This is a genomic window from Pseudoduganella sp. R-43 (genome assembly GCF_049913255.1).
GTDB lineage: Bacteria > Pseudomonadota > Gammaproteobacteria > Burkholderiales > Burkholderiaceae_D > Rugamonas.
On the sequence record NZ_CP183988.1, the window covers coordinates 504,340 to 731,921 of the forward strand.

At 63.6% G+C, this 227,582-nt stretch carries 205 protein-coding genes, 2 tRNA genes and 1 riboswitch (2 of these 208 only partly in view); of the genes, 119 read left to right on the plus strand and 88 right to left on the minus strand.

The genetic code is table 11. From position 1 onward, the window contains the following. Both ACN9M3_RS02435 and ACN9M3_RS02440 read right to left on the minus strand, forming a co-directional pair. Positions 1–927, minus strand: the 5' portion of a protein-coding gene (locus tag ACN9M3_RS02435; protein WP_426320334.1) for a beta-ketoacyl-ACP synthase III. Its footprint begins 195 nt before the window's first position; only the first 927 of its 1,122 coding nucleotides appear in the window; the start codon lies at positions 925–927; its stop codon lies off the left edge, out of view. Between the two features lie 112 nt (positions 928–1,039). Further along, a complete protein-coding gene (locus tag ACN9M3_RS02440) occupies positions 1,040–2,470 on the minus strand; it encodes a S41 family peptidase (protein WP_426320336.1) in 1,431 nt (476 codons plus the stop codon). Positions 2,471–2,756: 286 nt separating this feature from the next. Here ACN9M3_RS02440 and ACN9M3_RS02445 point away from each other — a divergent pair, with 286 nt between their 5' ends. From ACN9M3_RS02445 to ACN9M3_RS02465, 5 genes are all read left to right on the plus strand, one after another. After that, positions 2,757–3,329 carry a hypothetical protein gene (locus ACN9M3_RS02445; protein WP_426320338.1) on the plus strand — a complete coding sequence of 191 codons (573 nt, stop codon included), beginning with the start codon at positions 2,757–2,759 and terminating at the stop codon, positions 3,327–3,329. A gap of 108 nt (positions 3,330–3,437) precedes the next feature. Next, positions 3,438–5,615: a TonB-dependent receptor plug domain-containing protein gene (locus ACN9M3_RS02450; protein ID WP_426320340.1), complete on the plus strand. Its 2,178-nt coding sequence runs from the start codon at positions 3,438–3,440 to the stop codon at positions 5,613–5,615. Between the two features lie 52 nt (positions 5,616–5,667). Next, the gene (locus ACN9M3_RS02455) at positions 5,668–7,674 is read left to right on the plus strand and encodes a M13 family metallopeptidase (RefSeq protein ID WP_426323668.1); all 2,007 of its coding nucleotides are present in this window, start codon (positions 5,668–5,670) and stop codon (positions 7,672–7,674) included. Positions 7,675–7,781: 107 nt separating this feature from the next. Continuing rightward, positions 7,782–9,809, plus strand: a complete 2,028-nt coding sequence (locus ACN9M3_RS02460) for a M13 family metallopeptidase (RefSeq protein WP_426320342.1) — start codon at positions 7,782–7,784, stop codon at positions 9,807–9,809. A gap of 114 nt (positions 9,810–9,923) precedes the next feature. Then, positions 9,924–11,936: a M13 family metallopeptidase gene (locus ACN9M3_RS02465; RefSeq protein ID WP_426320344.1), complete on the plus strand. Its 2,013-nt coding sequence runs from the start codon at positions 9,924–9,926 to the stop codon at positions 11,934–11,936. Positions 11,937–12,121: 185 nt separating this feature from the next. Here the strand turns inward: ACN9M3_RS02465 and ACN9M3_RS02470 are convergent, their stop codons facing one another. Further along, on the minus strand, positions 12,122–12,664 hold the full coding sequence (locus tag ACN9M3_RS02470; RefSeq protein ID WP_426167225.1) for a c-type cytochrome: 543 nt from the start codon (positions 12,662–12,664) through the stop codon (positions 12,122–12,124). Between the two features lie 152 nt (positions 12,665–12,816). Between ACN9M3_RS02470 and ACN9M3_RS02475 the strand changes: the two genes are divergently transcribed. Further along, positions 12,817–12,892, plus strand: a tRNA-Arg gene (locus tag ACN9M3_RS02475). A gap of 15 nt (positions 12,893–12,907) precedes the next feature. On the opposite strand, the gene ACN9M3_RS02480 is transcribed toward ACN9M3_RS02475, so the two are convergent. Both ACN9M3_RS02480 and ACN9M3_RS02485 read right to left on the minus strand, forming a co-directional pair. Next, positions 12,908–13,573 carry a tetratricopeptide repeat protein gene (locus ACN9M3_RS02480; protein ID WP_426167227.1) on the minus strand — a complete coding sequence of 222 codons (666 nt, stop codon included), beginning with the start codon at positions 13,571–13,573 and terminating at the stop codon, positions 12,908–12,910. A 50-nt stretch (positions 13,574–13,623) separates the two neighbouring features. Further along, positions 13,624–14,388, minus strand: a complete 765-nt coding sequence (locus ACN9M3_RS02485; protein ID WP_426167229.1) for a helix-turn-helix transcriptional regulator — start codon at positions 14,386–14,388, stop codon at positions 13,624–13,626. An 84-nt stretch (positions 14,389–14,472) separates the two neighbouring features. Here ACN9M3_RS02485 and ACN9M3_RS02490 point away from each other — a divergent pair, with 84 nt between their 5' ends. From ACN9M3_RS02490 to ACN9M3_RS02515, 6 genes are all read left to right on the plus strand, one after another. Then, on the plus strand, positions 14,473–14,898 hold the full coding sequence (locus ACN9M3_RS02490) for a VOC family protein (protein ID WP_426167231.1): 426 nt from the start codon (positions 14,473–14,475) through the stop codon (positions 14,896–14,898). A 208-nt stretch (positions 14,899–15,106) separates the two neighbouring features. Continuing rightward, positions 15,107–16,066 carry a polysaccharide deacetylase family protein gene (locus tag ACN9M3_RS02495; protein ID WP_426320348.1) on the plus strand — a complete coding sequence of 320 codons (960 nt, stop codon included), beginning with the start codon at positions 15,107–15,109 and terminating at the stop codon, positions 16,064–16,066. Then, a complete protein-coding gene (locus ACN9M3_RS02500; protein ID WP_426167235.1) occupies positions 16,063–17,013 on the plus strand; it encodes a GNAT family N-acetyltransferase in 951 nt (316 codons plus the stop codon). The genes ACN9M3_RS02495 and ACN9M3_RS02500 overlap by 4 nt, the downstream gene beginning before the upstream one ends. After that, a complete protein-coding gene (locus tag ACN9M3_RS02505) occupies positions 17,010–17,564 on the plus strand; it encodes a GNAT family N-acetyltransferase (RefSeq protein ID WP_426320350.1) in 555 nt (184 codons plus the stop codon). Before ACN9M3_RS02500 ends, ACN9M3_RS02505 begins: the two co-directional genes overlap by 4 nt. 60 nt (positions 17,565–17,624) lie before the next feature. After that, positions 17,625–18,614 carry an acyltransferase family protein gene (locus tag ACN9M3_RS02510; protein WP_426167239.1) on the plus strand — a complete coding sequence of 330 codons (990 nt, stop codon included), beginning with the start codon at positions 17,625–17,627 and terminating at the stop codon, positions 18,612–18,614. 66 nt (positions 18,615–18,680) lie between these two features. After that, positions 18,681–19,667, plus strand: a complete 987-nt coding sequence (locus tag ACN9M3_RS02515) for an acyltransferase family protein (protein ID WP_426320352.1) — start codon at positions 18,681–18,683, stop codon at positions 19,665–19,667. Here the strand turns inward: ACN9M3_RS02515 and ACN9M3_RS02520 are convergent. Both ACN9M3_RS02520 and ACN9M3_RS02525 read right to left on the minus strand, forming a co-directional pair. Continuing rightward, complete coding sequence (locus tag ACN9M3_RS02520; RefSeq protein ID WP_426167243.1) at positions 19,664–20,587, minus strand: AAC(3) family N-acetyltransferase; 924 nt, start codon at positions 20,585–20,587, stop codon at positions 19,664–19,666. The two genes, ACN9M3_RS02515 and ACN9M3_RS02520, sit on opposite strands and share 4 nt — an antisense overlap. Beyond that, positions 20,580–21,773, minus strand: a complete 1,194-nt coding sequence (locus ACN9M3_RS02525) for a hypothetical protein (RefSeq protein ID WP_426320354.1) — start codon at positions 21,771–21,773, stop codon at positions 20,580–20,582. Before ACN9M3_RS02525 ends, ACN9M3_RS02520 begins: the two co-directional genes overlap by 8 nt. A 215-nt stretch (positions 21,774–21,988) precedes the next feature. Here ACN9M3_RS02525 and ACN9M3_RS02530 point away from each other — a divergent pair, with 215 nt between their 5' ends. The 8 genes from ACN9M3_RS02530 to prsR all read left to right on the plus strand — a co-directional run bounded on the left by ACN9M3_RS02530 (position 21,989) and on the right by prsR (position 34,863). Continuing rightward, complete coding sequence (locus tag ACN9M3_RS02530; RefSeq protein WP_426320356.1) at positions 21,989–23,431, plus strand: lipopolysaccharide biosynthesis protein; 1,443 nt, start codon at positions 21,989–21,991, stop codon at positions 23,429–23,431. A gap of 195 nt (positions 23,432–23,626) precedes the next feature. Further along, positions 23,627–25,234, plus strand: a complete 1,608-nt coding sequence (locus ACN9M3_RS02535) for a methyl-accepting chemotaxis protein (protein ID WP_426320358.1) — start codon at positions 23,627–23,629, stop codon at positions 25,232–25,234. Between the two features lie 123 nt (positions 25,235–25,357). Then, positions 25,358–27,262, plus strand: coding sequence for an asparagine synthase (glutamine-hydrolyzing) (asnB, locus tag ACN9M3_RS02540; RefSeq protein WP_426167251.1), 1,905 nt, complete (start codon positions 25,358–25,360; stop codon positions 27,260–27,262). A 319-nt stretch (positions 27,263–27,581) separates the two neighbouring features. Next, positions 27,582–28,871 (plus strand): nucleotide sugar dehydrogenase, encoded by a 1,290-nt coding sequence (locus ACN9M3_RS02545; RefSeq protein ID WP_426167253.1) that lies wholly within the window; start codon positions 27,582–27,584, stop codon positions 28,869–28,871. A 32-nt stretch (positions 28,872–28,903) separates the two neighbouring features. Next, entirely contained in the window at positions 28,904–29,959 is a 1,056-nt protein-coding gene (locus tag ACN9M3_RS02550; protein ID WP_426167255.1) for an SDR family oxidoreductase, read from the plus strand. A gap of 69 nt (positions 29,960–30,028) precedes the next feature. Beyond that, entirely contained in the window at positions 30,029–31,432 is a 1,404-nt protein-coding gene (locus ACN9M3_RS02555; RefSeq protein ID WP_426167257.1) for a TIGR03013 family XrtA/PEP-CTERM system glycosyltransferase, read from the plus strand. A 15-nt stretch (positions 31,433–31,447) separates the two neighbouring features. After that, a complete protein-coding gene (gene prsK, locus ACN9M3_RS02560) occupies positions 31,448–33,484 on the plus strand; it encodes an XrtA/PEP-CTERM system histidine kinase PrsK (RefSeq protein ID WP_426167259.1) in 2,037 nt (678 codons plus the stop codon). Positions 33,485–33,501: 17 nt separating this feature from the next. Further along, complete coding sequence (gene prsR / locus ACN9M3_RS02565) at positions 33,502–34,863, plus strand: PEP-CTERM-box response regulator transcription factor (RefSeq protein WP_426167261.1); 1,362 nt, start codon at positions 33,502–33,504, stop codon at positions 34,861–34,863. A gap of 18 nt (positions 34,864–34,881) precedes the next feature. On the opposite strand, the gene ACN9M3_RS02570 is transcribed toward prsR, so the two are convergent. The 7 genes from ACN9M3_RS02570 to ACN9M3_RS02600 all read right to left on the minus strand — a co-directional run bounded on the left by ACN9M3_RS02570 (position 34,882) and on the right by ACN9M3_RS02600 (position 43,764). Further along, positions 34,882–37,311 (minus strand): hypothetical protein, encoded by a 2,430-nt coding sequence (locus ACN9M3_RS02570; RefSeq protein WP_426320362.1) that lies wholly within the window; start codon positions 37,309–37,311, stop codon positions 34,882–34,884. Next, positions 37,308–38,081 (minus strand): tetratricopeptide repeat protein, encoded by a 774-nt coding sequence (locus ACN9M3_RS02575; RefSeq protein ID WP_426167265.1) that lies wholly within the window; start codon positions 38,079–38,081, stop codon positions 37,308–37,310. The genes ACN9M3_RS02570 and ACN9M3_RS02575 overlap by 4 nt, the downstream gene beginning before the upstream one ends. Further along, positions 38,078–39,382: a glycosyltransferase gene (locus ACN9M3_RS02580; protein WP_426320364.1), complete on the minus strand. Its 1,305-nt coding sequence runs from the start codon at positions 39,380–39,382 to the stop codon at positions 38,078–38,080. Before ACN9M3_RS02580 ends, ACN9M3_RS02575 begins: the two co-directional genes overlap by 4 nt. Beyond that, positions 39,364–40,248, minus strand: a complete 885-nt coding sequence (locus tag ACN9M3_RS02585; RefSeq protein WP_426320366.1) for a hydrolase 1, exosortase A system-associated — start codon at positions 40,246–40,248, stop codon at positions 39,364–39,366. Before ACN9M3_RS02585 ends, ACN9M3_RS02580 begins: the two co-directional genes overlap by 19 nt. Beyond that, complete coding sequence (locus ACN9M3_RS02590; RefSeq protein ID WP_426320368.1) at positions 40,241–41,080, minus strand: hydrolase 2, exosortase A system-associated; 840 nt, start codon at positions 41,078–41,080, stop codon at positions 40,241–40,243. Before ACN9M3_RS02590 ends, ACN9M3_RS02585 begins: the two co-directional genes overlap by 8 nt. Further along, positions 41,080–41,328 (minus strand): acyl carrier protein, encoded by a 249-nt coding sequence (locus ACN9M3_RS02595; protein WP_426167273.1) that lies wholly within the window; start codon positions 41,326–41,328, stop codon positions 41,080–41,082. Before ACN9M3_RS02595 ends, ACN9M3_RS02590 begins: the two co-directional genes overlap by 1 nt. Before the next feature lie 138 nt (positions 41,329–41,466). Beyond that, positions 41,467–43,764 carry a GNAT family N-acetyltransferase gene (locus tag ACN9M3_RS02600; protein WP_426167275.1) on the minus strand — a complete coding sequence of 766 codons (2,298 nt, stop codon included), beginning with the start codon at positions 43,762–43,764 and terminating at the stop codon, positions 41,467–41,469. Positions 43,765–43,930: 166 nt separating this feature from the next. On the opposite strand from ACN9M3_RS02600, the gene ACN9M3_RS02605 reads away from it, so the two are divergent. From ACN9M3_RS02605 to pepA, 10 genes are all read left to right on the plus strand, one after another. Next, positions 43,931–45,514 carry an acyl-CoA ligase (AMP-forming), exosortase A system-associated gene (locus tag ACN9M3_RS02605; RefSeq protein WP_426320371.1) on the plus strand — a complete coding sequence of 528 codons (1,584 nt, stop codon included), beginning with the start codon at positions 43,931–43,933 and terminating at the stop codon, positions 45,512–45,514. After that, positions 45,511–46,758, plus strand: a complete 1,248-nt coding sequence (locus tag ACN9M3_RS02610; RefSeq protein ID WP_426320373.1) for a pyridoxal-dependent decarboxylase, exosortase A system-associated — start codon at positions 45,511–45,513, stop codon at positions 46,756–46,758. The genes ACN9M3_RS02605 and ACN9M3_RS02610 overlap by 4 nt, the downstream gene beginning before the upstream one ends. A gap of 15 nt (positions 46,759–46,773) precedes the next feature. Next, a complete protein-coding gene (locus tag ACN9M3_RS02615) occupies positions 46,774–48,612 on the plus strand; it encodes an asparagine synthetase B family protein (protein ID WP_426167281.1) in 1,839 nt (612 codons plus the stop codon). Positions 48,613–48,637: 25 nt separating this feature from the next. Then, the gene (gene prsT / locus ACN9M3_RS02620; RefSeq protein ID WP_426320375.1) at positions 48,638–51,394 is read left to right on the plus strand and encodes an XrtA/PEP-CTERM system TPR-repeat protein PrsT; all 2,757 of its coding nucleotides are present in this window, start codon (positions 48,638–48,640) and stop codon (positions 51,392–51,394) included. Between the two features lie 338 nt (positions 51,395–51,732). Then, positions 51,733–52,494 carry an N-acyl amino acid synthase FeeM domain-containing protein gene (locus ACN9M3_RS02625; RefSeq protein WP_426320377.1) on the plus strand — a complete coding sequence of 254 codons (762 nt, stop codon included), beginning with the start codon at positions 51,733–51,735 and terminating at the stop codon, positions 52,492–52,494. Positions 52,495–52,567: 73 nt separating this feature from the next. Continuing rightward, positions 52,568–55,357, plus strand: a complete 2,790-nt coding sequence (prsT, locus tag ACN9M3_RS02630) for an XrtA/PEP-CTERM system TPR-repeat protein PrsT (protein ID WP_426320379.1) — start codon at positions 52,568–52,570, stop codon at positions 55,355–55,357. A gap of 5 nt (positions 55,358–55,362) precedes the next feature. Next, positions 55,363–56,235 (plus strand): ThiF family adenylyltransferase, encoded by an 873-nt coding sequence (locus ACN9M3_RS02635; protein WP_426320381.1) that lies wholly within the window; start codon positions 55,363–55,365, stop codon positions 56,233–56,235. Next, positions 56,232–57,287, plus strand: a complete 1,056-nt coding sequence (locus tag ACN9M3_RS02640; protein WP_426320383.1) for a molybdopterin biosynthesis protein MoeY — start codon at positions 56,232–56,234, stop codon at positions 57,285–57,287. Before ACN9M3_RS02635 ends, ACN9M3_RS02640 begins: the two co-directional genes overlap by 4 nt. A gap of 14 nt (positions 57,288–57,301) precedes the next feature. Further along, positions 57,302–58,510, plus strand: coding sequence for a glycosyltransferase (locus ACN9M3_RS02645; RefSeq protein WP_426167293.1), 1,209 nt, complete (start codon positions 57,302–57,304; stop codon positions 58,508–58,510). Between the two features lie 158 nt (positions 58,511–58,668). After that, complete coding sequence (pepA, locus tag ACN9M3_RS02650; RefSeq protein ID WP_426167295.1) at positions 58,669–59,562, plus strand: flocculation-associated PEP-CTERM protein PepA; 894 nt, start codon at positions 58,669–58,671, stop codon at positions 59,560–59,562. A 57-nt stretch (positions 59,563–59,619) separates the two neighbouring features. Here the strand turns inward: pepA and ACN9M3_RS02655 are convergent, their stop codons facing one another. The 9 genes from ACN9M3_RS02655 to ACN9M3_RS02695 form a co-directional block, all read right to left on the minus strand. Then, complete coding sequence (locus ACN9M3_RS02655; protein WP_426167297.1) at positions 59,620–60,414, minus strand: SDR family NAD(P)-dependent oxidoreductase; 795 nt, start codon at positions 60,412–60,414, stop codon at positions 59,620–59,622. Continuing rightward, complete coding sequence (locus tag ACN9M3_RS02660) at positions 60,401–62,026, minus strand: GMC oxidoreductase (protein ID WP_426167299.1); 1,626 nt, start codon at positions 62,024–62,026, stop codon at positions 60,401–60,403. The genes ACN9M3_RS02655 and ACN9M3_RS02660 overlap by 14 nt, the downstream gene beginning before the upstream one ends. A gap of 12 nt (positions 62,027–62,038) precedes the next feature. Then, positions 62,039–62,887: a lytic transglycosylase domain-containing protein gene (locus ACN9M3_RS02665; RefSeq protein WP_426167301.1), complete on the minus strand. Its 849-nt coding sequence runs from the start codon at positions 62,885–62,887 to the stop codon at positions 62,039–62,041. A gap of 63 nt (positions 62,888–62,950) precedes the next feature. Further along, the gene (locus tag ACN9M3_RS02670) at positions 62,951–64,057 is read right to left on the minus strand and encodes a nucleotidyltransferase domain-containing protein (RefSeq protein WP_426320387.1); all 1,107 of its coding nucleotides are present in this window, start codon (positions 64,055–64,057) and stop codon (positions 62,951–62,953) included. Further along, a complete protein-coding gene (locus ACN9M3_RS02675) occupies positions 64,047–64,961 on the minus strand; it encodes an HprK-related kinase A (protein ID WP_426320389.1) in 915 nt (304 codons plus the stop codon). The genes ACN9M3_RS02670 and ACN9M3_RS02675 overlap by 11 nt, the downstream gene beginning before the upstream one ends. Next, the gene (locus tag ACN9M3_RS02680) at positions 64,955–65,188 is read right to left on the minus strand and encodes an HPr-rel-A system PqqD family peptide chaperone (RefSeq protein ID WP_426167307.1); all 234 of its coding nucleotides are present in this window, start codon (positions 65,186–65,188) and stop codon (positions 64,955–64,957) included. The genes ACN9M3_RS02675 and ACN9M3_RS02680 overlap by 7 nt, the downstream gene beginning before the upstream one ends. Continuing rightward, on the minus strand, positions 65,188–65,844 hold the full coding sequence (locus tag ACN9M3_RS02685; protein WP_426167309.1) for a hypothetical protein: 657 nt from the start codon (positions 65,842–65,844) through the stop codon (positions 65,188–65,190). Before ACN9M3_RS02685 ends, ACN9M3_RS02680 begins: the two co-directional genes overlap by 1 nt. Positions 65,845–66,063: 219 nt before the next feature. After that, positions 66,064–66,687, minus strand: coding sequence for an XrtA/PEP-CTERM system exopolysaccharide export protein (locus tag ACN9M3_RS02690; protein WP_426172102.1), 624 nt, complete (start codon positions 66,685–66,687; stop codon positions 66,064–66,066). A 69-nt stretch (positions 66,688–66,756) separates the two neighbouring features. Then, complete coding sequence (locus ACN9M3_RS02695; RefSeq protein ID WP_426167311.1) at positions 66,757–67,530, minus strand: S1 family peptidase; 774 nt, start codon at positions 67,528–67,530, stop codon at positions 66,757–66,759. Positions 67,531–67,719: 189 nt separating this feature from the next. Between ACN9M3_RS02695 and ACN9M3_RS02700 the strand changes: the two genes are divergently transcribed. The 16 genes from ACN9M3_RS02700 to ACN9M3_RS02775 are packed head-to-tail and all read left to right on the plus strand — an operon-like array spanning position 67,720 to position 87,872. After that, positions 67,720–69,246, plus strand: a complete 1,527-nt coding sequence (locus tag ACN9M3_RS02700) for an XrtA system polysaccharide chain length determinant (RefSeq protein ID WP_426320392.1) — start codon at positions 67,720–67,722, stop codon at positions 69,244–69,246. Between the two features lie 27 nt (positions 69,247–69,273). Continuing rightward, complete coding sequence (locus ACN9M3_RS02705; protein WP_426167315.1) at positions 69,274–70,230, plus strand: XrtA-associated tyrosine autokinase; 957 nt, start codon at positions 69,274–69,276, stop codon at positions 70,228–70,230. Next, positions 70,211–71,782 carry a TIGR03016 family PEP-CTERM system-associated outer membrane protein gene (locus ACN9M3_RS02710; protein WP_426320394.1) on the plus strand — a complete coding sequence of 524 codons (1,572 nt, stop codon included), beginning with the start codon at positions 70,211–70,213 and terminating at the stop codon, positions 71,780–71,782. The genes ACN9M3_RS02705 and ACN9M3_RS02710 overlap by 20 nt, the downstream gene beginning before the upstream one ends. A gap of 16 nt (positions 71,783–71,798) precedes the next feature. Beyond that, the gene (locus ACN9M3_RS02715; RefSeq protein WP_426167319.1) at positions 71,799–72,827 is read left to right on the plus strand and encodes an XrtA/PEP-CTERM system-associated ATPase; all 1,029 of its coding nucleotides are present in this window, start codon (positions 71,799–71,801) and stop codon (positions 72,825–72,827) included. After that, entirely contained in the window at positions 72,824–73,954 is a 1,131-nt protein-coding gene (wecB, locus tag ACN9M3_RS02720; RefSeq protein WP_426320396.1) for a non-hydrolyzing UDP-N-acetylglucosamine 2-epimerase, read from the plus strand. Before ACN9M3_RS02715 ends, wecB begins: the two co-directional genes overlap by 4 nt. 2 nt (positions 73,955–73,956) lie before the next feature. Then, entirely contained in the window at positions 73,957–74,802 is an 846-nt protein-coding gene (locus tag ACN9M3_RS02725; RefSeq protein WP_426167323.1) for an XrtA system polysaccharide deacetylase, read from the plus strand. Further along, positions 74,799–76,025 carry a FemAB family XrtA/PEP-CTERM system-associated protein gene (locus ACN9M3_RS02730; protein ID WP_426167325.1) on the plus strand — a complete coding sequence of 409 codons (1,227 nt, stop codon included), beginning with the start codon at positions 74,799–74,801 and terminating at the stop codon, positions 76,023–76,025. Before ACN9M3_RS02725 ends, ACN9M3_RS02730 begins: the two co-directional genes overlap by 4 nt. Before the next feature lie 3 nt (positions 76,026–76,028). Next, positions 76,029–77,273: a TIGR03087 family PEP-CTERM/XrtA system glycosyltransferase gene (locus ACN9M3_RS02735; protein WP_426320398.1), complete on the plus strand. Its 1,245-nt coding sequence runs from the start codon at positions 76,029–76,031 to the stop codon at positions 77,271–77,273. Then, complete coding sequence (xrtA, locus tag ACN9M3_RS02740) at positions 77,270–78,817, plus strand: exosortase A (RefSeq protein ID WP_426320400.1); 1,548 nt, start codon at positions 77,270–77,272, stop codon at positions 78,815–78,817. The genes ACN9M3_RS02735 and xrtA overlap by 4 nt, the downstream gene beginning before the upstream one ends. 9 nt (positions 78,818–78,826) lie before the next feature. Continuing rightward, positions 78,827–79,996 (plus strand): TIGR03088 family PEP-CTERM/XrtA system glycosyltransferase, encoded by a 1,170-nt coding sequence (locus ACN9M3_RS02745; RefSeq protein WP_426167331.1) that lies wholly within the window; start codon positions 78,827–78,829, stop codon positions 79,994–79,996. After that, entirely contained in the window at positions 79,984–81,879 is a 1,896-nt protein-coding gene (locus ACN9M3_RS02750) for an XrtA/PEP-CTERM system amidotransferase (RefSeq protein WP_426320402.1), read from the plus strand. Before ACN9M3_RS02745 ends, ACN9M3_RS02750 begins: the two co-directional genes overlap by 13 nt. A 2-nt stretch (positions 81,880–81,881) precedes the next feature. After that, positions 81,882–83,096 (plus strand): TIGR04063 family PEP-CTERM/XrtA system glycosyltransferase, encoded by a 1,215-nt coding sequence (locus ACN9M3_RS02755; protein WP_426172103.1) that lies wholly within the window; start codon positions 81,882–81,884, stop codon positions 83,094–83,096. After that, positions 83,093–84,238, plus strand: a complete 1,146-nt coding sequence (locus ACN9M3_RS02760) for a glycosyltransferase family 4 protein (RefSeq protein ID WP_426320404.1) — start codon at positions 83,093–83,095, stop codon at positions 84,236–84,238. The genes ACN9M3_RS02755 and ACN9M3_RS02760 overlap by 4 nt, the downstream gene beginning before the upstream one ends. Beyond that, positions 84,235–85,605, plus strand: coding sequence for a phenylacetate--CoA ligase family protein (locus ACN9M3_RS02765; RefSeq protein ID WP_426320406.1), 1,371 nt, complete (start codon positions 84,235–84,237; stop codon positions 85,603–85,605). The genes ACN9M3_RS02760 and ACN9M3_RS02765 overlap by 4 nt, the downstream gene beginning before the upstream one ends. 13 nt (positions 85,606–85,618) lie before the next feature. Then, positions 85,619–86,911: a putative O-glycosylation ligase, exosortase A system-associated gene (locus tag ACN9M3_RS02770; RefSeq protein WP_426320408.1), complete on the plus strand. Its 1,293-nt coding sequence runs from the start codon at positions 85,619–85,621 to the stop codon at positions 86,909–86,911. Beyond that, entirely contained in the window at positions 86,901–87,872 is a 972-nt protein-coding gene (locus tag ACN9M3_RS02775) for a polysaccharide deacetylase family protein (RefSeq protein ID WP_426320410.1), read from the plus strand. Before ACN9M3_RS02770 ends, ACN9M3_RS02775 begins: the two co-directional genes overlap by 11 nt. Here ACN9M3_RS02775 and ACN9M3_RS02780 read toward each other — a convergent pair. Beyond that, complete coding sequence (locus ACN9M3_RS02780; protein WP_426167343.1) at positions 87,869–88,186, minus strand: hypothetical protein; 318 nt, start codon at positions 88,184–88,186, stop codon at positions 87,869–87,871. The two genes, ACN9M3_RS02775 and ACN9M3_RS02780, sit on opposite strands and share 4 nt — an antisense overlap. A gap of 62 nt (positions 88,187–88,248) precedes the next feature. Between ACN9M3_RS02780 and ACN9M3_RS02785 the strand changes: the two genes are divergently transcribed. Together ACN9M3_RS02785 and ACN9M3_RS02790 are read left to right on the plus strand one after the other, a co-directional pair. Further along, positions 88,249–88,506 carry a MoaD/ThiS family protein gene (locus ACN9M3_RS02785; protein WP_426167345.1) on the plus strand — a complete coding sequence of 86 codons (258 nt, stop codon included), beginning with the start codon at positions 88,249–88,251 and terminating at the stop codon, positions 88,504–88,506. Position 88,507: 1 nt separating this feature from the next. Next, a complete protein-coding gene (locus ACN9M3_RS02790) occupies positions 88,508–89,596 on the plus strand; it encodes a WD40/YVTN/BNR-like repeat-containing protein (protein ID WP_426167347.1) in 1,089 nt (362 codons plus the stop codon). Here the strand turns inward: ACN9M3_RS02790 and ACN9M3_RS02795 are convergent. Further along, positions 89,589–90,200: a TetR/AcrR family transcriptional regulator gene (locus ACN9M3_RS02795; protein WP_426320413.1), complete on the minus strand. Its 612-nt coding sequence runs from the start codon at positions 90,198–90,200 to the stop codon at positions 89,589–89,591. The two genes, ACN9M3_RS02790 and ACN9M3_RS02795, sit on opposite strands and share 8 nt — an antisense overlap. Before the next feature lie 115 nt (positions 90,201–90,315). Here ACN9M3_RS02795 and ACN9M3_RS02800 point away from each other — a divergent pair, with 115 nt between their 5' ends. Both ACN9M3_RS02800 and ACN9M3_RS02805 read left to right on the plus strand, forming a co-directional pair. Then, positions 90,316–91,311 (plus strand): MBL fold metallo-hydrolase, encoded by a 996-nt coding sequence (locus ACN9M3_RS02800; protein WP_426323670.1) that lies wholly within the window; start codon positions 90,316–90,318, stop codon positions 91,309–91,311. A 96-nt stretch (positions 91,312–91,407) separates the two neighbouring features. Further along, positions 91,408–92,427 carry a TonB family protein gene (locus ACN9M3_RS02805; protein ID WP_426167351.1) on the plus strand — a complete coding sequence of 340 codons (1,020 nt, stop codon included), beginning with the start codon at positions 91,408–91,410 and terminating at the stop codon, positions 92,425–92,427. A gap of 42 nt (positions 92,428–92,469) precedes the next feature. Here ACN9M3_RS02805 and ACN9M3_RS02810 read toward each other — a convergent pair whose 3' ends face one another. After that, positions 92,470–92,787, minus strand: coding sequence for a hypothetical protein (locus tag ACN9M3_RS02810; protein WP_426320415.1), 318 nt, complete (start codon positions 92,785–92,787; stop codon positions 92,470–92,472). A 166-nt stretch (positions 92,788–92,953) separates the two neighbouring features. Beyond that, a complete protein-coding gene (locus ACN9M3_RS02815; protein ID WP_426320417.1) occupies positions 92,954–95,410 on the minus strand; it encodes a TonB-dependent receptor in 2,457 nt (818 codons plus the stop codon). 139 nt (positions 95,411–95,549) lie between these two features. Between ACN9M3_RS02815 and ACN9M3_RS02820 the strand changes: the two genes are divergently transcribed. From ACN9M3_RS02820 to ACN9M3_RS02840, 5 genes are read left to right on the plus strand one after another with little or no spacing between them, the layout of a single operon-like run. Beyond that, positions 95,550–96,527, plus strand: coding sequence for a LacI family DNA-binding transcriptional regulator (locus ACN9M3_RS02820; protein WP_426167357.1), 978 nt, complete (start codon positions 95,550–95,552; stop codon positions 96,525–96,527). A gap of 51 nt (positions 96,528–96,578) precedes the next feature. Further along, a complete protein-coding gene (locus ACN9M3_RS02825; protein WP_426320419.1) occupies positions 96,579–98,891 on the plus strand; it encodes a glycoside hydrolase family 65 protein in 2,313 nt (770 codons plus the stop codon). Beyond that, positions 98,888–99,559 carry a beta-phosphoglucomutase gene (pgmB, locus tag ACN9M3_RS02830; protein WP_426320421.1) on the plus strand — a complete coding sequence of 224 codons (672 nt, stop codon included), beginning with the start codon at positions 98,888–98,890 and terminating at the stop codon, positions 99,557–99,559. Before ACN9M3_RS02825 ends, pgmB begins: the two co-directional genes overlap by 4 nt. Next, on the plus strand, positions 99,523–100,785 hold the full coding sequence (locus ACN9M3_RS02835; RefSeq protein ID WP_426320423.1) for an MFS transporter: 1,263 nt from the start codon (positions 99,523–99,525) through the stop codon (positions 100,783–100,785). Before pgmB ends, ACN9M3_RS02835 begins: the two co-directional genes overlap by 37 nt. Beyond that, positions 100,782–101,795, plus strand: a complete 1,014-nt coding sequence (locus ACN9M3_RS02840; RefSeq protein WP_426167365.1) for a substrate-binding domain-containing protein — start codon at positions 100,782–100,784, stop codon at positions 101,793–101,795. Before ACN9M3_RS02835 ends, ACN9M3_RS02840 begins: the two co-directional genes overlap by 4 nt. Here ACN9M3_RS02840 and ACN9M3_RS02845 read toward each other — a convergent pair. The 5 genes from ACN9M3_RS02845 to ACN9M3_RS02865 all read right to left on the minus strand — a co-directional run bounded on the left by ACN9M3_RS02845 (position 101,707) and on the right by ACN9M3_RS02865 (position 113,565). After that, complete coding sequence (locus ACN9M3_RS02845) at positions 101,707–102,795, minus strand: glycosyltransferase family 2 protein (RefSeq protein ID WP_426167367.1); 1,089 nt, start codon at positions 102,793–102,795, stop codon at positions 101,707–101,709. The two genes, ACN9M3_RS02840 and ACN9M3_RS02845, sit on opposite strands and share 89 nt — an antisense overlap. Next, positions 102,768–104,600 carry a GtrA family protein gene (locus ACN9M3_RS02850; RefSeq protein ID WP_426320426.1) on the minus strand — a complete coding sequence of 611 codons (1,833 nt, stop codon included), beginning with the start codon at positions 104,598–104,600 and terminating at the stop codon, positions 102,768–102,770. The genes ACN9M3_RS02845 and ACN9M3_RS02850 overlap by 28 nt, the downstream gene beginning before the upstream one ends. A 169-nt stretch (positions 104,601–104,769) precedes the next feature. Continuing rightward, positions 104,770–106,296 (minus strand): alkaline phosphatase D family protein, encoded by a 1,527-nt coding sequence (locus tag ACN9M3_RS02855; RefSeq protein ID WP_426320428.1) that lies wholly within the window; start codon positions 106,294–106,296, stop codon positions 104,770–104,772. Positions 106,297–106,568: 272 nt separating this feature from the next. After that, entirely contained in the window at positions 106,569–109,862 is a 3,294-nt protein-coding gene (icmF, locus tag ACN9M3_RS02860; RefSeq protein ID WP_426167373.1) for a fused isobutyryl-CoA mutase/GTPase IcmF, read from the minus strand. A gap of 172 nt (positions 109,863–110,034) precedes the next feature. Continuing rightward, positions 110,035–113,565, minus strand: a complete 3,531-nt coding sequence (locus ACN9M3_RS02865; protein ID WP_426320430.1) for an indolepyruvate ferredoxin oxidoreductase family protein — start codon at positions 113,563–113,565, stop codon at positions 110,035–110,037. A gap of 216 nt (positions 113,566–113,781) precedes the next feature. Between ACN9M3_RS02865 and ACN9M3_RS02870 the strand changes: the two genes are divergently transcribed. Further along, on the plus strand, positions 113,782–114,468 hold the full coding sequence (locus ACN9M3_RS02870) for a substrate-binding periplasmic protein (protein WP_426320432.1): 687 nt from the start codon (positions 113,782–113,784) through the stop codon (positions 114,466–114,468). 4 nt (positions 114,469–114,472) lie between these two features. Here ACN9M3_RS02870 and ACN9M3_RS02875 read toward each other — a convergent pair whose 3' ends face one another. Next, a complete protein-coding gene (locus tag ACN9M3_RS02875) occupies positions 114,473–115,402 on the minus strand; it encodes a LysR substrate-binding domain-containing protein (RefSeq protein ID WP_426167379.1) in 930 nt (309 codons plus the stop codon). A gap of 69 nt (positions 115,403–115,471) precedes the next feature. Here ACN9M3_RS02875 and ACN9M3_RS02880 point away from each other — a divergent pair, with 69 nt between their 5' ends. Beyond that, positions 115,472–116,692 carry an HD-GYP domain-containing protein gene (locus tag ACN9M3_RS02880; protein ID WP_426167381.1) on the plus strand — a complete coding sequence of 407 codons (1,221 nt, stop codon included), beginning with the start codon at positions 115,472–115,474 and terminating at the stop codon, positions 116,690–116,692. A 9-nt stretch (positions 116,693–116,701) separates the two neighbouring features. Here the strand turns inward: ACN9M3_RS02880 and ACN9M3_RS02885 are convergent, their stop codons facing one another. Then, positions 116,702–117,748, minus strand: coding sequence for a GGDEF domain-containing protein (locus tag ACN9M3_RS02885; RefSeq protein ID WP_426167383.1), 1,047 nt, complete (start codon positions 117,746–117,748; stop codon positions 116,702–116,704). Positions 117,749–118,046: 298 nt separating this feature from the next. Here ACN9M3_RS02885 and ACN9M3_RS02890 point away from each other — a divergent pair, with 298 nt between their 5' ends. From ACN9M3_RS02890 to ACN9M3_RS02950, 13 genes are all read left to right on the plus strand, one after another. Beyond that, positions 118,047–118,220, plus strand: a complete 174-nt coding sequence (locus ACN9M3_RS02890) for a Flp family type IVb pilin (protein WP_426167385.1) — start codon at positions 118,047–118,049, stop codon at positions 118,218–118,220. Positions 118,221–118,266: 46 nt separating this feature from the next. Beyond that, positions 118,267–118,704: an A24 family peptidase gene (locus tag ACN9M3_RS02895; protein ID WP_426320436.1), complete on the plus strand. Its 438-nt coding sequence runs from the start codon at positions 118,267–118,269 to the stop codon at positions 118,702–118,704. 66 nt (positions 118,705–118,770) lie between these two features. Further along, positions 118,771–120,060: an ATP-binding protein gene (locus ACN9M3_RS02900; RefSeq protein ID WP_426320438.1), complete on the plus strand. Its 1,290-nt coding sequence runs from the start codon at positions 118,771–118,773 to the stop codon at positions 120,058–120,060. Continuing rightward, positions 120,057–120,914: a Flp pilus assembly protein CpaB gene (gene cpaB / locus ACN9M3_RS02905; RefSeq protein WP_426320440.1), complete on the plus strand. Its 858-nt coding sequence runs from the start codon at positions 120,057–120,059 to the stop codon at positions 120,912–120,914. The genes ACN9M3_RS02900 and cpaB overlap by 4 nt, the downstream gene beginning before the upstream one ends. Before the next feature lie 9 nt (positions 120,915–120,923). Further along, the gene (locus ACN9M3_RS02910; RefSeq protein ID WP_426320442.1) at positions 120,924–122,297 is read left to right on the plus strand and encodes a type II and III secretion system protein family protein; all 1,374 of its coding nucleotides are present in this window, start codon (positions 120,924–120,926) and stop codon (positions 122,295–122,297) included. Beyond that, positions 122,294–123,697: a pilus assembly protein TadG-related protein gene (locus tag ACN9M3_RS02915; protein WP_426167395.1), complete on the plus strand. Its 1,404-nt coding sequence runs from the start codon at positions 122,294–122,296 to the stop codon at positions 123,695–123,697. Before ACN9M3_RS02910 ends, ACN9M3_RS02915 begins: the two co-directional genes overlap by 4 nt. Further along, positions 123,694–124,131 carry a hypothetical protein gene (locus tag ACN9M3_RS02920; RefSeq protein WP_426320444.1) on the plus strand — a complete coding sequence of 146 codons (438 nt, stop codon included), beginning with the start codon at positions 123,694–123,696 and terminating at the stop codon, positions 124,129–124,131. The genes ACN9M3_RS02915 and ACN9M3_RS02920 overlap by 4 nt, the downstream gene beginning before the upstream one ends. After that, a complete protein-coding gene (locus ACN9M3_RS02925; RefSeq protein ID WP_426320446.1) occupies positions 124,121–124,681 on the plus strand; it encodes a TadE/TadG family type IV pilus assembly protein in 561 nt (186 codons plus the stop codon). Before ACN9M3_RS02920 ends, ACN9M3_RS02925 begins: the two co-directional genes overlap by 11 nt. A 22-nt stretch (positions 124,682–124,703) precedes the next feature. Further along, complete coding sequence (locus tag ACN9M3_RS02930) at positions 124,704–125,879, plus strand: AAA family ATPase (RefSeq protein ID WP_426320448.1); 1,176 nt, start codon at positions 124,704–124,706, stop codon at positions 125,877–125,879. Positions 125,880–125,892: 13 nt separating this feature from the next. Continuing rightward, entirely contained in the window at positions 125,893–127,236 is a 1,344-nt protein-coding gene (locus ACN9M3_RS02935; protein WP_426167403.1) for a CpaF family protein, read from the plus strand. 9 nt (positions 127,237–127,245) lie between these two features. After that, positions 127,246–128,223, plus strand: a complete 978-nt coding sequence (locus ACN9M3_RS02940; RefSeq protein WP_426167405.1) for a type II secretion system F family protein — start codon at positions 127,246–127,248, stop codon at positions 128,221–128,223. Next, entirely contained in the window at positions 128,220–129,155 is a 936-nt protein-coding gene (locus ACN9M3_RS02945; RefSeq protein WP_426320451.1) for a type II secretion system F family protein, read from the plus strand. The genes ACN9M3_RS02940 and ACN9M3_RS02945 overlap by 4 nt, the downstream gene beginning before the upstream one ends. Before the next feature lie 9 nt (positions 129,156–129,164). After that, the gene (locus tag ACN9M3_RS02950) at positions 129,165–129,959 is read left to right on the plus strand and encodes a tetratricopeptide repeat protein (protein WP_426320453.1); all 795 of its coding nucleotides are present in this window, start codon (positions 129,165–129,167) and stop codon (positions 129,957–129,959) included. Between the two features lie 33 nt (positions 129,960–129,992). Here ACN9M3_RS02950 and ACN9M3_RS02955 read toward each other — a convergent pair whose 3' ends face one another. Continuing rightward, the gene (locus ACN9M3_RS02955) at positions 129,993–130,751 is read right to left on the minus strand and encodes a GIN domain-containing protein (protein WP_426320455.1); all 759 of its coding nucleotides are present in this window, start codon (positions 130,749–130,751) and stop codon (positions 129,993–129,995) included. A 34-nt stretch (positions 130,752–130,785) separates the two neighbouring features. Next, positions 130,786–130,983: a hypothetical protein gene (locus tag ACN9M3_RS02960; protein WP_426167413.1), complete on the minus strand. Its 198-nt coding sequence runs from the start codon at positions 130,981–130,983 to the stop codon at positions 130,786–130,788. A gap of 211 nt (positions 130,984–131,194) precedes the next feature. Between ACN9M3_RS02960 and ACN9M3_RS02965 the strand changes: the two genes are divergently transcribed. Together ACN9M3_RS02965 and ACN9M3_RS02970 are read left to right on the plus strand one after the other, a co-directional pair. Then, positions 131,195–132,211, plus strand: coding sequence for a sensor histidine kinase (locus tag ACN9M3_RS02965; protein WP_426320457.1), 1,017 nt, complete (start codon positions 131,195–131,197; stop codon positions 132,209–132,211). Then, a complete protein-coding gene (locus ACN9M3_RS02970) occupies positions 132,208–132,966 on the plus strand; it encodes a LytR/AlgR family response regulator transcription factor (RefSeq protein WP_426320459.1) in 759 nt (252 codons plus the stop codon). Before ACN9M3_RS02965 ends, ACN9M3_RS02970 begins: the two co-directional genes overlap by 4 nt. On the opposite strand, the gene ACN9M3_RS02975 is transcribed toward ACN9M3_RS02970, so the two are convergent. From ACN9M3_RS02975 to mscL, 4 genes are read right to left on the minus strand one after another with little or no spacing between them, the layout of a single operon-like run. Further along, entirely contained in the window at positions 132,963–134,039 is a 1,077-nt protein-coding gene (locus ACN9M3_RS02975; protein WP_426320461.1) for a tartrate dehydrogenase, read from the minus strand. The genes ACN9M3_RS02970 and ACN9M3_RS02975 overlap by 4 nt on opposite strands. Continuing rightward, positions 134,036–134,731, minus strand: a complete 696-nt coding sequence (locus ACN9M3_RS02980) for a DUF2461 domain-containing protein (protein WP_426167421.1) — start codon at positions 134,729–134,731, stop codon at positions 134,036–134,038. Before ACN9M3_RS02980 ends, ACN9M3_RS02975 begins: the two co-directional genes overlap by 4 nt. Before the next feature lies 1 nt (position 134,732). Further along, positions 134,733–135,866, minus strand: a complete 1,134-nt coding sequence (locus ACN9M3_RS02985; RefSeq protein WP_426320463.1) for a Do family serine endopeptidase — start codon at positions 135,864–135,866, stop codon at positions 134,733–134,735. A gap of 31 nt (positions 135,867–135,897) precedes the next feature. Continuing rightward, on the minus strand, positions 135,898–136,323 hold the full coding sequence (mscL, locus tag ACN9M3_RS02990) for a large conductance mechanosensitive channel protein MscL (RefSeq protein WP_426320465.1): 426 nt from the start codon (positions 136,321–136,323) through the stop codon (positions 135,898–135,900). 200 nt (positions 136,324–136,523) lie between these two features. On the opposite strand from mscL, the gene petA reads away from it, so the two are divergent. The 8 genes from petA (at position 136,524) to ACN9M3_RS03030 (ending at position 143,179) form a co-directional block, all read left to right on the plus strand. Further along, positions 136,524–137,132 carry a ubiquinol-cytochrome c reductase iron-sulfur subunit gene (petA, locus tag ACN9M3_RS02995; protein ID WP_426167427.1) on the plus strand — a complete coding sequence of 203 codons (609 nt, stop codon included), beginning with the start codon at positions 136,524–136,526 and terminating at the stop codon, positions 137,130–137,132. 3 nt (positions 137,133–137,135) lie between these two features. After that, positions 137,136–138,548, plus strand: a complete 1,413-nt coding sequence (locus ACN9M3_RS03000; protein ID WP_426167429.1) for a cytochrome b — start codon at positions 137,136–137,138, stop codon at positions 138,546–138,548. 35 nt (positions 138,549–138,583) lie between these two features. Continuing rightward, positions 138,584–139,348, plus strand: coding sequence for a cytochrome c1 (locus ACN9M3_RS03005; RefSeq protein WP_426167431.1), 765 nt, complete (start codon positions 138,584–138,586; stop codon positions 139,346–139,348). Positions 139,349–139,460: 112 nt separating this feature from the next. Further along, positions 139,461–140,072 (plus strand): glutathione S-transferase N-terminal domain-containing protein, encoded by a 612-nt coding sequence (locus ACN9M3_RS03010; RefSeq protein ID WP_426320468.1) that lies wholly within the window; start codon positions 139,461–139,463, stop codon positions 140,070–140,072. A 52-nt stretch (positions 140,073–140,124) separates the two neighbouring features. Then, a complete protein-coding gene (locus tag ACN9M3_RS03015) occupies positions 140,125–140,610 on the plus strand; it encodes a ClpXP protease specificity-enhancing factor (RefSeq protein WP_426167434.1) in 486 nt (161 codons plus the stop codon). A 26-nt stretch (positions 140,611–140,636) separates the two neighbouring features. Beyond that, positions 140,637–140,712 (plus strand) — tRNA-Thr (locus ACN9M3_RS03020). Positions 140,713–140,989: 277 nt separating this feature from the next. Then, complete coding sequence (locus tag ACN9M3_RS03025) at positions 140,990–141,457, plus strand: hypothetical protein (RefSeq protein WP_426320470.1); 468 nt, start codon at positions 140,990–140,992, stop codon at positions 141,455–141,457. A 42-nt stretch (positions 141,458–141,499) separates the two neighbouring features. Further along, the gene (locus ACN9M3_RS03030) at positions 141,500–143,179 is read left to right on the plus strand and encodes a hypothetical protein (protein WP_426320472.1); all 1,680 of its coding nucleotides are present in this window, start codon (positions 141,500–141,502) and stop codon (positions 143,177–143,179) included. Here ACN9M3_RS03030 and ACN9M3_RS03035 read toward each other — a convergent pair. The 5 genes from ACN9M3_RS03035 to ACN9M3_RS03055 all read right to left on the minus strand — a co-directional run bounded on the left by ACN9M3_RS03035 (position 143,173) and on the right by ACN9M3_RS03055 (position 148,150). Continuing rightward, entirely contained in the window at positions 143,173–143,661 is a 489-nt protein-coding gene (locus ACN9M3_RS03035) for a hypothetical protein (protein WP_426320473.1), read from the minus strand. The two genes, ACN9M3_RS03030 and ACN9M3_RS03035, sit on opposite strands and share 7 nt — an antisense overlap. Before the next feature lie 11 nt (positions 143,662–143,672). Continuing rightward, positions 143,673–144,206: a Panacea domain-containing protein gene (locus tag ACN9M3_RS03040; protein WP_426320475.1), complete on the minus strand. Its 534-nt coding sequence runs from the start codon at positions 144,204–144,206 to the stop codon at positions 143,673–143,675. A gap of 392 nt (positions 144,207–144,598) precedes the next feature. Further along, the gene (locus ACN9M3_RS03045) at positions 144,599–145,195 is read right to left on the minus strand and encodes a hypothetical protein (protein ID WP_426320477.1); all 597 of its coding nucleotides are present in this window, start codon (positions 145,193–145,195) and stop codon (positions 144,599–144,601) included. A 503-nt stretch (positions 145,196–145,698) separates the two neighbouring features. Next, entirely contained in the window at positions 145,699–146,805 is a 1,107-nt protein-coding gene (locus ACN9M3_RS03050) for an FRG domain-containing protein (protein WP_426320479.1), read from the minus strand. Between the two features lie 475 nt (positions 146,806–147,280). After that, entirely contained in the window at positions 147,281–148,150 is an 870-nt protein-coding gene (locus ACN9M3_RS03055; protein WP_426320481.1) for a hypothetical protein, read from the minus strand. A 78-nt stretch (positions 148,151–148,228) separates the two neighbouring features. Here ACN9M3_RS03055 and ACN9M3_RS03060 point away from each other — a divergent pair, with 78 nt between their 5' ends. Then, complete coding sequence (locus ACN9M3_RS03060; protein ID WP_426320483.1) at positions 148,229–148,489, plus strand: helix-turn-helix domain-containing protein; 261 nt, start codon at positions 148,229–148,231, stop codon at positions 148,487–148,489. 90 nt (positions 148,490–148,579) lie between these two features. On the opposite strand, the gene ACN9M3_RS03065 is transcribed toward ACN9M3_RS03060, so the two are convergent. Both ACN9M3_RS03065 and ACN9M3_RS03070 read right to left on the minus strand, forming a co-directional pair. Further along, positions 148,580–149,416, minus strand: coding sequence for a plasmid recombination protein (locus ACN9M3_RS03065; RefSeq protein ID WP_426320485.1), 837 nt, complete (start codon positions 149,414–149,416; stop codon positions 148,580–148,582). Then, positions 149,413–149,631, minus strand: a complete 219-nt coding sequence (locus ACN9M3_RS03070) for a DNA-binding protein (protein WP_426320487.1) — start codon at positions 149,629–149,631, stop codon at positions 149,413–149,415. Before ACN9M3_RS03070 ends, ACN9M3_RS03065 begins: the two co-directional genes overlap by 4 nt. A gap of 398 nt (positions 149,632–150,029) precedes the next feature. Between ACN9M3_RS03070 and ACN9M3_RS03075 the strand changes: the two genes are divergently transcribed. Further along, the gene (locus ACN9M3_RS03075; protein ID WP_426320489.1) at positions 150,030–150,950 is read left to right on the plus strand and encodes an RES family NAD+ phosphorylase; all 921 of its coding nucleotides are present in this window, start codon (positions 150,030–150,032) and stop codon (positions 150,948–150,950) included. A gap of 34 nt (positions 150,951–150,984) precedes the next feature. Here ACN9M3_RS03075 and ACN9M3_RS03080 read toward each other — a convergent pair whose 3' ends face one another. Further along, on the minus strand, positions 150,985–151,806 hold the full coding sequence (locus tag ACN9M3_RS03080; RefSeq protein ID WP_426320491.1) for a hypothetical protein: 822 nt from the start codon (positions 151,804–151,806) through the stop codon (positions 150,985–150,987). A gap of 262 nt (positions 151,807–152,068) precedes the next feature. Beyond that, on the minus strand, positions 152,069–153,430 hold the full coding sequence (locus ACN9M3_RS03085; protein ID WP_426320493.1) for a tyrosine-type recombinase/integrase: 1,362 nt from the start codon (positions 153,428–153,430) through the stop codon (positions 152,069–152,071). Between the two features lie 354 nt (positions 153,431–153,784). On the opposite strand from ACN9M3_RS03085, the gene ACN9M3_RS03090 reads away from it, so the two are divergent. Next, entirely contained in the window at positions 153,785–154,564 is a 780-nt protein-coding gene (locus ACN9M3_RS03090) for a DUF3800 domain-containing protein (protein WP_426167456.1), read from the plus strand. 177 nt (positions 154,565–154,741) lie between these two features. On the opposite strand, the gene ACN9M3_RS03095 is transcribed toward ACN9M3_RS03090, so the two are convergent. The 8 genes from ACN9M3_RS03095 to ACN9M3_RS03130 form a co-directional block, all read right to left on the minus strand. Then, positions 154,742–155,242, minus strand: a complete 501-nt coding sequence (locus ACN9M3_RS03095; protein WP_426320495.1) for a DoxX family protein — start codon at positions 155,240–155,242, stop codon at positions 154,742–154,744. Between the two features lie 23 nt (positions 155,243–155,265). Next, positions 155,266–155,832 (minus strand): hypothetical protein, encoded by a 567-nt coding sequence (locus tag ACN9M3_RS03100; RefSeq protein ID WP_426167460.1) that lies wholly within the window; start codon positions 155,830–155,832, stop codon positions 155,266–155,268. After that, positions 155,825–156,565, minus strand: a complete 741-nt coding sequence (locus ACN9M3_RS03105; RefSeq protein ID WP_426167462.1) for a putative DNA-binding domain-containing protein — start codon at positions 156,563–156,565, stop codon at positions 155,825–155,827. Before ACN9M3_RS03105 ends, ACN9M3_RS03100 begins: the two co-directional genes overlap by 8 nt. Next, entirely contained in the window at positions 156,562–157,380 is an 819-nt protein-coding gene (locus ACN9M3_RS03110) for a DUF692 domain-containing protein (RefSeq protein WP_426167464.1), read from the minus strand. Before ACN9M3_RS03110 ends, ACN9M3_RS03105 begins: the two co-directional genes overlap by 4 nt. A gap of 18 nt (positions 157,381–157,398) precedes the next feature. Continuing rightward, a complete protein-coding gene (locus ACN9M3_RS03115) occupies positions 157,399–157,668 on the minus strand; it encodes a hypothetical protein (protein WP_426167466.1) in 270 nt (89 codons plus the stop codon). A gap of 28 nt (positions 157,669–157,696) precedes the next feature. Next, positions 157,697–158,458, minus strand: a complete 762-nt coding sequence (locus ACN9M3_RS03120; RefSeq protein WP_426167468.1) for an alpha/beta fold hydrolase — start codon at positions 158,456–158,458, stop codon at positions 157,697–157,699. After that, positions 158,458–158,724: a BufA1 family periplasmic bufferin-type metallophore gene (locus ACN9M3_RS03125; RefSeq protein ID WP_090436148.1), complete on the minus strand. Its 267-nt coding sequence runs from the start codon at positions 158,722–158,724 to the stop codon at positions 158,458–158,460. The genes ACN9M3_RS03120 and ACN9M3_RS03125 overlap by 1 nt, the downstream gene beginning before the upstream one ends. 120 nt (positions 158,725–158,844) lie before the next feature. Next, a complete protein-coding gene (locus ACN9M3_RS03130; protein WP_426167470.1) occupies positions 158,845–160,095 on the minus strand; it encodes a DUF3472 domain-containing protein in 1,251 nt (416 codons plus the stop codon). A gap of 93 nt (positions 160,096–160,188) precedes the next feature. Between ACN9M3_RS03130 and ACN9M3_RS03135 the strand changes: the two genes are divergently transcribed. Beyond that, the gene (locus ACN9M3_RS03135) at positions 160,189–160,557 is read left to right on the plus strand and encodes a hypothetical protein (RefSeq protein ID WP_426167472.1); all 369 of its coding nucleotides are present in this window, start codon (positions 160,189–160,191) and stop codon (positions 160,555–160,557) included. On the opposite strand, the gene ACN9M3_RS03140 is transcribed toward ACN9M3_RS03135, so the two are convergent. From ACN9M3_RS03140 to ACN9M3_RS03175, 8 genes are all read right to left on the minus strand, one after another. Beyond that, entirely contained in the window at positions 160,554–161,318 is a 765-nt protein-coding gene (locus tag ACN9M3_RS03140; RefSeq protein WP_426320499.1) for a hypothetical protein, read from the minus strand. The two genes, ACN9M3_RS03135 and ACN9M3_RS03140, sit on opposite strands and share 4 nt — an antisense overlap. Then, entirely contained in the window at positions 161,315–161,506 is a 192-nt protein-coding gene (locus tag ACN9M3_RS03145) for a hypothetical protein (RefSeq protein WP_426167476.1), read from the minus strand. The genes ACN9M3_RS03140 and ACN9M3_RS03145 overlap by 4 nt, the downstream gene beginning before the upstream one ends. Before the next feature lie 107 nt (positions 161,507–161,613). Beyond that, the gene (locus tag ACN9M3_RS03150) at positions 161,614–162,882 is read right to left on the minus strand and encodes an FAD-dependent oxidoreductase (RefSeq protein ID WP_426320501.1); all 1,269 of its coding nucleotides are present in this window, start codon (positions 162,880–162,882) and stop codon (positions 161,614–161,616) included. Between the two features lie 12 nt (positions 162,883–162,894). Continuing rightward, on the minus strand, positions 162,895–163,413 hold the full coding sequence (locus tag ACN9M3_RS03155) for a thioesterase family protein (RefSeq protein WP_426167480.1): 519 nt from the start codon (positions 163,411–163,413) through the stop codon (positions 162,895–162,897). Continuing rightward, the gene (locus tag ACN9M3_RS03160; RefSeq protein ID WP_426167482.1) at positions 163,410–164,183 is read right to left on the minus strand and encodes an enoyl-CoA hydratase/isomerase family protein; all 774 of its coding nucleotides are present in this window, start codon (positions 164,181–164,183) and stop codon (positions 163,410–163,412) included. The genes ACN9M3_RS03155 and ACN9M3_RS03160 overlap by 4 nt, the downstream gene beginning before the upstream one ends. 86 nt (positions 164,184–164,269) lie before the next feature. After that, positions 164,270–165,199: a diiron oxygenase gene (locus ACN9M3_RS03165; RefSeq protein ID WP_426320504.1), complete on the minus strand. Its 930-nt coding sequence runs from the start codon at positions 165,197–165,199 to the stop codon at positions 164,270–164,272. Positions 165,200–165,254: 55 nt separating this feature from the next. After that, entirely contained in the window at positions 165,255–166,943 is a 1,689-nt protein-coding gene (locus ACN9M3_RS03170; RefSeq protein ID WP_426320506.1) for a long-chain-fatty-acid--CoA ligase, read from the minus strand. Then, positions 166,940–167,440, minus strand: a complete 501-nt coding sequence (locus ACN9M3_RS03175) for a winged helix-turn-helix transcriptional regulator (RefSeq protein ID WP_426167488.1) — start codon at positions 167,438–167,440, stop codon at positions 166,940–166,942. The genes ACN9M3_RS03170 and ACN9M3_RS03175 overlap by 4 nt, the downstream gene beginning before the upstream one ends. 182 nt (positions 167,441–167,622) lie before the next feature. Between ACN9M3_RS03175 and aqpZ the strand changes: the two genes are divergently transcribed. Beyond that, the gene (gene aqpZ / locus ACN9M3_RS03180; protein ID WP_426167490.1) at positions 167,623–168,312 is read left to right on the plus strand and encodes an aquaporin Z; all 690 of its coding nucleotides are present in this window, start codon (positions 167,623–167,625) and stop codon (positions 168,310–168,312) included. Positions 168,313–168,359: 47 nt separating this feature from the next. Next, the gene (locus ACN9M3_RS03185) at positions 168,360–168,692 is read left to right on the plus strand and encodes a cupin domain-containing protein (protein WP_426167492.1); all 333 of its coding nucleotides are present in this window, start codon (positions 168,360–168,362) and stop codon (positions 168,690–168,692) included. Here ACN9M3_RS03185 and ACN9M3_RS03190 read toward each other — a convergent pair. The 6 genes from ACN9M3_RS03190 to ACN9M3_RS03215 all read right to left on the minus strand — a co-directional run bounded on the left by ACN9M3_RS03190 (position 168,673) and on the right by ACN9M3_RS03215 (position 172,861). Continuing rightward, entirely contained in the window at positions 168,673–169,941 is a 1,269-nt protein-coding gene (locus ACN9M3_RS03190) for an ATP-binding protein (RefSeq protein ID WP_426320509.1), read from the minus strand. The genes ACN9M3_RS03185 and ACN9M3_RS03190 overlap by 20 nt on opposite strands. A 53-nt stretch (positions 169,942–169,994) precedes the next feature. Then, the gene (locus ACN9M3_RS03195; RefSeq protein WP_426172105.1) at positions 169,995–171,023 is read right to left on the minus strand and encodes an NAD(P)H-dependent glycerol-3-phosphate dehydrogenase; all 1,029 of its coding nucleotides are present in this window, start codon (positions 171,021–171,023) and stop codon (positions 169,995–169,997) included. A 5-nt stretch (positions 171,024–171,028) separates the two neighbouring features. Continuing rightward, a complete protein-coding gene (locus ACN9M3_RS03200) occupies positions 171,029–171,475 on the minus strand; it encodes an SH3 domain-containing protein (protein WP_426320511.1) in 447 nt (148 codons plus the stop codon). A gap of 85 nt (positions 171,476–171,560) precedes the next feature. Further along, complete coding sequence (gene secB / locus ACN9M3_RS03205) at positions 171,561–172,052, minus strand: protein-export chaperone SecB (RefSeq protein ID WP_426167498.1); 492 nt, start codon at positions 172,050–172,052, stop codon at positions 171,561–171,563. A gap of 139 nt (positions 172,053–172,191) precedes the next feature. Then, the gene (gene grxC / locus ACN9M3_RS03210; RefSeq protein ID WP_057265991.1) at positions 172,192–172,452 is read right to left on the minus strand and encodes a glutaredoxin 3; all 261 of its coding nucleotides are present in this window, start codon (positions 172,450–172,452) and stop codon (positions 172,192–172,194) included. Between the two features lie 10 nt (positions 172,453–172,462). Further along, entirely contained in the window at positions 172,463–172,861 is a 399-nt protein-coding gene (locus ACN9M3_RS03215) for a rhodanese-like domain-containing protein (RefSeq protein ID WP_426167501.1), read from the minus strand. A 103-nt stretch (positions 172,862–172,964) separates the two neighbouring features. Between ACN9M3_RS03215 and gpmA the strand changes: the two genes are divergently transcribed. The 19 genes from gpmA (at position 172,965) to ACN9M3_RS03310 (ending at position 193,223) form a co-directional block, all read left to right on the plus strand. Further along, on the plus strand, positions 172,965–173,711 hold the full coding sequence (gpmA, locus tag ACN9M3_RS03220) for a 2,3-diphosphoglycerate-dependent phosphoglycerate mutase (RefSeq protein ID WP_426167503.1): 747 nt from the start codon (positions 172,965–172,967) through the stop codon (positions 173,709–173,711). Positions 173,712–173,722: 11 nt separating this feature from the next. Then, entirely contained in the window at positions 173,723–175,183 is a 1,461-nt protein-coding gene (locus ACN9M3_RS03225) for a murein hydrolase activator EnvC family protein (RefSeq protein ID WP_426172106.1), read from the plus strand. Positions 175,184–175,199: 16 nt separating this feature from the next. Further along, complete coding sequence (locus ACN9M3_RS03230; RefSeq protein WP_426320514.1) at positions 175,200–176,606, plus strand: S41 family peptidase; 1,407 nt, start codon at positions 175,200–175,202, stop codon at positions 176,604–176,606. Next, on the plus strand, positions 176,607–177,359 hold the full coding sequence (locus ACN9M3_RS03235; RefSeq protein WP_426167507.1) for a HesA/MoeB/ThiF family protein: 753 nt from the start codon (positions 176,607–176,609) through the stop codon (positions 177,357–177,359). It abuts the gene before it with no gap. A 15-nt stretch (positions 177,360–177,374) separates the two neighbouring features. After that, entirely contained in the window at positions 177,375–179,501 is a 2,127-nt protein-coding gene (locus ACN9M3_RS03240) for an amidohydrolase family protein (protein WP_426167509.1), read from the plus strand. Positions 179,502–179,538: 37 nt separating this feature from the next. Next, positions 179,539–179,973 carry a type II secretion system major pseudopilin GspG gene (gene gspG / locus ACN9M3_RS03245; RefSeq protein WP_426167511.1) on the plus strand — a complete coding sequence of 145 codons (435 nt, stop codon included), beginning with the start codon at positions 179,539–179,541 and terminating at the stop codon, positions 179,971–179,973. Next, positions 179,945–180,439, plus strand: a complete 495-nt coding sequence (locus ACN9M3_RS03250) for a GspH/FimT family pseudopilin (RefSeq protein WP_426172107.1) — start codon at positions 179,945–179,947, stop codon at positions 180,437–180,439. Before gspG ends, ACN9M3_RS03250 begins: the two co-directional genes overlap by 29 nt. A gap of 3 nt (positions 180,440–180,442) precedes the next feature. Then, positions 180,443–180,805: a type II secretion system minor pseudopilin GspI gene (gene gspI / locus ACN9M3_RS03255; RefSeq protein WP_426167513.1), complete on the plus strand. Its 363-nt coding sequence runs from the start codon at positions 180,443–180,445 to the stop codon at positions 180,803–180,805. Continuing rightward, on the plus strand, positions 180,802–181,473 hold the full coding sequence (locus ACN9M3_RS03260; RefSeq protein ID WP_426167515.1) for a PulJ/GspJ family protein: 672 nt from the start codon (positions 180,802–180,804) through the stop codon (positions 181,471–181,473). Before gspI ends, ACN9M3_RS03260 begins: the two co-directional genes overlap by 4 nt. Then, the gene (gspK, locus tag ACN9M3_RS03265; RefSeq protein ID WP_426167517.1) at positions 181,470–182,450 is read left to right on the plus strand and encodes a type II secretion system minor pseudopilin GspK; all 981 of its coding nucleotides are present in this window, start codon (positions 181,470–181,472) and stop codon (positions 182,448–182,450) included. Before ACN9M3_RS03260 ends, gspK begins: the two co-directional genes overlap by 4 nt. 19 nt (positions 182,451–182,469) lie before the next feature. Beyond that, positions 182,470–183,702, plus strand: coding sequence for a type II secretion system protein GspL (gene gspL / locus ACN9M3_RS03270; protein WP_426320518.1), 1,233 nt, complete (start codon positions 182,470–182,472; stop codon positions 183,700–183,702). Continuing rightward, on the plus strand, positions 183,702–184,220 hold the full coding sequence (gene gspM / locus ACN9M3_RS03275) for a type II secretion system protein GspM (RefSeq protein ID WP_426167521.1): 519 nt from the start codon (positions 183,702–183,704) through the stop codon (positions 184,218–184,220). Before gspL ends, gspM begins: the two co-directional genes overlap by 1 nt. Next, a complete protein-coding gene (locus ACN9M3_RS03280; RefSeq protein ID WP_426320520.1) occupies positions 184,217–184,990 on the plus strand; it encodes a type II secretion system protein N in 774 nt (257 codons plus the stop codon). The genes gspM and ACN9M3_RS03280 overlap by 4 nt, the downstream gene beginning before the upstream one ends. Continuing rightward, complete coding sequence (gene gspD, locus ACN9M3_RS03285; protein ID WP_426167525.1) at positions 184,990–187,197, plus strand: type II secretion system secretin GspD; 2,208 nt, start codon at positions 184,990–184,992, stop codon at positions 187,195–187,197. Before ACN9M3_RS03280 ends, gspD begins: the two co-directional genes overlap by 1 nt. A 9-nt stretch (positions 187,198–187,206) precedes the next feature. Then, the gene (gspE, locus tag ACN9M3_RS03290; protein WP_426167527.1) at positions 187,207–188,631 is read left to right on the plus strand and encodes a type II secretion system ATPase GspE; all 1,425 of its coding nucleotides are present in this window, start codon (positions 187,207–187,209) and stop codon (positions 188,629–188,631) included. A gap of 3 nt (positions 188,632–188,634) precedes the next feature. Next, positions 188,635–189,855, plus strand: a complete 1,221-nt coding sequence (gspF, locus tag ACN9M3_RS03295) for a type II secretion system inner membrane protein GspF (protein ID WP_426167529.1) — start codon at positions 188,635–188,637, stop codon at positions 189,853–189,855. A gap of 15 nt (positions 189,856–189,870) precedes the next feature. After that, positions 189,871–190,446, plus strand: coding sequence for a type II secretion system protein N (locus tag ACN9M3_RS03300; protein ID WP_426320523.1), 576 nt, complete (start codon positions 189,871–189,873; stop codon positions 190,444–190,446). Positions 190,447–190,523: 77 nt separating this feature from the next. Next, entirely contained in the window at positions 190,524–192,728 is a 2,205-nt protein-coding gene (locus ACN9M3_RS03305; RefSeq protein ID WP_426167533.1) for a patatin-like phospholipase family protein, read from the plus strand. Positions 192,729–192,845: 117 nt separating this feature from the next. Beyond that, positions 192,846–193,223 carry a hypothetical protein gene (locus ACN9M3_RS03310; RefSeq protein ID WP_426167535.1) on the plus strand — a complete coding sequence of 126 codons (378 nt, stop codon included), beginning with the start codon at positions 192,846–192,848 and terminating at the stop codon, positions 193,221–193,223. 30 nt (positions 193,224–193,253) lie between these two features. Here the strand turns inward: ACN9M3_RS03310 and ACN9M3_RS03315 are convergent, their stop codons facing one another. From ACN9M3_RS03315 to ACN9M3_RS03355, 9 genes are all read right to left on the minus strand, one after another. Next, positions 193,254–193,457, minus strand: coding sequence for a hypothetical protein (locus tag ACN9M3_RS03315; protein WP_426320528.1), 204 nt, complete (start codon positions 193,455–193,457; stop codon positions 193,254–193,256). Beyond that, a complete protein-coding gene (gene hslU / locus ACN9M3_RS03320; RefSeq protein ID WP_426167539.1) occupies positions 193,457–194,791 on the minus strand; it encodes an ATP-dependent protease ATPase subunit HslU in 1,335 nt (444 codons plus the stop codon). Before hslU ends, ACN9M3_RS03315 begins: the two co-directional genes overlap by 1 nt. Next, positions 194,788–195,330, minus strand: coding sequence for an ATP-dependent protease subunit HslV (gene hslV, locus ACN9M3_RS03325; protein ID WP_426167541.1), 543 nt, complete (start codon positions 195,328–195,330; stop codon positions 194,788–194,790). Before hslV ends, hslU begins: the two co-directional genes overlap by 4 nt. A 62-nt stretch (positions 195,331–195,392) precedes the next feature. Continuing rightward, positions 195,393–196,727 (minus strand): STAS domain-containing protein, encoded by a 1,335-nt coding sequence (locus ACN9M3_RS03330; protein WP_426320530.1) that lies wholly within the window; start codon positions 196,725–196,727, stop codon positions 195,393–195,395. A gap of 103 nt (positions 196,728–196,830) precedes the next feature. Then, positions 196,831–197,274 (minus strand): RNA polymerase-binding protein DksA, encoded by a 444-nt coding sequence (gene dksA, locus ACN9M3_RS03335; RefSeq protein ID WP_057265949.1) that lies wholly within the window; start codon positions 197,272–197,274, stop codon positions 196,831–196,833. A gap of 72 nt (positions 197,275–197,346) precedes the next feature. Next, the gene (locus ACN9M3_RS03340; protein WP_426320531.1) at positions 197,347–198,393 is read right to left on the minus strand and encodes a CobW family GTP-binding protein; all 1,047 of its coding nucleotides are present in this window, start codon (positions 198,391–198,393) and stop codon (positions 197,347–197,349) included. Between the two features lie 92 nt (positions 198,394–198,485). After that, entirely contained in the window at positions 198,486–199,430 is a 945-nt protein-coding gene (locus ACN9M3_RS03345) for a tyrosine recombinase XerC (protein WP_426320532.1), read from the minus strand. A 19-nt stretch (positions 199,431–199,449) separates the two neighbouring features. Continuing rightward, a complete protein-coding gene (locus ACN9M3_RS03350) occupies positions 199,450–200,121 on the minus strand; it encodes a DUF484 family protein (protein ID WP_426167549.1) in 672 nt (223 codons plus the stop codon). Positions 200,122–200,269: 148 nt separating this feature from the next. Next, positions 200,270–201,364 (minus strand): porin, encoded by a 1,095-nt coding sequence (locus ACN9M3_RS03355; RefSeq protein WP_426320534.1) that lies wholly within the window; start codon positions 201,362–201,364, stop codon positions 200,270–200,272. 298 nt (positions 201,365–201,662) lie between these two features. On the opposite strand from ACN9M3_RS03355, the gene ACN9M3_RS03360 reads away from it, so the two are divergent. After that, a complete protein-coding gene (locus ACN9M3_RS03360) occupies positions 201,663–202,910 on the plus strand; it encodes an SEL1-like repeat protein (protein ID WP_426167553.1) in 1,248 nt (415 codons plus the stop codon). 51 nt (positions 202,911–202,961) lie between these two features. Here the strand turns inward: ACN9M3_RS03360 and dapF are convergent, their stop codons facing one another. The 3 genes from dapF to ACN9M3_RS03375 are packed head-to-tail and all read right to left on the minus strand — an operon-like array spanning position 202,962 to position 205,575. Then, positions 202,962–203,825 (minus strand): diaminopimelate epimerase, encoded by an 864-nt coding sequence (gene dapF, locus ACN9M3_RS03365; protein ID WP_426167555.1) that lies wholly within the window; start codon positions 203,823–203,825, stop codon positions 202,962–202,964. Next, on the minus strand, positions 203,822–204,718 hold the full coding sequence (locus tag ACN9M3_RS03370; RefSeq protein WP_426167557.1) for a lipid A biosynthesis acyltransferase: 897 nt from the start codon (positions 204,716–204,718) through the stop codon (positions 203,822–203,824). The genes dapF and ACN9M3_RS03370 overlap by 4 nt, the downstream gene beginning before the upstream one ends. After that, a complete protein-coding gene (locus ACN9M3_RS03375) occupies positions 204,715–205,575 on the minus strand; it encodes a lysophospholipid acyltransferase family protein (protein WP_426167559.1) in 861 nt (286 codons plus the stop codon). The genes ACN9M3_RS03370 and ACN9M3_RS03375 overlap by 4 nt, the downstream gene beginning before the upstream one ends. 188 nt (positions 205,576–205,763) lie before the next feature. Here ACN9M3_RS03375 and metK point away from each other — a divergent pair, with 188 nt between their 5' ends. From metK to metF, 4 genes are all read left to right on the plus strand, one after another. Further along, entirely contained in the window at positions 205,764–206,927 is a 1,164-nt protein-coding gene (metK, locus tag ACN9M3_RS03380; RefSeq protein ID WP_426167561.1) for a methionine adenosyltransferase, read from the plus strand. A gap of 142 nt (positions 206,928–207,069) precedes the next feature. Next, a riboswitch (S-adenosyl-L-homocysteine riboswitch) is annotated at positions 207,070–207,137 on the plus strand. 29 nt (positions 207,138–207,166) lie between these two features. Continuing rightward, positions 207,167–208,582: an adenosylhomocysteinase gene (ahcY, locus tag ACN9M3_RS03385; RefSeq protein ID WP_426320538.1), complete on the plus strand. Its 1,416-nt coding sequence runs from the start codon at positions 207,167–207,169 to the stop codon at positions 208,580–208,582. Between the two features lie 137 nt (positions 208,583–208,719). After that, on the plus strand, positions 208,720–209,070 hold the full coding sequence (locus ACN9M3_RS03390) for a phage holin family protein (RefSeq protein WP_426320540.1): 351 nt from the start codon (positions 208,720–208,722) through the stop codon (positions 209,068–209,070). Continuing rightward, positions 209,063–209,890 carry a methylenetetrahydrofolate reductase [NAD(P)H] gene (gene metF, locus ACN9M3_RS03395; protein WP_426323673.1) on the plus strand — a complete coding sequence of 276 codons (828 nt, stop codon included), beginning with the start codon at positions 209,063–209,065 and terminating at the stop codon, positions 209,888–209,890. The genes ACN9M3_RS03390 and metF overlap by 8 nt, the downstream gene beginning before the upstream one ends. 101 nt (positions 209,891–209,991) lie before the next feature. On the opposite strand, the gene ACN9M3_RS03400 is transcribed toward metF, so the two are convergent. Then, complete coding sequence (locus ACN9M3_RS03400; RefSeq protein ID WP_426320542.1) at positions 209,992–210,576, minus strand: 5-formyltetrahydrofolate cyclo-ligase; 585 nt, start codon at positions 210,574–210,576, stop codon at positions 209,992–209,994. A gap of 63 nt (positions 210,577–210,639) precedes the next feature. Between ACN9M3_RS03400 and ACN9M3_RS03405 the strand changes: the two genes are divergently transcribed. The 5 genes from ACN9M3_RS03405 to ACN9M3_RS03425 are packed head-to-tail and all read left to right on the plus strand — an operon-like array spanning position 210,640 to position 215,913. Further along, positions 210,640–212,580 carry a transglycosylase SLT domain-containing protein gene (locus ACN9M3_RS03405; RefSeq protein WP_426320544.1) on the plus strand — a complete coding sequence of 647 codons (1,941 nt, stop codon included), beginning with the start codon at positions 210,640–210,642 and terminating at the stop codon, positions 212,578–212,580. A 17-nt stretch (positions 212,581–212,597) separates the two neighbouring features. After that, the gene (locus tag ACN9M3_RS03410; protein ID WP_426167571.1) at positions 212,598–213,317 is read left to right on the plus strand and encodes a glutathione S-transferase family protein; all 720 of its coding nucleotides are present in this window, start codon (positions 212,598–212,600) and stop codon (positions 213,315–213,317) included. Positions 213,318–213,322: 5 nt separating this feature from the next. Next, a complete protein-coding gene (locus tag ACN9M3_RS03415; RefSeq protein WP_426323675.1) occupies positions 213,323–214,447 on the plus strand; it encodes a multifunctional CCA tRNA nucleotidyl transferase/2'3'-cyclic phosphodiesterase/2'nucleotidase/phosphatase in 1,125 nt (374 codons plus the stop codon). Next, the gene (locus ACN9M3_RS03420) at positions 214,434–215,114 is read left to right on the plus strand and encodes a GNAT family N-acetyltransferase (protein WP_426167573.1); all 681 of its coding nucleotides are present in this window, start codon (positions 214,434–214,436) and stop codon (positions 215,112–215,114) included. The genes ACN9M3_RS03415 and ACN9M3_RS03420 overlap by 14 nt, the downstream gene beginning before the upstream one ends. Before the next feature lie 10 nt (positions 215,115–215,124). Continuing rightward, entirely contained in the window at positions 215,125–215,913 is a 789-nt protein-coding gene (locus tag ACN9M3_RS03425) for a substrate-binding periplasmic protein (RefSeq protein WP_426320552.1), read from the plus strand. Here ACN9M3_RS03425 and ACN9M3_RS03430 read toward each other — a convergent pair. From ACN9M3_RS03430 to ACN9M3_RS03445, 4 genes are all read right to left on the minus strand, one after another. Further along, positions 215,855–216,766: a bile acid:sodium symporter family protein gene (locus ACN9M3_RS03430; RefSeq protein ID WP_426320554.1), complete on the minus strand. Its 912-nt coding sequence runs from the start codon at positions 216,764–216,766 to the stop codon at positions 215,855–215,857. The genes ACN9M3_RS03425 and ACN9M3_RS03430 overlap by 59 nt on opposite strands. Before the next feature lie 177 nt (positions 216,767–216,943). Continuing rightward, positions 216,944–217,405: a DUF3800 domain-containing protein gene (locus ACN9M3_RS03435; RefSeq protein ID WP_426320556.1), complete on the minus strand. Its 462-nt coding sequence runs from the start codon at positions 217,403–217,405 to the stop codon at positions 216,944–216,946. Continuing rightward, the gene (locus ACN9M3_RS03440) at positions 217,395–217,802 is read right to left on the minus strand and encodes a DUF3800 domain-containing protein (protein WP_426320558.1); all 408 of its coding nucleotides are present in this window, start codon (positions 217,800–217,802) and stop codon (positions 217,395–217,397) included. The genes ACN9M3_RS03435 and ACN9M3_RS03440 overlap by 11 nt, the downstream gene beginning before the upstream one ends. A gap of 4 nt (positions 217,803–217,806) precedes the next feature. Next, the gene (locus tag ACN9M3_RS03445) at positions 217,807–218,328 is read right to left on the minus strand and encodes an Lrp/AsnC family transcriptional regulator (RefSeq protein WP_028103119.1); all 522 of its coding nucleotides are present in this window, start codon (positions 218,326–218,328) and stop codon (positions 217,807–217,809) included. Between the two features lie 127 nt (positions 218,329–218,455). Between ACN9M3_RS03445 and hppD the strand changes: the two genes are divergently transcribed. The 4 genes from hppD to ACN9M3_RS03465 form a co-directional block, all read left to right on the plus strand. Beyond that, complete coding sequence (gene hppD, locus ACN9M3_RS03450) at positions 218,456–219,583, plus strand: 4-hydroxyphenylpyruvate dioxygenase (RefSeq protein WP_426167580.1); 1,128 nt, start codon at positions 218,456–218,458, stop codon at positions 219,581–219,583. 175 nt (positions 219,584–219,758) lie between these two features. Continuing rightward, a complete protein-coding gene (locus tag ACN9M3_RS03455; protein ID WP_426320560.1) occupies positions 219,759–223,307 on the plus strand; it encodes an indolepyruvate ferredoxin oxidoreductase family protein in 3,549 nt (1,182 codons plus the stop codon). A gap of 115 nt (positions 223,308–223,422) precedes the next feature. Beyond that, positions 223,423–226,095, plus strand: a complete 2,673-nt coding sequence (locus tag ACN9M3_RS03460) for a TonB-dependent receptor plug domain-containing protein (RefSeq protein ID WP_426320562.1) — start codon at positions 223,423–223,425, stop codon at positions 226,093–226,095. 73 nt (positions 226,096–226,168) lie between these two features. Beyond that, on the plus strand, positions 226,169–227,582 hold the 5' end (the start) of the coding sequence (locus ACN9M3_RS03465; RefSeq protein WP_426320564.1) for a M48 family metallopeptidase. Its footprint extends 2,354 nt past the window's final position; the window shows 1,414 of its 3,768 coding nt (coding positions 1–1,414); its start codon is at positions 226,169–226,171; its stop codon lies beyond the right edge, outside the window.

Here is a 227,582-nt window from a genome sequence, read left to right on the forward strand (position 1 = left end):
GGAGATCAGCTGGTTCATGCTCAGGTTGGCCTGGTGCAGCCAGAAGCGGCTCATCTGCTCAACCTTCAGGCCGGCGCGGTCGATCGATTCCTTGATCATTTGCGCTGCCATCGGGCACACGTCCTTGAATACCTTGCGGCCTTGCTGCTTGAACAGCTTGTCCGGCGCGCCGATGCCGCTTTCGTCGAAGCGGTTCATGAAGCCGAAGTTGTTGCGGATGTTGTTGGAGAAGCTGGTCTTCAGCTTGGTGTCCAGGATGTCCCACTGGTGTTTGGATACGGCGCCTTCCTTGGCTTCCACGATGATCGCAGTGCAGGCGTCGCCGAAAATAAAGTGGCTGTCGCGGTCGCGGTAGTCCAGGTGACCGGAGGTGATTTCCGGATTCAGGATCAGTACCGCGCGCGCCTGGCCACTCTGCACCGCGCCAACCGCAGTCTGGATGCCGAAGGTGGCCGAGGAGCAAGCCACGTTCATGTCGAAGCCGAAGCCGTCGATGCCCAGCGCCTGCTGCACTTCCACTGCCATGGCAGGGTAGGCGCGCTGCATGTTGGAGCAAGCCACCAGCACCATGTCAATGTCCGCCGGGATGCGGCCGGCGCGGTCCAGCGCCTGGCGTGCAGCTGCCACGCAGATCTCGGCCTGCAGCGACAGTTCTTCGTTGCTGCGCTCGGGAATGCGCGGGGTCATGCGTTTCGGGTCCAGGATGCCGGTCTTTTCCATCACGTAGCGCGACTTGATGCCGGACGCCTTTTCAATGAAGGCTGCGCTGGATGGCTCCAGGGCAGTCACGGTGCCGGCTGCGATGGCGGCGGCGTTTTCCGCGTTGAACAGTTCGGCGTAGGCGTTGAAGGCGGTGACCAGCTCTTCATTGCTGATCGAGTTCGCTGGAGTAAAGAGGCCGGTTCCGCTGATGACGGCTTGTTTCATGGTCAATATTTCTTTCTTAGAATGGGTCAGGCGACCGGTAAGATGGCCGATTTTACCGCATCGGCAACGAAAAACGGCGCCCCAGGGGGCGCCGCCTTAACCTTTGCCAGCTTTATTTCTTCGGTGGCGGATCCAGCTTGACCAGCTTGGATTCGGCCTTGGCCAGTTGCACCGGAACGCCTTGCAGGTGGTTGAGTGCCTGCTTGAGCTGGAAATCGTCGCCACTGCCATATTCCAAAGGCTTGCGCTTCTTCTCGGCAGCCAGGATGCGCATCTGTTCTTCCAGCTCGTCGCGCGGGGCCTTGCCGGCTTCCTGCTCGCGGTCGTTGCTCAGGTGTTTGGCGAGGTCGGCTTCGCGCATGCGCAGGCTGTTCAGGCCGTCGCCATCCTCGTTCTCGTCCACCGGCAGGTCAGGCGAGATGCCTTTGGCCTGGATCGAGCGGCCGTGCGGCGTGTAGTAGCGCGCGGTGGTCAGTTTGACGGCGGTATCGGCGGTCAGCTGGCGAATGGTTTGCACTGAGCCTTTGCCGAAGGTCTGCGAACCGATGATGGTGGCGCGCTTGTAATCCTGCAGGGCGCCGGCCACGATTTCGGAGGCCGAAGCGGAGCCGGTATTCACCAGCACGGCCATCGGGATGTGCTTGACCGCTTCCGGCAGCTTGGCCAGCGGATCGCCATCGCCGCGCAGCGAGTAGTATTCGGCGCGGCCGTAGAAGATCTGTTTCGAGTCCGGCAACTGGCCGTTGGTCGAGACGATCGGGGTGTCCTTCGGCAGGAAGGCTGCCGCGACGCCGATCGCGCCCTGCAGCACGCCGCCCGGGTCGTTGCGCAAGTCCAGGACCAGGCCCTTCAGGTGCGGGTCCTGGCGGTACAGTTCGGTGATCTTGGCCGCGAGGTCATCCACGGTGGGTTCCTGGAATTGCGAAATGCGCACCCAGGCATAACCCGGCGAGACGATCTTGGCCTTCACGCTCTTCTGGTGGATTTCTTCGCGGTTCAGCGTGAATTCCAGCGGCTGCGGCTCATCCTTGCGCATGATCGTCAGCATTACCTTGGAACCCGGCTCGCCGCGCATCTTCTTGACCGACTCATCCAGGCTCAGGCCTTTCAGCGAGGTGGTATCCAGGCGGGTGATCATGTCGCCCGGCTTGATGCCGGCGCGGTAGGCCGGCGAATCCTCAATCGGAGCCACGATCTTGATATAGCCTTCGTCGCCCTGGGCGATTTCAATGCCGAGGCCGACGAACTTGCCTTGCGAACCTTCACGCAGTTCGGCATAGGCTTTCTTGTCGAGGTAGGCGGAGTGCGGGTCGAGCGAGGCGACCATGCCGGAGATGGCTTCGGTCAGCAGTTTCTTGTCTTCCACCGCTTCCACATAATCGGATTTGATCAGGCCGTACACATCGGCAAGCTGCTTGAGTTCTTCCAGCGGCAAGACAGGGTCAGCCTGCTTTTGTGCCATCGCCGAAAACTGCAGGGATACCGCTACCCCCGCGACCACGCCAAGGCCGATCAGCCCAGCGTTCTTGAGTTTCTTGCCCATGTGTCACCTGTTCCGAATACAGCGGTTAACTCGTCCGCCATTGGAATTCAGTATAAACCTGATTTTCAGCAATCGTAGCTGCCAGCATGGAATAAATCCTTTTAAAAGCCACGATAAATTCATAACTTTGTAGGTGTTTGCCAATGTGTTTACCAGAGTAAGTATTTGTAAGAAAGCCAGACCGACTGCGCTGCCAGGCCTACACTGGGTTCGCTATTTCTCTCTACCCGAAAGTGGTTTATGCCTGCGGCACCCCCGCAGGCATCTTTTTTTCCGGAGCAATAATATGAAACTGATACGCACTGCCCGTGCCGCCTGGCTGGTATTGGCCATGGCTGTCGCGCCTGCTTTTGCCGTGCCGGTCATGGACATGCGCGCCGAAGACCTGGTGCCCATGGCTTCCGAATTTCGCAAGTCCCTGAACCTGAACGCGAACCAGCAGACCCTGTGGGCCAAGGTGGAGAGCCAGAGCAAGGCATTGCTGCGTGAGCGTAAAGCGCGCCGCGAACGCCTGCAGGAAGCAACCAAGCTGGGTTTGCAGGCCCAGAATGTCGAATTGCGTGACCTGCAGGCCGGCCTTGAAGCCGAGCAGGCTGCGACCGCGGCCGAGGACCGCCAACTGCGCGAATGGTGGCTGGGCATCAATGACGCGCTGGACGATGGCCAGCGCCAGGCAGCGGCAAAGTTTCTCGTAGACCAACTGATCCGCATGGAGGAAGGCCCTGGCGGAAGCCGTGGGGAACGGCCATCGGGCGAGGAGGGCGGCCATCGCGGCGGCCACGGCGGACGCGGTGGCATGGGCGGTCCGGGTGGCGGCGCCGGCGTCAGCATTGGCGGCGGCTCTGGCCGCGGCATGTAGCAAGTATCGTAAAGTAACAATGGCGGCGGCCCTGTGCCAGCCGCCGGGGTGGGGATTACAATGCCTGCGCGGCGCCAACCGGCCTGCCGCGTGTAATGTTGCCCACTCATGAAGAAGTTGATCCCTTTCGCCGTGGTGACCCTGGGAGCGGCCAGCGGTGCCGCAGCCCAGCAGGAAGCCATCAAAGCTGCTGATAACGTCGTCCCCCAGGTCACCATCAGCGGCGGCCGCCAGGACGATATGACGGAGCGCCGCAACTCCACGGCGGGCAAGCAAGTGTTCGGCCGCGAAGAACTGGACCGCAACGGCGACAGCAATATCGGCGACGTCTTGAAACGCCTGCCGGGCATCACGCTCGGTGGCCGCGCCGGCCGCGGCGGCGAGGTACGCATGCGCGGCCTGGGCAGCGGCTATACCCAGGTGCTGGTCAATGGCGAACGCCCGCCAGCCGGCTTCTCAATGGAATCGCTGTCCCCTGACCAGGTCGAACGCATCGAAGTCATGCGCGGCCCGGTGGCCGAGCACAGCACCCGCGCCATCGCCGGCACCATCAATATCGTGCTGCGCGACGGCTACCAGATGCGCGACATGCAGGTAAAGGCATCCGACCGCCTGGAGCAGGGCCGCCATTCGCCGGAGCTGTCGGTCACAGCGCCGGGAAAGTCGGGCGCCCTGAATTACACCTTGTCGGCATCGGTCAACGTCAACCGCCAGCATGACAGCACCCGCACCCACAACACGGAAGTTGAAGCCGATGGCGACCTGGCCAAGGAGCAGTTCCTTGAAAGCGAAAGCGCCGGCAGCACCAAGGGCCTGCACCTGACGCCGCGCTTCTCGTACAAGTTCGAGAACGGCGACACGCTGAACTTCCAGACCTTCCTGATGCACCAGAAGTCGCATAGCGCGGCGCAGACCAACCTGTCGCAGCCGGTCGGCAGCCAGCCGCCGGAGTACAACCTGGCGCAGCAGACCAGCGACGGCGACGTCACTTTCCTGCGAGGCTTCGGCAATTGGGTGCACCGCCTGCAGGGCGCCAGCAAGCTCGATGTGAAGTTCGGCTTCGGCCTGGGCAAGCGTGACAGCGATTCGCTGCGCTACCAGTACGACACGCAAGGCACGCTGCTGGACCGCTTTACCGATACCGACAACACCAGGGACAAGAGCCTCAACACCGGCGGTAAATACACCGCCCCAATCGGCGCCGGCCATTTGCTGGCCGCCGGCTGGGACCTGGAAGCCAGCCACCGCGAGCAGGTGCGCGTATCGCTGGACAGGAACGGCAACGCGCAATTCGCCGATTCCGGCGACAACCTGGCCGCAGACACCCGCCGCGCCGCCTTGTTCGCGCAGGACGAATGGGACATCACGCCGCAATGGTCGGCCTATGTCGGCGCGCGCTGGGAAGGCATCCGCACCACGTCCGACCGCAGCAGCGGCACCATCAGCAACACCAGCAAGGTCTTCAGCCCGCTGCTGCACGCAGTCTGGAAAATCCCGGGCCACGAAAAAGACCAGGTGCGCGCCAGCCTGACCAAGAGCTACAAGTCGCCCAATGTGCAGGACCTGATCGCCGCGCCGTTCCTGTCGCGCCTGAACAGCGCCACCAGCCCTGACCGTACCGGCAACCCGAACCTGAAGCCGGAACTGGCCACGGGCCTCGATCTCGCGTATGAACACTACCTTGGCCGCACCGGCATCGTCAGCGTCAGTGGTTTCGTGCGCAATATCGACAACTTGATTCGCCGCGAACTCACGCTGCAGCAAACCGAGCTTGGCCAGCGCTGGGTTTCTTCGCCGGCCAACATCGGCCATGCCCGCACCAGCGGCATCGAACTAGAAGCCAAGTTCGCGCTGTCCGAGCTGATGGACAATGCGCCGCAGATCGACTTCCGCAGCAACTACAGCCATTTCTGGTCGAAAGTCGACGGCATCCCAGGCCCTGACAACCGCCTTGACCAGCAAGCAAAACAGACGGCCAACGTGGGCATGGACTACCGCCTGAAAGACATCCCGCTCACGCTTGGCACAAGCTACAACTGGACGCCGGCCATCCGCACCCAGGTGAGCGACAAGCAAGTAGTGGAAGCCAGCCGCAAACGCGTGCTGGACATGTATGCGCTGTGGCGTTTCGACAGCCGCACGCAGATCCGAATCAGCGCCAACAACCTGTTGGCGGATGATGCAACCGGGTACAACCTGGTCAATGCAAATGGGCTCGCCGTACAAGGAGCCACACTGAACCCCACCTATACCCAGTGGAGCGTTCGACTTGAAACCAAATTCTAAAGGGACAAAGAGAGTGAAACGACACATCCTGAGCACCATTACCCTGAGCCTGATGGCGGCATTCGCCCACGCAGGCGGCCACGAAGGCCACGAGCACACTTCGGCCCCGACTTCCGGCATCGACACGCAGTACATCGACAAGAACGTGCGTGCCCAGGACGACTTCTTCGAGCACCTGAACGGCGGATGGCTGAAGACCACTGAGATCCCGGCCGACAAGTCGAGCTGGGGCTCCTTCGCCAAGCTGCGCGACGACACCCTGTTCCAGCTGCGCGACTTGATCCAGGGCCTGCAGGGCCAGAAAGGCCTGAAAGGCGACGACGCCAAGATCGCCGCGCTGTACGCTTCCTACATGGACGAAGCCAAGCTGGAAAAGCTGGGCGCCAAGCCGCTGGCCGGCGAGCTGTCCAGGATCCGCGGCCTGAAAGACAAGAAGGGCATTCCTGCGCTGATCGCCCACTTCAACAAGAGCGGCGTGCCGGCGCCATACGGCGTGTTCGTCAGCCAGGACGCGCGCAACTCGACCCAGTACGCCGCCCACATGGGCCAGTCCGGCCTGGGCCTGCCCGACCGCGAGTACTACCTGAAGAAAGACGACGCCAAGATGGCGGACGCGCTGGCCAAGTACGAGCTGCACGTGGCCAAGATCCTCGGCCTGGCCGGCAACAAGGATGGTGCCGAAAAAGCCAAGGCCATCGTGGCACTGGAAACCGAACTGGCGAAGGCGCAATGGTCGCGCGTCGACAACCGCGACCCGGTCAAGCGTTACAACAAGATGGAAATCACCAAGCTGGCTGAGATCGCGCCAGGCTACGACTGGAAGGCATCCCTGGGTGCCACCGGCATCGCCGCCAAGACCGATACCGTGATCGTGGCACAGCCAAGCTACATGACCGAGTTCGCCAAGCTGGTTGAAAGCACCCCGCTGGAAACCTGGAAGGCCTACTTTGAATGGCAACTGCTGCGCGATGCTTCGCCATACCTGTCGAAGGATTTCGACCAGGCTAACTTCGACTTCTACGGCACCGTGCTGACCGGCGTGACCGAACAGCAGCCACGCTGGAAGCGCGGCATTGGCGTGGTGGAAGCCTCGATCGGCGAAGGCATGGGCAAGCTGTACGTGGCCAAGTACTTCCCGGCCGAGCGCAAGGCGCGCATGGAAGAACTGGTGAAGAACCTGCTGGCGGCCTACAAGCAGAGCATCGACAGCATCGACTGGATGGGCGCTGAGACCAAGAAGCAGGCGCAGGACAAGCTGGCCAAGTTCACCCCGAAGATCGGCTACCCGAACAAATGGCGCGACTACAGCAAGCTGCAGTTCAAGGAGGGTGACCTGATCGGCAACCTGGGCCGCGCCGCCGATTTCACCTACAACCGCAACCTGGAGAAGTTGGGCAAGCCGATCGACAAGGAAGAGTGGGGCATGACGCCGCAGACCATCAATGCCTACTATCGCGCGACCGCCAATGAAATCGTGTTCCCTGCCGCGATTCTGCAGCCGCCGTTCTTTGACATGAAGGCTGACGATGCCGTCAACTACGGCGCGATCGGCGCTGTGATCGGCCACGAAATCTCGCACGGCTTCGACGATTCGGGCTCGCAGTACGACGGCGACGGCAACTTGCGCGACTGGTGGACTGCCGCCGACCGCGCCGCCTTCAAGGTCAAGGCGGACGCCATGGTCAAGCAGTACAGCTCCTACGAGCCGGTGCCTGGCTATAACATCAACGGCAAGCTGACCCTGGGCGAGAACATCGCCGACAATTCGGGCCTGGCCATTGCGTACAAGGCGTACAAGATCTCCCTGGGCGGCAAGCCTTCGCCGGTGATCGATGGCCTGAGCGGCGAACAGCGCGTGTTCATGGGCTTCGGTCAGGTGTGGCGTACCAAGATGCGCGAGCAGCAGGCGATTGTGCAGATCAAGACCGACCCGCACTCCGCCGGCCGCTTCCGCGCCAACGGCACGGTGGTCAACCAGCCAGCCTTCTACGAAGCCTTCGGCGTGAAGGAAGGCGACAAGATGTACGTGAAGCCGGAAGACCGCATCATCATCTGGTAATCATTGTTTTGCTAAAAAGCCACGCAGCCGCGTGGCTTTTCTTTCAACGTTTCACCCCGGCGTGCTAGAGTCGCGCGATACCGTCACATCTACCTAGGAGGGTAACCTTGAAACGCAAGATCCTGAGCGCCGTCATCATCGGCCTCTTCGCTGCAAACGCTGCTATCGCGGCCGGCAAGCCTGCACAGAAATCCGGCATCGAAGCCGCCAACATGGACAAGGCAGTTCGTGCCCAGGACGACTTCTACCAGCACCAGAACGGCACCTGGCTGAAGAACACCGAAATCCCGGCCGAGCGCTCCACCTGGGGCACCTTCGTCCAGCTGTCCGATACCGTCCAGGCGCAACTGCGCACCCTGATCGAAGAAGCCGCTGCCAAGGGCGGTAACGCCGACGCCAAGCGCGTAGGCGACATGTACGCCGCCATGATGGACGAAGCCCGCGCCGAGCAACTGGGCCTGACCCCGCTGGCCGGCGAACGCGCCCGCATCGCAGCCCTGAACGACAAGAAGCAGCTGGCAGCCCAGTTCGCGCACTTCTCGCGCATGGGCGTCAGCAGCCCGTTCGACGTCGGCATCCACCAGGACAATAAGGACTCGACCCGCTACGTGGCCGACCTGTCCCAATCCGGCCTGTCGATGCCAGACCGCGACTACTACCTGAAAAAAGACGACGCCAAGCTGGCCGATACCCTGGCCAAGTTCGAAACCCACGTTGCCAAGATGATGGCGCTGGCAGGCGACAAGAACGCCGCCGCTACTGCCAAGGCCGTGGTCAACGTCGAAACCCGCATCGCCCAGATCCAGTGGACCAAGGTCGAACTGCGCGATCCGGTCAAGGCATACAACAAATACGAAATCGCCAAGCTCAAAGAGCTGATGCCAGGCTTCGACTTCGACACATGGTTCGAAGGCGTGCATATCAACGGCAAGGTGAAGGACGTGATCGTCAGCCAGCCAACCTACCTGCAGGCGCTGGATAAAGTCATCGCCGAAGTGCCGATGGAAGACTGGAAGGCCTATATGGACTACCGCCTGCTGGCGACTTTGTCGCCAGAGCTGTCCAAAGCCTTCGTTGACGAAAACTTCTCCTTCTACGGCACCACCCTGAGCGGCGCCACCGAACTGCGCCCACGCTGGAAGCGCGCCGTATCCCTGACTGAAGGCTCGATGGGCGAAGCGGTCGGCAAGCTGTACGTTGCCAAGCACTTCCCGCCGGAAGCCAAGGCCCGCATGGAACAGCTGGTGAAGAACCTGCTGCTGGCCTTCAAGCAAAGCATCGACACCCTGGAGTGGATGAGCCCTGAGACCCGCAAGGAAGCCCACGCCAAGCTGGCCAAGTTCACCACCAAGATCGGCTATCCGAACAAGTGGCGTGACTACAGCGCGCTGGAAATCAAGCGCGACGACCTGGTAGGCAACGTGATCCGTTCCAGCCAGTTCGAACACGAACGCAATGTGAACAAGCTGGGCAAGCCGATCGACCGCGACGAATGGCTGATGCCACCGCAGCAGATCAACGCCTACTACAACCCTGAGATGAACGAGATCGTGTTCCCGGCCGCCATCCTGCAGCCGCCATTCTTCGACATGAAGGCTGACGACGCGGTCAACTACGGCGGCATTGGCGCCGTGATCGGCCACGAAATCTCGCACGGCTTCGACGACCAGGGTTCGCAGTTCGACGGCGACGGCAACCTGCGCAACTGGTGGACCGAAGAAGACGGCAAGCGCTTCAAGGAGCGCACCGGCATCCTGGTCAAGCAGTACGGCGAATTCGAAGCCCTGCCAGGCTACAAGGTCAATGGCGAACTGACGCTGGGCGAAAACATCGGCGACAACTCCGGCCTGGCCGTGGCCTACAAGGCCTACAAGCTCTCGCTGAAAGGCAAGAAAGCGCCTGTGATCGACGGCTTCAGCGGCGACCAGCGCTTCTACATGGGCTGGGCGCAGGTGTGGCGCACCAAGTACCGCGACGCAGCGCTGATCTCCCGCATCAAGGCCGACCCGCACTCGCCAGGCCCGTTCCGCACCAACGGCACGCTGCGCAACCAGCCAGGCTTCTACGAAGCCTTCGGCCTGAAGGACGGCGACAAGCTGTACCTCGCACCAAAAGACCGCGCGATCATCTGGTAAAAACCGGTACTGCAGTGTCTGACCCGCAGGGTCAGACAGTGGCCCCGCGACTGCCATGTTTCGGGTGTCAGACCCTGAGGGTCTGACACCGGTTTACCGGTTCTAAAGGACCCCATGAAAAAACACCTCCTCGCCGCCGCCGCTGCAGCGCTGTTGGCAACAATGGCCAGCGCCGCCGACAAATCCGGCATCGAACTCCAATACGTCGACCCCGCCATCCGCGCCCAGGACGACTTCTTCAAGCACCTGAACGGCAAATGGCTGGCCACCGCCGAAATCCCCGCCGAAATGTCCAGCTGGGGCGTCTTCGAAAAACTGTTCGAAGACATCCAGCCGCAACTGCGCAAGATCATTGAAGACAGCGCCCAAAGCGCCGACACCGCCGACAAGAAACGCATCGGCGACTTCTACGCCGCCTTCATGGACGAAGCCCGCCTGGAACAACTGGGCGTAGCCCCCATCCAGCCCGAACTGGCCCGCATCGCTGCCCTGAGCGACAAGAAGGAACTGCCAGCCCTGTTCGCGTACCACAACCGCCGCAACTTCGCGGCGCCAATGGACATCGGCATCCACCAGGACAACAAGGACTCCACCAAATACGTGGTGGACTTCGTGCAATCCGGCCTGGGCATGCCAGACCGCGACTACTACCTGAAAAAAGACGACGCCAAGATGGCTGAAACGCTGGCCAAATACCGGGCCACCGTCGAAAAAATGCTGGCGCTGGCCGGCGACACCAACGCCGCCGCCAACGCCAAAGCCATCGTCGCCTTCGAAACCAGGATCGCACAACTGCACTGGACCAAGGTCGAGCTGCGCGACCCGGTCAAGGCCTACAACAAGGTGCCGGTCGCCAAGCTGGGCGAACTGATGCCGCACTATGACTGGAACGCCTACCTGACCGGCCTGGGCATCGCCGGCAAGGTCGAATACGTGATCGTCAGCCAGCCAAGCTACCTGAAAGCGCTGGACAAGCTGCTGGCCGAAACCGCGCTCGACACCCTCAAGCCCTACTTCGCCTGGAACGTCATCCGCGCCAACGCACCGTTCCTGTCCAACGACTTCGTCGAAACCAACTTCGAGTTCTACGGCAAGCAACTGGGCGGCGCCACCGAGAATCGCCCACGCTGGAAGCGCGGCGTCACCGCCACCGAAAACGCGCTTGGCGAAAGCATCGGCAAGGTCTACGTCGAGCAGCACTTCCCGGCCGCCAACAAGGCGCGTATGGAAGAACTGGTGAAGAACCTGCTGGCGGCCTACAAGGACAGCATCGACAAGCTGCCCTGGATGAGCGCCAAGACCAAGAACGAAGCGCAGGCCAAGCTCGCCAAGTTCACGCCGAAAATCGGCTACCCGAACAAATGGCGCGACTATAGCGCGCTGACCATCGACCGCAACGACCTGGTTGGCAACGTGAATCGCGCCACCGAGTTCGCAGTGCAGAAGGAACTGGACAAGCTAGGCAAGCCAATCGACCGCGACGAATGGGGCATGACGCCGCAAACCGTCAACGCCTACTACAACCCTGAACTGAACGAGATCGTATTCCCTGCCGCCATCCTGCAGCCGCCGTTCTTCGACGCCAACGCCGACGACGCAGTGAACTACGGCGCCATCGGCGCCGTGATCGGCCACGAGATTTCGCATGGTTTCGACGACCAGGGCGCGCAATACGACGGCGACGGCAACCTGCGCGACTGGTGGACCAAGCGCGATCACGCCAACTTCAAGGCCAAGACGCAGATGCTGGTCAAGCAGTATGGCGCCTTCAGCCCGGTCAAAGGCTACAAAGTGAACGGCGAGCTGACGCTGGGCGAGAACATCGCCGACAACTCCGGCCTGGCGATTGCGTACAAGGCCTACAAGCTGTCGCTGGGCGGCAAGCCAGCGCCGCTGATCGACGGCTTTACTGGCGAACAGCGCTTCTACCAAGGCTGGGCGCAGGCATGGCGCGCCAAGTCGCGTGACGCGGCGCTGATCCGCCAGGTCACCACCGACCCGCACTCGCCCGAAGAATTCCGCGCCAACGGCAGCCTGCGCAACCAGCCGGGCTTCTACGACGCGTTCGGAGTGAAGAAAGGCGACAAGATGTACCTCGCACCGAAAGAGCGCGTAATTATCTGGTAAACCGATAGAGCGGGTCAGGTTATGCGCTTTTGACTTTCGCAACAAGTCAAAAGCCTTAAACCAACACCATCAGCCACAGCACAGACGGGGTCTGACCCTGTGGGTCAGACCCAGGTTTACCGGTTCAAAAAGGCAAAAAAAAACCGCTCCAATCGAGCGGTTTTTTTAAACGCGGGAGAAAGAGCTCAGCCCTTGCCAGGCTCCGCAGCCGGCGCCTCAGCAGCCGGAGCAGCCTGCTTCACCTCAGGCTCCTTGAACTTGCCACCAGACTTATTCGCCATGAACACAACAGCGCGCGCCACTTCCACATCATCCAGGTCCGGGTTGCCGCCCTTGGCAGGCATCGCACGCAGGCCTTCCAGAGCGTGCTTCACAACAGTGTCATAACCCTGAGCAATACGAGCACCCCAAGCGCCGTTATCGCCGACCTTAGGTGCACCAGCAGCGCCCGAAGCGTGGCAAGCTGCGCAAGTCGCAGTGTAAACAGCCTCGCCGGTCTGCAGCACTTTAGGCGCGTTGACATCCTTCAGGGTAAAGCCGTTATCCGCAACAGGCTTCAGGCGAGCAGCAACAGCTTCCGCGCTCTGGCTTTCCGAACCCGCGCCAGTCAGTTTTTCCTGGGTCACAAACTGCACCAGCAAAACGATGCCAATGATGGTAACAGCGAAGAAACCTACAACGGCAGCGACCAGCTGCTTTGGCGTTCTGATAGCGGATTCGTGGCTCATGATTTCCTTAGGACAGTTTTCGAAAGCTGCTGGAGGGTTATCTTTTTGGCATTTTTAACGCCGCGCCCTCGTCAAACCTGCGATTATAGACGGAAACCCCTAGCTATGGAATGGATTTCCGGCTATCCTTCGTGTCTCTTCAGCATCAGCAAGCGGCTGTAGCTCAGTGGATAGAGTATCGGCCTCCGAAGCCGAGGGTCGTGGGTTCGATCCCCGCCAGCCGCGCCAATTTCCCCGCATTTTTCATGCCCATTTGTGATGGGAACCATAACTTCGCCGTTTGGCAAAGTTATGCGTCCAATCGCCGGCTGCCCGCAAGTACCAGCGCGCCGCTTCCTCCTCGTTTTTCGCGACACTGTCTCCCCGTTCAAACCAATTCGCGATCATCAATGGCGCCATCGCATCATTCAGCTGATATGCAAGGGTTGCATACTCAATAGCACTTGCCATATCGATTGATCCGAACTGGCCAGTTTGATACATCACGGCGAGTTGAGTTGCAGCGAAACCAAAGCCGAGTTTGGCTGAACTCAGGTAGTGCGCCCGCGCTTGATCAAGGTGCACAGGTAGGCCTATCCCTCGCTGGTAAAAGGCCCCCATTTCAAAGTGTCCAAGGGCACTTTCGCAAGCCACCGCCATGGCTGCCCACTCAAGCGCCTTTTCAGCCGACCTTGATTGGCCGAGACCTGCCAAACTAAAGCGGGAACATATGCACATTGCAAACGGAGAACCCGCTTCGGCTCCCTTGCGGAATATTTCATAGTTGTTCTGCGCTGTAGCGCGATCCCATTTCGTTTTGTCTTGCAAACAAATATCGATCCACAAGGGGTCGAGCAACTCGCTTTGCACGGCGAAGCCAAGTGTAGGGTCGACGTTTCGCAGTACTGATTGCAGGGTCGCGTAATCCATAAATTTCGTGAATATCGGCCGGCGGTGGAGCCAAGGCCAACGTGGCAACGCTATGCGCTCAACCTGGTTGTCTCGGCAACCAGTGTATGCAGTGGACCCAAAGAGGGGGGCCGAGCTACTGATTCCTCGTCCAACCTGGTCAGATAACTGCGTAACAGCGCGGCGCGGTGTGGACGGAAGCTGATACCTGCAGTAGCCACCGTCGTAATCCTGTCCACGCGAAAAATGCGAAAGTCATCCCGCAGGCAGCAGCGCGCCAGCACCACAAGCATCCGATCCAAATACACGATCGCCAATGGCCAGATGGTGCGATGGGTCGCAATGCCATTGCCTGCGACGTAAGCGATCTCCAACGCCTCCTCGCGCCAGCATGCTTTGCGTATCAGGTCCATGTCAATGTTATCCGGATCAACCAGCTTTGCCTGGTCATCGAAGCGGTGCGCGCGCGATACCGCATGCAGCACATGCTGTTGCCCTGCCGATGGCAGCGTTGCCGCTACCTTGCTCAGCACCGCATCAGCTGCCGCGGCAAGTGCCGGGTCGCCCATCTGCCGGACTTGCGCCAGCCCCAACGTCAGGGCCTCGATCTCGATGCGGGAGAAGGTGCGCGGCCGCAGGCTGCCATCGTCGACCAGGGTATAGCCGAACCCCGGCTCGCCTTCGATGTCGGCTCCGCCTGCGCGCAAGGTCTCGATATCGCGGTAGACCGAACGCACCGATACCCCGGTTTCGCGTGCCAATTGTTCGCCCGTGACGGGCGTGGACAGCGTGCGCAATGCTTGTAATAGAAGGAAAAGTCGTTCGGATCGGGACATTTGCCACTGACAGAAATTGGCAGGAGGGGTGCTTATAGTATCACCGTAGCAAACCAACCCTTAAACCGATTGAAAGAGTCCCGTATGTCCATCCGTACCGTAATTCACTTGAATTTCCAGGGCAAAGCTCGCGCCGCGCTGCAGTTCTACGCCGATGTATTCAAAGGTGAGCAGACGTTTGTCACCTATTCCCAAGCCGGCCGGGCCCAGGATGCCGCCGATCCAGAGCACATCGTGTGGGGCCAGGTCACAGGTGAAGACGGCATCGCGCTGATGGCTTACGACGTGCAGGCTGGTCTCGACTGGCATCCCGGCGACAAGGCCTTTTTTGTTTCGCTGCGCGGCGACAAGCCCGACGCCATCCGCAGCCTGTGGGAAGGCTTGGCCGCGGACGCCGAAGTCATGCACGCGCTGGCTCCAAGCCAATGGTCGCCGCTGTACGGCATGCTGCGCGACCGATTTGGTGTGACCTGGGTTGTGGACGTGTCTGTCCCATGGCCTTCGGCGTAACTGAGGCCGTAGCGCCGGCGCCTGCAAGCCTGGCGGACCGGGACATGCTGAAACTGTGCGTAAGCATTCTGGTGACATTACAGTTGCGTCCTGCCGATAACGCCTCCATTGCAAGAAATAATTGATGTTCGCTACAAGCCTGGGTTGCGCCGCCCTTGGTCAATCGTTAATATTGTGTAAATTTTGTTAACCAGAAGCTGGCGCGCGCATGCTGGATGTATTGATTACTGTCGATGTGGAGATCTGGTGCGATGGCTGGCAAGACATCGATGCCCGCTTTCCGGACGCCTTCCGTCGCTACATCCATGGCCCCACGGCAGGCGGTGACTACGGCTTGCCTTACCAGCTTAAAGTGCTGTCCGACCATGGCCTGAAGGGCGTGTTCTTTGTCGAACCGCTGTTCGCCGCCCGCTTCGGCCTCCAGCCGCTGGCGGAAATCGCCGGTATGATCGAGGCGGCCGGCCACGAAGTGCAGTTGCACCTGCATACCGAATGGGTGGACGAGGCGCGTGAGCCGCTGCTGCCATCGGTGGCCGGCAAACGCCAGCACCTGCGCTACTTCTCCCTCGACGAACAGACCATCCTGATCCGCAAGGGCAAGGCCATGCTGGAGCAGGCCGGGGCTACGAACGTGAACGCTTTCCGCGCCGGCAGCTTCGGCTTCAACCGCGACAGCCTGCGTGCGCTGGCCGCCAATGGCCTGCCGTTTGACAGCAGTTACAACGCCACCTTGATGGGGCCGGACAGCGGCGTCATGCCTGGCACCCTGATGACCGATCCGGCCAGCTGCGACGGCGTAACGGAATATCCGATGACGGTGTACCGTGATGGCCGCGGCTTGCGCCACGCGCAACTGACCTCCTGCTCGTCGGCGGAGCTGGAAGGCTTGCTGTGGCAAGCGCTGGAGCAGGGCCGCCAAGCGTTCGTCCTCCTTTCGCACGGCTTCGAGCTGCTGAATACGGCCAAGACCCGCAGCGACCCCGTGGTGGTGCAGCGCTTCCGCCGCCTCTGCCAATTCCTGGAGCAGCACAGTGACAGTTTCCGCACCGCCGGCTTTGCCGGCCGCCAGCAAGCCGTGCCAGGCATCCAGCATGGCCCGCTGACTTCCCCATTTCACCGCACTGGCATGCGCATGGTGGAACAGGCTTACCGCCGGAGGTATGGATGAGCCGCTGGGAATTGCGCCAGGTCCCGTTCAGGTTCCAGCTCAGCGACCTGACCCTGGCCAGCTATGCGCTTCCGCTGCAGGTGCGTCCGGAAAAGCTGGGCGCCCCGCTGCGGCAATCGCAATCGCTGCACGCCCCCGTGCAGGAGTTGCTGCCCGGTAGCCAGGGCTTCGTTGAACGCGGCGTTCCGCTTGACGAGCAGGCGCCGCCGTTCCGCAAGGCCGGCGACTACCTGTGCTACGTGCCGCAGCATTACCGCCATTGCTTCATCGACCTTGGGATGGGCTTTGCAGCCTATCAGGCCAAGTTCTCCTCCAAGACCCGCGCCACCATTGTGCGCAAGGTGCGCAAGTTCGCCGAACAGACGGGCGGTGAACTGCGCTGGAAGAGCTACCGAACGCCGGAAGAAATCGACGCTTTCCTGCAACTGGCCTTGCCGCTGTCGCGCCGTACCTACCAGGATCGCCTGCTCGATGCCGGCCTGCCGGCCAGCGAATCGTTCCGCCAGCAGGCGCGCGCCTGGGCTGCCGATGACCAGGCGCGCGCCTACCTGCTGTTCGATGGAGAACGTGCCGTGTCCTACTTGTTCTGCCCGGCCAGCGATGGTGTGCTGAGCTACTCCTACCAGGGTTACGACCCCGAGTACATGAAGATGTCCGTCGGCACCGTGCTGCAATGGCTGGCGCTGGAAGATTTGTTTAACGAAGGCAAGTTCCGCTACTTCGACTTCACCGAGGGCGAAACCGAGCACAAGCGCCTGTTTGCGACTGAGCAGCGCTTGTGCGCGAATATCTTCCTGGTGCGCCGCAGCCTGGCCAACAGCCTGCTGCTGCGCGCGCATTTCGCGATGAACCTGCTGTCGGGGTGGCTGGGCCGCATGGTTGAGCGCTTCGGGCTGAAGGCGCGCTTGAAGCGCATGCTGCGTTTTGGCCGGGTTGCGGCCGTATGAAAGCGCTGCTCAAGCAACTGGCCCGGGCGGTGCTGGGTGATTATTCCATCTACCGCGTGCTGCAACGTCGTGCCAGCGCAGGGCCGGCGCCGATGCCGCCGCAGGCAGCGGGTTTTGTGATCGGCCCGGTGCAGCGTGCCGAAATCGAGGCGTCGCCCGATCCGGTCATGCGCGAACAAGCCTTTTACGCAGGCGAGGGCGCACGTGCCTACGCCTGCCGCGATGGCGGCCAGATCGTCGGCCTGTGCTTCTACTGGTATGGTGAGCGCTACCTTCCGCGCGGCTTCTGGCCCTTGCAGGACAAGCAGGCCAAGCTGGTACAGATCATTACCGCGCCCGCCATGCGCGGGCGCAAGGTGGCGCCGGCATTGATCGCCGCCTCGGGCGCCGATATGGCGGCGCAAGGTTTTGACTGCCTGTTTGCGCGGGTGTGGCATAACAACCACCCATCCTTGCGCGCCTTTGCCGCGGCCGGCTGGACCCGCTGCGCCCTGGTAGTGGAACTCAATCCCTTGCGCCGGGCCCGGCCTTGGCGCCTGCGCTTCCCTTAAGATGGCCCAGCGTGTGAATTTCATGCAAGAATACGAACTCGACCATCGGGGTGCAGCGACATGATGAACAAACCGAACCTTGACCTGCTGCGTGCGGTCGCCGTGCTGTTCGTGCTGTTCTCGCATGTCTTCCGCACCGCATACGGCCAGGCTACGCCAGCTTCGTACGCGATGGGGCAGCTGGGCGTGATGATTTTCTTCGTGCATACCAGCCTGGTGCTGATGCAGTCGCTGGAGCGCCAGGATGCAAGCGGCACGGCCTTGTTCAAGCGCTTCTATATCCAGCGCATCTGCCGTATTTATCCCTTGTCGATGACCCTGGTGCTCGGCGTCTATTTCCTGATGGACCAGCACTGGACGTATTACGAATTGTTCACCAACCTGGCGCTGGTGCAGAACCTGACGTACACGCGGCTGATGAGCGACCCGCTGTGGTCGCTGCCGCTGGAAGTCCAGATGTATTTCATGCTGCCTTTCCTGTTCGTCTTCTTCCGCAACAGGCCGATCAAATGGCTGTTTGCATTCTGGCTGCTTTCGTTGCCGGTGGGGCTGCTGCCGCCCATCGTATCGCCGCGCTTTAATGTGTTGTCCTACGTCCCTTGCTTCCTGGGTGGGGTGATCGCCTGGCGCCTGGGCGACAGGGAGCGGCTGCCGGCCTGGCTATGGCCGCTGGCTTTGGGCCTTGCCAGCCTGGCCTACATCCTGTTTGCCGAGACGCGCACGCATTACTATTCGCGTTGGGCAGTCTGCCTGGCGCTGGGTCTCACGATCCCCTGGGTGCGCCAGCTGGGCACGCCTGTCCTGAATGGCGTCAGCAAAACCATCGCCAAGTACAGCTATGGCATCTACCTGTTCCATTATCCGATGCTGGCCCTGTGTTTCGATACGCTGGCCGGTTGGCATCCGGTGCTGCAGTGGAGCCTGTTCTGGGCCATGATGGTGGTCTTGCCTTACCTTGGCTACCATTTGATCGAACACCCGATGATCAAGCTGGGCGCGGCCTGGCGCGAACGCAAGGAACTCGGCGCGCGCCAGCTTACCGGCGCATGACCTAGCGCAAACCCCGGGCTCCGATCGTGGTGCAGACTGAAGTTCCTGCACCACGCGTCCGGAGCCATGATGTTCAAGCCGAACCTTGATTTCCTGCGTGCGCTTGCCGTGCTGCTGGTCTTGACGGCGCATATCGCCGGCTACACCATCCGCACCAATCCTGTTTCGTTCGCCCTGGGCCAGCTGGGCGTCATGCTGTTCTTTGTGCACACCAGCCTGGTGCTCATGCAGTCGCTGGAGCGCCAGCAACTGGACGGGGCGGCCCTGTTGCGGGCCTTCTACCTGCAGCGCGCCTGTCGCATCTATCCACTGGCAGCCGTCCTGCTGCTGGGCATCTACTTCTTCATGGATGCGCAATGGACGCCGTTTGAGCTGGCGGCCAACCTGCTGCTGGTCCAGAACCTAGTGTATGCGCGCTATATGTCGGTCGTGTTATGGACGCTGTGCCTGGAAGTGCAGATGTACCTGCTGCTGCCGCTCCTGTTCCTGCTGTTCCGGCGGCGGCCGCTGCGCTGGCTGGTGGCGCTGTGGCTGGTGTCGATTCCGCTGGCCCTGCTGCAGCCGCTGGTGACCGCGCGCCTCAGCCTGTTCGAGTTTGCGCCCTGTTTCCTGGCCGGGGTACTGGCCTGGCGCATGCAGGGCAGGGAGCGCTTGCCGGGCTGGCTGTGGCCGCCGTTGCTGGCGCTGGCATGCGCGGCGTTTGTCGCCTATGCGGAGCCGCGCGCCAACAACTACGGGCGCTGGCTGGTGTGCCTGGCGGTGGGGCTGGCGATCCCCTGGCTGCGCGAGATGTCGGCGCCGCGCCTGAACCGTGCCAGCAAGTTCATCGCCAAGTACAGTTATGGCATCTACCTGTTCCACCCGCCGCTGATGGGACTGGCGTTTCGCACGCTCGATGCGCTCCATCCCTTCTGGCAATGGAGCCTTTTCCTGTCCTTGCTGGTGCTGTTCACCGGCTTGGGCTATCACCTGGTCGAACTGCCGATGATCAGGCTCGGCGCGCGCTGGAGTGCACGCCGGGCTGGCGCCGCGATGGCGGCCCCGGCAGCCTAGGCCAGCGGCCGCGCTGCCAGTTGTTCCGGCGTGGAGTAGATGGTCAGGTTCTCGCCGGCGAGCCGCTGCAGGTGGTCGAAGAAGCCGCGCGCAGGAATCCACCACGATGGCGCTTCGCCGACCTGGCCGGCATGCAGCAGGCCGGCGCGCTTGAATTCGGCCATGAAATACTGGCGCAAGTCCTCGCGCGAGCGATGGTCGATGCGGCGTTGCGCCAGCTCGGGGTCGAAGGGGCGCAGGGGCACGTCGCTACGCTGCCCGGCCTGGTCGATGCATGGCAGGCGGAAAGTCTCCGCGCCCCATACCGGCACCGGGAAGGCGTCGCCCATGGCATCTTCCAGCACGTGGTAGAAGGTGACCGGGCCCATCGAAATGCCGAGGCCCAGCACCTTGGCATTATCGAGGCCGACAAAGCGCTGCCACGGCGAGCCTTCGCCGAACACCGATGGCGCGCGGTGGTGGGCTTCGGTCAGGTAGGCCGCATGGCGGCCCCAGGCGGAAACCGAATGCGTCGGGTGCACGCTGCGCGCGATGCCCGCGCTGGCCAGGAAGGCTTCCGGCAGGCGGCCCATATTGGTGCCGTGCTTGCGCACGTCGAACACATAATCCTTCATTTCGCAGGTGCCGCGGATCGAGCCGCCCGGCATGTAATAGGTCGGCAGCACCAGCGTGCCGTCCGGGCCGACCGCTTCCTGCAGTGCTTGCACCACGGTGGCGGCGCCGCCTTCCACATAGCCCAGGCTTTTCAGCGAGGAGTGGATGAAGACGGCGTCGCCCTTGGCAATGCCGAGCCTTGCCAGCCCTGCCACCAGCTCGTCGCGGCTGACGTGGCGCTGGCTCTGCTTGACTTCGCGGGCGCTGCTGCGCCGGCGCAGCTTTTCCAGCACGGCCTTGGCCAGGCGCTTGGCCTGCTTAAGCATTGCGGGCTTTCAGCAAGTCCTGTTCCAGCAGGTTGGCGTCGATGCAGAACTTGGCGGCCCAGTTCAGGAATTCGTATTCGCCGTAGGCGCCGTCGACCGGGAACGCGCCCTTGACCGCGCCGCGCGTCTCCTTCGGGCCGTCGACCTTGATGGTGCGGCGCACATAGTGGGTCAGCCGGCGGCCGGCGTCGAAATAGCGCTCCTCGCCAGTGAGCTGGTATAGCAGGAACAGGCAATGCGCATTCTGCACCGAGCCGGTCAGGCAGGCCCAGGTGGCGGCAGGGCGCCATTGGCTGTCCAGGCGGCCCGGCAGGAAGCCGTCGGGCCCGACGACTTCGAGCAAGGCGCTGCCGGTGCGCACGGCGGCTTGCAGCAGTTCGGGGCGTTTCGACAGCAGGTAGCCTTCCAGCACCCCGCGCAGCACATAGCCGATGGTGTGGCTCAGCGGATGGACCGGGTCGTTCAGGCAATTCGAGGCAAACCAGCCGTTGGGCTGCTGCTTGCCCAGCGCCCATGCCACCTGGCGCAGGCCGGCCTCGCCATAGCCGTGGCCCGGCGCCACGCGCTCGGCTTCGAACAGGCCCCAGGCGACATGGGTCTCATAAGCTTTTTCGCCCGGCTTGGCGAACGGCGTTGCATGCTTGCGCCAGCAGCCGTCTTCATCCAGCGAATCGCGCAGCCAGGCGGCGGCGCGATGCATGGCGTCCAGGTAGCTGGCATCGCCATATTCCCTGGCGCCGGCCGCCAGCCCGAGCAGGATCTGGCCGGTATTGAAGGTGACCGGCACGCGCGGGTTGGAATCGATGCGCCCGCCCTGGAAGCCGCCTTCGGCAAACTGGATCGCGACGAACCAGTCCAGCATGCGGCGCGCGCGCTGGTGCAATTCGGCGCTGCCCTGGCGGCGCGCCAGTTCGATCACGGTCGGCACGATGTAGCCGGTGGTTTCGGGGTAGGAAGTGGCCCAGCCCTTGACCAGGCTGAAGTCGCGCGCCACGCCGCCGTCGGCGGAGGCGGAATGGTCCTGGGCCGCGCCCAGCCAGTCGGTACAGGCGGCGATGACCGCCTCGATGCCCGGATCATGGGCCGGCAAGCCGCGCCGGTCGGCCTCGCGCTCGGCCACGGCGCCCAGCGGCAGCGGCGCCTCGGGGGTGAATTTGTTCTTGATCGAGCGCAGGAGCTGGAGCATTTGATTCCCGTTAAATGTTGTCAATTGACCATCATGATCATGCCAGCCGAGGGGGCGACTGTCAATTTCACGATTGCCGCGATCATATCATTAAGATAATATGCTGGACGTTTTGGCAATCCCGCACCGGACAGCCGCGCTTGCGGCACCGGGTTCGCTCCCTTATCCTGATTGCAATTCCTTTCCCTGCCTCGCCATGATTGCCTCGACTACCGATGAAATTCCAAACTGAGCTGGCGCGTGGCGTGAAGTGGGTGGCAGGGGCCAAGCTGGGCTCGCAACTGATTACCTGGGGCGTGACGATCTTCGTCATGCGCCTGCTGGCGCCTTCCGATTACGGCTTGCTGGCCATGTGCACCGTCGTGCTGGGCCTGCTTGGCATGTTTGCCGAGGTGGGCCTGGGCCCGGCCCTGATCCAGCGCAAGGAGATCAGCGAACAGGACCTGCGGCAAGCCATGGGCGTGGTCTGGCTGGTCAACCTCGTGCTTTTCCTGCTGACCAATGCATTGGCGCCGCTGGTGGCCGCCTTCTACGGTGAAGTGCGGCTGCAGCCGCTATTGCATGTGCTGTCCGTGCAATTCCTGCTGCTGCCGCTGGCGATTATTCCCGATGTGCGCTTGCAGCGCCGCCTGGAGTACAAGCAGCGTTCGCTGGTCGAACTGAGTGCCGCCCTGGTCGGCTCGCAAGCGACGCTGTTCATGGCACTGTCTGGCGCCGGCGTGTGGTCGCTGGTGGCCGGCATGCTGGCCACCCAGACCTGGCGCATGGGGGCGCTGAACTGGTGCGCGCCCGGCCAGCCGCGGCCGGACTGGTCCCTGGCAGGGATGGGCAAATTGCTCGGCTTTGGCGGCAGCCTGACCGCCACCCGCCTGTTGTGGTACAGCTTCATGCAGGCCGACGTGGCCATCGTCGGCCGCGTGCTGGGCGACCAAGCGCTGGGCTGGTACTCGGTCTCGATGCACCTGGCTTCGCTGCCGGTGCAGCGCATGGCAGGCATCCTGAACCAGGTGCTGTTCCCCATCCTGTCGCGCACCCAGCACGACTTGCCGGCCATCCGCGCCGGCGTGCTGCAGCTGCTGGGCTATATCAGCCTGCTGTCCTTTCCCATCCTGTGGGGCATGGCCAGCGTGGCGCCGGAACTGGTGAGCGTGGTGCTCGGCAAGGGCTGGGAAGGCGCCGTGCTGCCGCTGCAGGTGCTGTGCCTGATCATGCCCTTCCGCACCCTGGCCCAGATGCTGCCGACCGTCACCGATGCGCTCGGCCAGCCGGGCATCAATTTCCGCAATGTGCTGCTGTCCTGCATCGTGATGCCGCCCGCCTTCTACCTCGGCACGCGTTGGGGCATCCAGGGCGTGGCCTATGCCTGGCTGCTGGCCTACCCGGTGGTGCTCTTCATCAATATGCGCAGCATGCTGGCCGCCATCGGCGTCGGGGCGGAGGCGGTGGCGCGCCGCACCGGGCCGGCGCTGTTGTGCGCTGCCCTGATGTTCGGCGCCGTCACCCTGTTGCGTACACCGCTGGCGGCACAGGCGCGCGCCTGGGCCCTGGTGGCCGAAGTACTGGGCGGCATGCTGGCCTATGGCCTGGCCAGCCTGCTCTTCAACCGCAGCATGGTGGCCGAGGTACGCGGCGTGCTGCGCCGTCGCAGCCCGGCGTGATGGCAAATACGCCACAGCAGCTCATTGAATTTTCCTATTACAATTTTTGGTGAGTTTCCGCAGCGCATCATCTTCCTATACTTGACTGCATGATATGGCCAGGGACGCCCGCTTGCGTCCCGCCAGGCCATGCGGACCCCCGCTCCCGGTTCGTGCCAATTCTCCCCTGTAGATTGCCGAACAAGGAGCACTGCCATGCGCCTCAACACCCCTGTCACCAGCCAGGAGTTCATCCTGGACGACGGCAAGACCATCGTCTCGACCACGGACCTGAAGGGCAAGATCACCTACGCCAATCCCTACTTCATCGAAGTCAGCGGCTTTACTGAAGAGGAGCTGATCGGCGCGCCGCAGAATGTCCTGCGCCATCCGGACATGCCGGCCGAGGCGTTTGCCGACCTGTGGGCCACCATCAGGGCCGGCATGCCGTGGAGCGGCATGGTCAAGAACCGCTGCAAGAACGGCGACTTCTACTGGGTGTACGCCAACGTGACGCCGGTGATCGAGGCCGGCCGCCCGGTCGGCTATATGTCGGTGCGCAGCAAGCCCAGCCGCGAACAGGTGGCGCAGGCCGACCATCTTTACCGCGAACTGCGCGAAGGCAATCCGCGCCGCCTGCGCCTGGAACGCGGCCGCCTGCGCCGGCCGGGCTGGCGCCACTGGGCCGGCCGCTTGCGCGAGCTCTCGCTGGCCAGGCTGATCGGCATCGGCATGGGTGCGCTGAGCGGCTTCCTGGCCCTGCTCGCCGTGTCCGGCGCGGTGCAGGGCGCTCCGCTGTGGATGACGCTCGCCAATGCCGCCTTCAGCGTCTTCACGCTGGCCTTCTGGTATGCGCTGCAGCGCGCCATCGTGCAGCCGCTGCGCCAGGCGACGGGCTTTGCGCGCAAGATGGCCGGCGGCGACCTGACCGGTGTCCTCGAGATCGGCGCCGACAATGAAATGGGGCAGTTGCTGGCAGCGCTGCGCCAGACCAATGTCAACCTGCACAGCATCATCGGCGATGTGCGCAGCAACTTCGACGAGATCCAGACAGCCACCAGCGAAATCGCCAGCGGCAACCTCGACCTGTCCGGCCGTACCGAATCGCAGGCTTCGAGCTTGCAACAGACGGCGGCCAGCATGGAGCAGCTGACCAGCAATGTGCAGCAGAGCGCGGCCAGCGTGCACAGCGCCAATGAACTGGCCGGCCAGGCTTCCAGCGTGGCTGCAGCCGGCGGCTCCATCGTCTCGCAAGTGGTGCAGACGATGGACGACATCAGCCAGTCGTCGCGCAGGATCCTCGACATTATCGGCATGATCGACAGCATTGCCTTCCAGACCAATATCCTGGCCCTGAATGCCGCCGTGGAAGCGGCCCGCGCCGGCGAGCATGGCAAGGGCTTTGCCGTGGTCGCCACCGAAGTGCGCAGCCTGGCCCAGCGTTCGGCCACGGCCGCCAAGGAGGTCAAGCAGCTGATCGACAGTTCGATCGCGAAAGTCGACGCCGGCGCCAGGCTGACCAGCAACGCCGGCGCCACCATGAGCGAAGTGATCGAGTCGGTCGGCCGCGTTACCCGCGTCATGGACGAAATCCACCATGCCACCCAGGAGCAGAGCCGCGGCATCGGCCAGGTCAACCAGGCCGTGGTGCATATCGACGGCATCACGCAGCAGAATGCCGCCCTGGTCGAGCAAGCGGCAGCGGCTGCCAGCAGCCTGGCGCGCCAGGCCGAATGGGTGGCACAAGCCATTGCCGTGTTCAAGCTGAAACAGATCGCGGCGCGCAGCGCGTCCACGCCGCACGCGACCCTCATCCTGCAATAGTAAAAAGAAAACTATGTTTCCTCTTTGATATTGACGTTTATTGTGGGTAATATATGATAACTGCCGGTAATCACAACATTTGCCTGCTCCGAAGCTGGGCGTGTCCTTGCGAAAGAGTTGACTATGTGTGGACTGGTAGCAGTGCTCAACACCAACGGCCGTCCTGCCGAGCTGGCTCTGCTGAAGCGGATGAGCGACCTGATCTGGCATCGCGGGCCGGATGACGAAGGCCATTACCTGGCCGGGCCGCTTGGCTTTGGTTTCCGGCGCCTGGCCATCCTGGACCTGTCCCTGGCCGGCCACCAGCCGATGAGCTTGCCCGATGCCAGCCTGACCATCGTCTTCAACGGCGAAATCTACAACTACCTCGAATTGCGGCGCGAGCTGGAGGGCCTGGGCCACCAGTTCCGCTCCCGCAGCGATACCGAAGTCCTGCTGCACGCCTACCAGCAGTGGGGCCAGCAATGCCTGTCGCGCCTGAACGGCATGTGGGCCTTCCTGATCCATGACCGGCGCCGCAACCATGTGTTCGGCGCCCGCGACCGCTTCGGCATCAAGCCCCTGTACCGCTACCAGGACAGCTCGCAGGTGATGTTCGCCTCGGAAATCAAGGCCATTCGCGACTCGGGCCGCGTCAGCGTGGAGACCAACTGGCAGGTGGCGGCCGATTTCCTGGTGCATGGGGCGCAGGCGCTGGACTCCGGCCAGGCGTCGTTCTACCAGCAGATTCTCCCGGTCGGGGCCGGCTGTGCCTTCGAACTGGGCCTGGACGGCAGCTACCGCGAGTGGAGCTACTGGAGCGTGGCGCAGATCGCGCCGCGCCATGTGGCCGACCCGGCCGGCGAGTACGCAGCCCTGTTCGAAGATGCCATGCGCCTGCATATGCGCAGCGACGTGCCGGTTGCCGTGCACCTGTCGGGCGGCCTCGATTCCAGCGCCATCCTGTGCGAGGCGGCGCGCATCCGTGCCGCCGACGGCGCCAGCGACCCGCTGCGCACCTTCAGCTTCATGGACGAGGACTTTGACGAGCGCCGCTACATCGACGCCACGCTGGCCGAGACCGGCGCCCTCATGGAACCGCTGCATGCGAACGCGCGCCAGATCTGGGACGATTTGCCGCAACTGCTCTGGCACCAGGACGAACCGGTGCATTCGATGGCGGCGGCGGTCAGCTTCCAGCTCATGAAGCAGACCGCCGCGCGCGGCGTCAAGGTCGTGCTGAACGGGCAGGGCGCCGACGAGACGGCAGCCGGTTACCCGGCATTTTTCCGCCATTACTGGCACAGCCTGATGCGCGCCGGCCGGCCACTCCAGGCCTGGAACGAGATGGCTGCCTTTGTGCGCCACCACGGCGGCGCCACCGGCCGGCATTTCCGCGCCCAGCTCGAATTGGGCCTGCGCAACGCGCTCTCTGCGCTGCCGCCCTACCGCGCACTGGCGCTGCGGCGTGCCGGTGCTGCCGCCGGCGCCAGTCCGTGGCTGCAGCCGGAGCTGTGCCGCCATGCCCTGCCGCAGCCGGCGGCGCGCGACCAGCGCCTGCCGGCCACGCTCAGCAACGCGGTCACGGTGGCGCCCCTGCCGCTGTTCCTGCGGGTGGAAGACCGCAACGCCAGCGCCCATTCGATCGAAGGACGGGTGCCCTTCCTCGACTACCGCCTAGTGGAATTGCTGTTCCAGTTGCCGGACGAGTGGCATATGCGCGGCCACTGGAACAAGTACGTGCAGCGCGAGGCCCTGCGCGGCCGGATTCCCGAGCTGGTGCGCACGCGCGTCGACAAGATGGGCTTCCCGGTGCCATCGCGCCGCTGGCTGTGCGGCGCCATGTATGAAATGGCGCGCGACCTGCTCGCCAGCCGGGCCGCGCGCGAACGCGGCATCTACAACGTGCCGGCCTTGCTGCAAAAACTCGACCGCATGAAGGCCGACGAGGCCGAGCCTGCCATCCCGCTGTTCGATATCGTCGAGTTCGAACTGTGGTGCCGCATGGAAGCGCCCCAGTCCAGGCTGCAGTCCCGGATCGCGGCCTGAGCGCAGCCTGGGCTGTCGCGGAAAAGCCTTTGCCGAGGGGTAACTCGCATAAAGGCTGTGACAGGCGGGCCATCGTGGTGTAAAATTGACAATGAATGCCACAATTGCAATAAAGTTGACGGCCAAGTCAATGCTGACCGTGGCGCCGATCCAACTGTTCCACAAAGAAATGTTAAATGCGCGCAGAGCGAAAGCGACTGCATGCGGCCGGTTTTCCCCTGGAAATCGGGCGTTCATTGTGAACCCAGCATTGTAGTTGGCAGGCAGCTGTTATATGGTTAGCATAAGTGTAATAAGTAATTCTGATCAGGAACTAAACATGGATGACACAAAGGTAGTTGCTGTAGTTGGCCTCGGCTATGTCGGCCTGCCGCTGGCTGTTGAGTTCGGCAAGAAACGCAAGACTATCGGTTTTGACCTGTCGCAGTCCAAGATCGAGAATTACCGCCAGTTCTGCGATCCGACCGGCGAAGTGTCGGAAGCGGAATTGCGCGAAGCGACCCGGTTGCACGTGACCTACGATCCGGCCGCCCTGGCCGAAGCCGATTACATCGTGGTGGCCGTGCCGACCCCGGTCGACAATGCCCATTCGCCCGATTTCAGCCCGCTGGTCGGCGCCTCGACCACGGTCGGCAAGTACATGAAGAAGGGCGCCATCGTCGTGTACGAATCGACGGTCTACCCGGGCGCCACCGAAGAAGTCTGCATCCCCGTGCTGGAAAAGCATTCCGGCCTGAAATGGCCGCAAGATTTCAATGTCGGCTACTCCCCTGAACGTATCAATCCAGGCGACAAGCAGCACCGCCTGACCACCATCCTGAAGGTGGTTTCGGGAGATAATCCTGCAACGCTCGAAGAGGTTGCTAAACTATATGAATCGATAGTGACGGCTGGGGTATACCGGGCTTCCAGCGTGAAAGTTGCGGAAGCGGCCAAGGTGATCGAAAATACACAGCGCGACCTGAATATCGCGCTGATGAACGAGCTGGCAATCATCTTCGACAAGATCGGCATCGATACGCTGGAAGTGCTGCAGGCGGCTGGCACCAAGTGGAATTTCCTGCCTTTCCGTCCCGGCCTGGTTGGCGGCCACTGCATCGGCGTCGATCCTTACTACCTGACCCACAAGGCCGACATGATCGGCTACCACCCGCAGGTGATCCTGGCGGGGCGCCGCATCAACGACGGCATGGCCAAGTTCGTGGCCGAGAAGACCGTCAAGCAGATGATCGCGGCGGGCTGCCACATCAAGGGCGCGAAAGTGAACGTGCTGGGCCTGACCTTCAAGGAAAACTGCCCGGACTTGCGCAATTCGAAGGTGGCGGACGTGGTGTTTGAACTGAAGTCGTATGGCCTGGACGTGCATGTGCACGACCCGGTAGCCGATTCGGAAGAATCGGTGCACGAATATGGTATTCGCCTGGAAAGCTGGGACAGCCTGCCGCAAGCCGATGCGGTGGTGGCGGCAGTGTCGCACAAGGAATTGCTGGCGCTGTCGCTGGCCGACCTGTCGGCCAAGCTGAACCCGGGCGGCGTCTTCATCGACGTGAAATCGGCATTCAATATGGCAGGCCTGGAAGAAGCTGGATACAGCGTCTGGCGCCTGTAAGAAAAATATCAGGGAAGCCTGGGAGGGCTGTAGTGGGCAAGTTTGACGACGTGCGGCTGCACTTGCGTGGCCAGCGATACCATTGGCTGGTGACGGGTGCCGCCGGATTCATCGGCTCCAACCTGGTGGAGGCGCTGCTCAAGCTCGGCCAGCAGGTCACGGGCCTGGACAACTTCGCCACCGGCCACCAGCACAACCTGGACCAGGTGCGCGAAGCGGTCGGTTCCGCGGCCTGGGCTTCGTTTACCTTTATCGAAGGCGATATCCGCGACCTGGCGACCTGCCAGCAAGCCTGCGCCGGCAAAGCGGGTTTGCCGATTAATTTCGTCCTGCACCAGGCCGCACTGGGGTCGGTCAGCCGCTCGATCGACGATCCGCTGCTGACCCACGGCACCAATGTGACCGGTTTCCTGAACATGCTGGTGGCGGCGCGCGACGCGAAAGTGAAGCGCTTCGTCTACGCCGCGTCCAGTTCCACTTACGGCGACCATCCCGCGCTGCCGAAAGTGGAAGACACCATCGGCCGGCCGCTGTCGCCCTATGCCGTCACCAAGTATGCCAATGAACTGTACGCCGATGTCTTCGCGCGCACCTATGGCATGGAAACCATCGGCCTGCGCTACTTCAATGTGTTCGGGCCGCGCCAGGATCCGGAAGGCGCCTATGCGGCAGTGATACCGCAGTGGGTGTCGGCCCTGATCCGCAACCGTCCCCTGTTCATCAACGGCGACGGCGAAACCAGCCGCGATTTCTGCTTCATCGACAACGTGGTGCAAGCGAACCTGCTGGCAGCCATGGCCGACAAGCCGGGCGCTGCCAACCAGGTGTACAACGTCGCGCTCAATGAGCGCACCAGCCTCAACCAACTGTACCTGATGATGCGCGAGCTGCTGCAGGAGCGTTTCCCGCACCTGCTCCAGCACCAGGCGCAATACCAGGAATTCCGGGCCGGCGACGTGCGCCATTCGCAGGCCGATATCACCAAGGCGCGCGAGCTTTTGGGGTTCGATCCATCGCACCGTATCGGCGAGGGGTTGAAGGAGGCCATGGATTGGTATGTCCGCCACCTGGCCCCGCAAGACAGTTAACGAGACATGGCCGGAAGGCTCCGCGCGCTTTCACGGCCGGCATGCGCAGCAAAGCGGGAGGGAATAAAAATGCTAAGAATTTCCAATCACTACATTTCCAAGGTTGTCTTCAGCCTGCTTTTCCTGGAGGTGTTGATCCTGATTGGCTCGTTCTACGCTGGTGCTGGCCTGCGTTTTTTCGACGGTGACCAGTTCGCCATACCGAAGCTCGACCACTTCTTCATGTCGGCCTGCATTTTTGCGGCCGCCATCGTGTTCAGCATGTCTGCGCTGGGCATGTACCAGATCAATTTCCAGGAAGGCTTGCGCAATCCCTTCTTCCTGCAATTGATGCCTTCCTTCGCCATGGGCTTTTGCATCCTGACCCTGGTGTTCTACCTGGCGCCCGACCTGTATTTCGGGCGCGGCATCCTGGTGCTGGTGTTCATCATTTCCGGCGCCGGCATCCTGCTGGCGCGCGCCATGTTCATGAAGACATCGCGCACGCATTTCCTTGCCACCCGCATCATCTTCCTCGGCGGCGGCGCCCTGGCCAAGGAATGCGGCGAGCTGGCCACGCGCGAGACCAACTACCGCCGCTACGACGTGGCCGGCTATGTCGCGGTGCCCTCGGAAGAAATCTGCGTGGCGCAGAACCAGCTGCTGCGCCTGCCTGAGGGCGGTTCGCTGGTAGCGCTGGCAAACGCCCAGCGCGTATCGGAAATCGTGGTCTCGGTGCAGAACCGCCGCGGCGGCGCCTTCCCGATCAAGGAACTGCTCGAATGCAAGCTGTATGGCATCCAGGTCACCGATGCCGCCACCTTCTTCGAGCGCGAAACCTACCAGATCCGCGTGGAATCGGTGCAGCCTTCCTGGCTGGTGTTCGGCGGCGGCTTCGACCAGAGCTTCATGCGCACCTTCATGAAGCGCGCGGTGGATGTGCTGGCCAGCGTATCGCTGCTGGTGGTGTCCCTGCCGGTCATGATCCTGACCGCGATTGCCATCGTGATCGAGGATGGCGCGCCGATCTTCTATTCGCAGGAAAGGGTGGGCATGGATGGCCGCGTGTTCCGCGTCCTGAAATTCCGCAGCATGTTCAAGAACGCGGAAAAGAACGGCACGCCGCAGTGGGCCGCCAAGAACGACCCGCGCATCACGCGCGTGGGCAATATCATCCGCAAGCTGCGTATTGACGAACTGCCGCAGATCCTCAATGTGCTGAAGGGCGAGATGTCCTTCGTCGGCCCGCGCCCCGAGCGTCCTTACTTCGTCGAGCAACTGACGGAGCGCGTGCCTTATTACAATGTGCGCCACAGCATCAAGCCAGGCATCACCGGCTGGGCCCAGGTGCGCTATGGCTATGGCGATACGGTCGAAGACGCGCTGCAGAAACTGCAGTACGACCTGTACTACGTCAAGAACAACAGCCTGCTGCTCGACGTGCTGGTCCTGATCGATACCATCAAGGTGGTCATGTTCAGGGGAGGCCGTTAAGGACATGGAGGCCTGATGCCGACCAGTATCACCGCCTTCAGTTACGCCAGCGCTGCGCTGGCGTTTCTGTTATTTAGCGTGCTGGTCCTGACCGGCTGGCGCCAGCGCCCGGACCAGCGACCGCACCAGCGCGTGCTGGCCACGGCCTCGCTGCTGACCGTGCTGTGGGGTGCGGTGATGGCCAGCGCCACCGTGGTGCCGTGGGCGCCGTGGGTGCTGCACGGCGCCGAATGGCTGCGCAATGCGGCCTGGACGGCCGTGCTGCTGGCCATGCTGGGCCTGTGGCAGCGCGGTGCGCGCACCTTCCAGGCCAGCCTCGCCGTGTATGGCGCCATGCTGCTGGCCAGCCTGCTGGCGCAGCAACTGCCGGCCGGCCTGGGCTTCCACGTGCTGGCCATCGGCCGCCTTGGCATGGCGGTGCTGGGCATGCTGCTGGTGGAGCAGCTCTACCGCGACCGCAGCGTGCAGGTGCGGTGGGCCATGAAATTCATCTGCCTCGGCCTGGGTGCGCTGTTTGCCTACGATTTCTACCTGTACAGCGATATGCTGCTGCTGCGCGAACTCGATCCCGAGCTGTGGGCGGCGCGCGGCCTGGTCAATGCGCTGATCGTACCGCTGCTGGCGATTTCCCTGTTGCGGCGCGCCTCCTGGCCGGCCCAGCTGGCCGTCTCGCGCCGCGTGGCCTTCCATTCGGCGGCGCTGCTGGGCTCGGCAGTCTACCTGCTGGCGATGAGCATGGCCGCCTACTACCTGCGTTTCGTGGGCGGCTCCTGGGGCGGCCTGATGCAGCTGGCCTTCCTGTTTGGCGCCACCTTCCTGCTGGCGGGCGTGCTGTTTTCGGGGTCCTTCCGCGCCTGGCTGAAAGTGTTCATCAGCAAGCATTTCTACCGCTACAACTACGATTACCGCGAAGAGTGGCTGGCGTTTACCCGCACCCTGTCGGCTACCGGACCCAACCTGGGCGAGCGCACCATTTCCGCCCTGGCCGAGCTGGTGGAGAGCCAGGGCGGCGCCCTGTGGATACGCCGCGAACAGCGCTTCGAACCGCTGGCCTCCTGGCATGTGCAGGCCCAGCAGGCGAGCGAGCCGGCCGATTCGGCGTTCTGCCGATTAATGGAAAGCAAGCAATGGCTGGTGGAAGTCGCCGCCCACGACTTGCACGATCCGGAAGTGCCGTTGCCGGCCTGGCTGCTGGCCTTCCCCAAGGCCTGGCTGGTGGTGCCGCTCCTGCTGCAGGGCCGGCTGGCCGGCTTCGTGGTGTTGATGGCCTCGCGCAGCGAAGTCAAGCTCAACTGGGAAGTGCTGGATCTGCTGAAGATTGCCGGCACCCAGGCCGCCTCCTACCTGGCCCAGCAGGAGGCCGACAATGCCCTGATGCTGGCGCGCCAGTTCGACTCGTTCAACCGCCTGTCCACCTTCGTGGTGCACGACCTGAAGAACCTGGTGGCGCAGCTGTCGCTGCTGACCGCCAATGCGGAAAAACATGCCGACAATCCCGAGTTCCAACGCGATATGATGGAGACCGTGACCCTGTCGGTGCAAAAAATGAAACTGATGCTGCAAAAGCTCAGCCGTACCGCTTCCCCCGAGCGCGCCGTGCCGCAAGACCTCGGCACCTTGCTGGCGCAGGCCGTGGCGCTGAAGGCCGCCTTCGAGCCCAAGCCGTCGCTGCAGCTGGCCGATGCCGGCCTGAAAGTGCTGGCCGAAGGCGAACGCCTGGAAAGGGTGCTGGGCCACCTGATCCAGAACGCCATCGAAGCCACGCCGCGCGACGGCAAGGTGTGCGTGCGCCTGGCGCGCGAGGGCGACAGCGTGCTGGTGGAAGTGGCCGACACCGGCAGCGGCATGAGCGAAGAGTTCATCCGCGAGCGCCTGTTCAAGCCCTTCGATTCGACCAAGTCGGCCGGCATGGGCATCGGCGCCTTCGAAAGCCGGGAATACATCCACCAGCTGGGGGGAACGCTGCAGGTGCGCAGCACGCCGGAACAAGGCACCACATTCACGGTCAGCCTGCCGCTGTACCGCCAGCAAACCATTGAACAAGCCGCCTGAAGGCGCGAGGACCTGTTGTGAGCCAGAGCAAACCCAAGCTGTTGATTATCGAAGACGATCCCGGCCTGCAAAAGCAGCTCAAGTGGAGTTTCGACGACTACGACGTGGTCGTGGCGGGCGACCGCGAAGCGGCGCTGGCCCAGTTGCGCCGCCACGAGCCGGCCGTCTGCACCATGGACCTCGGCCTGCCGCCCGACCCGGACGGCGCCACCGAGGGCCTGGCCACGCTGCAGCAGATCCTGGCGCTGGCGCCGGACACCAAGGTCATCGTCCTGACCGGCAACCAGGACCGCGCGCACGCGGTGCAGGCGATTGCCATGGGCGCCTACGACTTCCACCAGAAGCCCTGCGAACCGGAACTGCTGGCGCTGGTAATCCGGCGCGCCTTCTTCCTGCACGGCCTGCAGCAGGAAAACCGCCGCATGCAGCAAGGCGGCGCCGACACCCCGCTGGCTGGCATCATCTCGCGCGACCCCGGCATGCTGAAGGTGTGCCGCCAGGTGGAAAAAGTGGCGCCCAGCTCGGCCACCACCATGGTGCTGGGCGAATCGGGCACCGGCAAGGAAGTCATCGCGCGCGCCCTGCACCAGGGCAGTCCGCGCGCCAAGGAACGCTTCATGGCCATCAACTGCGCGGCGATTCCCGAAACCCTGCTCGAATCGGAGCTGTTCGGCTACGAGAAGGGCGCCTTCACCGGCGCCGTGAAGCAGACCAAGGGCAAGGTGGAAGCGGCCAACGGCGGCACCTTCTTCCTGGACGAAGTGGGCGACCTGCCGATGCCGCTGCAAGCCAAGCTGCTGCGCTTCCTGCAGGAGCGCGTGATCGAGCGCGTCGGCGGCCACGAGGAAATCCCGGTCGACGTGCGCATCGTCTGCGCCACCCACCAGAACCTGAAAGAGCTGGTGAAGGCCGGCCGCTTCCGGGAAGACCTGTATTACCGCCTGTCGGAAATCGTGCTGACCATCCCGCCGCTGCGCGAGCGCGACGGCGACTCGGTGCTGCTGGCGCAGCACTTCAAGAACCGCTTCTGCGCCCAGGAAGGGCGCGGCAACCTGCACTTTTCCCCCGACGCCCTGGCCCAGATTGCCCACCATGACTGGCCGGGCAATGTGCGCGAAATGGAAAACTGCATCAAGCGCGCCATCATCATGGCCGACGGCCCGGCCATCACGGCCGACGACCTCGGCCTGTCGGGCGCGCCGGTGGAGGAAGAGCCGTTCAACCTGCGCCAGGTGCGCGACGAAGCCGAATACCGCGCCATCGTGCGCGCGCTGGCCCGCGTCGAAGGCAATATCGTCAAGGCTTCCGAACTGCTGGGCGTGTCGCGCCCGACCCTGTACGACTTGCTGGAGCGCCACGCCATCAAGGCCTCCTCCTGAGCGGGCGCGCCCCGCTACTCAGCCAGGGACGGCGTCGGCGCCCTCGTCTTCGGCTTCGGCCCGCTGGCGGCGCACCTTGATGCGCTTGCGCGCCGGCTTCAGGCTGCCCGCCAGGGCCACCAGCAGGAACACGATGGTCAGGCGCGGCACGTCGGTGATGGAATCGAACAGCCCCACCATCATGCAGCCGGTCAGCGCGGCCAAGCTGACCGCGGCATAGCTGTCGCCGGCCAGGCCGCGCGCCATCATCCGTCCGCCCAGTGCCAGCAAGAGGAAGGCGGTGGCCAGCGCGCCCACCCAGCCCAGCTCGAACAGCTGGTTGACCGCGAAATTCTTCACGTGCCAGGGCATGTGGTTGCGGTCGCTGCTGAAGAACCAGAAATCGTTGCCGCCGCTGAAGCTGCCATTACGGATCAGTTCGCGGTCGGTGCCGGCTTCCACCAGGCTCACATTGTCGACTTCCAGCGGCGCCTTGTGCGAATGGTTGTACAGCTCGAGCACCAGCGGCGCGCCCCAGCTGCTGCGTGCGCCGCGCACCGGCAGTTCGCCTTCCACGCTTTGCCAGCCATCGACCAGGGACATGGCCTGGAATTTCACCACGCTGCAATCCTGCGGATAGATCAGCCAGCGCTGGCACACCATCGCCACCGGCAGCGCGTCGGCACTCTTGCGCCGGATGTCCAGCCGCAGGCGGTAATGCTGGCCCGGCTGGACATCGACGTGCTGCAGCATGCGCAGCACCTCGCCCCAGCCGCGCGCATACTGGGCTGCGCCCAGCAGCAGGAAGCGGTTGCCCGCTTCTTCGGCATAGCTGAACGTGCCCGGCACTTCGCCTTGCGTGTTGTGCCACATGTAGGCAGTCGGGAAGCGGCCCAGGCCCTGGCCGAACGCGGTCGTCATGGCCGTGTCGTCCATCATGCCCAGCGCATCGCTCCAGTGCGCCACGCGCACGCCCAGGTCGTTGCCCACGGTGGCAAAGCGGCTGCCGGTGTAATAGCTGCTGGAAATCGGTATCAGGGCCGCAAACACGATGGCGCTGAAGAAGCCCACGGTCAGGGTGCCGCGGTTGAGCTGCCATGGCCGTTGCGGCAGCAGGCGGCCGGCGCCCATGGCCAGGGCCAGCACGATGGCCAGGGCGATGCCGGGCAGGGCTTCGTTGCCGCCATAATGGCGCGCCACCAGGGCCGCCGCCAGCGCCTGCGCCGGCAGGGCGGCCGCCAGCAGCAGCACGCCCCAGGGGCGTTGCGGCGCCGGCCCGGCGGCCAGCAGGGCCGCCCCGCCGCCGGCGCACAGCAGGGCGATGGCGTATGCCAGGTAGGGCCCCTTGGCCAGCGGACTGGCCGAGCCGAGCATGCCGATCAGCCCCACCAGCAAGAGCAGCACCAGGCCCAGGCCGGCTGCCGCCGGCGGCTTGGGCAGGCGCGGCGCGGCGCCTCCCAGCAGCAGGGCGGTGGCCAGCAAGCCCAGCGCAGCGCCCAGGCCGCGGTAGCCGCCGTGGACAAACACCTGGCCCAGTACCCAATAGCTGAGCACCAGCAGCATCAAGGCGGCTGCCATGTTGCGCAGGGACAGGGTGCCGCCGCGCAAATGATGGGCCGAGCCCAGCCCCACGATGACGGCGCCGGCCGCGGCATACGCCAGGTAAATATCGCGCGAGAAGGTGGTCAGCCCGGCAAACAGCCCCAGGCCCAGCGCCGCCAGCCCCAGCGCCAGGCGGCGCGGCGGCGGGTGGTTGACCAGCCAGAGCGTGACGAAGGGGAAGGCCATCGCCAGGTAGGCATCGAGCGCCGCGCCGCCGGTATGCATGGCGGAAAACGGCGCCGTGGGGCGGTAGTCGCTGGAAAAATTGAACAGGCCGGGGAAGGCCATGCGCTCCCAGACCACGGCCAGGCTGCAGGCCACCAGGCCCAGGATCATGCCAGGCACCAGCAGGCGCTGCAGGTTGCTGCCCTGCTCGCCGGCGGTTGCGCGCAGCAGCGGCAGCAAGAGCAGCGGCCACAGCACGCCTTTCAGCACCCGCAAGCCATTATAGGGACTGGTGTAGTTGGCGAAGGCATTGGCATCGAGCGGCGCCAGCGGCATCACGCCGCGCCAGGCCGCCACCAGGTAGCACAGCGCGAACAGGCCCAGCGCGAAGCGCGCCAGGCCGGGCAGCTTGGCGGGCGCGGGCGCGCGTCCCACGGCCCAATAGCCGGCGGCACAGGTGGCCAGCAGCAGCAAGTCCAGTTCTTCCAGGAAGAACCAGCCGGTCCAGGGGGCAAAGTCCAGCACTGGCAGCAGGGCCGGCACGGCCAGCAGCCAGGCTTGCGGACGCCACAGCAGCAGCGCCATGTAGCCGCTGAGCAGCATGGCCAGCGGCAGGCGCGGCGCCGGATACACGCTGGCAGCTGCCATCAGCAGCAGCAGGGCGGCGAACGCCGCGCCGCGCCGCGCCAGCAGCCGCATCATGGCTTGACGGGCGCTGGCGCAGTGGCTGCCGAGGCCGGGGCGGCGGCGGCGCCGGCGGGTTCGCCGGCGCTGTTGCCGGCCTTGTCCTCGCCCTTGGCTTCCGGCTTGCTTTCCCCTTCAGGCGCTACCTCGGCCTTTTCTTCGGGCGGCGCTGGCGGCGGTTCCACCCATTTGCCGGCCTTGACCAGGGTCTGCTTCAGTGCCGGCAGCGGGAACTGCAGGGCGTAAGCCTTCTGGGCATAAGGCAGGGCCTGCTCGAACTTCTTCTGCTTGGCATAGATCAGGCCGATGTTGTAGTTGATGGCCGGGTCTTCCGGCGACAGCTCGAGTGCCTTTTGCAGCATTTCCATCGCCTGGCCCTGGCGCTCCTTGGCATAGGCAAAGCGCGCATACATCAGCCAGGCGTTGCTGTCGTCGGGGAAGAAGCGTACCGCACGCTCGAAATAGCATTCGATCGGCAGCTTGGCGCCCTCGATGATGCCGCTGCGGTTGCGCGGCGCCAGGCGCAAGGCGGTGTTCAGCGCCCGCGGATGGTTGGGGATGTGCAGCAGCGTGTATTCGAGGTCGGCGCCGAGCACGCTCGATTCGCCGCGGATGCCCTGCTCGATATCGTCGGTAAAGTGGCGCGCATGCACCAGCTTGATAAAGTAATCCGGCACGGTGCGGAAGTCGTGCTGGCCATTGGTGGCTTCGCCGCAGACCATGCGGGCGCTGCCGGGTACGGCAATGGCGTATAGGATGGCGGCCAGCGCCAGGAAACGGGTTTTCATACTTCCTCCGTGGAGCCGGCCGGGGCCGGCAGGGCCTGCGATTGGGGCAGCACGCTGTCGAGCATGCGTGCCAGTTCAACGGTGCGCGCCTGGCGCGATGCCGCGGCCACGGCGGCCGGCGCCGGCAGGGGCGCCTGGCCGGCGCGTGCCCGCTGCAGGAAGTGTAGCAGGCCGCGCTTGATGCCTTCGCTGTCGTCCAGCGGGGCGATGGTATCGACCCCGGCCGCGCGCAAGGTGGCGGCGGTATCGCCGACGGCATCGGTCAGGGCCAGGATCGGACGGCCGGCGCGCAGGTATTCATACAGCTTGGCCGGGATCTGGTGGTTGCAATTGCTGGCCTGCAGCACCAGCAAGCCGTCGGCCGCCAGCATTTCCGCCAGCGCCGCCTGGTAGGGCACGTGCGGCGCCAGGCTGACCAGGTCGCTGATCCCGTGCTCGGCCAGCAGGGCGCTGACGTAGTCGTCGTGGGCGGTGGCGCGCAGCACGATGTGCAGCTGGCTGGCATCGATGGCGCCGGCCGCCTTCAGTTCGGACAGGGCGCGCACCAGCGGCACCGGGTCGCGTTCCGAGGGGTAGATGATGCCGCTGTGCACCAGGGTGAAGGGCTGGCCGGCCGGGCGCGCGTGGCCGGCAGCCTGGGCGCCGGCGCTGCGGAAGTTTTCCTCGTCGTAGCCGTTCTCCAGCATGGTGAAGCGGCTGCGCGGCAGTTCCGGATAGCGCGTGGTATAGGTCACCACCGCGCTCGGTGTATTGCAGACCACCAGCGCCGCGTTGTGCACCGCCTTGCGTTCGATCCAGCGCCAGATGGCGCGCACGCGTGCGTCGCGCGGGTAGTTGGTGTCGGTCATCGGGTCGCGGAAATCGACCACCCACGGCAGGCGGGTCAGCTTGTGGAGCACCAGGCCGATCAGGATGGCGCTGGCGATCGGGTGGGTGCTCCACAGCACTTGCGGACGGTATTGCCGCACCAGCGACAGCCCGGCCGGAATGGCGCCCAGGCACCAGCCGACAAAGCGGTCGGGCCAGGCCGTAAAGCCCAGGTAGCGGCCGCGCCAGGCCAGGTGGCGCCCGGAATCGAGGGCGAAGGCGCGCTTGACCACCACTTGCGGCGGGATTTCCGCCAGCTGGTCCGGGCCCTGGTTGACGTAGGCGCGCGGGTGCGCCGACAGCACCAGCGGCTGCCAGCCCAGGGCCGGCAGGTATTGGGCGAACTTGAGCGTGCGCTGGATGCCGCTGCTGCCGCGCAGCGGCGGGAAGTGGAACGCCACCATCAGCACGCGCTTTACCACGCCTGCACCCATTGCGCAGTCCAGTCGGCCACCTGGTCGCGCCAGGCGCGGGTGGAGAAGGTGTGGTCGGCGCCGGCCAGCGTATGCTGCTGCACGGCGGGGCCCGCCAGCAATTGCTGCCAGCGGCGCGAAGCCTTGGTCATGTCGAGGAACTCCTGCGCCGTCAGGTCGGCGCCACTGAAAATGAACAGGACGCGGCCGCGGAAGCGCTGCATGGCCTCCAGCAGGCGCGCCGGCAAGTCGGCACTGAGCGGCGGCGCGCTGCCGTCGCGCGGGATGGCCGGCGCCGCCTGCGCGGGGGCGGCGGCCGGCGCCGGCTGGCGTGCCGCGCCCAGCATCCCGAGCAGGGAGCGCAAGGCGGCTCCGGCGGCAAAGCGGCCGCTGGCCACCTTGCGCCACAAGGCCGGATCGCACAGGCGCTGCCAGTAATAATGCTTGAGGGTGCTGCGCGCCAGGCCGGCGGCCGTGCGGGCCCAGGGATTGAGCAGCACCAGGCCGCGCACGCGCGCGTCGCGATGGCCGTAGAACAGGGCGGCAGCGGCGCCGTCGCACAAGCCCCACAGCACCACTTCGCGCAGGCCGGGCACGGCAGCCTGGAAAGCGTCGATGGCGGCAGCGACATCGGCATCGACCTGCTCGAAGCCGCGCGCGGCGCCGTCGCTGTCGCCCATGCCGCGATAATCGAAGCGCAAGACCGGGATGCCGCGCGCGGCCAGCTGGCGCGCCAGCAGGGTGAACTGGCGGTGGCTGCCGGCGCGGTACTGCGGCCCGCCGACAATCACCAGCACGCCGCGCGTGGCCGGGCCGGGCGCCGGGCTGAGGATGCCGACCAGGGTGTCGCCGCCGCAGGCAAAGCTGAGGGCCTGGTCGTCACGCATGGCAAGCCTCGTCCAGCAGCGCGCAGGTGGCAGCCAGCAGGGCCGGCGCTTCGGCGATCTCCTGGGTGGCCCAGAACTGGGGGCCGGGTGCCAGGCGGGTGGCGGCAACGACGCCGGCCTCCTGCCAGGCCTTCAGCACGCGTGCCGCCGCCGGCGGCAGCGGGCGGCCCGCGTCCGCGACCACTTCGCACCAGTGCACCGGGCAGGGCGGCGGCAGGCGGCTGGCATCCAGGCCGTCGAAGCCCAGGGCCAGCGCCGGCGCCAGCGTATAGCCGGCAATTTCCAGCGCTTCGCCGCGCGCCAGGGCGGCGCGCAAGGCGGCCGTGCCGCCTTCGCCAGCCTGCTCGCCCAGCATCCGGGCGGCGACTTTCAGGCGCAGGAACTGGGTCAGGTGGGCGCTGCCCTGCAGCACCGGTTGCCACAGCAGCAGCGCCGAAGGCGGGACGGCGGCGCGGCTGGCATGGTCGAGCGCCAGCAGGGCGCCCAGGCGCAGGCCCCACAGGCCGGGCGGCTGCGCCAGCGCCGGCCCCAGGGTGGCCGCCAGCCATTGCAAGCCGGCAGCGACATCGGCCAGCCAGCTGTCCCAGCTGGCGTCGCCGAAATCGCCGGCGCTGTCGCCGCAACCGTGCAGGTCGAGCTGCAGCACGGCATACCCCTGGCGCGCCAGGGCAGCCGCCTGCAGCGCCGCCATGCGGCGCGCCTTGTTCATTTCTTCGCCCAGCGGCGGCAGGTACAGCCAGGCGCCGCGGCAGGGGGCTTGCGGGGCATGGTACAGCCCGAAGCGGGCCGCGCCGCCCTGGCCGAGGAACAGGGGCTGTACCGGCGCCGCCATTACGCCGTCAGCTTGTGCTGCACGAAGGCGGCCAGGCTGCCCAGGGTGGCAAAGGTGGCCGCGTCGATTTCATCATCGTCGATGCTGAAGCCGAACTGTTCTTCCAGGGCGCCGATCAGTTGTACCACGGCCATCGAATCGAGCTCGGGCAGGCTGCCCAGCAGGGCCGAGTGTTCGGTCAGGCTGCGTCCGGCGGGACCGAGGGCCAGCACATCGGTCAGGATGGTCTTTACTTCTTCCAAATACATGCGTTACTCCGTAGCAGCAATAAAAGTGACATGGTACATGGTCCGGGCAGCCGGCGGCCATCTGTCGCCACTTGCATATTGTGCATCATTGTTATCGATTATGGAACAGCGCCGCCCTGCCCTTGGCAGGTGGCCCGCTCAGCCCGGCGCCACGGCCAGTCCGCTGCCGTGGCCGGCGCGGCGCTGGCGCAACAGGCCGCGCACGGCAAGGTACAGGCGCAGCGCGGGCGCCAGCACATGGCGCCGGTTCAGCACTTCCAGCGTAAAGCAGGGATTTTCCTGCTCCATCCAGAGGCCCTTGTAGGGATCGGCGCCCAGCATGAAATCGATGCGCTCGACCTGGTCGTGCCGGTAGACGTATTCGATCAGGTGCCCGGTCAGCAGGCTGCCGGGCGAGAAGCGGTCGGCGTTGCAATCCTGGGCCAGCTTGAAGATATGGGCCACGCCCTCGTTGACCAGCCACAGCTGGCTGGCCACCACCTGCTGGTCCAGGTACAGCAGGCCCAGGCGCAGGTAGCCGCGCGCGGCGCTCCAGTGCATCAGCCAGTCAATGAAGGAGCGCGACGGCTCTCGCCCCTTCCAGCTATGGCTGTAGGTCGACCAGTAATGTTCCACCTGTTGCGCGGTGGGCGCGGTCACCACTTCGAAGCGGTGCGCTTCGCGGGCCAGCGCCTTGCCCTTGCGCTTGAGGGTGTTCAGCAGTTGCGAGGGGCGCTTGGCCCAGTAGCTGTCCAGGTCGGGCGCATAGGCCGAATAATTGGCCGACAGCGGCACGCGCTGCACGGCATGGCCCTGGGCGGCCAGGCCTTCGCTGGCCTGGTCGGCCTGCTGCAGGCTGGCCGGCGCCGCGCTCAGCTTGAGCCAGCCCTTGTCGAGCTGGTCCAGCGCCTGCAGCAGCAATTGCCAGCTCTGCTGCGGCGACAGCAGCGCGCGGTCGATGAACAGGCCGACGCAGGGCGAGTAGAAATTGCTCAGCAGGCGAACTTCCATGCTGCGCAGCAGGCCCGGCAGCCGTTCCACCGGCACCGCCAGGCAGGGCTGCTCGCCGCGCCAGGCAAACACCCAGCTGAAGCGGCGGCCGCTGTCCGGGTGGACTTCGCGCTCGAATTTCACCAGCGCTTCATACCAGTCCAGGGTGCAGAACAGCGGGTCTGGCTGGTGCGCGCGCAGCCATCCGGCCAGCTCGGGCGGCAAGGGCTGGTCCATCGGCAGCTCACGCACGCGCAGGGCGTTGCCGCGCTGTTCGCGCGCCTTGCCTTGCAGGCGCTGCAGGCGTGCCCGCAGGCGCCATGCCAGGCCGACCCGGCAGGCCTGCAGGAAGGGCCGCGGGTCGCTGGCGCGCCAGTAGGTGAAGGCCGGCCGCTTGCCGCCGTAGGGCCGCAGCGTGCGCTGGGCGCGCACGGCGCGCCAGTAGGACAGGGTGTCGTTCTCGGCGTCAAACCAGGTGACCGGGCCGCGCAGCGTGCCCGGCCGGGCACGCTGGCCGAGGGCAAGCTGGAATTCCTGGTAGACCTGGTTGAAGCCGGCCGCCACGCACAGCTCGAGCCAGAAGTCGGTGCGCCCGACCGTCGGCTCGATGACCCAGAAGCTGCCGTCCGGAGCGCGCTTGAGTTCAAGCGAGACCGGGCCCGACATGTCGAGGCCGGCGAAGAACTGGCGCGTCAGGGCCAGCACTTGCGGCTCGTCGACGCTTTCCGCCACCGTGGTCTGGCCGCGCGCCGGCGGGAAGGAGGCGATCTTGCGGCCGACCATTTCCTGCACCACTGCGCCGCGGTCGAGCACGAGGGCGCCGAAATACAGGCTCTGGTCGTCGCCGGCAATGTACTCCTGGGCCAGGATCGGCAAGTCGCCCTGGTATTGCTGCAGCAGGGCAAGCAGTTCGGGCAGGGCCTGCGCCAGCGCCGTCTTGAACGAGGACAGCGGGCGCGCCGGTTTCAGGATCACAGGGTAGCGGAAGCCGGCCACCGCGGCCTCGGCCTCCTCGACGCTGAGCAGGGTGGCCGAGCGCGGATAGTTCAAGCCCTGGCTGCGGGCCGCCTGCTCCAGTTCGTTCTTGCGCTGCAGCCGCAGCACATGCTGCGCGCAAGCGGCCCAGCTCAGCAGATAGTGCGGACGCAACTGTTCCAGGCCCTCGCCCATCTGGCGCACATGGGTATCGTTGCTGGGAAAGAGCACCACCTGGCGGTCTTGCGGCAGGCGCGCGCGCAGGCTGGCCAGGGTTGGCACCAGGTCGCTCATCTCGGCTTCGCTGCACAGGAATGTGTGCTCGATGGCATTGCTGCGTACGCCCGGCCGCCACGCATCCTTCTCCAGCGCGTACACTTCCACTCCCGCCTCGTGCAGGCCGCGCACCACGGACAAGCCGTGGCTGCACAGGCCGACCACCAGGGCGATTGCCGGCTTTTGCGGCGACGACGAGCTAACAGGATTTTTCACAACGCAGTTTGATTTTGCACAGAAAACCATATATTAAATGCAATACTCTTGCTTGTGCGAGGATTGTTGCAACAATCCTGCACCTGCCGCCGTTTGCAGGGTGATGTACGGCAAGGATCCTATATTTTTGCAATATAATTAATGCAATCCCTATTGACGAAGTAATATGAGCGACCTGATCCATCAATTTATTTTTGCTTCGGCGCAACGCACACCCCAGGCCGAAGCCCTGGTCTACGGTGAGCGCCGCCTCGACTATGCCGCCCTGGCAGCCGCCGTGCAGGGCGCTGCCGATGGCCTGCTGGCGCGCGGCCTGCAGCGCAGCGAACGGGTCGCCGTCTACCTGGAAAAGACTATCGAGAACGTGGCCGCCATGTTTGGCGCGGCCCGCGCCGGCGGCGTCTTCGTGCCGGTCAATCCCCTGCTCAAGCCGGAGCAGGTCGGCTACATCCTGGGCGACTGCAATGTGCGGGTGCTGGTCACCTCGGCCGACCGCCTGCGCCTGCTGGCCGACATCCTGCCCTCCTGCCCCGACCTGCATACGGTGATCGTGACCGGCAAGGCGCAAGAGCTGCCCAGCTTCCCGCACCTGCACGTGCTGCCCTGGGCCGCTGCCATGCAGGACGCGCCGCCGGCCGCCGCCCACCGCTGCATCGACACCGACATGGCCGCCATCCTGTACACCTCGGGCAGCACCGGCCGCCCGAAAGGCGTGGTGCTGTCGCACCGTAATATGGTGGCCGGCGCCGTCAGCGTCTCCACCTACCTGGAGAACACGCCGGCCGACCGCCTGCTGGCCGTGCTGCCGCTGTCCTTCGACTACGGCCTGTCGCAGCTGACCACGGCCTTCCGCGTCGGCGCCACGGCGGTGCTGATCAACCACCTGTTCGCCAAGGATGTGCTGAACGCCGTGGTGGCGGAGAAAATCACCGGCCTGGCCGCCGTGCCGCCGCTGTGGATCCAGCTGGCGCCGCTGGCCTGGCCGGCCGACTGCACGCTGCGCTACCTGACCAATTCCGGCGGCGCCATGCAGCGCGCCACCCTCGACGCCCTGCGCGCCGCCCTGCCCAATGCCCAGCCTTTCCTGATGTATGGCCTGACCGAGGCCTTCCGCTCGACCTACCTGCCGCCGTCCGAACTGGCGCGCCGCCCCGACTCGATGGGCAAGGCCATCCCGAACGCGGAAGTGATGGTGCTGCGCCCGGACGGCAGCGAATGCGCGCCCAATGAGCCGGGCGAACTGGTGCACCGCGGCGCCCTGGTGTCGCTGGGCTACTGGAACGACCCGGCCAAGACGGCCGAGCGCTTCAAGCCCTACGCCTCGCCGCAATACGGCTTGCCGCTGGTGGAGATGGCGGTGTGGTCGGGCGACATCGTGCGCCGCGACGAAGAAGGCTTCCTGTATTTCATCAGCCGCAACGATGAAATGATCAAGACTTCCGGCTACCGCGTCAGCCCGACCGAGGTGGAAGAGGTGGTGTATGCGCGCGACAAGGTCGGCGAGGCGGCGGCGCTGGGCGTCAAGCACCCGGGCCTGGGCCAGGCCATCGTGCTGCTGGCCTACCCGCGCGCCGGCGAGAGCTTCACCGAGGCCGAGCTGCTGGCCGCCATCAAGCCGCACCTGCCGGCCTATATGCATCCGCAGAAGGTGGTGGTGTCGGCCACGCCGCTGCCGCGCAATCCGAACGGCAAGATCGACCGCAAGCTGCTGTCGACCCAGTACGAGCATATCTTCGCGGAGGGCGCATGAGCATGGACACCCCGCGGGTGCGCCCGCAGCACGCCCCGCTGCTGCAGTTCGCCGTCGACAATGATTGCCTGCTGATCGGCGGCATCCCGCTGCCGCGCCTGGCGGCCCGCGTCGGCCAGACCCCGTTCTACGCCTATTCGCGCGCCGCCATGACGCAGCGCGTGGCCGAACTGCGCGCGACCCTGCCGCACGACGTGCAGCTGCATTACGCCATGAAGGCCAACCCGATGCCGGCCGTGGTGCAGCACATGGCCACCCTGGTCGACGGCATCGACGTCGCTTCCGGCGGCGAGCTGCGGGTGGCGCTCGACACCGTGATGGCGCCGGCCAAGATCAGCTTTGCCGGCCCGGGCAAGGGCGAGGCCGAGCTGTCCTGCGCCATTGCCGCCGGCATCGTGCTGAACCTGGAATCGGAGGGCGAGATGGAGCGCGCCGCCGTGCTCGGCCAGCGCCTGGGCATCGTGCCGAAAGTGAACGTGCGGGTGAACCCGGACTTCGAGCTGAAATCGTCCGGTATGAAGATGGGCGGCGGCCCCAAGCAGTTCGGGGTCGACGCCGAGCGCGTGCCGGCCATGCTGGCGCGGATCGGCGCGCTGGGCCTGGATTTCCATGGCTTCCACATCTTCAGCGGCTCGCAGAACCTGAAGGCGGCCGCGCTGCAGGAGGCGCATGAAAAGACCTTTGCGCTGGCGCTGCGCCTGGCCGAGGCGGCGCCGCGCGCGCCGCGCATCCTGAACATCGGCGGCGGCTTCGGCATTCCCTATTTCCCGGGCGAAGAGCGGCTCGACCTGCCAGCGGTGGGCCGGAACCTGGCGCGCATCATGGATCAAGTGCGGCCGCGCCTGCAGGGCGCCGAAGTGGTGATCGAGCTGGGCCGCTACCTGGTGGGCGAAGCCGGCGCCTATGTCTGCCGCGTGGTCGACCGCAAGGAATCGCGCGGCCAGGTCTTCCTGGTGACCGATGGCGGCCTGCACCACCACCTGTCGGCCTCCGGCAATTTCGGCCAGGTGATCCGCAAGAATTATCCGGTGCTGATCGGCAACAGGGTGGCCGGCGGGCCGCGCGAGCTGGCCTCGGTGGTCGGCCCGCTGTGCACCCCGCTTGACTTGCTGGCCGACCAGATGGAACTGGGCCAGGCGCAGGCAGGCGACCTGGTGGTGGTATTGCAATCGGGCGCCTATGGCGCCACGGCCAGCCCGGCGGCTTTCCTGAGCCACCCGGCGGCGGTCGAAGTCTTCGTGTAAGCGGAAGGGAAGCGTATGAGCGGGATCTGTGGATGGATAGGGCTGGCCGCTGCGCCGGAATTGCTGCAGCAGATGGCGGCGCCGCTGCTGCGCTTCGACCAGGGCACGCTGCATGCCCGGTCCGGCCTGCGCAGCGGCGTGGCCGTGGCCGCGCTGGACGGCAGCGCCGACGTGTTCCAGCGCGACGGCCTGCTGGTGGCCCTGTGGGGCCAGCCGCGCCTGGTCGACCCGGGGCTGGCGGCCCAGGCTGCCGGCCAGGGCGTGGCTGCCACTGTCGCCACGCTGTGGGCGCAGGGCGCGCAGCGCACCTGCGCCCAGCTGCATGGCTGCTTCACCCTGGCCATCCTCGATGAACGCAGCGGCGAAGCCTTGCTGGCCACCGACCGCATGGGCATCCAGCCGCTGAGCTGGCAACTGGCCGGCGAAACCCTGGTCTTCGCCAGCTCGGCCGATGCGCTGGTGCGCCACCCGCTGACGCCCGGCGTGCTCGACCACCAGGGCTTGTACAACTACGTGTATTTCCACATGGTGCCTTCGCCCGGCACCGTCTACCAGGGCCAGCAGCGTTTGCTGCCCGGCCGCTACCTGCATTACCGGCAGGGCCGCGTCGAAGAGCACACCTACTGGCGCATGCAATTCGAGGAAGAGGGCAAGCGCACGTTCGGTGAGCTGCAGGAGGAATTCCTGGCAGTGCTGCGCCACAGCGTCAAGGACGCGGTGGGCGACCGCAAGGTCGGCGCCTTCCTGTCGGGCGGCACCGACAGCTCGACCATCGCCGGCTTGCTGACCCAGGTGGGTGGCGTGGCGGCCGATACCTACTCAATCGGTTTCGAAGCCCAGGGCTACGACGAGATGGAATACGCGCGCATCGCCTCGCGTCATTTCGGCACCCGGCACCATGAATACTATGTGACGCCGGACGACGTGGCGAACGCCATCCCGCAGGTGGCGGCCGTGTTCGACCAGCCCTTCGGCAACGCCTCGGCGGTGCCGGCTTTCTACTGCGCGCGCATGGCCAAGGCCGACGGCGTGCAGCGCATGTTCGGCGGCGATGGCGGCGACGAACTGTTCGGCGGCAACGAGCGCTATGCCAAGCAGCATGTGTTCGAGCTGTACGAGCGGGTGCCGCGCCTGGTGCGCAAGGCCCTGCTGGAACCGGCCGTGTTCAACTTCCCCGGCGGCGAGCGGGTGCGCCTGCTGCGCAAGGCGCGCAGCTATATCGAGCAAGCCTCGGTCGGCATGCCGGCGCGCCTGGAAACGTATAACCTGCTGGGCCGCTATGGCCCGCAGCAAGTGTTCACCGACGACTTCCTGGCCGCCGCCGACATCGGCAACCCGATTGCTACCCTGGAACGCAACTATGGCCGCAGCGAAGCGCGCTCCCTGATCAACCGCATGCTGGCGCTGGACTTGCAGATCACCCTGGCCGACAACGACTTGCCGAAAGTGATGAAGGCTTGCGAGCTGGCCGGCGTGGAAGCGGCCTTCCCCTTCCTGCACGACGCGGTTGTGGCTTTTTCGGCCGGCCTGACCCCGCAGCAGAAGCTGAACGGCACCCAGTTGCGCTGGTTCTTCAAGGAAGCATTGCGCGGTTTCTTGCCTGATGCCATCATCACCAAGCAGAAGCACGGTTTCGGCCTGCCGTTCGGCGTCTGGCTGCAGCAGCACCAGGCCTTGCAGCAGCTGGCCGCGGACAGCCTGAGCGACCTCAAGGCGCGCAAGGTGGTGCGCGGCGACTTCATCGAACAGCTGGTCGGCACCCACCTGAAAGAGCATGCCGGCTACCATGGCACCATGGTCTGGGTGCTGATGATGCTGGAGCAATGGTTCCGTGCCCACCGCAACGCATCATAACGAGATTACCAAACTGAGGGAGAACATGGCACATCGCGTAACCCGGCTGGCCGTCGCCGCCACCCTGGCCGCCGGCGCATTGCTGGCCGGCTGCAAATCGGACACCCCGGAAAGTCTGCTGGCCGACGCCAGGCAGCTGCAGCAGAAAGGCGACCGCAAGGGCGCCCAGATCCAGCTCAAGAATGCGCTGGCCAAGGACCCCAATAACGGCGAGGCGCGCTACCAGCTCGGCAAGCTGTCGCTGCAGATGGGCGACCCGGCCTCGGCGGAAAAGGAAGCGCGCCGCGCCCTCGAACTGAAATACCAGCCGGCCGAGAGCGAACTGCTGCTGGCCGAGGCGCTGCTGCGCCTGGGCGACTTGCAGAAGATGCTCGATGAAACGGAAAAGTTCCAGCAAAGCCCGGCCCTGCTGGCCTTGCGCGGCGAAGCCCTGATCGGCCTGCGCAAGCTCGACGAGGCGAAAAAGCAATTCCAGTCGGCCCTGGAAGCCGAGCCCAATAGTGCCGACGCGCTGACCGGCATGGCGCGCCTGGCGGCCATCGGCAACGACCTGGAGGGCGCGCGTGCGCTGACCGAGCAGGCCATTGCCAAGGATGGCGCCAACATCAATGCGCTGACCTTCAAGGGCGAGTTGCTGCGGGCCCAGTCCAAGCCGGAAGAAGCGCGCGCCGCGTTTGCCGAAGTGATCAAGCTGGACCCGACCAATAGCGGCGCCAACCTGGAACAGGCTTATCTCGACATCGTGGCCGGCAAGTTCGATGCCGCCCAGGCTGCCATCAACGCGGCCAAGAAGACGGCGCCGCGCAGCCTGAGCACCTTGTACACCCAGGCCCTGCTCGACTATTCGCGCGGCAATTACAAGGCGGCGCGCGACAACCTGCAGGCGCTGGCCAAGAGCGCGCCGAACCATCCGCCCAGCCTGCTGCTCTCGGGCGCGGTGGATTTCCAGCTGGGCAACCTGAAGCAGGGCGAAGCCAAGCTGCGCACCTATACGGAAATGGACCCGGGCAATGCCTTCGCCCGCAAGCTGCTGGCGGCGACCCTGCTGCGCGGCAGCAACCCGGCCGAAGCCCAGAAAGTGCTGGAGCCGGCCCTGAAGGGCCCGGTCAGCGATGTCAGCCTGCTGGAACTGGCGGCCCAGGCCCACCTGCTGCAGCGCGAACCGGCCAAGGCGGTCTCCCTGCTGGAACAGGCCGTCGAGCTGAATCCGAAACGCGCCGCCAGCTACATCGCGCTGGGCGGCGCCCGCGTGGCGCTGGGCGAGCGCGACAAGGGCATCGCCATGCTGAACAAGGCGCTCGAGCTGGAGCCCGGCTCCCTGCCGGCCGCCACGGCGCTGGCGCGCACCCAGCTTGCCATGGGCAACTACGACCAGGCCCTGGCCGTGCTGGCCAAGCAGGAAGCCGCGCACGGCAAGGAGCCGGAGTTGTACGTGCTGCGCGGCCACGTGCTGCTGGCCAAGCAGGACAAGGCAGGCGCCCGCGCTGCCTTCAGCAAGGCGGTGGAACTGGCGCCGGCCAGCTATGCCGCGGTGGTCACCCTGGCCCAGCTCGAGCTCATGGAGCAAAAGCCGGAGGCGGCGCGCCAGCACATGCTGAAGCTGCTGGACAAGGATAAGGACAATGTCGCTGCCATGACCGCCCTGGCCCAGATGGCCGAGCGCGCCAGGAAGCGCGACGAAGCGGCGCAGTGGCTGGAAAAAGCCGCCACGGTCGATCCCGATGCGCTGGTGCCGGCCGTGCGCCTGGGCGCCCATTATCTGCTGAACAGCCAGGGGGCCAAGGCCGCCGAGCATATGCGCAAGGTGCTGCTGGTGCACCCGGCCGCGCCGCTGGCGCTGGAAGTCATGGGCCGTGCCCAGCAGATGTCCGGCGACCTGGACGGCGCCTATGAAACCTATAGCAAGCTGGCTGGCGCAGCGCCCAGGGCGGCGCAGGCCCAGCTGTACCTGGCCAGCGTCCAGGTGCAGAAAAAGGATTTGCCGGGCGCCCAGGCCAGCGTGAAGAAGGCGCTCGGGCTGGACCCGGATTCGGTGCCGGGCCATATGATGCAGGCCGACCTGGCCGTGCTGCAGGGCAAGCCGGACGAGGCCCTGGCCATCGCGCGCAAGCTGCAAAAATCCCAGCCCAAGCTGCCCAGCGGCTTCCTGCTGGAGGGCGACCTGCAGCTGAGGGCCGGCAAGCCGGCGCTTGCCGTGGCGCCTTACCAGCAAGCGTACGCCTTGGCGGCGCGGCCGGAATTGCTGCTCAAGCTCACCTCGGCCCTGCGCGCCGCCAACCGCGCCGCCGACGCCGATGCCCAGGTGGCCGCCTGGCGCAAGACGCATCCGGACGAACCGTTCGGCCTCATGTATGCAGCCGAGCAAAACATCGCGGCCAAGCAATACAAGGCTGCCATCGGCCAACTGGAAACCGTGCTGGCCAAGCAGCCCGAGAACGTGCTGGCGCTGAACAACCTGGCCTGGTCCTACCAGCAGGACAAGGACAAGCGCGCCCTGGCCACGGCCGAGAAGGCGCAGCAGCTGGCCGGCGACAACCCGACCATCATGGATACCCTGGGCTGGATCCTGGCCGAGCAGAACCAGCTCGACCGCGCCCTGGCGATCCTGAAGAAGGCCAGTGAGCTGGCGCCGAAAGCTGCCGATATCCGCGGCCACTATGCGGCCACGCTGTGGAAAAAGGGCGACAAGGCTGGCGCGCGCAAGGAATTGCAGGCCGCCATGGCCGACGCCCGCTTCGCCCAGACCGACGAAGCACGTGACTTGCAAAAGCAATTTGAATAAGTAACAACTTCTGCACCCTGCAACCCGCATGCGCTTGGCCGCATGCGGGCACTCTTCCTCTCAGTCTATTGTGCAGTTGAAAACAATAGAGTCTTTTTCACAACATTTACTTCATGGGTATTGTGTGGCGGGCGCTAGCATGCCACCATGTGTGGAGTTGGTAATTTTTACATAACTCGCTTGCAATCCGCTACATTTTCGTCCCGGCATCAATCGTGCGCGCCTCCGCAAGTGTAATCAACTATATTTTGCCGTTGAGCACGGCGTCCGCGCCGCTCGCCGTGCTCATTGGCCGTGGCCAGCCGTAAGGCTTGCGAGTGCCAAAGGAGGATACAGCCATGAATGGAACTGCTGTCCCAGTGCTGGAAGCCGAGCCTGTCCGCAAGACTCCAGCCGATTCCCATGCGCGCGCCACGCTCGAGGACTTGCTTCCGGAAAATATGGAAGACCTGGTCACCGACGAAAAATCATTTGGTATTCGCATGATCGATACGGTTGAAGGCCGCAGCAAGGCCAGCCTGCTAATCAATAAAATGTACTCCTGGCGGGGCTATGCCGGGACCCACAAGCTGACTGACGATCCGAACCGGATCACGCTCACCGCCAGCGACAAGGGCGAAGTGGTGGGCACCCTGACCTTGGGGCTGGACTCGCCAATCGGCATCATGGCCGATGAAATTTTCAAGGAAGAGGTCGATTCGGTGCGCATGATTCCGGGTGCCCGTGTCTGTGAAATCACCAAGCTGGCGTTCGACAATGGCGGCAGCAAATCGCAGATGGCTTCGCTGTTCCATCTGTCGGTGATTTATGCGCGCGACCTGCACCACTGCACCCACATCTTCATTGAAATCAACCCGCGCCACCGCCGCTTCTACGAAGCCATGCTCGGCTTCAAGCGCCTGGGGGAACTGAAGACCAACCCGCGGGTCGACGCCCCGGCCTACCTGCTGGTGGTGGAACTGGACTACGTCAGCCAGCAGATCGAGAAATACGGCGGCCAGGGCGCCGACATGGCCATGTCGGCGCGCTCGTTCTACCCGCTGTTCTATTCGCCGCGCGAAGAACGCGGCATTATCCAGCGCCTGAAGAACATCCAATAGTCTATTGAGATTTGATAGTCGATTGACAATTATTGTGGTATTGTCAATATCCTGATCACCTGCAGGGGTTTCCATGCCACGTCGCGAGAACCGGGGGGCGCAGCGCGCCCTCGCCATCTTCGGCAGCCTGATGCTGGCTGCCGGCCTGTCCGGCTGCCTCAAGTCCGAAACCAGCGCCACCCTGGTGGCGCAAGCCCAGCAGTTCTTGCAAAAGGGCGACAGCAGGGCAGCGCTGATCCAGCTCAAGAACGCCGCCGACAAGAGCCCGCAAGATGGCGAAATCCGGCTCCTGCTGGCGCGCGTCTACAACGACAACAGCGAAGCGGCCCTGGCCGAAAAGGAAGTGCGCAAGGCGCTCAGCCTCAAGGTCGAGCGGGCCCGGGCCTTGCCGCAACTGCTGCGTGCCCTGCTGGCGCAGGACAAGGCCAAGGAAGCGCTGGCCGTAAGCGAGGCCGATGCCGCCAGCGCCGGCCCGGCCCTGCTGGCCGTGCGCGGCGATGCCTGGCTGGCCCTGGGCGACGGCGCCAAGGCGCGCGAAGCCTATGCGCAAGCCCTGGCTGGCGAACCCGGCCAGGCCGATGCCCTGCTGGGCCAGGCGCGCCTGGCGCAACAGGCCGGCGATCGCGCCGCCGCCCTGGCGCTGGCCGAACAGGCGCTGCGCGCCCACCCGAAAGACTTGTCGGTGCTGCGCTACCAGGCGGCACTGCTGCGCCAGCTGGGCAGGAACGACGCGGCGCTGGCGGCGCTGGGCCAGGCGCTCAGCGTGCAGCCCGACCATCTGAATGCCCGCGTCGAGCGCACCGACTTCGAAATCGCCCTCAAGCAGTTCGACGCGGCCAAGGCCGATATCGCCGAACTGAACAAGCTGCGGCCCGATACCCTGCATGCGCTGTACCTGCAGGCTTTGCTCGACCATAACCAGGGCAGGTATACGGAAGCGCAGGGCAATCTGCTCAAGCTGCTGAAAGCGGCGCCCGGCCACCTGCGCACCATGCTGCTGGCCGGCGCCAATGAACTCAAGCTGGGCAATGCCACCGCGGCCCAGGGCTACCTGAACGCCTACCTGGAAAAGTACCCGGAAGACCTGTTCGCCCGCAAGCTGCTAGCCCAGTCCCTGCTCGGCACCCACCAGCCGGCCGAGGCGGCCGCAGCGCTGGCGCCGCTGTTGCGCAGCGGCGCCAGGGACCCGCAGTTGCTGGTGCTGGCCGGCGAATCGCACTTGCGCAACAAGGACTATGCCGCGGCCCAGCAGTATTTCGAACAGGCGGCGCAGGCATTGCCCAACGAAGCCACGCTGCACCTGTCGATCGGCCTGGCCCAGCTCGGCCAGCAGCAATATGCCAAGGCCGTCGAGCAGCTCGAGCGGGCCACCGAGCTCGACCCCAAATCGGAGCAGGCCGCGCTCTACCTGATCCACACTGAAATCAGCCTGCGCCGCTACGACAAGGCGCTGGCGGCGATCAAGGCTTACCAGGCCAGCCAGAAGGACAGCGCCATCGTGCGCAACCTGGAAGGCGGCATTTACCTGGCGCAAAAGAATGCGCCGGCCGCGCGCGCCGCCTTTGAACAAGCGGTGGCGCTGCAGCCCAAGCACCTGGCCGCCAACATGAACCTGGCCCAGCTCGACTTGCAGGACAAGCGGCCCGAAGCCGCCCGCCAGCGTTTCCAGACCGTGCTGCAGCACGACCCGCACAATGTCGGCGCCATGACGGCGCTGGCCGACATTTCCACCCAGCAGGGCAAGCAGGAAGAAGCGCTCGCCTGGCTGGAAAAAGCGGTGGCGGAAAAGCCCAAGGCCACCGAGCTGGGGACCCGCCTGGCCCACGCCTACCTGCAGGCCGGCCAGAACGCCAAGGCCACCACGCTGGCGCGCAAGCTGCAGGTGGAAGATCCGGCCAGCGCCTACCTGGCCGAATTGCTGGGCCAGGTGCAACTGGCCAACCAGGACGCCAGCGGCGCCCTGGAAAGCTTCGGCAAGATGGTGCAGCTGGAGCCGAAATCGGCGCGCGCCTGGTTCGGCATGGCCACCGCCCACCTGATGCTGAAAAATGCCACGGCCGCCAGCGGCGACTTGAAGAAAGTGCTGGCCATCGATCCGCAACACCGCCCGGCGCGCCTGGCGCTGGCTGAAATCGCGCAGCAGCAGAACCGCCCGGCCGAAGTGCTGGCCATCGCGCGCCAGATGCAGAAGGAGGCAGGGCAGCAGCCGGCCGGCTATGTGCTGGAGGGCGACCTGCTGGCGCGCCAGCAAAAATACAAGGAAGCCGTGGCCCTGTACGACAAGGCCTATGGGATTGAAAAGGATGGCCGTGTCATGCTGGCGCTGCACCGCACCCTGCTGGCGGCCGGCCTGCCGCGCGACGCCGACGCGCGCCTGGCGCAGCATCGCAAGGAGCAGCCGGGCGACCTGGCGGCCGCCATGTACGCCGCCGAACTGGCCCTGTCGCGCCAGCAATATGCCGCCGCGGCTGCCGACTTGGAGCTGGTGCTCAAGGCCGCGCCGGACAGCCCGGTGGCCCTGAACAACCTGGCCTGGGCCTATAGCCAGCTGAAGGACCCGCGCGCCCTGGCCACGGCCGAGAAGGCGCTGAAGGCGGCGCCGGACAGCCCGGCCGTGCTCGACACTACCGGCTGGCTGATGGTCGGCAAGGGCGACACCGGCCGCGCGCTGCCGCTGCTGAAGCGGGCCAGCACGCTGCAACCGTCCAATGCCATGCTGCGCTACCACCTGGCGGTCGCGCTCAACCAGTCGGGCGACAAGAAGGCCGCCAGGGCCGAACTGGAAAAACTGGTGGCGGCCGGCACCCCGTTCCCCCACCTCGACGATGCGATCGCCCTGCTCAAGGGCTTGAACGGCAGCTAAGCGCGATGAGCGACGACTTCATCTACGGCAAGGCTTTCTCGCGCAACATCGGCTGGGTCACCGAAGCCGAGCAGGCCAGCCTGCGCGGCAAGCGCGTGGCCATTGCCGGCGCCGGCGGGGTGGGCGGGGTGCACCTGATGACCCTGGTGCGCCTGGGCGTGGGCGCCTTCCACATTGCCGACTTCGACAAGTTCGACCTGCCCAATTTCAACCGCCAGGTCGGCGCCATGCAGTCGACCCGCGGCTTGCCGAAGATCGAGGTGATGGCGCGCATGGCGCGCGACGTCAACCCCGAACTCGAGATCAGGATGTTCCCGGACGGGATCAATGCCGGCAACCTGGACGCCTTCTTCGAGGGCGTCGACATCTACATCGACAGCCTCGACTTCTTCGCCTTCGACATCCGCCAGCAGACCTTTGCCCTGTGCGCCCGGCGCGGCATCCCGGCCACCACGGTCGCGCCGCTGGGCATGGGCGCGGCGCTGCTGAACTTCCTGCCGGGCCGCATGACGTTCGAGGAGTATTTCGGCTGGGGCGACTTGCCGGAAGGCGACAAGGCGATCCGCTTCGTGGTCGGGCTGGCGCCGGCCGGCCTGCACCGGCCCTACCTGGTGGTGCCCTCGGCCGTCAATTTCGCCGAGCGGCGCGGGCCTTCGACCATCATGGCCTGCCAGCTGTGCGCCGGCATTGCCGCCACCGAGGCGCTGAAGATCCTGCTCGGGCGCGGCGACGTGCTGGCCGCGCCGCACGGCATGCAGTTCGATGCCTACCGCAACAAGCTGGTGCGCACCTGGCGCCCCGGCGGCAACAAGCATCCGATCCAGCGCCTGGCGATCATGATCGGCAAGCGCGCCTTTGCGAAAATGGCCCAATCATGACTACCATCGAACAGATCCTCGACCTGGCGCGCTGGGCGCCCAGCGGCGACAACACGCAGGTGTGGCGCTTCGAAATCGTGGCGCCGGACCATGTGGCGGTGCATTGCCACGACACGCGCGACCATGTGGTGTACGACCTGGACGGCCACCCCAGCCAGGTCGCGGTCGGCGCCATGCTGGAAACCATGGCGATTGCCGCCAGCGCCCACGGCCTGCGCGCCGATGCCGTGCGCCGCGCCGGCAGCCCGGACACCCATCCCGTATTCGACGTGCGCTTCACGCCCGATCCCGCCATCGCGCCCAGTGCCTTGCTGCCGGTGATCACCACGCGCAGCGTGCAGCGCCGCCCGCTCAGCACGCGGCCGCTGACGGCGCAGGAAAAGCAGGCGCTGGAAGCGGCGGTCGGCCCGGCGCACCAGGTGCAGTGGATCGAAGGCTTCGGCGGCCGCTGGGCGGCGGCGCGGCTGATGTTCAACAACGCCAAGCTGCGCCTGACCATGCCCGAGGCGTACGAGGTGCACCGCAGCATCATCGACTGGGGCAAGACGCACAGCCCGGACAAGGTGCCGGACCAGGCCCTCGGTGTCGACAACGGCACCCTGGCCCTGATGAAATGGGCCATGGTGAGCTGGGAACGGGTCAACACCATGAATACCCTGATGGGCACCTGGGCGCCGCGCCTGCAGATGGACTTGCTGCCCGGCATCGCCTGCGCCGCCCACTTCGTGATTCGCGCCAAGGCCGCGCCGGCCGGCATCGACGACTACGTGGCCGCCGGCCGCGCTACCCAGCGCTTCTGGCTGACGCTCACTGCGCTGGGCCTGCACATGCAGCCGGAAATGACGCCGCTGATCTTCGGCCGCTATGTGCGCAACGCCCTGCGCTTCACGCGCCTGGACAGGCTGCAGGAATCGGCGCGCCGGCTGTATGGCCAGCTCACCGGGGTGATCGGCGCGGCGCCGGAAACGGCCGTGTTCATGGGCCGGCTTGGCGCCGGCAAGGCGCCGAAGGCGCGCTCGCTGCGCAAGCCCCTGGCTGAATTGATGAAGTAAGCCGGTACCGCGCAATGACACGCAAGAAAATCCTGTTCCTGGCCGAAGCGGTGACCCTGGCACACGTGGGCCGCCCGCTGGCCCTGTCCGCCAGCCTCGACCGCGAACAGTACGAGGTGCACTTTGCCTGCGCCGAGCGCTACGCCTTTTGCTTCGAGGGCGCGGACCTGGTGCGCTGGACCATCCACAGCATCTCGAACCAGCAATTCCTGCAAGCCCTGGCGGACGGCAAGCCGGTCTATGATGCCGCCACCTTGGACGGCTACGTGGAAGAAGACCTGCAACTGCTGCGCCAGGTCCAGCCCGATATCGTGGTGGGCGATTTCCGCCTGTCGCTGTCGGTCAGCGCGCGCCTGGCCGGCGTGCCCTATGTTTCGCTGATCAATGCCTACTGGAGCCCGTATGTGCACCAGCGCTACATCGTGCCCAGCCTGCCGCTCACGCGCTTCTTGCCGATCGCGCTGGCCAATGCCCTGTTCAAGCTGGCGCGCCCGCTGGCCTTTGCCCTGCACACCATTCCCCTCAACCGGGTGCGGCGCCGGCATGGCCTGCCCTCGCTGGGCTGGGACCTGAACCGCGTCTACACCGACGCCGACCACACCCTGTATGCCGACGTGCCGCAGCTGTTCCCGCCGCACGACCTGCCGGCCAGCCACGCCTTCATCGGCCCCGTGCTGTGGTCGCCGCCGCTGCCGGTGCCGGACTGGTGGGACCAGTTGCCCACCGATCGCCCGCTGGTCTACGTGACCGTGGGCAGCTCGGGCCACGGCGCCTTGCTGCCCGCCGTGCTGCAGGCCCTGGCCGGCTTGCCGGTGACGGTGCTGGCCGCCACCGTCGGCATGGTCAAGCTCGATGCCGTGCCGGCCAATGCCCGGGTGGCCGACTTCCTGCCCGGCGAGGAGGCCGCGCGCCGCGCCGCCCTGGTGATCTGCAATGGCGGCAGCCCGACCAGCCACCAGGCGCTGGCGGCCGGGGTGCCCGTGGTCGGCATCGCCGGCAACCTCGACCAGTTCCTCAACATGGAGGGCATCGTTGCCGCCGGCGCCGGCGCCTTGCTGCGCGCCGACCGCTTCGATGGCGCCGCCTTGCAGCAGGCGGTGCAAGGCTTGCTGGCCACGCCGGCGGCTGGCCTTGCGGCGCGTCAACTAATGGACATATTCAGAAACTATCGCTCTTCGGAAGCGTTTAGCAAGTTACTGTCGAAAATCCTTACAAAGGCATAAGTTAGTATCAACGTGGTACTAACGGTAACAAGCCAAGGTATTGATTTCTAAGGAAACCGGGAAGTTGGCACAACTATTGCTCATAGGAGCTTGTGCCCGCTGCAAGGCCAGATAGCAGCAAAAGGTCAGACAGCCCCTTTTAACTCAGGAGTCAATCAATGAAGATTTTCCGCAAACTGCTCCCGCTCGCTACTGTAGCCGGCCTGTTGTTCGCTGCCGGTGCTGCACAGGCAGACGTGATCACCCCCTTCACCATCAAGGACGGCACCAACGTGCTGGCCACCAATGTCAATTCGCTGGACTGGGCCGAAACCGGCAGCGGCCTGGCCAAAGGCATCGGCCCCTTCGGTGCGCCGCTGGCGGTTGGCACCAAGTTCGACTTCCTGTACCAGGCAACCCTGGTGGGCAAGGCCGGCGGCACCGGCAGCCCATCCCTGGGCGGCAGGCTGGACGGTGAAGCGAACGGTTCGGCCGACGGCCTGTTCGAGATCACCATCGCTGCCCGCATGACCGAGGTGGTGTCGAGCGTGGTGCCAGGCCCCGGCGGCACCGCCACCGCCAACTTCAACCTGGCCCCGGGCCAGAACCAGGTCGCGATCTATTTCGACACCAACCAGAACGCCAACACCGCCACCGGCGTGGGCTTCGACGACGGCATCATGATCGCCCTGCTGACCATCGATACTAACTCGTCCGTGTTCCAGTTGCTGGCGCCTAACAATGGCCAGGGTTCCGCCCGCCTGCACGCCGGCATGCTGTCGCCCGGCGACTTCATCGACGCCAACTACCTGGAAGGCGTCACCAGCCTGCTGTTCGGCATCGATTTCCAGTCGAGCCTGAACTACCCGGCTGACACCTCGACCACCACCGGTTTCCACCGCAATGGCTCGAGCAATAACGGCGACCCGTTCGCGACCGACCTGGTGGCCGGCAACGACATCCTGTTCAAGGTGGACGGCTCGAACCGCTTCACCCGTGTGCCGGAACCAGGCACCATGCTGCTGATGGGCATTGGCCTGCTGGGCCTGGCTCGCCTGCGCCGCCGCGCCTGAGCTGCCGCAGGAAATCAATGGGGACGTACCCTTTCAAGGGGTACGTCCCCTTTTTATTTATTGCGGCGGCTTGAACATCTTGGCGACTTCGCGGATCACCATGCTGTGCGGGAACAGGCCGGCAAAGAAGCGTTGCTTGTAGGTGCCCTTGATCGAGGCCACCACCGGGTCGCCCTTGGCCAGGCCGGCCAGCGAAGCCTGCACCACCTCGGCCGTGCTGCCGCGCGCAACCAGGGCGCTGGCGTAGGCGCCGGCCTTGGCGTCGAATTCGGTGTCGGTCGGGCCCGGCACGAGGGTTTGCACGAGGATGCCGCGCTCCTTCCATTCGCCATGCAGGGCCTGGCTGAAGCTTTGCACGAAGGCTTTCGAGGCGGCATACACGGCCATGTAGGGCACCGGCTGGTAGCTCGCCTGCGAGGACACATTGATCACAGCGCTGCTCGGGTAGGATGCCAGGTCGGGCAGGAAGCGGTAGCACATCTCGACCATGGCGCGGTTGTTGACCTCGATCATGTCGCGGTAATCATCGAGTTCCCAATGCTCGAGGCGGTTCCAGCGTCCGATGCCGGCGATATTGCATAGCAGGCGAATGCGGATGCCGAACGCATCCAGCCGTTCCTTCACATGGGCCACTGCGCCTGGCTTGGCAAGGTCGACGCGTATCACTTCAGCCTTTACGCCCAGTTCCTGCACCGCGCGCCTGGCCAGTTCCTGCAAGCGCTCTTCGCGCCGCCCGACCAGCACCACGTTGACGCCGTTGCGCGCCAGCTCGCGCGCGAATTCGGCGCCGATGCCGCCCGAGGCGCCTGTCACCAGCGCCCAGTGGCCGCGCAAATCTTCAAGCTTGATCATCGTAAATTCCTTTTCCTGTCAGCTGGCGTGCCACGCGCAGGGCATTGGCGGCAATGGTCAGGCTGGGATTGGTCCCGCCGCTGGACGGGAAGAACGAGCCGTCGACCACGTACAGGTTGGTTAGGCCGTGTGCGCGATTGCTGGCGTCGAGGACGCTGCTGCGCGGGTCGCTGCCGAAGCGGCAGGTGCCGCAGGCGTGGGCGATGCGCTGGTTGTTGTCGGCCTGCTTCACCAGGTCGAAGGCATAGGGCTTGAGCGCATCCTTCATCAGCCGGCGCATCGTTTCGATGCGCGCCGCATCATGCGGGCGCACGCGATATTCGAACGCCAGGCGCGCATCGCCGCTGGCCGGCGTGACGCGGTTGTCGGCATACGGCAAGTCTTCCAGCGTGCTGGCCAGCACCAGGCGCTCGTGCACGAATTGCCTGAGGATGGGCTTGATCACCGGTTGCGCCAGCTTGAACAGGGGCGCCAGCCAGGGCAGGGCGCCTTGCCGCAGGTCGTCTTCCATCGACGCCGCCAGCACCGGCACCGGCGGCAGGCGGCCGAACGATTGCACCGAGCCGAGCTTTTGGCCGCCGCGCTGGTAGAAGTCGTTGAAGCCGAATTCCTTTTGCCGGTTGTCGAACCCGGCCGGCGTGCGCGGCTTGATCACGTACAGGTCGATATGGTGGCGCATCAGGTGGCGTCCCACCAGGCCGGAATCGTTGGCCAGGCCTTGCGGCCAGTGCGGGGAGCTCGACTGCAACAGCAGGCGCGGCGTCTCCAGTGCGCCGGCCGCCAGGAAGACCTGCTTGCCGCGCAAGGTCAGGCGCTGGCCGCGCTGCTGGCACACCACGCCGGTGACGGCGCTGCGCGTGGCCTCCAGCTGCAGCACTTCGCATTCATCCATCAGCGTGGCACCATGCTGCGCCAGGGCCGGTTCCAGGCAGACGCGGCTGGCGTCGTTCTTGCACTGGCGGTCGCACAGGTAACCCTGGCAGGCAGCGCAGCCGTCGACGAATTCACAGGCCAGCGGCAGGCGGTAGGGATGCAGCGCGCGCTGGCGGAAGAACTCGAACAGCTCGCCGGAAGCCGGCGTCAGCGGTGGCGGTTGCCGGAAGTGGGCGGCCCAGTCGCCGCTGCCGCCGGTGCGCAGCGGGTCGGGCGTGCCGCGCACGCGGAACAGGCGCTCAGCCTCGGCGTAATGCGGCAGCAGTTCTTCGTAGCCGATCGGCCAGGCCTCGGGCAATGCCGCCTCGGCTGCGTCCGGGTGCTGTGCCCGCGGCGCGAAATCGGCGGGGAAGAAGCGTTCCAGCACCATGCCGTACAGCGCGCTGGAGCCGCCGGTGCCGCTGCCGATGAAGGGGACGAAATGCTGGGTGCGCGGGCCGGCGTTGCTGCGGATGGTGTCGCTGTAGCGGCCGGCGCGCTGCAAGGTGGCGCGGTGCTGCGGGCCCGGCGCGGCTGGGGTGGGGAAATGCGTTTCGGCGTAGCTGTTGGTCAGGGCGCCCGGCTGCAGATGGGACTTGCCTTTTTCAAGGAATAACACGCGTTGCCCGGCCTTCGCCAGCGCATAGCCAAGTGGCGCGCCGCCCATGCCGGTGCCGATGATGATCGCGTCCCATTCCATCGGGCAAGGATATCATCGGCGTGATCGAATTGCTATCTGGTGTGTACAGCGCTGCGGCGCCGCTGCCGCGTAAGGATGGCTGGATTTGCCGTACAGCTGGCCGATCCGCCGCACATAGGCGCGCGTCTCGTCGTACGGCGGCACGCCGCCGTACTGGTCGACCGCCTGCTCGCCGGCATTGTAGGCGGCCGTGGCCAGCGCGACGTCGCCGCTGTAGCGCGCCAGCAGCCAGCGCAGGTAGGCCAGGCCGCCGCGCAGGTTCTGCTCGGGGTTGAAGGCGTCGAGCACGCAAAAGCGCGAAGCGGTGGCGGGGATCAGTTGCATCAGCCCGCGCGCGTCGCGCGGTGAAACGGCGCTGCGGTTGAAGCCGGATTCGACGGCGATGACGGCCAGTGCCAGGGCCGGCTCGATCTCGTATTCGGGCGCCAGCCTGTCGACCAGGGCCAGCAGTTGCGGCGACGCCGCCGCATAGTCGGGAATCGGCAAGGCAAGGTCGAGCTCGAGCGCGGGATCGGGCGCCATGCAGGCCGGCAGCGCGGCCCCCGGCGCCGCCGGCAGCAGCGCCTGCATGCGTGCGCTGGCCGCATGGCCCTGTTCGGCAGCCAGGCCGAACAGGCGCCAGGCGGCGCCGTCGTCGTGCGCCACGCCGCGTCCGTTGGCATACATCCAGCCCAGGGCATACTGGGAATCGGGGGCGCCAAGCCGGGCGGCGCGGCAGTACAGCGCTGCGGCCTGGTGCAGGTCGCGCGCCACCCCTTCGCCGTGTTCCAGGCGCTGCGCTTGTTCGTACAGGGTGGCGGCATTCTGCGCGCAGGCAGCGTGGGCCAGCAGGCTGGCCGCCACGAGGGCTGGGAGTCGCATGCAGGCTCCGTGCAAGGCGATGTCCCAGCCATTGTAGCGGGACGGCGCTGGCAGTTGCTGCCGTTATGCGGCCGCACCCTGCGAGTTTTTGGGCGTCAAAAGTGCCTTATGGAACAGGTGGCGCGCCAGGCGCAGCGGCGGCATGCGCAGCCAGTTGCCGCGCACATACAAGAGGAAGTCGGCGACCGCGCCGCCGGCGCCGCGGCAGCTCGGATGGTGGGGCAGCAGCGCACGCATGAACAGCGCATCCATCACGGCCAGCAGTGCGCGCGGCGGGCCGGCGGGCGCGATGGCGGCCAGGGTGGCCGGCGGCACCTCGGTGCCGAGCAGCGCGGCACTGTAGCGCAGGCCGTAGAACATGAAGCGCTGCAGCTGGTGCTGGCGCGCGCGCGCCGGCAACCCTGCCCAGAAGCCGGGCTCGCTGGCGCCGAAATGGGTGAGCAGGCAGTGCAGGTCCCACAGGTCGCGCAAGCCCTTGTCGAACTCGCCGTCGGCAAACAGGTGGGTGGCGCTGTGCAGCACCATGTCCAGCGGCGCCAGGATGGCCGAGCCCGGCGGCGCGGCAGCGCCCGCCAGCGGCCGCGCGGCGGCACGCAGCAGGCGCGCATCTGGGCGCTGGGCGGCCGTGCGCGGCAGGATGGTGTGGTGCACGTCGATGGCGGTCTGGCGCAGCACATGCATCATCGGCGGCAGCTCGTGCATCCACTCGCGGTAGTAGCGCTGGTCGTAGCTGTCATGGTGGGTGCCGACCCAGCCGTGGCGCATCAAGGCCGCTTCCACCTGCGGCAGGCTGTCTTCCGGCACCAGGATGTCGATGTCGGAAAACAGGCGGCCGGCGGCAGGCGGCAGACCGGCTGCGGCATAGGCGCCGCCCTTGAGCAGCAGCAGCGGCACGCCGAGCCCGGCCAGGGCCTTGCCGATCAGGCGGATTTCCCAATAGGTGGCCTGGCGGTGGCGCCGCGCCATGACTGCCGCCCACGCCAGCTGCTCGCGCGCCTGCGGCAAGGCTTGCGCCAGCACGCCGTGCCGCTCCAGCCAGTCATGCAGGGTGGCGCTGAGGTTGGCATTGGCGGCCTGGCGCAGCAGCAGGTCCCAGCCGGCCGGCGGCAGGCCGGCCAGCTGCTGCGGCGCGCGCAGGGCGCGCAGCAGGAGCGGCAACTCAGCTTTCATGGAGGCGGGCAAAGGTGTCCAGGGCTTCATCCAGCGCACTATAGCGGAAGCGGAAGCCGGCTGCCTGCTCGATCAGGCGGCCGAGCGCAGCGAAGCCGGCGGCGCCCAGCACGCTGTAGTTGAAGCTGTTGCCTGCCAGTTCCATGAAGGTGGCAGCGCGCGCCAGCGGTTCCAGCGTGGTGGCGGCGCCGGCGCTGTAATGGGGGAACACGATCCAGGCCGGCTGGGCGCAATCGCCGGCCCGCTGCACGGCATCGCCCGGCGCGCGCATATGGGCCACGGTGCCCTTGGTGGTGTCGTGCACGGGTGTGCTCAGCACCGCGTCCGGCACATAGGCGCGGATGATGTCGATCGAAGCATTCTTCAGGCTGATGGGGCGCGGATTGGGCACCAGCAGGCCGCTCTCGGGATCGAGCAGGGTCAGTTCGTCCGACAGCAGGCGCCAGCCGCCCCTGCCGCACAGGGCGGCGGTCAGCGTGCTCTTGCCCGAGCCGGGCGGCGCCGGCAGGATCACGGCGCGGCCCTGGCGCTCGAGCACGGCCGCATGCACGATCAGGTAGCGGTGGGCGCGGCTCGAGACGCACCAGTTCAGGCCCCATTCGAACATGGGGAAGGCATGTTGCAAGGGCATCGGCTGGAACATTTCGTAGCCGTCGCAGTGCAGCCGTACTTGCGGGCGCAGCCAGCGGCGCGCCGAACGCGGGCGCACCAGGTGCAGGTGGAAGTCGGCGAAATCGCTGTCCTGCAGCAGCGGGTAGTCGCCATACAGATGGCCGATGCCGGCTGCCACGCTGGGCATGTCGGCTTGCAGGCGCACGCTGAAGCGGCCGGTGCGCAGGCGCAAGCCGTCGCCGGCCAGGCGCGCCCGCAGGTCAGCGGGCGCCAGCGAGGCCACGTTCAGCATGGTTCCACCAGGTAGAGTTTGCGCAGTTCGGCCAGGGCCAGCTGCAGTTCCGGGTCGGCCCAGTCTTCAGGCGCCAGTTCGCCGTCGCGCAATGCCTGCAGCAAGTCGAGGGTTGCCTGGTCCAGCAGGTGGGTGGCGCCGGACACTTCGTTGTAGAGCACCACCTGGCCGTCCCAGCTGCGGTGCAGCAGGGACTGGCCCGGCACCAGTTGCCATTGCACCGGCATCAACCCATCGTACCGGCCAGGTAGTCGACCACTTGCTTGGCGTCCCATTGCACGCCGGCAGTCGGAGTGAAATAACCGGTATCGCGCAGCTCGTTCCAGATGTTTTGCAGCATCGGCACGGTCTGGAAGCCGGACAGGCCGGCCAGCACGTTCAGGTAGGCTGCCACAAGGTGGGCGCCCAGCTTGTAGGTGTCGAAGTTGGGGCCGTTGCCCAGGATATAGTCCAGGGTGCTATTGTCCGAACCGTAGGTGCTGCTCATTTCGAGGTTGCAGGTGAATACAGTCCGGAACAGGTCGGTCGGCAAGGCGCCGGCCGGCCAGACCTTGTCCGGCAGCGGCGATGGCGTCGGATTCCTGCCGTGGCCGTTGCCGTTTCCTCCGCCGTTGCCATTCCCATTGCTGCTGGCGCCCGGTGCCGGGTCGGTGTTTTTCCACGCGCCTGGCGACTTGCCGGCGCAGGCGCCGGGGTCGTTGGGGCGGGCGCTGACCAGGCCGGACTGGAAGCCCGATGGCCCGGCGCACACGACCGCCGCCATGCCCGGCTGGCTGTGCAGGGTCAGCAGAACGCCGGATGCTGCGGCACCGGCGCGGGTGAAGCGGCGGCGCGCAGCGCCTTTCGCGCTCAGTTGCTTGCCTGGCTGTTGTTCGTTGGCCACGTCGTCGTCCTTGCGAATTATGTGGGGCAGCTCAGCCGCCCATGATACTTAGTGAACAAGCAAGTACCGTTCCAGATACGAGTTTCACCTATGGAACAGCTGGAAAATCAGGTGCTTAGCCACGGAAAAGGGGGCTCGGATGCCCCCCGGCGGGCAATCATATCTTGAACTGTAAGAATTATCGACACCTAAAGGAAACTATCCAGCTGCTACTTCCTGTCAGAAGAAGCTCTCGGGAATGACCAGGATATCGCCGGGGCGCATCGGCACGTTGGCGGAAATGTCGCCATCCTTGATCAGGTCGTTCAAGCGCACGGTGAACTGTTGCTGCTTGCCGTCGACCATGCGGATGATGCTGGCCTTGTTGCCTGCCGCGAATTCCGTGACCCCGCCGACGGCAATCATCACGTCCAGGATCGACATGTCGCGGCGGTAAGGCAGCGATTGCGGCTTGGCGGCCTGGCCGATCACGCGGATCTGCTCGCCGTACGTGCCGACGAAGCCGGTGACGATGACGGTGACCACCGGTTGCTGGATGAACTTGGCCAGCGCTTTTTCGATGTCGCGCGCCAGTTCGGTCGAGGTCTTGCCGCTGGCCGGCAAGTCTTCCACCAGCGGGGTGGTGATCTTGCCGTCAGGGCGCACCGGCACCACTTGCGACACTTCCGGATTGCGCCAGACGATGATGCTCAGGTTGTCGCCCGGGCCAATCAGGTAATCGGTTTGCGGCACGACGCCGGCGTCGGCCGGTGCGCCGCCATGGGGCGTGGAGCAGCCGCCCAGGCCCAGGGCGCCGAGGACCACGGCGCTCGCGGCGAGAACGCGGGCCAGCTTGGTTTGCATATTCACATTATTCTCCTTGTTTGCTTTTTAGCATTGCCTGTTATACCACGAGTCTTGCTATTTTACCTTCTATTTCTGTGCGCCACCTTGTTGCAGCAGTTCGTGCACGTGGCGCACCGGGATCGCGTAGCTGATGCCGCTGGGGGCGGTGATCGCGCTTTCCTTCATGCCCTTGACCAGGGTCATATTGATGACCGCCACCACGGTGCCGGTTTCGGGATCATACACGGGGCTGCCACTATTGCTGGGGTAAGCCGTGCCGTCGAGCTGGTAAATCGTGAACGGGGCGCCACGCTGCAGCTGCAGCACGGCGCGCGGATTGAGGCCACGCGAAGTCGGGGTCGGCAGGATGGCCGGCGTCTGCGCCGCCAGCAGGGCGCGGTGGGTGACCGGGTTCAGGCCCAGCATGATGCCCAGCGGATAGCCGGTAAACACCAGGTCGCTGCCTTCGTCCAGCATGTCGCTGCTGCCCAGGGTCAGCGCCGGCAGCGGCGTGCCTTTCATGCGCAGGTGCACCAGGTCGTGCGCGCGGTCGATAGTGACCACGCTCGCTTCGCGGAACTGCAGCTGGTCGCCCTTCCCGGTGACAATGCCCAGGGTTTCCAGTTTTTCCGCATCGAGCGCCGTGACCGCATGGGCGTTGGTGATGACCGACAGTCCGTCACCTACCACAAAGCCGGTGGCATGGAATACGATGGCAGGGCTGCGCGTGCGGTTGAAGGTGCCGATGCCGACTACGCTGGGCTTGACCGCGGCGATGGTGCGCGTCAGCGGAGCGGCCCCGGCCAGCGGGCTGGCGCAGCCCAGGCAGGCTGCCAGGAAAAGTGAAATCAGCTTGGCCATGCAGCCTCCAAATTGGTGAATTGCCGTAGGGAAATGTTAAATTCTTTTCGTCAGCAGGGTGCAACAGGCATAAATTAATAGTAACAGGCAGCGCGTTCTGCTGTATGATAGAGATTAGATGTTATTTAGGCAATATTAGATGTGGGCATTGCGACAGTTTGCCTGCCTAACCAGGGATGAGTGATCGAAATGGCAGAGATTTTGGCATTGCTGTTGACCTTTCTTAAGGCAATCGGGAAATACCGCTGGTATGCAGTGGCGATTGCCTGGCTGGTCGCCGTCATCGGCTGGGCGGTGGTGTACCGCCTGCCGAGCGACTACCAGGCGTCGGCCAGGGTGTACGTCGACACCCAGAGCATCCTGAAACCGCTGATGGCGGGCATGACCACCACGCCCAATGTGGAGCAGCAGGTGATGTTCATGCGCCGTACCCTGATCAGCCGGCCCAATGTGGAGCGCGTGCTGCGCATGGTGGACCTGGACATCAAGGCCAAGGACAGCAAGGAGCACGAGCGCCAGGTCGACGAGCTGATGACCGCGATCAAGGTCACCGGCACCGAGCGCGACGACATCTACACCATCTCGTACAACAATGAGAACCCCAAGCTGGGCAAGGACGTGGTGCAGTCGCTGCTGACCATCTTCGTCGAAGGTTCCTTCGGCGGCAAGAAGCAGGATTCGGAAAAGGCCGTGCAGTTCATCGACGACCAGATCAAGATGTACGAGGAGCGCCTGGCAGCCGGCGAAAACGCGCTGAAGGAATTCAAGATCCGCCACATGGGCCTGCTGCCGCGCCAGGGCACCGACTATTCGACCAACCTGGGCGACCTGTCCGAAAAGCTGAACGAGGCGCGCCTGGAACTGCTGGAAGCGGAACAGGCACGCAATGCCATCAAGCGCCAGATTGCCGGCGAAGACATGGCGCCGGCCGCCGATGCCACCAATATTTCCAACCCTGAACTCGACGGCCGCATCTCGACGCTGGAAAAACAGCTCGACAGCCTGCGCATGCAATATACCGAAGAGCATCCGGACATCGTCTCGGCCAAGCGCCTGATCGCCAACCTGCAGCAGCGCAAGAAAGACGAGGCGAAGAAGGCGGCCAAGAGCGGCGACCCGGGCATGGGCTACAGCCCGATGCTGCAGCAAATGAACGTGGCGCTGTCGGTGGAGGAAGCGCGCGTGGCCTCACTCAAGGCGCGCGTTGGCGAATATACCGCGCGCATGGAGCGCATGCGCTCGCAAAGCACGGCAGCGCCGGAAGTCGAAGCGCAGCTGGCCCAGCTCAACCGCGACTATTCGATCAACAAGGAAAACTACGAAAAGCTGGTGCAGCGCCGCGAAGCGGCCAAGCTGTCCGGCGACCTCAGCTCGGCAACCGACATGATGAGTTTCCGCGTGATCGACCCGCCGATCGTGCCGCAAACCCCGATCGGCCCCAACCGCCCGCGCTTCTACTCGATCGTGTTCGTGGCGGCCCTGCTGGCCGGCCTGGGCGGTGCGTTCCTGATGAGCCAGGTCCGTCCTACCTTCCTCAGCCAGCACAGCCTGCGCGAAGTGACCGGCGTGCCGATCCTCGGCACCATCGGCATGAACTGGACCGAGCAGCAGCGCGCCTCGCGCCGGCGCCGGCTGTATGCCTTCGGCCTGGCCGTGGCCTCGCTGCTGACCGCCTTTGGCGGTGTCATGACCGTTACCTTGCTGCGCGCCGCTTGAGTCGCGCAACACCCAGGGAGTCCACAAGTGAGCATTATTGAAAAAGCCGCCAATCGCCTCGGGCAAGCGCGTCCTGCCGACGCCGCTGCCGAGACCACCGTTTCCCCAGCACCGGCCGCGGCTCCGGTAGCTGAAGCAGTGCACGCGGCCCCGGCCGCTGCTGCTCCGGCTGCTGCCCCGGCCGCGCCGGCCCCGGCGGCAGCGCCGCTGATGCCGACCCTGGCTACCCTGCAGCCGCACGGCGACGCCAGCCGCCGCACCACCCATACTGTGGAGCTGGACCTGATGCGCATGCACGAATCCGGCCTGGTGACTGCTGCCGGCGGCCGCACCGCGCTGGTGGAAGACTTCCGCATCATCAAGCGCCCGCTGATCAAGCGTGCCTTCGGCGCGCGCAAGCCGGGCGACAACCCGGGCAACCTGATCATGATCACCAGCTCGCTGCCCGGCGAAGGCAAGACTTTCTGCGCCATCAACCTGGCCATGAGCATTGCCATGGAACTGGACCACACCGTGCTGCTGGTCGACGCCGACGTGGCGCGTCCTTCGGTGCTGCGCACGCTCGGCCTGCCGGCCCAGCGCGGCCTGATGGATATCCTGCTGGACGACAATGTCGACATGGCCGATGTCATGCTGCGCACCAATGTCAACACCCTGTCGATCCTGCCGGCCGGCACCAGCTCGCCGCGCGCGACCGAGCTGCTGGCTTCGCACATGATGAAAAACCTGGTGAACGAGATCGCGAACCGCTACCCGGACCGTATCGTGATCTTCGATTCGCCGCCGCTGCTGCTGACTTCCGAATCACATGTGCTGGCGTCGAACATGGGCCAGATCGTGATGGTGGTGGAGTCGGAACGCACCACCCAGCACGCGGTCAAGGAGTCGCTGCGCCAGCTCGAGGGCTTGAGCAACGTCAACCTGATCTACAACAAGTCGCGTGAATTCCCGGGTACCGAAACCTATGACTATCACTATGGCTAAGCGCGGCCGCCTGGCCCTGCTGCCGCTGGCAGCGGGCTTGTGCGCAGCGTTTCCGGCGCAGGCCGCATGGGATTTCACGCCCACCGCTGCCGCGCGCGCCACGTATTCCGATAATGTCGGGCTGCAAGCCGATGACCGCGCCGACAGCGGCATGGTGCTGCAGCTTACGCCCGGCTTCCAGTTGCTGAACCACTCGCAGCGCTTCGATTTCAGCCTCGACTATGCGCTGAGCCTGTATGAATACGCCGGTGCGCGCCGCAACGGCGCCCAGCGCCACAACCAGGACCTGAACAGCCAGCTCAAGTCGCGCCTGGTCGAGGACTTCCTGTACCTCGATGCCCAGGCCGGCATCCACCAGCAAGCCACGTCGGCCTTCGGCCCACTGCAGGCCGGCAACGACTACGTGCGCAGCAACCGCACCGAGGTGCGCACCTACCGCATCAGCCCTTACCTGGTGCACCGCTTCGGCGCCTTTGCCAATGGCCAGCTGCGCTACACGCACGACTCGGTCAGCACCGACAACGCCGGCATGCGCCGCAGCGACGGCAATACCATCAGCGCCCAGCTGGCCAGCGGCCCGAGCTTCCGCCGCTTCCTGTGGGATGCCATGGCGTCGCGCTCGGTGATCGACGAGCAGCTGCCCAGCATCGGCGGCGGCGCCGAGCGGCAGCAGACCACCAGTTCCAAGGCCGCCAATGTGAACTTGCGCTATGCCGCCACCCCGCAGCTCAACCTCGGCGTGTACGGCGGCTATGACAGCTACGATTTCAGCAGCGTGGGCGGGGCCCAGTCCGGCGCTGCCTATGGCGGCTCGCTGCAGTGGACGCCGTCCGCGCGCACTTCGGTGCAGGCGACGGCCGGCCACCGCTTCTACGGACCCAGCTACAGCCTGGCGCTGCAGCACCGCAGCCGCGGCACCGTGTGGAATATCGGCTACAGCGATTCGGTCAGTTCGACGCGCAGCCAGTTCGTGCTGCCGCAGGCGATCGACACGGCAGCCATGCTGGACAACCTGTTCCGCGCCCAGATTCCCGACGCGCTGCTGCGCGCGGCCGCCGTGCAGGCGTATATCCAGGCGGCAGGCCTGCCGCCGGCGCTGGCCACCAGCGTCAACTTCCTGAGCAACCGCTATTCGCTCAACAAGCAGCTGAACGCCGGCGTGGCATGGCAGCTGGCGCGCACCACCACCACCTTCAGCATGTTCAAGACCAAGCGCCAGATGCTGTCGAGCCAGCAGGTCGACAGCGTCCTGCTGGGCAACACGCTGTCCACCCTGAACGACAACACCGAACAGGTGGGCGGCATGGCCAGCATCAGCTATCGCCCTGGAGCGCAGACGGTGGCGACCCTGCTGGCCAATGCCTCGAACGTCAAATCGTTGAGCGATGCGCGCAGCAGCACCCATCGCGACCTGCGCTTCAACCTGTCGCGCACTTACAGCACGCGCACCACCGGCATCGTGGAATTGCGCCACGTGCGCGGTTCCACCGGGCTGGGCGGCCAGAAGTACACGGAAAATGCCCTGTCCGCGACACTGACAACGAGATTCTAAGCATCAAGGTCTTCCCATGTATGAGAGCTATTACGGGCTGAGCGACAAGCCCTTCCGCCTGCGGCCCGACCCGCATTTCTTCTTCGGCAGCAAGGGCCACAAGCGGGCCATGGCTTACCTGGAGTACGGCCTGTCGCAGGGCGAGGGCTTCATCGTCATCACCGGCGAAGTCGGGGCCGGCAAGACCACCCTGGTGCGCAACCTGTTCAACCAGATCGCGTCGGACAAGATCGTGACTTGCCACCTGGTCAACACCCACCTCAGTTCCGACGACGTGCTGCGCGGCGTGGTGGGCGGCTTCGGCCTGCCGTGCGAGGATGCGGCCAGCAAGACCACCTTGCTGGCGCGCCTGGAAGTTTTCCTGCGCCAGTGTGAGCAGGATGGCAAGCGCGCGCTGCTGGTGGTTGACGAAGCGCAGAACCTGACGCCGAAAGTGGTGGAAGAATTGCGCATGCTGTCCAATTTCCAGACCGACGAGAAATCGCTGCTGCAGACTTTCCTGCTGGGCCAGCCGGAATTCCGCGCCACCCTGCACAGTCCCGGCATGTCGCAGCTGCGCCAGCGCGTGATTGCGACCTACCACCTGGGGCCGATGGACAGCAGCGAAAGCAATGCCTATATCGAGCATCGCATGCGCACTGTCGGCTGGCGCGGCAACCCGCACCTGACGCCGGCTGCCTATGCGGCCGTGTTCGAATATACCGGCGGCATCCCGCGCAAGACCAACCACCTGATGGACCGCCTGCTGCTGATGGGCTTCCTGGAAGAGATGCAGGAATTCACCGATGCCGACGTCGACACGGTGATCCGCGATATCGCGCAGGAATTCCAGCCGCCGCCGCCCGAAGCGGCTGCCGACGGCGCCGATGGCGCGGCCATGCATGCCGCCGGCGCTGGCGGCCTCAGCTTCGGCAACCAGTACCCGGCCGTGCTGGACGAGCGCATGATGCGCGTCGAAAAATCACTGACGTCGGTGCTGTCGATCCTGAAGAAGATCGTGCGTTCGCCGTCCTCTTACAACATCCAACAGGACAGCAACGAATGAGTGCCTTCCGAATCCTATGCGTCGTCGGCGCGCGGCCGAACTTCATGAAGATGGCGCCCATCATGGCCGCTTTCGCGCAGCTCAAGCCGCAGGTCGAGGCGCTGCTGGTGCACACCGGCCAGCACTACGACGTGGCCATGAACCAGCAGTATTTCGATGCGCTGGGCATCCCGAGCCCGGACATCAACCTGGAAGTCGGCTCCGGCAGCCACGCCCAGCAGACCGCCGAAGTGATGAAGCGCTTCGAGCCGGCTATGGATGAGGTGCAGCCGGCTGCCGTGCTGGTGGTGGGCGACGTCAATTCCACCATCGCCTGCGCGCTGGTGGCGGCCAAGAAGGGCGTGCCGGTGATCCACGTGGAAGCGGGCCTGCGCAGCTTCGACCGCGCCATGCCGGAAGAAATCAACCGCGTGCTGACCGACCAGCTGTCGGACCTGCTGTTCACCACCGAGGAGAGCGGCGCCGACAACCTGGCCAGGGAAGGCATCGCAGGCGGGCGCGTGCACTTCGTCGGCAACGTGATGATCGATACCCTGCGCGCCAACCTGGCGCGCGCCATCCCGGCGCCGCAGATCGCGGCCGGCGCCGGGCGCCCGGACTTCCGGGCCGGCAAGGGCGAATACGCCGTGCTGACCCTGCACCGGCCGTCGAACGTGGACGACAAGGCCGTGCTGCAAGGCTTGCTGGAAACCGCCGCCAGGATTTCGGAACGCACGCCGGTGATCTTCCCGGTGCACCCGCGCACCCGCGCCACCATCGAGAAATTCGGCCTGAGCCACCTGCTGGACCGCCCGGAAGTGCTGCTGCTGCCGCCCATGGGCTACCTCGAGATGCTGGGCCTGATGCGCGATGCGCGCGTGGTGCTGACCGATTCCGGCGGCATCCAGGAGGAGACCACAGCGCTCGGCACGCCATGCATCACGCTGCGCCACAACACCGAGCGCCCGATCACTGTCGACGAAGGCACCAACACCATTGCCGGCAACGACCCGGCGCATGTCTGGGCTGCCTATGAGGCGCAGCTGGCCGGCGCCGGCAAGGCCGGCCGCATCCCGCACTTCTGGGACGGCCGCGCCGCCGAGCGCATTGCCGCCATCGTGCTGGACTGGCTGAAGGCGCGGGGCTGAACATGGGCGCGGCCGTTCGCAATGCCATGACCATCGACGTGGAAGACTACTTCCAGGTGTCGGCGTTCGCGCCGCACATCAGCCGCGAAAGCTGGCCGCAGCGCGAGTGCCGGGTCGAGGCGAACATCGACCGCGTGCTTGCCGTCCTGGACGACGGCCGGGCCAAGGGCACCTTCTTCACCCTGGGCTGGATCGCCGAACGCTATCCGGACATGGTGCGCCGCATCGTCGCCGGCGGCCATGAACTGGCCAGCCACGGCTACGGCCACCTGCGCGCTTCCGACCAGTCGCGCGGGCAGTTCATGGACGATGTCTCGCGCAGCAAGAAGATCCTGGAAGACATCGGCGGCCAGCAGGTGATCGGCTACCGCGCGCCCAGCTTTTCGATCGGGCCGGGCAACCTGTGGGCGCTGGACGTGCTGCAGGAAGCGGGCTACCGCTACAGCTCCTCGATCTACCCGATTGCGCACGACCATTACGGCATGCCCGATGCGCCGCGCTTTGCCTTCCACCCGAACGGCGCGCAAGGCTTGCTGGAAGTGCCGATCACCACCGTGCGCATCGGCCAGCGCAACCTGCCGGCCGGCGGCGGCGGCTATTTCCGGCTGCTGCCCTATGCGCTGTCGCGCGGCATGATGCGACGCGTGAACAGGCAAGACGGCCAGCCGGCCATCTTCTACTGCCACCCGTGGGAGCTCGATCCGGGCCAGCCGCGCCCTGAAGGGCTGGGGCTGAAGACGCGCTTCCGCCATTACGTCAACCTGCACCGCATGGAGTCGCGCATCAGGGCCCTGACGCGCGACTTCGCGTGGGATCGCATGGACCGCATTTTCCTGGGGCAGCAATGACGTCGATTATCGAAGCGGCGGCGGAGCGCCGCGCGGCACGCGCCAAGGCGGAAGCGGAAGCGGCGACCGCGCTGGCTGTCGCTGCCGGAAAACCGGTAAACCAGTGTCAGGCACAAGAGCCTGACACTTGCCAGGCAGCTGCTGCGGATCAGGGTCAGACCCTCGGGTCTGACCCAGGTTTACCGGTGTTGGTGCAGTTGCTGGGCAGCAGCCCCGACGAACGCGCCCGCTGGGACGCCTTCGTCCAGGCTTGCCCGGAAGCGACCTTCTTCCACCGCAGCGGCTGGCAAACCATCATCGAGCAATGCTACGGCCACCCGACCTGGTTCTTCTACGTGGAAGAGGGCGGCGTGATCACCGGCGTGCTGCCGCTGGCGCGCATGAAAAGCCGCATGTTCGGGCACTACCTCGCCTCGCTTCCCTTCTGCGTCTACGGCGGCGTGGCAGCCAGCACCGACACCGCGCGCAAGCTGCTGGACCAGGCTGCCGAAGAACTGGCCGCCTCGCTCGGCGTGGGCCACCTGGAATACCGCAACTACGCGGCGGCCCACCCAGGCGACCCGAAATGGCAGGGCAAGGACCTGTACTACACCTTCCGCAAGGCGATCAGCGGCAACGACGAAGAAAACATGAACGCCATCCCGCGCAAGCAGCGCGCGATGGTGCGCAAGGGCATCAAGCTCAATCTGCAGGGCGAGGTGGACGACAACGTCGACCGCATGTTCACCGCCTACGCCCACAGCGTGCACCGCCTGGGCACGCCGGTCTTTCCGAAGAAGTATTTCGCCCTGCTCAAGGAAACCTTCAAGGACGATTGCGAGGTGCGCGTCATCACGCAGGACGGCAAGCTGGTGGCCGGCGTGCTGAGCTTCTTCTTCCGCGACGAAGTGCTGCCCTACTACGGCGGCGGCATGGACCTTGCGCGCGAGGTGGCCGGCAATGACTTCATGTACTGGAACCTGATGCAGGCTGCGGCCGCCAAAGGCTACCGCATGTTCGACTTCGGCCGCAGCAAGAAGGGCACCGGCGCCTTCGACTTCAAGAAGAACTGGGGCTTCACGGCCCAGCCGCTGCCTTATGAATACCAGCTGTTCGCGGCCGACGCGCTGCCGGACGTGAACCCGCTGAACCCGAAATACCAGCTTTTCATCAAGCTGTGGAAGGCAATGCCGCTGCCGCTGGCCAATGCGCTCGGCCCTTTCATCGTCAAGAACCTGGGGTAAATCGTGGAAGACCTGCTGCTGCTGGTGCATCGCATGCCCTATCCGCCCAACAAGGGCGACAAGATCCGCTCCTGGCATTTGCTCAAGCACCTGGCGCAACGCTACCGCGTGCACCTGGCCACCTTTGTCGACGATCCGGACGACTGGCAGCACGTGCCCGTGCTGCAGGAGACCTGCGCCTCGTCGCATTTCCTGCCGCTGGCGCCGCGCGCGGCGCGCTTGCGCAGCCTGGGTGCCGTGCTGCGCAACCGCGCCCTGTCCTACGACTATTACCGCCATGCCGGCATGCAGCGCTGGGTCGACGACACCATGCGCCGGCATGGCATCGGCCGCATCGTGGTGTTTTCCTCGCCGATGGCGCAGTACGCCGAGGCCTGGCCGCAAGCGCGCCGGGTGATCGACTTCGTCGACGTCGATTCCGACAAATGGCGCCAGTACGCCGAGCGCAAGCCGTGGCCGGCCAGTGCGGTCTTCAGCTACGAGGCCAGCCGCCTGCTGCGCTATGAGCGCCAGGTTGCGGCCAGCTTCGACGCCGCGCTCTTCGTTTCCGCGCCGGAGGCCGAACTGTTCCGCCGCCTGGCGCCGGAAAGCGCTGCGCGCATCGGCTCCTTCAGCAACGGCGTCGACACGGCATTCTTCGCGCCGGGAAGCTACGCCAATCCCTACGCGCCCGGCGAAAAGGCGCTGGTGTTCTGCGGCGCCATGGATTACTGGCCGAATATCGATGCCGTGCAATGGTTCGCGGACGAGGTGCTGCCGGCCCTGCGCGAGCGCGATCCTGCGGCGCGCTTCGTGATCGTCGGCGCCCGCCCGTCGGCCGAGGTGCAGGCGCTGGCGGCGCGGCCCGGCGTTACCGTGACGGGGACCGTCCCTGACGTGCGGGCCTATGTGGCGCATGCCGCGCTGTCGGTAGCGCCGCTGCGCATCGCGCGCGGCATCCAGAACAAGGTGCTGGAAGCGATGGCGATGGCGAAAGCGGTGCTGGTGACGCCGCAGGCGCTGGAAGGCATCGATGCGGAAGTGGGGCGCGAACTGCTGCTGGCTGACGATGCCGCGCGCTGGATTGCCGCCGCAACGGCTGCCCTGGCCGGCCCGGCAAGCGGGCTTGACGCACTTGGCGCTGCGGCGCGCGCGCGCGTCGTGGCGGACTACAGCTGGGATGCCCGGCTGGCGCCCCTGGACCGCATGATCGAAACCCCGGCTGCGCGGCAAGCTGGCGCAGCCCCAGCCCTTTGGACACCGGCATGAATACCCTACCTTCCACCGGACCTGCCACGGCGCCCGGCGCGGCGACCGGACCCGTAGCGCACGCCCGCAACGCGCTGCTGGTGGCGCTGGTCATGCTGCTGCCGCTGCTGGTGTTCCATGAAACCGCCTTCAGCATCGCCCAGATCTGGGAGCGCTCCGAGACCTTTGCGCACGGTTACCTGATCCTGCCCATCAGCCTGTGGCTGGTGTGGCGCGAGCGCGCGGCGCTGCAGCAGTTGCCGCTGCAGCCGTGCTGGCCGGCCTTGCTCCTGCTGGCCGGCTGCGGCGCGGCCTGGCTGTTGGCCGACCTGGCTGAAGTGGGCATCGTGCGCCAGTACGCGCTGGCCGCCATGCTGCCGCTGACCGTGCTGGCCGTGCTGGGCAAGCGCATTGCCGGCGCCTTGCTGTTCCCGCTGGCCTTCATCCTGTTCGCGGTGCCGGTCGGCGAAAGCCTGGTGCCGCCGCTGATCGACCTGACCGCCAACTTCACCGTCCAGGCGCTGCGCCTGACCGGCATACCAGTCCTGCGCGAAGGGAACAACTTCGCCATCCCCAGCGGCAACTGGTCGGTGGTCGATGCCTGCAGCGGCCTGCGCTACCTGATCTCGTCGATCACCCTGGGCTGCCTGTTTGCCTATCTGAGCTACCGCACCGCCTGGCGCCGCGCCGCCTTCATCGTGGCATCGATCCTGGTACCGATCGCGGCCAACGGGGTGCGCGCCTACATGATCGTGATGATGGGCCACCTGAGCGGCATGACGCTGGCGGTCGGCGTCGACCACCTGATCTACGGCTGGCTGTTCTTTGGCATCGTCATGCTGCTGCTGTTCTGGGTCGGCAGCTTCTGGCGCGAAGACGCCCAGGCGGCGCGCAGCGGCCCGGCCGCGGCCCGGCCGCCGCTGGCCTTGCCCTTGCGCCCGCTGGCCGGCGGCGTGGCGGCCGTGCTGGCCGTGCTGGTGGTGTGGCCGGCGCTGGCTGCGCGCGCCGACCAGGCCACCGTGGCCGCAGCGCCAGCCAGTCTCGCGCTGGCCTCGCCGGCGCCGGCCGGACCGGCCTTCACCACCTGGCAGCCCGACTATGCCCCGGCCAGCAGCACGCTGCGCCAGTTCTATGCCGGCAAGCCGCCGGTCGGCCTGACCGTGCTGTTCTACCGCGATGCCCCGGGCAGCGCCAAGCTGGTCAGCTCGACCAACCGCATCGGCCAGCAGAAGGGCGCGTTCCACGAAAACAGTTCGGGCCTGCGCGACGAGAATTTCGGCGGCCGCCATATGGCCGTGCGCGAAGCCATGCTGGGCTTTGAGGGACGGCGCCTGCTCGTGTGGCAGTGGTACTGGGTCAACGGCAGCATGACCAGCAGCCATTACGTCGGCAAGCTGCTGCAGATCAAGGGCAAGCTCCTGGCCGGCAACGGCGATGGCGCAGCCGTGATGGTGTTTGCGCCCTATGATGAAGACCCGGCAGCGGCGCGTGCCGCCATGCGCGCCTTCCTGGATAGCAACCTCGAGCCACTGGACCGGGCCCTGGCCGGCACCCGGCGTCCCTGATTCCCTGCCATGAACGACATCCCACTCATCGTCCACCTGACGTATGCCCTGGATTTTGGCGGCATGGAAAACCTCATGGTCGAGCGCATCAACCGCATGCCTGCCGAGCGTTACCGCCACGCCATCGTGTGCCTGACGCGGGTCAACCCGGACTTCGTCAAGCGCATCAGCAAGCCCGGCGTCGCCGTGCACACCCTGGGCAAGCAGCCCGGCCTGTCGCCGGCCACGCACGGCGTGCTGTGGCGCCTGTTGCGCGCGCTGCAACCGGCCGTGCTGCACACCTATAACTTCTCGGCCATCGAATATGCGCCGGCGGCGCTGCTGGCCGGGGTGCCGGTGCGCGTCAACGGAGCCCATGGCCGCGACCACACCGACCCGGACGGCAGCAACCGCAAGCACAATTTCCTGCGCCGACTGATGCTGCCGTTCTACGACGTGTGCTATGCCAATTCGGCCGCCATGGAACAGTGGAACCGCGACGTGATCGGCGTGCCTCCTGCCAAGAGCCGCCTGCTGGCCAACGGCATCGACACCGAGCGCTTCCGCGTGCGCGGCGACAGCGAGGCGCGTCCCTTCTTCAACGATGGCGAAATCGTCATCGGCGCGGTCGGCCGCGTGCAGGACGTGAAGGACCACGCCACCCTGATGGATGCCTTCCTGCTGCTGCGCCAATTGCTGCCGCAGCAGAGCGAACGCCTGCGGCTGGCGATTGTCGGCGACGGCCCGCTGCTGCAGAAACTGCGCGACAAGGCGGCGGCAGCCGGCATTGCCGGCGCCGTGTGGCTGCCGGGTGCGCGCAACGACGTGCCCGACATCCTGCGCAGCTTCGACGTCTTCGCCATGTCTTCGATCGCCGAGGGCACGCCCGGCTCGGCCCTGGAAGCCATGGCCAGCGGCCTGCCGGTGGTGGGCACGCGCGTGGGCGGCATACCGGAAGTGATCGAAAACGGCATCACCGGCCAGCTGGTGCCGCCGTCGAACGCGGCCGCCATGGCGGCCGCGCTGAAGCACTATGTGGAAGCGCCGGCGCTGGCGCGCCGCCACGGCCAGGCCGGCCGCGAGCGGGTGCTGCGCAAGTACAGCATGCCGGCCATGGTGGCCGGCTACCAGGACATGTACGACAGTTTGTGCGAACGCAAGCTCAAGATAAGAAAGCCAGTACCATCATGTGCGGAATAACAGGGATCATGGATGCGCGCGGCGGGCGCGCGGTGGACGAGGCGCTGCTGCGCCGCATGAACGACACCCAGCATCATCGCGGGCCCGACGAGGGCGACGTGTATATCGAGCCGGGCGTGGGCTTTGGCCACCGCCGCCTGTCGGTGATCGACATTGCGCTCGGCCAGCAGCCGCTTGGCAACGAAGACGGCAGCGTGATGGTCTGCTACAACGGCGAGATCTACAACTACCGCGAACTGACCGCGCAGCTGAAAGCGCTCGGCCACACCTTCAAGACCAGGAGCGACACCGAAGTGATCGTGCACGCCTGGGAAGAGTGGGGCGAGGATTGCGTGCACCATTTCCGCGGCATGTTCGCCATCGGCCTGTGGGACCGCAACAAGCAGGTGATGTTCCTGGCGCGCGACCGACTGGGCGTCAAGCCGCTGTACTACGCCATGACGCCGGACGGCTGGTTCGCCTTCAGCTCCGAACTGAAGGCGCTGCGCATGCATCCATCGCTGCCGCGCGAGATCGACCCGCAAGCGGTGGAAGACTATTTCGCCTACGGCTACGTGCCGGAGCCGAAGACCATCTACAAGGGCGCGCTCAAGCTGTCGCCGGGCTTCCGCCTGACCCAGAAAGTCGGCGCGCCGCTGGCGGCGCCGGAGCAGTTCTGGGACGTGCCGTTCAAGCTGCACGAAAAGATGACCGAGAGCGATGCCCAGGGCGAACTGGTGGAGCGCCTGCGCGAGGCGGTGAAGATCCGCCTGGTGGCGGAAGTGCCGCTGGGCGCCTTCCTGTCCGGCGGCGTCGATTCCTCCGCCGTGGTGGCCATGATGGCCGGTTTGGATGAAGGCGCCGTGCACACCTGCTCGATCGCCTTCAAGGACAAGGCTTTCGACGAATCGGAATACGCGCGGCAGGTGGCCGGGCTGTACAAGACCGACCACTTCGTGGAAACCGTCGACACCGACGACTACGGCCTGCTCGACACCCTGGCCCACCTGTACGACGAACCGTATGCCGACAGTTCGGCGATCCCGACCTACCGCGTCTGCCAGCTGGCGCGCAAGCGCGTCACCGTGGCGCTGTCGGGCGACGGCGGCGACGAGAACCTGGCCGGCTACCGCCGCTACCGCTATGCGATGGCGGAGCAGAGCGTGCGCGGGCGCATTCCCGAAGCGCTGCGCAAGCCGGTGTTCGGCACCCTGGGCCGGGTCTACCCGAAGGCCGACTGGGCGCCGCGCGTGCTGCGCGCCAAGACCACCTTTGAAGCGCTGTCTCGCGACCTGGTGGAGGGCTATTTCCACGGCGTGTCGATCATGTCCGACGCCATGCGCGCACGCCTCTTTTCGGCGAAATTCCGCGCCGGCCTGCAGGGCTATGGCGCGATCGACGTGATGCGCGGCCACGCGGCCAGGTCGCCGACCGACGATCCGCTGTCGATGATCCAGTACCTGGACATGAAGACCTACCTGCCGGGCGACATCCTGACCAAGGTCGACCGCGCCTCGATGGCGCATGCGCTGGAAGTGCGGGTGCCGCTGCTGGACCACAAGCTGGTCGAGTGGATTTCCGGCCTGCCGCCGGAGATGAAGCTGAAGGGCAGCGAAGGCAAGTACATCTTCAAGAAATCGATGGAGAAGTACCTGCCGCACGATATCCTGTACCGCCGCAAGCAGGGCTTCGCGGTGCCGCTGGCGGCCTGGTTCCGCGGCCCGCTGCGCGCGCGCGTGCAGCAGGCGTTGCTGGGGCCGGCCCTGGCCGATACCGGCATGTTCAACCAGGACTTCCTGCGCGAACTGGTGGAGCAGCACCTGTCCGGCCGGCGCGACTACAGCGCCCCGATCTGGTCCCTGCTGATGTTTGAAGCCTTCCTGAAAAAAGAGATGCAGGCATGAGTATCCGTATCCTGCACGTGCTGGACCATTCGATCCCGCTGCACAGCGGCTATACCTTCCGCACGCGTTCCATTTTGCAGGCCCAGCGCGCGCGCGGCTGGCAGACCTTCCATATCACCAGCCCGAAACAGGGCGCAAGCGGCGCGCCGCGCGAGACGGTCGACGGCCTGGAGTTCTACCGCACGCCGCCGGCCAGCGGGCCGCTGGCGCAACTGCCGGTGCTGAACCAGGTGGCGGTGATCAACGCCCTGGCGGCACGCCTGCTGGAAGTGGCGCAGGAAGTGAAGCCCGACGTGCTGCACGCGCATTCGCCGGCGCTGAATGCGGTGGCCGCGCTGCGCGTGGGCCGCAAGCTCGGCATTCCTGTCGTGTACGAGATCCGCGCCTTCTGGGAAGACGCCGCGGTCGACCACGGCACCAGCAAGGAGTGGGGCTTGCGCTACCGCCTGACGCGCGCCATGGAAACCTGGGCCCTGCAACGCGTCGATGCCGCCACCACGATTTGCGAAGGCTTGCGCAGCGAGATCATCGGGCGCGGCATCCCGGCCAAGAAAATCGAAGTGATCCCGAACGCCGTCGATATCGGCGACTTCTCGGTCGGCGGCGCGCGCGACGAAGCGCTGGCGCGGCAACTGGGCCTGGAAGGCAAGACCGTGCTGGGCTTCATCGGGTCCTTCTATGCCTACGAGGGACTGGACATCCTGCTCAACGCCCTGCCGGCCATGCTGGCGCAGCGCCAGGAGATCCGCGTGCTGCTGGTCGGCGGCGGGCCGCAGGACGCCGCGCTGCGCGCACAGGCCCAGGCGCTCGGCATCGGCGACAAGGTGGTCTTCACCGGCCGCGTGCCGCACAGCGAAGTGCAGCGCTACTACAACCTGGTGGACGTGCTGTGCTACCCGCGCCACAAGATGCGCCTGACCGACCTGGTGACGCCGCTCAAGCCGCTGGAAGCCATGGCGCAGGGCCGCCTGATGGTGGCCTCGGACGTGGGCGGCCACAAGGAACTGATCGACGACGGCCGCACCGGCGTGCTGTTTACCGCCGGCGACGCCGCATCGTTGTCGCAGCAGGTGCTGGCGTTGCTGGAAGCGCCGCAGACATGGCAGGAGTTCCGCCAGTCGGGGCGCCGCTTTGTGGAGGAAGAACGCAACTGGACCGCCAGCGTGGCGCGCTACCGCAACGTGTACGGCAGCATCACGGAGAAAGCACTGGCATGAACGCGCCGCAGCAAGCATTCGCCGCCGTGCCGCGCGCCGAGGAGGCGCCGGAAGTGCAACGCATTGCCCTGGTCGGGCCGCTGCCGCCGCCTTCCGGCGGCATGGCCAACCAAGCCTTGCAGCTGGCCGGCTTGCTGCGCGAGGCCGGCATCGCGGTCGACTTCGTCCAGACCAACGCGCCGTACCGCCCGGCCTGGGCCGGCAAGGTGCGCGGCGTGCGCGCCCTGTTCCGCATGCTGCCGTATGTGGCAAGCCTGTGGCGCGCCGCCGGGCGCGTGCAGGTGTTCCATGTGATGGCCAATTCCGGCTGGTCCTGGCACCTGTTTGCCGCGCCGGCGATCTGGATCGCGCACCTGCGCGGCACGCCGGTGGTGGTCAATTACCGCGGCGGCGAGGCTGCCAACTTCCTCAAGCAGGCTGCGGCCTGGATGCGCCCCAGCCTGCGCCGCTGCGCCGCCCTGGCCGTGCCGTCGGGCTTCCTGGCGCACGTCTTCGGCCAGCACGGCATCGATTCCGTGGTGGTGCCCAATATCGTCAACCTGGAGCGCTTTGCCGCCGACGCGGCGCCGCGCGCGCGCGGCGCCTTGCGCCTGCTGGTGGCGCGCAACCTGGAAGACATCTACGACAACGCCAGCGCGCTGCGCGCTTTCGCCGTCATCCGGCAAACACATCCCGAGGCCACGCTCACGGTGGCCGGTTCCGGCCCGCTGCGCGGCGAACTTGAACAACTGGCCCAGGGACTGGGCGTGGCGCACGCTGTCCGCTTTACCGGCCGCGTCGATACCGCCGACATGCCGGGCCTGTACCGCAATGCCGACATCATGCTGAATCCCAGCCTGGTCGACAACATGCCCAATTCCGTGCTGGAAGCCCTGGCCAGCGGCGCCCTGGTGGTCAGCACCAACGTCGGCGGCGTGCCCTACGTGGTGGAAGACGGCAAGACCGCGCTGCTGGTGCCGCCGGCCAATCCTGCCGCCATGGCGCAAGCCGTGCTGCGCCTGGCCGAACAACCGGCGCTGGCCGAGGCGTTGCGCAGCGCCGGGCGCGCCAGCGTGGCGCAATATGCCTGGTCCAGCGTCAAGCCGCGCCTGCTGGATGTTTACCGCCAGGCCCTGGCAAGCAAAGGAGGGCGCCGCCCATGATGTACACCGCCCTGGTTTCCGGCGTGCTGTTCCCGCTGCATGAAAAGCTCAAGAAGCACAGCAGCGTGGCCGTGCGCCGCCATATGGAGCAGACCCAGTACTGGCCGCCGGCCCGGCTGCAGGAATTGCAGATCGAACGCTTGCGCGCCCTGCTGCTGCGCGCCCAGCAGCAGGTGCCGTATTACCGCGCAGCCTTTGCCCGCATCGGCTTCGATGCCGCGCGCGACTTCAAAGGCGTGGCGGACCTGGTGCGCCTGCCGCTGCTGGACAAGGCAACGATCCGCGAAAACATCGAAACGCTGAAAGCCGACGATGCCCGGAACCTGGTGCGCTACAACACCGGCGGCTCCACCGGTGCGCCGCTGACCTTCTTCGTCGGGCGCCACCGCGTCAGCCACGACGTGGCCGCCAAGTGGCGCGCCACGCGCTGGTGGAATGTCGATATCGGCGACCGCGAGATCGTGATCTGGGGCTCGCCCATCGAATTGAGTGCGCAGGACCGCGTGCGCATGGTGCGCGACACCCTGATGCGGACCGAATTGATGTCGGCTTTCGCCACCACCGAAGCGGGACTGGACGGCCACGTGGAACGCATCCGCCAGCGCAAGCCGAAGATGCTGTTCGGCTATCCGACCGTGCTGGCGCGCATTGCCTCGCATGCCGAGGACAAGGGCATCCGGCTCGACAAGCTGGGCATCCGCGTTGCCTTCGTCACTTCCGAATGCCTGTACCCCTCGCAGCGCGAGCAGATCGAGCGCGTGTTCGGCTGCCCGGTGGCCAACGGCTACGGCGGCCGCGACTCCGGCTTCATCGCCCACCAGTGCCCGGCCGGCAAGCTGCACATCACCAGCGAAGACATCGTGATCGAAGTGCTGGACCCGGAAGGCCGGCAACTGCCGCCCGGCGAATCGGGCGAGATCGTGGTGACGCATTTGCAGTCGGGCGATTTCCCCTTCATCCGCTACCGCACCGGCGACGTCGGCGCGCTGGACACCGAGCCATGCAGCTGCGGCCGCACCTTGCCGGTGCTCAAGGAAATCCACGGCCGCACCACCGACTTCCTGATCAACCAGGACGGCACCCTGATTCACAGCGCCGCGCTGGCCTACATCATGCGCGACCTGCCGGCGGTGCGCGCCTTCAAGGTGATCCAGGAAACGCTGGACTGGACCCGCGTGCAGATCGTGTACGACGGCCTGTTCGACGACAAGGCGCGGCAGGCGGTCGAAGCCGGCTTCCATGCGCGCATGGGCAAGCAGGTGAAGATCGACGTGGAACTGGTGCCGGAAATCCTGCCGGAAAAGAGCGGCAAATACCGCTATTGCGTGACCAAGCTGGAGACCCCATGGAACGCCTTGACCAAGTAAGCCGGGAGGCGCCATGCGCGACATAATCATTACCCTGATCGTATTCGGCTCGCTGCCGTTCGTTTTCAAGCGCCCCTTTTATGGCGCCGTGCTGTGGATCTGGATCAGCGTGATGAACCCGCACACACAGAGCTGGGGCTGGGCGCAAAGCATGCCGTTCGCCGCCATCATCGCGGGGACCACGGTGCTGGCAATGATGGCCAGGCCGAGAGAGGTGAAGTTTCCGAATACCACCCTGACCTGGCTCCTGGTGGCGTTTACGGGCTGGATGTGCCTGACGACCCTGTTTGCCATCGGCCCGGAAAACCCGCTGCCGCTGCTGAACAAGGTCGTGAAGATCATGCTCATGACCCTGGTCGTGGCCATGCTGGTGCGCACCCGCAGGGACATTGAAATGGTGGTGTGGGCCATCGTGGTCTCGCTGGGCTTCTATGGCGTGAAGGGCGGCCTGTTTACCATCCGCAGCGCCGGCGCCTACCGCGTGTGGGGACCGACCGGCACCTTCATCGAAGGCAATAACGAGATCGCGCTGGCCCTGATCATGGTGGTGCCGCTGATGCTGTTCCTGGGCGGCCTGATCACCAGCAAATGGGGCAAACGCGCCATGTGGGCTGCAGCCGGATTGTGCGTGCTGGCCGCCCTGGGCTCCTATTCCCGCGGCGCGGCAGTAGCGCTGGCAGCCATGCTCGGCTTCCTCTGGCTGAAGAGCCAGGAAAAGTTGAAGCTGGGCGCATTGATGGTGGTGCTGGCGCCGCTGGCGCTGGTGTTCATGCCGGAACAATGGCACAGCCGGATCGATACCATCAACACTTACGAGCAGGACAGCTCGGCGATGGGCCGCATCAATGCCTGGAAGATGGCCATCAACCTGGCCAACGACCATCCGCTGTTTGGCGGCGGCTACCAGATCTACAACAAGTTCATCTTCCAGCTCTACGCGCCCAATCCGGACGATATCCACGCCGCCCACAGCATCTATTTCCAGGTGCTGGGTGAACACGGCTATGTTGGCCTGGCGCTCTTCCTGCTGTTGTATCTCGTGGTCTGGCGCAACGGGACCTGGGTGATCAGGCACGCCGGCGAGCTGCCTGAACTGGAATGGACCATCCGGCTGGTGCGCATGCTGCAGGTGAGCCTGATCGGCTTCATGGTTGGCGGCGCCTTCCTCAGCCTGGCCTATTTCGACGTGCCTTACTACATCATGGTGATCATGGTGGCGACCCGCCTGCTGGTACAGAAAACCTTGAAAGAACAGGCGGCGCAAGCGCCCGCCGCGCTTGAAAAGGAGGCGGAAAGTGTGGCTTAAGCGGCAACTGGAACGGGGCGCCTTGTCGCTGCTGTCCGGCGGCGGCAGGCGTGCGCCGGCCATCCTGATTTACCACCGCGTGCTGCCGGCGCAGGACCCGCTGTTCCCGGGCGAGGTCCATCGCGAACAGTTCCAGCGCCAGCTTTGCTGGCTCAAGTCGCGCTTCAATGTGCTGCCGCTGCTGGATGCGGTGCGGCTGGCTGCCGAGGGCAGGCTGCCCGCGCGCAGCGCCTGCATCACCTTCGACGACGGGTATGCCGACAATGCCGAAGTGGCGCTGCCCCTGCTGCAGAAGCATGGCTTGCACGCGAGCTTCTTTATTGCCACCGGCTTCCTGGATGGCGGCCGCATGTGGAACGATACCGTGATCGAAGCAGTGCGGCGCGCGCCGGGCGAGGTGTTCGATGCCAGCGCGCTCGGCCTGGGACGCCACGCCATCGATAGCTGGGAGGCGCGCCGCAGCACCATCGGCGCCCTGATCGGCCAGCTCAAATACCTGCCGATGGAACAGCGCCTGCAGCAGGTCGGCAAGGTGGCCGCCCTTTCCGGCGCAGAGCTGCCGCGCGACCTGATGATGAGCGGCGCGCAGTTGCGCAAGATGCATGCGGCCGGCATGGGCATCGGCGGCCACACGGTCAACCACCCGATCCTGGCGCGCCTGCCGGCCGCGGAGGCGCGGCGGGAAATCGCGCAGGGCAGGGCGGCGCTGGAAGCGGCGCTCGATGCGCCGGTGCGCGCGTTCGCCTACCCGAACGGCAAACCGGGCCAGGACTACCTGCCCGAGCATGTCGCCATGGTGCGCGAGATGGGCTTTGAGGTTGCCGTGTCGACCTCGTGGGGCACCAGCCGCGGCGAAACGGACTGGTACCAGCTGCCGCGCTTCACGCCGTGGGACCAGGGCATCGGCAAGTTCGGCCTGCGCCTGGCGCGCAATATGCTGCAGCCGGCAGAACGCGTCTAACCGGCGTCGCCGTCGCCCTTGCGCAGGCGCGACAGCAGGGCCGCCGCCTGGTCATTGAGCGGCAGACCGTGGCGCCTGAGCAGCTGCACGTGCAGCACCAGGTTCTCCAGCACCAGCTTGGCCGCCACCGCCAGCAAGGTCAGGCGGCGGTCTTCTTCGCTGAAGCTTTCCATGGTGTCGGCCATTTCGCACAAATGGTTGGCGACCAGTTCGCGCAATTCCTGCTCATCGAACGGCAGGTCGGCAAAATCGATCGGGTCTTCCTGCTCCACTTCGTGCATCAACTGCTCGAGTTCCCGCGGGGTGATGCCCATGTGTGGCTCCGGTTATGCACACGCGTTTATTGTAGGCCAAAGCACGCTAGAATAGCTTTCCCATGGCCCAGATCATCTTTACCCAGCAGTTGGCGCGCTTCCTGCCGGTTCCGACGTTGGAAACCCAGGCGGGCACGTTGCGCGCAGCGCTGGACGGGGCCTTTGCCGCAAATCCGCGCCTGGGGGCCTACGTCTTGGACGAACAGGGCCGCCTGCGTGCCAACGTCGTGGTGTTCATCGACGGCAAGCGCAGTGAGCTCGACGAGCCGCTGCGCAGTGATTCCAGGATCTACGTGCTGCAAGCCCTATCGGGAGGATGACATGGCAGACCGCGCTTTTATTGCAAGCCGCAAGGGCTTGTTCGAGCTGGCTTACCGCAATGGCGCATGGGCGCTGGAGGAAGACAAGTCCTTCTTCGGCGACCCGGTATCGATGGTGCTGTACGACGCGCGCGATGGCGCCACGTATGCTTGCCTGAACCTGGGGCACTTCGGCGCCAAGCTTCACCGGCGCGATGCCGGCAGCGCGCAGTGGCAGGAAATCGCAGTGCCGGCCTATCCGCCCAAGCCGCAGGACAGTAGCGACAAGGTCGACTGGACCCTGAAGCAGATCTGGTCGCTCGAAGCAGGCGGCCCGGACCAGCCCGGGGTGCTGTGGGCCGGCACCTTGCCCGGCGGCCTGTTCCGTTCCGGCGACCGCGGCGAAAGCTGGCAACTGGTGGAAGCGCTGTGGCAAGTGCCGGAGCGCGCGCAATGGTTTGGCGGCGGCTACGACGTGCCGGGCATCCACAGCATTTGCGTCGACCCGCGCGACAGCAATGCAGTGCTGGTCGGCGTATCGTGCGGCGGCGCCTGGCTGACGCGCGACGGCGGCGCGAGCTGGCAGCTGCGCACCCAGGGCATGGCTGCGCGCTACATGCCGCCCGAGATGCAGGATGCCGGCGCGGTGCAGGACCCGCATCGCATCGTGCGCTGTACAGCCGAGCCGGACGTGCTGTGGTGCCAGCACCATAACGGCATCTGGCAGTCGCGCAATAACGCGGAGAGCTGGGAAGAAGTTACGGCGCCGCTGTCGAGCTTCGGCTTTGCGGTGGCGGTGCATCCGCGCGACGGCAGGACCGCCTGGTTCGTGCCGGCCGTGGCCGACCAGCAGCGGGTGCCGGTGGAAGCGGCGCTGGCGGTCAACCGCACTGCCGACGGCGGCGCCAGTTTCAGCACCCTGCGCAGCGGGCTGCCGCAGGAACATTGCTATGACCTGGTGTACCGCCACGGGCTGGCGGTGGCCGACGATGGCAAGACCTTGCTGATGGCCTCGACCACCGGCGGGGCTTGGCTGTCGACCAACGGCGGCGAGCACTGGCAAACCATTTCCACCACGCTGCCGCCGGTGTACGCGGTACGCTTCAACTAAGGCCGTAATAGGACAGGAACATTTCGACGGTGGCGGTGATGACCGCCTCCTGTTCCTGCGGCGTCAGCGGCGCCTTGCCCATCGCCACTTGCGGCCAGAGGGCGAACGACTTCAACTGGCCTTGCAGCATGTGCGACATGAAGGCCGGATCGCCCGCCTTCAGCACCTTGTCTTCCTGCGCCGCGCGCAGGAAGCTGGCCACGCCTTCTTCCTTCTTGCCCAGTTTGGTCATCATGTCGCCGGCGCGCTGCGGCGCGTGGATGGCTTCCGCAATGGCCACGCGCACCAGGTCGAGGAAGTAGTCGTCGCGCAGCATGGCCATTTTCTGGCGCATCAGTTCGAGCAATTGCGGCTTGAGCGGCTTGCCTTGCTGGTAGCCGATGGCATTCAGGGCGGCACTGCAATCCCACAGTTCCTGCAGGATCTGCTCGAACAGCTCGTCCTTGCTGGCGAAGTGGTTGTAGACGGTGCGTTTGGAAACGCCGGCCTCGGCCGCGATGCGGTCCATGCTGGTGGCTTCGAAACCGCGCGCACGGAATTCGGCGATGGCGGCCGTGATGATGGCGGCGCGCTTGCGGTCGGTGAGTTTGTCGGGTTGGTTCATAAAGAATATTTTACACCGGGTAGTTTACTTTTCCCAAAACAGAAACTACACTGTGTAGTGTAAATTTTCTGAACTGAACATGAAACGAACCCTGCTGATTGGAGCGATCTTCATCATGACTTGCCTTGCATTCAACGCCGCTGATTCTCGCCCTGCATACCGCAATGACGCGCCGCGCCAGCAGCCGGGTTTCCTGAAAATGCTCAAGGTGCTGTGGGACTTCACCTTCAACAAACCGGCCGATACCGTGCCGGCGCAAGCCTTGCCAGTGCAAGCACTCACTAGCGAGCAGCTGCTGGCGGCGCCTGACAACAGCCTGTTCCGCCTGGGGCATTCGAGCATCCTGTTGAAGCTCAACGGCGAGTTCTGGCTGACCGATCCGGTGTTTTCCAAGCGCGCCTCGCCGGTGCAGTGGGCTGGTCCGGCCCGCTTCCACGCGCCGCCGATCAGCATTGCCGAACTGCCGCCGATCAAGGGCGTAATCCTGTCGCACAACCATTACGACCACCTCGATTACGCCGCCATTCGCGAACTCGAAGTGAAGACCGAATACTTCCTGGCGCCGTTGGGTGTGGGCGACACCCTGGTGTCCTGGGGTGTTCCTGCGGCCAAGGTGCAGCAACTGGGCTGGTGGCAGTCGGCCACGGCCGGCAGCCTGAAGCTCACCGCCACCCCGGCCCAGCATTTTTCCGGACGCACGCTGTGGGACAGCAACAAGACCCTGTGGGCCTCGTGGGTGATCGAGAGCGGCAGCCTGAAAGTGTTTTTCAGTGGCGATACCGGCTACTTCAAGGGCTTCCGCGAGATTGGCGAGCGCTTTGGCCCCTTCGACCTGACGCTGATGGAAACCGGCGCCTACGACCCGAACTGGCCGGACATCCACATGCAGCCGAAGGAAACCATGCAGGCCCACATCGACCTGCGCGGCAAGGTCATGCTGCCGATCCACAACGGCACCTTCGACCTGGCCATGCATAGCTGGGACGACCCGTTCGAACAGATCACGGCCCTGGCCGCCGCCCGCGGCCAAACCCTGGCGACGCCGATGATCGGCGAAGCCCTCGCTATCGCCCAACCGCAGGCCACCGGCGCCTGGTGGAGGATGCCATGAAACCCTACCAGCAGTTTTTGAGAATGTGGCCCATTCCGCAGCAAGCGGAGTCGTGTTACAGTGAGGAAAATGTTAACCTCATGACAAGTGACCACCATGACCTTACTGAAAGTCTTGCCAGCCCTGCTGGCCAGTCTGGCTATTCTTCCTGCCCAGGCGGAAGGGGTCGGACGTATCGACCGGAGCGTCACGAAGCAGATCTCCGCTGACCTGAAGACTTGCGCCAAACCCGAATGGCCGAAGGAAGCACTGCGCAAGGAGCAAGGCGGGACGGTCATCCTGGCCTTCCTGATTGGCCTGGACGGCAAGGTGCTGGAATCGCGCGTTGAAAAGTCGAGTGGCCATGTCCAGCTGGACCTGGCGGCGCAGGATGGGCTGGCCAAGTGCGCATTCACGCCGCCTGAGAGCGTAGGCCGCACTGAACCGACCTGGACCAAGATGCAGTATGTCTGGACCATCGAGCCCAAAAAGACGCCCGCACAACTGCAAGCCATCTTCGAAAAGGACAAAGCCTTGGCGCTGCAAGGCGACGCTGAAGCCATGTACCGCCTGAGTGTGGCCTATGCAACTGGCCAGGCTACCGAACGCAATAAAGACGAAGCCATGCGCTGGCTGCGCCAGTCCGCCGAACACGGTTTTTCCCTCGCCCAAGAGGGCTTGGGCAATGTGCTGATGATGGGGAAGCAAACAGAACGGCTTCCCGACGAAGGCTGGGCCTGGATCGAGAAAGCTGCTGCCCAGGGCCGCGCCAGCGCGCAAATGACCTTGGGCATGTCGCTGCTGATCGGGCGGGGCAGGGAGCAAGACCTGGCGCGCGGGCGCGAACTGCTGGAAAAATCCGGCGCCCAGGGCAACGCCATGGCCATGGCCGTGCTGGGGACATGGCTGCTGCGTGAAGGCGGTGAGCCGCAGCAGGGCCTGAAGCTGATTGAGGAAGCAGCCGATAAACAGGACCGCATGGCGCAGTTTACCTTGGGCGAGGCGCTGGAAAAGGGCGAGCTACTGCCCCAGGACAACGCTCGCGCCCTGGAGTTGTACCGGCGCTCAGCGGCGGGGGGCTACCGGCCGGCAGTCACTGCACTGGCTCGCCTGCAGCCGCAGGCCCAAAAAAATTGATCAGCTTGTTGCACGCCAGGGCGAGGCTGCGCCCGGGCATGCTCACGCTTGAACATTGATCAGCTTGCCGATCGCCTGGCCGAGGGTATTGACGGTCGGGGGCGTGGGCAGCACGCCGGCTGGGATGCGTTGCCCGATGGCGTAATCAAGGCGAGGCGCTCGCAGCGTTGGCGCTGGCTCGGCTTGGGCGCGTGAGCTGTCCTGTTGTGCCCTGGAGAGGGATTGGGTGTCGAGTTGCAGCTGGGAGCGGCTGGCGTCCAGGCGGTCCTGGTCCCGGGCCACCTGGTCGCGATCGAACTGGACCTTGCGTTCGGCAAAGGCCAAGGCTGTCTGCAGAGCGTTGATGGAGTTCAGGGACACCACAAGTCTACCTTGATAGAGACCTTTCATTCAGGCATCTTGGTCAGCTTAGGCGAAAAGGTGGGCGAATACTAGAGCTCGCTTTGCAAGGGAAAAAAAGGGCGCCGCAGCCTTGGAAAATCCTGCGACGCCCGGAGGGGAACTGGGACTAAGGGGGGTTACGGCATCAGAAACGGTAGGCCAACGACAGCTCCCAGCTGCGGCCGAACAGTGGGCGGGCATTGATCGGGCCGCTGCCGCCCGTGGTCAGGCGCGAGTTGCCTTCGGTCAGGCCAAGTTCGTTGGTGATGTTATTGCCGCTCAGGCGGATTTCGATCTTGTCGCCGATGGTGAACAGTGCGCCCAGGTCTACCGTCTTGTACGAAGGCAGGTATTGCAGGTTGGACTGGTCGGCCCAACGGTCGCCGACATAGGTGTACGTGCCGTACAGCTTGAGCGAATTGTTCTCTCCCATCGCGATGCGGTAGGTAGGCGTGAAGCGGTATTGCAGCTTCGGCTGGCGCTGCACCAGCTTGCCTTCGGTCAGCGGGTTGTCCTTGTACTTCGAATCCTGCCAGTTGCCGGACAGGCTCAGCGACAGGTCGCGGATCGGGCGTACCGCCAGCTCCACTTCCACGCCGTCGCCCTTGGAACCGGACACCGAATTCAGGATGGTGCCATTGGACAGGATCTGCTGGAAGGCGATGCCTTCGAAATCGGTGTGGAAGTAATTGATGTAGGCGCTGTACAGCTGGCCCGCAGTCTTGAAGCCTACCTCGTATTGCTTGATCTTCGGCGTCGGCAGGAAGCTGCGGTCGTCGACCTTGGCCTGGGTGCCGGCATTGCGCAAGTCGTCGAAGGCGATGAAGGTGTGGCCCATATTGGCGCGGGCGAACACGCTCATGTCCTTGGCCAGCTTGTAGTTGCCGCCGACGGTGAAGCTGTTGGCGGAGTCGGTGCGGTTCAGCGCCGTGTTGGAGCCGGTCGGCATCGAGGTATTGTTGTTGTAGACGGTCAGCGGGTTGTTGTCGGTGTCGCCCGTGGCCAGGTTGGAGATCGTTGCGTCAAGCTTCTGGCGCTCGCGGCGCACGCCGCCGTCGATCTTGATCTTGTCGTTGACCTTCCACTCGTTGGCGATGAACAGCGCGGTATTGCTGCCGTCATAGGAAGCGACCGGGGCGTAGAACACGCTGCCATCCTTGCCGTTGTTGGACACGATGACGCCGTTGTCCAGCTTGACGTTGATCAGGCGCGCATTCGGCACGGCCGTCATCAGGTGGCTGCTGCCCAGGTACCACACGTCGTCCGACGAGTAGTTGGCAAAGTAGCCGCCCACGGTCAGGGTGTTGTCCTTGATCCATTCCTTGCTGACGCGGATTTCGTCAGTGAAGGATTTCAACTTCTTTTCGACTGCCCACAGGCCGGCCTGCACCACTTGCTGGTTGGCCGCGACAGGCGTGCCATCGAGGTAGGTAGCCGTGGCGGTGGCGCCGCCATTCGCGGCCAGGGCCGCCGTGTTGTAAGCCGACATCGACAAGGGGTTGTTACCGGTGAACATGGCAATGGTGTTCAGGTCGCCGTCGAAGTGGTTGAACTTGTTGGAGACGTTCCAGCCATTGAAGTCCTGCTCGAACTCCATGCCCAGCACGGTGGATTTCAGGCCGCGGCCGTCGCCCAGGTCGTAATTCAAGGTCTTGCCCGGCGCGGCTTCCACGGTGAAACGGCGCATTTCGTTGCTCATCAAGGTGCCTTTGAGCGGATCGAAACCGGGGAATTCGGTGATGGTGCGGCCTTCATCGCTGGAAATCAGCGGCACGCCGGTATAGAAGGCATTCTTGTCGTCGGTGCGGCGCACGTAGAAGGTCGCTTCGCCCTGGTCCAGCTTGCGGGTCAGGGTGGCGGTAACCTGGCCGCCGTCATCGGACGGGAAGCCGGAATCGCGCACGCCGTGGGTGTTGCGGTAGAAGCCGCCGATGGTGCCGTACCAGCCATCGGAGATCTTGCCGCCGTAGAAGACGTCAATGCGGCGCAGCTCGCCGGTGCCGGTGGTGAAGCGCACCGAGCCTTCCGGTGTGTCGCCGCCCTTTTTCAGGATGAAGTTCATGGTGGCGCCCGGCTGGCCGCTGGAGAAGATGGTGCTCGGGCCGCCGCGCAGCACTTCCACGCGTTCGATGGTGTCGTCCAGGCGGAAGGCCGAGGAGCCCTCGAAGAAGGACAGGGTAGACACCGGATACAGCGGATTGCCCTGCATTTGCACCGAGACGAAAGGCGAATCGGAGCCGGAGGGGAAGCCGCGCACCTGGATGTTGGCGCCGGACTGGCCGCCGGTCGATTCGGCAAACGCGCCCGGCACCAGCTTCATGACGTCGGCAGTGCTGATCGGAGCCGCTTGCTTGAGCTGTTCTTCCGAGGCGGTGGTGATGGAGAAGGCCGAGTCCAGCTTGCGCACGCCGCGGGCCGACGCCACGCCGGTCACGACCACTTGCTGGATTTCTTTCTGGACGGCGGCGTCTGCCGCAGCCGGGGCTGGCGCGGCTTCCGCCGCGGCTGGCTGGCCTTCCTGTTCCGCGGCCTGGGCCTGGCCGATCAAGGTCAGTACAGCGATGGAAATGGACGACAACAGGAACTTCCGATGGTTTTTCATACGTGTCTCTTCTTTCGTTTTATGTGATTCGGCTTCCAAGGCCTGACCATTGAATCAAGAAATGATATCGATGTCAATCGAAATGTTATCGATGTCATTTTGTTGTTGCAGGGTTTGGAAATCTGTCATAATGCCCCGCATGGCTGTCAATAAAACTATGGAAGACCTCGCCAAGCTGGCAGGGGTTTCAAAAATTACCGTGTCGCGCGCCCTGCGTGGCAGTCCCCTTGTGACGGAAGAAACGCGGGAGAAAGTGCGCCAGATCGCGGAAGCCCAGGGCTACCGCCTGAACGTGAGCGCACGCAACCTGCGCATGGGGCGTTCATACTCGGTGGCAGTGGTGGTGGAAATGACACCCGAGAAGGGCCGGCCCATGTCCGACCCTTACCCGCTGGAATTGCTGGGCGGGATCACGCAGGAGCTGACGACAGCCGGCTACAGCGTGGTGCTGACCTCGCGCCAGCTGCTGGATACCGCCCCGGTGCAAGGCGCCGACGGCTTGATCCTGCTGGGCCAGGGTTCGCATGGCGAAGCGGTGACCGCGCTCAAAAAGCGCAGCCAGCCGCTGGTGGTGTGGGGCGCGCCAGGGGCGGGCTCCGATACCGTGGTGGTCGGCAGCGACAACCGCAAGGGCGGCATCAGTGTCGCCCAGCGCTTCATCGAACTGGGGCGCAAGAAGGTGTTGTTCCTTGGCGACGTGGACCACGCCGAGGTGCAGGAACGCTGCGCGGGCTTTATTGACGCGCTGGGAGGGCAGGGTAGCGTGCACATCATGCGGCCGAAGGCGTTTACCTTCGAAGCCGGCTTTGATTGCCTGGACTCCCTGCTGAAGAAGAAGGGCTTGTCGTTCGACGGCGTGTTTGCCGCCAGCGACTTGCTGGCGATGGGCGCGATCCGTGCACTGGCCGAGCGCGAAGTGCGCGTGCCGGAGCAGGTATCGGTCATCGGCTATGACGATACGCCGGGCGCAGTGAGCTTCGTGCCGCCGCTGTCCAGCGTGCACCAGTACCTGCGCGATGGCGGCGTGCTGTTGGCGAAGAAGATGCTGGACCTGCTGGAGGGGCGTCCCGTGGCTTCCGAAACCCTGCCGACCGCGCTGATCGTCCGCGCCACGTAAAAATTTTTTATACCGTTTCCAAACCGGTTTGAACGAAACAGAAGGATGAAGATGCAGCACACTTTCCCCCTCGATGCCTGGTGCATCCGCGAAACGTCCTTCGATGCGGCGTCGAATTTCCTGGATGAGACCCTGTTCGCGCTAGGCAACGGCTACATCGGCCTGCGCGGCACGCCGGAAGAAGGCTATGCGGGCCCGGCCGGCACTTCGCTGGACGGCAGCTACCTGAACGGTTTCTATGAATCGGAACCGATCCACTACCCCGAAAATGCCTATGGCCTGGCGCGCAACAACCAGTTCATGCTGAACGTGCCAAACGCCAAGGGCATTGCGCTGTGGCTCGGCGAGGAGCGTTTCGACCTGCTGCAGGGCAGTGTCGAAAGCTATGAGCGCCGCCTCGACTTCCGCACCGGCTTGCTGGAGCGCGATGTGCTCTGGCAGGCGCCTTCCGGCCGCCGCGTGCAGCTGCGCAGCCGCCGCCTGGTCAGCTTCGCCAGCAAGCACCTGTTCGCCATCGAATTCACGGTGACGCCGCTTGGTTTCGACGGCGCCGTGCGGCTCGAATGCACGATCGACGGCGTGGTGCGCAACCTGGAGGCTGGCGACGATCCGCGGGTAGGCTCCGCCACGACCGGTCCGGCGCTGGCGCTGGCCGGCACCGAGCTGGCGCCGCACTTCGCGGCCCTGCAGCAGCGCACCCACAACAGCGGTTTCACGCTGGTGTCGGCCGCCGCGCAGGTGCTCGATGCGCCGCATTCGTTCGCGCAGCGCGCCGAGGGTTCGCGCCTTGTGCAGTCGTACACCGTCGATGCGCACGACGGCCAGGCCGTGCGGCTGGTGAAGTACGGCTGCTATGTCAGTTCGCGCGATTACGCGGCAGACGAATTGCTGGCACGTGCGCGCGCCGAACTGGAAGCGGCGCGTGGCCTGGGCTTCGACAAGCTCGCCGCGCAGCAGGAAGCCTACCTGGCCGAGTTCTGGGCGCAGGCGGACGTGGAAGTGGCGGGCGACGACGCGCTCCAGCAAGGCATCCGTTTCAACCAGTTCCACTTGCTGCAATCGGTGGGCCGCGACGGCAAGACCAATATCTCCGCCAAGGGCGTGACCGGCGAGGGCTACGAAGGCCACTATTTCTGGGACACGGAGATCTACATCTTCCCCTTCTTCCTGTACAACAAGCCGGAGATCGCGCGCAAGCTGCTGGAGTACCGCTACGCCGGCTTGCCCGCCGCACGCGAACGTGCGCGCCAGATGTCGCACGCCAAGGGTGCGTTGTACCCGTGGCGCACCATCGCTGGCGAGGAATGCTCCGCTTACTTCCCGGCCGGCACAGCGCAGTACCACATCAACGCCGACGTTGCCTACTCCATCAAGCAGTACATGGATGCCACCGGCGACGATGCCTACCTGCTGCAATACGGCGCCGAGATCCTGCTTGAAACCGCGCGCATCTGGCTCGGCATCGGCAGCTATAACCGTGGCGGCGCCTTCGTGATCAACGAAGTGACCGGGCCCGACGAATACACGGCGCTGGTGAACAATAACTACTACACCAACGCGATGGCGAAGCTGCATCTGCAATTTGCCGCCTCGGCGGCCGGGCGCATCGCACGCGAATACCCGCAGGACTGGGCGCGCATTGCCGCCGCCGTTGCGCTGGATGACGGCGAGCTTGAAGCATTCCGCAGCGCTGCCGCTGCGATGCTGCTGCCCTATGACGCGGCCCTTGGCATCCACCCGCAGGATGACAGTTTCCTCGACAAGAAGGTGTGGGACTTCGCCGGTACGCCAGCCGAAAAATATCCCCTGCTGCTCCATTACCACCCGATGGTGATCTACCGCCACCAGGTCTGCAAGCAGGCCGACGTGGTGCTGGCGCTGCTGCTGCTCAGCGAACAATTCACGCTGGAAGACAAGAAGCGCGACTTCGATTACTACGAAGCGGTGACGACGCACGATTCCTCGCTGTCGTCCTGCATTTTCAGCATCATCGCCTCCGAAGTGGGCTACGAAGGCAAGGCCTACGACTACTTCATGGAAACCGCCCGGCTCGACCTGGATAACACCCATGGCAATACGCACTACGGCGTGCACACGGCCGCCATGGCCGGAACCTGGCTGGGCGTGGCTTACGGCTTCGGCGGCATGCGCGTGGTGGACGGCAAGGTGCGCTTTGCGCCGACATTGCCCAAACAGTGGCAGCATTACCAGTTCCGCATCCACCTGCACGGCAGCTTGCTGCAAGTGCGCGTCAGCCCGAGCGGCACGCAATACACGCTGTTGCGCGGCGAGTCGCTGGTTTTCCAGCACCGCGGCGCGCCCGTTACCGTTACACCGGCTGCGCCGGTACAGGAGCTTGCATGAAAGCCGTTATCTTCGACCTCGATGGCGTGATCACCGATACCGCCCACTATCACTTCCTCGCCTGGCAAAGACTTGCGCAGTCGCAGGACGTGCATTTCGACGAAGCCTTCAACGAGAACCTGAAGGGCATCGACCGCATGGGTTCGCTCGAGCTGATACTGGCTGGCGCGCCCCGCAGCTACAGCGACGCGGAGAAACTGGCGCTGGCCGACACCAAGAACGAGCATTACAGGACGCTGATCGCGGAAATGTCGCCCGCCGACCTGTTGCCCGGCGCGGTGGATGCGCTGGACTGGTGCCGCGCGCAAGGCTTGAAGGTGGGCCTTGCGTCGGTCAGCAAGAACGCCTTCACGGTGCTGGAAAGCCTCGGCATCACCGAGAAATTCGACTATGTCGTAGACGCGGCGACGATCGCGCGCGGCAAACCCGATCCCGAAATCTTCCTGCGCGCCGCGTCGGAACTGGGCGTAGACCCGGCCGATTGCGTTGGCGTGGAGGACGCCGTTGCCGGCGTGACCGCGATCAAGGCGGCCGGCATGTTCGCCATTGGCGTTGGCCAGGCGGCCACGCTGTGGCAGGCGGACACCGTGATCCCGGGACTGGGACAATTCAAGAATATCATGGAGACACTATGCAAAACCGGCGCATCACCTGGGTCCTGTTCCTGATCTATTTCACGTTCGCCATACTGTTGAACAGTGTTGGCACGGTGATCCTGCAGGTCATCGGCAACTACGGCGTCAGCAAGTCCGCCGCCAGCGTGCTGGAAGGCTTCAAGGACTTGCCAATCGCCGTGGTGTCCTTCCTGGTGGCGAGCTTCCTGCCGCGCATCGGGTACAAGAAGGCCATGCTGGCCGGGCTTGCCATCGTCACGGGAGCTTGCCTGTCCATGCCGCTGTTGCCTTCCTTCCTCACTACCAAAATGCTGTTCCTGTGCGTCGGCATATCCTTCGCGCTGGTGAAAGTGTCGGTCTACTCCACCCTCGGCCTGGTAGCCGCCGACCGCCGCCAGCATGCGGGCATCATGAATACGCTGGAAGGCTTCTTCATGGTCGGGGTGCTGTGCGCTTACTGGGTGTTCAGCTTTTTCATCGACTCGGACGACCCGCGCTCGCAAAGCTGGCTGCATGTGTATTGGGTGCTGGCCGCCCTGTGCGTGCTCACCTTCGTGCTGCTGCTGGCGACACCTTTCGACGAGAGGCTGGCCGCGCCACCGGAAGCGCGCAGCCTGCCGCAGGAATTTGCGGCGATGCTCAAGCTGTTCTTCAAGCCGTTGGTGTGCGTTTTCGTGCTGACGGCCTTCCTGTACGTGCTGATCGAGCAGAGCGTGGGCACCTGGCTGCCGACCTTCAACAACGAGATCCTGCATCTCCCGGCTGCGATGAGTGTGCAGGTCACAAGCATCTTCGCCGCCTGCCTGGCCGCAGGGCGCCTGTCGGCTGGCGTCCTGATGCGCCGCATGCACTGGTACCCGGTGATGAACGCCTGCCTGCTCGGCATGGGCGCGGTGGTCTTGATTGCGCTGCCGATGACGCACGACGTGGTCGTTGCGCAGGGCGCAGGATGGGGCGATGCGCCGCTTGCGGCCTTCCTGTTCCCCCTGATTGGTCTTTTCATGGCGCCGGTCTACCCGGGCATCAATTCCGTGATGCTGAGCTCCCTGCCCAAGCACCAGCATTCTGCGATGACCGGCCTGCTGGTGATATTCTCTGCGCTGGGCGGCACCACCGGCTCGCTGATCACCGGCTATGTGTTCGGCGCCTTCAGCGGCCATTTCGCGTTCTACCTGACGCTGGTGCCGATTGCGATCGTGCTGGTCACGCTGTACTTCTTCAAGCGTGCGGTCGATGGCAGCGACGGTGGACTGGAGGCACCGGCTATAATTTCGCGATGAACCTGAAGAGCCTCGCCGACAAACTCGGCATGTCGAAGACTACCGTCAGCCGCGCGCTGAACGGCTATCCCGAAGTCAGCGAGTTGACGCGCGAGCGCGTGCTGCGCGCGGCGCGGGAGTCGGGCTACGAAGCCAATCCGATGGCGCGCAGCCTGGCCGTTGGCCGCAGCAACGTGCTTGGCACAATCTATCCGCTGCTGCCGGCCGACCTGGGCGACGCCATGTTCCTCGAGGTGGTGGGCGGGATGTCGGAAGCTCTTGAGCAAAAGCGCATGAACTTCATCATCGCGCCCGTGTCGCCAGCGAACGAAATGCCGTCCTACGAGCAAATGGTGCGCGGCCGCCGCCTCGACGGCTTGGTGGTCAGCCGCACGCTGGTGCACGACGAGCGCATCGCCTTTCTCGCCAAGGCCGGCTTCCCCTTCATCGCCCACGGCCGAACGCAACTTGACGCGCCGTACGCATGGTTCGACTACGATAACGAGGCCGGCATCCGCATGGCGCTCGAGCGCTTGCTGTCGCTGGGTCACCAGCGCATCGCCATGGTCAGCGCACCGCTGGCGATGAATTTCTCAGCGCAACGCCGCGCCAGCTTCCTCGCCACCTTGTCCGGCGCCGGCTTGGCCGCCGATCCGCGCCACCTGGTCGATGATTGCATCGACCGCCGCGCCGGTTATGCGGCCGTACAGGCACTGCTGGCAACGACGCCGCGCCCAAGCGCCATCGTGGTCGACAACCACCTTGCCGGTGTAGGCGCCGTGCGCGCCCTGCTCGACGCCGGCATCGCGATCGGCCAGGAGATCTCGCTGATCGTCTGGGGCAGCATGGCCGACACGCTGGCAGATATCGACGTCACCACCATCGACCAGCCCAATGCCCGCGCCGCCGGCGCGAAAATGGCCGAAATGCTGTTGGCGCGGGTCAATGGCGAGCCAGCCGGCGCGCTGCAGGTGTTGTGGCAGCCGGCGTTGACGGCCGGCGCCACGGCCGGCCCGCTGTGCCGATCTTGACCGTGTTTTTGCTGGCGTCGCCGACCAGGCCCGAGGCGTGCCAGCGATTGACCAGGTAGAGCGGGCGTGCCTTGACCTCGTCAAAGATGCGGCCAAGGTATTCGCCGATGACTCCGATGGCCACCAGCTGGATGCCGCCCAGGAACAGCATTACCGCCATCAGCGAAGGGTAGCCTTTGACTTCATCGCCGAACGCCAGCGCTTTCCACACGACGAATACCGCATATGCCAGCGCCATGATTGCGACACCCAGTCCAACATAGGTGGCCACCTTGAGCGGCGCTACTGTGAACGAAGTAATTCCTTCCAGCGCGAAATTCCAGAGGTTCCAGTAGTTCCATTTGGTCGTGCCGGCAGCGCGCGGCGCCCTGCGGTAGTACAGCGGATGCGAGGAGAAGCCGACCCAGGCAAACAGGCCTTTCATGAAACGGTGTACCTCGCGCAGGCGCTTCATTTCCTGGACCACGCGGCGCGACATGAGGCGGAAGTCTCCGGTGTCGGTCGGAATCGCGACGCGGCTGAGACGGCGGATCAACTTGTAAAAGGCCTTGGCGGTAGCTCGTTTCAGCCAGCTTTCGCCATCGCGCCTGGTGCGTACGCCGTAGACTACATCGTAGCCCCTGCGCCAGATGTCGAGCATGTCCGGGATCAGGGCGGGCGGGTCCTGCAAGTCTGCATCGAGCACCACGACCACATCGCCATTGGTATGGTCCAAGCCGGCGCTCAACGCGATCTCCTTGCCGAAGTTGCGCGACAGGTCGACGATGGCGACGTGCGGATCCGCCTCGCGCAATTGCTGCATCAGCAGCAACGTCTTGTCGCGGCTGCCGTCGTTCACCAGCACTATTTCGTAATCAGCGCCAAGCTGCACCATGACTTCCGTTACGCGTCGATGGAATTCCCCAAGCACTTCCTCTTCGTTGTAGGCAGGCGCAACGATGGAAATGCTGGGCATGCCGGCAGGGCGTGGGGTCAGGTCCTGGTGGGTTGGAATATCCATGATTTGCTCGCTTGGTAGTTAATCAGGAGGATGAGTGCCGTGGCGAATACCTGCGCCAGCAGGTAATGCCAGCCTGCCGCATGGAGCAGCCCGACGATCAAGCCATTCAGGAAAATGCCGACGGCTGCCATCATCAGGAAGCGCGGCAGGGCTTCGCGATGCGGCCGTGTGCTACGGAAGTTGAAACGCCGGTTCAGTTGATAGTTGCAAAGCGCACCGGCGGTGGCGCCGGCCATGGCTGCCAACCCGCTATTCGTCCCGAAGCCCTGTACCAGGCCCACAAGCAGCAGGTAATGCAATCCTGTGCCCACGGCGCCAATGACGGCGTAACGGGCCAGCATCAACATCTCGCGCAACACGCTGCGCGTGCTGTCGGACTGGTGGATGCCGGCCTGGCTTGCACGTACCAGTTGGGCGGCGCCGAAGATCGCCAGCAAGGCCAGCGGCGGGACATGGTATTTGCTGCTGCTTTCAAACACGCTATGCAGAACGAAGAAATAGGCATAGCCCAGCACCAGGGTCGAATGCAAAGCGGCGTCACCGGGACCGGCGCCGCGCAACGATAGCGCCAGCAAGCAGGCCCACAACCCATACCAGAAAGCATTGGCGGCCAGTTTCGCCACCAGGTAGGTACGGCTGCTGCCCCCGCCACTGCGCACCGTGACGTACTGCCCGAATGAATCGTCGCCGAGAAACAGTTTTTGTTTGACAGGTATCAGGCCGACAAACGCAGCGGGATGGCTGCTGATCCATTCCTTTGCCAATTGCAGGCCGGTGCGGTTGCGTTCGAGTTCGCCGAGATTGTCGAGCTCCACTTCGCCGCGCCTGGTATAGCCGCCCGTCGCGAGTGGATTGTTGGCGCGGTACAGGTTGTCGCCACCGTTCGACGTGATCAGCAGGAATTCACCGAACACTCGCGTATTGCGCGCACTCCACGGGGCGATCACAAGCGCCATGCCAAGGACCAGCGTAGCCAGCGCTGCGAGGACGGCGCGCCATGGGCGGCGCTGCAGCAATTCATAGCACAGCAGGACAGCCGGGAAGAACATGGTGGATGGCTGGGCCAGGGCGGAAAAGCCGAGTGCCAGGCCTGCCGCGATGCGCGGCAACGGACCCGCCGACCGGTGCGTGTACAGAAAGAGCACCAGCGGCAGCAGGAAGACCAGCAGGTTTTCTTTCTCGGCCGTCACCGCGCAGGCCAGGTAGTTGGGCCAGACGGCCAGCAGGAAGGCAGCCAGGCGCGCCGCCTGCTGGCCGGCCGCGCAGCTTGCCAATCTCCACACGAGCAGGCTGGCAAGCAGGTATAGCGTCAGGTTGCTCAGCAGGACGATGGTGGCGGCCGGCAGCGGCAAGTGCAGCCAAGCGGCCAGGAAGAGCGGATAGCCAGGCGGCCAGAATGCATGCGAGTTGGCGATGAAATACGGCTCACCGGCAGCGAGCTGCTGCCCCAGTTTCAGGTAAACCGCTCCATCAGACACCGTGGTTGCGGGGAAGACCATGGCCCAGGCAAGGCGCAAGACAATGCCGCATGCCACGATGGCGAGCAAGCTGCTGCGCGGGCTGAACTTGTCGGTGGCTGCAAGTAGCGTGTGCAAGCCATGTGTGAGGTGTGCGCGGAAAAAAAATGCGGTTGCCCCGGCTGCGCTGCCAATCGCGAGGCAACCCAGCAGCGCAACGCTGCCCAGCGGCCCGGCGACTTGCTCCCAGGCGATTGCGGGAGTCGCGAGCAGTACGCCGCATGCCATCACGTAGAACAGGAGACGGGACAAGACAGCAAGTCCGGCAGCAATGGGCGGGGCAGGCATCGCGACCTCCGGTGCGTAGATCGATGCTACATTCGTTTGGATGCGTCCTGTAAAATATTATCAAATATATATTTACAAGTGGTAAATAAAGTGTCGTCCTTTGTGTAATTGTGGGGTCCGTTGCGGCGTCTCCAATGTGGACGTGCCGTTGTGAACTTGCTACAACGCCCTATTTCAGCGGCAGGATGGCTTGGCGGTAGGGCTGCGCCTCGTTCTCCACGTACCAGTTGGCCCACAGGCGGTTGCATGAACGCCCGTCCACCGCGCGATCCGGTTCCAGGCTCAGGTAGTTGCGCGCGCCGATGTAGCGGTGCGAAGTGCCGGGGAACTTGTACATCGAGGTCGTGATGCCGCCTTCCAGTTGTTCCACCTTGTCGCCGACATGTTCGAGGTAGAACAGCGCCATCGCGGGCGGTGGCGGATGCACCACGCCGGAGGAGGTCAGCTGGTGGATGGTAACCGGCTTGCCCCGGTAATGCTTCTGGCTTGATTCGATCGCGCCGATGGCGCCCACGTGCACGTCGCCGGAGAGGATGGTCACGCGGCCGCCGGTGCGCTGCGACCATTCCTGCAGGCGATGGATCAGGCGCAGGCGCTCCCATTGGTGGGTGCGGCTTAACCAGTGGTCTTTCAGGTCGTCCTCCAGCTCCTGCTGGCCGGGCAGGGCGCACAGCAGCATTTCCAGCGTGCTGAAGTCTGGGTGCACGACCGGGATGCTGGACATGAGCAGCAGATGCTTGCAGTCTTCTTGCGCCTCCAGCCAGGCGTAGGCGGCATCCCACGATTGCTGGCCCATGACCACGTCCGGGGTGCGCTCGCTGCGCAAGTCGAGCACCAGCAAGCCATAATCGCCGAAGCGGACGGCCTTGGTAAATCCGGGTTGCTGCGGCAGGCGCATCGGAAGCTCATTCTCCGCCGCGCAGTGCTGCTGGAACAGCAGGAAGTAGTCGCGCGCCACGTCGTAGATTGCCTTGAATACGGGCGATTGCTGGAACTTCTCAGGGTAAGAGCCCCAGCCATCGATGATGTCGTGGTCGTCCCACATCATCACCGTCGGAACACTAGCGAACATGCGCGCCACGTGCGGATATGCCCAGACCTTCAGGTAGTTCCCGAAGAAGAAATCGTCGATCTCGGTTTGCAGCGTCTTGGTGACCGGCTTGTTGGCGAGCTTCTTGTCGTTCGGGGCAGCGGCCCAGTCGTTCAGGGCCGTCGTGCTCCACATGGCATCACTGTAGATCTGGTCGCCGCCCATCAGCAGCAGGTGGTAGGGGCGCTGCACATGGTTGTCGTGCATCTTGTTCCATACCGGGTCCTGCGGGATGTCCTTCATCTTCTTGTAGTCGGAGAAGCCGTTGCAGGAGGTGTAGGCGCAGGTGGGGGCGCTGTCGCGTGCCGGCACGACGAAGGTGAAAGCCTGGCCATCGACGATGTACTGGACCTGCTGCTCGCGCGTGGCGTGCTGCTCGATGGCGAACTGCCAGCTCTCGACGGCATGCACGGCGCGCTTGTGCAAGCGGGTGCGCAAGCGGCGGGATTCGACGGCCAGCGTGCGGACTTCTGCTGCGGCACCTGGCAACACGGCTGCCGTGACTGCGGGCGGTACTTCGCCGTTCCACACGACCAGCGCGCTGACTGTCCACATGCCGTCGGCGCAGCCGCAGAACTTCAAGATAGGTCCCAACACTACTGCCATTGCAATCCCCGTGACGTTAACAAATCGTTAAATGATAACGTATCGCGGTCGGGCTTCGTGTGTTCCAGCTAACTGACGGCCTGCGGTGCGAGTCGTAGCCTGTGACCATGGTTTAACGTCACAGGGAGGCTGTCATGGGGAAGTATTTCTTGGCTTGGCTGCTGGGGGTGCCGGGGATTGTGCTGTTGCTGGTGTGGCTGTTCTTCCACTAGAACCGGTAAGCCGGGGTCAGACCCAAGGGTCTGACCCCAATACGCTGCGGCCGCAGGCCGTTACATGTTGCGGCGGTATTGGCCGCCGACTTCGAACAGCGCGGTCGTGATCTGGCCCAGCGAGCAGACGCGGGCTGCGTCCATCAGCTTGGCGAACACGTTTTCGTTGTCGATGGCGGCTTTCTGCAGCGCTGCCAGGGCGGCTGGCGCGGCATCCGCATTGCGGGCGTGGAAGTCAGCCAGGCGGGTCAGCTGCGATTGCTTTTCGTCGTCGGTGGAACGGGCCAGTTCGATGGTGGCCGGGGCTTCCGAACCCTTTGGATTGCGGAAGGTGTTCACGCCGATGATCGGCAGCGAACCGTCGTGCTTCTTGTGCTCGTACAGCAGCGACTCTTCCTGGATCTTGCCGCGCTGGTAGCCGGTTTCCATGGCGCCAAGAACGCCGCCGCGTTCGGCGATGCGTTCGAATTCCTGCAGCACGGCTTCCTCCACCAGGTCGGTCAGCTCTTCGATGATGAAGGCGCCCTGGTTCGGGTTTTCATTCTTCGCCAAGCCCCATTCGCGGTTGATGATCAGCTGGATCGCCAGTGCGCGGCGGACGGATTCGTCGGTCGGCGTGGTGATCGCTTCATCGTAGGCGTTGGTGTGCAGCGAGTTGCAGTTGTCGTAGATCGCGATCAGCGCCTGTAGCGTGGTGCGGATGTCGTTGAAGTCGATTTCCTGGGCGTGCAGCGAGCGGCCGGACGTCTGGATGTGGTACTTCAGCTTCTGCGAGCGGTCGTTGGCGCCGTATTTCTCTTTCATGGTGACGGCCCAGATGCGGCGCGCCACGCGGCCCAGCACGGTGTATTCGGGATCCATGCCGTTGGAGAAGAAGAACGACAGGTTCGGCGCGAAATCGTCGATGTGCATGCCACGCGCCAGGTAGGCTTCCACGAAGGTAAAGCCGTTGGACAGCGTGAAGGCCAGCTGCGAAATCGGGTTCGCGCCCGCTTCCGCGATGTGGTAGCCGGAGATCGACACCGAGTAGAAGTTGCGCACCTGGTGGTGCACGAAGTACTCCTGGATGTCGCCCATCACCTTCAGCGAGAACTCGGTCGAGAAGATGCAGGTGTTCTGGCCCTGGTCTTCCTTCAGGATGTCGGCCTGCACCGTGCCGCGCACGTTCATCAACACCCAGTCCTTGATCTTCTGGAATTCGTCTTCGGACGGCTGGCGCTTGTTCTCGGTGACGAACTTCTCGACCTGCTGGTCGATGGCGGTGTTCATGAACATCGCCAGGATCGCAGGGGCGGGACCATTGATGGTCATCGATACCGAGGTGCTTGGGTTGCACAGGTCGAAGCCGTCGTACAGCACCTTCATGTCGTCCAGGGTCGCGATGGACACGCCGGAGTTGCCGATCTTGCCGTAGATGTCCGGACGGATCGCGGGATCGGCGCCGTACAGGGTGACGGAGTCGAAGGCGGTCGATAGGCGCTTCGCATCCATGCCGGTGGAGACCAGCTTGAAGCGGCGGTTGGTACGGAAAGCGTCGCCCTCGCCCGCGAACATGCGGGTTGGGTCTTCGCCTTCACGCTTGAAGGCGAACACGCCGGCGGTGAACGGGTAGGAGCCAGGGACGTTTTCCAGCATCAGCCAGCGCAGCAGCTCGCCGTGGTCTTCGTACTTCGGCAGCGAGACCTTGCGGATCTTGGTGCCGGACAGGGTGTGCTGTACCAGGCCGGTGCGGATTTCCTTGTCGCGGATCTTCACGACGTATTCGTCGCCGGCGTAGGCCGCCTGCATGTCCGGCCACTGGGCCAGCAGCTTCTTGGCTGCGCCATCCATGGCGTGATCGCGTTCGATGATCAGGTCGTCGAAGTCGGCCACCGGCTTGCCGGCGACAGCCATCATGCGCTTCGATTCCTGCAGCTGCTGGCGTTCGCGCGCCAGCTTGGCCTGTGCTTGCGTTTTCTTGTGGTAGCCGCGCACGGTGTCGGAGATCTCGGCCAGGTAGCGCGCGCGTGCCGGCGGCACGATCACGTTCTTGCCGGAGCTGAAGCGCACGTCCATCGGGGCCAGCACGCCCTTGGTGGTCTTCAGGCCCTTGCCTGCCAGTACCGGCAGCAGGCCCTGGTACAGCGCGGTCACGCCGTCGTCGTTGAAGCGGGAAGCCTGGGTACCGAACACCGGCATTTCTTCCGGACGCTTGCTCCACATCTCGCGGTTGCGCTGGTACTGCTTGGCCACGTCGCGCAGCGCATCCTGCGCACCCTTGCGGTCGAACTTGTTGATCGCGATGAAGTCGGCGAAGTCCAGCATGTCGATCTTTTCCAGCTGGGACGCGGCGCCGAATTCCGGCGTCATCACGTACATGGAGACGTCGACGTGCGGCACGATCGCCGCGTCGCCCTGGCCGATGCCGGAGGTTTCCACGATCACCAGGTCGAAGCCCGCCACTTTGCAGGCTGCGATCACGTCAGGCAGGGCCTGGGAAATCTCGGAGCCGGCTTCGCGGGTCGCCAGGGAACGCATGAAGACGCGGGTCTTGCCGTTCCAGGGGTTGATCGCGTTCATGCGGATACGGTCGCCCAGCAGCGCGCCGCCGGACTTGCGGCGGGACGGGTCGATCGAGATCACGGCGATGTTCAGCGCGTCGCCCTGGTCCAGGCGGATGCGGCGGATCAGTTCATCGGTCAGCGAGGATTTGCCTGCGCCGCCGGTGCCGGTGATGCCCAGGGTCGGGGCGGTGATGGCCTTGGCGGCCTTGGTCAGTTCGGCGCGCAGCTTGTCGGAGGCCTTGCCGTTTTCCAGCGCGGTGATCAGCTGGGCCAGCGGGCGATGGCGTTGCTCGATCTCGCCGTCGCGGATGGCGTCCAGCTGGGTCGGCGAGTAGGTGGACAGGTCGACGTCGCACTGCTGCACCATCCACTGGATCATACCGACCAGGCCCATGCGCTGGCCGTCTTCAGGGGAGAAGATGCGGGTCACGCCGTAGTCGTGCAGGTCCTTGATTTCGCTCGGGACGATCACGCCGCCGCCGCCGCCGAACACCTTGATGTGCGAACCGCCGCGCTGGCGCAGCAGGTCGATCATGTACTTGAAGTATTCGACGTGGCCGCCCTGGTAGGAGGAGATGGCGATGCCTTGCACGTCTTCGGTCAGGGCCGCGGTGACCACTTCGTCCACCGAGCGGTTGTGGCCCAGGTGGATCACTTCGGCGCCCTGCGATTGCAGGATGCGGCGCATGATGTTGATCGAGGCGTCGTGGCCGTCGAACAGGGACGCGGCGGTGACAAAGCGGACTTTGTTCGCGGTCTTGGCCTGCTCAGGCTCAGCGGACAGTTTCTTGGCGTTGGCGAGGTCGTTCATGTTGTGTGTTCCTTGGAACGGGGGAATTTTGATTATATGACGTTTACGTTAACGTCAAGTCAAGCAAAACCGGTAAACCGGTGTCTGACCCGCAGGGTCAGACACCTCGTCTACGCGGCGGTCGCAGGCCGGGGTGCCTGACCCTGCGGGTCAGGCACCGGTTTACCGGTTTTCAGGCAGCGGCCCGATCGCCGTCCTTGAACGCAGCCATCATCTTCGCCTTAGCCATCTTGTACTCGGCCACAGCCTTTTCCTTCACATGGCCAAAGCCGCGGATACGCTCCGGCAGCCCGGCAATCGCCACGGCCTGCTCATGGTTGCCAGCCGACAACCCCGCCAGCAGTTCAGCCACCACAGCACGGTATTCCGTGATCAGCGCGCGTTCCATCTTACGCTCCTCGGTATAGCCGAAGATATCGAACGCGCCACCGCGCAGGCCCTTGAACTTGGCCAGCAGCTGGAACGCCTTCCACATCCACGAACCATATTCCGCCTTGACCAGGTGGCCCTTGGCATCCTTCTTCGCGAACAGCGGTGGCGCCAGGTTGAACTTCAGCGAGAAATCGCCTTCGAACTGGGTCTTCAACTGCTCCACGAAGCGGCCATCGGTATACAGGCGCGCCACCTCATATTCATCTTTATAGGACATCAGCTTGAACAGCGACTTGGCCACCGCGGTCGACAGCTTGTTGCCCAGGCCCAGCAGGGTCTCTTTCGAGCGCACTTGCTGCACCAGGTCCTCATAGGTGGCGGCATAGGCAGCGTCCTGGTAGCCGGTCAGGAATTCAACGCGCTTCTTGATCACGTTTTCCAGCGACTGTGGCATCTGCACCACGACAGCCTGGGTCGGGGTCGCGATCTTTTCCACGCGCTTGAAGTCCACGGCGGCGCGGCGGCCCCACAGGAAGGAGCGTTTGTTCGATTCAACAGCCACGCCATTCAGTTCGATCGCGCGCAGCAGGGCTGCTTCGCTCAGCGGGATGCGGCCTTTCTGGAAGGCGTAGCCCATCATGAACAGGTTGGAGGCGATCGAATCGCCCATCAGCGCCGTCGCCAGCTTGGTGGCGTTGATGAAGTCCACGGACTGCGCGCCGCCGACCGATTCGGTAATCAGCGCTTCCACGCTTTCGGCCGGGTACTGCCAGTCGGCGTTCTGCGCGAAGGTGCCTGGCGGCTGCTCGTGCTGGTTGACGATGGCGAAGGTGCGGCCTGGGCGCATCTTCGACACGGCGTCGTAGGCGCCGGAGGTCAGCATGTCGCAGCCCAGGATCAGGTCTGCTTCGCCGGTGGCGATACGCTGCGCGCGCAGGTGGGCAGGGGTCTTCGCCACTTTGACGTGGGAAGTCACGGAGCCGTTCTTCTGCGACATGCCGGTCATGTCCAGCACGGAAGCGCCTTTGCCTTCCAGGTGGGCGGCCATGCCCATCAGGGCGCCGACGGTAATCACGCCGGTGCCGCCGATACCGTTGATCAGGATGTTGTATGGCTGCTCGATGCTTGGCAGGACTGGCGCAGGAACATCGCCCCAGTCGTCGGTCTTGGCGGTGCCGATCTTGGTCTTCTTCAGCGTGCCGCCTTCGACGGTGACGAAGGATGGGCAGAAGCCCTTGGTGCAGGAATAGTCCTTGTTGCAGGAAGATTGGTCGATGGTGCGCTTGCGGCCGAATTCGGTTTCCTTCGGCAGGATCGAGACGCAGTTGGACTGGATGCCGCAATCGCCGCAGCCTTCGCACACCGCTTCGTTGATGACCATGCGCTTTGCAGGGTCGGGGAACTCGCCCTTCTTGCGGCGGCGACGCTTCTCGGCGGCGCAAGTCTGGTCGTAAATGATGACGGTGCAGCCTGGCAGTTCACGCATTTCGCGCTGCACGGCATCCATTTCCTTGCGGTCGTGCAGGGAAACGATGGAAGGCAGGGCGGAACGGTCGGTGTAGCGCGACAGGTCTTCGGTCACCAGGGCGATGCGCTTGATGCCTTCGGCCGCCATCTGCTGCGCGATCATCGGCACGGAGACGGTGCCGTCGACCGGCTGGCCGCCGGTCATTGCCACGGCGTCGTTGTACAGGATCTTGTAGGTGATGTTGACCTTCGCCGCCACGGCGGCGCGGATCGCCAGGTAGCCGGAGTGGAAGTAGGTGCCGTCGCCCAGGTTCTGGAACACGTGCGGCACTTTGCTGAACGCAGCCTGGCCGATCCACGGCGTGCCTTCACCGCCCATATGGGTGGTCAGCTTGTTCATCTCGGGGTAGATCGAGGTCGCCATCACGTGGCAGCCGATGCCGGCCAGCGCGAAGGAACCTTCAGGCACCTTGGTCGAGGTATTGTGCGGGCAGCCGGAGCAGTAGAAGGCCGGACGGAACGGGGTCTCGATCGCCTTCTTCAGTACTGCGTCTTTCGCTTCCAGGAAGGACAGGCGGGCCTTGATCTGGTCCTGGATCGAGGCGTCGGCGATGTAGCGGGCCACGCGGCTGGCGATCACGCGCGCCACTTGCGATACCGAGAAGTCAGCCTTCGGCGGCAGCAGCCATTCGCCGCGCGGGGCCACCCACTCGCCCTTGTCGTCGAACTTGCCGATGATGTGCGGGCGCACGTCGTCGCGCCAGTTGTACAGCTGTTCCTTCAGCTGGTATTCGACGAACTGGCGCTTCTCTTCCACCACCAGGATTTCGTCCAGGCCCTGCGCGAATTCGCGCACCGAGTCCGGTTCCAGCGGCCACGGCATGGAAACCTTGAACAGGCGCAGGCCAACCTTGGCGGCCATGGCTTCGTCGATGCCCAGTTCTTCCAGCGCTTCCAGCACGTCCAGGTAAGATTTGCCGGAGGCGATGATGCCCAGCTTGGCGTCCTTGGAATCGATGGTGGTGTGATTCAGCTTGTTCTCGCGGGCGTAAGCCAGAGCCGCGTAGATCTTGTAGTCCTGCATCAGCGCTTCCTGGTTGCGCGCTTGCTGGCCCAGCGGGATAGAGGACAGGCGGGCATTCAGGCCGCCTTCCGGCATCACGAAGTCCTGCGGGAGCTTCACTTCGACGCGGAACGGATCGGCGTCGATCGAAGCGCTCGACTCGACGGTGTCGGCCAGCGCCTTGAAGGCGACGGCGCAGCCGGAGAAGCGCGACATGGCCCAGCCGTGGATGCCGAGGTCGATGTACTCCTGCACATTGCATGGATACAGCACCGGGATCATGCAGGCGGAGAAAATGTGGTCCGACTGGTGCGGCAGGGTGGAGGAGTAAGCGCCGTGGTCGTCGCCGGCCACCAGCAGGATGCCGCCGTTCCTGGACGTGCCGGCATGGTTCATGTGCTTGAAGACGTCGCCGCAACGGTCCACCCCCGGGCCTTTGCCGTACCACATGGCGAACACGCCGTCGTACTTGGCCGGGCCGATCAGGTCAACCTGCTGCGAACCCCAGACAGCGGTTGCCGCCAGGTCCTCGTTCACGCCCGGAACGAATTGCACATTATGCTTTTCCAGGTGCTTCTGCGCCTTCCACAGGGTCTCGTCCAGGCCGCCCAGCGGGGAGCCGCGGTAGCCGGAAATGAAGCCGCCGGTGTTCAAACCGTCGCGCGCATCGCGCAATTGTTGCATCATAGGCAAGCGCACCAGCGCCTGGATGCCGGACAGAAAGACTTTACCGGTAGTGGAAGTGAATTTGTCGTCGAGGGTGACGTCGTGAAGTACGGACGAGTTGCTGCCGTCTGGCATGGTGGCTGTCTCCAAAATCATGATTCGGTGCGTGCCTGGCATCGGTCGGCGCCGGGTAAGCGCGTCCTTGCCTAGTCACAACGCCTGCGGGTGTGCAGGCCTTTTCAGCGGTCAAGTTTACGGTTTACTTTACGTATACGGAAATATGGTTTGGGGATGGGGGTATAAGAAAAAATGATGGCTCGACGAACAATTCTGATGGCGGCAGCAGTGTTTTTGACCAGCCCAATCGGGGCGTTTGCCGGCGTGGCGCGCAAGATGCAATTGGTGACCAGCCATTTGCCCTCGCTCGTGCATGAAAGCGGCCAGCCCGGCGGTTTGCAGGAACTGGTAGCCGAGCTGTGCAAGCGGGCCGGCGTGGCGCCGGCAACCCAGTTCGTGCCTTGGCGCCGTGCGCAATTCCTGGCCACCACCATGCCGGCAACGGCCATCTATCCTCTGACCCGCTTGCCCGAGCGTGAGGCGCAATACCGCTGGCTGGTGCCGCTGTTTGAGGAGAACTACGTGCTGCTGGCTGTGCGCGGCAAGCTGCTGCCAATCGAGCAGATGAAGGACAAGCGCATTGCCTTGCTGCGCGGCGCCGCCCAGGCAGCGATCCTGAAAGAGTTGGGCTTCAAGCACTTGGTCGAAGCCAGTTCAATCGATGAAGTGCACCGTTTCCTGCTGGGCGGAATGGCCGACGCCGCCTTCGGCGAGCGCCGCATCATTTCCGCCTCGCTGAAAGGCCACGGCTCCGGTGAACGCGATTTCGAAACCAGCGTTCCACTACGCACCACCACGGCCTGGCTGGCAGGCTCTCTTGACTTCGACGACACCGACATTGCCAAGTTCCAGCGCGCACTGGAATCAATGCGGGCGGACGGCACCTTGCGCCGCATCCTTGCAAGACATAAGCTGATCTAATCGCTCAACCGAGCAGGCGGGCGCCGGGCCAGGTATTGCGCTGGCAGAGGTCGGTGGCGACTTGTTGCGTCAGCGCGGCAATCGCGTTGGCGGCATTGGTGAGGGGAATGTTGCGCGATGCGCACAACACCACGGTGCGGCTGATGGCAGGGCTGTTGATGCGCACGCTGCGCATCTGGCCGTGTTCGATTTCGGGCAAGACCGGCGCTACCGGCAGGATCGTGGCGCCCATGCCTGCCATGATGGCGGACTTCAGGATGGCGATCGAGTTGATTTCGATGACATTGCCGATCACCAGCCCGGCGGCGCGTGCCATGGCCTCGATGCGCGGCCGCACGCCATGTTGCAGGCCCGGCAAGATGAGGGTGGTGTTCAGGGCTTGCTGCAGCGTGACGGTTTTGTTGTCGGTGAACCACACCGCGTCGTGACGGCAGATGAAACGCAGTTCTTCTTCCGCCAGGGGGGTGGTGGAAAACGGCGTCAACTGGCCGTCGTCGAACAGCACAGCCAGGTTGACACGTCCGCTTTTGAGCTGTTCCGCCAGGTTTCCGGTCAGTTCTTCGGTCAACTGCAGCGTAATGTCGGGATATTGCTCGCGCGCGGCAGTGAGCAGGGGCAGCGCCAGGGCGCCGGAAATGCTGTGCGGCAGGCCCATGGTGACGCTGCCGGAAGGGCGGGCCGACTGGGTGACGGCGGAGCGGGCGTCGGCCACCTGTTTCAGGATCGCCTGCGCATGGTCATAGAACACCTTGCCGGCATCGGTACTGACCACGCCCTGGGCACTGCGGTGCAGGAGCTGGGCGCCCAGCTCTTCTTCGAGCTGGCGTAGCTGCTGGGTCAGGGCAGGTTGTGCAACATGCAATACCAGTGCGGCACGCGACAACGATCCGTGGTCGACGATTGCTACAAAGTAACGCAGCTGGCGGAGTTCCATATTCCCGTAGGATAACATTGTGTATACTTATTCTAACGTTCTTCACGCAATTACTTCGCGAGCCTCACCATGTTAAAGAAAGTCGATTCGGCGCAGTTAAAGGTCGGCATGTATATCCACGACCTCAGTTGCGACTGGATGACCCATCCGTTTGTGCGCAACCGCTTCGAGATTTCCAGCCAGGAGCAGATCCAGAAAATCATCCAGGCCGGCATCCATGACGTGGTGATCGATGCGTCCAAAGGCTTGGACGTGGAGGATGCGCCCTCGCTGGCCGAGGCCCAGGCGGCCACCGAACGCGAAGTGGAAGAGATCGCCAAGGAACCCTCGCGCATCATCCGCACTTCCCTGGGTGAGGAACTGCAGCGCGCGGCCCAGATTCGCAGCCAGGCAGCCGGCGTGGTGCGCAATGTGATGGCCGATGCCCGCCTCGGCAAGGCTATCGAGATCGGCTCGGTGCAGCCGGTGGTGCAGAACATCACGGAATCGATCTTGCGCAACCCGGGCGCCCTGCTGGGACTGCTGCGCATCAAGTCGAAGGACGATTACACCTTCCTGCATTCGGTCAGCGTGTGCGCCTTGCTGGTGGCCTTCGCCAATGCGCGCAATATGGACCAGGACATCATTCGCGAAGCCGGCCTCGGCGGCCTGCTGCACGATACCGGCAAGGCCCTGGTGCCGGATGCGATCCTGAACAAGCCGGGCCCGCTGACCGACGAAGAATTCGCCATCATCAAGAAGCATCCGATGGATGGCTTCAATATCCTGAAACAGTCCCCTGACGTGCCGGCGCTGGCGCTGGACATCACGCTGCACCACCACGAGCGGCGCGACGGCACCGGCTACCCGGACAAGCTGGCCGGCGACGATATCAGTGAAATCGCGCAGATGGCGGCAATTGTCGACGTGTACGATGCCATTACGGCCGACCGCGTGTACCACAAGGGCCTGCCGGCAGCAGCGGCGCTGCGCAAGATCTACGAGTGGAGCAAGCACCATTTCAACGCCAAGCTGGTGCAGGAATTCATGCGCTGCGTGGGCATCTACCCGGTCGGCACGCTGGTGATGCTGGAGTCAGGCCGCCTCGGCGTGGTGGTCGAGCCGCATGAAAGCAACCTGCTGGCGCCGAAGGTGAACGTGTTCTTCAACACGAAGAAGAATGTCTACATCAAGCCGGAAACGGTCGACCTGTCGCGCGGCCTGGGCTTCGGCGGCGGCGACAAGATCGTGGGCCATGAATCGCCATCGAAATGGCAGGTGGACCCGATGCGCTTCCTGACCCTGGCCTGAGCCCGAACCTCAGAAGAATTCGGCGGTATCGTTGGATTCGACGGTCTGCAGCTGGCCGCCGCTGACCAGCTCGTCGTAATGGCAGGCCATGTTGCGGCCATGGCTCTTGGCGTAATACAGGGCCTGGTCGGCGCGGCCGAGGATGATCACCGGCGCTTCATAGGCGCTGATGCTGACGAAGCCGACACTCACCGTGACCTGGCCAACTTGCGGGAACTCGTGCTGTTCCACGTTCATCCGGAAGCGTTCGATGATTTTCTTGGCGTTATCCAGCGTGGAAGAGCGCAGCAGCACCACGAACTCTTCGCCGCCGAAGCGGAACACGCGGTCCTGGGCGCGGAAGGATGATTGCAGCAGGTTGGCGATCAGGATCAACACCTCATCACCGTACAAATGCCCGAATTTGTCGTTAACTGCCTTGAAATGATCGACATCGACCACGGCCAGCCATTGTTTTTCCTGTTCTTGCGGATTGCGGCGCTCGAGGCCGTCCGGCGGCACTGCCAGCACGTCGTGCTCGGCTGAGGCCTGCAGCATCTTGGCCAGTTGGTCGTCGAAGGTCTTGCGGTTCAGCAGGCCGGTCAGCGAGTCGCGCTCGCTGTAGTCGAGCAGGTTCTGGAAATTGCGGTAGACGCTGACGATGCCGCCGATGATGTGGATGGTATCGCTGGTATACGGCGTCGGATTGACGATTTCCAGGCAGGTATCAGCCTTGTCACCCATCCAGATCGGCAGCCAGAGTGTGTGCTCACCCTCGGGCGACATGTGGTCGGCACTCGATTCGTGGTGCGCCAGGCAGCGCGCGAGGGCGGGGAACATGCTGACCGGGTCGCCCGGGATGGCCGGGTCCAGGTACTCCTCCATGCGCGCAGGGCGGCCTTGCTCGATCACGGCGCGCGAACGGACGTAGAGCTGGCCTCGCACATTGACGATGCTCAGCACACGTGCCTGCGTGGCAGACGCCAGTTCCGCTACCGCCGAGATCACCGAGATGTCGAGCATCGTGTGATCGCGGTGGCCGGTCATGTCCACCATATGTTTCAGAAGGGAATCCATGTGAGTGTCCGGTAACTAGGCGCTCAGCGGCAAAGCAAGGGGCTTTCTAAAGAATAGCTGATCAGGATAAATCTTTTTTGTATTCTCGGCAATTAACTTTGCGCACTTTCATGTAAAAACGCGACCTCATTGCAACACAGCTTCCATGCCTCCAGTTTGACATAGAACACCGCACAGCGAGAAAAAGTTCTGTGCGGAAAGCTTGCGCAATATCAACTTGTTCGTAGGAATGGCTCCTATAGTAAAGCCAATGATGCGCAGCCCAGGCGTCAGAGTTTTCCTAGCGAAGGAGATCATCATGAAAGCACTTTCGGCAGTGAGGCGGTTCATCAGGGATGAGCGGGGCGTGACGGCAATCGAGTATGGCCTGATCGCTTCGCTGATTGCACTGGCAGTAGGCACGGCAATGACCAGCGTCTCGAACGAGCTGAAGGCCGTGTTCAACGACGTGGTCGATGCACTGACGCCTTGATGGGGTGGCTGGCGCCCGGCGGCGGCCGGGCAGCCAGCCTTTTACCATGAGCGGACTCGAAATCATCCTGCTGTGCCTGGTGCTCCAGGCGGCAGCGTCGGACCTGGCCTGGCGCCGGATCCCCAACGTGCTGGTGGCGGCAGGCTTGCTGCTGGCGCTGGCACTCCACTGCTACCTGGGCGGCAACAGTGCGCTGCTGGCGCAGGGGCTGGCCGGCGCGACAGTGGGCCTGCTGTTGTTCCTGCCCTTCTATGCACTGGGCGGCATGGCCGCCGGCGACGTCAAGCTGGCGGCCATGGCAGGCAGCTTCGTCGGGCCCTGGCAAGCGCTGCAGCTTGCCCTGCTGAGCGCGCTGGCAGGCGGGGTGCTGGCGCTGTTCTGCCTGCAACTGGCGCGCTGGCGCGGCGCCAAGGCGGAAGGCATGCCGTATGCCGTGGCGATTGCGGCCGGCACCTTGGCCAGCGTTGCATTGGCGCATCGCTGACCTTTGCTCCGCCTCAATATCCAACCGGAAACCCATGGCTATCATCGGTTCCAACAGGAGGACACCATGATCGATTTTGCAGACGATGAACAGCCGCTGTTGCCAAACCCGCCGCGCACGGTGCGCGACACCGGCCTGGAACCGGCCATGCTGGCCGAGCTGGCGGGCAAGGCCTTGCTGGGCGCCGGCAAATGCCACCTGTCGGTGCTGACCAGCCGCCTGCGCCTGTCGATCAATGTGCTGCGCGAAGTGCTCGACGGCCTGCAAGGCGAGCAAGTGGTGGATGTGGCGTGGCGCGGCGATTCCGAAATCGACGTGCAGTACCAGCTCACCGGCATCGGCCGCCAGCGCGCAGCGGAATGGCTGGACCGCTCGCCCTATGTCGGCCCGGCGCCGGTCCCGCTCGAAGCCTGGCGCGCCCAGCTGCAGCGCCAGGCCTTGCAACTGCCGCCGGTGCTGGCGGCCGACGTGGCCAGCGTGTTTGCCGACGACTGCCTGCCGCCGCGCATCCATGAACTGGTGGGCGCCGCCATGCATGCCGGACGTTCGGTCTGCCTGTACGGGCCTTCCGGCAGCGGCAAGACCACCCTGGCGCGCAAGCTGGGCCGCCTGCTGCAAGGCGTGGTGGCGGTGCCGTATGCGGTGGCGGTAGGCAGCGCCATCATCCAGCTTTACGACGCGGCGGTGCACCTGGCGCCCCTGCCCTTGCCGGGGCGGCCTGCCGGCGCACGCAGCGGCGACATGCGCTGGCTGCTGTGCCAGCGCCCCGTGGTGCAGCTGGGCGCGGAGCTGGATGGCGCCATGCTGGACTTGCGCCACGATCCTGCCGGCGGCTGCTACCTGGCGCCGCCCCAGCTCAAGGCTTGCCACGGCCTGCTGATCATCGATGACCTGGGCCGCCAGCGCGTGCCGGCTGCCGCGCTGCTGAACCGCCTGGCACAGTTGCTCGATAGCGGCACCGACCAGCTTGCGCTGCCAGGCGGCCATGCCTTCAGCGTGCCATGCCAGGCGGCGCTGGCCTTCGCCACCAACCTGGCGCCGCACACCCTGCTTGATGGCGCGGCGCTGCGCCGCATCGGCTACAAGGTGGCGCTGGGACCGCTGCCGGAAGCCAGCTACCGCAGCCTGCTGCGCCAGCAATGCCGGGCGCGCGGCATCGAGGCCGACGAAGCGGCGCTGGCCTACCTGGTCGGCGAACTGCACCGGGGCAGCGGCCAGCCCTTGCTGGCCAGCCTGCCGCGTGAAATCGTGGCGCGCGTGGCTGAATTCGCCGGCTTTGCCGGCACCGTGCCGAGCCTGAATCCCGCCACGCTGGACCAGGCCTGGTCCAGCATGTTTGCCGATGGTGCCGTATGAAGGGCCGGCGCGGCTTGCTGATGCTGTCCCTGGCAGCGGTGCTGGGCCTGGCCGCCGTGCTGCTGGCCTCGCGCTGGCTGCGCCAGCCCGCGACGTCCACCGTGCGCATCGCGGTGGCGGCTGCCGATGTCGGCCTGGGCCAGCGCCTGGCGCCGGACATGCTGGCGCTGGCCGAGTGGCCGGCCGGCAGCATGCCGGCCGGCGCCCAGCGCGAGCCGGCGGCGCTGGCGGGCCGCGTGTTGAAAGCCAGCGTGCAGCGTGGCGAGCCGGTGACGGAGGCCAAGCTGGCGCCGGCCGGCACGCTGGGCGGCCTGTCGGCCCTGATCGCGGAAGGCAAGCGCGCCATCACGGTGCGCGTCAACGACGTGGTGGGCGTGGCCGGCTTTGCCCTGCCGGGGAATTTCGTCGACATCCTGGTGTATGCGCCGGCGCAGCACAACGGCAGCAACGGCGTCAATGAAACGGCCGTGTCGAAGATCGTGCTGGAACGGATCCTGGTCCTGGCCGTGGCACAGGAAGTGGCGCGCGACGACACCAAGCCGCGCGTGGTCAATGCCGTCACGCTGGAAGTCACGCCCGCCCAGGCCGAGCAGCTTGACCTGGCGCGCAGCGTCGGCACGCTGTCGCTGGCGCTGCGCAACCAGGTCGACCCGCAGCCGGGCGCCACGCCCGGCGCCACGCGCCATAGCGTGCTTGGCACTGGGATGGCGCCGGCGCCGGCAGCGGCTTCCGCTGCCGCGCCAGCAGCTGCGGCGCCGCGCCTGGCGCGAGCTGCCTTGCCTCCCTCCGCCGAGCCGGCGCGCTATTGCATCGGCGTCATCGACGGCAACCGCAGCAGCAAGGAATGCCTGTGAGGAGGCGCCATGCGATCCGCACCTACCTGCCTGCCAGCCGCGCTGGCCCTGACCCTGTCCCTACTCCCGGCCGCCTCCGCGCTGGGCGATAACCTGCACTGTGCCGGTTCTCCCGCCGTTCCCGGCAAGCTGGCGCTGGAACTCGGCAAATCAACCCTGATGCGCCTGCCGGACACCGTGAACGGGCGCAGCATCGGCAACCCGCACGTGCTGCAGGCAACGCTGGTGGCGCCCGATACGCTGTACCTGGTCGGCGCGGACATCGGTAGCACCAACCTGATCGTGCAGGGCCGGTCCGGCGCCTGCAGCGTGGTGGAAGTGGCGGTGGGCCTGGATGTCTCGCCGCTGCGCGCCAGCCTGGCGGAGCTGCTGCCGCAGGAGCGCGGCATCAAGGTCAGCGCCGCAGCCGACGCCATTGCCCTGAGCGGCAGCGTGAGCGACGGCGCCACCCTGGCGCAAGTGCTGGACCTGGCGCAAGCGTTTGTGCGCCAGGCGCCGCAGCCGCTGGCGCGCAAGGAAGGCGCGCCGGCGCAAGCGTCGGCGCCTGGGCCGCGCCTGGTGAACCTGCTGGCTGTCAGCGCACCGCAGCAGGTCAAGCTGGAAGTCAAGGTGGCGGAAGTGTCGAAGACCCTGCTCGACAAGCTGGAAGCGGGCCTGGCGTTGCGCCATGCCAGCGGCAGCTGGACGGCGATGGTGCTGGCCGACTTCCTGAGCGGCACGCTGGGCAGCGGCCTGTCGCTGTCGAAATCGAACGGCAGCAGCGTGCGGCTCGAAGCGGAACGGCAGGATGGCCAAGTGCGCATCCTGGCCGAGCCGACGGTCATGGCCATGAGCGGGCAGGAAGGCAATTTCCTCGCCGGCGGCAAGGTGATGGTGCCGGTGGCGCAGGAAAACAACCGCATCACGCTGGAGGAAAAGGAATTCGGCGTCGGCCTGAAATTCACCCCCACCGTGCTGGCCGGCGGCCGCATCAACCTGAGGGTGGCGCCGGAAGTGTCGGAACTGTCGCGCGACGGCATCGGCGTCAGCAACGGCAGCTTCAGCGGGCGCGCCATCTTCCCGCTGATTACCACGCGCCGCGCCAGCACCACGGTGCAGCTGCAGGATGGCCAGAGCTTTGCCATCGGTGGCCTGATCCGGCATACCCAGGTCAACAACATCAAGGGCGTGCCCTTTCTCAGCGAGATACCAGTGCTGGGCGCGCTGTTCCGCAGCACCGACTTCCAGAACGACCGCAGCGAACTGCTGTTCGTCATCACGGCCCACCTGGTCAAGCCGGAGGGCGAGGGCGCGGGGCTCGATGGCGCGGCGGCGGCGGCGGCCCAGGCGCGCTACCGCAAGTCCTACAGCGAGCCGGCGCCGGACACGGGGGAACGCAAATGAAGCGCAAACATGAGCGCGGCGCGCTGCTGGTCATGACGGCCCTGGTGCTGCCGCTGGCGATCGGCGTCTGCGGCCTGGCGCTGGAGCTGTCGATGGCCTTCCAGCGCCAGAGCCAGTTGCAGCAAGTTGCCGATACGGTCGCGCTGAGCGCGGCGCAGCAGCTGGATGGCAGCGCGAGCGGCATTGTCATGGCAGGTTCCGCCGCCAGCGTGGTGGTGGCGAACCGCCAGGTGCGCGGTGTGGGACGGGTCTGGCTCAATACCGCCGTGCTGTCGTTTGCTGCGGGCCCGGACGGCCCCTGGCTGGAATACAGTGCGGCCCAGGGCGCGCCCGGTGAGTTGCGCTATGCGCGCGCCGACATGGCCGCGCAGGGGGAAGCCTTCACCATGCTGCCGGTTGCTTTCGGCCGCCTGCTGGGCGGCAGCGACGCCACGACGGTGGGAGCGCGCGCCGTGGCCGGGCCGAATGGCCTGCGCGTGCTGCCGCTGGCGATCTGCGCGCCGAGCAGCAGCGCGGTCGCCACCCGCTACAACGGCCCCGGCCTGGACGAACGCATCGAGTACGGCCTGCGTTTCGGCGTCGCCTACAACCTGCTGGCCCTGAACCCGGCGCCGGGCGCCAGCAGCGGCGAGTACTTCCTGGTCGACCCGGCCAGCCCGCCCGGCAGCCCGGCGCTGCCGTCCAGCACCGACAGCAGCCAGGTGGCGCCGTTCATGTGTGCCGGCAAGCTGGCCTACAACTCGCTGGCCGGCGCGCTGCATGTGCGCCGCAACGCCGGCTTCGACCTGTGGCAGCAGCTCAACTCCCGCTTCGGCAGTTACGGCGGCAGCGACGGCTGCGACCCTTACACGGCGCCGCCGGACAGCAATGTGCGCGAGTACCGCGGCGCCCTGGCGAGCTGGATCAGCAGCTACCCGCCGCAGGCTGCGGCCGCCGCCAGCACGCCCGCGGCCGGCAAGCCCCTGGTGAGCGTGGCCGACGGCGCCTATCCCTTGCCGGCCATCCCCCCGGCGCAGTACGGCACGCTGTGGGCCTACGGTCCCGCCAGGCGCAGCAACAACAGCAACTTCCAGTTCTCCCATTGGAACAGCCTGTATCCCGGGTCGCCGGCATTCAGCGCTACCGGCACCAGCTGGCCAGCCGGCGGCGTGTACAACAACACCGGCTTCATGACCGCGCCCACCGGGAACCCGGGCCGCAAGGACCGGCGCCTGCTCTACGTGCCCCTGCTGGCCTGCCCGCTTCCGGCTGGCGCGAATGTGGACGGCACGGTGCTGGCGGTAGCGCGCTTCTTCATGACGGCCCAGGCCTCGGCCACCGAAGTGCCGGGCGAGTTTGCCGGCATCCTCAGCGCGAAGGAGGTGGCAGCGCTGGCAACCGATGTGGAGCTGCTGCGATGAAGCGCCTGCGCTGCCGCGGCGTGGCCGCCATCGAAGCCGCCCTGGTCATGGCGGGGCTGGCGCCCTTGCTGGCGCTCGCCCTGAACATGGGACACCTGGCGATCGATGGCGCGGCGGCGGACCGGGCCGCCAGCAACGCCGCGCGCTTCCTGTCCCAGGTGCCGCTCGAGAGCCTGCGCGACAGCAGCCGGCGCACCGTGGCGCTGGACAGCGCCCAGCAGATGATCGGGCAAACCCTGTCCGCCGCCAACATCGGTCCCCAGGCATGGCACGTCGAGTTCATGTGCGATATCGGGCATTGCGACCAGCTGTTGCCGGGCATGGTCCCGAGCAAGATCGGCGTGATGCTGACCGTCGAAAGCCAGGCCGTGGTCGAACTGGGCCATCCCGCGGTGAACCTGGTCGTGTACGCGGAGGCCGGCCGTGACAACTAGGACAGCCCGCCGGCGCGGCAGCGCCACCGTTGAATTCGGCCTGGTATGCGCGGTGTTCATGCCCATGCTGTTCGCCATCTTCGAATACGGCCGCCTGCTGTTCGTGTGGAACACGCTGCCCGAAGTGACCCAGCGCGCGGCGCGTGCCGCCGCGATCACGGACTTCAGCAATCCGGCGGCCATGCAGGCGCTGCGCCAGGCGGCGCTGTTTCGCAGCGATGACGGCGCGCTGCCGCTGGCGCCCAACGTCAGCAGCGCCAATATCCGCATCGAATACCTGTGGCAGGACGCCGCCGGCGTGCTGGCGCCGCTGCCGCTGCTGCCGGCCTGCCCGCTGGCCAACCGCATCAACTGCGCGCGCGATCCACATGGCCCGGCTTGCATCAGCATGGTGCGGGTGCGCCTGTGCGGCAGCGGCGCCGCCTGCACCACGCTGGCTTACGAGCCCTTGCTGCCGATGGTGCCGGTACCGGACCTGATGCCTTCTGCCACCACCCTGGTGCCTGCCGAGTCGCTGGGTTACACGCCGGGCCAGGCGCCTTGTCCCTGAACCTGCACGCAAAGGAGGTCCCATGAAAGCGCTGTTGATCAGCAATGACGAACGGTTGCAGGCCGAACTGGCGGCGCAGGGCTCGGCGCGCCTGCCGGCGCTGCAGCTGGCAGCCACGCGGCGCGACCTGCGCGATGCGGTGGAACGGCTGCTGCCGCAGCCGCCCGAACTGGTGCTGTTCGATGCCAGCGAGGTGGAGCCGGCCCAGGCCGAGCTGCTGGAACCGCTGTCGCGGCATTATCCCGACACCTCCTTTATCCTGCTGACGCGCGCGCCGCAGCACGAGTTGCTGATCCGCGCCATGCGCGTCGGCATGCGCGAAGTGCTGCAACTGCCGCTGGTGCATCGGGCCCTGCACGAAGCGCTGGACCGCATCGAGATCGAGCGCGGCGTGACCGCCGTACGCGAGGGCAAGGCGCTGGCCTTCATTTCCTGCAAGGGCGGCAGCGGGGCCACCTTCCTGGCCACCAACTTCGGCTATGCGCTGGCGGCGCTGGCCGGGCGCAAGGTGTTGCTGCTCGACCTGCACGGCCAGTTCGGCGACGCCACGCTGTACGTGTCGGACCAGAAGCCGGCCATGACCCTGTCCGATATCTGCGGCCAGATCGGCCGCCTCGACGCGGCCTTCCTGGAGTCGTGCCTGGTGCACGTGGCGCCCGGCTACGGCGTGCTGGCGGCAGCCGACGACCCGGCGCTGGCGACCCAGATGAAGCCGGACCATATCGACGCCATCCTGCGCGTGGCGCGCCAGCATTATGACTACGTGCTGCTGGACGTGGGGCGCCAGATCGATGCCCTGTCGCTGCGCGCACTGGACCAGGCGGACGCCATCTACCCGGTACTGCAACTGGCGCTGCCCGACATCCGCGATGGGCGCCGCCTTCTCGACATCTTCCGCTCGCTCGGCTATCCGCAGGAGCGCACGCGCCTGATCGTCAACCGCTACGAGAAGGGCGGCAAGCTGCGCCTGGCCGACCTGGAGCAGGCGCTGGGCGCCGACGTGCTGCATACGGTGCCGAACGACTACCTGTCCGCCACCGACTCGGTCAACCAGGGCATTCCGCTGCTGCAGCTGGCGCGCAGCAGCCCGGTGGCGCGCAGCCTGGCGGAACTGGTGGAGGCGGTGACCGAACGCCGCCTGCCCGAGAGCAAGGGCTTGTTCGACCGGCTGTTTGGCCGCGCCGAAACCGAACATTGATGGGGAGCCGACCATGAGCTTGCGAGAACGCCTGGCGCTGGGCGATGAAAAACCGCAGGCGCCGAGCGCACCGGCGATGGCCGACGGCGCCTACCAGGAGCTGAAGAAGTCCATGCACCAGATGATCCTGGAGCGCATCGACCTGGAGCGGTTGAAGCGCCTGACGCCGGAACAGTTCAAGCACGAACTGGCGCTTCTGGTGGCGCGCATCGTGGAGGACGAGCGCATCGTGCTGAACCAGGGTGAACGCCACAAGCTGGTGCTCGACATCCAGAACGAGATGCTGGGCTTCGGCCCGCTGGAGCCCCTGCTGGCCGATCCCGGCGTGTCCGACATCCTGGTCAATACCCATGCCCAGGTCTACGTCGAGCGCACCGGACGGCTGGAACTGACCGGCATCAGCTTCCACGACAACACGCACCTGATGAAGATCATCGAAAAGATCGTGTCGCGCGTGGGCCGGCGCGTGGATGAATCAAGCCCGATGGTCGACGCGCGCCTGCCGGACGGTTCGCGCGTCAACGCCATCATCCCGCCGCTGGCGGTGGACGGGCCGATTCTGTCGATCCGGCGCTTCTCGGCGCAGCCGCTGTCGATGGAAAAACTGCTGGAGTTCAAGAGCCTGACGCCGCCCATGTCGGAAGTGCTGAAGGCGCTGGGCCAGGCGCGCCTGAACGTGCTGATCTCCGGCGGCACCGGCAGCGGCAAGACCACGCTGCTCAACGTGCTGTCCGGCTTCATCCCGGCCAGCGAACGCATCGTGACCATCGAGGACGCGGCGGAACTGCAACTGCGCCAACCGCATATCGTGCGCCTGGAAACGCGCCTGCCGAACGTGGAAGGCAAGGGCGAGGTGACGCAGCGCGCGCTGGTGCGCAATGCGCTGCGCATGCGTCCCGACCGCATCATCCTGGGCGAAGTGCGCGGCGCCGAGGCGATCGACATGCTGCAGGCCATGAACACGGGCCATGAAGGCTCGTTTGCAACGATCCACGCCAACTCGCCTCGCGACGCGCTGTCGCGGCTGGAGAGCATGGTCGGCATGGCAGGCGCCAACCTGACGCCGCGCACCGCGCGCCAGCAGATCTGCTCCGCCATCACGGTGGTGATGCAGCTTTCGCGCCTGACCGACGGCACGCGCAAGCTGGTCAGCCTGCAGGAAGTCACCGGGATGGAGGGCGACACCGTGGCCATGCACGAGATTTTCCATTTCGAGCAGACCGGTGTGGATGCCCAGGGCAAGGTGCAGGGCCATTATTTCGCCACCGGCGTGCGGCCGCGCTTTGCCGAACGCTTGCGCATGTTCGGCGTGCCGGTGCCCGACAGCGTTTTCGATCCCGGCAAAGTCTACGAATAGGGGGCGGTCATGGATTTCGCCTGGACTGCATTTTCCGTGCTGCTGTTCGCCGCCGTGATCTGCCTGTGCGAGGGTGTCTGGCTGTGGTGGAGCAGCACGCACGGCAACAGTGCGCAGCGCATCGCGCGCCGCCTGCGGTTGATGTCGGGCCGCACCGAGGGCGCGGGCGGCGGCATCAGCATCCTCAAGGAGCGCCGCTACGCGAACTCGCCGGGGCTTGATGCACTGCTGCGGCGCATCCCGCACATCGGCGCGCTGGACCGGCTGCTGCTGCAATCCGGCCTGCGTTGGCAGGTGGCGCGCCTGCTGCAGGTCCAGGGCGCCGCCGCGCTGGCAGGCTTGCTGGCGCCTGCCGCCTTGCACATGCCGCCGCTGCCATCGGCCATTGTCGGCCTGCTGTTCCTGGCAGCGCCGTGCGTGGCGCTGCTGCGCGCGCGCGCCGCACGCATACGCCGCATCGAGTCGCAACTGCCGGAAATGGCCGACTTCCTCGCGCGCGGCCTGCGTGCCGGCCATTCCTTTGCCAACGTGATGCAGATGGCGGGCGACGAAGTGGCCGATCCGCTCGGCGGCGAATTCCGCGTCACTTACGAGGAGGTGAATTTCGGCGTCACCATGCAGGACGCCCTGCACAACCTGGCTGCCCGCGTGCCGCTGACCGATTTGCGCTACCTGGTGATCGCGGTGCTGATTCAGCGCGAATCCGGCGGCAACCTGGCCGAGCTGCTGGACAATGTGTCGCGCATGACGCGCGCGCGCCTGCAACTGCTGGCGCAAGTGCGCGTGATGTCGGCGGAAGGCCGCATGTCGGCCTGGGTCCTGACCTTGATGCCGCTTGGCCTGATGGCCGCGATGCAGGTGACCAATCCGAAATACAGCTCGGTGCTGTGGCAGGACCCGAACGGGCAGCGCATGCTGTGGTACGGGGCATGCGCCATGGTGGTAGGCATGGTATGGATGCGCCAGGTGATCAGGGTGCGCGTATGAGCGGCGCCGACCTGCCTGGCATCCTGTTCCTGCTGCTGGTGTTTGCCGTGGTGGCAGGCCTGGCGCTGTGGGCCATGCTGGCCCTGTCCGGCGTGCCGCTGCGCGAGCGCCTGAAATCCTTCACCGGCGCCAGCGAAACGACGCCTGCGCCCGGCCAGGGCGAGTGGATCGAAAAAGTGGCGCGCGTGGCGGAGCCGTTCAGCCGCCTGTCGCTGCCCGAAGATGGCTGGGAACAGTCGGCGCTGCGCACGCGCTTCATGAATGCCGGCTGGCGCCATCCCGCTGCACCAAAACTGTACTTTGCCGCCAAGACCTTGCTGGCATTGGCCTTGCCTGCGCTGGTGGCAAGCCTGGGGGGACGTAGCGGCAACCTGCTGCTGGCATTGTTTGCCAGTGCGGCCATCGGCTACTACCTGCCAAACGGCGTGCTGGCGCGCCGCGCCGAACTGCGCCAGCGCGATATCTTCGAAAGCCTGCCCGATGCGCTGGACTTGCTGACCATCTGCGTCGAGGCGGGCCTGAGCATGGAACGCGCGCTGGCAAAAGTTGCGGGCGAAATCCACATCAAGAGCCTGCCGCTGGCACAGGAGCTGCAGCTGGTGCTGATGGAAATGCGCTCCGGCTTTTCCAAGGAGCGCGCGCTGCGCAACCTGGCCCTGCGCAGCGGCGTGGAAGATGTCGATGCGCTGGTGGCGATGCTGGTTCAGGCCGAGCGCTTCGGCACCAGCATGGGCGATTCCCTGCGCGTGCACGCCGACAACCTGCGCCGCAAACGGGCCGTGGTGGCGCAGGAGGCGGCCGCCAAGGTCGCGCTCAAGCTGCTGTTCCCGCTGATCTTCTGCATTTTTCCGGCGCTGATGATCGTGTTGCTGGGGCCCGCATCGATTCAGATGAAAGCCGTATTCCATCCTGTGGCGCACAGCGCGCGTTAGGAGCTTGCCATGCGTAAGACGATCATTGCTGCCTGTGTGGGGATGGTGGCGGCCTGCAGCATGCCGGTGCTGCCGCCGCCCCCCGCCATCGTGGCGGCCACGCCGGCTGCTGCGCCGGCGCCGGCTGCGCTGGCCAGGGATGGCCGCTATGAAGAGGCCATTGCGTTGCTGGAACAGCGTGCGCGGCGTACGCCTGGCGCGGCCCTGCTTGGCGACCTTGGCTACGCCTACTACCTGGGCGGGCACCTGGAGGAGGCGCGTGCCGCACTGGAACGTGCCTGCCTGATGGCGCCATCCAGCCCGGTTGCCTGGGAACGGCTGGCGGCGCTGCTGGAAGCGACCGGCGACAGCGGCCGCGCGCTGGAGGCAATGCGCCATGCACGGCTGTTGCGCGAAGCTGCGAGCGAGCCTGGCGCCGGCACGCAGGCCGCGTCCGGAAGCACGCCCGGCAGCGGCCTTTGGCCGGCGGGCATGGCGCATGTCGAGGTGCGGCAAGTCAGCGCCGGGCTGGTCGAAGTCGCGCGAGTGGAAGACAAGGCGCCGCCGCCGGCACCGGCGCCAAACGCGCCCACGCGGCTGGAAGTCAGCAACGGCAACGGCATTCGCGGCATGGCGGCAGTGGTCGCGCAGCGCTTGCGGGCGGAAGGGATGCAGGTGGTGCGCCTGACGAACACCATTCCCTTCAACGTGGAAGAGACGCGGGTCGAAATACGCGGCAACGGCGAGCCGCAACTGCGCATCGTGCTCGGCAAGGATGCCGCAATAAAAAAGCCGCCCGGGGTTAGCGGGCGGCAAGCACCGTGAAACAACTCACGAGTTGGTAGGGAAACTTTGGCGTCAGTTCCAGGACACGCTGCCCAGGCCGCGTGCGGTGGACTGGCGGTTGGCCGGCTTGCCGTACACCGTTGCCGAACCCATGCCGGAGAGGCGCAGGTTGGCGGAAGTCCTGGCGTTGAAGGTGGCGCTGCCAAGGCCGGTCATGTCGGCATCCACGCTCTCGCTTTGCAGCTGCTTCGCATCGAGGCTGCCGATGCCGCCCAGTTTTGCGTAAAGCTGCTTGCTCTGGCCGGAGATCGCGATCTGGCCGGCGCCTTTCAGGTTCAGGTCCACCACGTCAGCCTGGGTATCGCTGACGGTTATGCTGCCCACGCCGGTCAGGCGTGCGTCGACTTTCTTGAAGCGCGAGGCCATGTTCACGGCGCCGGCGCCTTCCAGGGAGAGGCGAACTTCATCGCCGTCGAATCCCTTCACTTCAGCCGAGCCCACGCCGGCGGAAACCAGTTCGCGCAGCTGCGGCAATGTCAGTTCCGCTTTCAGGTTGCGCGGGCCGATCTGGATGCCGCGCATGTTTTCGGTACCGATGCGGATGGTGTCGCCGTTCTGCGTCACCGTAATCTTTTGCAGGTAGCGCTTGTCGCCGGACAGCACCAGTGCCGGTGCGCCTTGCTTCAGCTTCAGGTCTACCACGCCATCCAGCACTACTTTCACAGGGCGGCCGTCGACAGTGCGCGCTTCGGTGATGATCTCGTCCGCGCGGGCGCCGCCAGCGGCGAACATCATTGCGGTCATCATCGTGGCGGTGAAAAGCTTTTTCATGTCGGGGCTCCGTGAAGTTTCGATTGCGTTCGAATTACAGTGCAGCTTTTTCAGCAGCGGTCAGGCGCTTGGCGGTGACGGTCACCACGGGCATTGCCTTGGCTTCGGCCTTTGCCACGACGGCTGCCGGAGCGCTGTGCTTCAGCGGGGTGGCGGCGGTGGCGAAGCCGGTTGCGCTGATCACGGCAACTGCTGCGAGGAAGATGTATTCCATGTTTTTGGCGATGTTCATTTTGCTCTCCATTCGGTTGGGTTAAGTTCATTTCGCGTTTCGTTGATTGAACTATAGATATGTGCGGTGTCCAGCACTACCGGTCTGCGACGAAATGCAGAAATGGCGACCTGAAATGCAGGAAAGCCGGTGTGACGAAGGCGGACGCCCGTGTGACGGGGGCTGTCGGCACCTATGAAAAGGGCCGGTATACTGTCCAGCCATGAGAACCTTGCATTTCCTACGTATCCTCGGCATCTGCGTGCTGGCATGGAGCGTCGTCTGCCTGACCGGCGCCGCCTCCTCTTATGGCTCGCTGCTGCAGCGCGGCGCCAACCCCTCCTATGTGGAGCTGCTGCGCGACTGGGGCAGTGCACACGCCCTGATGGTGGTGTTCAGCGCCGTGCTGTATATCGTCCTGGAGCGATGGCCGAAGTCGCTGGCCAGTGCGCGAGGGGTAGTGCGCACCTATCTGCTGGTGCTGATCCTGTTCCTGCCATTGGAGTGCCTGTTCGTCTCCCTGCAGCAGGAAAGGAGCTGGTTCGCCATCTTCCTCGAGCTGACCTGGACTACCTTCACCTTCGTTACCGTGGCCGGCCTCCGCATCTGGCAGATCCAGCGGGCGCGCGAGACCGACAACCTGACCCTGCGCCTGGAGCTGGAGCAGCAGCGCCTGGCCGCTCTGCGCGGGCAACTGGAGCCGCACTTCCTGTTCAACGCCCTGAACGCCGTCAGCGCGCTGGTACGCATGGACGATAAAGGCGCAACCCTGAGCGCCATCAGCCGCCTGAGCGGCCTGCTGCGCTACGCCCAGGCGGCAAGCTCGCGCGACTGGGTCACGCTGGCGGAAGAATTGCAGTTCGTGCGCGATTACCTGGCGCTGCAATCGATGCGCTACGGCGGACGACTGCGCGTATCGATCGAAGGCGATAGCGGCGCCGTGCTGGCCGCCGATTGCCCGCCCTTGTTGCTGCAGCCCCTGGTCGAGAATGCGCTGCGGCATGACCTTGACTGCCATGACGGCGAAAGTGATATCGCGCTGCGTTTTTCAGAGCAGGGCGGCATGCTGCATATCGTTATCAGCAATTCGGTGCGCGAGGTGGAGCCCAATCCCGGCATGGGAATGGGCTTGCGCAATATCGAGGCCCGCTTGCGCATTGCGTGTGGCAGCGGGGCCGGCCTGCGCACCGAGCGGGCGGATGGCCGCTTTGTCGCTGAAATCAACATGCCGATGTATTTCGCCTCATGAAGATCCGTGCCCTGATCGTCGACGACGAAGAGCCAGGCCGTATCAACCTGCGCTACGGCCTCGCGCCGCATGCGGGCTGGGAACTGGTTGCCGAATGCGCGAGCGCCGCCGCCGCACGGGCGGCACTGGACGCTCATTCGGTGGATGTGGTCTTCCTCGATATCCAGATGCCGCAGGAAACCGGCCTGGCACTGGCACGCGAGCTGGCCCGGCGCGAAGAACCGCCGCTGGTGATATTCGCCACGGCTTATAACGAGCACGCCATCGAGGCCTTTGAAGTGCATGCGCTGGACTACCTGCTCAAGCCGTTCGACGACCAGCGCCTGGCGCAGGCGCTGGAGCGCGCTGCCGCCATGCTGGAGCAACGCCAGCGTGCGGCCTATGCGCGCGCGATGCGCGCCTTCGCCGAGCCGACGGCGCAGGCATACCTGCAGCAACTGAATGTGCGCTCGGTCGGCCGCATCGAATGCGTGCAGGTGGCGGAAGTGCTGTGGATCGAGGCGGCTGGCAATTACGTGGAGCTGCGCTTGCCGCAACGGCGCGTGCTGCACCGGGTGCCGCTGGCGCGGCTGGAGCAGCACCTGGACCCGGCCAGTTTCCTGCGCGTGCACCGGCGTGCGCTGGTGCGGGTAGGTGAGGTGGCGTCGCTGGAGCGCGACGCCGAGGGCGCCAGCCAACTGGTCCTGCGCTGCGGCGACCGCGTGCCGGTCAGCGAACGCTACCTGCCGGCTGTGAAGGCCTTGCTGGGCGCCTAAACCAGGGCGGCGATAGCCGCGCCCATCTCGGTGGTGGAGGCGCTGCCGCCCATGTCCGGCGTGCGCGGGCCCTGGACCAGTACGGTTTCGATCGCATGCATGATGGCGTCGTGCGCCTGCGTATAGCGGGCGTCGCCGTTGCCGAGGAAATCCAGCATCATGGCGCCGGACCAGATCATGGCGACCGGGTTGGCGATATTCTTGCCGTAGATATCCGGCGCCGAACCATGCACCGGCTCGAACAGCGAGGGCAGGGTGCGCTCCGGGTTCAGGTTGGCCGATGGTGCGATGCCAATGGTGCCGGCGCAGGCCGGGCCAAGGTCGCTCAGGATGTCGCCGAACAGGTTGGATGCCACCACCACGTCGAAACGCTCGGGGCTCAGCACGAAACGCGCCGCGAGGATGTCGACGTGGTACTGGTCCCAGCGCACGTCCGGGTAGTTGGCCGACATGGCTTTCACGCGCTCGTCCCAGTACGGCATGCTGATGGCAATGCCGTTCGACTTGGTGGCCGAGGTCAAGTGCTTCTTCGGGCGCGACTGCGCCAGGTCGAAGGCGAACTGCAGGATGCGGTCGACGCCCTTGCGGGTGAAGACGGCTTCCTGCAGTACGACCTCGCGTTCGGTGTGCTCGAACAGGCGCCCGCCGACGGAGGAATACTCACCCTCCGTGTTCTCGCGCACCACGTAGAAATCGATATCCCCCGGCTTCTTCCCGGCCAGCGGGCAGGGCACGCCGGGCATCAGGCGCACCGGGCGCAGGTTCACGTACTGGTCGAATTCGCGGCGGAACTTGATCAGGGAGCCCCACAGGGAGATATGGTCGGGAACCGCATCCGGCCAGCCGACCGCGCCGAAGTAGATCGCATCGAAGCCTTTGAGCTGGTCGAACCAGTCGGCCGGCATCATCTGGCCGTGCTGCATGTAATAGTCGCAGTTGGCCCATTCGAAGGTGGTGAATTCCAGCGGCAGGCCAAACCTGGCTGCGGCGGCCTGCAGGGTGCGCAAGCCTTCGGGCATCACTTCCTTGCCGATGCCGTCGCCGGCGATGACTGCGATGCGATGGGTGCTCATGCTGCGTCGGCCTCCTCTTCGACAGGGGCTGAGCGCATCCACTGCACCAGCGGCCAGGCATCCTTGAAAGCGCCCACGATCATGCCCAGCAGCTCGTCCGGCTTGTTCAGCGGCAGCTTCACTTCCTGGTAGACGAAGAAGCTTTTCAGCTTGATGAACTCGATGTGTTCGTGCTCCGGATCGAAGCCTTTCGGCGGGCGTTGCAACTTGTGCTCTTCGGTAATCGAGCCGTAGCGCGCCTTCAGGGCCTTGTTGGCCAGCGCTTTCTTGAAGCCCTTGGCGTCGTTGACCATGTGGTTGCGCAGCGCCTTGAGGCGGTGCGGCGGCGGGATGTACTCGCCGGCACCGATGCCCAGCACGCCGTCGGGGCTGATCTGGAAATACCAGGTCGGGCCGCCCGCCATGCTGGGGCGGCGCATGTCGTTCGGCGCGATCGCGGCCGAGAAGTGCGTCTTGTACGGGCTCTTGTCGTGGGCGAAGCGCACGTCGCGGTTGATGCGGAACATGGCTTTCTTCGGATTACAGAACTTGACCTGGGCATCGAACTTGCCCAGCTCCGCGATCACCTGCGTCACCAGCTCCAGGAATTCCTCGCGCAGGATGTCGTAGCGCGGCTTGTTCATCACAAACCACGGGCGGTTGTTGTTGTCGGAGAGTTCCGTCAGGTAGCGGGTCAGGTCGCGCAGATGCATATTATTTTTTGGCTGGGGGGCGTTTGCCCACGGTGAGTTGGAGTTCGCTTTCGCGGCTCTTGCGCAGGATGCGCATGGTCGACTGGCCGCCCGGCGAGAGCTGGGCGATCAGGTTCAGCATTTCATTGGTGTCCTTGACCGGCTTGCCGTCCACCGACAGCAGGATGTCGCCCGGCTTCATGCCGGCCTTGTCGGCCGGTCCGTTGCGCACCACGCCGGCGATGATGGCGCCCGAATCGCGCGCCAGGCCGAAGCTGTGCGCCAGTTCCGGCGTGATTTCCTGCGATTCGACGCCGATCCAGCCGCGCACCACGTGGCCATCCTTGATGATGGCATCGAGCACCGAACGCGCCGTGCTGACCGGGATCGCGAAGCCGATGCCGACCGAACCCCCGGTCTGGGAGTAAATGGCCGAGTTAATCCCCAGCAGGTTGCCCTGGGTATCGATCAGGGCGCCGCCGGAATTGCCGAAGTTGATGGCGGCGTCGGTCTGGATGAAGTTTTCGAAGTGATTAATGTGCAGGTTGTTGCGGCCCAGGGCAGAGATGATGCCCATGGTGACGGTCTGGCCGACCCCGAATGGATTGCCGATGGCCAGCACCACGTCGCCCACCTTGGCCTGTTCCACCTGGCCCAGCGCGACCACCGGCAGCTTGTCCAACTCGATGCGCACCACGGCCAGGTCGGTTTCCGGGTCGGTGCCCACCATCTTGGCGGCAGCCTTGCGGCCGTCCGGCAGCACCACCTGGATCTCGTCGGCCGCTTCCACCACGTGGTAGTTGGTCAGGATATAGCCCTGCGGGCTGACGATGACGCCGGAACCAAGGCTGTTCTGGTCATCCTCCTCGTCGCGGTCGCCGAAGAAGCGCTTGAAGAAGGGATCGCGCGACAGCGGATGGCGCTTGCGCACTGCCTTGGTAGTCAGGATATTGACCACGGCCGGCATGGCGCGGCTGGCAGCGGCCCGGTACGATCCCGGAGAAGGCGGGGCGCTGGCGTCGGCCAGGATTGCCGTGTGCGCGGCAGTCGGCACGGGCTTGGGGAGCACGGCCGGCCGCTGCACGGCCGTGTATACAAAGTACAGTGCCAATGCGATGGTCACCGTTTGTGCAAACAATAACCAGAGTCTTCGCATGGCGGTATTGCTACAAAATGGGAGTTAACTCCTATTTTCGCAAAGAATCGCGAATTTCGCGCAGCAGCACGATATCTTCTGAAGGTGGTGCAGGTTCTGCCGGTGCGGCAGCCGGCGCTTCGGCGCGGCGCAGCTTGGCGACCAGGCGTACCATCTGGAAGATCACGAAGGCCAGGATGATGAAGTTCAGCAGGATGGTGAAGAAATTGCCGTAGGCGATCACCGCGCCCAGTTTTTTCGCTTCAGCCAGGGCCAAGTTGTGCGCCTGTCCGTTGAGAGGAATGTAATAGTTCGCGAAATCGAGGCCGCCCAACAGCATCCCGATCGGAGGCATGATGACGTCGGTTACCAGGGAATCGACGATTTTGCCGAAGGCGGCGCCGATGATGACACCGACCGCCAGGTCGATGACATTGCCTTTCATTGCAAATTCTTTAAATTCTTGCATCGTTCCCATAACATATTCCTTCCAAAAATTTATGGATTTGTATCAACTTTGCTGCAAATTCATGGAACACGCAAGAGGCGCAACATTGGGATGGATTAGCTAATTGCAAGGTTTTGCTTTAAATCGCAACATCACTCCTTTATAATTTAAGGTTGCTAGAAGCTTTGTTAACAATAAAGATTTTGGATTTTTGACTGATTGGGGTTTGTATGAGTAACGAGAAGCAGGTCGATTCGAGCCGTCGCGGTCTCCTCGTCGCAACGTGTGCGGCAGGTGGTGTGGTCGGTTTGGGTGCAACTGGCGCCCTGGTAAGCACGTTCCAGCCGTCCGAGCGCGCGAAGGCAGCTGGTGCACCGGTGGAAGTGGACATCTCTACGCTGCAGCCGGGCGAAATGAAAACTGTCGAATGGCGCGGCAAGCCAGTCTGGATCCTCAAGCGTACCCCCGAAATGGTGGCAACGCTGGCGAAAGACGAAGCTGAACTGGCCGATCCAAAATCCGAGCGTACCCCCGACGACCTGACGCCGGAATACGCCCGCAATCCGCATCGCTCGATCAAGCCGGAAATCCTGGTGGCCGTGGGCATCTGCTCCCACCTGGGCTGCTCCCCATCGTCGAAATTCACCCCAGGCGCACAGCCTTCGCTGCCGGATAACTGGCTCGGCGGCTTCCTGTGCCCATGCCACGGCTCGACCTTCGACCTGGCTGGCCGTGTATTCAAGAACAAGCCTGCTCCGGACAACCTGCAAGTGCCGCGCCATATGTACCTGGGCGACAACAAGCTGATCATCGGTAAAGACGAGAAAGGCGAGGCATAATTCATGGCCGCATTCAAGGAAACCAAATTCCCTGCCGACGCACCTGCAGCCAAGAAGCTGATGGGCTGGGTCGACGACCGCTTCCCTGCCACCAAGCTGTGGAACGACCAGTGGGGCAAATACTACGCCCCGAAAAACTTCAACTTCTGGTACATCTTCGGTTCCCTGGCCATGCTGGTCCTGGTGCTGCAGATCGTCACCGGCATCTTCCTGACCATGCACTACAAGCCGGACGCCGGCCTGGCCTTCGCATCGGTTGAATACATCATGCGCGAAGTTCCATGGGGCTGGCTGGTGCGTTATATGCACTCGACCGGCGCCTCGGCCTTCTTCATCATCGTGTACCTGCACATGACCCGCGGCCTGATGTACGGTTCCTACCGCAAGCCACGTGAACTGATCTGGCTGTTCGGTTTCGCCATCTTCCTGTGCCTGATGGCCGAAGCGTTCTTCGGCTACCTGCTGCCATGGGGCCAGATGTCGTACTGGGGCGCCCAGGTGATCGTCAACCTGTTCGGCGCGATTCCGCTGATCGGCCCTGACCTGTCGCTGTGGATTCGCGGTGACTACGTGGTGTCCGACGCGACCCTGAACCGCTTCTTCGCCTTCCACGTGATCGCGATTCCGCTGGTCCTGCTGGGCCTGGTGGCTGCGCACCTGATTGCACTGCACGAAGTCGGCTCGTCCAACCCGGACGGCATCGAAGTGAAAGAAAACCTGGGCCCGGACGGCCACCCAGTCGATTCGATCCCATCGCACCCGTACTACACCGTGCACGACCTGTTCGGCGTGTCCGTGTTCCTGACCATCTTCTCGGCTGTGGTGTTCTTCGCGCCTGAGATGGGCGGCTACTTCCTGGAGTACAACAACTTCCTGCCGGGCGATTCGATGAAGACCCCGCCGCACATTGCTCCGACCTGGTACTTCACCGCCTTCTACTCGGTGCTGCGCGCCACCACCTCGGACTTCCTGTGGGTGCTGATGGTGGGCATCGCTGCCTACACCGCCTTCCTGTGGATGAAGTCCAAGCTGTCGGGCATGGTCAAGATCGCCGTCAGCGTGATCGCGCTGCTGATGATCGTCGGCATGCTGCCAGGCGCGCTGGATGCGAAGTTCTGGGGCGTGGTGTTCTTCGGCGGTTCCGTGGTGATCCTGGCGTTCCTGCCATGGCTGGACCATTCGCCGGTGAAATCGATTCGTTACCGTCCTGACTGGCACAAATATGTGTACGCCGGCCTGGCCATCGCCTTCGTAGCCCTGGGCTACCTGGGCACCCAGCCGCCAAGCCCAGTCGGCACGATCATCGCTCAGATTGCGACCCTGTACTACTTCAGCTTCTTCCTGCTGATGCCGTGGTGGAGCGCGATGGGTACGTTCAAGAAGGTGCCGGACCGCGTTGTGTTCCACGCGCACTAATCGGACGACCAGAACGCTAAGCAAAGGACTAATAAATGATCTTTTCGAAGAAACTGCTGGCCCTCCTGGCCCTGGTACCAGCGCTGGCCTTCGCCAACGAAGGCGGCTTCCCCCTGGAAAAGGCCCCGGACCGCTCGCACAACATGGCCGCCCTGCAAAACGGCGCCAAGCTGTTCGTGAATTACTGCCTGAACTGCCACAATGCGTCGTCCATGCGCTTCAACCGCCTGCGCGACCTGGGCCTGACCGAAGAGCAGATCAAGAACAACCTGCTGTTCACCGGCGAAAAAGTGGGCGAAATGATGACCACCGCCATGCCGGCCAAGGACGCCAAAGTCTGGTTCGGCACCGTGCCGCCTGACCTGTCCGTGATCGCCCGCGCCAAGGCAACGCCGTCGAACACCGGCAGCGATTACCTGTACACCTACCTGCGTACCTTCTACAAGGACGACACCCGCCCAACCGGCTTCAACAACATGGTGCTGCCGAATGCGGCCATGCCACACGTGCTGTGGGAGCTGCAGGGCGTCCAGTCCGCCAAGTTCGAAGAAGTGGAAGATCCACACGAGCACGGCAAGAAGATGCACAAGTTCGTGGGCTTCGAGCAAGTCACGAAGGGCAGCATGAGCAAGCTGGAATACGACACCGCCGTGGCCGACATCGTTGGCTACATGGAGTGGATGGCCGAGCCGGCCGCCCAGAAGCGCAAGCAACTGGGCGTATGGGTCCTGATCTTCATGACTATCTTCGCTACCCTGGCATGGCGCCTCAACGCGTCGTACTGGAAAGAAGTCAAATAATTGCGTGCGCCGGATTTTCCGGCGCGTGTTTGCGCCGCCTGATACGTCAGGCGGCCCAACTGGGGTGAACCGTTCGCGGTCTCGCCCCCTTTGTTTCTAAGGAACTAGGAAAATGATGGTTCTCTATTCGGGCACTACCTGCCCATTCTCCCAGCGCTGCCGCCTGGTCCTGTTCGAAAAGGGCATGGACTTTGAAGTGCGCGATGTTGACCTGTTCAACAAGCCGGAAGATATTTCGACCATGAACCCGTATGGCCAGGTACCGATCCTGGTCGAGCGCGAATTGATTTTGTACGAATCGAACATCATCAATGAGTACATCGACGAGCGCTTCCCACACCCGCAGCTGATGCCGGCAGACCCGCTGATGCGCGCCCGTGCCCGCCTGATGCTGTTCAACTTCGAGAAGGAACTGTTCGTTCACGTGCACACGCTGGAAAGCGAGCGCAACAAGGCGAGCGACAGGAGCCACGACAAGGCCCGCGCAGAAATCCGCGACCGCCTGACCACCCTGGCTCCGCTGTTCCTGAAGAACAAGTACATGCTGGGCGACGAGTTCTCCATGCTGGACGTGGCCGTGGCTCCGCTGCTGTGGCGCCTGGACCACTACGGCATCGAGCTGTCGAAGACCGCAGCGCCGCTGATGAAGTACGCCGAGCGTATCTTCTCGCGCCCTGCCTACATCGAAGCGCTGACTCCGTCCGAGAAAGTAATGCGTCGCTAATTGCGGCCCCTGCGGCGCGCCCATGGAGCGCGCCGCAACTTATAGTTTGAACATGGCAGAAATCTCCACCAAGCCCTATATGCTGCGCGCCATCTACGAATGGTGCACCGATTGCGGCTATACCCCCTACCTGGCAGTCAAGGTCGACGCAGCAACCCAGGTCCCGATGGAATACGTCAGGAAGGGCGAAATCGTCCTGAACATCAGCTTCGGCGCCACCTCCGGCCTGAAGATGGACAACGACGCGATCCACTTCCACGCCCGCTTCGGCGGCGTGTCGCGCGAGATCTACGTGCCGGTCAATAACGTGATGGCGATCTACGCCAACGAAAACGGCCAGGGCATGGCGTTTGAACCGCTGCTGGGCCAGGCGCCAGCACCGAAAATGCCTGCAGCGGTCGAAGAAGTTGCGCCAGCGCCGACCCTGTCTTCCGTGCCAAGCGCCCCTGCGCCGCGCAGCGAAGACGATAATGGACCGGACGATGGCGGCGAGCCACCAAAGAAAGGTGGCCGTCCAACCCTGACTCGCATTAAATAGCGTATAATCGCGGCGGAAGTTTTACAGCCGGCTTAGCTCATCAGGTAGAGCAGTTGATTTGTAATCATCAGGTGGCGGGTTCGAGTCCTGCAGCCGGCACCAGAATTTATCAGTAAAAACAAAGGGCTACGTGCAAACCGCACGTAGCCCTTTTTCATTTTTTCCTTCATCAATCTTTCGTGTAACCCTCCTGTAACCCGCTTTCGATAATCTCGACCGCCGTCACATAAGCCAGAGCCGAGCCGAAATACTCCTCAGTGACCTTATCAAGGAAGGCGAGGGAGCGAGGATGCTCCGTTAGGCACACCCGCCCCTCACCTGGGCTTCCCCCAGCAGGCTGGACACTGTCGCCTGATTACGACCTAGCGAGGACCTGACAATGCCTTATGGATGGGTTAGAGTCACGATATGCACCCCCGTGCCTGCTGCCACATTCACGATAAGCCAACAAGATAGAAGGGAAAAAACCGTGCTATCAGATAGTGAAATCGACCAAGCCAAGCGCACCACGAAATATAGTCTCGCGTCGCCCAACCACGAGCATCATGATTGCATCAGGATCGCCTACCAATGGCTTGATGCTCAGAAGAAGATAAAAGGCGCCACCACTAAAACAATGCCGCTAAAGCACATCATTGAAAAATGGGGTGGACGATACGTATCGGAATCCGATGTTGAGGTAGCGGCAGCACTTCATCCTGAGATTCGAGGCACATATCCGTACTTCAATATAAGCGCCCGGCTCACTGAGCCTTCAAAGGCCAGACTCAGCAGCGTATCGGAAGCATTCAAGCATGTTCACCACGAACGGCATGATCCAAAAATCTATTCGGTCCACGAAGATTGATTCCAACTTGAGGCGCTCTCAACCAGGTATTGGTCTTCATGCTTGAACAATGACCAGGGTGATCCACTTCTGCTTTTTCTACTATCCAACTACTCTATGAACCCTGCGGGCATCGACACCAGCGCGCTACTTACCATGCTGGGCTTGATCGCCGCAGTTTGGGCCTTGGTACCAAGTACTGCCAGGCTCAGCTTTCGGCTAAGCCTCAACACATTTGACTGGTTCGTTATCTGGACTGCTTTGCTGATCATTCATGGCTTATTCTTCGAGCCGGTACTGTTTTCACTTGGTTTTCCTATTCTGGGGCCTTGGCTTTGGGGCTTCGACAAGAGCGCGACGCAATATCTACTTTTCCTGCTCCTGGCTACTTTTGTCTATTGGCGGTCACGTAGAACTAAGCTGACGCGTTGGAATCTCGGACTTTTTGATGAGTTGTCTACGTCGCTTTTGCACGCCGGGAAGCACGAAGAACTTGCCGAATTGCTTCAGCGACATCTCGTATCCGCGCTCAATTTAGCGACTCAGGACGGCGTTCGTGGCCGTTTGGCAAAGACAATTCGCCCGGAGCGCCCTACCTTCAAGGTCGTGTTCAACGACAATGGCACAATTTCTTTGGGTGCGGATGCACCAACAAGCTCGCTTCGACGCAGTTGGTTCAGCTTTTGCGAATGGCTTGCCGATTCCATCGGCCCATCTGAGCGAGTACAGCGCCGCGCGGCCATCGTTGTAAAGCGTTTGCTTGGTTCACGAAGCTTCACACGCCATTTAGCCATTGCTCGACCATACCTCTGCATCGAAGTTATGGAGCGCGCAAGTTATGTGGCAGACGGCTTTCAGGACGAATACTTCAATGCTCTGTTGGCGAATGATTCCAGCGTCCTTTATACCGAACTCAAGAACAACGAAAACACTGGTGACAATGGAAACCGTCTGGCACTGCCCGATGAGAATCGTCTCCTACAGTTCTACTGCGCTGATGTTCAAATGGCAGCTCGCCTTGGAGTTTACAGATCAGTCGGAGAGGCGGCGCTTGCTGTCATTGATGCTGACGACACACTCCAGACAAAATTGAATGGACGCTTGCTCACCTTTGATGAAGTCGGAAAGCACCATGATCCGATCTATGCGAGCATCTTCTTTTTCCGGATCATGGTCTTGGAGGGGTTACATCAACGTGTTGCCGACCATTTGTGGTTGCATTACATGCCACATTTTGCGAGCCGTCTAGTTGACCGCGCTCGCGAAGTTCGGCCCGAAGATGAAAACCGCGAGTTCCCAACGCCACTGGCGTTCTTGCTATACGAAATTGTAGACACTACCGTCGTCTGGATAAGGGATGCCGAGGCTTTGGCAAATCCAGAAGTTGTATATCACGGTAATCAACTCGAAGGCAATCACATCTACATTTCGTTTGAAGCCGCAAAAGCTATTGGCCTAGTTCTACGGCCAATCCTATTGGCCATGCATGTATCCAAGCGGCTCAAATGTGATTTGCTTCGCCTAACGCTAAATGCCTTGCGGAGTATTGAACAATGCCCACATCTTACGCACCTGGCGAAGTCGATGCGCGACCACCTTATTGAACCTTACGAGATCAAGGATCGACCTGACTATCTTCGAATCCTCCAGCAATGCTTTGATGACCAGGACCATGTGCTCCGTGCCGATCTCGAAGTCTTCGGAGACGAACTTGACAATGCATTGCGCGCAGCACTTCAATGATCAAAATCTAGTGGATACTGGGCCTCAAGTCCGGCAATAATTTCGCGCTTTTGAATTTTGTCGAGGGTGACAGCATGCTTGACCGCCGCGAGGATGTTGTCCTTAACATCAACCGAGATCTTCCCTTTATAACGACCGAAGTCATTCATCAAGGCGCCAACGATTTCCCGTTTAGAAATTGAAAGGATCTCGTTACATGCGATGTGAGAGTCGTAAGCCAGGAAGTCATGGTTAGCAACGTCCATCGTAACCTGGCACACACTCAGCTCTTGGCGGTGCGTTATGTAAGGATTGACTGCGGAGTTAACAATGAAGTTGAAGCAGTCATCATCCCCGTCATTGGGAGTTGCCACAAGCACGAGAAATTTATTCTTAGTTACTTCAGGGAAGCGAACTTCCAAATATAGGACAGCTCCCGGAACCAAGCATTGCTCAATTTGCTTGCGCAAATACTCCGGCGGAAACGCGTTGCCCAAGTTCAATTGAAGTGACCTTACTTGAAATAGTGATCCAGCAGTTCGCCAGAGCTAGGTAAAGTCTTGATAATTTCCGAAGGCGGAATTGGCGCATCTTGTGCAACTGAGCCCCAAGCAGAATCGTGGCTCTCATCTGTAAGCTGACCGAACGTTTTACGACCATGACTCGCAATGATCTCATCAAGGCATGCGATTTCAGAGTCGCTGAGGTAATCACAATCAGGGGCGCGCTTAGCACTCACATGGTACCCACTCACTCCCAAAGATTCCTTCAGTGCGGCCTTCACTTTTTCCGATGCGAACGGAAGCGCCACATTTTTGCCGCCAGCGTACTTCATGAAATCGTAGATATGAGAAGGGACTGGTCCGTTATCCATCGCGATGTATGTGTCGCCACTAAACATTGAACCGTATCGCTCAAGGTGCAACTTATCAGCAAAATAGAAAATCTTTGAGATCTTATGAAAGCCCGGCGCAGGAGTCTTCGAAGCTATGTAAACAATAGCTTCCAATACCTTGCGAGAGTTAAACCTATGGGCAGTAACCGGCATAATTCCTCCACTAAGAGTGGAGCCTACATAAGTTGCTAATAAGAAATTCAAAGAGAGGGGCGAATCAGATGATACATCAGAATGCCCTTCATAGCTATAAATATGCGACCAATCATATCATTGTCAATACTGTTTAAATATACAGTATTCTGACTTCCGCCGCAAGAGTCACCGTTTGCGCTGCTCTTGCCAACATAGGGAACGAAGGCTACGCTAACGGAACTGGGCAAGGTCGGTAGCCAAGCCCAGTATGTGAATCACGCTTACCACACCCCTGACATGGCCTCGGGTTGAGAGCTGAGCCGGTTGGGGGTTTCTATTTGTTGGCACCTGATGGGCAAGCAGGCATCAGATGCCGCAATTTCTCCTGTTGAACATATTCGCCTCCGTATTTACGCGACTTTCGTCGTCACCTCTACTGTATTCTTTGCTGCTTCAGTCGCCGCTTGAACCTCACGCTGTTGCTTCCAGTGCGCACGAATTGCTTCGATCTCACTGTGAGCCCCAACCTCGATTACACGATCAATGAACCGGGCATACAAGCCGTCCTGCATCTTTCCGGCTGTGCGCATCCACTCCATGGCCGCGTTTGGGTTCAACAACAGTACATAATGAAATTCCCCTGTCGGACCACTCTTTGTTTGGATAAACCATAACTCTCGCAACTGTTTCATCCGTCGACGCCATGTATCGACCGCTCGCTCACCGACGAAACCTGCTTCGCTCGCAAAAGTAGCCGGATTCTCTATAGTGATTAGTGGATGATCCGGTGAGCGTGCCCACAAGCAAAACAACGTGTGCCCTGCTGGTTGCCCCTTTGTCTGTGCATCGATTGCCTGCATCGCAATAGGTAGCGTCCGAGGAACTGTCGTATAACCGTCATTCGTCTTCCGTCGCCACACCCAGGCTGCCGGCATGTTCGGAAAGTGGATATCCATTTGCTGTTGAGCCCGATCCGCCATCTTCATGCGCTTGGCGGTCGCCTGCATTCCGTTCACCATTTGGACCTCATGATTGACTCTGTTGCTGCACAGTGTGCCCCACTGGCCAGAACTCAGCAAACCGTCATTGAGCACCACATTTGCAGAGTACTCAACTAGTTAAGATAGTCATTGCTTTAGTCCAATTGCGTCAATATACAAGGACGTTTTTGAGGTGAATTTACATGATTCCGCGCACGAAAAACTTGTAAGCAATTGATTTTCATGGGGTTTATTAAAACTTTGCGTGCTCATAGTGTTCCCGTACTCGGGGTGATCCATGTGCTCGCTGTGCTCCTGGGATATCTAAGGGGGCCGCAGCCGCCGTGCAATTGCGATTAACGCCGAAAAAATCATGCAGCGCGCTTCTAGCACCGGGCCCGCTTTTGAAGATTGCGCAGGTGGCGGACTGGAACGTATCATCGCTGGCCGAATCGTCCCAACATATTTACCGTATACGTCTGGTTCACAAAGCTGTAGTGACACCCATCAGGGGCGGCCCCTCTGAAAAGCTACTTCCTCAATGCCATCGCGTGTCTCATCATCCGACACAGGCCATCTAAGCCAGGGAACATGGTAGCTGCCGACAAGCCCATGAATTTCAAGTCTGACAACGCTGCTGTTGCCTCGCTAATTGGCACATCTACAGCCGAAACCAAAGATACGCCTGTTTTCTTTTGGATCATGCAAAGCATGTGTTCCATGTCCGCTACGTTCGAGACGGTGAAACGTCCCTGTTGCGCAAGAAGTCGAGGATTCTTCCATGGACCAATGCTGAGATGGCTAATATGTGGGGCTGGGGAAGTTATGACGACAGTTGGCGCAGCTGTACTAGCTACAGCTTTACTTAGGGCATAAATTCGGACATGGGTATCATCCGGTCGGGATCCGCGATTCTCGACTGCATCAGCGAAGGCAAAGAACGCAGCAACATAAGGTGATGCAGTCCAGTCGAGCAGCGGAGTAGGAAGGCCATGGTGCTGGGCCAACGCGAGAACAGTGGAAAGGTCATCCGCATTTCCTTGACTAAACTTGGTGTCTAGTATCGCTTCGGCGTGTGCACGGAACTCAGGGATTGTCTCAAAACAAAACCGCTCAGATCGTGTACGACCGATCCGGTGCAGCGAAGTTGAGAGCGTGAACTGATTGCTACCATGACCTCGAAAATCGACAAACTCGCCAGTTTCTCTGGTCTGGCTGGCCCACACCTTAAACGCCTGCCAGTTTTTCAAGCGCATCGCTTTGACGCGCCCAGGCTTTGACGGAATTTCAAATCGCATACGTCCGCCAGTTCCTGCCCCGGCCCAGTTTCCGACCAACGAGTTACCTTTCAGATGAAGTTCACCCACATACTTAGTCAGCTCATCATAATTCGGCAAATTTGCAGGTGCATACAACCCTCCGCCTTGATCTGACAGGAAAAAAGTAATTGGCCTAAGCGCGAAAGTATCCTTCTTTGTCGCGATCAACTTCACAAGTACGCCTTCACCGGGCTGGCCTTCCAGCGGAGCCCACTGGATCATGGCTTCGTCCGGCCGATCCACGTCCCTGCAGAATAAGGCCTGAGGTTCCCCATGTGATGTTTGAATCGAACCAATCGCCTGCAGTGGAAGCAACATGAATTTCCCTCAGTAATATTTTGGGCGATTTTACAAGACTTTATGGGTGCGAAGTCGACAAGCGATTGTTCACATTGTGCATGACCAGCGCCCGGATAGAGCGAATCCCCAAGATTCAACTATCTGAGCCACTGAGCACACTATGCGAAGCGGCGTTCGTACAGCAAATTAAACAAATGCTCGGTGCAGGTATCTGCTTGACTCAAAGCTGCGGCCAGCAAGCCTCAAAAGCAAAGACGTAGTTTGAAGACCTAACGACGTTGGGGTTTGCCAGTTCATGCGACGTCGTTGCAGCGTTTGCCCGGCAGTGGACGGCTGGTCAGTCCGACTGGGACAATTCAGCGAGCAAACCCACACCATGGACTTAAACTGAATAACTTTTTTTGTCCACGTTTATGAGCTGACGGGAAGGCTCCGGTACGGTTCCCTGGTCGTTTTGACTTTTGATACCCCCCCTCATTCATCAAGTTGCGTTTCAGGATTCGTCGCAAAAATCCTTGAGGGTGAGAAGCCATGGCTTTACGATGCTGGCATTCGCGATCTCCTCCTCGGTGTGTGAGGTCGGGGGATTTCCATAAAAGCAACCTATGCATTTTTTCTTCCATTTTTCCCCAATATTGCGGGCGAAATATCCATCGCAGCACACGCACTTTGCCGATTCGAAGGATTGAAGCTCGGAGAGTGCAGTTGTCCAGATCGAAGAAAATCCAGATGGGCAAATTTCATTGATGTGGGATATGCAGCCGCGCAATTGGCTTTCCAGCGCCAACGCCCCCAGAAAGGTGTGGTGCTCGCTTGGCGTAATTAGGAAGGACGGAAGGAACCACGAACGGGTGGTGGTCTCGAATATGACATCAAATGTTGCCGATTCAAGGCGGCCGAACAGTCGACCAATCCTTTCGAACTCGACGTCAGTACGATTGATGCGGAAGGTTCTATCGTCAATACCTTTCCAACGGCGTGCTTGAATGAATGGGGTTTGTGCGTCGTCTGCAATCGTGAGAGTAAAGCGCCCCGTACTGTCGTTTGTCCTTGATGTTGCTTTCTCGATAGCAACTTTCGCACCAACAGCAAAGCCCTCTTCCGAGCTGCCCGCGCGCGCCAGTGATCCGACGGAGAACGTTTTCCGCGATGGGCCAGCTGGTTCGGTCAAGTAGGTCCCGGCCGCTTCGAAGCAATGCATGACTGATTCAAACTCCCAGTCTCCGATAAGGCAAAGGACAGCCCGATCACTGATCCCCTCGAAAATGAATACATATTGATTGTCATTGGCCCCATTTTCCTGTGGCCTTATCAAATGGAGTGTTTCAGATCCTTCAACCAAGCAGCAATATTCGATGAGCATGACCTTTCCATCCCCTACAAAATAAACTGAGAATTATCCCATTTTGGGATAAATCTCTGTGGATGTTCCCATCCGGGGATGAAATCCATCCACCGCCCGCACTATGCCGAGCTGATCGCGAAACTGGTTGAGGCGCGCACGGACTGCGGCGTAACTCAGGTTGAACTGGCTAAGCGCTTGGGCAAGCAGCAATCGTACGTGGCGAAAATCGAAGCACTGGACCGTAGGCTCGATGTAGTTGAGCTCGCTGACTGGCTGAACGCACTCGACTTGCGCCCGGACGTGTTCATGGGCGGGTTACACTGGTGGAGGAGCGGCGGAGTGGGTCACTTTCGTTGAAAACCAAGAAAATCTCCTAACAGAGCATAGGAGATTTTCAGGGGATGCTTGTCGTAACTTTTCCTTCTGGCATGAATCTCCTATTAGGATTTATTGAACTACGAATCGCTCACGCTCGACTTTGCATGGGCGCGTCATGATTTCGACAAACGAATGCTTGCTGGGCTTCCAAGCTTCCTGGCAATCCAACGCTGCAAAAATGCTTGCAGGGTCATTTAGGTGGGGTTTTAGGAGCACAGAAATTATCGGTTGAGACAGCTGGTACTTCTGACGCAGCTTGCGCGCGACCAGATCTAACTGTTGGCGCCGTTTGCCGAGTGTCAGCTTACGCTTCTTGCCAGGCGTATTCATACCAAACTTCTTCCCCACGTTCTCATGAAAGCTAGCATGCATTGCCTTCGTGGAGGAGCGGTTTCCGAGCAAGGCGGAGCCTGCCAGTCTTCCCTCCTTGAGCGGGAGCAGAACGATGTGGGCATGAGGGTTTTCTTGGTCTAGATGGACCACAGCGCTCAGCAGAGGAACGTTGAAATATTCTTTTGCCCAGAGTGCCGCACTTTCGAAATATGCGGTTTGATCGATTTTTAGGGACGCCGGGAGGCTTACCACCAGCTCAATACCCATGGTCGCATTCTTCCTTGGTTGAGCAATGCCCGCCTCCAGCATTAAGGTCTCTGCCATTATGCTTCCTTCGGATGCAGTGCTGGCACCCATCAAGATAACGTTCGAATTGCTCCGGTCGAGGTCGATGTCGGATTTCGGCTGAATACGGCCGTCTGCGTACATCTCCCTTAAGTTATGGCGCAACGTGGTCAGAATCACTGTCGAATTTTCCAGCGCAGTTGTGCTTTTCTTGCTCAGCGGCTTAACCGCCAAGAAGTGCATGTCGCTCGCCACTGTTGCGGTGGTCATGTTGGCACGCATGTTCATTTGATTTCCACATGCAGGCCGACTACGCGCTTGATGTCGTCCACCCGCCAGGCGAGGCGCCCATGAATGCGTAGCGGCCTGATCGGACCGTCTTCGCGGCTGGCCCATTTGCGCAGCGTCTGCGGTTTGCGCCCGAGGTGAAAGGCTGCCTCGTTAGTGTCCAGCACGGCGCGACGTTCGTTTACGAGTGTGCCAAGGTGTTCCTGATTTTGCATTTCTAAGCCTCTGTGTTGATTTGGAGGGCTTAGTGAAAATTGCCGGTGTATTGCCGGGCTCTGCGCCGGCAATCAAAAGCCTTTATCTAAAGGGAAAGCGATTCTCGCCAGGATGTATTCCGGCAACTGAGTCCGGCAAATCAGGATATCAAAGTAGAAGTTTTGCTTTCCGTAATCAGTATGAAATGCATTTCGCGCAAATTCGATCTGACACTGGATGTCAGATAAGTTAGAGTCCCCTTTGGTCCCGAAACGGCCAATAGTCAATCCGAAGAGAGGCGCCCAGTATCTTTGAGGCAAATGGCAACTGCGTAATCTTAGGTGCCGAGTTTTTGCCGAACTTCACACTACTTCACTTATGAAGCATCTGTCTCGTCGCACGCGTGAAAGGCATGGCAATGACCCTCAACGACTGCAATGACCACTTTTACGCTATTACGCGTTCTACTAATAGGGACGAAATTAAATCGCATTTACAGTTACTGCTCAAAGAAGCAAGTATTTTGAGCTTCGAGCAAGGGCAGGGTGAACATTATTGGAGGGGCGTCTTCGCGGAAAGTGAGCCATTCCGCCCGGTTTCGCGTATCACGTATGCGCCGCCAACGATGGCGAGAATAAATAGAATGAACGACGCGGGCTCGCCGATGGTCTACTGTGCCAGAAGCGTCAATACAGTTCTCGCAGAACTTCGAGTGCAACCAGGAGACTATGTCCAATGGTTTTGCTTCACGCGAGCTCCTAATAAGTATCTACGCTTGTGTGTTTTGGGCGAGCTAAAGCATGTTGCGCAAACTGGGCATACGCAAATGCACGGAATTGATCCGAAAAAAACCATTCGCAGATTGATCGCCGAAAGAGGACGCGATGGCGCAAGGCGACTCGTCTACATTGACGGACTATTGTCTAGCTTGCTTGCTCAGTCAAAATCAGAGAGTAAAGACTATCTAACGACCCGAATTTTGGCTGAGCTCGCACTTGAGCAAGCAGACTCGCGTGGCCTGACATATCGAAGTTTTGAGGATGCGTCCGGGGTTAACGTGGCTCTTATCCCGTCAATTTTTGAGTCCCATACTCGCATCATTTGTTGTCAGCATGTTCGAATAAACAAGGTGCATAAGGGGAGTTCACATAGACCGAATCGATATAACTATACGCTCCTGCATACCGCAACCGCCATCGACGACAAGCACGAGTTTGTCTGGAGGCAAGCAGGTAATCTCAAAGAGCTCAACCTATTCAACCTAACCTTGCGAGAGCGCGATTTAATTGATGGGCGAAAAAACGGCGAGGGACCATTTCGCTTTTTGAACCCGGATTAATCAATAAACCAAGCAGGACATACCGAAGATGGATTTAAGGCGCGCCGATTTGGTTGGCGTCCGGTCCAAATTGGGACCACGTCTCGCGCCAGGGCTCAAGCAGTGGTTGCCTTTCAAAGATCGCGCTGAGACTTTTTCTCTTCGAATTGGGTAGCCGCTCATGTAAAGCCGCCGCCAACGCGACAGGATTCCAAAGATTCTTGTGTCGCCCACCGCGCGTTCCCTTTGAGACCTTCGCGCCTTGCGTCCAGACGGCGTTGTCAGTCATAGCCTTCGCAAGATCGAATTCGGCTAGATGCCCGAAAAGGTCGTCGATTTCCTTTGTGGTCAGGCATGAGGAAGATTCATTTTTCTGCCTCGTCATTGTTTGCTTTAACGACGCGGGACCAGCGGCAAGCGTTTTAAGGACGCTTCCGTCCCAGGAGTTCAGATCGGAAATCGCAGCGGAAACAACTTCGCGCCATGATGCAGTTGGCCAATCATGTGCTCGAGCAAAACTTCCGAGGGCGACAAACAGGGCGCCGTTGTCAGGTTCCTGGTTGATATCAAGGCCACCGAGAGGAAAACCTACGCTAGGAATCGTTGTCAGCCCAGCAAGGGCATCAGGTAGGGCACGTAGCTTTTCGCCGTCGATTCGAAAATTGTCTGCCGAAATTCTCAGGCTCTCTGGGCTGGACTGAACGTGAGTACGCCAAGCACCTGATGAATGCAACGCATTGAGACTGGACAGGCATGCTTCGCCTCTATCCATTATCTGTTGCAGCATGCCTATAGTTAGCGGCAATTCGTGGGTGCATTCAATATGCTGAATGCGATCACCTTCGTCAGTCACAACATGAAAAGACACCGCTTGCATTGCAGTGCACCGGACAGTCGCACAAGTTGCTTCGCTCGACGCCGTGCCAGACGCCTTCACGGCTACCTGCAAGATGGCGTCAAGAACGCGCTCGCGCGACCAATTCAACCTAGTAACACTGGATAGCCATTCGGCGGCCTGGTCTAAGTTGTTCACCAACATTGGCGGCAGTAATTGTGCAACTTGACTCAACTTCGACGCCTTTCAATCTATCAAAAGACGCAATGATAATATGCAATTGGGCTTGAAAACGACGCCTGCATTAGGTCCCCACCAAACGGATCGGCGCGCTGTGCTCACAAACCGGTAACCCGGCTTGTTCCATTATCCATACCTCAATTCGCGTATGCCAAAGACGGAGCAAATCCAGCGGACGCCGGATATAGTTTTGCTCCCGCACTCCTTGTGGAGCGTGTCCTTGAATCTGAGCAGAAATTCCGCCTGGGGTCTCGACCCATTCACTTAGACTTGCGAACGAACGGCGCAGTCCATGCAACGTTAGGTGTGGAAGTCCTGCCACCGCAAGCGCTTCGTTGTGCGCAATCCGGGGCTCGGAAATTCGGCCCGACTCTGCGGTCATGCTTGAAAAGACCCATTCATTTCGTCTTGGAAGTCCGTTAAGGAGTTGAGAGACATATGGCGTCAACGGCACCATGCGGAAGTCCTCTACCTTGTCTGACAATTTCAAGCTATTCCATCGCAGGTCAACATCTGCCCACCGTAACGCCGCAAGTTCCTCCCGTCGCGCGCCAGTGAGCAGCAGACATTGAAGGTAAGCACTGATTACCGGGTTGCGAATATTAATGACCGCATCAAACCAGGCCGCCAACTGCTCGCGCTGGAGCACATCGTTGCGAAGCTTGGGTTTGCCAAGAACCTCCCTCACTTTTCCGCTCTTGGCCACGTTGCCGCTGACGATTGCGGAATATGTCGGATGCTCTGCGCACCAGTTTAAGCAGGCCTTCAAGAGACGGACGGCAAGGCGAGCGCTGGAAGGACGAATCTTGGCTTCCACTTTGGCCCAATCCTCAATCCGCTCCATAGTGATGTCGCCGAGCCGCATACTGGAAAACACGGCTAACGGGCCAGCGGTCGTCAATTTTGGACTGCGCTTTCGTTGTTCCCCGCCCTGTTGAATAATCTTATTGTGTGCAGTGATGTGATGGTCTGACCAAAATGACGAGCGGTCTGCAACATAGTCTTTCCAAACCGTTGCCAACGTGACCGCTTCGCGTTCGCGTCTTACTTCATCTGCCTTTTCCTGCGCCGTTTTGGCAGCGCGTTCAGCTTGTTCACGCGCGTGTTCCTCGTCGCGCACTTGGCGCGGGTCCTTGCCAGCGTCGATTAAAGTCTTGAGGCGGCGCGCTTCTTGGCGAGCGCCGTTTCCGACCGGATTCCCTTTGCCATCAGTGGGTGCATCGATTGGCCAAGTATTGGGATCGCCGATGGTCAGTCGGATAGTTTCCCCTCGCAGCTTGGCCTGGAACATGTAGGAACGAGCCCCATTTGCCGTCACACGAAGGCCGAGCCCCGGCGCACTGCTATCCCATAAGAAGGACTGACTCTTGCCGGGTTCGCATTGGAAGCTCCCCACTCGGCCTGCCGTGAAATTTACCTTTGCCATTGCTCTCAGTTTTCGTGTAACCGCCATGTAACCCGGGGCGAAGTATAAAGGTCGAAAACGATCAACGCAAATCCAACACGGTATTCTCCCAAGTATTTGATTTTGCTGACTTGCTGCAATGTGAGGCATGAAAATCTACGCCGATGAATTCGGACTTTTCATGATTTGTAATCATCAGGTGGCGGGTTCGAGTCCTGCAGCCGGCACCAGCATTCCAAAAGCCCAGCCCTCACCGGCTGGGCTTTTTCTATTTGCGCCTGCGTGGTTGTTGTGCAGCCAATGCTGCAAATCAAAACCCCCGTAAAGTGCACCTCTATAATTATCTGACTTCTTGACAATAATCGAGGAAGAGTGATGGCTGCAGATTTCGTCGCCTATATCGATGAAGCGGGAGATGAAGGTTTCAAGTTTCTGGAGGGCGAACGTGGTAGCTCGCGCTGGTTCGTTCTATCTGCGACTATTGTACGAAAATCGAACGATTTGCAATTAGTGAAGGCTGCGAAGGATGTCAGGCAGCTGCTCGGCAAGCCGGATAAATTCGTACTGCATTTCCGTGAACTGAAACACGAGCAGCGAGTGCCTTACGTGCGCCTATTGGGAACACTACCCGTGCGAACTGTAAGTATACTTGTTCATAAGCCTTCAATTAACAATCCGGAGAACTTTCAGCAAGAGGCGCACAAGCTTTACCGCTACAGCACCAGGCTGCTACTAGAACGTGTTAGTTGGTTATGCAGAGACCACGCAATCGGAGGTGCTTGTAACACGGACCTCATTTTCTCGAATCGGTCTGCGATGTCATATGACGACTTGAGATCCTACTTGGAACTGCTGTCGCAACAAGCCAGGGCAGGTGCAGATATCAACATTCATTGGCCTGCGATCACGTGCGACAGCGTGCGCGCGGTAAATCACGACAAATTGGCAGGCCTACAGCTCGCGGATGCAGTGGCATCGAGTGTGTTCTTCGCAGTAAACAAAACTCAGTATGGAGAGGTCGAAAGTCGGTATCTAGAAATATTGAAGCCGACAATTTACAGAAAAGACCGTCGAGCCGATGGTTACGGCCTGAAGATCTGGTGTGGGGACGACGCGGAAAAACAAAGGCTCACCAAGCTGGTGAGCCTTGAGTAAAGTAGACCCCAGGTTCGAGGTTCCCACCCGTTCGGGCTGCCGCCGTTAAGCGACCTCTACAAATCCTGCGCTTGTCTACGCTTGAATAGTAACAAATGATGGAATTTTCAGCAATCGTTGGCATCAGTCAGTCAAGCGTTACCGTTCCCGTCCCCAGCTAACGCACGCGAATTTGACTCAAGGTTCCTTCGCCGAACGCTTTTGCAAAAGGTGATCGATTGAGAACTTGCCGCCGCCTTGAGCAATCAGAGGCAGCAGTAAGGCGGCCCAGCCCAGGTGGGTCGGCCAGGCTTGTGGATAGACGAAGATCTCGATGACGGCGGTCATGGCAAGGAGGCCGAGGGCGGCGAAGCGGGTGAACAGGCCGGCGACCAGCAGCAGTGGCAGGGCGTGTTCGGCGAAGGTGGCCATGGGGGCGGCGATCTCCGGTGGGATCAGGGGCAGCATGTACTCGTAGCGGAAAAGGTCGATCGTCGAATCCTTCAGCGTGAACCAGCCTTCGACTTTGGTGCGGCCGGAGAGGAAGAAGACTGCGGCAATGCCGAGGCGGGCCGCGAGCAGCTGTACCGATGGGGGCAGCAGGCGCGCGGCAAGTGGGTGGAGCGCTGCGATGCCTCCTGCGATGGTGCCGGTGGAAGTGGCTGCGGCGGCTGGGGATCGGGCGAAGTTGGTGTTCATGGTGGTCTCCGTTTTGTCAGGTATCAGGTGCGCCATTTGCCTTGGCGCGCCAGTGTGATGGCTGCATCGGCGATTTGTTGCGTGGTGGCGCTGGCGGCGAGGCCGATTGCCGGGACAGGCGTTGGCGTGGTGCCGCCATCCGCCAACACGAGGCCGATGACGCGCGTGCGGCGATGGCTGGCGGCGGCGCGCGCTGCCTGGGCTCCCTGACCGGTGCCGATGAAGACCGCTTCCGGGATGTGCAGGCTGTCGATGAAGGTCAGCAGGTCCTGGCCGAGCGCCGTGGCATCCGCATCACGCAGCGTCGGCAGCAGAACGAAGTAGCCTTGCGCTGCCAACAGCGATGCAATTTCGGTGTAGTGGTCGATGGAATCGCCCGGGCTGCGGGCGAGCACGATAGGGCGGCCGTCGTCAGGGCCGGCGGCGTGGTAGCTGAGTGCAGGCTGTGCTGCGGCTACTGCGCGCAGCACTTCGGTGGCGCTGCGGATGGGCAGCGCGGCGCCGGCGAGTGCCGGTGCGAAGGCGAGGCTTGCGGTCCCTGCCAGTCCGGTGAGGGCGGATAGCAGGAACAGGCGGCGGGTTTCATTCATTTTCAACTCCGGTAATGAGTTCACTACCAAGCCAGTCGGCCAGCATGGCGCCGGCGCTGGCGATGCCTTGTTCTTCGCCGACGCGTTCCACCAGCAACGCGCACAAGCCGGCGAAGCTGCCGTCGCGCTGGAGGTGCGTCAGCGCGGCAAATTCGATGGCGTCCAGTGCTCGCAGGCAGGAGACGAAGCCCTGGCGCCAGACCAGCAGGCCGCCGGGCGCGGGAAGCATTTCGCCTTCCAGGTTGCTGCTGCCGTCGCGCAGGGCGAACCACAAGTCGGCGGCGTTGGTGGTGGCAATGCGCAGTTGAAGTGTTGGCGCAAGCGTCAGGCTGGCGTGCTCCCAGTCGACTTCGGCCAGTGCGTCGGCAGCGACAGGCGCGGCATCGGGGCCGATGAACGCCTGGTCCAAGGCATGCTCGATCCAGGCCAGTTCGTGCAGGTCCGGATTGTCGGGGAACAGCGCCTGTAGCGTGTCGCAGAAATCGTCGGCGTAGGCGTCCAGCGTCCAGGCGTGTGGAGGGCGGCGCTTGATGTGCGCTGCGGCAGCATGCAGGAAGGCTTCTTCGCCGATGAAGGCGCGCAGTTGCGGGTAGCTCTCTTCCAGGCAGCCGACAAGCTGCGCGCGGTAGTTGTTCAGGTAGACCGCGCGGCCAGGGCCGGCCGGCACGCCTGCAACGGGCGTCGATGAGGCCAGCATGGCGTGGAAATCGCCCTGGAGATTGGCGAGGTTCATGCTGCCTCCCTGTGCGCTGCGAGATGGCGCGCGATATCGAGTTCGGCCAGCAGGTCGGCCAGCGGCGGGATATCGCCATCGCGCTCGATCATGGTGGCCACAGGGCCGCAGCGTGCGATCGTCTGCTGGTACAGTGACCACACCGCATCGTTGACGGCGCTGTCGTGGGTGTCGATCAGCAGGCCGTCGCCCTGGCTATGGCCGGCGAGGTGGATCTGGCATACGCGGTTCATCGGTACCCCGCGCAGGAAATCGAGCGGATCGAAGCCGTGGTTGCTGGCACTGACGAAGACGTTGTTCACGTCCAGCAGCAATCCGCAGCCGGTGCGCTTGGCCATGGCGGAAATGAATTCCCATTCCGTCATGCTGGACTCGGCATACGTCAGGTAGCTCGAAGGATTTTCGACCAGCATGGTGCGTCCCAGTGCTTCCTGCGCCTGGTCGATGTTGTTGCAGATGATGTCGAGCGCCTCCTGCGTGTAAGGCAGCGGCAGCAGGTCGTGCGAATTGAAGCGGCCGATGCGCGACCAGCTCAGGTGGTCGGAGACGAACATCGGTTCGATCTCTTCCACCAGGGCGCACAGGCGGGCCAGGTAGTCCGGCCGCAAACCGTCGGCCGAACCAAGCGACATCGACACACCATGCAGCACCACGGGATGCTTCTCCCTCACGCGGCGCAGGATATCGCGCGGCTGGCCGCCGGCGACCATGAAATTCTCCGAGATCACTTCGACGAAATCCACGTCGACGTCGCCTTCGAGGAAATCGCGGTAGTGCTCGCGGCGCAGGCCGAGGCCAAAGCGATGGGCATGCATGGTGTGCCTCCGTTTGGATTACTTGGCTTCGGTCAGGGTGCCGCCCAGTGCCTTGCACTCGGTCGGGGTTTTTACCAGCACTCCCTGGCCTTTGCACTGGTTCAGGCCTTTGCAGTCGTTCTTGGCGGTGGCGCACAAGCTGGTGCCCTTGCAGGTGTTGATGCCGTAGCAGCGGCCCGGTTCTTCCTTCACTTTTTCTGCAGCGAACGATGGTGCCGACAGGGATGCCAGTGCGATCAGGGCGGCGGCGCCGGCCAGGCCAGCGCGGGTTTTGGTAGCGATGCTCATGATGAATCTCCTTTGGTTAAAGTAGGACTTACTGGACGCTGAGGGCAGCGTCTTCGATGACTTTCGCGACCGCTTCCGGCTGCGAAATTTGTACTGCATGGCTTGCTGCGATTTCTGTGACCCTGGCGCCGGCACGCTTGTACATCCAGCGCTGCAGTTCCGGGCTCACCAGGCGATCCTGCGTGGCGACAATGCCGAAGCTTGGCTTCTGGTGCCAGGTGGCGAACCAGCTTGGCGTTCCCATCAGCACATTGCTGACCGGTACTTGCGAGGCCGCCATGAAGTTGACGCGGTTGGGCGTCAGGTCGGCGGCCAGGTCGGCCTGGAAGCGCGCAGTGTCGTAGAACTGGAAGCCTGCGCGGTCCGGCTTGACGCCTTCACCGGCGCCCGGTATCGACGACAACAGCTGCTGCGAGGTTTCGCCGACTTCCGGCATCAAGGCCGCCACATACACCAGCGCCTTGACCTTGTCGCCGGTGGCCACATTTGACATCACCGTGCCGCCAATGCCATTGCCGACCACGATCACGTTGCCGAACTGCTGGAAAATCGCTTTGCGGACGATGGCAATGTCGTCGTCGAGCGAGGTATGGGGCAGTTGGGCCACGGTGACGTTGAAGCCTTTCAGACGCAGGGTGTCGTGCACCACGCGCCAGCTGGAAGCGTCGATGAAGGCGCCCGGCACGATCACAACGTTTTTCGCGGCTGGCTGGGCGGCCGGTGCGGTGGCATGTGCCGCGCCGGCAAGGCCGGCTGCCAGGGCGATCACCGATGCAATGGCACGCTTCATCACTTCGCCTTCAGCGAGCCGTAGCCCTTAGGGGTTTTGATGGAGGTGCAAGTGCCTTTTTCGACCAGCACCCAGGCATCGCCCTGGTAGTCGACTTTGGAGGTTGCTGCGCACGAAGTGCCCGGGCCCGCGGCACAATCGTTATGGCCGGCTTTCGCCACGCCATAGCACTTTTCCATTTCCTTCTTGGGTTCTGCGGCGTGTGCGGCGGAGGTGCACAATGCGATAGCCAGGGTGGCTGCCAGTCCTGCGTAGGTGGTTTTCATAATCTTGGTCTCCTTGGTTAAGGTGTGACCAGATTAAGGGGGCAGTGTGTATCGCTTTTGTCGAGAGCTCGTGAGAAGTGTATCTGGCATGGCGCCAGATACACTGGGATACAAAAATGTCTACGGCAGGGTGCCGACGTCCACCGTTGGTACTTGTCCGGTAGCCGGGCGGGTGAAGCTTTGGTTGATTGGCACATTGGGGCTGAAGAAGCCGCCATTACGCAAGTAGAAGCTTCCGTTATGCAAGCCACCTGCGTAATCCATGCGCTGGGCGTTGGCTGCGGTGGCGTCGCCAGTGAAGCGTGCCGTCACCAGTTCGGTCCAGCTACCGCCGGTACTGCGCGCCCACTGGTTGTTGAACTGTACGCTGCGGCCAAGGTAGCCCCTGGTGTCAATGAAGTTCTCCAGGAAGGAATACACGCCGGCGTGGTAGGTCGTGGTGGCCGGGCGCTTCCAGGTGGCGATGAAGCGCCAGGCGTTGGTTTCGGGTGCGTAGAACCAGGCGGAGAAATTGGTACCGCCCGCGCCGTCCGGCACGACGCGTGTGATGAAGCGGTAGGTCTGTCCGGCCATCCAGTTGTACAGCAGGTAGGACTGGCCGCCGGTGCCTTCTCCGCCAAACGAGTTGTCGACCACGTTCGGGCCCTTGCGTACCAGCGTGGTCTTGGCGCCGTTATCGGCATCCCAGATCGAGAACAGCACGCGGCGTTCGGTCGGCGAGTTGACCTGGATGCCGAAGTAGCCGCCATTGAATCCGTTGGCCATGAAATAGGAGCCGATCTTGTCTTCGCCTGCCGGCACCGTCACCTCATTGTAGAAATACTCGGTGTTGGCCGGCACCGTGTAGCCGAGGTGGACGGATGGCCCGCGGCGCGACCAGTAGTAATTGGCTGCGTCGTTCGCATAGTTCAGCGGCGTGCTGGTGTTGACGCGCAGTGCCGCAACGTCACCGAAGTAGGAGCCGGATTTGCTAATGCCTTGCAGGTCGACCCGCACGTAACCGGCTGCGGGCACGTTGATGGTACCGACGGTGTAGGTCTTGGTCCTGCCCTTGGTGAGGGTGATGTCGAACGGCGTGCCATTGGCGGTCACGCGGATGTTGCTGGTCTTGCTGCCGGTCAGGCCGGCGTCCAGCGACAAGGTGGCGTTGCCCGCGGCGGCCATGCGGAACCAGATGCTGGTGACGGTATTGGCGCTGGTCCAGTTGGCCAGGCCGTTGTTGTTGATGACTTCCGTCGAACCGGCATCGGCGCTGGTGACGAAGCCGTTGCCGGCCAGGGCGACTACGGCATCCCCGCTGGCAACAGGCTGGCCCGCCAGGGCCGCGGCGGCGGAAAACGCAAGGATTAACAGCGAAATTCTTCGTTTCATCTCCATATCCTTTCAATTTTATTGAAAAACGAAAGGTAAACTACGATGAATCGAAAGTAAGCGCAACTGAAATCGCAGCGTACAATGAGCGGCATGAGGCCAGACCTGCCACCCGACCAGCAATGGAAGCTGATGCTGGGGAGCTTTATCCATGAGTTCTCCCGGCTGGAAGCGCACGTATTCATCCTGTGCGCACGCTGCATCGGTACCGACGACACGCGCAAGCTCACATTCGGCAAGCGGCTTGACCGCATCAAGGCCAGCCTGAAGCAACAATCGCCGCAGTCCAGTGAAGCCATGCTGGCGCTGTTGCGCGAGGCGCGCGGCCTGGCGGAATTTCGCAATGCGCTGCTGCACAACACGTCTTTCCACGGCATGGGCGGCAGCGCGCCGCAAATCGAAGAAATGGAAGCACGGCTGCAGCAGCTTGAGGTGCTGCTGGACGCGCTGGCGCTGGCTTAGTTGCGCAGGGAGGCGATGGCTTGCTGCACGCGCGCACTGTCGACGCGCTTGGCCAGCTTGCGGCCTTGTTCGCGCATGCGCTCGAACGCTTCGTCGAGTTCCGCCGCGCTCGGCTGCAAGGGCGCCAGCGAACGGGCCAGCTTCGGCAGGAGGCCGCGTTGCAGGAAGCGTTCTCCCATCTGGCTCAATTGCCAGGCTACCGCGCCAAGGCTGAGGAAGAAGGCGATGATGAAACCGGTGTCCATGTTTTCCGGCGCCAGCTGTCGCAGCGCGGCAAGCACCAGGGCGCAAAACGCGAATGCGCCGCCGATGGTCCACCACACTTCGCGGTCGAGGCGCGTGGTCGCTTCGAACTCGTCGAGTGCGTCGGCCTGCAGGCGCAACGCCGCATCGAGCTGGCGCCGGCGCTCCGATTCATCAAGCAGCAAGGGCGCTTCGCGCAGGCGCGCAGCAGCGGCCAGTGCATCGGCGTGGCGGATCGACAAATGGGGATTGGTGGTTTGTTCCAGCTGCACCAGCGGCAGCTGTTCCGCGCTCAACTGGGTGTAGTGTCCGACTTCCATGGGCAGCGCCATGCCGCAATCGCAGCAGGTGCGCTGATATCCGGCCAGCTCGCCTTTGGAAATGGTGAGGTAGTACACGTGCCAGGCCATGCCGATGCGCTGCACGGAGAACGCACGGGCTGCCCGGCATACGGGGCAGAAGTCGGCGACGTAGCCGGCGTGGGTGTAGACCGCCTTCCTGCCCCAGACGAAAATCATGCGTGCTTGTGGTGAGTGGTTGCCTTCGCGGTCTTATGGTGCGCGGAGGTTTTCTTCTTCGCCAGGTGATGCTTGGTGGAGGTCGAGGCGGTCTTGTGGTGGGTGGCGGTGGCCTTGGCGTGGGTGGTGCTGGCAAAGGCAGGCACGGTCAGGGCGAGGGCCAGGCTGGCAACGATCAGGTGTTTCATGCGTATCTCCGAGGGCGGCAATGGCGTGCCGGTTCGCCCAGCCATTATAGGCCCCGCCTCCGCCGTTTTTCCATAGGCACAAACCGTAAGGGATGCCCTTTGTACCGTCAGCCGAAATGGCGGCGCATCAGGGCTCGCGCCTGCCGTGCGCTGTGCTCGACTGTCTCGAAGTTCAGGGCGCCGCCCGCGTAGTATATGCGGCACTGGCCCTGCAAGGCGTCGATGCGTTCGAAATAACCGGCTTCCAGGGCGGTGCCGTCGACATGAGGGAAGTAATCCCACTCCTGCTGCAGGACGACGCGCTCCAACCTACCCCCTTGGGCGGCAATATCGGCCGCCAGCAGCTCGCGCAACTGTCCGGTGCTGGCGGCGTCCCCGGCCAACTGCCAGCCCAGGTACATCGGCAGGGCAGGATTGCGGTTGGCCCAGGCATTCATGTGGCCGATGCGTTCGGGGTGTTCGTTCTGGTGCAGGAACAGGAATTCCCCACCCGGCAGGCTGCTGGCGGCAAAGGCGCTGACCAGGTAGCGGTTGCTGCGCAACTGCGCCAGCAGGGCGGCGGCTTCGCTGCCGGCCGGCAGGAAGCTGGCTGCCGTGTGCAGCGGCGCCGCCACCACCACTGCATCGAAGCTGTGCTGGTCGCGGCCATTGATGGTGAGCTGCACCGGACGGCCTGGTGGGCTGTCGAGTGCTGTCACGGCCGCGCCGAGGCGGACGTCGAGCTCTCGCGCCAGTCCTTCCCACAAGCCCTGGAAGCCCTGCGGGAAGACGTGGAACTTGCCCGGCGCCAGGCCGCCCTGGCCGTCGGGCCGGAACAGCCACGGGATCAGTTTCATGAAATACAGGGCCGGCACGGTTTCGTAATAGCCGTAGCCGAACCCCACCAGGGCGCCGCGCGCCAGTTCGGCCACCGGCGTGAAGCCGTGGCTGGCGGCGAAGCGGTCGAACGGCTGGTGCAGCGCGCGCGGCATGCCGGCCAGGGTATCGTAGCGAACCATGGCATAGCGTTCCAGCGCCGCGCCATAATTGGCGATGGCTTGCCCGATTTCGTCCGCGCTGTAGCGGCTGGCAAGGAAGGACGGGGCATCGTGCCGCACCCCATGCTCGTCGAGGAAGCGCTGCTCCACCGGGTAGGGCGCGATCGCAACGCCCAGGCGCTGCGCCAGTCCCAGCACCAGTTCGCACTCGGCGGAGGCGATGACGGCGCCCAGTTCTACCGGGCCGGCGGGCGTCTGCGCGGTGTACACCTTGCCGCCCACGCGCGTGCCCTGTTCGAACAGCGTGACTTTCTTGTAGCCCAGCTGGCGCAGGGTGTCCGCGGCGGTCAGCCCCGCCGGGCCGGCGCCGATGACGGCGATGTTTTGTATGGCTTCCATGGGTTCTCCCGGTCAGGCCCGCATCAGGCGATCGGCCTCGATCCACGCCGTGACCGAGCGCGGGAAGACCGGCGAGGCCGGATCCACGCCCAGTACCGCGCACATTTCATTGCTGCCCACCACGCCGTAGGGGCCGACAATGCCGCCCTTGGTGTGGCCGACCGCCATCACGTCCCCGTCGAGCACGAACTCGAAGCGGATATAGGTCCAGCGCTCGTCCCAGCACAGGGCGCAGAAGCGCAGGGTATAGCGCCGGAACGGCTTGAGCCCGCGCCGGAACGCGATCATCGAGCCGCCCAGCATCGGGCGCCAGCCGCGCTTGAGGGCCGGCCCCATGAAGCCGGCGCGCGTCATGTATTCGACCAGAGCCAGGTCGATGATGGTCATGTAGCGGCCATTGTTCATATGGCCGTTCAGGTCCAGGTCGTTGGGCAGCACGGTGAGCTGCATCTCGATCGTGTCGCCGATCTGGATCGCGGGCTTGAAGCAGGCCCGCAGCCAGACCAGCATGAGGCGGAAATACAGGTTCATTGCGCGGCTGCCGCGGCGGGTTGGCGCAGGCGGCTGGCGACGTAGCGCAGCGCCTGCTGGGTTTCCGGCTGCAGGAAGGCGTCGACGAAGTCGTCGACCGGCAGCGCATCGACGTCGGCAAACACGTCGCGCAGGTCGCGGCGGGCGATGGCGCGCGTGCTGACCAGGGCTTGCGGCGGCACCGACAGCAGTTCCTGCAGGCGCTCGCGCGTGCGCGCCACCACCTGCGAAGGCTCGGCCAGCTCGTCGACCAGGTTCACTTCCAGCGCCTGCTGCGGCGACAGCATGCGGCCGAACACCAGCAGCCTTTCGGCCTGCAGGGCTCCCACCACGCGGCGCACCGCAACCTGGAAGCAGTCCGGCAGCGCCACGCCGACCCGCACTTCGTTCAGGCCAACCTGCCAGGGGCCTTGCGCCATGACGCGGTAGTCGCAGAACACGGCCAGCAGGGCGCCGGCGGCCATGCAATGGCCGGTAATGGCGGCGAAAATCGGTTGGCGCGACAACGCCATCTCGGACGCCAGCAGGAACACTTGCTGCCAGTATTCGCGCACGGCTTCGTAGTCGCCGCCGACCAGGGCGGCCACGTCCACGCCGGAGGAAAACACGCCCGGCGCACCGGACAGGATGATGCCGCGCTGGCCTGTGCGCTCGGCTTCGGCCAGGGCATGGCGCAGGGTTTTCAGCACGCCCACGTCGATCAGGTTGACCGGCGGTCGGGCGATGCGCAATTCCGTGATGCCGGAATCGTGGGGAATGATATCGATCATGCTTGCTCCAGATTCTTTTTGAAACGGCGACAGCTGTCCCTGGCGCGCACTGCGCCATGCAAGCTGCCGCCTGGGGATGATGGGGCTTACTGCTTGATGATGTTGTGCTTCAGGCACCACTCGCGCACGTCGCGGAAGCGGGCTGCATTGAGGCGCTGGTTGTTCGGCGAGTTGCGCACCTCGCGGATCTTGTCGGTGTCGCCGGGTTTGATCGGGAAGTCGAAGGATGCATGCAGGGCGATTTCCGGCATGTAGGTGTATTCGTCCAGCAGGAAGCCGTAGCCCTTCTGGAAGAACTCGCACATCTCTGCCAGCTCCTCCTTGGGCGCCGCCTCGAAGTAGTTTTCGCAGATGGTCTTGGCGAAGGCGATGTGGCGCACTTCTTCCAGGTGGTGTTCCTTGAACATCTGGCGCGTCAGCGGGTCGATGCCGTCGGTCTGGGTCTGGAAGATCGAGTTCAGCTCCGCGAACCATTCGATCAGCAGGTTCCAGCAGATGCCGTACACCGGATGCTTGCCGGCCAGCTGGCGCTCGAACAGGGAGTAGTTGGGGATGTTTTCCGGATGGCTCCACAGGCGCAGGTTGGCCTTGTCCAGGTAGCGGCGGAACATCAGCGTGTGCACGATCTCTTCGCGCGAGAACACCATCAGGTATTCGCGCACGTCGTCGCTCAGGACGCCGTGGTACTGGTTGACGTAGCCGACGTACAGTTCGGGCAGGGTCTGTTCCAGCCAGATGAAATAGGACACGTCGCGGCCGGTCTCCAGCCACAGCACTTCATTGCGCTGTTCCTCGGTCAGCATATCCCAGTAGGGCGTGCCGTAGATCCAGCTCGACTCGGCCACCTTGGGCGGCTTGGAAAAGTCGATGCCTTTTTCCCAGTCGACCACCTGGTCGAGGAACAGCAGCTTGCGGTGCGAGGCGTTGATCAGCGTGCGCACGGTCTTGCTGCGCTTCTCGTCGAGCACGATAGGGTTGGTTTTAGGTTGGCTTACTGCGGCAATACTGGCTTCCATACTTAACTCCTGTTATTGAGATGTTCGGGGGCAGTACAGGGAATGCAGCAAAAACTTACGCCGCGACCTTTTCGTCGCGCAGCTCGCGGCGCAGGATCTTGCCCACATTGGTCTTGGGCAGGGCGTCGCGGAACTCGATGTATTTCGGTTTTTTGTAAGCGGTCAACTGCTGTTTGCAGTAGTCCATCAGCTGTTCGCTGGTGAGCGATTGGTGTTTGCGCACCACGAACAGCTTGACGGCTTCGCCCGAACCGGCGTCGGGTACGCCGATGCAGGCGCATTCGAGCACCAGCGGGTGGGCGGCCACCACGCCTTCCACTTCATTGGGGTAAACGTTGAAGCCGGAGACCAGGATCATGTCCTTCTTGCGGTCCACAATGCGGACATAGCCCTGTTCATCCATGATGCCGATGTCGCCCGACTTGAAGTATCCGGACGCCGTCATGACCTTGGCCGTTTCGTCCGGACGCTTCCAGTAGCCGGCCATCACCTGCGGGCCGCGGATGGCGATTTCGCCGGCCTGGCCGAAGGGCAGGGGATTGCCGTCGTCGTCGACGATCGCCACTTCGGTCGACGGCACCGGCAGGCCGATGGTGCCGCTGAAGCCGTTCTGGTCGGGACGGCACAGCGTGGCCGTCGGCGAGGTCTCCGACAGGCCGTAGCCTTCCAGGATCGGGCTGCCGGTCGCGGCCAGCCAGCGTTCGCTGACCACCTGCTGCACCGCCATGCCGCCGCCCAGGGTGATGCGCAGGCCGGAAAAGTCGACCTTTGCGAGCTCGGGCTGGTTCAGCAAGGCGTTGAACAGGGTGTTCACCCCGGGGAAGAAATTGACGCGGTACTTGGCCAGTTCCTTGACGAAGCCCGCCATGTCGCGCGGATTGGGCACCAGCAGGTTCATCGCGCCCCAGCGCGCGCCCATCAGCATGCAGGCGTTCAGCGCCAGGATGTGGTACAGCGGCAGCGCACATACCGTCACCACCTGTTCGCCCTTGGCTTGATTGAGCAGGGCCGGCCCGGCCCACGCATCGTTCTGCAGCATGTTGGCGATCACGTTGCGGTGGGTCAGGGTGGCGCCCTTGGACAGGCCCGTGGTGCCGCCCGTGTATTGGAGGAAGGCGATGTCGTCGTGGCCCAGCTGCATCGGGCGCAGGGCTTCGCGTGCGCCCTGGCGCAAGGCCGCGCGGAATGGCACGGCGCCCGGCAGATCAAAGAGCGGCACCAACTTCTTCAACGTGCGCACCACGAAGTTGACCAGCATGCCCTTGGCAAAGCCCAGCATGTCGCCCATGCTGGCCACCACCACGTGCTTGACGCTGGTGCGCGGCAGCACCTTTTCCAGCGTGGTGGCGAAGTTTTCGAGGATGAAGATGGCTTCGGCGCCGGAATCGGTCAGCTGGTGCTCCAGCTCACGCGCCGTGTACAGCGGATTGACGTTCACCACGGTGCAGCCGGCGCGCAGGACGGCCGCCACTGCGACCGGATATTGCAGCACATTGGGCATCATCACTGCGACGCGGGCGCCCTTGGCCAGTCCGCGCTGCTGCAGCCATGCGGCCAGGTTGCGCGAGTGCTCGTCCCACTCGCGGTAGCTCATGACGCTGTCCATGCAGGCGTAGGCCTTGCGCGCGGCGAACTTGCCGAAGGACTCCTCCAGCAGGTGCGGCAGGGAGCGGTACAGGTCGGGATCGATGGAGGCCGGAATGCCATCGGGGTAGGACTTGAGCCAGACTTTATCGGTATTCATTGTTTGCTTGTCTCCTCTCTCATGCGCATCAAAGCGTGCGTCTTGTCATCGGCGCCGGGGCCGGCCACCGTATCGATCTGCGCCGGCGCCAGGTCGCGCCCGTCGGCGGCGCGGATGCCCACGCCGGCCACGGGCAGCCCGGTTTCGCGCTCCACCAGCGTCATGCGCGGCCCGTCCGGATGCGGCGCCCATTGCTCGCCCCACACGGTCATCGCGGCCAGGATGGGATAGAGCGAGTGGCCCTTGGGCGTCAGGCGGTAATGGACGATGCGGGCGTCCTCGTCGCTGGGCTGGCGCAGCAGGATGCCGTTCTCCACCAGCTTGCCCAGGCGGCGGGCCAGGATATTGGTGCTGATGCCGAGGTGGCGCTGGAAATCCTGGAAGCGGCTCATGCCGCAGAAGGCGTTGCGCAAAATGACAAAGGTCCACCATTCGCCGACCTGCTCCAGGGTCTGGGCGATGGGGCAGTTCATCTCGGCGAACGAACCTTTGCTCATTGGCTTCCATTTTGGTAGTAAATATATAACATTTACTCTATTGAAACCGCTTGCGTAACACAAGCGAATTTTCTAGAACGGTCGCTCTATTTTTCTGCGGTGCAACATGTCGCACCGTTGTCATTTCCGCCATTTATAGTTAATCTGTTTGCAAAATTACCAATCGTCAACGGAGGCGTGACATGCAAAAACTGGGTGCGGAATTCTTCGGTACGTTCTGGCTAGTCCTGGGCGGTTGCGGCAGTGCGGTGCTGGCGGCGGCATTTCCCGGGGTGGGGATCGGCTTGCACGGGGTGTCGCTGGCCTTCGGCCTGACGGTGCTGACCATGGCCTTTGCCATCGGCCACATTTCGGGCTGTCATTTGAACCCGGCGGTATCGGTCGGCCTGTGGCTGGGCGGCCGCTTCCCGGCCAAGGATTTGCCGGGCTATATCGTGGCGCAGGTGCTGGGCGGCATTGCTGCGGGCGGCGTGCTGTACCTGATCGCCAGCGGCAAGGCAGGTTTTGACGTGGCCGCCGGCTTCGCCTCCAACGGCTATGGCGAGCATTCGCCGGGCGGCTACAGCCTGGTGGCGGCCCTGGTCACGGAAGTGGTGATGACGGCCTTCTTCCTGGTGGTCATCCTGGGGGCAACCGACAAGCGCGCACCGGCTGGCTTTGCGCCGATCGCCATCGGCCTGTGCCTGACCCTGATCCACCTGATCTCGATCCCGGTCACCAACACCTCGGTCAACCCGGCGCGCAGCACCGGCGTCGCGCTGTATGTCGGCGGCTGGGCGGTGGCGCAACTGTGGCTGTTCTGGGTGGCGCCGATCATCGGCGCCGGCGTCGGCGCAGGCATCTACCGCTTCATTGGCGACGAACAGAAATAAGTGCGGCGGCGCCAACTGCTATCATTGGGACAATCCAGGGAGGGTATATGGCGCTACCGCATGCATCATCCGGGCAAGTGGTCCGGATTGGCCGCGAGGCCGGTGAAAGCTTGTCGCAGTTTTCTTCCATCGCACTGGCCAAGACGGAGCAGCTGGAATTGATCCGCATGACCGTGCCGGCCGGCCGTGCGGTACCGGAGCATGCGGTCAAGGGCCAGATCACGCTGCAATGCCTGGAAGGCGAGGTGGCGTTCGATGCGCATGGCCGCACCGCCATCCTGCGCGGCGGGGAAATGCTCTACCTGCAAGGTGGCGCGCCGCACGCCCTGCGCGCCAACACCGATGCGCTGCTGCTGTTGACTATTGTGCTGGAGGATTGAGCGGCAGGCGGAAGGTGAACCGGACGCCGTCGCCCGGCCTGCTGTCGAGGCGTACGCTGCCCTTCAGGATCGCTTGCACGGCGTTCAGCACGATCGTCAGGCCCTGCCCGCGCGCCCCCTCGCCGACCCGCGTCGTGTAGAACGGTTCGAACACGCGCGGCAACGCATCGGCGGCGATGCCGCAGCCATTATCCGTATACACCAGCTCCACGTCGCTGCCCTGGCGCGTAGCGGCAATGTGCACGCAGCGTCCCTCGCGGCCGGCAAAGGCATGGCGCGCCGAATTGTCCAGCAAGGCAACCAGGACCTGTTCGATATGGCCTGGGTAGCTGTCCATTTCCAGGCCGGCAGGAATATCCACCGTCAGGCTGATCGCTTCGCGTCGCAGCGAGGGCGCGGTGGCGCTGGCGACGTGGGCCACCGTTTCGTCGAGGTCGAAGCGGCGCCGCGGCTGCCCCTCCTGGTCCACTGCGATCTGCTTGATGCTGGCCAGCAGGTTGCCGGCACGCGTGCTATTGCGTTCGATCGTGTCGCAGGCTTGCCGCCCTTCGTCGAGCATGCGCCGCAAATTCGATTGCGACAGGGAGCGGGCTTCGGCCTGCTGCAAAATATCGTCCAGCCGCGCGGCCAGCGAGGACGAGCCCAGCACGATATTGCCGAGCGGCGTGTTCAGCTCATGTGCGATGCCGCCGACCAGGCGGCCGATGGTGGCCAGCTTGGCAGTGGCCACCATCTGTTCCAGCAGCGCGGCATCGCGCAGCGCCTGTTCGCGCCGTTCATAGACTTGGCGCAGGTCGCGTTCGACCAGGCCGCGGAATTGCTCCAGCAGTGCGCGCTGGGTATCGTCGTAGGGATTCCTCTTCCGGTCCAGCACGCAGATGGTGCCGAACACGTGGTCGTTAGGCCAGACCAGCGGCAGGCCGAGGTAGGAAACCATGCCGAGCTTGATGTCGGGATTGGCGCACCAGGCGGCGTCCTGCAAGGCATCCGGCACCAGGAGTTCGCCTCGCCGCGCCATCACGGTCTCGCAATACAGGCCGGTATTCAGCGGCGCCAGTTCATGTTCTTCGTAGGGATTGCCGGGCGAATGGCTGGACAGGAATACCTGGATGCTGGGCGGCTGCACGCGCATGATCAGGGCGGCCGGCACGTGCAGCAGGCGGGCCAGCAAGTCCAGGACTTGCTGCCACTTGTCCGCCATCGTCGTGTCGATCTCGAGCGTTTCGGCCAGGTTCGCGGAACTGATCATCGTCGCCTCCACTGAAGGGATGCGCCGATTATAGGATGGCGAGCGCGACGATGCTACTTAACTGGCGGCACCTGGTTTTCCGAGCGCGGGTCGCGCGCCAGCAAGCCTTGCACCAGGTCGGCCGGTTGCAAGCCGTCGAACAGCACGCTGGCGACGGCGTTTGTAATCGGCATCTCCACGCCGAGGCGGCGCGCCAGTTCGCGCACCGCTTTCGCGCAGGGCACGCCTTCGGCCACATGGCCCAGCTCCTTGACCACGGTTTCCAGTGACTTGCCCTGCGCCAGCCCCAGGCCGACGCGGCGGTTGCGTGACAGGTCGCCGGTGCAGGTCAGGATCAGGTCGCCCATGCCGGTCAAGCCCATGAAGGTTTCGACTTGCCCACCCAGGGCGGTGCCGAGGCGGGTAATCTCGGCCAGGCCGCGCGTGATCAGCGCGGCGCGGGCGTTCAGGCCCAGGCCCATGCCGTCGGCCACGCCGGTCGCGATGGCCAGGACGTTCTTCACGGCGCCGCCCACTTCCACGCCGACAATGTCGTCGCTCGAGTAGACGCGCATAGTGCCGCCGTGCACGGCGCCTACCACCAGCTCGCACAGGGCGGCATCGCTGGAGGCAATGGTCAGGGCGCAAGGCAGGCCCTTGGCCACTTCCTGCGCGAACGAAGGGCCGGACAGTGCGCCAGCCGGCACGCTATCGCCCAGTACTTCACGCACGATCTGGTGCGGCAGCATGCCGGTGTCGTATTCAAAGCCTTTGCACAGCCAGACGATGTTCGGAATCTGCCTGCCTTTCAGTGCTTGCAGCAAGGGGCGCAGGCCGGCAACCGGGCAGGCGGCAATCAGCAAGCCATCCTGGCCCGCATGGGCCACGGCGGCATCGAAATCGGAGCTCACCTGCAGCGCAGGCGGGAAGGGGAAGCCTTTCAGGTAATGGCTATTGTCGCGGGCGGCGGCCATCTCGGCCATCGCGGCGGCATCGCGGCCCCACAGCACCACTTCGTGGCGCGCGGCAACAGCGATGGCGACGGCGGTGCCCCAGGCGCCGGCGCCCAGCACGCTGATCTTGCGTTTGCCTTCTTGCAGCATCTTGCTCAATTACCCCAAATATCGTTGCTGCGCACATAGCCGACCAGGCCGTCGCGGTGCTTCACCTTGGTCCAGCCGTTGGCGGCCGGTTCAGCCAGTTCCAGCAGCACGCCCTTGTCGGCGATGAACACCACAGGCGAGGTATCGTCGGCCGCGCCGCGTACCCTGGTGTTGGCTGCGCGGACGATCACGTTGCGCTGCTTGATGCTCAAGCCCTTGGCTTCGGTCCAGGCCAGGTCGCCGGCCATATCGCGCACCTTGACCCACTCGCCATAGGTCAGCACGACTTCCAGCGGGGCGCCGGAGGGGACGATGTACTGCTTGGCCGCCCGGGTCGAGGGGGCGCCGTACAGCACGGCAGGATTGGCGCCGACCGACCGGTAGTCGATAGCCTGGGCGCTGGCGCAAGCCAGCAGCGATGCGGCGATGGCGACAATTCGGCGTAAATTCATCAATTAATACCTTAAAAATGCGCAAAGGCCCACTGGGGCCTTTGCATGCGGGGGAACCGTGGTTCCCCATGATAGCGCAGAAGTATTACTGTACGGTGGCAGAGCCTTCGACCGGGGTGGCGCCAGCTTCAGCAGCTTGCTGCTGGGCGATGGCTGCCAGGCGCTGCTGGTAGAACACTTCAAAGTTGATTTCCGCCAGGTGGATCGGAGGGAAGCCGGCGCGGGTGATCATGTCGGCGATGTTCGAACGCAGGTACGGGTACACGATGTTCGGGCAGCCGATGCCCAGCAGTGGGTCCAGCTGTTCAGCTGGAATGTTGCGGGCTTCGAAGATACCGGCCTGTTTGCCTTCAACCAGGAAAGCGACTTTGTCCTTGATCTTGGCAGTCACGGTCACGGTCACGGTGGACTCGAAGATGCCGTCAGACAGCGGCTCAGCGCCAACGTCCAGCGCCACTTCGATCGAAGGGGCTTCCTGTTCCAGGAAGATAGCTGGGGAATTAGGCTGTTCCAGCGACATGTCTTTCAGGTAGACGCGTTGGATTTGGAATACAGGTTGCAGGTTTTCTTCAGACATGGAACGCTTTCGTATCAGTTATATAGTTAATGCTTGTCCAGGCCACGGGGGTAAGCCAAAGTCAAACGCGACGGCAATTGTAGCAAAACTAGTTTATTTTCCAACGTTTCGCCCGCTTGTCCGTTGTATTTGGGGCCGTTTAACCTTTTAACAAGGGGTCGAGGCCGCCAGCCTGGTCCAAAGCGTACAAATCGTCAAAACCGCCAACGTGGGTATCGCCGATATAGATCTGCGGCACCGTGCGGCGGCCCGTCTTTTCCATCATCAGCTGGCGCTGGGCCGGGTCGAGGTCGACGCGGATCTTGTTGATGGCGGTGACACCCTTGCTTTCCAGCAAACGTTCGGCGCGCACGCAATACGGGCACACCAGGGTGCTGTACATGGTAACGTTGGCAGTCATGGCAACTCCTTTACTTTGTCAGCGGCAGGTTTTGCGACTTCCAGGCATCAATCCCGCCTTCCATCACGACAACGTCGGAGAAACCGGACTTTTCCAGCATGCGGGCGGCGCTGAAGGCGCTGATCCCTTTATCGCATACCACCACCAGGGTCTTGTCCTTGAACTTCTTCAGTTCGTCCATGCGGTTGCCCAGTTCGGCCAGCGGGATGTGTTTGGAATCGATGATACGGCTTTCGGCCTTGTCCTTGGCGCGCACATCGAGAATGCCGGCTTTGCCGCGGTTGATCAGCAGGGTGACTTCGGCCGGCGAGGCTTTTTTACCGCGCTGGGTCAGGACCGGGAACAGCAGGGCGCCGCCGGACAAGAGGACGATGGCGATCAGAAAAATATTGTCGATGATGAATTTCACGGTAATCCAATGGTTGAACTTAATCCGAGCATTATAAAATAGATGCTTGTTCGTGGCTTCGGCGGCGATTTTCACCCATTTCCAATTCTATTGTTATAGCTATATGTACAAAATCGTATTCATGCGTCACGGCGAGTCCACCTGGAACCTGGAAAATCGCTTCACCGGCTGGACCGATGTGGACCTGACCGAAAAAGGCGTCAACGAAGCCAAATCTGCCGGCAAAATCCTCAAAGATGCCGGCTTCTCCTTCGACCTGTGCTATACCTCCGTACTCAAGCGCGCCATCCGCACCCTGTGGCTGACCCTGGACGAGATGGATGAAATGTACGTGCCGATCAAGCATGACTGGCGCCTGAACGAGCGTCATTACGGCGCCCTGCAAGGCCTGGACAAGGGCGAAACCGCCGCCAAGTTCGGCGACGCGCAGGTGCTGGTATGGCGCCGCAGCTACGACATCCCGCCGCCAGCGCTGGAAGCCGGCGACGACCGCACTTCCTTCAACGACCCGCGCTATGCCGGTTTGCCAAAGGATGCCATCCCGCTGACCGAGTGCCTGAAAGATACTGTGGCGCGCGTGATGCCGGCCTGGGACGATGAAATCGCCCCAGCCATCAAGGCCGGCAAGCAGATCCTGATTTCGGCCCACGGCAACAGCCTGCGCGCCCTGATCAAGATGCTCGATGGCATCAGCGACGAGGCCATCGTCGGCCTCAACATCCCGAACGGCCAGCCTCTGGTGTACGAACTGGATGCCGACCTGAAGCCGATCAAGCACTACTACCTGGGCGACCCCGCTGCCATCGCTGCCGCCCAGGCTGCCGTGGCCAACCAGGGCAAGGCCAAGTAATCCCCGTGGCGTTGCATCCGACTCGCCCGGGTCGCGTCTGGAACTTGCGTGGCGTTGCGCTGGCCTTGCTGCTGGCGCTGGGCGCCGTGCATGGCGCCGACGCCGCCAAGGCGCCCAAGCCGACCGAACGCAGCAAGCAAAAGGCTGCCGCCGAGACGGAGCGGGCGGCGCTGGCGCGCAAGCTGGCCAACCTGAAGGCGGAAATCGGCAAGACCGAAAGCGCCAAGGAAGACGCGGCCGACACGCTGGCCGAGTCGGAGGAAGCCATTTCCGACGCCAATCGCACCCTGCGCGACTTGGCGGCGGAGCAATCCCAGATCAATAGCAAGGTGGCCGAACTGGCCGCCGAGCAGCTGCGCCTGTCCGCCACGGTGGCGGCGCAGAAGCAGCAACTGGCCAAGCTGCTGCGCGAGCAGTACGTGGCCGGCAATGAAGACCGCATCAAGCTGCTGCTCTCGGGCGACAATCCCAACCGCATCAACCGCGAACTGCAACTGATGGCTTATGTGTCGCAGTCGCAGGCACGCCTGCTCGATTCGCTGCGCGCCAACCTGAAAAAGGTCGAAGAAAACCAGGCCGAGGCGCAAAACGCCAAGCAGGAACTGGACGAAATCGCCGAGGAAGAAAAGCAGCAGAAAGCGAAATTGGAACAGGAGAAGGGCCGTCGCGCCGCTGCCCTGGCCAGCCTGTCCAAGAAGCTGGTCGCCCAGCGCAAGGAAGCTGGCCGCATGGAACAGGACGCCCAGCGCCTGGATGCCCTGGTCGATAAACTGAACAAGCTGATCGAAGAACAGGCGCGCATCGCCGCCGCTGAAAAGGCACGCCAGGAAAAGCTGGCCGCCGAACGGGCCGCCAAGGCCAAGGCGGAAGCGGAAGCGCGTGCGCTGGCCCGCGCCAAGGCGCAGGCCGAGCGCGAACGCCTGGCGCAGGAAGCGAAAAAGGCCGGCAAGCCGGTGCCGAAACCGCCGCCGGTCGAGGACGAACCGAAGGTCGCCGCCAAGCCGGAGCCTTCCGAGCAGCGCGACGAGAAGTCGCCGCGTCCATCCGAGGTGGCACTGGCGCCAGTGGTGCCGGACGGCGTGTTCGCCAGGTTGAAGGGCGAGCTGCCGGCGCCGGTGGCCGGCAAGGTGGACAAGCGCTTCGGCAGCAAGAACGCCGACGGCGTGGCCTGGAAAGGCATGGTGGTGAAGGCCGCCGCCGGCGCCGAAGTGCGCGCCGTGGCGGCGGGCCGCGTGGTGTACGCAACCTCGCTGCGCGGCTACGGCAATTTCATTATCATCGACCACGGCGGTCAATACTGGAGCGGCTACGGCTACAACGAGTCTGTGCTGAAACGCGCCGGCGACGTGGTGAAAGCAGGCGAGGTGATCGCCACCGTTGGAAATACCGGCGGTTACGAAGAATCGGGTTTATACTTTGAAATGCGCCACCAGGGCAAGCCGATAGATCCGGCCGGGTGGGTCAAGTTCTAGCGGCGGAAAGCAATCAATGGGCAACAAAACGAAGAGTCTGGGCCTGGTCGGCCTTGGTATGGTGGCTGGCATCGCCGTCTCGATGCAGTTTTCCGCCCTTGCGCAAAAGGCTTCCACGCCCTTGCCGCTGGAAGAACTGCGCACCCTGTCCGAAGTTTTCAGCCTGATCAAATCCGACTACGTCGAACAGGTCGACGACAAGAAGCTGCTGCAGGACGCCATCGCCGGCATGGTTTCCTCGCTCGATCCGCATTCCACCTATCTCGATAAGGCCGCATTCAAGGAAATGCGCGAATCCATCCACGGCAAGTTTGTCGGCATCGGCATCGAAGTCGGGGTGGAGGACGGCTACATCAAGGTGGTGGCGCCGATCGAGGATTCGCCGGCCTGGCGCGCCGGCATCAAGGCGGGCGACCTGATTACGCGCCTCGATAACGAACCGCTGAAAGGCCTGCCGCTGGACGACGCCATCAAGAAGATGCGCGGCGAACCGCGCACCAAGGTGGTGCTGACGGTGGCGCGCAAGGATGAAGACAAGCCGCTGCTGATCCCCATCGTACGCGAGGAGATCCGCGTGCAGAGCGTCAAGGTGAAGATGGTGGAGCCGGACTATGCCTGGCTGCGCATCTCGCAATTCCAGGAGCCGACGGTGGAAGACATGGCGAAGAAACTCGGCGCCCTGTATGCCAGGAATCCGAACATCAAGGGCCTGGTGCTGGACCTGCGCAACGACCCGGGCGGCGTGGTGCAGGGCGCGGTCGGCGTGTCGGCCGCCTTCCTGCCGAAGGATGCGCTGGTGGTGTCCACCGACGGCCAGTTGGCCGATTCCAAGCAGGCTTTCCACGCCACTTCCGAGAATTATGCCACCCGCAGCGGCGGCGATCCGCTGGCCAAGCTGCCAGCCGCGCTGAAGACGGTGCCGATGGTGGTGCTGGTCAACGGCGGCTCCGCCTCCGCTTCCGAAATCGTCGCCGGCGCCCTGCAGGATTACAAGCGCGCCATCGTGATGGGCAGCCAGACCTTCGGCAAAGGCTCGGTGCAGACGCTGCGCCAGATCACCGCCGATTCGGCCGTCAAGCTGACTACGGCGCGCTACTTCACGCCGAACGGCCGCGGCATCCAGGCCAAGGGCATCGTGCCGGACGTGCTGGTCGATGAAACGGCGGAAGGCGACGCCATCAACAGCCTGCGCCTGCGCGAAGCCGACCTGCAGAAGCACTTGGCCAACGGCGACGGCGAAGAAGACAAGGAAGGCCGGATCCGCCGCGACGAACTGGAAGAAGAACAGCGCCTGCTGGCCGCTGCGAAAAAGCAGAAGCCTTTCGAGTTCGGCGGCAAGGACGACTTCCAGCTGGAACAGGCGCTGCGCCACTTCAAGGGCTTGCCGGTCAAGACATCCAGGCCTGAGCTGGCTGCCAAGTAAATGAACGACCAGCAGCTGCTGCGTTATTCGCGCCATATCCTCCTCGATGAAATCGGCATCGAGGGGCAGCAGGCGATGTTGCAGGGCAGGGCGCTGGTGATCGGCGCGGGCGGCCTCGGCTCGCCGGCTTCGCTCTACCTGGCCTCGGCCGGCATCGGCCAGCTGACCATCGTCGACCATGACAGCGTCGACCTGACCAACCTGCAGCGCCAGATCGCCCACACCACCGAGCGTGTCGGCCAGCCCAAGGCCGAATCGGCGCGCGCCACGCTGAATGCCATCAACCCCGAATGCCAGGTGAACGCCCTGGTCGAACGCGTCGACGACGCGCGCCTGGCGGCGCTGGTGGCGCAGCACGACGTGGTGCTCGATTGCACCGACAATTTCAAGACCCGCCATGCCGTCAACCGCGCCTGCGTGGCGCATCGCGTGCCGCTGGTGTCGGGCGCCGTGATCCGCTTCGATGGCCAGGTCAGCGTGTTCGATACGCGGGTGGCGGGGCCTTGCTACTCCTGCCTGTTCCCGCAAGACCAGCCGTTCGAGGACGTGGCCTGCTCCACCATGGGCGTGTTCGCGCCGCTGGTGGGCGTGGTCGGCGCCATGCAGGCTGCCGAAGCGCTCAAGCTGGTGATGGGCATTGGCGAGTCGCTCTCAGGCCGCCTGTTGCTGCTGGATGGATTGCGCATGGAGTGGAACAGCATTAGCATCACCCGCAACGAGGCCTGTCCTGTGTGCGGGACACAACATCAATAAACAGGAGATCCATCAATGAAGCGAGTTTCCGCCGTCCTGGCGCTGGCGATTGCAAGCGCGTTCAGCGCACAGGCAGCCGTCACGCAAACCACGCGCTACGTCATCATTTCCGAGAACAACGGCAAGCAGATGGGCGAGCAGGTGGTGGAAAACCACGACGACGGCCTGACCAAGGTTCGCTACATTTACAAGGACAACGGCCGCGGCCCCGAACTGACGGAGGAATTCCGCCTGGCGCCGGACGGCACCATGTCGCAATACCACGTCAAGGGCAATTCGACCTTTGGCGCCGTGGTGGACGAGGTCTTCGAACGAAACGGCGACAAGGCGCAGTGGAAGTCCACCACCGAACAGGGCGCGAAGGATGTGCGCGGCCCGGCCGTCTATGTAGCGCTGAACGGCAGCTTCGAAGTCGATTCGCGTGCAATCGCCGCGCTGGCCAGGACGCCGGATGGCACCATCCCGCTGCTGCCATCGGGCACCCTGAAGCAGGTCGTGCTCGATGAAGTGCAGGTTGCCGGTCCCAAGGGCCAGTCGCAGCAGGTGCAGCTGGTGGCACAGACCGGCCTTGGCCTGAGCCCCAAATTCCTGTGGATCACCAAGGGCGCCAATCCTTCCCTGTTCGCCGTCATCGAGCCTGGCACCTATGTGTTCGCCATCGAAGGCTGGCAGGACAACGGCAAGGTCCTGGCCGAGCGCCAGAAAAGCGCCGAAGCAAACATGCTGAAAGACCTGGCGGCCAAGCTGCAGCACCCGCTGCAAGGCCTGACCGTGGTGAAGAACGCCCGCATCTTCGACAGCAACAAGGCCACCGTCGGCGCGCCGTCCGACGTGTACGTGCTGCGCGGACGCATCGCCGCCATCATGCCGGCCGGCTCGCCGGTGCGCGGCGCCGTCAATGAGATCGATGCCGCCGGCCGCATCATGCTGCCAGGCCTGTTCGACATGCACGGCCACATCGGCCGCTGGGAAGGCGCGCTGCACGTGGCCGCCGGCGTAACCACGCTGCGCGACATGGGCAACGACAACGCCCAGCTGCAGATGATGATCGACGAGACTTCCGACGGCAAGCTGCTGGCGCCGCAGATCGTGCCGGCCGGCTTCCTGGAAGGTGAAAGCCCGTATTCGTCCAATGGCGGCTTCGTGGTGAAAACGCTGGAGCAGTCCAAGCGCGCCATCGACTGGTACGCCGAGCATGGCTATCCGCAGCTCAAGATCTACAACTCCTTCCCGAAAGAGATCCTGAAGGACACCGTGGCTTACGCCCACTCGCGCGGCATGCGCGTCTCCGGCCACGTGCCGGCCGGCCTGCGCGCCCAGCAGGCGCTGGACGCCGGCTACGACGAGCTGCAGCACATCAACCAGGTCATGCTGAACTTCCTGTTCAAGCCGGGCGTGGAAACGCGCAGCCTGGAACGCTTCTACCTGCCGGCTGAAAAAGTGGCCGGCCTGGACTTCAATTCGAAGGAGGTGAAGGACTTTGTCGCGACCCTGAAGAAAAAGCAGATCGTGATCGACCCGACCCTGGCGACCTTCGCTTTCCTGAAGCAGAAGGATGGCGACGTCAACGAGCCATGGGCGGCAGTGGAAGGCAATATGCCGCCCGACGTGGCGCGCGGCTTCCACGTCGGCACCATGAAGATCCCTGATGCCGCCACCCAGGCGCGCTACGAGAAGTCTTTCGCCAAGATGGTGCAATTCGTCGGCACCCTGCACAAGGCCGGCGTGCCGATCGTGGCTGGCACCGACGACCTGGCGGGCTTCACCCTGCATTCGGAACTGGCCCTATTGGTGAAAGCCGGCCTGACCCCGGCCGAAGCGATCCAGATCGCGACCCGCAACGGCGCCCGCTACACCCGCACCAGCGCCGACCGCGGCAGCATCGAAACCGGCAAGCTGGCCGACCTGGTGCTGGTCGACGGCGACCCGACCAGGAATATCGAGGACTTGCGCAAGGTATCCGCCGTCATCACGCGCGGCCAGGTGATCTATCCTAAGGAAGTGGACGAGGCGCTCGGCATCAAGCCTTTCGTCCGAGATTTGCCGGGGTTGCAGCCGTTGGAAGCTGTACCTGCCAATATAGCGGGTTCGAACGACGGCCTGTTGCGCCGCGCTGGCGCAATTGGCCGCAAGCACGATTGAATCACTTATACTGCCAGTTTAATTTCTAATGAATCTTATGCAAAAACCAAGCAAACGCCGCTCCGGCGGCTTCACGCTGATCGAAATCATGGTTGTCGTTGTGATCATGGGCGTGCTGGCGGCACTGGTGCTGCCTAAGGTGCTGGACCGCGTGGGCCAGTCCAAGACTGCCGCCGCCAAGGTCGAAATCTCCACCATCATGCAGGCGCTGAAGATGTACAAGCTGGATAACCAGCGCTACCCGACTACCGAGCAGGGCCTGCAGGCCCTGATGGCCAAGCCGACCGCCGGCCCTGCCGCCAATGGCTGGAAAGCGCCGTACCTGGAAAAAATGCCGAAGGACCCTTGGGGCAATCCGTACCAGTTCCTGTCCCCGGGCGTAAAAGGTGAAATCGATGTGTTCTCCTATGGCGCCGACGGCCAGCCAGGCGGCAGCGGCGACGATGCAGATATCGGTTCCTGGGAAATCTAAGCGTTCGGCAGCGCACTCGGCGGGGTTCACGCTGATCGAGCTGCTGGTGGTGCTGGTCATCATCGGCATCACGCTCGGCCTGACCGTGATGAATGTCGCGCCGTCCCAGGCGCAAGCCATGCAAAAGGAAGCGCAGCGCATCGCGCTCCTGATGCAGCTGGCGCGCGACGAAGCCATCGTGCGCAACCGGCCGATCGCCTTCGAAGCGGGGCAGGACAGTTACCGCTTCCTGGTGCGTAACGACAAGACCTGGGAAACGCTGCCGCAGGACGACCTGCTGCGCGAACGCCCATTCCAGTTCACCCCGATCACGCTGCTGCTGGACCCGCCGACCAATGTGCCCGGCACCATGCGCATCGTCTTTGGCCGCGAACCGGTAGACCGCCCATTCACGCTGACCATGGCCAGCGGCGATTTGCGCGCCATCATCCGTGCCGACGGCGTCGGCCATTTCACGGTGGACTGAAGAATGCGGCAAAAAGGCTTTACCCTGCTGGAAGTGCTGGTGGCGCTGCTGATCGTCTGCACCGCGCTGGGCGCCGCCTTGCGCGCCATGGGCAGCCTGACCCAGAACAGCGAAGGACTGCGCACCAACATGATGGCCATCTGGTCGGCGGAAAACCGCATGGTGCAGGTGCGCCTGGCCAAGGTATGGCCGGCGCCAGGGAAAACCACCTTCGAGTGTCCGCAAGCCGATTTCAATTTCATTTGTGAAGAAGTGGTGTTCACGCTGCCGAATCCGCGCATGCGCCGCATCGAAGTGAGCGTCTATGAAGCCAGCGCGCCGGAACGGCGCATCACGTCGTTGAACCAACTGGTGCTGCAGGAATGAAGAACGCGCGCGGCTTTACCCTGATCGAACTGCTGGTGGCGATCACCGTGCTGGCCATTGTCGCCGTGCTGGGATGGCGCGGGCTCGATGGCATTGTGCGCTCGCGCGAACAGCTCACGCAGAACATGGAGCAGACACGCGGCACCCAACTCACCTTCGCCCAGATGCAAAGCGACCTGGAACAGATTGCCGACAAGCCCCTGCTGCGCGAGCGCCAGAATCTGCTGGCCGAGAGCAACCGCCTGGTCTTCGTGCGCACCGTGATGGTCGAGAATGCCGCTTCGCAGCTGCAGGTGGTCAGCTACACCATCCGCGAGGGCTTGCTGTCGCGCACCGAGTCGCGCGGCGCGCGCGACCTGATCGAGCTGGACGCCCTGTGGAAGGCCGCGCTGGAACAATCGGGGCCGCAGTCGCCGGTCGGCCTGCAAAGCGGCGTCGCCAGCATGGAATTCCGGGTATGGGAGGGCGGCGGCTGGCGCCAGCCGAACAATTCCACGGCTTCGCCTGCCGATGGCGTGAAATGCGCCGATCCCGACCCGAACAAGTGCAAGGACATCAACCCGAGGGCCGGGCCAAAGGCCGAAGGCCCGACGGGGCTTGAAATCTCGCTGCAGATCCAGGGCCAGCCGGCGCCCCTGGTCAAGGTTTTCCAGCTGGGGTCCGTATGAAACGACGCTTCCAGTCCCGCCAGCGCGGCGTAGCTGTTGTTACGGCGCTACTGTTAACCACCCTGGCCGTGACGATCGTGGCCAGCCTGTTCTGGCAGCAGCAGGTGCAGGTGCGCTCGATCGAGAACCAGCGCCTGCATTCCCAGACGCGCTGGATCGTGCGTTCCGGCCTTGATCTGGCGAGGCTTATCCTGCGCCAGGACATGCTCGATAGCCGTACCATGACGCGCGCCGACGGCCTGTGGGCCACGCCGCTGGCGGAAACCCGGCTCGACGACTTCGTCAAGCGAGAAAAGATCGAGGGCGAAACTTTCGACGCGACCATTTCCGGACAGAATTACGACGCACAATCGCGCTACAATCTTGCGAATCTGGCCAGCACGACTGGCGCCGGCGGCATCAACAAGAAACAGGTGGCGGTATTTGCGCGGCTGCTGCAAGTCCTGCAGCTTGACCCTGCGCTGGCCAAGGTGGTGGCGACCCAGGTGGCGCGCAGCGAGGGCGCCGGCCTGCTGCAGCAGCCACCCGGCGGCACGCCGACGCCGGACGTCGAGGCTGTAGCGCCGGGCAGCGGGCAGCCGATGAAGATGCTGCGGGCCGAGGATTTGCTGTCGGTGTCGGGATTTGACCAGAAAGCCATCGACAGGCTGCGCGATTTTGTCGTCGTCCTGCCGGCGGCGACGCCGATCAACGTCAACACGGCGCCGGCGGAAGTGCTGGCGGCTCTGATCAACGGTTCGGTGTCGGAGGGGCAGAACCTGGTGGTGGCGCGCAAGCGCGCTCCCTTCCTCAACGTCAGCAACTTCAAGCAGAACGCCGGCAAGGCGCCGCTGCTGCAGGACAGCGACATGGACTGCCGCAGCGACTACTTCCTGGTGATGAGCCGGGTGAAGCTGGATCGGGCGGAGCTGGTGTCGTGGTCGTTGATCCATCGCGACCAGAACGGCACCCAGGTGGTGTGGATACGGGAAATTTAAGGAACAGGGAAGGCCAGCTTTGACAACACTCTACATTCGGTATCCGGCCCGCGCCGCAGCCGCCGACAACGGCGTGCCGGCCAGCTGCCAGTTCGCGCTGGTGGGCGACGGCGGCAACGTGATGCAGCAGGGCGCCGGCGCGCTGGGCAACCTCGGCGAGCTGGTGTCCTCGGCGCGTCGCGTGGTGCTGCTGCTGGCTGCCGCCGATGTCTCGCTACTGAAGGTCAAGATGCCGCCGCTGTCGGGCGCCCGGCTGAAGGCCGCCCTGCCCAACCTGGTGGAAGAACAGGTCCTGGGCGACCCAGCCGACTGCGTGCTGGCCCTGGCCCCCGCCAGCGGCGACAGCGACGAGCGCGTGGTGGCCGTGGCCAACCGTGCCTGGCTGGAAGTGCTGGTCAAGGCACTGGTGGCGCAAGGCGCGCATGGCGTGGCGGCGCTGCCGGTGCAACTGAGCCTGCCGCTGGCGCCGGGCAGCGTGTCGGCGGCCCTCGGCGTGGACGATGCGGGCCTGGAGCTGACCCTGCGCACCGCGCCCAACGAAGGCCTGGGCCTGACCCTGCCCAATGCCCCCGAACCTGCGCTGCACACCCTGCGCGCCCTGGCCGGCGAAGCCCCGGTCACGCTGTACGTGGCGTCGGCCCAGCGCGCGGAATATGCCGCTGCGGCAGCCAATGTGCCGGGCATCACGGTTGAAGAAGACAACTGGGCGCACCGCATCGCGGCGGCGAAAGCGGTGCCGTTCGACCTGGCTGCCGGCCTGGGCGCCGTCAGCGGCGCCACCGCCCGCGCCTGGGCGCGCTGGAAATGGCCGTACCGCATCGCCGTCGCGGCTGTGCTGGTCAATATCGTCGGCATGAACTGGGAATGGATGCGCCTCAAGCGCGAAGCAGACGCCGTCAGGCAGAACATGGTGCAGGTGTTCCGCGCGGCTTATCCGAACCAGCCGGTCACCGGCGACCCGGCGGCGCAAATGCGCCGCAATATCGCCGTGGCGCGCGCCAGCAGCGGCGGCGGCACGCCTGATGAATTCACCAATATGAGCGCGGTGCTGGGCGAAGCGCTGGCCGTGCTGCCCAATCGCGAGGCGGTGGCAGGCATCGAGTACAAGGAACGCAGCATGACGGTCAAGTTCAAGCCGAACAGCGTCGACGCCAACGCGATGGCGCAGGTACAGGCCGCGTTGGCCCAGCGCAAGATGAGCGCCACCGAAAGCGGTCCTGGCGTGTGGCTGGTGAAGGCGGGGGGCAAATAATGGCAAAACTGAACGACGCCATGAACGGCTACCGCGCCGCTGCCGACGCCTGGTGGGCCGCACGCACCGAGCAGGAACAGCGCATGCTGGCCGTCGGCGGCATCGTGCTCGCCCTTGGCCTGGTGTGGGGCGTGCTGATCGATCCGGCGCTGAGCGGCCGCGCCAAGCTGCAGAAGGAGCTGCCGCAACTGAACCAGCAGGTGGCGGAGCTGCAGGCGCTGGCCGGCGAGGCCACCCAGTTGGCGGCCCAGCCGCCGGTGCAGCCGCAGCCCCTGAGCAAGGACGGTGTGGCGGCGCGGCTGCAAGCGGCCGGCCTGGCCACGCAAAACCTGGCAGTTACGGGCGATTACATTAAAGTGGAATTCAAGGGCGTGCCGTTTGCCGGCCTGGTGACCTGGCTCGATGCGATGCGGCGCGAACAGCGCGTGGTGGTGCAGGAAGGCAGCATGACGCAGCAAGGACCGGCTGGCCAGGTGGACGCCAACCTGACCCTGCGCCAGGAGTCTTCCCCGCAATGAAGCGCGCAGTCTTGTGGTTGCTGGCCATCGTGCTCAGCGCAGGCCTGACGGTGCTGGTGTTCCTGCCCGCGAGCTGGATGGGGCAAATGGTGGAAAGCCAGAGCGGCGGCCGTTTGACCCTGGGCGATGCGCAGGGTACGCTGTGGCGCGGCTCGGCCTTCATCGGCGGCGCCGCCAGCAAGGATGGCGCGGTCACGCCGCTGCTGCCGGGACGCTTCAGCTGGCGGCTGTCGCCGCTGGTGCTGTTCGGCAGCGTCGACATGGAACTGCAAAATCCGGACGCCCTGACGCAGCCGGTCACGCTGCGCGGCGGCTGGAACAGCTGGGACGTGAGCCCGGCGGCCCTGATGCTGCCGGCCGACGGCCTGGCGGGGCTGGGCGCGCCATTGAATACGCTGGCACCAAGCGGCCGCATGAAATTGTCCTGGACTTCGCTGCACCTGGCGCGCGAAGGGCAGGCGATGTCGCTGAACGGGCGCACCACGCTGGAAATGCAGGACATGTCGTCGCGCCTGACGCCGGTGAAGCCCCTGGGCAGCTACCAGCTGGCCTTCGACTGGAAGGGCCAGCAAGCCGCGCTGGCGTTGAATTCGCAGCGCGGCCCGCTGCTGTTAAGCGGTGCGGGAAAGTTTGCGCAAGGCCGCCTGGAGTTTTCCGGCCAGGCGGAAGCAGCAACAGGATTTGAAGACCAGCTTGGCGGCTTGTTAAGCATGCTGGGCCAGCGTAAGCCAAACAGCGTTAAAAACGTCATTGCACTAGAGTTCCGATAATGAAAACACACACTGCAAGCCCAACCCCCTTCCCGGCGCTGCGCCGCCTGAGCGCTGCCGCGCTGCTGTGCTGTGCGCTGGCGCCCGCCGCCGCTCCGGTGCCGGCCTGGGCTCAGCCCAATGACGAAGCCGCGCTGAATTTTGTCGGCGCCGACATCGAATCGGTGATCAAGGCCGTCGGCCACTACACCAACATCACCTTCCTGATCGACCCGCGCGTCAAAGGCACGCTGACCCTGGTCTCGGAAAAATCCATCACCAAGTCGCAAGCCTTCCAGCTGCTGGCCTCCGCGCTGCGCCTGCAAGGCTATGCCATCGTCAGCGGCGACGGCTACGCCAAGGTGGTGCCGGAAGCGGAAGCCAAGCTGCAGGCTTCGCCGACCGTGATCGGCGGCCAGAAAAGCCCGCAGGGCGACCAGATCGTGACCCAGGTATTCCACCTGAACCACGAGAACTCGGCCAACCTGGTGACCGTGCTGCGCCCCCTGATCACGCCCAACAACACCATCAACGCCAACCCGGGCAACAACACCCTGGTGATCACCGACTACTCGGACAACCTGAGGCGCCTGGCCAAGATCGTGGCCTCGCTCGATGCGCCGTCGTCGGCCGACCTGGACGTGGTGCCGGTGCGCTACGCCATCGCCAGCGACCTGGCCGCCATGATCAACAAGCTGATGGAACCGGGCGCCGGCGGCGACTCCGGCCGCGTCACCCTAGTGCCGGACCCACGCACCAACTCGCTGGTGGTGCGCGCGCCTTCGGCCGCACGCGCCAACCTGGCCAAGTCCCTGATCTCGAAACTGGACCAGCCGACCGCGCAAGCCGGCAATGTGCATGTGGTCTACCTGAAAAACGCCGAAGCGACCAAGCTGGCGGAAACCCTGCGCTCCGTGGTGTCGGGCGACGGCGGCAGCAGCCAGTCCGGCAGCAATAGCGGCAGCCTGTCTTCGCTGGGCGGCGCCGGCAGCGGCAACAGCCAGATGGGCCAGTCGGGCCTCGGTTCTTCCTCGCAATCGGGCAGCGGCCAGAACGGCCCGAGCAATCCTGCGCTGCAAAGCGGCAGCCGCAGCGGCTCGCAGTCGTCCGGCGCCGGCGGTTCGGCAGGCTATATCCAGGCCGACGCCACCACCAACACCCTGATCATCACCGCGCCGGAAGCCGTGTACCGCAACTTGCGCGCCGTGATCGACCAGCTCGACGTGCGCCGTGCACAGGTCTACATCGAGTCGATGATCGTTGAAGTGAACGCTGAAAAGCTGTCCGAATTCGGCGTGCAGTGGGCGGGCCTGAGCGGCAACTCCGGCAGCACCTACCGAGTCGGCGGCGGCACCTCGTTCGCGACCGATTCGGGCAACAACATCATTAATCTGAATAACATCGCCAACACCACAGACATCACGAAGCTGACTCCACCAGGCGCTGGCCTGACTCTGGGCGTGTTCAAGCAGCTCGCCAACGGCAAGTTGGGACTGGGCGCGATTGCCCATGCCCTTGGCTCGGACGGCGACAGCAATATCCTGTCAACGCCGAACATGATCACGCTTGATAATGAAGTGGCGACCATTAAGGTAGGCCAGAACGTGCCGATCGTGACCGGTTCGTTCACCACCACTTCGGGCACTAACAATAACCCGTTCCAGACCGTGGATCGCAAGGACATCGGCATTACCCTGAAAGTGCGCCCGCAGATTTCCGAAGGCGGCACCATCAAGCTGGCGATCTACAACGAAAGTTCGAGCATCGACAATAGCGTTCCTTCGAGCAGCGGCCTGATCCTGAAAAACCGCGTGATCGAGACCAATATCCTGGCTGACGACGGTCAGGTGCTGGTCCTCGGCGGCTTGATCCAGGACGACACCAGTGAAGGCGTGGAGAAAGTTCCGGGCCTGGGCGACATTCCTTTGATCGGCAACCTGTTCAAATACCAGAAGCGCCAACGCAAGAAAACCAACCTGATGGTGTTCCTGCGCCCTGTAGTGGTGCGCAACCGCGAGCAGCAAACGAGCCTGACGGCCGACCGCTATGACTTTATCCGCGCCTCGCAAGAAGCGTCGAAGCCAGAACCGAGCATGGTGGTGCAAGACCTGGGTCGTCCAACCCTGCCGCAACTGGTGAACGGCGAGCCGAATGGAGGCGGCCAGATGGTGCGCCCGATTCCGCCGGCGCCGCACACCGTGCCTGAACAGAAGCAACAGCAACAGTAAAAGCGAGCAATGACCAACCTCCTGCCCTATGCCTTTGCGCGCGACTTCCTGGTGCTGGCCCAGCCCAGCGCCGAAGCCGAGCACGCGGTCGATGTGATGATGTCGGCCGCCACGCCTGCGTCGGCGATTGCGGAAGTATCGCGCCGCTTTGGCCGCATCAACCTCAAGCACCTGTCGCGCGCCGACCTGGAGGCGGCGATTGCCACCGCCTACGCCAGCGCCAGCGGCGACGCCTCGCAGGTGGCGGAGGAATTCGACGCCGACCTGGACCTGACCAAGCTGCTGCAGGACGTGCCGGCCATCGAAGACTTGCTGGAATCGTCCGATGACGCGCCGGTGATCCGCATGATCAATGCCCTGCTGACGCAAGCCCTGCGCGACGGCGCCTCGGACATCCACATCGAGCCATTCGAACAGACCTCGGTGGTGCGCTTCCGCGTCGATGGCGCGCTGCGCGACATCGTGCGTCCGCGCAAGGCGATCCACGGCTCGCTGATCTCGCGCATCAAGATCATGGCGCAGCTGGACATCGCCGAAAAGCGCTTGCCGCAGGACGGCCGCATCACCTTGCGCGTGGGCGGCAAGCCGGTGGACGTGCGCGTCTCCACGCTGCCGACCGGCCACGGCGAACGCGCCGTGCTGCGCCTGCTGGACAAGGAAGCGGGCCGCCTCGACCTGTCCCACCTCGGCATGAGCGAAAAGATGATGGGGCAGTTCAACAGCCTGATCAACCAGCCGCACGGTATCGTGCTGGTCACCGGCCCGACCGGCTCCGGCAAGACCACCACGCTGTACGCCGCGCTGTCCATGCTGAACAACACCTCCACCAACATCATGACGGTGGAAGACCCGGTCGAATACGACCTGCACGGCGTGGGCCAGACCCAGGTCAACGCGCGCATCGACATGACTTTTGCCAAGGCCCTGCGCGCCATCCTGCGCCAGGACCCGGACGTGATCATGATCGGCGAGATCCGCGACCTGGAAACCGCGCAGATCGCGGTGCAGGCATCGCTCACCGGCCACCTGGTGCTGGCGACCCTGCACACCAACGACGCCGCTGCCGCCGTGACCCGTTTGCTGGACATGGGCATCGAGCCCTTCCTGCTGTCGTCCTCCCTGCTTGGCGTGCTGGCGCAGCGCCTGGTGCGCAAGCTGTGCCCGAGCTGCAAGACATTCGACGGCACGCAATGGAAAGCCGTGGGCTGCGAACATTGCGGCAATACCGGCTACCAGGGCCGCGTTGGCATCTACGAGCTGCTGCAGACGGACGAACATATCCGCGCCCAGATCCACGACCGCACCTCGGAAGCGGAGATCCGCGCCACCGCGCAGCAGCAAGGCGGCATGATCACCATGCGTGAAGACGGCGAGCGCTGGCTGCAGCAGGGCGTCACCACGCCGGCTGAATTGCTGCGCGTGACGAAGGACTAAGCGATGCCGGCCTTCCGTTATGAAGCCGTCGATGCGGCAGGCGCCAGCAAGAAGGGCGTGGTCAACGCCGACAGCGCCCGATCCGCGCGCGCCGACCTGCGTTCGCAGGGCCTGGTGCCGATCAAGGTCGACGCCATTGCGGCGCAAGTGGACGCCAGCGGCGCCGCGTCGCGCCGCGGCTTCGGCGAAAAGCTCAGCACCACCGAACTGGCGCTGTTCACGCGCCAGCTGGCCAGCCTGCTGGAAGCGGGCCTGCCGCTGGAGCAAGCCTTCACCGCGTTGCTGGAGCAGGCCGAGCGCCCGTATGTGCGCGACCTGGTGGCCTCGATCCGCTCGGAAGTCATGGGCGGCTCTTCGCTGTCGGACGTGCTGTCGCGCCATCCGCGCGACTTCCAGGAAATTTACCGCGCGCTGGTGGCCTCGGGCGAGCAGATCGGCCAGTTGTCGCGCGTGCTGTCGCGCCTTGCCGATTACATCGAACGCCGCAACGCGCTGGTGCAGAAGGTCAAGCTGGCCTTTACCTACCCGGCCATCGTGACCGTGGTGGCCTTCCTGATCGTGATCTTCCTGCTCACCTATGTGGTGCCGCAGATCGTGTCGGTGTTTGCCAATACCAAGCAGAAGCTGCCGTTGCTGACCGTGATCATGCTGGCGATTTCGGACTTCGTGCGCAGCTATGGCTTTGCCGTGCTGGGCATCCTGATTGCTGGCGGTTTCGTGGTGCGGCGCATGCTGCAGAACCCCGACATCAAGCTGCGCTGGCACACCTGGCTCCTGACGGCGCCGCTGTACGGCAAGTTCGAACGCAGCCTGAACACCTCGCGCTTCGCCAGCACGCTGGCGATCACCACCGGCTCGGGCGTGCCTATCCTGCGCGCACTGGAAACCAGCCGCGACACACTATCCAACGTGGCCATGCGCCAGCTGGTCGAGCAGGCCAGCGATTCGGTGCGCGAGGGCGCCAGCCTGGCGCGTTCGCTGTCGGCGCAAAAACACTTCCCGCCGATGCTGATCCACATGATCCGTGCCGGCGAAATCACCGGCGAACTGCCCGCCATGCTGGACCGCGCCGCCAGCGCACAGGAATCGGACCTGGAGCGCCGCACGCTGACCATCGCCGGCCTGCTGGAACCGATGCTGATCCTGGCGATGGGCGTGGTGGTGCTGCTGATCGTGCTGGCCGTGCTGATGCCGATCATCGAAATCAACCAGCTCGTGCGCTGAACCTGGAGAATTGAATTGAAACGTTTGCCTTTGATCTGCAGTGTGGCCGCCGTCGCGGTGCTGTCTGCCTCGCTGGCCTATTGGGGCATGCAGCTGTTCAAGCCCAAGCAGCGCCCGATTGCGGCGGTGCCGGTGGCCCAGATGCCGGAAGCGAACATGGACGCGGCGCGCGGGCTGTTTGGCGGGAACACCGCGGTGGCTGTGGTGAGCAACTACCAGTTGCGCGGTGTGGTGGCCGATACGCGTGGCCACGGAAGCGTGGCGATCATTTCGGCTGACGGGCAGCCGGCCAAGGCTTTCCCGCTCGGTTCCGAGGTGTCGCCTGGTGTCAGCGTGAAGGAAGTGCAGCCGCGTCATGTGATCCTGATGGAAGGCGGCGTGCAGAAGCGCCTTGACCTGATGAGCGACCAGGGTGTGAGTTCGACCGGTGGCATCGTCGGGCCGGTTGGCATGGGCGGGCCGCAGGAGCCTCCGCCAGTCCCCCTGCCGCAGCCGGCCACGCCAATGGCGCCGCCGCCAGTGCAGATGGCGCCGGCGCAGCCGCCAACCATGTCGGCGCAACCGACCGGTGGAGCGCCGCAAGCGCGATGAAGCGCTTAATATTTGTCCTAGCTTTATGCACGGGCCTTGCCTGCGCAGCCGAAAACCCGGAAAGCGGGGTCAGGCCCATGGGGCAGACCCCTGACACGCGGCAGTCGCTGGCAGGTGTCGGACCCAGTGGGTCTGACACAGGGGTGCCGGTTTCACGCCGCCCTCGCGTTGCCCTAGTATTAAGCGGCGGCGGCGCCCGCGGCTTCGCCCACGTCGGCGTCCTGCGCGCCCTGCAACAAATGCGCATCCCGGTCGACATCGTGGTCGGCACCTCGATGGGCAGCGTGATCGGCGGCGCCTGGGCCGCCGGCGCCTCCCTGAAAGACCTGGAAACCATGGCCGCCACCACCGACTGGGACAGCGTGGTAGCCGACCGCCCCGCACGTGACGAGCTGCATTTCCGCCGCCGCGACGAAGACATCCAGATCCCGTCGCGCATCGAATTCGGCATCACGCGCCACGGCGTGCTGGGCCCGCCCGGCGCCGCCAGCAATGCCGCGCTGGAAATGGCCCTGCAACGCCTGCTGCCGCGCGGCACGCGCGACCTGCCGGTCAGCCAGTTGCCGCTGCCGTTCCGCTCGGTCGCCTCCGACCTGCTGACCGGCGAACTGGTCGTGCTCGACAACACGCCGTTGTTCCAGACCATCCGCGCCTCGCTGGCCGTGCCGGGCGTGTTCGCGCCGGTGCGCATCAAGGACCACCTGGTGGTCGATGGCGGCCTGGTTCGCAACCTGCCGGTCGACATGGCGCGTGCCATGGGCGCCGACATCGTCATCGCGGTCAACGTTGGCACCACGCTGGCGCCGGAAAAGGAATTGGGCAGCGCGCTGGGCGTCGCCAACCAGATGCTGCAGATCCTGACCGAACAGAACGTGCAGCGCTCGCTCAGCGAGTTGCGCAAGGACGATATCCTGATCGCCCCCAAGCTGGATGGCATCACTTTCCTCGATTTCTCCACCTGGGAGAAAGCCATGGCCGCCGGCGAAGCGGCTGCGCGCGAGCTGGAGCCGCGCCTGGCTGCGCTGGCGCTGCCGGAACGCGAGTACGTCAGTATGGAAAGCTTGCGCCTGGCGACGCCGGCCGACTCGGATCGTCCCGTCAAGCTGGCCAAGGTACAGGTCCAGGGTGCGCGCGAAGTGAATCCCGAAGTGCTGGAAAAGCAGTCCGGCCTGGTGATCGGCCAGCCGACCACGCGCGAGCAGGTGCGCCAGGCCGCCGTTGCGTTGTACGGCCGCGGCGACATGGCGCGCGTGGAAACCGATATCGACGACATGGATGGCGAACGCACTGTCACCATCCGCGCCACGGAAGCCGAATGGGCGCGCAGCCGCATGCGCGTCGGCCTCGAGCTGGCCAGCGACTTCCGCGACTCGAACAATTTCGCCATCAAGGTGATGCACGTGCTCTCCGCGCTCAATAGCTGGGGCGGCGAGTTGCGCACCGAGGGGCGCCTGGGCAATGAACGCGGCCTCGGCATCCAGTGGTGGCAGCCCTTGGGCGCGGGTTCGCAATGGTTCGTGATGCCGTCGGCGCAAGTTGGCAGGATTGCCGGCGATATCTTCCAGAAGGAGCGGCGCATGGCGCGTGTGGCCTACAGCACGCGCGCCGCGTCATTTGCGCTGGGGCGGCAGTTCGGCAACTGGGGCGAACTGTCGGTCGGCGTCACGCGCCAGGCCAACTCGGTGCGTCCGCTGATCCCGCAAGACCCTGCGGTTCCCGTGAACCGCGTGTACAACAGCAAGACTTTCGCCCGCTTCCGCGTCGATACGCTCGACTCCCTGGCCTTCCCGACACGCGGCACCCTGATCACCATCGGCCGCGAGCAAACGCCGGGCAGCGGCAAGAGCGTGGGCACGGGCGGCGTCAACTGGGGCGCGACGGCGCTGCAGGCTTTCGAGTGGAACGACTGGGCCGGCCATGTATCGGCGGAGTGGGCCAAGGCGCAAGCCGGCGCTTCGCCGGTAACCCTGGGTGGCTTCCTGCGCCTGTCTGGCACGCCGACCGATTCGATCCAGGAACCAACCATTTTGCTGGGCCGCCTGGTGCTGGCGCGCCGCATCGCAGCGTTGCCGAGTGCGTTCGGCGGCACCATGCGTGCCGGCTTCTCGCTCGAGACCGGCGGTGGCTTTGACCGCGGGACCAGCGCGACCGGCCGCGCGCTGAAACAGGCGGGAAGTGCATTCCTGTCGGTGGAAACCCGCTTCGGCCCCTTGTTCCTTGGCGCCGGCGCCACCCGCAGCGGCGAAGAAACCCTCTACCTCTTCCTTGGCCCGGTCTGGTAAGCCGGCCTCCCACTGGTGAGAATTCGATAGGCTTATAGCAATATTGTTTGATAAACTAGGTTGCTCAGGGGTAACTGCCTCTCCAGCCATCATATTCGTGTGGAAAAGAACTCTATTATGAAAAGCAGGCTTTTAGCGGCCGCCGCCGTGTTCATCTTCATTTGCCAGGGCAGCGCCATGGCAGCCGAGTTTGTCGATGAGGTAAAAGAATTCCGCTCGACAAATAAGGAAGCAAGCGCAGACATTTCCGAAATTGCCAGAAAATATATCGCAGCGGGCCAATCGCAAGAAACGGTCGAGCATTACTTGAAGGCTCAGAAGTTCAGCTTGAACTACCAGCCGGTTGCCGCCGGCAAGGTGCAGACGCTGGTCGCCGTCCACGCCGGGAAAGGTGCGGACAGCATCGGATTTCACGACGAGATCCGGGTCATCGTCACTTTCGAGCATGGCGTGGCCAAACGCGTCAACAGCAGGTTGATTTATCGCGCACTGTAATTGCCGGCGCTGGTTGGCGGAAAGGCGGCGCTATTCGTTGTCGGCGCCGGACAGCTTCTTGTCGATCAGCTTTTTGGCAGACTGGCGGTCGGCGGTGGTGCGGCTCTTGTCGTGCGGCCCCGCGGCGCGCGCCTTGGCCAGCGCCGCAATCGGATTGCGGGGCTTGCCAAAGTGTTGCGAGGGCTCGACGCGGATCCGCATCTTCTGCCGCGTCGCCAGTTGCTTGTTAGCCATTACAGTACGTAGCGTGACAGGTCTTCGTTGACGGCCAGCGCATCCAGCCGCTGGTTCACATAGGCTGCATCAATGGTGAGGTTCTTGTCGCCGGTTTCGGTCGCCGTGTAGGAGATCTCTTCCAGCAGCTTTTCCATCACCGTGTACAGGCGGCGTGCGCCGATGTTCTCGGTGCGCTCGTTGACCTGGAAGGCAATCTCCGCCAGGCGATTGATGCCGTCCGGCGCGAATTCCAGCTGCACGCCTTCGGTCGCCAGCAAGGCCTGGTATTGCTTGGTCAGACAGGCGTCGGTACTGGTCAGGATACGCTCGAAGTCCGCAATCGACAACGACTCCAGCTCAACGCGGATAGGGAAGCGGCCCTGCAGCTCGGGGATCAGGTCCGACGGTTTTGCCAGGTGGAAGGCGCCGGAAGCGATGAACAGGATGTGGTCGGTGCGCACCATGCCGTACTTGGTGTTGACCGTGGTGCCTTCCACCAGCGGCAGCAGGTCGCGCTGCACGCCTGCGCGCGAGACGTCGGCGCCGCCCACCTCCGAGCGCGAAGCGATCTTGTCCACCTCGTCCAGGAACACGATGCCGTTCTGCTCCACGTTGGCGAGCGCCTTCTTCTTCATCTCGTCTTCGTTGACCAGCTTGGCCGCTTCCTCGTCCAGCAGGAATTTCATGGCTTCCTTGATCTTGACCTTGCGCGCCTTCTTGCGGCCGCCGCCCATGCCGGAGAACATGGACTTGATCTGCTCGGTCATTTCCTCCATGCCCGGCGGCGCCATGATTTCCATGGTCGGGTTCTGCTCGGCCAGTTCGATCTCGATTTCCTTGTCGTCGAGCTCGCCCTGGCGCAGGCGCTTGCGGAAAGTCTGGCGTGTGGCGTCGTCGGTGCGCGGCTCGGCCGAGGCATTGGCAAAGCCGAAGTCGCGCGGCGGCGGCAACAGGATGTCGAGGATGCGGTCTTCCGCCGCATCTTCGGCGCGGGCGCGCACCTTGGCCATTTCCGATTGGCGGGTCTGCTTCACGCCGATCTCGATCAGGTCGCGGATGATGGTGTCGACGTCGCGGCCCACGTAGCCGACTTCGGTGAACTTGGTGGCTTCGATCTTGATGAACGGCGCGTCGGCCAGCTTGGCCAGGCGGCGTGCGATCTCGGTCTTGCCGACGCCGGTCGGGCCGATCATCAGGATGTTCTTCGGGGTGATTTCATGGCGCAGCGGTTCTTCCACCTGCTGGCGGCGCCAGCGGTTGCGCAGCGCGATGGCGACGGCCTTCTTGGCCTTGCCCTGGCCGACCACATGCTTGTCGAGTTCGCCGACGATTTCTTGAGGGGTCATGTTCATGCTGGGTCCAGGGTCTCGATAATGTGGTTCAGGTTGGTGTAGATGCACAGCTCGCCAGCAATGGTGAGCGACTTCTTCACGACTTCGCTTGGGGACATGTCGGTGTTCTCGATCAGGGCCTTGGCAGCCGACTGGGCATAGCTGCCACCGGAGCCGATGGCGCCGATGCCGCCTTCCGGTTCCAGCACGTCGCCGTTACCGGTGATCACCAGGGTGGAATCCTTGTCGGCCACCAGCAGCATGGCTTCCAGGCGGCGCAAGACGCGGTCGGTGCGCCAGTCCTTGGCCATCTCGACCGAGGCGCGCAGCAGGTTGCCCTGGTGTTTTTCCAGCTTGGCTTCGAAGCGGTCGAGCAGGGTGAAGGCGTCGGCGGTGCCGCCGGCAAAGCCGCACAGGACCTTGTTCTGGTACAGCTTGCGCACCTTGCGCGCCGTGCCCTTCATGACGATGTTGCCAAGCGTGACCTGGCCATCGCCGCCGATCGCGACATCGTTGCCGCGACGCACGCACAGGATGGTAGTGCCGTGAAATTGTTCCATGTTAATACCTTTGTTGGGGATTAACGCGGTACTTTGGGGCCGAAGCCCCAAAATTCAACTGATCAGTACTTGTGAGGGAAGAGCCGCGCTATATCAGCATAACCCAGCAGGCGCATCAGTGCTGCCACCAGATGGTTCAGGTCGCGGAACTCGACCCGGCGGCTGGCGCCTGCCAGTTCCGCCACCTTGCTTTGCAGGGCGCTGGCGGCGCCGAATTCCATGCGCGCCAGGCGGCCGCAGTCAAAGACCACCACCTGGTTTTCGCTGGCATAGGCGTCGATGGCCGTCAGCAGGGTGCCGATGTCGCCTTCGATCACGGCCGGCAGCATGAAGCGGTCGGAAGCGGCCGCCGTGGCCTGGCGTGGTGCGTTGGCAACCTTCTTTGGCGCGACGAAAGGCGGTGGCGATACCTCGAAGGTGACGCAGTAATCCATCGAGGCTTCTTCGAATTCCTTTTCCTGGTTCAGCAGGCGCAGCAGTTCAAGGTAGAGCAGCCACGGCGCTTCTCCGCCATCGCGGTTGCCGATGGTCAGGATGCAGCGAACCTGCTCCGCCAGCTCGGCGGCACCGACCACGATCAGGTCGCGATCAGCGGCCTGCACCTTCTTCAGGGCCGCCAGCAGGAGGGCGCAGCCTTCCGGGTCGACGCCGTTGACGCGCGAGAAATCCAGGCGCAGCGGCTGCTTCTGGTCCATGCCATCCAGCCGCTCCAGCTGGGCTGCGACGGAAGCGTTCAGGATGCCGGCCAGGCCCAGGGTCGGGGTCACGCCGGAATAGCCGCGCGTTACTTCCGGGGCCTTGCTGTCCGCGCTGGCGGGCGGGACCCAGGACGGCGGCGAGGTTTCATACTGGCTGGCGTAGTCGATCGAGACGTTCTCGAACGATTCCTGGCGGCCCAGTACCTGGTAGAGGTCGAACAGCATCCACCAGACAGTGCGGTCCTGCGCCGAGTCGGGCAGGCTGCCCAGCAGCATCTGTTCGGCCACTTCGGCCTGGCCGTTGGAATACAGGATCGCGATCTCTTCCACGATCGGCGCGCTTTCGGCGGCCGCCGCTTCGAGCGGCATATCCTCGTCGCCCAGCAGTTCGGTGGTGTACTGGTCCAGCAGGGGCAGGGTGGCGCCATCATTGGCGGCAGCGGCGGCAGCTGGCTGCAGCGTGCGCGGCTTGCGGGCCCAGGCCGGCTCCGGTTCGTTGAAGATGTCCGCAGCCATCGCCGCCTCGATGGCATCGATCTTCATGGCGGTGGCGCGGGCGATTTCGCGTTGCAGGTCCGACTGTTGCGCGCGTTGACGCTCCAGTTCGCTGTTCGCGGCCAGGCGTGCAGCGTCCGCATCGTCTGTTTCGACGGCGCGTTCGTCAACCTTGCCTTTTTTGAAAATGGAGAACAGTCCCATAGGATCACTAGTGTAGCCCAACGGAAAATTATAAGGGCGTACCGTACGTGTAAAGAAAAGAAAAAAGCACGCCTAAGCGTGCTTTTTCTCGATTTGTGGCAGTTCAGTCGCCGTACAGCTTCTGTTTCAGCTCACGGCGCTGCTGTGCTTCCAGCGACAGGGTAGCCGTTGGACGTGCGATCAGGCGTGGAATGCCGATCGGTTCGCCGGTCTCCTCGCAATAACCATAGTCGTTATTGTCGATCGCCGCGATCGATTGCTGCACTTTCTTCAGCAGCTTGCGCTCACGGTCACGGGTACGCAGTTCCAATGCGTGCTCTTCTTCGATGGTGGCGCGGTCGGCGGGGTCCGGCACCAGCACGGTTTCGCGCAGGTGTTCGGTGGTTTCGCCAGCGTTCTTCAGCAATTCTTTTTCAAGGTTCTGCAGCTTGTTCTTGAAAAACGCCATCTGGGCCGGATTCATATAGTCCTTGTCGCTCATCTTCAGAATTTCTTCTTCGGTGAGCAGGACTTCTGCGGCGGGGGTCGATTTATTTGCTTTTGTCATGACTTCGCTTACCTTCGATACGACAGAGTTTTCAAATTTCTGCTTGGGTGGCGTCAAAAAAAACGCCTTAGTTTATACCAAACATTGTTCAAGGCCAGTAATAAAGATGTCTTTTGGGAGATTTTTGCCAATAAACACCATTTTGCTTGCCCGTGGCTCGTTTTCCCCCCATTTTGCACCCAGGTCGCTGCCCATCAACTGGTGCACGCCCTGGAACACTACTTTCCTCTCTGCGCCCTGCATCAACAATACGCCTTTGTAACGCAACATGCGAGGACCGTACACATCAACGAGACCGCCCAGGAATTCGTCCAGCTTGGCCGGGTCGAACGGGCGTTCGCTCTTGAAGACGAAGGCCGCGATATCGTCGGTATGATGGGCGTGGTGATGATCGTGATGGCCGCAGTGCTCGTCGTGCACATGGCCATGTTCGTGGTCGTGCTCGCTTCCATCGTGAAGGTCCGCGGCCAGGAAGTCGGGATCGATTTCCAGCTTTTCATTCAGGTTGAAGCCGCGCAGGTCGAGCACCTCGGTCAGCGGCGCCTTGCCGAAATCGGAACGGCTGATCGGCGCGCGCGGGTTGATGCGCTTCAGGCGGGCAGTCAGTGCATCGACGGCGGCGGCATCCACCAGGTCGGTCTTGGACAGCAGGATCTTATCGGCAAAGCCGACCTGGCGCTGCGCTTCTTCGTGCTCATCCAGCTGCTGCATGGCGTGGCGCGCATCGACCACCGTGACCACGGCGTCGAGCAGGTAGTTAGCGCCTACTTCCTCGTCGATGAAGAACGTCTGGGCTACCGGGCCGGGATTGGCCAGGCCGGTGGTTTCAATCACGACGCGGTCGAACTCGATTTCGCCGGCGGCGCGGCGCTTGGCCAAATCGCTCAGGCCGACGATCAGGTCGCCGCGCACGGTGCAGCAGATGCAGCCGTTATTCATTTCCACGATTTGCTCGCGCGATTCCTGCACCAGGATTTCGTTGTCGATATTTTCCTGGCCAAACTCGTTTTCGATCACGGCGATCTTCATGCCATGCTCTTCACGCAGGATGCGGTTCAGCAGCGTGGTTTTGCCGGCGCCAAGAAAGCCGGTCAGGATAGTGGTGGGAATCATTGCCATAGTCGTACGAGAAGCATTTGGAATCGGTCGATTATGCCGGAATTCTGGAAATGCTGGCAAATGGGCAAACTTGAGCGGGATCAAGTTCCCGGCTATTTAATTTTAGCCCTTGGATGGGCCTTGTCATAGACCAGCGCCAGGTGCTGGAAATCAAGGGCGGTATACACCTGGGTCGAAGTGATGCTGGCGTGGCCCAGCATGTCCTGCACGGCGCGCAGGTCGCCCGAGGATTGCAGCACGTGCGAGGCAAACGAATGACGCAGCATGTGCGGATGGACCGCGACCGGCGCACCGGCCCGGATGCCGTGGGCCTTCAGCCGCAGCTGCACCACGCGCGGCGTGACGCGCTTGCCGCGCTCGTTGACGAACAGGGCATTGCTGCCATCGGCCGGCGCCGGGCGCACCGCCAGCCAGCGTTGCAGGGCATCGAGGGCGGCGCTGCCGACCGGCACGCGGCGCATCTTGTTGCCCTTGCCGGTCACCACGACTTCCGCGTTGCCCAGTTCCAGCCAGCCCAGCGATGCGGGCTGGCCATCGCCGGCCTTGCGGAATTCGCGGTCCAGGCTGGCCAGTTCGGACACCCGCAGGCCGCTCGAATACAGCAGTTCGAACATGGCGCGGTCGCACAGGCGGGCCGGCTCGCCAGCATCGGCAGCCGGCATGGCAGGCGCCACCAGCTGCACCGCATCGTCGACCGAGAGGGCCTTGGGCAAGGTCTTGGCCCGCTTGGGCGCGCGCACGCCTTCCACCGGATTGGCGGCCAGCGCGCTGTGCTGGCCCAGCCAGGCAAAGAAGCCGCGCCAGCCGGACAGCTTGCGCGCGATGCTGCGCGCATCCAGGCCGCGGCTATGCAGCTGGGCCGCGTAGCGGCGGATATCGAAGTGGCTGAGGGCGTCCCAGGCTTTGCCGTCGGACAGCGCGGCCAGCTCGCGCAGGTCGCGCCCGTAAGCAGCGACCGTGTGCGCGGACAGCTTGCGCTGGGTGGCCAGGTGGGCCAGGTAGGCGTCGGCCTGTTCGAGCTTGCCGGCGCCGCTCATGGAAGGTTCGGCCTTGATGCTAGGCCAGCAGGGGCGCCAGGGCAACGCTGGCGGTTTCGCCGATGTGGACCAGGAAATCGGTCGCCATCAGGGAAGTGAAGCGTTCCGGATCCGGCGAGCCCATGATCAGCAGGCCGAAGGCCGGGCCTTTGGCGCCGGGCTTGCGCAGCGGCAGGATGACGGTTGACTTGATGCGCTCCGCATCGTCCAGCCAGCGCACCGCTTCGAAATCGTTGTTGCTGCCGCAGTAAGGCGTCAACAGGCTGTTGGCGAACAGGCGGGCATCCTCGGAGACGCCGCTGGCAAACCATGCGCCGGCGAATTCGTCGCTCACGTTGAACAGGCGCAGGGTCGCGGCCGGCACCTGGAAGCTGTCGACCAGGCCTTGCACGATGGCGCGCGGCACTTCGGCATCGTCGCGGGTTTGCAGGATGGCCTGGTTCCAGCTGTGGAAGCGGTTGGCAATGGCGGCGTTGGCCTCCGCGTGGCGGGTCAGTTCTGCCATGCGCAATTCCAGCGCCTTGTATTTGTCGCGCATGACTTCCATCTGGCGTTCCTGCAGCGAGACCGCACGCCCGGTCAGTGGGCTGGACAGCCTGACGTCGCCGAGCAGATTGGCGTGTTCTTCGAAGAAGTGGGGATTGTCGGCCAGGTACTGCGCGACGATTGCGGAATCCAGGGTGTCGGTCATTGTTGATGTCACATCGAATGTTGCAGGCGTGGACATTTTAACCGATCCAAACCGGTAAACCAGTGTCAGACCCAAGGGTCTGACACTCAACCCGCGGCGGAAGAGCAGACTGGGTCAGCCCTTTGGGTCTGACCCAGGTTTACCGGTTTTAGAAATTGTGATGAATACCCAGCGCGTAATGATTCTGGTTGGTATCCGAAGTCGCCGTCGCAGTGAGCGGCAGCTTCTTCTGCGACAGGTCCAGGTACAGATAGGTACGCGGCGACAAGCTGTATTCATAGCCGACCGAGAACTGCTTGGTCTTCAGCTGCCCATCCGGGTCCTTCTGGCCATAGCCGATCAGGAACTTGCCCGGCCCGACAGTGTAGTTCGCACCCAGCATCCATGAAGTGATGCCGTCATTGCTGGCCAGGATATGGCCCAGGTCCTGTTTACCGTAGTTGGCCATCAGCTTCAGGTCAGGAATCGGGCGGTAATAAGCGCCGATCGAATGCCATTTGACTTCGGTGGCATTGCGTTCGGTACCGGCGTAGATCGCCCACTGCGGCAGCGTGCCCGGCGCCATGTACGTAGCGCTGACCGAATACGGATAGGCGCCGGCCAGCGAGCCCACCGGATACTGCGGCGCCGCTGCGGTGCCGCGGCCGACAATCGGAGTCGTCAGGCCATTGTTTTCCTTGCTGCCGATGGTCACATTGAACTGGAAGCCATTCCACACCGGCGTGTTGTACCAGATGGCGTTGGAGAAGCGGTTGCCGGAATTGCCGGCAATGCCCAGAGGATCGGAGCCGCTGCCCGACAGGGCGGTGCGGTAGCCCGCCACCATGATGTCGGTCTGAAAGCCGGCGGGGTTCGGCATGCCGGACCATGGCTCGAACTGGGTCGTGGTTTCCTGCAGGGAAGTCAGTGCGCGGCCGGCGCGAATGGTACCGAAGCCGCCTTGCAGGCCGACCCGGCTCTGGCCCTGGAACAGCGGACGGGTCACGCCTTCAATGGTGCCGGTATCGGGCTCGAAGCGGATCTCCAGCTGGAACAGCGCCTTCAGGCCGCTGCCCAGGTCTTCCACCCCGCGGAAGCCCAGCTTGTTGTTGTCGCGCTTGGCTTCCTGGACGGCGGAATTGGCCGTATGGGTCGTCTTGGTAATGCCGGCATCCAGCGTGCCATAAATTGTGACCGAGGATTGGGCAAAGGCGGCACTGCTGAAGGCGCCCATCAAGGCCAGGGCCAATAACGATTTCTTCATGTGTTCTTCCTTTTTATGAGTCAAACCGGGTACAGGGATGCTTATACGATAAGTGCAGACAGCGCCGTATCCGGGCCGATTGGTCATCTACCTGCACGAAAAAGGGTCAAAACCGTCCAGTGCTGTTGTATTTTTGAAACGCTTGCCAGCCTGTTCATTTAGTGAAAGAGCTGTAAGGAAGCCGAAAGCTAGGGCTGTCACATTTGTCACATATCAAAAAGTCCGGGAGTCATGCGCCAGCGCAGAGTGGTGCGGCTACACTGGACATGCAGCTTATTCCTTGGAACCGGATACATCGATGGCAAATCGAGACGAGCTGGTGATTATCAGGGGAGCGCGGTCAGGAGACGCCGCAGCCCAGTTAGCGCTGGGCAAGCTCTACCTTTTTGGCGGGGCCAGCCTGCCACGGAACATGCCGACAGCCTTGCATTGGCTATGCCGCGCCGCGACCCAGGGCGTGGAGGAAGCCTGGCAACTGATTGGCGCCAACATCCCCTTCGAAGTCGCGCAGCCTGCGCGGGCCCAGGCATTGCAGTGGTTCGTGCGCGCCGCGCAGGAAGGTATCCCGGCGGCGGTGCGCGTGCTGGCGCAACTGCGACGCGTCGATCCATCGCCGCCAGCCGCGACGGGCCAGCCGCGCCAGGCCGCCGCGCCAGCGATGCCGCGCGCGGTGCCGGGCCGCGAGGTGCCGTCCAGTGTGCCCGATGCCTGGCGCGCGCTGGAGGCCGAGCCGGATGCCGACCAGGACGAGCTGCTGCGCTTGCGTACCATGGCAGCCCAGGGCGGCGACCGCGATGCCCAGTTGGCGTTGGGCCTGCACCTGGCCCGCATGAACAGCGAGGGCGACCGGGTCGAGTCCAGCAGCGGCACAGTCAACTTCAAGCGCGCCCTGCGCTGGCTGGCCCAGGCCGGCGAGCAAGGGCTGGCCGATGCCTGGTTTGCCATGTCGCGCATCTATATCCGCCCCGAGTTCTCCCAGCGCAGCGCGAGCGAGGCGCAGGCCTGCCTGGAACGGGCGGCGGACATGGGGCATAGCGGGGCGCAGCTGGAATGCGGCATCCATGCCTGGCGCGCGCGCCGTGGCGCCGAGGACAATGATGTGCGGGCCGTGTTCTGGCTGCAAAAGGCGGCAGCCCAGGGCAGCGCCGAGGCGCAGCAGGCACTGGACCGGATCGCGCCGCCGCCACCGCCGGCAGGCTGGGCCGATCCGCTGTTGCCCTTGCTGACGCGTGAAATCCTTAGCAGCCAGCCATTGCTGGCGGCGCGCATCGAGCTGGCGGCCCTGTTCCGCCTGACGCGCGCCGAAGCTTTGCTATTGGACGTGAAGGCGGCCGACCAGGGGCATTGCCTGGTGGTCGATATTCGCGCCAGTTATGGCCGCAGCAAGCGCCGCCTGGTGCTGGTGCGCACCGCGGCGGAGCGGCAGAAGCTGGACCGCATCGTGCGCCTGTTCGAGCAGGTGGATGCGGATATGGAAGGAAATTACCGGCAGCGGCTGTACCGGCTCAAGAGCTGGTTGGGCGCCGACATGATGGCGGCTGCTTGAGAACCGGTAAACCTGGGTCAGACCCCAGGGTCTGACCCAGGTTTACCGGTTTCAGATCGTGATCTCGCCTTCGAAGACGGTCACGGCCGGCCCGGTCAGGTAAACTGGCTGGCCCTCGCCCGCCCACGCAATCGACAATTGCCCGCCGCGTGCGTCAACCCGCACCGGCGAATCGAGCAAGCCGCGACGAATGCCTGCCACCACCGCCGCGCAAGCGCCGGTGCCGCAAGCCAGCGTCTCGCCGGCGCCGCGCTCGAATACGCGCAGCTTGACGTGTTGGCGGTTCACCAGCTGCATGAAGCCGGCATTCACCCGCTTGGGGAAGCGCAGATGGTGCTCGATCAGCGGCCCCACCAGCTCCACCGGCGCGCTGTCGACGTCAGCCACCACCTGCACCGCGTGCGGGTTCCCCATCGACACCACCGACACCTGCACCGCTTCGCGCTGGCCGCCCAGTTCGAGCACCAGCGGCCACAGGGTTTCGCGGCCTTCCGGCTGGCCCTGCAAGCCCTCCGCATCGAACGGCACTTGGGCCGGATCGAGCACAGGGGCGCCCATGTCAACCGTGATGCTGCCGTCATCCTCCAGGCGCGGTTCGATGATGCCGGCCAGCGTTTCCACCCTGATCTTGCGTGCCGCGGTCAGGCCTTTTTCGACCACGAACTTGACGAAGGCGCGCGAACCATTGCCGCACTGTTCCACCTCGCCGCCGTCATTGTTGAAGATGCGGTAGCGGAAATCGCAACCCGGCACGCTCGACTTTTCCACCACCAGCATCTGGTCCGCACCGACGCCGAACCGGCGGTCGGCCAGTGCTTGCCACTGGGCGGGGCTGAAATCGATTTTCTGGTTAATGGCGTCGATGACCACGAAGTCATTGCCTGCGCCGTGCATCTTGGTGAATTTGAGTTTCATTTTTTCTTTGAATAGAAAGAAGGCTGGCCATCCGGGCGGGTCTTGAAACGCTTGTGGGTCCAGAAGTATTCGGCCGGCGCTTCCTTGACGCGTTCTTCGATAAATTCATTCATGCGGCGCGTTGCCGCGACCATGTCGGGCCCTGGGTAATTCTCCCACACCGGATAGAACTTCACACGGTAGCCTTCGTAATTGGGCAGGAAAGTGGCGATCACCGGCATCACCTGGCCGCCGGTTGCCGCGGCGATGCGCGCAGTAGCGGTCAAGGTCGCGGCGGGTACGCCGAAGAAGGGCACGAATTCCGCATCCTTGTCGCCAAAGTCCATGTCCGGCAGCATGAAGTAAGGCAGCTTTTCCTTCAGCGCGCGCAGGATGGGCTTGATGCCGTCCTGGCGCGTGAACAGCCTGACCGGCTTGAAACGCGCGCGGCCGGCGCGCAACACTTCATCGAAGACCTTGTTTTTTTGCGCGACGTACATCGACGATGCCGACGCTTCCATGGCGATCGAGGCGCCGCCCACGTCCAGGCAAACGAAATGCGGGCAGAGCAGGATGGTCGGCTTTTCCGTCATCTCGGCAACCGGAACCTTGCCGGGCGCCATGCCGTCGCTGGTTTCCACCTTGATCAGCCTGCGCAGGCGCTGTTCGGAGGCCCACCACAGGATCGAGCGTTCCAGCACGCTGCGCGAATACGCCTGGAAGTGCTGGCGCGCGATGCCACGCCGCTGTTCCTCCGTCAATTCCGGCATGGTCAGGCGCAGGTTGGTCAGCGCGATCTCGCGGCGCGGTCCCATCACGATAAACAGCAGGTTGCCAACGGCCTTGCCGATGCGGCCCAGCACCGGCAGCGGCAACCAGTGCAGCAACCACATCATCCCCAGCAGGAGCCTCATGCCGATGCCTCCTGCGCCGCGGCGCCCGGACCGGTCACGCCGGCCGGCACTTTGTAGCGGTTATAGCTCCAGTAGTACTGGGCCGGACAACGCGCGATCAGCTTCTCCATTTCAGCGTTGATGGCGCGCGCCTGGGCGGCGGAATCGCCTTCCAGCGAGCCCTCGAACGGCACGAAACGCACCACGTAGCCCTTGCCGCCCGGCAGGCGTTCGGCGTAGACGATCAGGATCACGGCATCGCCCAGCTGCGCCATCTTGGCCGGCAAGGTCATGGTGTAGGCAGTGCGGCCGAAGAAATCGGCCCACACGCCTTCGCCTTCCTGCGGCACCTGGTCGGGCAGCAGGCCGATCGGCTGGCCTTTCTTCAGGAACTTGGCCAGCATGCGCACGCCGCCCATGTTCGCAGGCGCCAGCAACAGGTTCTTGCGGGCGCGGGCGCCCTCGATCAGCGGCTTCATCGCTTCCTTGCGGGGCGGACGGTACATCACCATCAGCTCGGTGCGGTGGGCGATTTCCTGCGCGGTGATCTCAAAACAGCCCAGGTGCGGGGTCAGGAAGACAATGCCCTTGCCGGCATCGAGGTATTGCTGCACCAGGCCCCAGTTTTCGACGGTGGCGCGGTCGGTCACGCGCTGCGGGTCGGCGCACCAGATGAACGGCAGTTCGGCAATGGCCTTGCCCGCTTCCCCCACGGCGCTGCCCAGGTGTTCGCCGAACCCGGCCTGTTTCATATTGGCGCGCATGCGGCGCCGGTAGGAAGGGGAGAGCAGGTAGACCAGCCAGCCGAGACCCACGCCCAGGGCATGCAGGATTGGCAGGGGGAAGATGGAGAAGAAGCGAAATATTCTTAACAGCATTTCTTAATTTATAAGAGCATTTTTACGTTGCTCTGCACAAAAATTTTTTAAGAAGCGTAAAATACCACGTTGCAGTAGCCGCTGAGTTAACAGACAACTTGCGAGGCGGGATACAAACTTCGCTAAAGCGTCGCAAGCTTTATTGGTTTTGCGACAATGTTATTTAGAACCAAAGCTAGGAGCTTGCGATGTCCAACGATTTCCTGTTTACCTCTGAATCCGTCTCTGAAGGCCACCCGGACAAGGTAGCCGACCAGATTTCCGACGCGATTCTGGATGCCATCCTGACCCAGGACCCACGTGCCCGCGTTGCCGCGGAAACCCTGTGCAATACCGGCCTGGTGGTGCTGGCAGGTGAAATCACCACCCACGCCAACGTGGATTATATTCAAGTAGCCCGCGATACCATCAAGCGCATCGGCTACGACAACACCGAATACGGTATCGACTACAAGGGCTGCGCCGTGCTGGTTGCTTACGACAAGCAATCGCCCGACATCGCCCAGGGCGTCGATGAAGGTGCAGGCATCGACCTGGACCAGGGCGCCGGCGACCAGGGCCTGATGTTCGGCTACGCCTGCGATGAAACCCCGGAACTGATGCCAGCGCCGATCTACTACTCGCACCGCCTGGTCGAGCGCCAATCGCAGCTGCGCAAGGACGGCCGCCTGCCATGGCTGCGTCCTGATGCGAAATCGCAGGTCACCCTGCGCTACGTCGACGGCCGCCCGGTCTCCGTGGATACCGTCGTGCTGTCGACCCAGCACGCGCCTGAACTGAGCCACAAGCAGATCGAAGAAGCGGTGATCGAAGAGATCATCCGCCCGGTGCTGCCGACCGAATGGATCAAGGACACCAAGTTCCTGGTCAACCCGACCGGCCGTTTCGTCATCGGCGGCCCGCAGGGCGACTGCGGCCTGACCGGCCGCAAGATCATCGTCGACACCTACGGCGGCGCAGCCCCGCACGGCGGCGGCGCGTTCTCCGGCAAGGACCCATCGAAAGTCGACCGTTCCGCAGCCTACGCTGCGCGTTACGTAGCCAAGAACGTGGTGGCCGCGGGCCTGGCGCGCCAGTGCCAGGTGCAGGTGTCGTACGCGATCGGCGTGGCACGCCCGATCAACATCACCGTGTACACCGAAGGCACCGGCGTGATCTCCGACGAGAAGATCGCACAACTGGTGCAGGAACACTTCGACCTGCGCCCGAAAGGCATCGTGCAGATGCTGGACCTGCTGCGCCCGATCTACACCAAGACCGCCGCTTACGGACACTTCGGCCGCGAAGAGCCGGAGTTCAGCTGGGAGCGCACCGACAAGGCCGCGATCCTGCGCGCCGCTGCGGGCCTCTAAACCGGCAAACCGGCCGGATGGCCGTCCCGTCTGACCCGCAGGGTCAGACACCCCGGCCAGCGACCGCCGCGTATCAGGTGTCTGACCCCTTGGGTCAGACACCGGTTTACCGGTTCGGGCTCGCACAGTGTTACAATCTACCCCCTCCGAGGAGCGCTGCGACCAGCAAGCCTGGCCAGGCTCGGAACATCAACACCGCGCTCACGTTACTTTTTTCAACACACTGAAAGGAGGGCGTGATGAACGCCGTACTCAAAGACTCCCAAGACTACATCATCGCTGACATCGGCCTGGCCGCTTGGGGCGAAAAAGAGATCAAGATCGCCGAAACGGAAATGCCAGGCCTGATGGCAATCCGCGAGGAATTCGCCGCTGCGCAGCCGCTGAAAGGCGCGCGCATCACCGGCTCGCTGCACATGACCATCCAGACCGCAGTGCTGATCCGCACCCTTGAAGCACTGGGCGCGCAAGTACGCTGGGCCTCCTGCAACATCTACTCGACCCAGGACCACGCCGCCGCCGCCATCGCATCGGCAGGCACCCCGGTCTTCGCAGTCAAAGGTGAAACCCTGGCCGACTACTGGGACTACACCCACCGCATCTTCGAATGGCCAGGTGAAGGCGTGTACTCCAACATGATCCTGGACGACGGCGGCGACGCAACCCTGCTGCTGCACCTGGGCGCGCGCGCTGAAAAAGACATCTCCGTACTGAACAACCCAGGCTCGGAAGAAGAAATCTGCCTGTTCAACTCCATCAGGGCCCACCTGGCCAAGGACGCGACCTGGTACTCCAAGCGCCTGCCGCACATCCTCGGCGTGACCGAAGAAACCACCACCGGCGTGCACCGCCTGTACCAGATGCACAAGGAAGGCAAGCTGGCCTTCCCGGCCATCAACGTGAACGACTCCGTCACCAAGTCCAAGTTCGACAACCTGTACGGCTGCCGCGAATCCCTGGTGGACGGCATCAAGCGCGCCACCGACGTGATGGTGGCCGGCAAGATCGCCGTCATCGCCGGCTACGGCGACGTGGGCAAGGGTTCCGCGCAAGCCATGCGCGCGCTGTCGGCGCAAGTGTGGGTGACCGAGATCGACCCGATCTGCGCCCTGCAGGCCGCGATGGAAGGCTACCGCGTGGTGACCATGGATTACGCCGCCGAACACGGCGACATCTTCGTGACCTGCACCGGCAACTACCACATCCTGACCGAGCAGCACATGCTGAAGATGAAGGACCAGGCCATCGTCTGCAACATCGGCCACTTCGACAACGAGATCGATGTCGCCTCCCTGAAGAAATACCAGTGGGAGAACATCAAGCCGCAGGTGGACCACGTGATCTTCCCTGACGGTAAGCGCATCATCCTGCTGGCGGAAGGCCGCCTGGTGAACCTGGGCTGCGGCACCGGCCACCCTTCGTACGTGATGTCGTCCTCGTTCGCCAACCAGACCATCGCCCAGATCGAGCTGTTCGCCAACACCAAGGCTTACCCGGTCGGCGTGTACACCCTGCCGAAGCACCTGGACGAGAAGGTCGCGCGCCTGCAGCTGAAGAAGCTGAACGCGCAGCTGACCACCCTGACCGAAGAGCAGGCAGCGTATATCAACGTCAAGGTCGAAGGCCCTTACAAGCCTGAGCACTACCGCTACTAAAACCGGTAAAGCGGCGGGAACTGACCCTAGGTCCAGCTCCCGTCCTCTACTGCAAATCAGGCGACTGCCGCGTATCAGGTGTCTGACCCTGCGGGGCGGACACCGGTTTACCGGTTCTAAAGAAGCGAGATGAAATCATGCGTTTGGTCCTCACCTGGATAATCAATGCCGCCGCGCTGTTCGCGGTGCCTTACCTCATGCATTCCGTCAGTGTCACAAGCATTGGCGCCGCTTTGGTTGCTGCCCTCCTGCTTGGCCTGGTCAACACCCTGGTGCGCCCGCTGCTGCTGTTGCTGACATTGCCCGTCACGGTGCTGTCGCTCGGCCTGTTCATCTTCGTCATCAACGGCTTCATGTTCTGGCTGGTGGCGAAAGTGGTGGACGGCTTCCACGTCGACAGCTTTGGCTATGCCATCCTCGCAGCGCTCCTGTACAGCGTGATTTCCTGGGCCTTGTCTACCCTCCTGTTGAAAGACAATGATGGCTAACCATAATTTCAGTATCGAATTCTTCCCGCCGAAAACGGCGGAAGGGACGGAGAAGCTGCGCCTCGTGCGCGCCAAACTGTCCGAGCTGCATCCCAAATATTTTTCCGTGACCTTCGGCGCCGGCGGTTCGACCCAGCAAGGCACCCTGGACACCGTGCTCGAGATCATGTCGGCCGGCGAAGAAGCAGCACCGCACCTGTCCTGCATCGGCGGCACGCGCGAATCGATCCGCGCCATCCTGCAGCAGTACAAAGCGCACGGCATCAAGCGCCTGGTGGCGCTGCGCGGCGACTTGCCTTCCGGCTACGGCATGGCGGGCGAGTTCCGCTACGCCAATGAGCTGGTGGAATTCGTGCGCGCCGAAACGGGCGACTGGTTCCATATCGAAGTGGCGGCCTATCCGGAAGTTCACCCGCAGGCACGCTCGCCGCAGGACGATATGCAGGCTTTCGTGCGCAAGGTGAATGCCGGTGCCAATGCCGCGATCACCCAGTACTTCTATAACGCCGATGCATACTTCCATTTCGTCGACGCGGCGCAGAAGGCGGGCGTGAACGTGCCTATCGTGGCCGGCATCATGCCGATCACGAATTACACGCAGCTGATGCGCTTCTCGGATATGTGCGGTGCGGAGATTCCGCGCTGGGTGCGCTTGAAGCTGGCATCGTTCGGCGACGATTCGGCTTCGATCAAGGCGTTTGGCCTGGACGTGGTCAGCGCGCTGTGCGAAAGACTGCTGGCTGGCGGTGCGCCGGGCCTGCATTTCTATTCGATGAACCAGGCCGTCGCCACGACGGCACTATGGAACCGGCTGGTCTGAAACCGGTAAACCAGTGTCAGACCCACAGGGTCCGACACTTGGCCCGCAGCCGTCGCAGGCCGGGTGCCTGACCCTGTGGGTCAGGCACAGGTCTTCCGGTTCTAGTCTTCGGTAATGATGCGGTCCAGCGCCACATCGTGTCCGTCGCTGCCGAATTCGGCGGCGAGGCAACGATAGGCCACCCCCACAGTAGCCGGGCGCGGTTCGCGCGCCAGCGTGCGGTCGTAGAAACCGCCGCCATACCCCAGGCGGTAGCCTTGCGCGTTATAGCCCAGGCAAGGCACCAATAAAGCCGGCGGATACTCTTCCACCAGGCGCAGCTTGGCCGGCACGGCCACTCCCATCGGGTCCTTCACCATCGGTTCGCCAATGGTCCACTCGGCGAATGCCAGCGGGGCATGCTTTTCCAGCACCACCGGCAGCAGCAGTTTCACGCCCAGTTGCGCCAGCTCCGCATAACAGGCATGCAAGTTTGGCTCGTCGCGCAAGGGCCAGTACACGCCCACCGATCCCACACCGGATTCACGCCACCACTGGACCACCTTCGCACCAATTTCCTGGTCCCATTGCGCACGCATTTCCGGCGCCAGCGCACGGCGTGCCGCCAGCATTTTCTTGCGCAGGTCCGCCTTGCCGGATGCTGGCTGGCCGTCGGGGTTGCGTGGTATCCTAGTTGGGCTGGTCATATCGTGAATTACCTTGAGAGTCGTACATTGATTTCCACCTCGAAATGGATAGCCGGCGCACTGATGGTCGCAGCATGCGCCGCCTCGCCACTGGCCTTGGCGCAGGATAACGCAAGCGACAGCCGCAAGGAAGACGATGCCTTCCTCCTGCTGCGTGATTCGGTACGGCGCGACGACGCCGCCAAGGCGGAGTTTTACGCCGCACGTCTTGCCGATTATTCGATTCCTTCCTACGTCGATTATTACCGCCTGAAGGCCCGCTTCAAGGAAGCGACCGATCCGGAAGTGCGCGCCTTCCTGAGCAAATACCAGGGCAGCGCGATCGCAGACCGCATGCGCAACGACTGGCTGCTGGAACTGGGCCGCAAGCGCGAGTGGGCCACTTTTGACGAACAGTTCCCGCAGTTCGTGCTGCAGGACGACACCCAGGTCAAATGCTACAACCTGCTGTCGCGCCTTTCCAAAGGCCAGAACGTCGCCGCCGATGCGCGCGCGCTGCTGGTCTATCCGCCTTACTACGGCGAAGGATGCGGTGCGCTGATCGCAGCGCTGGCGCAGACCGGACAATTCACCGAGGATGACTTGTGGGTGCAGGTGCGCCTGGCCGGCGAAACCAATGCCACGGGCCCTGCCAAGCGCACCGTGATCCTGCTGAACGGCTCCGACAAGAAGATGGGCCAGGCAGTCGACCTGCCGACGCTGGCGTTGGCCAAAGGCGCCGGCAGCACACGTGCCGACCACGAAACCTTCCTGGTCGCAGTGGGCCGCGGCGCCCGCACCAGCATGAACCTGGCGCGCATGGCGCTGGAAAAGAACTCGCCGCACCTGACACCGCAGGAGCGCGCGATCGGCTGGGCCAACCTGGCGCTGGTATCGTCCTACTCGTTCTCGCCCGACACGGCTGGCTACTGGGCCAAGTCGGCCGGCGCCCCGCTGTCGCTGGACCAGATGCAATGGAAGACCCGCATCGCCCTGCGTGAGCGCGACTGGAAAACGGTGAAGGCCACCATCGCCGCCATGCCGCCGCAACTGCGCAAGGACCCGACCTGGATCTACTGGAACGCGCGCGCCCTTGCCGCCGAAGCAGGCAGCAACACGCCGGAAGTGCTGGCGGCCTACCGCAGCATCGCCGACCAGTCCAGCTACTACGGCATCCTGGCCGGGGAAGAGCTGGGCCAGCTGGTCACCATCCCGCCGCCGGGCGCGGCCCCGACGCCGGCCGAAATGGCCGCCATCGCCGCCAACCCGGGCCTGCAGCGCGCGCTCAAGTTCTTCGAAATGCGCCTGCGCTTCGAAGGCACGCGCGAGTGGAACTGGGAGACGCGCCGCCTGAACGAGCGCGAGCTGATCGCCGCTGCCGAATTCGCGCGCGAAAAGCATGTGCTGGACCGCATGGTGTACACCTCCGAAAAGACCCGCGTGCAGGCCGACTACACGCACCGCTATCCGGTTCCGCATGACGACATCATGCAGCCGACCACCAGCACCCTGGGCTTGGACCGCGCCTGGGTATATGGCCTGATCCGCCAGGAATCGCGCTTCGTGATGGATGCGCAATCCTCGGTCGGCGCCTCGGGCCTGATGCAGGTGATGCCGTCGACCGGCCGCTGGGTGGCGCGCAAGATCGGGCTGACCGATTTCGTGCAGGGCATGCTGACCGACGTGAAGACCAATATCCTGCTGGGCGCGAACTACCTGAACATGGTCCTTGGCAGCATGGATGGCTCGCAGGTGCTGGCTACCGCCGCCTATAACGCCGGGCCGGGACGTCTGCGCTCCTGGCGCACGCAGCTGGCCAAGCCGATGGACAGCACCATTTTCATTGAATCGATCCCGTTCTCGGAAACGCGCGGCTACGTGAAAAATGTGATGGTCAACGCCACGTACTATGCGGCGCTGTTCGACGGCCGCCCGCAATCGCTGAAAGCGCGCCTGGGTGGCACCGTCACGCCAAAGGGTTACACCGAGCAGGAACAACAGGAAGCCGCCTACGGCGGCCGTTAAACCAGAGCAGAGGAACCATGCAGACCACAGAACTCGACCCGAAACTTGCCGAAACCCTGGCCGCGGCGCGCGAACCCGGCCTGACCCTGGTCATCGGCAACAAGAACTATTCCTCCTGGTCGATGCGCCCGTGGGTTGCGATGAAAGCCTTCAATATCCCGTTCACCGAAGTGCGCGTGCTGCTCGACCAGCCCGACACATCCAACAATATCGCCAGGTACAGCGCCAGTGGCCGCGTGCCGGTGCTGCTGGCCGGCGACATGGCGATCTGGGACAGCCTGGCGATCTGCGAATACCTGGCCGAGCAATTCCCCGACAAGCCCATGTGGCCGCGCGACGTGGCCGCCCGTGCCCTGGCGCGCTCGGTCTGCGCCGAGATGCACAGCTCCTTCGGCAGCCTGCGCACCACGATGTCGATGAACATCAAGGGCAGCTACCCGGGCAAGGGACGCACCCCGGCCACCCAGGCCGACATTGGCCGCATCAGCGAGATGTGGGAAGAATGCCTGAGCCGCTTCGGCCACAACGAATTCCTGTTCGGCGAGTTCTCGATTGCCGACGCCTTCTTCGCGCCGGTCGTGTGCCGCTTCAAGACCTATGGCGTGGCGCTGCCGCCGGCGCTGGCCGCCTACTGCGAGCGCATGCGCAACCATCCTGCCGTCGACGCCTGGATCGCCGGCGCCCTGGCTGAAACCGAAACCGCGCCATTGCATGACGCGGAGATGCCGGACGATTGATGGCGATGAAGAGTTACGTGGTCGGCGGCGCGGTGCGCGATGAATTGCTTGGCTTGCCTGTCAAGGACCATGACCACGTGGTGGTTGGCGCTACCCCGGAAGACATGGTGAAGGCCGGCTTCCGTCCCGTAGGCAAGGATTTCCCGGTATTCCTGCACCCCGAAACGCAGGAGGAATATGCGCTGGCGCGCACCGAGCGCAAAACGGCGCCCGGCTACAAGGGCTTCGTTTTCCACACTTCCAGCGACGTGACGCTGGAAGAAGACCTGGTGCGCCGCGACCTGACCATCAACGCCATTGCACGCGGCGACGATGGCGTGCTGGTCGATCCCTACCACGGCCAGCGGGACATCAGGGACCGCATTTTCCGCCACGTGTCGGACGCCTTCGCCGAGGACCCCGTGCGCATCCTGCGCGTGGCGCGCTTTGCCGCGCGCTATCCCGACTTCCGCGTGGCGCCCGAAACCAACGCGCTGATGAAACGCATGGTCGAAGAGGGCGAGGTCGATGCACTGGTGCCCGAGCGCGTGTGGCAGGAGATCGCGCGCGGCCTGATGGAGCAGAAGCCTTCGCGCATGCTGCAGGTGCTGCGCGAGTGCGGAGCCCTGTCGCACATCCTTCCGGAAGTCGACGACGGCCACGCTGTGGCGCCTGTGATCGATCGCGCCGCCGCGCAAGGCCATGAGCTGCCGGTGCGTTTTGCTGCGCTGACGCTTGCGCTCGAGGTGGCGCAGGTCGAGCAGGCCAGCAAGCGCCTGAAAGTGCCGACCGAATGCCGCGACCTGGCGGTGATGACCGCGCGCGACCGCGCGAGCGTGGGCCAGGCGCAGGCGCTGGACGCCGCAGCACTGGTCAGCCTGTTCGAACGCTGCGACGGCTTCCGCAAGCCGGCGCGCTTCATGCAGATGGTGCTTGCAGCCGAATGCGCGAATGCGGGCGGGACTTCGCCGTCGCCGCAGCGCGGGCTGGTGGCCAGGGCGCTCGATGCAGCGCGCGCAGTCAACGCCGGCGAGATCGCGCAGCGCTCGGCGGCGGCACCGCAACAGATTCCCGAGCTGGTGCGCGCGGCGCGCGTGCAAGCGGTACATGCAGCGATCGGCGCGGAGGGGCGCAACGATGACCAGCCTTAACTTCTTCCGCAATCCCTTGCGCGGCCTGTTCGGCGGCACGGACCGGCCGACCGTGCCGGTCAAGGAACTGCGCGAGCGCGACCGGCGCCGCATGCTCAAGCACTTCCTCGCGCTGGAGCATCGCGACCGCCTGCTGCGCTTCGGCTCCCCCATCAACGACGAGCAGGTCACGCGCTACGTCAACAGCATCGACTTCGATCGCGACCTGGTGTTCGGCGTCTACAACCGCGTCTTCAAGCTGGTGGCGGTCGGTCACCTGGCCTTCAACGATCGCGACGAAGACAAGCACAAGGCCACCGAGAAGGACCAGGTGGCGGAATTCGGCGTATCGGTCTCCAAGTCAGCGCGCGGCCTTGGCATCGGCTCCAAGCTGTTCGAGCGCGCCAACATGGCCTGCCGCAACAACGACGTCGACACCCTGTACATGCACTGCCTGTCCTCCAACGCCACGATGATCCACATCGCCAAGAAGGCCGGCATGGAAATCCACCGCGACTATGGCGAAGCGGATGCCTATCTCAAGCTCGGTCCGGCCGACCCGGCCAGCGTGCTGCAGGAAGCGATGGAAGAACAGCTCGCGTCGCTCGACTACGCCCTGAAAGCCAACGTCCGTGCGGCCAGCAAACTGCTCGACAAGATCCCTGGAGTAAAATCGGACGAAAAGTAGAGGAGGCTTCATGCCGTTCGCCCTGCGCAGCATTGCTTTAGCCGTAACCATGGCCGCACCGCTGGCGCAGGCGGCGGGCGCGCCGCTGACCTTCTGCTACGAAGATATCCCGCAGGCGCCGTGGACCATGCCGGATGGCACGGGCCTGAATATCGAGTTGCTGAAACGCGCAGCCAGGATCACCGGCGACCATGTCAACTTCGTTCCCCGCCCGTGGAAACGCTGTGAAGAAGAGACTCGTACCGGCGTGATCGACGCCATGGTCGGCCCTTCCGACAACCCGCGCCGGCGCGCCTACAGCCGGCCGCCGACCAAGACCGACGGCTCGCAGGACCCCGAGCGCGCCATGTATCGTGACCACGTCGATGTGTACCTGCGCGTCGACAGCGGCGCAAGCTGGGATGGCAAGACCCTGGTAAATCCGCGCAAACTGGTGGTGGCGCAGCGCGGCTACTACATCGTGGACATGCTGCAGGCGAGCGGCCAGACCGTGATTGACACGCCCAAGACCGCGGAGGAGGGCTTGCGGCTGCTGGCTGCCGGCAGTGCCGACGTCGCCGTGCTGATGGGGCGCGATGCGGAAAACCTGCTGAAAGAAGACCCGCGCTACCATGGCCGCGTGGTGCTGGCAAAACAGCCTTTCGCTAATTTCGATTTCCACCTGATGGTGGGCCGCAAAGCCTATGACAAGGACCCCAAGCGCTTTGAGTCGCTCTGGAACGCCATCGCGAAAGTGCGTTCTACGGCTGACTACCAGCGCCTGGAACAGTCGCTGGTCCGCCAGCACGAACACGATTGACGGCGGCACGCATGCCGTAAGCGAACAGCAGGCCGCTGGCGTACATCAGCACACCGTACAAGGCGCCCGGTATGGCATAAGCATCCTGCTTCAGGACGCTGCTGCCGATCACCATCGCCAGCGTGCCGTTCTGGATCGCGGTTTCGATACCGAGCGTCACGGATTGCTGGCGCGACAGGCGAGCCAGCCATGCCGCACCGAAGCCGCAGGCCAGCATGGTGACGTTGAGCGCGACCGCAAACGGCGCCAGGGTATGGAAATTATCGCGCAACATTGCCCAGTTCTTTGCCACGGCAGCGGCCACGATCAGGATGAACAGCACCGACGCAATCCTGGTACAGGCGCCCTCGATGCGCTGGCCCATGGCCGGCTTCAGGTGGCGCAGGAGCATGCCGATGGCAACCGGGAGGCCGAGCATCACAACCATCTGCTTCATCATGGCGCCAACCGGGGCCTCCACCCGCTGCCCGCTGCCTGCGAAGTATTCCAACGCGAAGGACACAATGAGCGGCAGCGTGAAAATGGTCAGCACGCTGGCCACGGCGGTGAAGCTGAGCGCCAGCGCCACGTCGCCGCGCGCGATGTAAGTCAGCAGGTTGGACGTGGTCCCGGTCGGGCAGGCAGCCAGGATCATGAAGCCGATCGCGAAGGCGCCGCCGATACCGGCCAACTGCAGCATGCCGAAGCAGGCCAGCGGCAGCAGCACGAAATGACACAGCACGCCCACCAGCAGCGCGCGTGGCTGCGTGACGATGCGCCTGAAATCGGCCGGCGTCAGGCCCAGGCCAAGGGAGAACATGATGAAGGCGAGTGCGGCGGGCAGCAGTACGGTCGAGACGATGTCTCCTTGCATGGCGTGTCTCCTGTTCCAGATTGGGTTTTTGCAGGGCGACCTATTTATATCATGCGTCGCGCACCGCGCCGCACCTCAGCCAGCCCGTCGTAGCACTTGCAATAGATCGACTAATACATGCTAGAATGCAGTTAAATGGACTGGGGGTTCCCGGTCGGCGTCTATGCCTCGGTGGGTTCACCGGGGCTTTTCGCTTTCTGGGGGCGGGAAAATCTTGAGTCCCCAATCTTCATATCCTGACCCAGCGTTTGTTCTACCACCGCTACAGAAGAACTTTTTCTTCAAGACTTCAAAAGCGCGATTTTCCTGTCCAGGCCGTACGACACTCAGACCTATTGGTCGGGCTACGAGGTCGGCTAGTTGTAATCCGGCAGAATTGACTTTCTTATCGGCGAACAGGATCTCGAACGGTAACGCAGTTGCGAGTCGATTCGCACCTGCGCAAATTCGTCGAAACTCCAATTCCAAATCGTTGTCCTCTTTCTTGCCTCGACACTCGACCAAAATATGCGTCGTTGCGCCGTCCTGTTTTTTTTCCAAGAGCAGCTGATACAACGTCTCAATACAGAAGCCTAAGGCGAGATGGTACGGATTTGGTGGCAAGCTATCGGTTGTCTGCAAACGCAGTTTATCGATCACACAGCTTATGAGTAATGAAATTGCTAGTGTCGATAATCCCAGTCAGATCCGCAATAAATTGCTGCTGGTGTTCCCTACTGCGAAAGAAGTTGAAGACACCGGTTTCCTTTCGTATTTCATGCTCCTGCAATACGACCAGGTCGTGACCGAAGTAATTGAACTTAAACTTCTCTAGAGCAGGGACAACCGTCTCGCTATAGTACCGTTTGTGAAAGACACAAAATGACAGTACGAAAACAGGGTAATTGGGATCTACGCTCGCCATGCCATGATCGCCGCTTTCATCGACATAGACGATATAGTCACTAAACCTGACTTTGCTTGCAGCGTCAGTTGTACCGGATTCCACTTCGAAAAGCGGGAACTGGGGCGAGGCTGCAGGCTCAGCTTTTGTCATGGCTTTAGACCAGCGGCAGTGCCGTGGTGTCCTTGATGCGCTGCAGGGCGAAGGACGATTTCACATCCAGCACTGCCGGGTGGCGCAGCAGCGTCGCCATCATGAAGCGCGAGAAGTGGTCCATGTCTTCCACGTGCACGCGCAGCAGGTAATCCATCTCGCCGGTCATGGCGTAGCAGGCCACCACTTCCGGCCACTGTTCGACCGCCACAGCGAAGTCGGCGCGCGGCGAAGTGCCGGTCGGGTTCACGCCCAGGGCGCGTGCGTTGCTGTGGGCGGCGGCGTCGCTGTGCTTCTCCAGGCGTACATTGACGTAGGCGAGCAGGCCAAGGCCGATCTTGTCCGGGTCCAGCAGCGCCACGTACTGGCGGATCACGCCTTCCTCTTCCAGGCGCTTGATGCGACGCAGGCAGGGGGAAGGGGAGAGGTTGACCTGCTCCGCGACATCCTGGTTGGACAGCCGGCCGTCCGTTTGCAAGATGGACAATATCTTGCGATCCGTTTTATCCAGCGCAATCTTGGTCATAAATTCCTCATTCAGTCGATGTTCTCGCAATATTATTGCTCAATCCGTCCAATGTTGGGAAATGTTTGCAATTAAATGTCGCATGCAGGGGACTATACTGTGCGCAATTCTAATAGGGAGACGCACCATGAAATTCACCCCCTGGGAAAACCCCATGCGCACCGACGGCTTCGAGTTCGTCGAGTTCGCGGCACCCGATCCCAAAGCCCTGGGCAAGCTGTTCGAAAACATGGGCTTCACCGCGATCGCCCGTCACCGCCACAAGGACGTGACCCTGTACCGCCAGGGCGACATCAACTTCATCATCAACGCCGAGCAGGATTCCTTCGCCCAGCGCTTCGCCCGCCAGCACGGCCCGTCCGTGTGCGCCATCGCGATCCGCGTGGACGATGCAGCCTTCGCGTACAAGCGCGCGCTGGAACTCGGCGCGTGGGGTTTTGACAACAAAACCGGCCCGATGGAGCTGAACATCCCCGCCATCAAGGGCGTGGGCGACTCCCTGCTGTACCTGGTGGACCGCTGGCGCGGCAAGAATTCGGCTGATGGCAAGCCGTCCGGCGCCATCGGCGACATCTCGATCTACGACGCGGACTTCGTGGCCATTCCGGGTGCCGAAGCCAACCCGGTCGGCAATGGCCTGACCTATATCGACCACCTGACCCACAATGTGCACCGTGGCCGCATGAAGGAATGGGCTGACTTCTACGAGCGCCTGTTCAACTTCCGCGAAGTGCGCTACTTCGACATCGAAGGCAAGCTGACCGGCCTGAAGTCGAAGGCCATGACTTCGCCTTGCGGCAAGATCCGTATTCCGATCAATGAATCGTCGGATGACAAGTCGCAGATTGCCGAGTACCTGAACGAGTACCACGGCGAAGGCATCCAGCACATCGCGCTGGGTACCGACGGCATTTACGACTCGGTGCAGGGCCTGCGCGACCAGGGCATCGTGTTCCAGGACACGATCGAGACCTACTATGAGCTGGTCAACCGCCGCCTGCCTAACCACGGCGAGAACGTGGAAGAATTGCGCCGCCTGCGCATCCTGATCGACGGCCATTCGAACGAAAACGAACGCGAACTGCTGCTGCAGATCTTCACCCAGAACGTGATTGGACCGATCTTCTTCGAGATTATCCAGCGCAAGGGCGACCAAGGCTTTGGCGAAGGCAACTTCCGCGCGCTGTTTGAATCGATTGAGCTGGATCAGATTCGACGTGGCGTGCTGGACGATCCTAACAAGACCGCCGCTTGAAACCGGTACCCCGGTGTCAGACCCGCAGGGTCAGACACCCGGCCAGCGGCCGCCGCGTATAGGTGTCAGACCCTATGGGTCTGACATCGGTTTACCGGTTTAAGAATTCCGGCAGCCCCGCAAACAAGAACGGGGCGCCGCTCACAACTTGAAGAAGTTTTTGGAGACACACCTGATGAACGCACCCGTCAAGAGCGGCGAGCTATCGCCTGCGCACGACATCACCCTCGACGACAAGTGGACCCTGGAGCGCGGCCGCGCCTTCATGACCGGCACGCAAGCCCTGATCCGCCTGCCGATGCTGCAACGTGAACGCGACCTGAAAGCCGGCCTGAACACCGCCGGCTACATCACCGGCTACCGCGGTTCGCCGGTCACCTCGGTCGACCAGACCGCGATGAAGGCCAAGAAGCACCTCGACGCGCATCACGTCAAGTTCCACCCCGGCATGAACGAAGACCTGGCGGCGACCGCCGTCTGGGGCACTCAGCAGACCAACCTGTTCGAAGACGCCAAGTACGACGGCGTGTTCTCCATGTGGTACGGCAAGGGCCCGGGCGTCGACCGCTGCGGCGACGTGTTCAAGCACGCCAACAACGCCGGCTCTTCCAAGCACGGCGGCGTGCTGGTGCTGGCCGGCGACGACCACGCCGCAAAATCGTCCTCCACCGCCCACCAGTCGGACCACATCCTGAACGCCTGCGGCATTCCTGTGCTGTATCCGTCGTCGGTGCAGGAATACATCGACTACGGCCTGCACGCCTGGGCCATGAGCCGCTACACCGGCCTGTGGGTATCGATGAAGTGCGTGACCGACATCATCGAGTCGGGCGCCGTGGTCGACTTCGACCCGGACCGCGTGCAGATCAAGATGCCGGAAGACTTCGAGCTGCCGCCGGGCGGCCTGAATATCCGCTGGCCGGACACCGTGCTGGACATGGAAGTCCGCATGAACAGCTATAAGTGGTACGCCGCGCTGGCCTACTGCCGCGCCAATAAGCTGAACAAGATCATCTGGGATGCGCCCAAGCCGAAGATCGGCATCATCACTGCCGGCAAGTCCTACCTCGACACCCGCCAGGCGCTGGCCGACCTGGGCATCGACGAGCAGGCCGCTGCCGACATCGGCATCCGCCTGTACAAGATCGGCATGACCTGGCCGCTGGAAGCGGACGGCGTGCACGAATTCGCCAAGGGCCTGGACGAGATCCTGGTGGTGGAAGAAAAGCGCCAGATCCTGGAATACGCGCTCAAGGAAGAGCTGTACAACCTGCCGGACGGCGAGCGCCCGCGCGTGGTCGGCAAGTTCGACGATACCGGCGAGTGGAGCAACAAGGGCAAGACCGGCCACGGCGACTGGCTGCTGCCTGCGACCTATGAGCTGAACCCGGCCCAGATCGCACGCGCCATCGCTTCCCGTATCGAGCACTATTGCAAGGACCACCCGGTAGCGGCCCGCGTGAAAGAGCGCATCGCCTTCCTGGAAGCCAAGGAAGCCGCGCTGAAGAACCTGCCGGCCAAGGCCAATCCGGAAACCGACCGCATTCCCTACTTCTGCTCCGGCTGCCCGCACAATTCCTCGACCAAGGTGCCGGAAGGTTCGCGCGCCATGGCGGGTATCGGCTGCCACTACATGGTGCTGTGGATGGACCGCGAAACGTCCACCTTCACCCATATGGGCGCGGAAGGCGTGACCTGGGTCGGCCAGGCGCCGTTCACCAATGAGAAGCACGTCTTCACCAACCTGGGCGACGGCACCTACTTCCACTCGGGCATCCTGGCGATCCGCGCTGCCGTGGCGGCGAAGGTGAACATCACCTACAAGATCCTGTACAACGACGCCGTGGCAATGACCGGCGGCCAGAACGTCGACGGCCCGCTGGACCCTGGCATGATCTCGCGCCAGATCGCGGCCGAAGGCGTGACCCCGATCATCGTCGTCACCGACGATCCCGAGAAATACCCGGACGACTACAACTGGGCGCCGGGCGTCACCGTGCGCCACCGCTCCGAGCTGATGGACGTGCAGAAGGAACTGCGCGACAAGCCGGGCGTGTCGGCCATGATCTACGACCAGACCTGCGCCTCCGAGAAGCGCCGCCGCCGCAAGAAAGGCGAATACCCGGACCCGGCCAAGCGCGCCGTGATCAACGAAGCCGTCTGCGAAGGCTGCGGCGACTGCTCCGTGCAGTCCAACTGCCTGTCCGTGGAGCCGCTGGAAACTGAACTGGGCCGCAAGCGCCAGATCAACCAGTCCAGCTGCAACAAGGACTTCTCCTGCGTGAACGGCTTCTGCCCGTCCTTCGTGACGGTGGAAGGCGGCGGCCTGAAAAAGCCGAAGAAAGCTGCGGCCGCGGGCGGCGGCGAAGTACCGGCCCTGCCATCGCCTGTACTGCCTTCGACCGCCAACCCGTACGGTATCCTGATCACCGGCATCGGCGGCACCGGCGTGGTGACCGTCGGCCAGATCCTGGCCGTGGCGGCACACGTTGAAGGCAAGGGCGCTATCGTGCTGGACATGTCCGGCCTGGCGCAGAAGGGCGGCCCTGTGATGTCGCACGTGCGCCTGGCCGACAAGCAGGCCGACCTGCATTCGACCCGTGTCGGTACCGGCAGCGCCAACCTGGTGATCGGCTGCGACCAGATCGTGACCGCGTCGAAAGACGCTCTGTCGCGCATGGGCGAAGGCCGCACTTACGCCGCCATCAACTCGACCGGCGCTACCACCGCAGCTTTCGTGAAGAACCCTGACTGGCAGTTCCCGGGCACTTCTTCGCAGGCAGAGATCAAGCGTGCCTGCGGCGAAGCCAACGTGGACTTCGTCGACGCCGGCAAGATCGCGACTGCGCTGATGGGCGACTCGATCGCCACCAATATGTTCATGCTGGGCTACTCCTTCCAGAAAGGCCATGTCCCGCTGTCGGAAGCTGCGCTGATGAAGGCGATCGAATTGAATGGCGTATCGGTGCCGTTCAACAAGGCAGCCTTCAACTGGGGCCGCTACTGCGCGCACGACACTGCCGCCGTGACCAAACTGGCCACCCCGGCAACCGTGATCGAATTCAAGCGCACCCAGACGCTGGAAGAGATCATCGCCAAGCGCGTGGAACTGCTGACCGCCTATCAGGACGCCGCGTACGCCAAGCAATACAGCGACTTCGTGGCGCAGGTACAGGCTGCGGAAGGCGCGCTGGGCTCGAAGAAGCTGACCGAAGCCGTGGCCCGCTACTTCTACAAGCTGATGGCCTACAAGGACGAGTACGAAGTGGCGCGCCTGCACAGCGACCCTGCCTTCCGTGAAAAGATCGCCAATATGTTCGAAGGCGACTACAAGGTGAAGTTCCACCTGGCGCCGCCGCTGTTTGCGAAGAAGGACAAGGAAGGCCACCTGGTCAAGCAGGAGTTCGGTCCGTGGATGCTGAAAGCCTTCGGCATCCTGGCCAAGTTAAAGGGCCTGCGCGGCTCCGCCCTCGACGTCTTCGGCTACACCGCGGAGCGCAAGATGGAACGCGCACTGATCGGCGAATACCGCAAGACGGTGGAAAGCCTGCTGGGCAAGTTGAATGCCGATAACCTGGCAACCGCAGTGGCCATCGCGCGCATCCCCGAAGACATCCGCGGCTACGGCCATGTCAAGGAGCGCCACCTGAAGGCGGCCAAGCAGAAGGAAGCATCGCTGCTGGCAGATTTCAACAAACCGGCCGTCGCAACCCACGCAGCCTGATCCTGAGAAGCCGGGGCAAGTCCCCGGCTTTTTTCATAAGCATCTGCAAAATCATTCGTTCATTTAAGAACTTCGGATTGTTAAGGTGGCCGCTCTTCACAAGAGGACCACTTCAATGCAGACAAAATTCAAATTGAAACCGTTGGCAGCGGGCGCTTTCGTTTTGCTGGCCGGCGTTGCGCAGGCGCAGGAAGCTTCCCCTGCCGCTGTCGTCATTACCGGCTCGCGCATCCCCCGCGCCAGCCTGGAAGGCCCATCGGCCGTCACCGTCATCACCGGCGACGACATCACCAGGCAAGGCTTCAAGAACGTCTTCGACGCGCTGACCAACCAATCGCAGAACAGCGGCTTCGTGCAAGGCGCCGACTACGGCAATACCTTCACGCCATCGGCCAACGCCATCAGCTTGCGCGGCCTCGGCCCGAACCATACGCTGGTGCTGCTCAATGGCCGCCGCATGGCCGACTTCCCGATTGCTTACGAAGGCACTGTCAACTTCACCAACCTGGCCAATATTCCGTCGAGCGTGGTGGAGCGCATCGAGATCCTGAGCGGCGGCGCGTCGGCCGTCTACGGTTCGGATGCGATTGCGGGCGTGGTCAACATCATCCTGAAGAAGCAGGCCAACGGCTACGACCTCAACCTCAAGGCCGGGACCACAACGCGCGGCGGCGGCAGCGACAAGCGCCTGCAGTTCACCGGCGGCCACAGTTTCGACAAATTGAACACCCTGTTCAGCGTGGAACTTCTGGAGCGCGATCCGTTGTGGAGCGCAGACCGTGACTTCATGGCCAGCAAAACCGGCGTGGCGCCGACCTCCGTGCTGGCGCGCAAGAACGTCAGCACCGGCAAGTACGTCGACCCGGGCACTACCTGCTCCGACATCGGCGACCTGTTCGGCGGCAGCACCGTCAAATACACGGCCAAGGCAGGCAGCTACTGCGCCAGCCCGAAAGTCGGACCGACCTACTGGACCACGCAAACGAAGAACAGCAGCCAGAACCTGTTCGGCAGTGCCAACTACGAACTGTCCGACAGCACCATCCTCTTTGCGGAAGCGCTTTACGGCAACAACCGCAGCAGCAATAACACGCGCGGCCCGTCGTGGACTTCGCGCTCGGCTACCGACAGCTATTTCTGGAACCAGAACACCAGCCGCTACGAGGCGTGGAGCCGCTACATCTCGCCGGAAGAAATGGGCGGCGTGGGACGCTACAACCGCCGCTGGGACGACCAGGCAGCTTCGCTGTCGCTCGGCTTGCGCGGCCAGGTTCCGAGCACCACCTGGAATTACGAAGCAGGCTACACGGCCTCGCAGTACAAGAGCCAGAATCACACCCAGCGCGCGCTGGCCAATATCGACAGCTTCTTCCTCGGCCCGCAACTGGGTGTGAATGCCAGCGGCATTGCGATCTTCGCAGCTGATCCGGCGCGCCTGGCTACGCGCCTGACGCCGGGTGAATTCAATGCCATCACCGGCGAATCGGTCAGCGACGACAAGTCGTGGACCAACACGCTGAGCCTGACCGCCAACGGCGAAGCCTTCACGCTGCCGGCCGGCCCGGTCAAGGTGGCCACGGTGGCTGAGTTGGGCAAGCAGGGCTTCTCCAACACTCCCGATCCGCGCATCAACCTGGGCTACTTCAACACGCTGGCACCGTCCGACGTGACTGCAGGCACCCGCAAGCGCTACGCCATCGGCGCCGAGGCCAGCATTCCGCTGGTGAAGACGCTGGACGGCACCCTGGCGGGCCGCTACGACCATTACTCCTTCGCTGGCCGCGGCGACGGCAAGTTCACCTACAACGGCGGCCTGGAATGGCGCCCGGCTTCGCAGATCCTGCTGCGCGGGAATGTCGCCACCAGCTTCCGTGCGCCGGACATGAACTACATCTACAAAGCGCGCGGCACCGGCTACTATTCGTCCACCACCGACTACTACCGCTGCGCCAAAGCCGGCCAGCCAGTGGCGGACTGCGACTTTGCGAACTACTCGCCGGGTGCCGATTATGTGCAGACCGGCAGCAAGGACCTGCGCTCGGAAACAGGCCGTTCCGCCGGCTTGGGCGCCGTGTGGTCGCCAAGCGCCGACTTCGACGTCACGCTGGACTATTGGAAGATCCGTATCGACGACCTGGTGACCAACCTGAGCGCCGACAAGCTGCTGCGCGACGAAGCCAATTGCCGCATCAAGGGCGATCTGGCTTCGCCCACTTGCGCCGACGCGATCCGCCGCATCGTACGCTATGCCGACAATGCGCTGAACAGGCCGGGCGAGATCAGGCAAATCCTGGTCAACCCGATCAACGCGGCATCGACTAAAGTCAGCGGCATCGACCTGTCGGCCCGCTACGTCCTGCGCACCGCGGCTTACGGCAATTTCATCACCAGGGTGAATTATTCGAAGACCCTGAAGCAGGAGTCGCGTCAGTTCGCCGATGACCCGCTGAACAACGACAAGGATGACCTGGGCAACTACGACTGGCGCGACAAGCTGAATGCCAGCCTGACCTGGAACGGCGGCGACTGGTCTAACACGCTGTTCCTGCAGCGCTACGGCAAGGTGCCCAACAGCGCCGGCGATGCCTGGCTGACGCCGACTACCCTGGTCAACGCCAGCTCGGTGGTCAAGCTGGACAAGCGCATTACCGTGTCGCTGGCCGTGAACAACCTGTTCAACCGGATCAAGCATGACGACAGCGGCGGCTGGCCGTATTACCCGGTCGGCAATTACAGCCCGGCGGGGCGCCAGCTTTGGCTTGAGCTGAACTACCATTTTGGCTCTTAATCTGTTGTAAATATTGATTGGAATATTTACAATCAAATAGTTACTCCATAGAATCGTTGGATGCAATAATTCTATGGAGTACATCATCGACACCGCCACCCCATCGCAGTCGGCCGTACTGGCCGAGCTGACCCGTCCCACCGCCGCCTACCAGCGCAGCGCGCGCCTGGCCGTTGCCGGCCTGCTGGTTTTTGTGCTGCTGTATTTTGGCCTGGCAGGCTGGTTCCTGTTCAGCGCCTGGCGCCTGGTGCACGCCAGCCAGCATAGCGGCAATGGCTTCGCCAACTGGTGCGCCGCCATCGTCGCCGTGCTGCTGGCAATCGTCATGTTGAAGGCCATCTTCGCCGTGCGTCACTCGATGTCGCCCGGCATGGTGGAGATCAAGCGCGAAGAGCAACCGCGCCTGTTCAATTACCTGATGGAGCTGGCCGATGCGGCCGGCGCGCCGCGCCCGCACCGCGTCTTCCTGTCCAATCGCGTGAACGCCGCGGTGTTCTATGACCTGTCGTTGCTCAACCTGATTTTCCCCTCGAAGAAAAACCTGGAAATTGGCCTGCCGCTGGTGAACGCCATGCCTCTGGGCGAGTTGCGTGCGGTGCTGGCGCACGAATTCGGCCACTTCGCACAACGTTCGATGGCGGTGGGCCGCTGGGCCTACGTGGCGCAGCAAGTGGTGCAGGAAATGGTGGCGCGCCGCGACAAGCTGGACGACGTCATCGAAGGCATCGGCCGCCTGGATATTCGCCTGCGCCTGGTGGCCTGGGTGGTTCAGGTCATCGTCTGGTCGCTGCGTTCGCTGGTGGAGCAAGCCTTCCGCCTGGTGGTATTGATGCAAAGGGCCCTGTCGCGCGAAATGGAAATGCAGGCCGACCTGGTGGCGGTGTCGCTGACAGGCAGCGACGCCTTGGTCCACGCATTGCACCGACTGGGCGCGGCGGACGACGCCTGGGAGCGTACCGTTGGATTCGTGTTCGGTGAATATGGGTCGGGCCGCGCCACCATTGACGCCTTTGCCGTGCAAAACCATGTTACGGCGCGCATGGCCGGCATCCTGGACGATCCATACTACGGCAAGGTGCCGCCGCTGCCGGCAAGTCAGCCGGAACAACACCGCGTCTTCAAGGCCGAACTGGGCCAGCCTCCGCGCATGTGGCAAACCCACCCGCAAAACCACGAACGCGAAGAGAATGCCAAACGGCGCTACCTGGCCGCCACGATCGACCAGTCCAGCGCCTGGTCGCTCTTCGACGATCCCGCGGGTCTGCGCCAGCGCATGACGACGCACCTGCTGGAAGGACAGGAAGGCAAGGCCGAGCCGGTCGAGCTGGAAGAAAGCCTGAAACGCCTAGCAAAGGAATATCGGCGCGAGCATTTCCAGAGCCGCTATTGCGGCGTGTATTTCGGCCGTTCCCTGACGCGCCACGCGGCACAGGCAGCAGAGCTGCGCGCTGCGCGTAATGCCCAACCGGCTGCCGAAGCCAGCGCGC

Excerpts from the sequence above, each read along its gene's own strand:
- ACN9M3_RS02440 (WP_426320336.1), bottom strand. The coding sequence starts at position 2,470 with ATGGGCAAGAAACTCAAGAACGCTGGGCTGATCGGCCTTGGCGTGGTC.
- ACN9M3_RS02445 (WP_426320338.1), top strand. The coding sequence starts at position 2,757 with ATGAAACTGATACGCACTGCCCGTGCCGCCTGGCTGGTATTGGCCATG.
- ACN9M3_RS02450 (WP_426320340.1), top strand. The coding sequence starts at position 3,438 with ATGAAGAAGTTGATCCCTTTCGCCGTGGTGACCCTGGGAGCGGCCAGC.
- ACN9M3_RS02455 (WP_426323668.1), top strand. The coding sequence starts at position 5,668 with ATGGCGGCATTCGCCCACGCAGGCGGCCACGAAGGCCACGAGCACACT.
- ACN9M3_RS02465 (WP_426320344.1), top strand. The coding sequence starts at position 9,924 with ATGAAAAAACACCTCCTCGCCGCCGCCGCTGCAGCGCTGTTGGCAACA.
- ACN9M3_RS02470 (WP_426167225.1), bottom strand. The coding sequence starts at position 12,664 with ATGAGCCACGAATCCGCTATCAGAACGCCAAAGCAGCTGGTCGCTGCC.
- ACN9M3_RS02480 (WP_426167227.1), bottom strand. The coding sequence starts at position 13,573 with ATGGATTACGCGACCCTGCAATCAGTACTGCGAAACGTCGACCCTACA.
- ACN9M3_RS02485 (WP_426167229.1), bottom strand. The coding sequence starts at position 14,388 with ATGTCCCGATCCGAACGACTTTTCCTTCTATTACAAGCATTGCGCACG.
- ACN9M3_RS02490 (WP_426167231.1), top strand. The coding sequence starts at position 14,473 with ATGTCCATCCGTACCGTAATTCACTTGAATTTCCAGGGCAAAGCTCGC.
- ACN9M3_RS02495 (WP_426320348.1), top strand. The coding sequence starts at position 15,107 with ATGCTGGATGTATTGATTACTGTCGATGTGGAGATCTGGTGCGATGGC.
- ACN9M3_RS02500 (WP_426167235.1), top strand. The coding sequence starts at position 16,063 with ATGAGCCGCTGGGAATTGCGCCAGGTCCCGTTCAGGTTCCAGCTCAGC.
- ACN9M3_RS02505 (WP_426320350.1), top strand. The coding sequence starts at position 17,010 with ATGAAAGCGCTGCTCAAGCAACTGGCCCGGGCGGTGCTGGGTGATTAT.
- ACN9M3_RS02510 (WP_426167239.1), top strand. The coding sequence starts at position 17,625 with ATGATGAACAAACCGAACCTTGACCTGCTGCGTGCGGTCGCCGTGCTG.
- ACN9M3_RS02515 (WP_426320352.1), top strand. The coding sequence starts at position 18,681 with ATGATGTTCAAGCCGAACCTTGATTTCCTGCGTGCGCTTGCCGTGCTG.
- ACN9M3_RS02520 (WP_426167243.1), bottom strand. The coding sequence starts at position 20,587 with ATGCTTAAGCAGGCCAAGCGCCTGGCCAAGGCCGTGCTGGAAAAGCTG.
- ACN9M3_RS02525 (WP_426320354.1), bottom strand. The coding sequence starts at position 21,773 with ATGCTCCAGCTCCTGCGCTCGATCAAGAACAAATTCACCCCCGAGGCG.
- ACN9M3_RS02530 (WP_426320356.1), top strand. The coding sequence starts at position 21,989 with ATGAAATTCCAAACTGAGCTGGCGCGTGGCGTGAAGTGGGTGGCAGGG.
- ACN9M3_RS02535 (WP_426320358.1), top strand. The coding sequence starts at position 23,627 with ATGCGCCTCAACACCCCTGTCACCAGCCAGGAGTTCATCCTGGACGAC.
- asnB (WP_426167251.1), top strand. The coding sequence starts at position 25,358 with ATGTGTGGACTGGTAGCAGTGCTCAACACCAACGGCCGTCCTGCCGAG.
- ACN9M3_RS02545 (WP_426167253.1), top strand. The coding sequence starts at position 27,582 with ATGGATGACACAAAGGTAGTTGCTGTAGTTGGCCTCGGCTATGTCGGC.
- ACN9M3_RS02555 (WP_426167257.1), top strand. The coding sequence starts at position 30,029 with ATGCTAAGAATTTCCAATCACTACATTTCCAAGGTTGTCTTCAGCCTG.
- prsK (WP_426167259.1), top strand. The coding sequence starts at position 31,448 with ATGCCGACCAGTATCACCGCCTTCAGTTACGCCAGCGCTGCGCTGGCG.
- ACN9M3_RS02570 (WP_426320362.1), bottom strand. The coding sequence starts at position 37,311 with ATGATGCGGCTGCTGGCGCGGCGCGGCGCGGCGTTCGCCGCCCTGCTG.
- ACN9M3_RS02575 (WP_426167265.1), bottom strand. The coding sequence starts at position 38,081 with ATGAAAACCCGTTTCCTGGCGCTGGCCGCCATCCTATACGCCATTGCC.
- ACN9M3_RS02580 (WP_426320364.1), bottom strand. The coding sequence starts at position 39,382 with ATGGGTGCAGGCGTGGTAAAGCGCGTGCTGATGGTGGCGTTCCACTTC.
- ACN9M3_RS02585 (WP_426320366.1), bottom strand. The coding sequence starts at position 40,248 with ATGCGTGACGACCAGGCCCTCAGCTTTGCCTGCGGCGGCGACACCCTG.
- ACN9M3_RS02590 (WP_426320368.1), bottom strand. The coding sequence starts at position 41,080 with ATGGCGGCGCCGGTACAGCCCCTGTTCCTCGGCCAGGGCGGCGCGGCC.
- ACN9M3_RS02595 (WP_426167273.1), bottom strand. The coding sequence starts at position 41,328 with ATGTATTTGGAAGAAGTAAAGACCATCCTGACCGATGTGCTGGCCCTC.
- ACN9M3_RS02605 (WP_426320371.1), top strand. The coding sequence starts at position 43,931 with ATGAGCGACCTGATCCATCAATTTATTTTTGCTTCGGCGCAACGCACA.
- ACN9M3_RS02610 (WP_426320373.1), top strand. The coding sequence starts at position 45,511 with ATGAGCATGGACACCCCGCGGGTGCGCCCGCAGCACGCCCCGCTGCTG.
- ACN9M3_RS02615 (WP_426167281.1), top strand. The coding sequence starts at position 46,774 with ATGAGCGGGATCTGTGGATGGATAGGGCTGGCCGCTGCGCCGGAATTG.
- prsT (WP_426320375.1), top strand. The coding sequence starts at position 48,638 with ATGGCACATCGCGTAACCCGGCTGGCCGTCGCCGCCACCCTGGCCGCC.
- ACN9M3_RS02625 (WP_426320377.1), top strand. The coding sequence starts at position 51,733 with ATGAATGGAACTGCTGTCCCAGTGCTGGAAGCCGAGCCTGTCCGCAAG.
- prsT (WP_426320379.1), top strand. The coding sequence starts at position 52,568 with ATGCCACGTCGCGAGAACCGGGGGGCGCAGCGCGCCCTCGCCATCTTC.
- ACN9M3_RS02635 (WP_426320381.1), top strand. The coding sequence starts at position 55,363 with ATGAGCGACGACTTCATCTACGGCAAGGCTTTCTCGCGCAACATCGGC.
- ACN9M3_RS02640 (WP_426320383.1), top strand. The coding sequence starts at position 56,232 with ATGACTACCATCGAACAGATCCTCGACCTGGCGCGCTGGGCGCCCAGC.
- ACN9M3_RS02645 (WP_426167293.1), top strand. The coding sequence starts at position 57,302 with ATGACACGCAAGAAAATCCTGTTCCTGGCCGAAGCGGTGACCCTGGCA.
- pepA (WP_426167295.1), top strand. The coding sequence starts at position 58,669 with ATGAAGATTTTCCGCAAACTGCTCCCGCTCGCTACTGTAGCCGGCCTG.
- ACN9M3_RS02655 (WP_426167297.1), bottom strand. The coding sequence starts at position 60,414 with ATGATCAAGCTTGAAGATTTGCGCGGCCACTGGGCGCTGGTGACAGGC.
- ACN9M3_RS02660 (WP_426167299.1), bottom strand. The coding sequence starts at position 62,026 with ATGGAATGGGACGCGATCATCATCGGCACCGGCATGGGCGGCGCGCCA.
- ACN9M3_RS02665 (WP_426167301.1), bottom strand. The coding sequence starts at position 62,887 with ATGCGACTCCCAGCCCTCGTGGCGGCCAGCCTGCTGGCCCACGCTGCC.
- ACN9M3_RS02670 (WP_426320387.1), bottom strand. The coding sequence starts at position 64,057 with ATGAAAGCTGAGTTGCCGCTCCTGCTGCGCGCCCTGCGCGCGCCGCAG.
- ACN9M3_RS02675 (WP_426320389.1), bottom strand. The coding sequence starts at position 64,961 with ATGCTGAACGTGGCCTCGCTGGCGCCCGCTGACCTGCGGGCGCGCCTG.
- ACN9M3_RS02680 (WP_426167307.1), bottom strand. The coding sequence starts at position 65,188 with ATGCCGGTGCAATGGCAACTGGTGCCGGGCCAGTCCCTGCTGCACCGC.
- ACN9M3_RS02690 (WP_426172102.1), bottom strand. The coding sequence starts at position 66,687 with ATGCAAACCAAGCTGGCCCGCGTTCTCGCCGCGAGCGCCGTGGTCCTC.
- ACN9M3_RS02695 (WP_426167311.1), bottom strand. The coding sequence starts at position 67,530 with ATGGCCAAGCTGATTTCACTTTTCCTGGCAGCCTGCCTGGGCTGCGCC.
- ACN9M3_RS02700 (WP_426320392.1), top strand. The coding sequence starts at position 67,720 with ATGGCAGAGATTTTGGCATTGCTGTTGACCTTTCTTAAGGCAATCGGG.
- ACN9M3_RS02710 (WP_426320394.1), top strand. The coding sequence starts at position 70,211 with ATGACTATCACTATGGCTAAGCGCGGCCGCCTGGCCCTGCTGCCGCTG.
- ACN9M3_RS02715 (WP_426167319.1), top strand. The coding sequence starts at position 71,799 with ATGTATGAGAGCTATTACGGGCTGAGCGACAAGCCCTTCCGCCTGCGG.
- wecB (WP_426320396.1), top strand. The coding sequence starts at position 72,824 with ATGAGTGCCTTCCGAATCCTATGCGTCGTCGGCGCGCGGCCGAACTTC.
- ACN9M3_RS02725 (WP_426167323.1), top strand. The coding sequence starts at position 73,957 with ATGGGCGCGGCCGTTCGCAATGCCATGACCATCGACGTGGAAGACTAC.
- ACN9M3_RS02730 (WP_426167325.1), top strand. The coding sequence starts at position 74,799 with ATGACGTCGATTATCGAAGCGGCGGCGGAGCGCCGCGCGGCACGCGCC.
- xrtA (WP_426320400.1), top strand. The coding sequence starts at position 77,270 with ATGAATACCCTACCTTCCACCGGACCTGCCACGGCGCCCGGCGCGGCG.
- ACN9M3_RS02745 (WP_426167331.1), top strand. The coding sequence starts at position 78,827 with ATGAACGACATCCCACTCATCGTCCACCTGACGTATGCCCTGGATTTT.
- ACN9M3_RS02750 (WP_426320402.1), top strand. The coding sequence starts at position 79,984 with ATGTGCGGAATAACAGGGATCATGGATGCGCGCGGCGGGCGCGCGGTG.
- ACN9M3_RS02760 (WP_426320404.1), top strand. The coding sequence starts at position 83,093 with ATGAACGCGCCGCAGCAAGCATTCGCCGCCGTGCCGCGCGCCGAGGAG.
- ACN9M3_RS02765 (WP_426320406.1), top strand. The coding sequence starts at position 84,235 with ATGATGTACACCGCCCTGGTTTCCGGCGTGCTGTTCCCGCTGCATGAA.
- ACN9M3_RS02770 (WP_426320408.1), top strand. The coding sequence starts at position 85,619 with ATGCGCGACATAATCATTACCCTGATCGTATTCGGCTCGCTGCCGTTC.
- ACN9M3_RS02780 (WP_426167343.1), bottom strand. The coding sequence starts at position 88,186 with ATGGGCATCACCCCGCGGGAACTCGAGCAGTTGATGCACGAAGTGGAG.
- ACN9M3_RS02785 (WP_426167345.1), top strand. The coding sequence starts at position 88,249 with ATGGCCCAGATCATCTTTACCCAGCAGTTGGCGCGCTTCCTGCCGGTT.
- ACN9M3_RS02790 (WP_426167347.1), top strand. The coding sequence starts at position 88,508 with ATGGCAGACCGCGCTTTTATTGCAAGCCGCAAGGGCTTGTTCGAGCTG.
- ACN9M3_RS02795 (WP_426320413.1), bottom strand. The coding sequence starts at position 90,200 with ATGAACCAACCCGACAAACTCACCGACCGCAAGCGCGCCGCCATCATC.
- ACN9M3_RS02800 (WP_426323670.1), top strand. The coding sequence starts at position 90,316 with ATGACTTGCCTTGCATTCAACGCCGCTGATTCTCGCCCTGCATACCGC.
- ACN9M3_RS02805 (WP_426167351.1), top strand. The coding sequence starts at position 91,408 with ATGACCTTACTGAAAGTCTTGCCAGCCCTGCTGGCCAGTCTGGCTATT.
- ACN9M3_RS02815 (WP_426320417.1), bottom strand. The coding sequence starts at position 95,410 with ATGAAAAACCATCGGAAGTTCCTGTTGTCGTCCATTTCCATCGCTGTA.
- ACN9M3_RS02820 (WP_426167357.1), top strand. The coding sequence starts at position 95,550 with ATGGCTGTCAATAAAACTATGGAAGACCTCGCCAAGCTGGCAGGGGTT.
- ACN9M3_RS02825 (WP_426320419.1), top strand. The coding sequence starts at position 96,579 with ATGCAGCACACTTTCCCCCTCGATGCCTGGTGCATCCGCGAAACGTCC.
- pgmB (WP_426320421.1), top strand. The coding sequence starts at position 98,888 with ATGAAAGCCGTTATCTTCGACCTCGATGGCGTGATCACCGATACCGCC.
- ACN9M3_RS02835 (WP_426320423.1), top strand. The coding sequence starts at position 99,523 with ATGCAAAACCGGCGCATCACCTGGGTCCTGTTCCTGATCTATTTCACG.
- ACN9M3_RS02840 (WP_426167365.1), top strand. The coding sequence starts at position 100,782 with ATGAACCTGAAGAGCCTCGCCGACAAACTCGGCATGTCGAAGACTACC.
- ACN9M3_RS02845 (WP_426167367.1), bottom strand. The coding sequence starts at position 102,795 with ATGGATATTCCAACCCACCAGGACCTGACCCCACGCCCTGCCGGCATG.
- ACN9M3_RS02850 (WP_426320426.1), bottom strand. The coding sequence starts at position 104,600 with ATGCCTGCCCCGCCCATTGCTGCCGGACTTGCTGTCTTGTCCCGTCTC.
- ACN9M3_RS02855 (WP_426320428.1), bottom strand. The coding sequence starts at position 106,296 with ATGGCAGTAGTGTTGGGACCTATCTTGAAGTTCTGCGGCTGCGCCGAC.
- icmF (WP_426167373.1), bottom strand. The coding sequence starts at position 109,862 with ATGAACGACCTCGCCAACGCCAAGAAACTGTCCGCTGAGCCTGAGCAG.
- ACN9M3_RS02865 (WP_426320430.1), bottom strand. The coding sequence starts at position 113,565 with ATGCCAGACGGCAGCAACTCGTCCGTACTTCACGACGTCACCCTCGAC.
- ACN9M3_RS02875 (WP_426167379.1), bottom strand. The coding sequence starts at position 115,402 with ATGGAACTCCGCCAGCTGCGTTACTTTGTAGCAATCGTCGACCACGGA.
- ACN9M3_RS02880 (WP_426167381.1), top strand. The coding sequence starts at position 115,472 with ATGTTAAAGAAAGTCGATTCGGCGCAGTTAAAGGTCGGCATGTATATC.
- ACN9M3_RS02885 (WP_426167383.1), bottom strand. The coding sequence starts at position 117,748 with ATGGATTCCCTTCTGAAACATATGGTGGACATGACCGGCCACCGCGAT.
- ACN9M3_RS02890 (WP_426167385.1), top strand. The coding sequence starts at position 118,047 with ATGAAAGCACTTTCGGCAGTGAGGCGGTTCATCAGGGATGAGCGGGGC.
- ACN9M3_RS02895 (WP_426320436.1), top strand. The coding sequence starts at position 118,267 with ATGAGCGGACTCGAAATCATCCTGCTGTGCCTGGTGCTCCAGGCGGCA.
- ACN9M3_RS02900 (WP_426320438.1), top strand. The coding sequence starts at position 118,771 with ATGATCGATTTTGCAGACGATGAACAGCCGCTGTTGCCAAACCCGCCG.
- cpaB (WP_426320440.1), top strand. The coding sequence starts at position 120,057 with ATGAAGGGCCGGCGCGGCTTGCTGATGCTGTCCCTGGCAGCGGTGCTG.
- ACN9M3_RS02910 (WP_426320442.1), top strand. The coding sequence starts at position 120,924 with ATGCGATCCGCACCTACCTGCCTGCCAGCCGCGCTGGCCCTGACCCTG.
- ACN9M3_RS02915 (WP_426167395.1), top strand. The coding sequence starts at position 122,294 with ATGAAGCGCAAACATGAGCGCGGCGCGCTGCTGGTCATGACGGCCCTG.
- ACN9M3_RS02920 (WP_426320444.1), top strand. The coding sequence starts at position 123,694 with ATGAAGCGCCTGCGCTGCCGCGGCGTGGCCGCCATCGAAGCCGCCCTG.
- ACN9M3_RS02930 (WP_426320448.1), top strand. The coding sequence starts at position 124,704 with ATGAAAGCGCTGTTGATCAGCAATGACGAACGGTTGCAGGCCGAACTG.
- ACN9M3_RS02935 (WP_426167403.1), top strand. The coding sequence starts at position 125,893 with ATGAGCTTGCGAGAACGCCTGGCGCTGGGCGATGAAAAACCGCAGGCG.
- ACN9M3_RS02940 (WP_426167405.1), top strand. The coding sequence starts at position 127,246 with ATGGATTTCGCCTGGACTGCATTTTCCGTGCTGCTGTTCGCCGCCGTG.
- ACN9M3_RS02945 (WP_426320451.1), top strand. The coding sequence starts at position 128,220 with ATGAGCGGCGCCGACCTGCCTGGCATCCTGTTCCTGCTGCTGGTGTTT.
- ACN9M3_RS02950 (WP_426320453.1), top strand. The coding sequence starts at position 129,165 with ATGCGTAAGACGATCATTGCTGCCTGTGTGGGGATGGTGGCGGCCTGC.
- ACN9M3_RS02955 (WP_426320455.1), bottom strand. The coding sequence starts at position 130,751 with ATGAAAAAGCTTTTCACCGCCACGATGATGACCGCAATGATGTTCGCC.
- ACN9M3_RS02960 (WP_426167413.1), bottom strand. The coding sequence starts at position 130,983 with ATGAACATCGCCAAAAACATGGAATACATCTTCCTCGCAGCAGTTGCC.
- ACN9M3_RS02970 (WP_426320459.1), top strand. The coding sequence starts at position 132,208 with ATGAAGATCCGTGCCCTGATCGTCGACGACGAAGAGCCAGGCCGTATC.
- ACN9M3_RS02975 (WP_426320461.1), bottom strand. The coding sequence starts at position 134,039 with ATGAGCACCCATCGCATCGCAGTCATCGCCGGCGACGGCATCGGCAAG.
- ACN9M3_RS02980 (WP_426167421.1), bottom strand. The coding sequence starts at position 134,731 with ATGCATCTGCGCGACCTGACCCGCTACCTGACGGAACTCTCCGACAAC.
- ACN9M3_RS02985 (WP_426320463.1), bottom strand. The coding sequence starts at position 135,866 with ATGCGAAGACTCTGGTTATTGTTTGCACAAACGGTGACCATCGCATTG.
- mscL (WP_426320465.1), bottom strand. The coding sequence starts at position 136,323 with ATGGGAACGATGCAAGAATTTAAAGAATTTGCAATGAAAGGCAATGTC.
- petA (WP_426167427.1), top strand. The coding sequence starts at position 136,524 with ATGAGTAACGAGAAGCAGGTCGATTCGAGCCGTCGCGGTCTCCTCGTC.
- ACN9M3_RS03000 (WP_426167429.1), top strand. The coding sequence starts at position 137,136 with ATGGCCGCATTCAAGGAAACCAAATTCCCTGCCGACGCACCTGCAGCC.
- ACN9M3_RS03005 (WP_426167431.1), top strand. The coding sequence starts at position 138,584 with ATGATCTTTTCGAAGAAACTGCTGGCCCTCCTGGCCCTGGTACCAGCG.
- ACN9M3_RS03010 (WP_426320468.1), top strand. The coding sequence starts at position 139,461 with ATGATGGTTCTCTATTCGGGCACTACCTGCCCATTCTCCCAGCGCTGC.
- ACN9M3_RS03015 (WP_426167434.1), top strand. The coding sequence starts at position 140,125 with ATGGCAGAAATCTCCACCAAGCCCTATATGCTGCGCGCCATCTACGAA.
- ACN9M3_RS03025 (WP_426320470.1), top strand. The coding sequence starts at position 140,990 with ATGCCTTATGGATGGGTTAGAGTCACGATATGCACCCCCGTGCCTGCT.
- ACN9M3_RS03040 (WP_426320475.1), bottom strand. The coding sequence starts at position 144,206 with ATGCCGGTTACTGCCCATAGGTTTAACTCTCGCAAGGTATTGGAAGCT.
- ACN9M3_RS03045 (WP_426320477.1), bottom strand. The coding sequence starts at position 145,195 with ATGCAGGCGACCGCCAAGCGCATGAAGATGGCGGATCGGGCTCAACAG.
- ACN9M3_RS03050 (WP_426320479.1), bottom strand. The coding sequence starts at position 146,805 with ATGTTGCTTCCACTGCAGGCGATTGGTTCGATTCAAACATCACATGGG.
- ACN9M3_RS03055 (WP_426320481.1), bottom strand. The coding sequence starts at position 148,150 with ATGCTCATCGAATATTGCTGCTTGGTTGAAGGATCTGAAACACTCCAT.
- ACN9M3_RS03060 (WP_426320483.1), top strand. The coding sequence starts at position 148,229 with ATGAAATCCATCCACCGCCCGCACTATGCCGAGCTGATCGCGAAACTG.
- ACN9M3_RS03065 (WP_426320485.1), bottom strand. The coding sequence starts at position 149,416 with ATGAACATGCGTGCCAACATGACCACCGCAACAGTGGCGAGCGACATG.
- ACN9M3_RS03070 (WP_426320487.1), bottom strand. The coding sequence starts at position 149,631 with ATGCAAAATCAGGAACACCTTGGCACACTCGTAAACGAACGTCGCGCC.
- ACN9M3_RS03075 (WP_426320489.1), top strand. The coding sequence starts at position 150,030 with ATGACCCTCAACGACTGCAATGACCACTTTTACGCTATTACGCGTTCT.
- ACN9M3_RS03080 (WP_426320491.1), bottom strand. The coding sequence starts at position 151,806 with ATGCAAGCGGTGTCTTTTCATGTTGTGACTGACGAAGGTGATCGCATT.
- ACN9M3_RS03085 (WP_426320493.1), bottom strand. The coding sequence starts at position 153,430 with ATGGCAAAGGTAAATTTCACGGCAGGCCGAGTGGGGAGCTTCCAATGC.
- ACN9M3_RS03090 (WP_426167456.1), top strand. The coding sequence starts at position 153,785 with ATGGCTGCAGATTTCGTCGCCTATATCGATGAAGCGGGAGATGAAGGT.
- ACN9M3_RS03095 (WP_426320495.1), bottom strand. The coding sequence starts at position 155,242 with ATGAACACCAACTTCGCCCGATCCCCAGCCGCCGCAGCCACTTCCACC.
- ACN9M3_RS03100 (WP_426167460.1), bottom strand. The coding sequence starts at position 155,832 with ATGAATGAAACCCGCCGCCTGTTCCTGCTATCCGCCCTCACCGGACTG.
- ACN9M3_RS03105 (WP_426167462.1), bottom strand. The coding sequence starts at position 156,565 with ATGAACCTCGCCAATCTCCAGGGCGATTTCCACGCCATGCTGGCCTCA.
- ACN9M3_RS03110 (WP_426167464.1), bottom strand. The coding sequence starts at position 157,380 with ATGCATGCCCATCGCTTTGGCCTCGGCCTGCGCCGCGAGCACTACCGC.
- ACN9M3_RS03115 (WP_426167466.1), bottom strand. The coding sequence starts at position 157,668 with ATGAGCATCGCTACCAAAACCCGCGCTGGCCTGGCCGGCGCCGCCGCC.
- ACN9M3_RS03120 (WP_426167468.1), bottom strand. The coding sequence starts at position 158,458 with ATGAAGCGTGCCATTGCATCGGTGATCGCCCTGGCAGCCGGCCTTGCC.
- ACN9M3_RS03125 (WP_090436148.1), bottom strand. The coding sequence starts at position 158,724 with ATGAAAACCACCTACGCAGGACTGGCAGCCACCCTGGCTATCGCATTG.
- ACN9M3_RS03130 (WP_426167470.1), bottom strand. The coding sequence starts at position 160,095 with ATGAAACGAAGAATTTCGCTGTTAATCCTTGCGTTTTCCGCCGCCGCG.
- ACN9M3_RS03135 (WP_426167472.1), top strand. The coding sequence starts at position 160,189 with ATGAGGCCAGACCTGCCACCCGACCAGCAATGGAAGCTGATGCTGGGG.
- ACN9M3_RS03140 (WP_426320499.1), bottom strand. The coding sequence starts at position 161,318 with ATGATTTTCGTCTGGGGCAGGAAGGCGGTCTACACCCACGCCGGCTAC.
- ACN9M3_RS03145 (WP_426167476.1), bottom strand. The coding sequence starts at position 161,506 with ATGAAACACCTGATCGTTGCCAGCCTGGCCCTCGCCCTGACCGTGCCT.
- ACN9M3_RS03150 (WP_426320501.1), bottom strand. The coding sequence starts at position 162,882 with ATGGAAGCCATACAAAACATCGCCGTCATCGGCGCCGGCCCGGCGGGG.
- ACN9M3_RS03155 (WP_426167480.1), bottom strand. The coding sequence starts at position 163,413 with ATGAACCTGTATTTCCGCCTCATGCTGGTCTGGCTGCGGGCCTGCTTC.
- ACN9M3_RS03160 (WP_426167482.1), bottom strand. The coding sequence starts at position 164,183 with ATGATCGATATCATTCCCCACGATTCCGGCATCACGGAATTGCGCATC.
- ACN9M3_RS03165 (WP_426320504.1), bottom strand. The coding sequence starts at position 165,199 with ATGGAAGCCAGTATTGCCGCAGTAAGCCAACCTAAAACCAACCCTATC.
- ACN9M3_RS03170 (WP_426320506.1), bottom strand. The coding sequence starts at position 166,943 with ATGAATACCGATAAAGTCTGGCTCAAGTCCTACCCCGATGGCATTCCG.
- ACN9M3_RS03175 (WP_426167488.1), bottom strand. The coding sequence starts at position 167,440 with ATGAGCAAAGGTTCGTTCGCCGAGATGAACTGCCCCATCGCCCAGACC.
- aqpZ (WP_426167490.1), top strand. The coding sequence starts at position 167,623 with ATGCAAAAACTGGGTGCGGAATTCTTCGGTACGTTCTGGCTAGTCCTG.
- ACN9M3_RS03185 (WP_426167492.1), top strand. The coding sequence starts at position 168,360 with ATGGCGCTACCGCATGCATCATCCGGGCAAGTGGTCCGGATTGGCCGC.
- ACN9M3_RS03190 (WP_426320509.1), bottom strand. The coding sequence starts at position 169,941 with ATGATCAGTTCCGCGAACCTGGCCGAAACGCTCGAGATCGACACGACG.
- ACN9M3_RS03195 (WP_426172105.1), bottom strand. The coding sequence starts at position 171,023 with ATGCTGCAAGAAGGCAAACGCAAGATCAGCGTGCTGGGCGCCGGCGCC.
- ACN9M3_RS03200 (WP_426320511.1), bottom strand. The coding sequence starts at position 171,475 with ATGAATTTACGCCGAATTGTCGCCATCGCCGCATCGCTGCTGGCTTGC.
- secB (WP_426167498.1), bottom strand. The coding sequence starts at position 172,052 with ATGTCTGAAGAAAACCTGCAACCTGTATTCCAAATCCAACGCGTCTAC.
- grxC (WP_057265991.1), bottom strand. The coding sequence starts at position 172,452 with ATGACTGCCAACGTTACCATGTACAGCACCCTGGTGTGCCCGTATTGC.
- gpmA (WP_426167503.1), top strand. The coding sequence starts at position 172,965 with ATGTACAAAATCGTATTCATGCGTCACGGCGAGTCCACCTGGAACCTG.
- ACN9M3_RS03230 (WP_426320514.1), top strand. The coding sequence starts at position 175,200 with ATGGGCAACAAAACGAAGAGTCTGGGCCTGGTCGGCCTTGGTATGGTG.
- ACN9M3_RS03235 (WP_426167507.1), top strand. The coding sequence starts at position 176,607 with ATGAACGACCAGCAGCTGCTGCGTTATTCGCGCCATATCCTCCTCGAT.
- ACN9M3_RS03240 (WP_426167509.1), top strand. The coding sequence starts at position 177,375 with ATGAAGCGAGTTTCCGCCGTCCTGGCGCTGGCGATTGCAAGCGCGTTC.
- gspG (WP_426167511.1), top strand. The coding sequence starts at position 179,539 with ATGCAAAAACCAAGCAAACGCCGCTCCGGCGGCTTCACGCTGATCGAA.
- ACN9M3_RS03250 (WP_426172107.1), top strand. The coding sequence starts at position 179,945 with ATGCAGATATCGGTTCCTGGGAAATCTAAGCGTTCGGCAGCGCACTCG.
- gspI (WP_426167513.1), top strand. The coding sequence starts at position 180,443 with ATGCGGCAAAAAGGCTTTACCCTGCTGGAAGTGCTGGTGGCGCTGCTG.
- ACN9M3_RS03260 (WP_426167515.1), top strand. The coding sequence starts at position 180,802 with ATGAAGAACGCGCGCGGCTTTACCCTGATCGAACTGCTGGTGGCGATC.
- gspK (WP_426167517.1), top strand. The coding sequence starts at position 181,470 with ATGAAACGACGCTTCCAGTCCCGCCAGCGCGGCGTAGCTGTTGTTACG.
- gspM (WP_426167521.1), top strand. The coding sequence starts at position 183,702 with ATGGCAAAACTGAACGACGCCATGAACGGCTACCGCGCCGCTGCCGAC.
- ACN9M3_RS03280 (WP_426320520.1), top strand. The coding sequence starts at position 184,217 with ATGAAGCGCGCAGTCTTGTGGTTGCTGGCCATCGTGCTCAGCGCAGGC.
- gspD (WP_426167525.1), top strand. The coding sequence starts at position 184,990 with ATGAAAACACACACTGCAAGCCCAACCCCCTTCCCGGCGCTGCGCCGC.
- gspE (WP_426167527.1), top strand. The coding sequence starts at position 187,207 with ATGACCAACCTCCTGCCCTATGCCTTTGCGCGCGACTTCCTGGTGCTG.
- gspF (WP_426167529.1), top strand. The coding sequence starts at position 188,635 with ATGCCGGCCTTCCGTTATGAAGCCGTCGATGCGGCAGGCGCCAGCAAG.
- ACN9M3_RS03305 (WP_426167533.1), top strand. The coding sequence starts at position 190,524 with ATGGGGCAGACCCCTGACACGCGGCAGTCGCTGGCAGGTGTCGGACCC.
- ACN9M3_RS03310 (WP_426167535.1), top strand. The coding sequence starts at position 192,846 with ATGAAAAGCAGGCTTTTAGCGGCCGCCGCCGTGTTCATCTTCATTTGC.
- ACN9M3_RS03315 (WP_426320528.1), bottom strand. The coding sequence starts at position 193,457 with ATGGCTAACAAGCAACTGGCGACGCGGCAGAAGATGCGGATCCGCGTC.
- hslU (WP_426167539.1), bottom strand. The coding sequence starts at position 194,791 with ATGAACATGACCCCTCAAGAAATCGTCGGCGAACTCGACAAGCATGTG.
- hslV (WP_426167541.1), bottom strand. The coding sequence starts at position 195,330 with ATGGAACAATTTCACGGCACTACCATCCTGTGCGTGCGTCGCGGCAAC.
- ACN9M3_RS03330 (WP_426320530.1), bottom strand. The coding sequence starts at position 196,727 with ATGGGACTGTTCTCCATTTTCAAAAAAGGCAAGGTTGACGAACGCGCC.
- dksA (WP_057265949.1), bottom strand. The coding sequence starts at position 197,274 with ATGACAAAAGCAAATAAATCGACCCCCGCCGCAGAAGTCCTGCTCACC.
- ACN9M3_RS03340 (WP_426320531.1), bottom strand. The coding sequence starts at position 198,393 with ATGGCAATGATTCCCACCACTATCCTGACCGGCTTTCTTGGCGCCGGC.
- ACN9M3_RS03345 (WP_426320532.1), bottom strand. The coding sequence starts at position 199,430 with ATGAGCGGCGCCGGCAAGCTCGAACAGGCCGACGCCTACCTGGCCCAC.
- ACN9M3_RS03350 (WP_426167549.1), bottom strand. The coding sequence starts at position 200,121 with ATGACCGACACCCTGGATTCCGCAATCGTCGCGCAGTACCTGGCCGAC.
- ACN9M3_RS03355 (WP_426320534.1), bottom strand. The coding sequence starts at position 201,364 with ATGAAGAAATCGTTATTGGCCCTGGCCTTGATGGGCGCCTTCAGCAGT.
- ACN9M3_RS03360 (WP_426167553.1), top strand. The coding sequence starts at position 201,663 with ATGGCAAATCGAGACGAGCTGGTGATTATCAGGGGAGCGCGGTCAGGA.
- dapF (WP_426167555.1), bottom strand. The coding sequence starts at position 203,825 with ATGAAACTCAAATTCACCAAGATGCACGGCGCAGGCAATGACTTCGTG.
- ACN9M3_RS03370 (WP_426167557.1), bottom strand. The coding sequence starts at position 204,718 with ATGAGGCTCCTGCTGGGGATGATGTGGTTGCTGCACTGGTTGCCGCTG.
- ACN9M3_RS03375 (WP_426167559.1), bottom strand. The coding sequence starts at position 205,575 with ATGCTGTTAAGAATATTTCGCTTCTTCTCCATCTTCCCCCTGCCAATC.
- metK (WP_426167561.1), top strand. The coding sequence starts at position 205,764 with ATGTCCAACGATTTCCTGTTTACCTCTGAATCCGTCTCTGAAGGCCAC.
- ahcY (WP_426320538.1), top strand. The coding sequence starts at position 207,167 with ATGAACGCCGTACTCAAAGACTCCCAAGACTACATCATCGCTGACATC.
- ACN9M3_RS03390 (WP_426320540.1), top strand. The coding sequence starts at position 208,720 with ATGCGTTTGGTCCTCACCTGGATAATCAATGCCGCCGCGCTGTTCGCG.
- metF (WP_426323673.1), top strand. The coding sequence starts at position 209,063 with ATGGCTAACCATAATTTCAGTATCGAATTCTTCCCGCCGAAAACGGCG.
- ACN9M3_RS03400 (WP_426320542.1), bottom strand. The coding sequence starts at position 210,576 with ATGACCAGCCCAACTAGGATACCACGCAACCCCGACGGCCAGCCAGCA.
- ACN9M3_RS03405 (WP_426320544.1), top strand. The coding sequence starts at position 210,640 with ATGGTCGCAGCATGCGCCGCCTCGCCACTGGCCTTGGCGCAGGATAAC.
- ACN9M3_RS03410 (WP_426167571.1), top strand. The coding sequence starts at position 212,598 with ATGCAGACCACAGAACTCGACCCGAAACTTGCCGAAACCCTGGCCGCG.
- ACN9M3_RS03415 (WP_426323675.1), top strand. The coding sequence starts at position 213,323 with ATGAAGAGTTACGTGGTCGGCGGCGCGGTGCGCGATGAATTGCTTGGC.
- ACN9M3_RS03420 (WP_426167573.1), top strand. The coding sequence starts at position 214,434 with ATGACCAGCCTTAACTTCTTCCGCAATCCCTTGCGCGGCCTGTTCGGC.
- ACN9M3_RS03425 (WP_426320552.1), top strand. The coding sequence starts at position 215,125 with ATGCCGTTCGCCCTGCGCAGCATTGCTTTAGCCGTAACCATGGCCGCA.
- ACN9M3_RS03430 (WP_426320554.1), bottom strand. The coding sequence starts at position 216,766 with ATGCAAGGAGACATCGTCTCGACCGTACTGCTGCCCGCCGCACTCGCC.
- ACN9M3_RS03440 (WP_426320558.1), bottom strand. The coding sequence starts at position 217,802 with ATGACAAAAGCTGAGCCTGCAGCCTCGCCCCAGTTCCCGCTTTTCGAA.
- ACN9M3_RS03445 (WP_028103119.1), bottom strand. The coding sequence starts at position 218,328 with ATGACCAAGATTGCGCTGGATAAAACGGATCGCAAGATATTGTCCATC.
- hppD (WP_426167580.1), top strand. The coding sequence starts at position 218,456 with ATGAAATTCACCCCCTGGGAAAACCCCATGCGCACCGACGGCTTCGAG.
- ACN9M3_RS03455 (WP_426320560.1), top strand. The coding sequence starts at position 219,759 with ATGAACGCACCCGTCAAGAGCGGCGAGCTATCGCCTGCGCACGACATC.
- ACN9M3_RS03460 (WP_426320562.1), top strand. The coding sequence starts at position 223,423 with ATGCAGACAAAATTCAAATTGAAACCGTTGGCAGCGGGCGCTTTCGTT.